The following is a 230686-nucleotide window of genomic DNA, read 5'->3' on the forward strand; positions in this document are numbered from 1 at the left end:
TCATCCACGCCGTCAGCATTCAATCTGAACCAAGATCAAATTCTCAAGTAAAAAAACTTTGAAAATTTGAGTATTTGTTATATTCTAAATATGTGGGTCGTTAGCTTTCGCTAACTTTCCTCACACAAGCTCTATAATTTATCTTGCTTGCACATTGTCTTTTCTTCACTGTCAAAAAACTTTGCATCGCTCTTTGGCTTTGCTTTTCGTCTCGCTTATTTGCGAAAGAAACTAAAAACATACCACATGGCCCATTATTTCTGCAACCCCCTTTCTTTTTTCCTGGTTTTTTTTGAGAAGCCTAACCATTGAGTTCAAAAATAAACTTACCCCGCAAGCATGACAAAAAGTTCCTCTTATTTATCTCAAAAGGGGTCTATCGCCTCTTTTCTCTCTCTAATGTTTTTTTTATTTATTTATGATATTTTTTCTGGTAGAGCTAAAAAAACACCTTTCAGATCATCTTGTTTGGCGCCTTGCCGATCAATTTGGAATCTGAATGCTCATCGATTGAAATCATTTGATAAAATGGCTTCCATTTTGTGAAGTATTTGATTAGATTGAAGGGCATTAGCTAGTGTCGTAACCATTTTTATTCGTTTTCAAGCATGATCTTTACAAAAATATATCGCTCTTCACTTTTAGCCCTCTTATGGGCTTTTACTCTTTCGTCTTGCACCTCCCATTATTATACCGAGCCAGGAAGCCCGCATCCGCCCTGCATTATCTACTTACCTGAAAAAATTCGAGTCGCACTTGTTTTAGGAAGTGGAGGCATCAGAGGTATTGCACACGTGGGGGTTATTGAGGAATTAAAAGCTGCAGGTATCCCTATTGACTTAATTGTCGGATGTAGTGCTGGAAGTATGGTAGGGGCGCTTTATGCCGACAATCTTGACATTGAAAAAGTAAAAGATATTATTTGGAACGTAAAGACAGACTCTTTATTAGACTTCGATTTTTGGAATTGTCGATATGGATTATCGCAGGGGCGATCGATGAAAAGCGCCCTCTCTAAACATTTATCTGCCAAAACTTTTGACGATTTAAAAATCCCACTAGTCATCGTTGCTTGCGACCTTTATTCGGGGGAGTTAGTTCCTATCGGCTCTGGCGATTTAGCTAGAGCCGTGCAAGCCTCTTGTTCGATTCCCCTTATGTTTGCTCCTTGCCAACATAAAGGGCGCATTTTGATTGATGGAGGAGTCGTCAACCCCGTTCCCGCTAAGGTGGCGAGAGACTTAGGAGCAGATATAGTGATTGCGGTGGACCTTTGCGAACTTCTACCCAAAACGTTCCCCTCTAATTTGTTTCAAATTGCGACTCGCAGCGCAGAAATTGCCTTTATTTGGCAAAATGAAATTTGCACTCATCACGGCGATATTATTATTCGACCTAAAACTGTAGGGATGGGGACATTCAATGACAAAAGAAAATGGCAAATTTATGAAGCCGGCCGGCGGGCAACAAGGGAACAGATCCCTGTGATAAAAGACCTTTTAGCCGGGATAAATCTGTCTAACCATGGGGATAGAAAAAGAGCCGTTACATTACATTGCTATTCCCCTCAAATTTGCTCCGAATATTAAATAAAAAAAGAAATCCTCTTTTATTCCTCCCTTCCTAAATGCTCGAGAGCTTCCTGGAGCAGTTCCTCGAATAGCAATCCTCCCTTATTCACAAGAACCCCTTAAAACTCAGCAAGAAATTTCTTGCTTAATCTTTTCATATCTTTTTATATAAAAAGCAAATAATTGTAAGGCTTTGTATGTTTTATCCGGAATCTTACACAATTGCTTGCCAACTTTTTTATCGGCTTTTGGGATTCATTTATTTTTTTGCTTTCGGCGCTTTTCTTTTCCAAATTCGAGGGCTCATTGGGATTCGGGGAATCTTACCCTTAAAAGAACATTTAAATTCTCTAAAAAACTATCCCCTTCGCAAACGTCTTCATTATGCCCCTACCCTTTTTTGGATTAATTCTAGCAATACTGCCTTGATGGGGCTGACAAGTTTGGGCGTTATTTCTTCGATTTTTTTAATGTTAGGGTGGCATCCTGCTGTACAATTATTCCTTCTTTATTTTTTATATCTTTCGATTGTTGGAGGAGGGCAAGACTTTCTTGCATTTGGTTGGGAAGGTTTTTTATTAGAAATGACTGTACATGCTTTTTTCATGAGCTTAACCCCTGTGCCCTGCCATTTAATTTGGGCAAGCGCTAACCTCCTTCTATTTCGCTTCCATTTTCAAGCTGGAGCGGTCAAATTACTAAGCAATGACCCCTCGTGGAGAAATTTAACCGCTATTGCTTATCACTATCAAACCCAGCCTCTTCCAAATACAATTGCCTGGTACGCGCATAAATTACCGCTGTGGTTTCACAAAACTTCTGTCTTATTCATGTTTTTTGCCGAATTGATTGCTCCTTTTGGAGCTTTTCTTGGGGAAAAGACCCGCCTGATCACTTTTATTGTGCTTGTCTTTTTGCAATATGGAATTTGGTTAACTGGAAATTTTTCCTTTCTTAACCATTTAACTGCCATATTTTGTATGATTCTTCTCAATAACAGGATTTTATCACCTATTTTGACAACCCCTATAGAAGGGGTTGAGCCATCCTTATACTTGGTAAGCTTCATTAATGGGGTTGGTGGCATTTTGCTTTTATTGCAATGCTTGCGACTATGGAATGTATTTTTCCCCCACCCTTTTGCGGAAAAATTTTTCCGCTATATAGCTCCTTTCCATTTGGTCAATCGATATGGAATTTTTGCTGTCATGACAACTAAGCGTTTTGAAATTGTCATTGAAGGTAGCCAAGATGGGTTTCATTGGGAAGAATACCTTTTTCGATACAAGCCCTCTGAAGTTACTCGCCGCCCACGCCGTATTTCTCCCTATCAGCCTAGGCTTGATTGGCAGGCTTGGTTTTTGCCTTTTACCCAATACGGAGCTGAACCTTGGTTCAAAAACTTTCTAGTGCACTTGTTAAAAGGAACGCCGGACGTTACAGCCTTATTGCGCAAAAACCCCTTTCCCTCCGCCCCTCCCCGCTATATTCGCTCTGTCATTTATAATTACACCTTTACGAGTTATGAAGAACGGCAAAAAAATGGATGCTGGTGGAATCGAACGTTTATTGCCGAATACGGCCCTGTGATGCATTTGAAAGATAAATAGTTCTAGCGGTCTAGCAAAAGGCCTCAAGTGCAAAATAACTTTCTTTCAGCGCCCTTTGTTTATTCTCACTACTTGCCTCCTTTAATGAAGGCATACTCGATTCAGTTTCAAGAAGCATTTCCCCCTTCTAAACCTGAGTAGCTCCTCAAGAGGAGGAGCTTTCTTTAATAGCGGTAGCTTTTAAATCCCCATTATTTACAACTGAAGATCAAAAAGCACACCTGCACTTAGCTTGTGTAGGGGGCGGATGTTGATGAATATCCATAGGGCCATTTCCAATCCCTAATTTCGGGCATGTCGTCTCCAACCCGGCGAATATAATGGGCGTGATCGATTAATTTGCCTTCAACAAATTCTCGGATATAGGCTCGCATTTTGCTAAATCGGGGAATTCGCTCTACTACATCTAGCATGAGGTGAAAGCGATCGAGATCATTTAATACCACCATGTCAAAAGGAGTGGTTGTCGTCCCTTCTTCTTTATAACCGCGCACATGCAGATTTTCATGATTGGCGCGTCGATAAGTTAAACGATGAATCAGCCACGGATAGCCATGGAAAGCAAATACGATCGGCTTATCTCTAGTAAACAAGTCATCATATTCCAGATCAGTCAATCCATGTGGATGCTCTGTATGAGGCTGCAATACCATCAAATCCACCACATTGATCATTCTGATTTTAATATCTGGAATATGCTTGCGAAGTAAATCGATAGCAGCCAAAGTCTCAAGCGTTGGGATATCCCCACAAGAGACCATAATCACATCGGGTTCTTCACCGTAATCGTTACTTGCCCACTTCCAAATTCCAATCCCTTTTGTGCAGTGCTTAATGGCTTCATCCATGGTTAAATAGTGTAAAGCGGGCTGTTTTCCCGCAATAATCACGTTGACGTAATTGCGACTTTGCAAACAATGGTTCGTGACGGATAAAAGGGTATTAGCGTCAGGGGGTAAATAAATGCGAATCACTTCAGCTTTTTTATTCATCACGTGATCAATAAAGCCGGGATCTTGGTGAGAAAATCCGTTATGGTCTTGCCTCCATACATGGGAAGTTAAAAAATAATTTAGGGAGGCAATTGGGCGTCTCCAAGAAATATGGCGCGTGGTTTTTAGCCATTTCGCATGCTGATTGAACATAGAATCTACAATATGAATAAAAGCCTCGTAACAGGAGAAAAATCCGTGCCGCCCCGTTAATAGGTAACCTTCTAGCCACCCCTGGCAAAGGTGTTCACTTAAAACTTCCATGACGCGGCCATCTGGGGAAAGATGATCGTCATCTGACACGATTTCGCCGGCAAACATCCGATTGGTCACCTCAAATAATGCATTCCACCGGTTTGAAGCTGTTTCATCCGGCCCCATTATGCGAAAGTTTTTTTGATCTAAGTTAGCCTTCATCACATCGCGCAGAAAAGTCCCCATGACCCTAGCCGATTCAGCCACTACAACGCCTGGAGCAGGGATATCAATGGCGTAATCGCTAAAATCTGGGATCCGCAAATCCCTTAACAATTCTCCCCCGTTGGCGTGGGGATTTGCTCCCATGCGCCGCTTTCCTTTGGGAGCAAGCTCTACATATTCTTCGAGAAGACAGCCGTTTTCATCAAAAAGCTCTTCCGGCTTATAGCTTCTCAACCATTCTTCTAGCCGCAATAAATGCTCAGGTTTTTCGGCTATTTCTGCAAAGGGAACCTGGTGGGAGCGCCAATAACCTTCCACTTTTTTCCCATCAATCTCTTTAGGGCCTGTCCATCCCTTTGGAGTGGCTAAGACAATCATAGGCCATAAAGGACGCTCTTTAAATCCATCTTTGCGAGCATGGTGTTGAATCTCTTTAATTTCTTTAATCACTTGATCCAAGGTTGCTGCCATGAGCTGGTGCATGTGCTCCGGTTCAGCCCCCTCTACGAAATAAGGCTTATAGCCATACCCAATTAAGAGACTTTGTAATTCTTCCCGGCTAATCCGGTTTAAGAGAGTGGGGTTTGCGATTTTATATCCATTTAAGTGTAGAATAGGCAAAACAGCGCCATCATACACGGGATTCAGAAACTTATTAGAATGCCAACTTGCAGCTAAGGGACCGGTCTCAGCTTCTCCATCTCCAATCACGCAGCATGCAATCAAGTCAGGGTTATCAAATACAGCCCCAAAAGCATGTGTCAGTACATAGCCGAGCTCTCCCCCTTCATGGATTGATCCGGGCGTTTCAGGCGCCACATGGCTAGGAATTCCTCCCGGGAAAGAAAATTGTTTGAACAGTTTTTTTAAGCCCGCTTCATCTTGGGTGATATTAGGATAGACTTCGCTATAGGTTCCTTCTAGATATACATTCGCAACTAACCCCGGCCCGCCATGTCCTGGGCCTGCCAAATAAATCATATCTAAGTCGTACTTTTTAATCGCTCGATTCATGTGAGCATAAATGAAATTTAGGCCCGGCGTAGTCCCCCAATGTCCCAACAATCTGGGCTTAACATCTTCAGCTTTTAATGGTCGACGCAGGAGCGGATTATCAAGCAGGTAAATCTGTCCTACTGATAGATAATTGGCGGCACTCCAATAAGCATGAATTTTTCTAACTTCTTCAGGGGTTAAACAATTTAGAGGGTGCCCATTTTTAAGGCTCTCTCTTGATGATTCAGACGATTGGTTTGTCATACTTATTTCTCGCCATTAAGTTTTTGTCTCTATCTTAGGCTTAAACGAAATTAAACTTTGCTGTCAAATTTTTCCAACGCCGGCAGAAAAATTTTAAATATCCTTCTCTTTTCTCTTTTAGTTTGGAAAAAATAGGTCAAATATGGGAGGGTATTTTGTGATCCTGCATAGAGGAGACAGAAAATGCACCCCCCGTTTTTATCATCTAGTTATCACTACTCTATTTCCCATAAAGGGGAAAACATCCTGACAATTAGGAGGACTAAAATTTCTTCACTCCCCTTGCCGCCAGGTTGTGCCCGATGCTTGGCATTATCCCAAGTTCAAGACTTGAAAAGACACTCAAATTCAAAAAACCCCTTAAAAAGTTTGACAGGATAAAAAGATAGTTTTTTAGTAAAAGAATCACATTTTTCACAGGAGTCATCTTATGGCTGAGCCGCTTTTATCCAAAGGTAAAGCTGATGCAATCGCAAATGGCGTCTTTTTAATTTGCTTAGGGATTTTACTGTATTCATCGGAAAGGTGGTGGCCAGGTATCCTTTTAGCGATATGGGGTTCTTTAGCTGTCAGGCAATATCTAACAGGGCGCATTTTTGATTTTGCTATTTCGTCATTTATCCTTTTAGGATTATTTTTGGCAACCATATTTCAAATAAGCTGGTCTACATTAATGCCCCTTTTATTTGTAATCGGCGGTGTCTATTTAGTCGTACGGGAATATTGGTTTACTGAATCTATTGAACAAGAAGGCTCCCGTGCGTTAAAAAAAGAAATAAAAGAAGAGATTAAAACAGAAATCGAAAAAGAAAAAATGGATGACAAATAACTCCTCCTTAATCCATGTTGGTGTTGTAAAAAAGTCAGCCTCTGCTTCCTATTTTTTTTTTAGGCAAAGTCGAAGAATACCGGTACGTTGGGCTTGAAGAACGAGCTAAAGGTAAAAAAATAGCCATCTTTGGGAAAGCCCAAAATATCCTCCGAGCTTTTCGCTTAGCAAAAGCTGGCAAAAAGATGAAGAGTTTGAATTTTTATCCTGTAAATTTCGGGATAGGTTGCCTGAAAGAGAGAAGGAAGTTTAACTGCATGATTCAGCCAGATAGGTGCCTCAGCCACCATCAACAACGATGTATATTTTGAGCAAGAATTAAGGCATCCGGGTATTAAAAAAATGCTTCCATCCAAACCCGGTGTTACGGAAAAATTAAAACAGGCAAATAGACTTTAACCCCCTCTTATCTGATGCATTGTCCAAGCTGCCATTCTCGATTTTTTTTATATCGTTCCGAAAAAGACCGCCAAGCTAGTTTTTGCCCTTTTTGTGGACACCCCCTGCAAGGAGAAGTTCTCCCTAAAGAAGAGGAAGAATGGATTCCTCTCATTTCTGAAGATATCCCATCTGAAGAATCTATAAAATATTCAATCGGTCCCTACCAAATTTTAGATCCCATTGGAAAAGGGGGAATGGGGGAAGTTCTACTTGCTTATGACCCCTCATGTGGAAGGAAAATCGCCTTAAAAAAAATTCGAGAAGACTTAGTGGAGTGCTCACCCATTACGCGGAGGTTTTTAAAAGAAGCCAGGATCACCAGCCAACTTACCCATCCTGCCATCATTCCCATTTATACTATTCAAGCAAAAGAGACTCCAACTTATTACACAATGCCTTTTGTAGAGGGTAATACGCTTAAACAAATTTTAAGAACAGCTCGCGAACAAGAAAAACGGGGTGAAAAAGCAGAGCAAGGAAGCATCTCTTCTTTAATTCGGATCTTTCTCAGTGTGTGCCAAGCGGTAGCTTATGCCCACGCTAAAGGAGTTTTGCATCGAGACCTCAAACCAGAAAACATTATCGTAGGACAATATGGCCAAGTGGTCATTTTGGACTGGGGTCTTGCAAAAATTATCCGCCACCCAGAGGAAGAGGAAGGTGAAAATGAAAAAACACCCATTTCCCCTACGCTAACTAAAGTGGGAAAAGTTGTAGGCACAGTTTCTTATATGGCTCCAGAAAGAGCTAAAGGGGGAGAAGCAACTGTCCAAACAGATATCTATTCCCTAGGAGTCATTCTTTATCAACTTTTGACCTTATATCCTCCATTTAGACGCACGACACTCAAAGAGTATCGAAAAAAAATGGATGAGGAAGTGCTTATCGATCCTATGGAAATGGCACCTTATCGAGATGTCCCCTTAATTCTTTCCAAAATTGTTACCAAATGCCTAGAAATCCAAGTTGATCAACGCTATCAAACTGTTGACGAACTTATTCGAGATTTGGAAAACTACATTGAAGGGCGCTCAGAATGGTTTCTTATTGCTGAATTAGATGTTGCCTGTAAAGAAGACTGGGAATTTCAAGAAAATGTTCTGATTGCAGAACATATGGCTATTACCCGAACAACCGAAGTTTCAGATTGGGTCAGCTTGATGATTTCCCGATCTTCTTTTACAGGGAACATCAAACTCGAAGCAGACGTCCGAATTGGTGAGCAAGGGCACGGCTTAGGATTTCTTTTAAGCATTCCTGAGGCAGCTGAAAGGCAAAACTTAAATGATGGGTACTGCCTATGGATAGGAACAGCTACAAATAAATCCACCAAGCTTTTGCGCTCCACCGTTGAAGTTGTAAGTTCACCCAGTACTTTTCTCCATCAAAATACCTGGTATCATATTTGTATCGAAAAAATTGATAACAACATCTACTTCTACATCAATGATGTTTTACAATTTTCTTATATCGGCCACCTTCCTCTTACAGGGACCCACATCGGCCTGCTTGCGCGCGATGCCGATTTTGAAATCAAAAATTTTTATGTGCATGTGGGGAACCAAAATATTATGGTCAACTGCCTTGTTGTTCCAGATGCCTTCTTAGCCCATAAGAACTATGCAGCGGCCTTAACCGAATATCGACGTATTGGTTATTCTTTTCCTGGTAGGGCTGAGGGACGGGAAGCCATGTTTCGAGCCGGCATTACTTTATTGGAACAAGCCAATTCTTTAATAGATCCAGCTGAAAAAAGCCAAACTTACGACGCGGCGTTAGATGAATTTCAAAAATTGCGCGGCACGCCTGGAGCTCCTTTAGAATATTTGGGAAAAGCGTTGGTTTATCAAGCCCTACATGAGTATGACGAGGAAGTCAAGTGCCACGAACTTGCAATTAGACGATACCCCCATCACCCTCTGCTTCCCCTTTTGCAAGAGCATATTGTGTTTCGCATGCACGAATGTTCCAGATACAACCGCAAAGCCACTTATCAATTTATTTTATTAGTAACCACTCACTTACCCAAAGTAGTTGAAAATCGCAACACCAAAAAACTTTTTCAAAGCTTGCAGAAACACTGGGAGCCTTTGCTATTTATGCTTCCAGAAAAACACTTCGAAACGATTCCTCAAATTTCCCTCCATTTTTTTTCTATGCAAATCGCTTTTTGGCTGGCAAAGCCCTATGTTCTTCTTGAAATTATTGACGATCTTCTAGTTTTTCGTCCCTTTGCCGTAGAAACAATCGGAAATGCCTTATATTCTCTTTTAGAGCTTGGGGCCTGGGAACTTGCCGCTAAAAAAATAACGCAAATCGAGAATAAAGACCTTTTGGAGTATACCTCTTTAGATTTTCAGGCCACACTGCGGGTATTGAAATTTGGCATCATGCTAAAGAAAGAAGGCTTGAGAAAAACAGCAGCCGACTTTGTGGATTCCTTAAAAAGCTCCCATATGTCTCCTGATGAAGAGCGGATGCTTTGCTATTTGACAATTAGCGCAAATGACGAGGACCAACGCGATCTCATTCCGTTTTTCCAAGAAAAAGCGCGCCAGTACCCCCTTTCAGAAGTTGCAAATTTTCGCTTTAAATGCCTGGAAATTTCCTACTATTTGTACACTAATGATTGGAAAAAAGCGGGAGAACTTTTGCATAGCTTCCCCATGGATATGTTAACTCAAGATAAAAACCTCCTTCATTTTTTATACGGTTGCTGGTTATATGCGACTGAAGGAAAGGAAATTGCTTTTGCCCATTTCTCGGTTAATTTAGAAGTCCCCTACCCACGCACATGGTCGCTATTTATGCATTATCTGCGCGGAAAAGCAGGCGAAAAACAACCCTGGTTTCAACGGGCCTTTTTGTGGGAAAAAAGAATGCTTTATCGTCAGCTTGCTTTATTTTATCATTGCGCCGGAGATCAAGCTAAATCGCATCATTATCAAAATTTAAAAAATTTAGAATACTTAGCGCCTGATGGATCAGTTAAAATCCCCTAACTTTACCAAAATCCTCTTCTGTGCTACTCTATTTCCGAAGTAATCCCGTAGGCCTTCTATGTTAGATCAATCCCCTTTAGGAAAGCAAACAAAGTATGTAACGTTATATTCTCCAGGGTTGTTATTTGCAATTCCTCGCACACTGGCCCGCAGTAAAATTGGTCTCTCTACCCTCCCGTTTACTGGAATGGATATTTGGAATTCCTATGAAGTTTCATGGCTAGATGAAAAAGGAAAACCCCAGATTGCGTTCGGGGAGTTCCATTTTCCCTATGATACGCCAAATATTATTGAATCTAAGTCGTTTAAATTATATTTAAATTCTTTCAATCAAACTAAAGTCCGTTCATTAGAAAAACTTCAAGAGATTTTAGAGCAAGACCTTTCCAACGTTTCTCTCGGCTCAGTTAAAGTAAAACTATATTCTCCCTCAGATTTTAAAAAGCAATCGCTGCACGAGTTTTCGGGGACTTGTCTCGATGGGTTAGAGATCGAAACAGATACTTACTCTGTATTCCCTGAATTTTTATCGACCGCACCTCAAGAAGAGGTAGAAGAAGCCGTCTATAGCGAACTCCTTAAATCTAATTGCTTAGCGACTGGACAACCTGATTGGGGAACAGTGTTAATTCGGTATGTGGGTAAGAAAATCGAACACGCAGGCCTTTTAAAATATATTATCTCTTATCGCAATCATTCAGGTTTTCATGAAGATTGTGTGGAAAAAATATTTCACGACATCTCTACCCATTGCAAACCTGAAAAACTCACCGTTTACGCCCGTTATGTGCGGCGTGGAGGGTTGGATATTAACCCTTTTCGCTCGAATTTCGAAGTCGCCCCTCCTAATCTTCGACTAAATCGGCAGTAATTCTTTCGGCTTGTTACTTGAACCTTCAAGCAACAAGGCATTCTATTTTGATTTTCCAACTAATTTTATAGCTTTAAAATCCGCTTCTAAAGCAAGCAGAAGTGAAGGGCCCCCTATTTTCCTAATTCCTTCGCTTATCTAAGCGGTTTTTTAACGATTTTAGCAATCTGATTTCTCCTAATAGCAAGCCACGTTTCGAGCCTTCGGCTTTCAAACTGCATAATTGCTTACCTCTGTCGACATTAAGCTTACTAGGCTTACGCTAAATTCATAAACTTTTGCTCGTTTCAAAAAATAAAAGGTTCCATCTGTTTTGTATAAAACCGACACTTTATGAAGTCGCTTCTTCTCAATAAAGCTTTATTCGCTTATAATGATCTCTCAAGGACAACTTCTTAAACTTTATGATTTAAAATGATGATTTCAAAAAAAACTCTCCCTTTCCTTGTGGCCTTTGCTGCTTTTTTCTCTACATTTCCCCTAGCAGCAGAGCCCTCCCTTTTCAGGAGCCAGCCTGAAAAAATCCATGTCAATAACCGTGTACTTGCCACCATAAACGGGAAAGTCATCACTGTAATGGATGTGATGAAAAAACTGGATTTAGTGTTTTATCGCAACTTTCCCGAATATGCCTCTTCCGCAGCAGCACGCTACCAATTTTACCAAGCACACTGGGGAGAAGTCTTACAAGATTTGATTGATAAAGAGCTTGTTCTCGCTGATGCTGAAGAAATGAACCTTCCTTTAACAAATGGGGATATCCGGCAAGAAATGGAAGAAACGTTTGGCCCCGATATCATTCACAATTTAGATAAAGCTGGGCTGACTTATGATGAAGCGTGGGACTCAATCAAAGGAGATATCATTATCCGTCGGATGCTTTACTACCGGGTGAATACTAAAGCCCAAACTCAAGTCACTCCTCAAGCCATTCAAGCGGCTTATGAACAATATGCTCAAAAAAACGTGAGGCCTAAAGAATGGAGCTACTACATGATTTCCGTTCGAGATGAGCAAGATGACAAGGGGGCCGAAATTGCCAACCAGATTTATCAACATCTGCAAGCTTCCTCTGTTAAAACTGAAGCTTTGCAGGAAAGCCTCAAAATATGGTTAGGAAAGGATGCGGCGCAAGTAAGTGTCTCTACTAAACTTTCCCATTTGGAAAACGAAGTAACCGAGGAAAATAAACAGATCCTTTCCTCTTTATCTCCTGGAAATTACAGTAAACCCATTGCTCAAAAAAGTCGCGCAACTAAATCCACTGTATACCGCTTATTTTATTTAGACAGCTTCAAACCAGGCGGAGCCCCTTCTTATGATGAGATGAAAGAGAGAATTAAAAATAATTTAATAGAAGAAGCGATTAACAAAGAAACCCATTTATACCTAGAAAAACTGAGAGCCCGCTTCGGCGTCAACAAGATTAATGCACGAGAAACGCTTCCGAAAGACTTTGAACCTTTTTCGTTAAATTAATTACTGCTTCCTATGCCTCTCTATAAACCAAATGAATTATTCGCTTTTTTGAATTCTTTGGGAATCCGTCCTAAGAAAGGCTTGTCACAGAATTTTTTAATTGACGGGAATATTTTGCGAAAGATTTTAGCAGCTGCCGCTGTTAATTCAGACGATGTGATCCTTGAAATAGGCCCGGGCCCAGGTTCTCTTACAGAATGCTTACTTGCAGCAGGAACAAAAGTCATTGCGGTCGAAAAAGACATTCAGTTGGCGGAGGCTCTTATTCGATTGCAAACTCCTCTGCCATCTTTGCAAGTTTATTGCGAGGATATTTTAGACTTTCCCATTGAAAACACGTTACAGCCTGCATTAAAAGAAGGCAAAAAAGCTAAAGTCATTGCAAACCTTCCCTATCATTTAACCTCTTCCATTTTAAGTGAACTTGTTCCTCTACATAACCTCTTTTCAACTATCACTGTCATGGTTCAAGAAGAGGTCGCTCGGCGCTTTACAGCTTCTCCAGGCTCTCGAGAGTATAGCGCATTTACGGTCTTCCTTAATTTCTTCTCCCATCCTACCTATAATTTTAAAGTGGGAAAACAGTGCTTTTACCCGGCTCCAAAAGTCGATTCCGCCGTGATAACACTCCAGTTGAAATCGCCTCCCAAAGTCGATCAGCAGGATTTTTTTGCTCTTACCAGAAAGGCATTTGAACAGCGAAGAAAAATGTTAAAAAGTGCTCTAAAACCTATTTACAAGCCTAGTTTGGTGGCAGAAGCTTTAATGGGAATCAGCTTAAATCCTATGGCAAGAGCGGAAGATTTAAGCTTGGAGGATTATTTGAAGTTATTTGCTTTTTTAGAGAAAATGGCCATCTAAGCAGCTGCGAGAGCTTGTTTCTTTTTAAAAACGCGCATTAAACAAATATTCGCCTTCCTTTTTATCCAAATAAATCGCCTTTGTACAAAATTTAGGGCAGACTTTGTTCACTGAATCTCCAGGTTTTTTCTGAAGCGAAAGTTGCTATAGGCTCCAACCGCTACACTGGTTAAAGATAAAGCCATTCCACTAGCCATTAATCCATAAGCGACAGGAGCAGCTGGAGTGAAAAGGAACAAAAATCCACTTACTACCCCAAACAGGCAAGAACTAATCATTAAAGACTGAATTGCAACCCGTGCTATAGTTTGCTGCTTTATCGATTTGACTATTTTTGACAATTTTAGTAGGGCGAGCTCTTTTTCAAGCTTAGTAGCTTCAGCTACCTGAAACACTTGTTGAGCGTTTTCCCAGGCTGTATGCAATTTACCTCTTAGATGAATAGGATCCAGGCGAAATTGCTTTTTTAAAAAGCGGTTATTTTTTTTCTGTAAGTACTCAAATAGAGGGCGAAAGTCTTCGATTGTTTTTTCCTCTGCCCCCTGCACTTTTTTTGAAAGCTGGCGGAGCATCCAAATGCTTTCTCCCCAACCTTTCATATAGGAAATAAGGGTGGCAACTGAAAAGACCAAACTGACTGCAAATATAGGAGTCGTCCAGCTGATTGCATGCTTTGTGATAGCTCCCACTCTTTGTAAGCCATGTGCAAATGTGGCCGTACACTCTCCAATAATGCCAAAATCTGCCGCCATCAGAAGGAAAGCTTCAATCTTTTCATCCATTGTCCCTTTTATACATTTAATCAAGTGTAAAGCAATATCATAAATGGCTAAAGGTATCCCCATAATAGGAAGCAATTTAAGCACACTCAGCGTGTGATAAACGAACTTAGATTCTAAAATAAAGTGCGATATCGCTTGGCTTACATTTTTTATGATATTTCCTAATGCACTGGTTACACCGTCTAGTTTAGCCACAGCTGAAAAAATAACCCTTGCCGCTTCCACCCCAAGCTCTAACGATTGAAGTTTGCGGGGAATTTGGGAATCATGCGCTCGCTGAAAAAAACCCCCTATTTTTATAAAAGAAAGTTTCGAAAAAGCAAGAATCTTGTGTTTTAAATCTATACGAGCATTTTGGGAGTTCTTCGATTCCTCCCTCGCCGAATAAAAAGAACCTCTGTCATAAGCTCGGTTATAACCGTTATGAGTTTCAAAAAAGAGAGCAGAAGAAATGGAGCTGGATTTAATACACATAGTTAAAATAAAACAAATTAACCAACTATTCTATTTTAACTATGTTTTTCAGTCAATAAATCTAAATTTAGTGATTTAAACTATTTTAATAGGAGAAGGGTTTCTTTCCTCGAAACCTTTTTGATGCCAATAAGGATAAATAGGCGTTCGCTCGCTCGCCAGATCTAGTTTTTTAACTTGCTCTGGAGTTAAATTCCAACCTACGGCCCCTAAATTATCTTTTAGCTGCTGCTCATCGCGAGCTCCCACAATAATGCTAGCTACGGTAGGACGCTGTAACAGCCAATTTAATGCGACTTGAGGGATTGATTTACCTGTTTCTTTAGCTATTTCCTCGAGGGCATCCACCACTTTATATAAGAATTCCTCTTCCACCGGCGGACCTAGATCACTCGTAGCAGACAAACGACTTATCCCTGGCAATGGCTGACCGCGACGAATTTTTCCCGTCAATCGTCCCCAACCTAAGGGGCTCCAAACAGTTAAACCTACTTTTTGATCCAAATTTAAAGGCATGAGTTCCCATTCATAGTCACGTCCAATGAGGGAATAATACCCTTGATAGGCCACATAGCGCGCCCAGCCATATTTTTCTGAGGTAGCTAAAGATTTCATGAGATGCCACCCAGAGAAATTGGAACAGCCTATATAGCGAATTTTTCCACTTTTAATGAGGGTGTCTAAAGCGCTCAACGTTTCTTCAACAGGAGTCATGGCATCAAAACCATGCATTTGATAAAGATCAATATAATCCGTGCCGAGACGTTTGAGGCTTCCTTCACACGCCTTGATTAAATGATAGCGAGAAGAACCTACATCGTTAGGATCTGAGCCAAATCGGAATGTCGCTTTAGTAGAAATCAAAACCTTTTCTCGCCGCCCTTTAATTGCTTGCCCCAAAACTTCTTCTGCTAATCCATTCGAATAGATATCTGCGCTATCAAACATGTTTAATCCACTTTCTAAGCAAATATCTATCAGGCGAGAAGCTTCTTTAGCATCTGTGTTTCCCCATGCTTTAAAAAATGCGTTTCCCCCTCCAAAAGTAGCGGTCCCAAAACTTAAGACAGGCACTTTAAAACCAGAGTATCCTAACTGCCTATATTCCATGTGAGATTCTCCTAACGTCTTCTAAGTTGAAATCCTAGTCCCCCCAAAAAAATCAAAATACAAATTATCCCAAAAACTTTCATCCCTTTTATTAAAAATGAAGACTTCTCAAAATATTGCTTCATCCAGAAAGCCCAGCTTATGGAGAGATCCTCCCCTGCTTTTAGAGAAACATACTTTTTTAAGCTCCCTTCTTTATCTGTCAAATACACTTGCCCGATCACTTGCCCTTTTTGAATGGGAGGCGGCAAATTTAACCATTCAAGCGAGCATTGTAATTCCGGCTCTTCTGCAGCGTAATACGTTATTTTGACATCTTCCTCTAAATAAGCTTTTAGCGGTTTGGAAGCCCAGGGTAGGTTTTGAGAAAATTTTTGAACTCCTTGTTTTAAAAGCAGACGTTCTACTTTTGGCTGCTGAAAGGCTGTTTCAAATAATTTAATCGCATCCTTGAAAAGTTGATCCCTTTCTTTGGTTTTTAATAGAACAGCAATTAAAGTACGCTCTTTATCTTTAGCTACCGCGACTAAGTTATGGCCTGCTAAAGTGGTATAGCCTGTTTTTGCCCCAAGTGTTTTGGCATAGTAAAATTTCCCCTGCTTTAAAAGAGGATGATTTTGAACTAAAACGGAGGGCTCCTGCTTATTTGTTTGAGATCTTGTATGTTTAACTGTCCCAAACATTTTGCAAAATGCAGGAATACCAAGCGCTTCTTTTGCTATAAGAGCCATATCATATGCCGTGGTTTTATGCTCGGGGTGATGCAAACCATGGGGGTTTTGAAAAGTTGTGTGTTTACATCCAATTTGTTTGGTATACGCATTGAGATGAGACACAAAAGCTGGAACTGTTCCTCCTATATATTGCGCGATCACATTAGCAGAATCGTTGGCAGAAACCAGGATGAGGCCATACAGCAAATCTTCTAAGGAGAGTTGCTCGTCTTTTATAATACCCATGTGAGTTCCACCAGGTACGAGCCAATAAGCCGGGAGTGTATAGTTGGATTTTCTTTTGGCTTCTTCCGTGACCCACCCTATGGAATCTTGGTCGGCTGAAATTAAGACGTCTAGCTTATCTGAGAAAAACTTAAGAACATAGGCGGCTGTTGCTATCTTAGTAATACTTGCCGGGAAGTAAGAAGCATAGATATTCTTCTCGTAAAGGATTTTTCCTGACTCGGCATTCATTAAAATGGCGGCTTCTGCTTCTACTGCTACATCCAAAGTTTCTGAAAAAAGGTTAAGGGGGGAAAACAATACAAATAGAAGGGAAATAAAAAAATAAATTTGTGTAAACATCCTTTAAAAGCATTTTGGGTTCTTCTTTTCTCCTAATTTACTTGAAAAGCAAAAAGAATTCCAATTCAAAATGATCTCCTTTCTTTTACAAGTTTCCTAAAAATGCTTTAAGGCCATGATTGGCATTTAAGTTGCTTTTATCTTGGATATCTGCAAAAGCGGAGATAAAAGCATGAAGCAACTAGCCCAATTAGATGAATATTTTAAAAAATACGCCGAAAATCTTCCTTATTGGCTACCGGATGGAATAATCCCCGTGGATCTCTTTTTACTCGCTAAATTTGATCTTTTAGATTCTTTTTTCGAATACAGAAATCCTACAGCTTTAACCCTTTACTTCCACGTAGCGGAATTTCAAGAAAAAATCACCCTTGTTAATGATCATTTTGTGGTTTGGGTTATCCCCCAGAAAGCGGAAAATACCCCGGCGACGACTTTGACCCTGATTGCCCTTAATTACCCGGAATTTATTCAGCTAGAATTGGGATTTCTTTCATCTGGTGTTTATAACACCTCACGACTTGTGTTTAGGCTCCTAGAAAAATTTTTACATGAAATTCAAGAAAACGAAGGATTTTTAAACCGTTTAAAAAAACAAAAAAGCTGACTCCTATTTTTTACTCCTTAATTGAGGTTAAGCAATTAATCGCTTTCTCTATGGTCATCCACTTCCTCCCTAATTTTTAAAATAAATCCCATCCTTCCAAGAATTTGCCCCCTTGGAGGCTGGCAGGCCTCTTTATGGGCCTTTGTTAAAAGGTTATAAGGGCTTCCAAGATCTTTAATAACAACTTGCGTATCTGCTTTTTTTGCGGGCGAGCAAGAAGCGGATGATATTGACTAGAGCCTCTTTGGTAGCTAATCCTACTTGGAGGGCGCCATTAGAATTTACCTCACGTAGCAAGCATTTTCTTTTGTAAGGCGTGGCGTGTTGTAAAATAGGCTTAAGTTAGGGAAAAATTTTTAGCCCTATAATAATCTCTGCTACCAACTATTGCCAATATAGTCTACAACCTTTTGGCTAATAGCTTTGTTTAAAGGTTCCCATGCAGCATCTCGGGCTGAATCCACATCACTCAGCTGGCCGAGGGAAAAAACATTAATGCCTTGAAGATTTAAGTAGTAGTCATGATCAAAGTCCACATTCGTTTCAATGAGAGCCGGGCCTAAAACATACTCCCCTGAACGATTGTCAATTAAAGCAATCTCCACTTTTGCCCATACGCGGGTTTCTGTGGGAATGACGGAGTTCGTCAATTTACCCCGTTTTTTGCGATAGTAGCGAAATCCAATATTTTCATCATGCACCTCGACAATTTTAACGAGAAGGGATAACTCTCCTTGATCTGTCGCATATTGATAACAGCCACTGTTGCATAACTCCCGTACAATAGCCGATGTTAAAGATCCATCCCTATCCCCTTGAACATAAGGGACTGAAATCGTTTTTCCGGAACTGCCCGGTCCTGCAGCTAGACGATAACCGCATCCGGCTAGAAAAAGGAGCAATAAAATCCAGCCTCCTATAAGGCGTCGCAATTTAAAATTCCGCCGTTCCATTTAGCTTCCCTGTAGCTAATTTTACATCCGAGCAAGCCCCTAAAGCAAAAAGCCTTTTGCGGCACCGTTCGGCAATTTGAGTGCCTGGGAACTTAGCAATCGTATTTTGGTAGTAAATAGCGGCAGCTTTCGGATATCCTTTTCTTTCATAGAAAGAGCCTGTTTCAAATAATCCACGTGCATAGATCTCTTTAATTTTTACCACATTTGCTTCTACTTCAAGCAAACGCTCTTCTCCCGGAAAATCTTTTTCAAATTTGCGCTTATTGACTTCCGCAAAAGCCAAAATGTCAGGATTTTGAAGTTCTGCAGAACTTTGGTCCAAATAGACTTGTGAAATCGCCACGTAACTTTCAGGAACAAGCTCGTGCTTGGGAAAACGGCGAATCAACAGTTGAAAGCTCTCTACACTTTCGCGAAATTCTTTAAGCTCCCAAAGATATAGCCCTTTGGAATAAAGGGCTTGGGCCGCAATATCTAGAGAGGGCACAGCGACGATAATTTCATCGTAAATTTGTAAAGCAAGCGACTCACCTGATGCCCATTTTGGGAGTTGTTTAGTACCCAAAAGGTGTCTTCGCGCCCCTTCTCGGAATTTTTCAGCGATTGCGAATTTGTACTCGATTGCTGTTTCAAAATGTTCAGGGCATCCGTGGGCGGATAAATATTCTGTAAAGGCTCGATTAGCAAGCTCAAATTCTTCAAGCTGGAAATTAGCCACTCCCAAAAAGAAGAGAGCTTCTTGAGCCCACGAAGAGGAAGAAAAATTTGATGTGACAATATGAAATTGTTTTGCAGCTTCGTGCCAATTTTCTTGATTATAGGCTTGAACCCCTAAATTGTAATGCACGTGCATAGGCTGCGTAGCGATCTCTTGGGTATGGATAAAACGTCCATTTTTAAAGACATACCCTGCTTCTAAATTAGCAATCCCACCTAGTGTAAGAAAAGCACTCAATAAACATTTAAATATTTTCATCTCAATGACTTCCCTATTAAATAAAACCTAAAGTTTACAGGAGCCAAAGCTTCCTGTCAATCTCCTTGCACATCTTTAATCGCTTCCACCCCTTTAAGCTCTTCCTTTAATTGAGGAGTGAGCGAAATTCCCGAAGATAAATCGAGATACAAAGAGGCAAATCCGCGCGTCCCTATCACGAAATGGAGTTCTACCGGAACATTTCCCGGATGCTCGGAAAATATTTTTTTAATTTTTAAAATTTGACTATGCCTAACTTTCTCCATTTCGAGAGTAATCACACAAGTGCGTTCTTTAGGAGATTTCACAGAGTCGGACGGCTTAAGTGGAGCGACATTTTTTGACATGCTGCCTCCTTTATCTTGGCCAGCAGATGGTGTACTTTTTTGAGGAAACGCTCTCGCTGCCTGAAATTTTGCCCGATCGTAGGCTTTATCGCAAGCTTCTATCATCGCCTCATCAACTTTAGTGAGATCATCTAGCCAACGGCAGGATAGCCGAACAGCTTCTTCTTTTTTTTCAACTTGTAAAACCACATATAAAGGTTGGTTTTCTTTAAGAAGTTCCCCTTTCTGTTCATATAAATCGGGCCAAATGGGCAATTCATAGCTTTCAATCCCATCGCTAATCCGAAGAATGGCAAATTTTTTCTGCGTCTTAGCTGACAAGCGCAATTGCACAGATTCAATGATAACTGCTGATCTAAAAACGGCATCGTGATTTAAGCTATCTATCGCGGCAAAATTGACGCATGATAGGCGTTGCATATACTCTTGATAGCTATCTAAAGGATGCCCAGTCAGAAAAAACCCTAATAATTCTTTCTCTTTTAATAAGATATTTTGCTTTGTAGTGGGATTTTTAACAGGGGGAGCAAAGCTAAATTTTGCTTCTGAAGTCGCTCCCATACGGTCGAAAAATGTCAAAACGCCAGACTGTTCTTCTTTTTTTTCTTTAAGGGCGGTTTCGTACATCGGATCGATACTTAGACGCAAGGCATCCCGAGACCATCCTGTAAAATCAAAACTTCCGGCATCCACCAGGTTTTCGATACTTTTTTTCCCCACTTTTTTCAAATCAATCCGTTTAAAAAATTGGTAAAAATGGGTAAAAGGGCCGCGTCGATTCCGCTCTTGGACAATCGCTTCTACCACGCCCTCTCCCACCCCCTTAATCCCTTTCATGGCAAATCGGATCCCTTGAGGGGTCGCAATAAAAGTGGATTCCGCTTCATTAACATCGGGAGGGAGAATGGCAATCCCCATGGTTTGGGCTTCTCGAATAAACTTGGCAACTTTACTTAAATCATCGCTATCACATGTCATCAAAGAAGCCATCCACTCTCTTGGATGATTGGCTTTCAGATAAGCTGTCACATAGGAAAGATAGCCATACGCCGCCGCATGCGATTTATTAAATCCATAGGCAGCAAACTTTTCCATTTTATCAAAGACTAACATAGAGGTTTCTTCATCGATCTCATTTTCAAGTGCCCCTAATCGAAACTTTTCTCTTTGTTGGGCCATTTGCGCCATGTCCTTTTTTCCCATGGCGCGTCGCAAGACATCCCCTTCTCCCAAAGAGTAGCGGGCCAGTTTACTCGCAATTTGCATCACCTGTTCTTGATAAACCATAATTCCATAGGTTTCAGCCAAAATGTCTTTCATCCATGGGTGGTCATTTTCAATGGCTTCCCGCCCATGCTTGCGGTTAATAAAGGAAGGGATCATATCCATAGGCCCTGGGCGATAAAGGGCACCCACCGCGATGATCTCTTCAAATTTATCTAAATGCAGCTGTCGAGCTAAGTCTTGCATACCGGCAGATTCAAGCTGAAATACGCCTAAAGTTTTACCCTGGTTAAGCAAGTCAAAAGTGCGCGCATCGTCCAACGGCAAATTGACCCAATCAATCCTCTTTCCTGTACTCGCTTGTACTGAAGCTACACACTGTTGAATAGCAGTCAAGGTTTTGAGTCCCAAGAAGTCCACTTTTAGCATCCCCACCATTTCGACAGGTTTCATCGAATATTGGGTTGCCGGCATGTCGGAGTCTTTCGCGTTACAAATAGGAATAATTGAGGAAAGGGGCTCTCCGCTAATGATAATGCCTGCGGCATGGATTCCCGTGCTACGAATAGAGCCCTCCAATTTTTTCCCGATATCAATAATCCGCTTGGCATCTTCATCTGTTTCATACATCGCGCGAAGATCGGGATCTTTCTCTAAGGCTTTTTCGAGAGTGATATTTAAGTCTTCCGGGACAAGTTTGGCAATTTCATTGACTCTTGATAAAGGAATACTTAGCACACGACCCACATCTTTAATCGCCATGCGCGCTTTCATTGTGCCGAAGGTAATAATTTGGGCCACATTGTCCTTGCCATACTTTTCCAAGGTGTATTGAATCACCTCGCCTCTCCTATCCATACAAATGTCTACGTCTATATCAGGATAAGAAAGACGTTCAGGATTAATAAAGCGTTCAAAGAAAAGGTGAAAACGCAAGGGTTCGATATCAGTCACCCCGATCAGGTATAAAACAATCGAGCCTGCTCCAGAACCACGTCCAGGGCCTACAGGGATCTCATTCTTCTTAGCCCAATTAATGAAATCCCAGACAATGAGCAAATAATCGCTCATTTCTTTGGGAACAATAATGCCCATCTCATATTCTAGCCGCTCCCGCACAACTTGCATGGGATCTTTATCGGGAAAAATCTCTTGAATCTTCGCGAGTTTTTCAGCATCGTAACGTTTTTTAATGCCTTCCTCGCAAAGTTCCCATAGGTATTTTTCAACAGCTTGAGCACGCTCTTCTTTGGTGTAAGTTTGCCCTTCTAAAAAAGGGGGCACATACACGGGATAATGTTTCGTTTTGAAGTCGAGTTGAACATCACATTTGTCTGCAATTTCTAGAGTAGAAGCAAGAGCTTGCGGCAGATCTTTAAAAACTTCTTGCATTTGCGTCGGCGATTTAAAATAGCATTCATGCGAAGAATAAACCCTCCGCTTGGGGTTAAGCTGCCGAAATTTAGGATTTCCCATCGCATCTTTTTCTAAGATTTCACATGGTTCTCCCGATTGAACATTTAATAAGATTTCGTGCTCTCGCCAATCTTCCCGATCAATATAGTGGCTATCGTTTGTAGCCACTAATGAAATCTTGAATTCTTGGGAAAGCTCGACTAGAGCTTGAGTCACTTTGGCTTGCTTTTCTATATATTCCTGATAATTCTGCAGCAGCCACGTCTCTTGGTAAAGCCCATCTTTATGGAGATTTTCTTCCGACATCGTGTGCCTTTGAATCTCCAAGTAGTAGTCCTCTCCAAACAAATTCTTATACCATGCCAAGTGTTTTCGAATACTCTCTGGGTTCCCTTGCAAAATTTCATTAGACAAGCGGCTGCTTAAACATCCCGAAAGGCAGATGAGCCCCTCTTTATATTGCTCTAATACTGCGTGATCAATGCGCGGATGGTAATAAAAACCTTCTAAAAAGCCGATAGAAGCAAGCTTACAAAGGTTTTTGTAACCCTGCATATTTTTAGCAAGAAGGGTCAAATGAAAGTCAGAACGGTTTCCGATTTTTTTTCGATCATGGCGAGATTCGGGAGCCACATAGACTTCACATCCAAGAATGGGTTTAACCTGGGCTTCCCGGCATGCTTTATAAAATTCTACAGCTCCGTACATATTTCCATGATCGGTTAAAGCAACCGCGGGCATTTTAAATTGCGCGGCTCTTTCGGCAATCAGATTAATGGAAGCCGATGCATCTAAAATGGAATATTGGGAATGAACATGTAATGCGACCCACATAAGAACCCTTTAAAATTCGATTAATGTCGATAAAAAGAATACCAAACAACCTATTTTGAATGTTAGGATTTATCTCTTCAAATACGTGAACAATTATTTTTAAAAGAAGCCTTCCTTCCTTTATAGTAGACCTAATTGCACGTAACTTAGGTAAGGATAGGAGTACAGATTAAGAAACGTATAGGAAAATCCGATTGCCTATCGCTTAAAGTTGATATTGCTAAAAAACATATAAATTATTTAAAATTAGGCACCTTGAGGCCCCTTTGTTAAGGAAAAAGAAAGCGGGACCGTTAATAAAAAAAATTAACTAACAAAACGACTGCTCTGAATAAAAATGCAGGTGTCTTAATTTTAAAAATAAGGAAGAGAACAATGCAACCTTCTAATTTAGAAAGAATTTCAACTCCACCTTCTTTAAGTCCTGAAAGCAACGCTTCTTCCAACCAAAAAGTTGTGAAGGAAGGTAAGCAATATTCTACCCAACCCCCAACAGTTTTTACAAAAACAAGTAAGGCTTTTAAATCCGTTATAACCGATAAGCAAGAAGCAAAAAATTCAAGTAATAAAGCTCAAAACCTCTCTCGGCCAAGCTTTAAGTTTTCAATGGCTCTAAAACAAAAACTGAAAAGTATAAAAGATAAAATATTTCAATTCTTAAGAAAAATAAATATTTTTAAGTTGTTCAAACGAAAGCGAGCCTTCCTACCAAAACAGGAAAAAGTAAGAGAAACAAACATTTCCACCTCAGGAAAAATAGCCGATCTTCAATTAAGAAAGCTCGTCAGAGTAGAAGTTAAAGCATTTCTAAAGCCGTACCTTATGGAAAAAATTACCGCGGAGACAGAGGACAAAAGGCGTGGCCCACTTGTTCATTCAATCCTTGAAAAAATAAAAGAAAAGCATGGCATCCATCTGGAAAATGAGAGCTCACTGGTTCAAAAATATGCTATCGAGGGGTATTTTGATAGCTGTGCCTCAGACCTTTGCCTAAAATACGCACGTGAGTTTCGCACAGACGTGGCTCAAGCTAGGCAGAATGCGACAGAAGTTTTAATTCAGGCTTTATCCACTGCTCTTAAAATTGATTTCCCTGGATTGCATATTGAAGATAAAGAGATGAGGGAAAAAGCTACCACGGCTATCACTCAAGCCTGGAATAAGCAGGCCGGTGCATCCGTTTCTTTTACCAAAAAGGTAAGCGTTGAATAGAGCTTAAACCGCCCTTTTCAAACCAACTTTGCTTTTACCTTCATCAACCGGGGGTTTTTGGTGGCATTCCAGAGTGGGAGTAAGGCCACCATTGAAATCCCCCCACAGACAATCATCGAGATGAAATAGCCTTCCCACCCGGTGTAATCGGTTATTTTTCCCAAAGGAGCCCCTGCGCATGCCGCCCCCATATAGGCGCAAAACCCTACGAATCCAGTGGACGTAGCGGCTGCTTGTTTATGGGAAAGCTCTGCTGCGGCTACCCCTATCAACATTTGCGGTCCAAAAATTGTAAATCCTAGCATAAAGATAGAAATAGCATCTAAAACCACGTAATCTTCCGGTACGAGCCAAAAAATCAACACAGACAACATCATCCCTGCAGCAAACAGAACATTTACAGGTCCTCGCCTAGCTCCAAACAAACGATCAGAACTCCAGCCTGCACATAAGCTTCCCACAAACCCGCCCACCTCAAACAAGGAGATACAGGCATTTGCTCCCATACGGCTATAACCTTTTTCATCTAAAAGATATAAAACAGTCCAATCATTTACCCCGGTGCGAACTATATAAACAAAGAAATAGGCTAGACCAAGCATCCACATATATCCATTTTTTAAAACGTGCTCGACTAATATTTCTTTCGTGGAAAGCTTTTGCAGGCCTTCATTAGCCCCAAAACCTGAATAATCTTTCCGAAAATCTTCAATCGAAGGAAGGCCTAAAGATTGCGGCGTATCACGCAAGCGGTTAATTAAGAAGAGCCCCCCCAAAATGCAGAGAAAGCCGGGAATATACATTGCATATCTCCAGCCTAAGAAATACAAACAAGCTCCCACAATCCAGGGAATCAAAAGCGTTCCTACATTATGGGAAACACTACAAGTAGACCACCAAGCCCCTCTCTCAGAGTGAGAATACCAATGTGTTAAAAATCGCGCACAAGGAGGCCATCCAAATCCTTGAAACCACCCATTTAATCCCCAGAAAACGCAGAAAAGAAAAATAGAAGATGAAAGTCCAAATAAAATATTCGCCACTCCCGTCATCATCAGACCAATGGCCATAAAATACCTGGGATTCGAGCGATCGGATAGTATTCCACTTGCAAATTTGCTTAGGCCGTACGTGATAGAAAAAATACTGCCCAATATCCCTAATTGGGTTTTATCGTAATGTAACTCTTGAGCCAAATCGGGCATGGCGAACGTAAAACTTTTTCTTGTAAAATAATAGAAGGCGTACCCTACAAACATCGAATACAAAATCCTGATTCTCCAATAATTGTATGTGCACTCAATTTCTTGAGAATCCTGAATAGGCTTGATATAAGGCGCTGGTTTTAGCAAATTAAAAATAGAGGCCACGCGCATCTCCTTTTCTACTCCTTGATCGATGAGCTTTTACCCACCTTTTCCTATTTTTTATCGCTTAAAGCGAGAAGAAAAAACATAACATACTAATTTAAATTTTTTGAAGTTTGAAATTCCTCTGCAAGGGAGGTTTCAAAAATAAACCTATTGCTTAAACCAACCGACTAAGCGTCACGTTTTTAAACCGCTTGTTCATTTTTATTCAAGGCTTTCTCACATTTTTTGCCCGAATTCTCCTCAAACAGCTACTCTTCTCTTGACGGTTGCAAGTAGATATGCTAGAAAGTCAGCGATGGAAAAAAGACGGAATAAAAATGTCTGACTGTTATGGCAAACCAAAACTCTAGATGATTAAGCTCACCGTACAGCGTAAAAACAACCAAATTGAGGAATTTGTTTTTGAGAAATCCTCTATTAAAATAGGAGAGGGGGGAGAAGAAATCGATCTTTCTCTCTCTGAAGAATCCCTACACCCCTGCCATGTGGAAATTTACGAACATGACGGCTTCTTTTATATCTTTAACCGTGCAAATGACCCTTTTGTAGCTTTAAACGAGCTGCCCTTCAGAAAAAAAAGCCTTTGCGGAAAGGATGTACTAATGGTAGGAAAAACACGCATAGAAATTGAAGCGCACCCTGCAAAGAAAAATGAAGAAGTTTTGTCGCCAACAGGTCCTTTAATCTCTCAGTCAGAGTCAAAGCACGCACATAGCGAGGGCCACGGGACAGCCAACTTACAAAAATCTGAAATTCTCCCCCCACCTCCCACACTGGAGGAGGCAAACCAACAGGAGTTTTCTCTATACGCCCCTCAGAACCCTTCAAAAAGGGTAAACGAAGATCCTTCTCTAGAAATTGTTCCCCCCCAGCACGTACCAGAAGGCAGTCTCAGTCTTTCCTCTTTGGCACCCAAACCCTGCCTTGCAAAAAACGAAGAACTAAAAGCTCCCCTAAGCATGGCCCAAAAAAGTTGGAGATTTACACTTAGCTTAGGGGCAATGATTTTAGCTTTTATCACTCTTTTGTCAGGCATTGCTTATTTAAAATTTAACAATGAAAGCGATCGGGATGAGATTAAAGCTGCACAAGCGGTTGCAGATGCTGCAATGGCTCTCAGTTACGCTCAAATGGCTCGCTTAAAACCTCATAAGAGTAATTGGTCTCAGCCAGAATTTTTAAAAACAAGTTTAGCCCCTATCCTTCCGCTAGATACCAAGCCTTTAATTGACGTAGACGCCCAAGGGAAGTTTAAAAATTGCCCTTATTTGCTTCGCATCTATACCAGTGGGGATTTAAGCCATTTTTTAGTGATTGCTCAACCTGCTCCAAGCACTTTGCAATGGTTGCTTCCTCGCAGTGCAATCGTTTTAGATTCAGCTTCTATGGAAATGAGAAAAACAGCAGATTTGAAAAATTTAAATCGACTATTGGTGAATATCAATTCTTTAGATGAACTAAACTCTAATGAAATTTTTAATATTGCCAAAGAAGGCAAACTCATCCGTTTATCGTCACTGAAACTGAGCAAAAGAGTTCGAGAATTCACTCCTCCAAAAGCCCTTTCTCTCTTACGGCCAGGCGCTGAAAACTATATTTATAATGCGCCTCGCTATCACCGGTTTGGCGAAAACATTCTTAATAAAGCGATCGCTTTACTTGAAGGTCCAGTAAATGATCAACAAGTCAGTGCGTTGAAACAAGATATCGAGGCGCTTAAAAAACTCCCTAACCTGGTGCTTTATACTACCAAGGGAATCGAGGGGGCTTTACAAGCCGAAAAAGCTTTATCCATTTTTGTGCCTAACACCCCTTTTCTAATTGGCTATTTAAAGCTTAGCTCGCAAGGTAATATTATCCAGAACTCAATGCTAATGAATGAAGAGATCGGCCCTGCCTCTGGGGAAGCCGCCACAGACAAGCCGGTGAACAAGGATATAAAAGTGCAAGGCCCCTTATCCATAGCCGCTGAAAACACCCAAGCTCCCCCCTCTCATTTACATTCAAACCCTGTCTATTTGCAATTAGATAAGCTGTTTAACAATAGGAAAAATGCCCTTCATCCTATCCATACCAAAATGGAGGAGCTCATTTCCAAAGAACGCATAGGGACTACGTCCGATTTTCATCCGCAATTTCAAGAGCTCCTCAAAGAACATGAAAAAATAGCGCTCGAACAAAGGGAAATTTTTAAAGAAGCCTTTTTTAAGCTACAGGAAGAATACTGGATGATTCCTTTAAAAGAGTGGATGGAGTATATCCAGGCAACAGGACTAACTCCTTTAGTAGAAGATATTCTAGTAGACCTTCCAAAAGAAAATTTTTTATCCCCTGGAGCCTTTGAGAATGCTCTGCGAAAAATTCGGGACAGCCACAATTTTGACGAACTCTACTCGCAAGTCAAAGAAATTACGGCTCACTTATCTTTAAATTTTTTCCCCTCGATTCAGCGTCTTATTGAGTACCAAAATACTTACAAAAATGAAGTCATAATCATGATCGATAAATTTTTGCTCTCCTCGGGGGAAAAACTGACTGTGCTATCCTCTTCGACGCAGGAGATCTTAGACGATATTTTTAAACTGATCTGGGTAAATTCTCCCACCGAGCGGGAATTCTATTTGCATGAATTAAACCTTTTAATCCAAGAAACCGAAAGTAAAAAAAATTTAAGCGAACCAGCTTCTTTGCAACAGATCCTAAACTAAAAACCCCATAAAATATCGTCTAGGCAGAGTATTCACCTTTTTTAAGTTTATCTTCTTATCCCTCTATTTAAGACTAGAGGGAAATTAAACCTCCCTCTTGCAGGCTTGCAACTTCGGGCATCCTCACAGGAATTTCGGCCTTAGCAGCTGGGATTTTTATTCGGATGGACAGCTAGCCATTTCTAGCTCTTCTGGCTCAACCCACCGACCATGTTGTTTTATCAAAGCCACGAGCCGATCTACAGCTTCTGAGAAAGGGATATCTTTTTCGACACATTGCTTCCCTAAGTAAAGGTCGATCATCCCTGGCTTGGATCCCACATACCCAAAATCGGCATCGGCCATTTCTCCGGGACCATTGACAATGCACCCCATGATCGCAATTTTCACTCCCGGTAAATGCGCCGTACGATTTCGAATACTTCTTGAGACCTCCTGCAGATCAAATAACGTGCGACCACAGCTTGGACAAGAAATAAAATCGGTCTTTGAACTCCGCATACGCGCTGCCTGCAAAATATTAAAGCTGAGTTGACGCATAAAATCTGGCTCATGGGGAGCTTCTATCCAAATCCCTTCCCCATAGCCGTCGCATAATAAGGCTCCATATTCAGCCGCAGCCTGAATGATTAAATCTTCTTTGTCTAACAAATAGGTGAAATGAAGAATGACAGGAGAAGAAATCTTGGCATTTTGCAGCCATTCGAAAAAATGTCGAGCGGCATGCAGCTTATGGTTTTTAGGAGAAAAAATAAGTATTTCGGGTTTTAGCTCGTGAATCCAATTCCATTCTTCCTCCGACTCTTTTTCTACTAAGATAGCCAGAGGTTGTGGACGAGTAGTCCTGCTAAGGGCAAATCGAGCCGTTTGTTGCTGTTTTTGGAAGGATTCAATAGCGGCTTGTAAAGGCTGGATGTAAAGAGCATCTGTTAAAGGGTGAAACGAAGCAACTCCGACCCCCTTTTTTAAAAGGGTGCTTAAAATCTGCAGTTTTCTTTCCTCTCGCTCAGCATGCTTCAACACAATCATATCGGCGGTGGTTGATTTTAATTTAATCGTGCCGAGCTGCTTTTCGCAGCCGATTAACTGATAAAAATCAGGTTGTTGAAGGAGCTCTGCATCCACGTTGACCATCACCGTCCCATTTCGATGCATGGGCACACTTTTTGGGAAAGAAACCGCTCTTTTTTTGACTTCTTGGATGTTGCGATGAGTTTCTTCAAATGGAGATACCCCCTGCCCTTGAGCCTCTTCAGCTAAACGCACCAATCTCCTGCACGGATCTATTTCATTCCATGGATCTTCTGTTAAGGAAACCCGAATAGTATCCCCAATCCCATCCAACAGGAGGGCTCCCATTCCCATAGCGGACTTGATTCGCCCATCTTCCCCTTCTCCCGCCTCCGTAACCCCCAAATGTAAAGGATAGTTCCAGTTTAATTTTTCCATTTCAGCAACAAGCAATCGATAGGCCTGGATCATCACTAGCGGATTGGATGCTTTCATAGAAAAGATGAGGTCATGAAAGTCATTTTTACGGCAGATACGGGTAAATTCTAAGGCAGATTCCACCATTCCAAAGGGAGTGTCCCCATATCGATTCATAATGCGATCAGAGAGCGAGCCGTGATTAGTTCCAATGCGGATAGCTTTTTTAAGGCGCTTGCATTTTTCAACTAAAGGGGTAAATTTTTCCTCTATTTTTTCTATTTCGGCGGCGTAAGTGGCGTCGTCATATTCAATAATTTTAAAGCTTGCCCTTTTATCTACGTAATTGCCAGGATTAATCCGAATCTTATCTACAAAGTCTGCCACTTTCATCGCCGCTGGGGGAAAAAAATGAATATCCGCAACTAAAGGAATTAAATAGCCCCGCCTCACTAACTCGTTTTTGATCTGTTCGCATGCTTCAGCTTCTTTCATTCCCTGCACCGTCACCCTCGCAATCTCGCAACCAGCATCTGCTAGCCGCATAATTTGATCCACAGTTGCCTCTACATTTCGCGTGCTTGAGGTAGTCATGGATTGAATCCGAATGGGATGATCTCCTCCTACTCCCACCTTGCCAACCATCACTTCCCGGGTCTTGCGGCGAATAGTTTGATAAGAGGATACACAGTACTTCATTTTATTTCCTTTTAAGCCATGTTGTTTTAGGGAAGAGTATATTTTTAATCTCCATCTCCTGCAATCAAAATTTTCAAAAGGGTTAGTAAATGAGGAATTTATTTCCTAATGAAAATTAAATTAGTTTGTAGTATATTTAAAAGAAAGGAAGGTATTCGCACTTTAAAATGACTCGATTTTAATTAACTTCCTTAAAATGAGTCTTTTATCAATTTAATGAAAGGGATGGATATGCCGAACGTGAATGTAAATGATCAAGATCCAAACCAAGTGTATCAAGGCTTAGCCACTAATCCAGTAACGACGACCCAAGTTGGCCAAATCACCTCAAACTCCTCTTTACCCGCTATCGAGCCCAAAGATACCATAGCGCCAAGCGAAGCTGCAAAAGAACAAATCCTATTTGATTCTGCCAATCCTGTATTAGCTCCTCCTTTGGTCAATTTAAATAATTTCGCCGAATTTTATAGCTCCAACAGTGCTTTAAGTTCCTCCCAACAAGGGGATAATTTAGGTATTCAGGTAGCCATGCAAATAGAGCAAAAAAACCATGAGATTATTTCTAATATGCTTGATGGATGGATTGAAAATCTAAGAAAAATCGAAAAAGAATACAACGATAAAATTAATTCTCCCGCTTATCAAAATTGGATCAAAACACAATCTGCCGATTATCGGGCTGTTATTCAGCGCGAGACAGACGAAGCAACTAAGCTGGCTATCATGGCTACACCCGAATATCAAACCTGGGTATTAAGCCAGCTTTCGTCCACACAAATTCAAATCTCTCAAGCCGCATTTGACCGTGACCAATCACTCAAAGTTGGCATAATCAATGGATTAAATAATTATGTCGATAATCCTACTGCTGTTGACCCAGAACAAGCCCTTTCAGCTGCCTTTGTAGCGTCTACTGCCGTCTTGGGGGCAAGCTTGATTGCCTCCCCTGTCACAGAAATGACTACCGATCCGGTTTCTTATAATCCAATTCAAGAGCAATGGAAATTTATTTCCCCTCTTGTTCCCTCTAATATGGCTGCTGAATTAGGGTTAATTGGCGGGTTATTTGCAGGGGGAGTCATGTATCGAGCAGCTCTCACTACCATTTCTGAGCATGCGGGCGGCGGCAATGGTAAACCTCTAAAATTAGATTTTGCCCAAAAATACGCTGAACAAATGTTGACCTTAGCCGCCAGCCCAAGTTTTAACCAATTTATTCATGCTTCACTCATTAACAAGGTCGAGGGAGCTGATCTCCTTACAGACGCCCGCAAAGATGAGCTTTCGAGTATTGTAAAAACCGTATTGCTTAGTTCAGCTTTAGCCACCTATTACAAAATTGAAACAGGCAAAAATTCTTCCCAAGAGTTTTTATCGATGATTAGAGGCAATTCGAATGCGGGCGATATTGTATTTCCTGAAACAGACATCCGTTCTAAACTGATTGCAGCTATTCGAACCCAGCTCGACAGCTTAGGCGATCCTACTGAAAAAAGTCGGGTGTTAGAAGCAATTGGAGAATATATGGATACAGATCCTAGCACCGATAAGCTGTTAGAGCCTCAATCTGTGTTTGAAGATCTTCTAACTACTACTCCCTACGCAGACCGTTTAAGTAAAACACATGTTTAAATGTTAGGCTCTTTTTAGACACTAGGCCAAGTGTAAGCAAAGCGTTGTTTGTGATATTAATGCCATAGAAAAACTCGTAGAGAGGACTAAAAAACAAACACAGGAATTACTCCCGGCAAAAGAAAAACAAGAAAGGACGTCCAAATAAAGAAGAGAAGAAAAAATAACAGCTAGCTATCCTGCGAGCGAGTAATCTGCAAACAAGAAGGCTTAATGAATTTTTACCATTTTTAAGTTAAAACTTAAAAAATGCTTCAAGCAAGCGGCGCATATGAAGGTAGTCGATATTAGCCATTAATTCTCTTGCTGCATGCATGGACAGTTGTGGGCATCCAATATCCACAGTAGGCATTCCCGTAGAGGTTGCATGAAGGGGCCCAATCGTTGATCCACAAGGCATGTCTCCTCGGGAAACAAAGTGTTGAAGAGGGATTTTTTCTTTTTGGCATAAATGGGTGATTAATGCGCTTGTCCACGCTTCAGAAGCATACCGTTGCTTCGCATTCGATTTTAAAACAATCCCTTCACCCAGAACAGGCTGATGCAAAGGATCATGCTTTTCTAAGTAATTGGGATGGACTGCGTGCGCCAGGTCGACTGAAATACACATAGAATTATTTAACAGACGCAAATAGTCCTCTCTTGTTTGATTATATCCTATCATAATTCTTTCTAAGGTATGCGCTAAAAAGGGAGATTCAGCCCCTTGTGCCGTGGCAGAGCCAATTTCTTCATTGTCCCAAACAACCATCATTTTAAGATTTTCATTTTCAGGCTCGAGAGTTTGCTCTAAAGCCCCCCAAATAGCATGCACACTCGCTAAACTATCAATGCGATAAGCGGCAAGCATCTCTTTCGCATATCCGATAAAAGAGGGTCCTTCTAGGGGGAAAAGAAATAAATCGGCACCTAAAACTAGATGTTCACCTATTGCATGCTTTAAAAGCCAATCCAAATATCCTTTTGCGCCTAATGGCAATTCGAGAGCCGCTAGGGCAGATAGATGATTTTGTTTATTCAAAACCAGCCCATTTTCATTGACCTGGGGGTCTAGATGGATAGCCAATTGGGGGATCACCACCGGATAATCCTCCAGGCGTACAAGCTTTTCAACAATTGAGCCATCTGCATCCTTGACAATCACTCGCCCTGCAATTCCCAAATCCCGATTAAGCCATGAAGACAATAAGGGTCCCCCATAAACTTCTACTCCAAACAACACCATTGAATTGCGGTAAAATTCTGAATGAGGCTTAAGTTTTAAAGAGGGGCTATCCGTATGCGAAGCTGCCAGGCGCACAAGCGTTGGAGGGTTCAAAGGAGCCACAAATGCACATAAAGAAGAGCCATTTTTAATGGTAAAGTACCGCTTTCCTGGTTGAATATCCCAGCGCTCAGATTGCGACAAGCAAATAAAATCGGCCTTCAGCAACCTTTCTTGTAATTCCCTCACAGCATGCCAAGCCGTAGGCGATTCCTTTAAAAATACCATGAATTCTTGAATTTCTTCAGGGACCATCTTTTATCCTTGGGTTGGGATCCTGTCGCAGAAGTTTGCCTTAGACCGTGGGCATGAGCCGGCTTACGCCTCCCAAATATTTTTGAAGCACGGAAGGAATCAAAACGGATCCATCTGCTTGTTGGTTGTTTTCTAACAAAGCCACCATTAAACGAGACGTTGCAAGCCCTGACCCATTCAGTGTATGGACAAACTCGGGCTTTTCCCCTTTTTTTCGATAGCGAATTTGAGAACGCCTGGATTGGTAATCTGTACAATTAGAAACAGAGGAGACTTCGTAATAACGATCCTGACCCGGCAGCCACACTTCAATATCCACTGTTCGAGCGGAAGCAAAAGACATATCTCCCGTAACCAAAAGCATGTTTCGATAATGCAGCTCCAGCCCTTGTAAAATCTCTTCTGCGCTTGCCATCATTTGATCAAAAAGCTGCATGCTTTCTTCAGGCTTACTAAAGCAGAACATCTCTACTTTATTAAATTGATGCATGCGAATAAGACCCCTTTCTTGAGAACCAGCAGCTCCCGCTTCTCTTCTGAAACAAGGAGTATAAGCAATATATTTTAAAGGAAGCTGATCGATATCCAAAATTTCATCGTAGTGCAGCCCATTTAAGGGGACTTCAGCTGTGGGAATTAAATAAAGATGATAATCAGGATCCTTAATTTTAAATTGTTGGTTTTCAAATTTAGGAAGTTGACCGGAGCCAAATAAAATATCTTTTCTAACCAAAATAGGGGGAATCCATTGCTCAAAGCCATTCTTAATGTGAATGTCTATCATGTAATTCAATAAGGCCCATTCCAAGCGAGCACCCAAGCCTTTGTAAACAGGCCAACCCGTGCCAGAAATCTTAGCCCCTCGCTTAAAGTCAAATAAGTTTAGCCGCTCATTTAGCTCTACATGATTCTTAAAAGGAAAATCAAAGATAGGTTTTTGCTTAAATTCCTTAATCATGACATTATCTTTGGGGGTATCTGAAATCGGGATGTCATCCATCGGAAGGTTGGGAACTGTAGAAAGCAATTGAAGTAATTCTTGTTCCAAAGGAGCCAAAGCATGGTCTAAGTCGTGAATTTGATTGCCAAAGTGAGAAACTTTTTCTAAAAGAGCGCTCGCGTCTTCTCCTCGCCTTTTTAATATCCCAATTTGATCGGAAAGCTCGTTTCTAGCAGACTTGAGTTGCTCAACTTGTGTTTTGATTTCACGCGCTTGACGATCTAAAGCTAAAATGGCATCGATGACACTTTCAGAAGAGGGCTCTTTAGTTTTAATTTTAGCTTTTATGGCTTCTGGATGTTGGCGAACGAGCTTGATATCGAGCATAGAAATATCCTTTTTGAAACATTGAAGTTCGATTATAAAGGGAAAAAAGGTTAAAAAGCAAACTCCCTCAGGGATTTTACTGCAATTCAATTGAATGAAAAAAGGGATTTTTACTAAATTAGCAAGCAAGTAGTCAGTTTTAAATTCAGCGCACAAAAGAGGACGAGGTGAAAAAAGTTTCTTTACTTTTTATTTTGGCTAGCTTGATGTCACATTTACTGTTTGCCGAAAATAAAATCTATGTGGCCCCTGAACAACTTATTTTTGAGAAAAATGGCTTATTTGTTTCTACAGATGATTCAATTTTACCTCTTAGCCAGCTTAGCCATGACAAGCAAGGGTTTTACTTCTATCCGGAAGACATCTGCTTAATTCCTGGGCCTAACGCATGGGTATGTTTGATGTGTGGACATGATAATTGGTCTTGGCAAGGAAGGTGCACCCAATGTAACCATCGTCCTCAATAGATATGAAAATCGCATTTATCACAATCAGTAGCTTGTACCTCATGTGTGCATTTTGTAAAACAGAATGCACTTCCTCCATTCTAAACCAAATTTCTCAAAGTGAAAAAGAGCAGCTGGAAGCTTTTTTTGCCGAATTAGTGGTAGACGCGCATTTTGGCTATTCGCTATTTGGCGATAAACCCGTATCTTTAACGGGCCATTTCTTGCTAACCCCCTGGAACAACGTGCTCGAACTTCATAAGATAGATGGTGATTTCTGGCAAAAATGGAAAATTTGGGAAAAGTATCAAAAACAGCTGGAAATTACTCACTATCTCCTAGTCAAAGAGCCGGCTTCGTTTAAAAATAGCCAATTCATTATTTTAATAAATAAAAAAGCTTTCATCCATGCCTTCACCAAACACGCTGCACTTTTCCACGCCATTTTAGGAGCAGGCCTTAAGCCAGAAAAAATTTTACAAGAAATTGCAGAGGGCAAAAAAACGTTTTTTGAAAGCATCCGTCATAATCCTACTCTTTTAGGCCTTTTGTTAGGATATGGAGAACATAATGCCATTTGTTTTTCGCAAAAAGGAAAAATTTTAAAAATGTCCTGCTTAAGAAGCTTTGGTGACGATTCTCGCTTTTCCTTATTGAGAGTAGGCTCTCTTTATTTTTTGGCAGACTTCAAGCATCCTGAAACTCAAGCCCTCTATCAGAAATACGAAAAGCTTAGAGGAAGGCTTTCAACAATTTATGCGCATGGAAATTTTCTTCCCATCACCTTGTCAAAATTGACTGAATGAGAGGATTGAGCCTTTCATATGGCTAAGACTTGCTTTTCTTTTTCAAAATACTTCATTTTTTCTTTTTTATCTTAAGTCGCAACAGCAACCGCACACCAGTTTTTTTCTAATCCTAAGGGTTCTGGAAATTCTATGGGCTTTTCCAAAAGTGATCCATAAAGTACATTTTTTAGATATCAGAGCCGATGCCAAAGGCCTTTTCTCCTGCTCCTAGCAAATCAGTGCCGGCATGTTTTCTTGGAGGCTTCCTCAGATAAAACATGCAGAATGGCATACAGGGGGCCTTATTTCATCCTAGAATATAATAATGGACCGCCCTGGAATGAAATAGGGATAAAGAAAGGCCGAATGAATGCCCTCGAATCCCACAAGTAAACTTGAAAGGTGGAAATAAGGAATCTATGAGCAAAGCCTAGCTTCGCAAGGTTTCAAGGGTCCATTCTATGCCGGGAAAATTTAATTATAAAGACATCTTTATATACCGAATCCAGCTTAAGAGATTGTTACCAATATGCATGCTAGTGGGCATATATACTTCTCCTGTGAACTCTTTGGCAAGGCCCAATATAATCCCCATGAGGATGGCAGCCACCACTTGCGGCAGAAAAACAACTGGATTGCATACAAAAATAGCTGCATTAGAAAAATGCATTAAGCCAAAAATAACCGAGGTAAAAAATATCGATGTCACGCGAGCGGCACTATTTGCTGCAGGCTTTGGAAGCCCTAACGCCACGTAAAGAGACTCGAGTTTATTTTTAAGCTCTCCTTGAAGGCCTTCTCTAAAGGTTACTTCTTCCCCAATGGGAATTAGAATGCACACAAAAGGTGTTAGAAAGATTTTATCGATAAGGCCTAATTCGCTGAAAGGATCTGTAAGAGTTGTCGACACTCCCAAGCCTTTTACTATTTTTCCTGTCAAAGGGGCGTAGATTATAGGCATACACATGCCCAACCCCAAACCAATGGCGAGTTGGCCAAAAGGAGATGTGACAATTTTTTTAATTTTTTGAATAGTCGCATGGAAGCAATCTTTGGCCGCAACACCGCAAGAATACAATCCAGTTACAAACGGGTGAGTGGTGCAAGATGGACTAGGAATGGCAAAAAACATAGCCTAAATTCTCCTAACAATAAAAAATAACTAACTCTCAAAAAGTTTTACAACAACTTATCATTCAAGCATACAAAAAACCCATAGAACTTTTTCAAAATTAATTTTTTAACATACTCGCCTTAATTTAAGGTAAGCAAAATACAAAAAAACTCCCCCTAGTAAAGGACTTAACTGACGAAAAATTTCGCTATCTAATTAATATTAAGCGATCTACATCCAATAGGGGGCAAACATTTGAGACCCACCTATAAAAAGCAAAAATTTAAATAACGCACAGAAAAAATTTAAAAATATTCTGGTTGAAAAGTTTTGGGAGGATGATTCCCTTTTTCCCTACTGAGAGGAGGCTCGCTTTATTTTTTGGCAGGCTCCAAGCATGCTAAAACTAGGGATCCCTCCCCACCACTATGAACGGATCAAAGGAAGACTTCCAACAATTTATGCGCATAGAAATTTTCTTTCCGTCCCCTTGTCAAAATGGATTGGATTCGAACGGATGGATGATTGAGTCTCCTCACGCTATTAAGTTCTTGAGCCTAAAAAATATAGTCTGCTTCACGCATTCTCATCGACAAAAGAAAAGCAATTAACCTCCTTAAAAAAAATTGCCCGGTTTTTACTCTATTATTCTTTATCTTTTGAGAAAGAGCTAAATGCTAAATAACAAATAAAAAGTTAAACAAGACAGCTCCTCTTTTTCAATTAAGCTTCTTCAACAAGCACTTCAAATCAATAATATAATTGAAAATTTTATTTTCCAATAACTTCATCCAAACTATTTTTTTAAAAAAAACCTATTGTTTTTTTACCGAATTTAAACTAAAATATTAACCTTTATTTTCTAATAATTAATTAAGGTAATTCTTTATGCCATTTTCCAAAATTATTAATACTCGATCAGTCTTAATTTCTTCAGAAGGAGGCTCTGGCCATAAAATTGCTGCCCTCGCAGTCAAGTCCCGTTATCAAGGATCTTATTACGAACTGGATACCTTTGCTACCTTAGGAAAAATCGGAAAAGCTTGCACGGAGAGATGGAACCAAGCGCAAAAGCGGGGTGACATCAAAACCCAAATTAAGCTAGCCAACTATCAAGGATTGGCAGAAGCTCTTTTCAGCATTCCCATTTATTTTCGGGTTTGCTATGTATTATTGCGGCATAATATCGATCAAATCATTGATACGCAGGCCATTGGCACCCGTTCTATCATTAGAGCAGCTCGCACAGTTAATTTCATTTATAAACTTTTGCGCAAAAAAGAAAGGGTGATAAACGTTTGGAAAATTTTTATCGAACTCCCCACTTCCAAGTCTTTGTACTATCACCGATATATTAAAAAACTGAGCAAAAAAGACAAAAAAATTTTTAAGCTTGTCTCTATTAAACCTCCTTTTAAGACTATCCAAGAAGAAGAAGATTTTTGGCAAAAATACTGCAACCTGTCGGTTCTTACTAAAGAAGTGGTTTATGCCGATCCTCCTATTCGAAAGGAATTTTTAACTTATAAAAATTTACCTTCAAAGCCTCAAAAGCTAGCGTTTGCTGTGAATACGGAGGAAGAACTCCACCTTTTGCAATCTATACACAACGACTTAGAGCCTGACCCAAGTGAAGCCAAAAATTTATGGAATATTTCAATCAAAAATGATGATATCGTCATGACATTAATGCTGGGTAGCCAGGTAGCTGAAAAGGCTACCCTTAATTATGTCTCTCGCCTTTTCCAAGCAGGAGAAACGATCATTTCTCAGGATAAGAAAATTTACTTTTTTGTTTACTGCAACAAGCACATTCCCCAACAAGAGACGTTATTTAAGAAAGTGGTAGACCTTGTTAAAACCTACCAGAAAACAAATCCAAATATTAAGGTTGTTCCTTTAACCTTTCAAAATGCTTCAGAAATTGCCCCTATGATGTATCGAAGCGATTTTGCAATCATTAGAACTGGCGCTCAGGCCTCTCAAGAGGCAAAAAGTAGTGTGCAGGGGCAAATTTTGATCCACTCTGAAAATACAGATGAAAATATTTCTTTAGAAGACCAATCTGAATTACTAAAAGGCATTCCTTTATGGGAAGGAGGAAATGCAGAGTTTTTGATTAATACTTGTCAGGCAAAAATAGTGAATCCCTCGTTATTCAAAGAATATTTAACCTCTCGTTTAACGACTCATTCCTGCATTTGTCAATAGACAATAGAACGCTAGCAAAACTTTTTCCTTTGGAGGGAAAGTTGGGCACAAAATTTTATAACTTTGCTTTTGGCATACTTAAAGGAGTAGATACAAACAGCAAGGCAAAAAAGGTAAACAAGAGAAAAACCAAAAGCTTTGGGAAGAGATCTAATAAGTAGTATGGCAAAGTGTAAGGCCATAAATATGCGCTGGGCACCCTTCTAATAAGGTTTCAGCACATCGATTTAACGTCTCGCCTGTAGCGCGCGCATCATCTACAATTAAAACAGTCTGGTCGCAGATGTTGGCATTCTCTTGCAGCAAAAAATTTTCGCGATCTAAAAGCATCCGTTGTTTTCGCTCTAAGGCAGCTTGGCTATAATCGCCGCTCTTTCTTTTTAATACTTGCTTAACAGGACAGTTAAGAATTTTTCCTAAAGCATTCGCTAATAGAAGCGCTTGATTATACCCTCTAGACAGATGCCGCATAAATGATAAAGGGACAGGCACGATCAAATCAGGTATGGGCCATTGTAGCTGAAAAAACTGGTAGGCAAGAAAAGCTCCTGCGCCTTCTGCTAAATAAGGTTTATTGAAATCCTTTAGATGGGTAACAAGGGTAGCCGCTGGTCCAAAGTAGTCGAAAGCAGCCCCCATCCCTCGAAATAAAGGGGCCCGTAAAGCACAACGTTTACAAAGCTGAACATCTTCCCGAAAAACATGCTTAGGCTCAAAACAATAACAACAACGCTCTCTAGGATTGATCAGGGAAAGCTGCTCACTACAAAAATAACAAAACACACTTTCTGGATTCTGAAGCGAGCCCTGGCATTCTAAACAAATAGGTGGATAGATTAAATGTAAACCACTTTCCACCCATTTTTTGAACTTTTTCAAGAATGAAGCGCCAGCTGTTCGCCAAAAATAGTGGAAAGCCGATTTTCCATAGCTTTCATAAGTTCTGGGTAATATTGAGGGTAGTTTTTTTTGAACCATACATCAAACTTGTCCACAATTTTTAAAAGGTCACTGCGGTAAACTTCTGGATTTTTTATTTTTTCCTCAGAAGATAATTTTCCAATATCCAGGTGAATAGGATAAACAGTTTCTCCATAAACAAAGCCTGTGTTATGCATGACTCCATGGTCTCGATCATAAATCCCTTTTGCATATTCCTGTAAATAGAGGTCAAAAATTTGGTTAACCCGATCAATGGCAGTTAACACAGATCCTTTGGAAAGCAAAGCAATCATTTCCTGACGCGTGGTCACAGCTTTTTCTTGCACCACATACAAAATTTCATTCAGGTTTAAGAAATGAGATAGGCCCAGTTTATCCCTCACTTGCACGATTTTTCCTGGATCAAGCTCTCGATTCAAATGCACATAAAGCAAACCGCTTTCTTTTTTATGTCGTTTATAGGCCAAATGGTAGCCGCTAAATACACTTTCAAGCTTTTCTAGTTTTTTCACGCGCTCGTTCTCTCGAATGTCACTTAAAATTCCGATAGGAGGAAGCCACTCAACCAACCAAGAAGGCTTAAGGTGTTTAAATTTGAAAAGCTTCAAAATATACCTACCGTCTTCGCTCATAAAAGCAAAAGACTGAGCCCCTTTTCCCAGGTAGGCAAATTTCTGGTCTAAAATCTTGTCTAACTTGGTTTGCTCTGCAGTAGATAAAGAAGCATGCTCCCATTCAGAATGATAAGGAACCTCATGCATGTAATTGCCTTTTCGAAAATCATCTGTTAAATTGTAATAGGCTCTTGCAACTCCAAAACAGAAAACTCCTAAAATTGCGATGTAGCCTAGACGCGAAATTTTTCTCATCAAATTCAATACCTTTTTGAAAACGAATGTACCTATTTTTAATTTGTATGTTTTGAGCTAACATACTGAAAATAAAAAAATTAAGAGATGCCTCTTAAGGCTAAATTCCAAACCTCTCCTTGTAAGCAGTTCACTATACTTTATCTCTTAAAACAACACAAGATCTCCTCTGTTTAAAGGATTTGGAGTTCAGAAAAACAGAAAACTTTTATATTGTTTTCTGGGAGACGATCGTTCATATGATTTGTTTAATCTTAATGAAACCTTAATAAAAAGACTGTAACCTATTCGGCTTAATTAACATTAGTAATTTCATTGAAGTCTTAGTATGCAATTAAGTTTCACACAAATTCATGAAGCAGTAGGGGGCTGTAAAAATTCTACTGCAATCAGGATCAAGACCAAGCCGTTGGATTCTGGTCATCCTGTCACTCACTGTCACTATGTGGCCACCGCTTCTCCTACCTCTTTTTGGCCATTTGGTAGCCAGCGAACAAAAATTCGCAAGCAAGATGAAAAAACAATGGAGCGTTTTACTAAGCTAATTGGAGAAACGGCACCTCCTGCCATTAAAACTCAATTAATCCATGAACTTGAAAGTCAGAAAAAAGGAACCAAACTTACTGCAAGTAAAATTCGGGAGATTTACAGCGCATGTCTGGCCTCACATTTAAACGGGCCGAGAATAGCTGCCTGTTTAGCTCGCGCAGAATTCGCACGCGTGATCTTTGATGAGAAATCGCAAACCTATAGAACGCAAAAAGCTTACTTTGGGGCTTTTAGAAAAAAAATTAGAATGGAAAATCAAAATGCCCTTCGAAAGTGTTATGAAACGTTTGTAGAAGAATGGGGAAAAGAACGGGTAGATCGCGCTTTAGCAAAATATAGCCTTAATTGGGAAACTCTTTGTTTAGAAGGAAAGCCCTTAACCGTCGGGCTTATTAATAAAATGACAGGAGCGATTGCCGAACTTCAAAGCGAGGATCTTCCTATCACGTGGAATAAAGTCAGAGAAATTTGCTTGGATAAAGCGCCGGTCGATCTCCTCCCTTCCCATCACAGGAAAAAATTAGCCGAAATTCTCAATACCCATTCGGATGAAGAGTTAAAAATTGAATTAACAACTAAATATCTCCCTTATCTTTCAAGCTCCTATGATCAATTACCTCAAGAAGTGCAGGAACTATTCTCAAAAGTGACCCTGCTCGATGAGAATGAAGGAAAAAGGGCGTTTCAAGAAATCGGGCAAATTGTTAAAGATATAGGAAGCTGTAAAAATTCTGCACCCGTTCAGATCAAGCTTATGCCAACCTATGCTGCTAATCATGCACGCTATTATACTGTGGCAGCTTCTGCTAGTTCTTTTTGGTCATTTGGCAGCCAACGAACAAAAATTCGGGAACAAAATCGAGAAACAATCGGACATTTTATTCAGCTAGTTCAAGAAACGGCCCACCCCGATATTGCTCCCCAGTTAATCCGTAAGCTAGAAAGCCAGAAAAAAAAGGGGGCGCAACTTACTGTAGGAAAAATTCGCAAAATTTACAGCCAATGTATAGCCTCTCATTTAAGCGGTCTGAGAAAAATCGCCTGTTTAGCTCAAAAAGAGTCCGCTCGCGTGATCTTTGATGAGAAATCGCAAACTTATAGAACGCAAAAAGCTTATTTTGGCTCTTTTAGAAAAAAAACTAGAAGGGAAAACCAAACTGCCCTTCGAAAATGTTACGAAGCGTTTGTAAAAGAATGGGGAAAAGAACGGGTAGACCGCGCTTTAGCAAGATATGAGATTAATTTAAACCGCCTTCATGTAGAAGGAAAACCTTTAACAGCTAGTATAATCAATAAAATGACCTTGGGGGTGGCGGACTTTTATGTGGAAGATCTACATGCGACTTGGGATAAAGTCCAAAAAGTTTGCCTGGATGAAACGACGGTCGATACTTTGCCTTCTCATCACAGAAAAAAATTAGCCAAAATTCTCAACACCAATTCTGAGGAAGAGCTAAAAACCCAATTAACGGCTAAATGTCTCCCTTATCTTTCAAAGCCATACGATCAATTACCTCATGCTCTACATCATCTATTGTCAAACGCGACTTTGCTCGATGCCGATGAGTTAGAACTCATGTTCCAAGGAAAAAGAATGGAAGGGATCATTACCGGCTATCCTCCTCTCTCCATGTTGTATTTCTATTATCCCTTACATGTGGAAGATAAAAGCCGTTTACAGTTGTATCACACCATTCTGACACTTTCTAAGCGTGTATTTGCTAAACCTGATATCTTAACCAAAGCCACTTGGGAAATCTTTGCCAAAGCCTTTATTAAATTTCGCGTAGCTAAAGACATGCTGGTCCCCTTTCCGCCTGAAACTACCGATAACAATAGCTTTAACTGGTATAGAATTATGAAAAAAATTGAGCCGGGAGGTTCCAAGCTGGCTTTTCATTTATCTCAATTGCATCAAGGCGGCCCAGAACTTCCTGATATTCTGTGCTATCGGAGCACAACTTCAGTGCCTACCCAGCAAAAATGCCTTGAGACTCTCATTGAAGATTCTTGGTTGCTAGGCCCAGGCTATTTTCCTTTTTACAGATGGAAAGGAATGAAGGAAGAAGATCAGGTTTTATTCAGCAATACACACAAACCTTTAGTCGTATTAGGCCATAGTCTTGGCGGCAGCCATTCACAGCTTTTCTTGATCAATCGCCTTCAAAAAGACGGGCCTAAGTTGCCTGACCGAGACATCCATATCGTTACGTTTGATTCCCCTGCTCCTAGAACAAAAGATGCGATCAAGGTTAGCAAATTTTTGCATGAGAATCATCGCGTTAAAATCAAATTTTACTTTAGCTTACAAGATTCCATTCCAGGAGCCGGTGGGGCATTTCCCGGATTCGATATGGCAGCCGAGGCTATCAATAAGGTAGAATGTATTGTGGCAGATGCTCTGAAGTTAAAGCATCCCGCTCTTAACCTACATCCACATGGCCGTTTCTATTACTTATCGCCAGACCTCCATTATGAAGAGCGAGCCACCGAAGTTGAAAAGTTCAGCAGTGAAGCTTGGAGAGCAAAAACGGAACTGATTAGGAAAGTCGTAAGCCTCTTTTTATTTCCTCCTATCCTTATTCTAGGATATACTAAAAGACTCCTTATGGGTAGAACGGGACGCTCAGGTAGTTTAAGAGTGATTTTTAATAAAATTTTTAGAATTTCACCTAAGCCTAAAACTAAAATCAAAAATTACGGAATTGAGCTGGTATAAATTAAAGAATCTATTTTTAAGAAAAAAGCCTTGGAATCGTATGGAAAAAACCTTTGCCTCTCTAATTTCCCTGTCAATACCTTCGGGATAGGAACCAGAGTAAAGGCCTCAATCCTAAGCAACGAATTTTTCTGGCTGGAATAGCTCCATGATCTCCCCATTTTTCGGCGATTGCTTGAGAAAAGACGCAAGATTAATCAGCTTGTCATGGCCTTGCAGAAATAAAAAGCTGTTCTTGGCCGGCTCTTTAGGACATTTGAAATTTAAGCAGTGAAAGAGCAAGAATCACTCGCTTTGCTATTGAACAGCAAAAAAGGGATTTATCCCCTAAAAAGCCCGAAACAAAACACACTGCCTGGGAGAGTAAAGGCTTGGTTTTAATCGATTTGCTCTCCCTCCTCTTTTTGTGAGGCTGCAGGCGAAATTTCCACATCCTAAAAAACAAAATACCCCTTGTCAAATTTCGGATTTTGAAAAAATTGGAAAGGGAATAGACAAGCTTCAAAAAGAATACCCCTGCAGGCTTTCTTGTCCTGGTTATCCTTTCGTTTTCTTCCCTGTATGAAAGTTTATCGCCTTTTATGAATTGGTTCCCAAAAACCCATTGAAATATCCGACAGATCTAAAATATTTTAAGGCGTTTTTTTTAATTTGACTTTTGGAAAAAATTCAGTACCCTTGCAGATAAAGCTGAACTTGCATCCTTAGCTTGCCACTCCTTATGTCTGGGCTAAATCATGCAGCCGGTAAAAAATGACTCAAGTCGGAAACCATACTTATGCTACGGAAGTTTTTAGATTACCAACTTTCCCTTACTGAAAAGGGGAAACCTTTACATTTCATGCGTCCTCTTATCACGGCGGGCGACACATTTTTATATGAAGCGCCTTGCAATACAAACGTAGGCCCTCACATTCGGGATGCCATCGATGTCAAAAGATGGATGTTAATCGTTGTGTTTGCTTTAATTCCTTGCACTCTAATGGCACTATGGAATACTGGCCTCCAATCATTTGTTTATTCGAGTGGCCATTACCCTTTGATGAATGAATTTCTTTCCAGTAGTACCTCCCTTCAAGGATATTGGGGTTTTGCTCTTAAAGACCATCGTTATCTGTCAATTCTGAAAGAAGGGCTGTATGCCTTGCTTCCACAACTCCTCATTGCCTATGCCGTGGGAGGGTTTTGGGAAGCGCTTTTTGCTTGCGTTCGTCAACATGAAATTTCAGAAGGCTTTTTAGTCACAGGCATTTTATATGCTTTGATTTTACCTCCGACGCTCCCCTATTGGATGACTGCGGTGGGGGTATCCGTGGGCATTGTTTTTGCCAAAGAGGTCTTTGGCGGTTCTGGCATGAATATCGTCAACCCTGCTCTCGCCTGCCGGGCATTCCTTTTCTTCGCTTATCCAGGTAAAATGTCCGGTAACGTGTGGGTCGGTACAGACGCCACAAAAGTTCGAGAAAGCTTAATTGCAATGAATCACGATTCTAAAGCAAGTCTATTGGATGGCTACACTCAGGCCACCCCGCTTGCTAAATTTAATGTTACCCCCGAAATCAAACGTATTCATGTAGATGCGATTGCAACCAATCATCTGGGACAGGATGTTAAAACTTACTCGACTATCCAGGAGAAATTTGCGGCATGGAATGCGCACGGCTCTCATCAAGCCTCCTTAGGGGAACTCACTCAAGACCAAATGAAAAGTTTTGTCACTTCTCCTCTAGCTGAGGGGGGCTTAGGATTATCCCCCGGCTATTATGAAGATGCTTACCAATTCTCAGCACTTGATCATGGGATTGGTTCAACCAACAGTGATTGGGGCTTTTTCTTTGGAAATAAATTAGGCTGCATGGGGGAAACCTCTACCCTTGCTTGCATTTTAGGAGCTATTTTATTGGTTTATACTGGGGTAGGAGCCTGGCGTACAATGGTCGCTATGGCATTGGGGATGTACTTGACAGCCTTATTTTTTGAATTTGGCTCTGCATTTTTTGGAGCGGCTAATGGAGCGTGGGCACCTGCCACCGTGGGATTTCCCGCCTATAAACATCTCCTATTGGGCGGGGCTGCATTTGGGATTGTATTCATGGCAACCGATCCAGTGTCTTCTCCGAGCTTAGATTCGGCAAAATGGGTTTATGGGCTTTTCTGCGGGATTGTTACCATATTAATCCGGGTGGTTAACCCCGCTTACCCCGAAGGGGTAATGCTTGCCATATTAATGGGAAATGTTTTTGCTCCGTTATTTGATTACTACGCGGCCAGATTTTATAGAAAAAGGAGGATGCGCCATGTCTCATCCCGCATCTAGAGGCCCTAGCAATGCTCAAGTTATTACGTTTATGGTGACCTTAAGTTTCATTTGTGCCCTTATCCTTTCTGTGCTAGCTAGTGCTCTAGCTAAGCCTAAAGAAATCGCGCAGGAACTCGATCGAAGTAAACAAATGATGATTGCAGCTAAAATTTTGAGCCATGAAGGCTATTTTTTAATGCAAGATAAAGAAGGCAAGCATATTCCGGCTAAATTCGAAAAAGGAGCCCTTTTGGTTCCGGGAACTCCCCAAGATATTCCCTCAAGCGCAGAATTGAGGGAAATTTACCAAAAAAGATTTATCCCCTTTTTGGTCGATGACAAAGGCAGCCGTTTTACCTTTCAAGAGGCTAGTCTCAATGAAGAACAGTACCTTGCAGATTACAAAAAGAGTGGCTACTATAAGCAGCCTTATCGATTACTTTACGAAATTCTGCCCAATGGCTCCCAACAAAAAGATAGCCAACCAGTTGGCTATGTTATCCCCGTGAATGGGTATGGGCTTTGGGACGCGATTTATGGCTACATTGCTTTAAAGCCAGATGGCAATACGGTGATTGGGATCTCATGGTATGATCAAAAAGAAACTCCTGGGCTTGGCGCAAACATCGCCGAAGCCCCTTGGCAAGATCTTTTTCCGGGAAAGTTCATCTTTCAAGAAAGCGCGGATGGAAAAACCCACTTTAAAAGCGCCCCCATTGGAATTCTGGTGGTTAAAGGGAAGGTTTCCGAAGTATTAGGCGATTCTCCTAAATCCAAAAGCGCTGTGGACGGTATGGCGGGGGCTACGCTGACCGGCAATGGGGTTACCGATGCTTACCGAGAAGTTTTAAATGCCTATCGCCCCTTTTTACTGACTCTTCATGAAAACAAAAATGAAGAAAAGCCTAACCTTTATACAAAAGAGAACAGGATATGACCCAGCAAAACCCACCAGCTATGTCTTATTTGACAAGCCAATTATGGAGCAGTAACCAAATTCTCGTGGCTGTCTTAGGGATTTGTTCTGCTCTAGGAGTCACAAACCGATTATCTGTGGCCCTCACCATGGGATTATCTGTTTCCTTTGTGACAGCCTTTTCTTCCTTAATCGTCTCGGCTTTGCGAAAAATTACTCCCGATAGCGTCAGAATGATTACGCAACTTGCAATCATTTCGGTATTTGTGACAATTATCGACCAATTTCTTAGAGCCTATCTTTTTAGCGTATCCAAAGTCTTAAGCGTTTTTGTTGGCTTAATTATCACCAATTGTATCGTGATGGGGCGCACAGAAGGGATGGCAAAGAATGTCACTCCTCTCCCCGCTTTCATGGATGGGCTTGGAGCCGGACTTGGTTACATGTGCGTGATTTGCATGGTGGGAGCCATTCGAGAACTTTTAGGTTTTGGCCAACTTCTTAACCAGCAAATCATCCCCTTGAGCTGGTATGCATCGCTCGAAAATCCTAATGGTTATGAAAACTTCGCCTTGATGGTAAGTCCCCCTGCGGCTTTCTTTATCCTTGGCTGTTTGATTTGGTTATTTAATCTCTATAATGAAAAATAACGAGGTTTATGAATGGGTGAATACACTTTACTCAATCTTTTGGGACTCTTTATCCAAGCTGTATTTATTGAGAACTTCCTGCTAGCGAACTTCTTGGGGATGTGTACCTATTTAGCGTGCTCAACAAAACTTAAAACAGCAAATGGGCTAGGCGTGGCAGTCGTTTTAGTGCTCACCGTTGCGGGAGCTTTAAATTGGTGTGTGCACCAATTTGTAACAGGCCCGGGAGCCTTATCATGGCTGAGTTATTTTGGAATCGAGGCCTCTAAAGTCGATTTAAATTTTCTCGAATTTTTACTCTTCATTTCAGTCATAGCGGGATTTACGCAAATGCTTGAGATCATTATTGAACGGGTTTCTCCTGCCCTATATAGCTCTCTTGGACTTTATCTCCCTCTGATTGCGGTAAACTGTGCCATTTTAGGAGCCTGTTTGTTTGCTGTTACGCGCAATTATCCTTTCATTCCCAACTTAATGTATGTCTTTGCGTCAGGGCTAGGATGGTGGCTAGCGATAGCGCTCGTCGCAGCCATTCGTGAAAAATTGGCCGTTTCAAACGTGGTGCCAGGCTTGCGAGGGATGGGAATTACCTTCATCGTTTCGGGGTTAATGGCCATGGCTTTTCAAGGCTTTACAGGGATTAAACTTGCAACTCCCTCTGGCAGTTCTACCTTAGCAAAAAATAGCTCTGTGTTAGAATTGCAAACAAATCCAGAGCCTGCTCAAGAAAATTTCAAGGAAATTTAAGCTCTATTTCAAAAAACCGAACGGCCGCGCTGCCGTTCGGTTTTTTACCTACTCCAAACTTCTAAAATACGCGGCACTGATCTTGTTGCGTAAACTCATCTCTCACGTGGTCTAAAATTTCAGGATCTAAAAGACAAGGAGATAATCCCCAAATTTTTTCGCTGTAATTTTTAATCGAATAATCCACGGAAAATTTGCCCATTCCCGCAATATTGTGTAGCGCATATTCAGCCCAGCGGAGAGGCTCTAGGAAGAGGGATTCGGCTTTCTTTTGAACCAAATAAAAACTCTCCAGATCTTTGAGAATAAAATAGCGATCTGGGGCTCCCCCATAATGCATTTCCATAAGCTTACGGTATAAATCGGTAAAAGCCTGATGCTCACTATCGTTCTGAGCAAATGAACGATCCCGCAAAGCATCTACAGCTCGCCGAATTTGCGGATTGCTTGCATAAATATCCGCAGAGCGATAAGAGTTCTCTTGCCTCATCTTTTGTATTTCTTCTGCTGAACATCCAAATGAAAAGGGCCACCATTGATCCCCAATTTCTTGGCGCATCTCGATATTGGCCCCATCCTCTGTCCCCACAGTCAAAGCTCCATTCATGGCAAGCTTCATATTGCCGGTCCCTGAAGCTTCTGTTCCCGCTGTCGAAATTTGTTCTGAAATATCGGCGGCCGGAATTAAAAATTCCGCCTTGGAAACATTATAGTTTTCCACATAAATAACTTTTAGCAAGTTATGGATGGCAGGGTCTTTATTGACACGGCGCGCAATACAGAAAATCAAACGGATAATATCTTTAGCAGCCTCATACCCAGCAGCTGCCTTTCCGGCAAATATCACCGTGCGCGGGACACGGTTATGCTGAGGATTTTCCAAAATTTCATGGTAAAGCATAATTAGATGCAAAGCATTCATCAATTGCCGTTTGTATTCATGGATACGCTTAATCTGGATATCGAAAAGGGAATAGGGGTCGATCACAGGTGACATTAAAATGGCTTCCCCGTCTGCCGTATGAAGCGGATTTTCTTGTTTAATGTAATCGATCAATTTTTGTTTATTTTTTGTTTTAATCGCTAAGAACTCTTCTTGAGAGTCCACTTCTGAAGCGAATTGGGCAAGTTTGCTAATTTGCGTAAAGTCTGTAATCCACCCATCCCCTATCCGTTTGGTAATAAAGTGGGCAAGTTCAGGGTTACATTCTAGCAACCATCTCCGCTGCGTGACTCCATTTGTGACATTCACAAATTTTTCTGGGAAAAAATCATAAAAATCTTTAAATACAGACTTTTTTAAGATTTCTGTGTGAAGAGCCGCTACCCCATTGACAGAATGTGAGCCCATAATTGCCAGGTTTGCCATACGCACTTTCCCATTTTCTAAGATGGAGACCCGCTGTACCTTAGGTTCATCATTGGGAAACTTAGCGCGCAAAGCATTGCAAAAATCGTAGTTAAGCCGCTCCACTATTTTATATTGCCTAGGAAGCAAATACTGAAACAAGCTCTGGTCCCATTCTTCTAAAGCTTCGCTTAGAATCGTATGGTTGGTATAACCCGTACAAGCCTGCGTCATTTCAACAGCCAACTTCCAAGGAATATCATGCTTGAATGTTAGGAGGCGAACCAGCTCTGCGATAACTAGAGAAGGATGGGTATCATTGATTTGAATGCGCACCTTGTCGGGAAAGGAGCGGAAGCTGTCATGGCTACTCAAATAATGGCGGATAATATCCTGAAGAGAGGCGGAAACAAGCAAAAACTCTTGCTTGAGCCGAATCCTTTTTCCCGTTTCATGGTTATCATTAGGATAGAGCACATCTGTCAAAGTGGTATTTTCGGCAGCTTGCCCTAAGCTGCCTGCATTGTAGCGTTGCAATTGGAAATTACGGGGAGATTCTTTCGTACTCCATAAACGCAAGGTGACCACAGAAAAATCGGGTGTTTTACTATAACCTATAATAGGGACGTCATAAGGGAGGGCAAACACTTCCTCGTAATTGGCTAAATTTTGAACTTCGTCTCCATGAATATTCTTTGTCGAGGTAGCGTCTCCACAATATTTTACCACCACTCTGCGTAAATCCCTTCTGAATTCCCAAGGATTTTCATTTAAAAGCCAGCAGTCTGGGACTTCAACTTGCACGCCATCCCATAATTGCTGTTCGAAAATTCCATATTGGTACCGCAAACCATACGCTTGAGCGGGCAAATGTTGCGTCGCCAAAGAATCCAAAAAGCAAGAAGCTAGCCTTCCCAACCCCCCGTTCCCTAAAGCGGGGTCCGATTCTCGCCCGATGATATCCTTGTAGCTGCGATTCATTTTCCGCAAAACGCGCTCGACAATCGATTGGGCAGAAAGATTGCAAATCCCATTTGATAAAATTCTGCCTGGCAAATATTCGAGCGACAAATAATAAAGCTTTCGCACGTCGCGCTGATCTTGGGTTTTTGCCGTAGCCAACCAATTAATCATAATTTCTTCGCGCAAGGCGTACGAAAAAGCTCGGTAGAATTCATCATGATTTGCTTCTGTGGAGGTACGCCCCATTGTGGTAATCAGATAATGTTTGGTTTTAGCGGCTAACATTTCTGCTTGATAATCAAGATCCGGTGCGGGCTGGGTCATTCAAAATCCTTTTGGCTCTGTTTGTCAAAATTTATCTATAGCAAATTACTTTTTTTTATAACAGACCAGAATTTTTAAAAAAATGGCTTATTTCCTACGCCCCCTCGAGAGTTTTGGTGTAAGTTTAAACAAGTTGTATAAATGCGTTCTAATTGCTCAACGTTGATATTATGGGCCCTCCCTGTTTTACTACACTTTGTTTCAAAAACACATACTTTTGCTTTAATTTCATCCAGTAAAGAATTTGCCAACCCAAACTCACTCAACTTGCACGCCTCCATAAACTTTTGTCTCTGCATTTCAAGCTTATCCGCAGCACGAATAGCATCTAAATCTAAGCGACGGAATTCAGTTACTAACTCAGTATAAGAACTCTCTAATTTTTGGAGGTCAATATAAGGGGCTTTCCTATAGATAGTTTTAAAATAATCCGTTTTTTTTAAAATTTTATTTATGTCAGACCTTGCCTTTTTTAAATCCCACCGATTGCACGCATTCCAAAAATCTATTTCTAAATTCCTAAGTTCTCGATTGAGGGCTCTCCGCTGAGCTTTATAGGATTCTTTGATGCTAGTATAAGAGCTTTCTAATTTCGCGACGTCAATAGTAGTAGTAGAGGCTACCCGTTTTTCAAGACGGCCAGGCTCAACAGTTTTAAAATCGCGCATTTTTTCTTTAATTTCAATTAGCAAAGACTTTGCCAATCCTAAATTCCTTTGAGTGCACGCATCCTCAAACTGTTTTTTTATTTTCTTAAGATCCTTGCTTAAGTTCACATCTTTGATTTTATTCTTATACAAACTTATCAATTGCTTGACATCAAGATTATAGGTTATCCCTGTTTCACGATAGACAGTTTCAAAACAGCGCGCTTTTTCTTGAATTTCAATTAGCAAAAACTTTACCTCTTCTAAATAATTTTGATCCCAAGCATATTTAAACTTCTCTTCCAAAAGCTCCAGCTCTTTAGCAGTTTTTTTAGCTAACTCCACGAGTTCACTTTTCTCTGTATAAAGGTTTTCTAATTCCTTGAGGTTAACATTATGGACTAACCCTATTTCACGATAGTCAGTTTCAAAACGTTGCGTTTTTTCTTTAATTTCATCTAACATAAGCTTTGCCAATCCTAACTCATTCTGAACGTACGCTTCTCGAAGCTGTGCTTCCAAAACCTTAAGCTGCCTAAGGTCTTGCTGAGTTAAGGTTTGAGTATAAAAACTTTCTAATTTCTCAAAGTTAATGTTAGGGGATATACCCGTTTCTCGATATTCTTCTTCAAAAATGCCCAATTTTTGTTTGATTTTATCTAAGAAATAATTAGCGGGCACAAAATTATTAATGTTGATCGCTTCTCTCATCGCTTCGTAAAAGTTTTTTTGCAAATCAGCGAGCTCAAAAACAGCCTGTTTAGCCGCCTTCTTTTTTATAAAAAGAGCATACTGCTCTTCCAAGCCTTTGATTCCCACTTGAGATTGAATTTGTTCATCAAACTTTTGGACACCTTGTTTTAAGGCAGTAAGGATAGCTTGCGACTCATCGGCAAGGCGATAGGTTTCATCTGCGCAGCAATGGTCAAAGCGATGGATCATTTCGTGAAAGTGACGCGTGATTACCTCTTTGGCCTTGGCAACAAGCTCGAAAACATCCTGATGTTCAATAATCTCTAATTTTCGAAGGCTCTCTAAGTGCTCGGCAGCTTTTTTAAAGTCATTTTCCGATAGGCTTTTTTGACGCAAAATAGCTTGAATATTCGCTTGGATTTGATCGCAGATCTTAATTAACTCTCTAATGTCTGAATCATTTAAAACTGTTTTAAAGATTGTCCCAGGTTTTCGGATGCATTCAAGCTCAGCTATTTTGCCTACTACCTGCTCTTTAGTTAAGGCCCCTGCATATTTCAAATTAGGGGCATCTAAGGGATCATAAATGAACAGCCGTTCACTTAACTCGCGCAGAGTCGCGACTTCAAATTCATCTTTTAATTTTGTGTCTTTAATAACCTCTTTTAAATCATCAAGTAACTCTTGTTCCTCATCGGGTTGTGCAAAAGTCACTTGCGTAATTCCCAACAAAATAGAATTTTTATATCTGACGAGGTTTTCCTTCGATCCAAATAAGTCGCAACAAAGCTTAATCATATCCCTAAGCCCACGCGACCTATCTGCCTCTAAGGCATGAAAATTAATGAGAATGACCACTTTCACACTTTTAGCTTGAATAAACGCCTTTCTAATATTGACAGCATTCGCGATATTGATTTCATGCCCTCGGTTATCTAAAAAGCCAGGACAATCGCAGAGGCTCATCCCATTTTCCATCTCGACTAATTGTGGCATAAAAGTTTTTGACTGTGTAGTATGGCCAATCGGCATAATTTCATCGCGGGCCCTCCCTTGATCGAGCCGCTTACCAGCTACCACCTCCTTTACCCCAGTCAATCCAAGGCTTTTAGGTTTCACTCGTTCCAACTTGCAGCCACAAATCGCATTGCCAAAGGTACTTTTCCCGGAACCCGTATTGCCAATGATGACTACTAAATTTCGATTTTCGGCTTTCGCAGCTTCTATTTCCCCTCGCCTGATACACTCCATTAAGACAGCAATACTCTCTTCTGGCTCCAAGTGGCTAGAGGGATTAGCGAGCTTGCGATCTAATAGGTCATTAACATTAAAATTAGGGGTAGAGGCGTTTGCTGGAGTATGCTCAACATGCACAGAAGAAGCCACCTGGATTGGAACGGGTGTGCCTGCTGAAAAACCCAGACTTTCATTGCTTTGAATAGGGGGTATCATGATTTCCTCCTTTGTTTAGCTGAAAGATTAAAAGTTCTGCTATTGGAAAGCTTTTCTGAAGAACCGCTATTCTGAGGTTTTAACTTTTTAGAAATTTTGTATTCTTCAATATGGTTCCAGACGGCTTCATCGGAGAGCAATAAAGCTTCAGCGATCTGTGGGAAAGACCACCCCTTATCGTGAAGCAGCACGGCTTTGATTCTATCGCAAACGCGTTTATCACGTTCTTTTTTATGCTGAGCACGTAGCCGCGGTCTCTCTTCATCTATTAAAAATTTCATGTGCCTAATTTTGAACGCAACGAGTTTTTTTGAAAGAAAAATTTTCTTTGCGAATGGTATATATCCGATCACATGTATTAATATAAAGGTTATCTAATTCCCGGAGTTTAATACTAAAGCTTTTCCTATGATAGATATTTTCATAACAATGCACTTCTAACTTAATTTGATCTAGCATAGTCTTTGCCAATTCTAAATTAGGATCATCCTGAGCGCACGCATCCAGAAAATTATTTTTCTCAATTTGAAGCCTATCGGCAGCTCCTGAAGCTCCTAAAGCTCCGATAGCTTCTAAAGCTAAGTCCTTTTTAAGTTTTCGATGATTATAAAAGCGTTCTAAGTCCCTGATGTCAATAGGATAAGTTATCCCAAAAGGGGTAGGCACTTTTGCTTTAAGTTGATCTAACGTAGACTTAGCTAATTCTAGCTCATACCGCTCGTATGCACCCCAAAAACGTATTTTTAAATCGCTAAGCTCAATGTGAGCTTTCCTTCGGCCTTCAGAGAAGAATTTGATTCTAATATAAAGGCTCTCTAAGCAGAGGATGTTAACATTATGGACTATTCCTGTTTCACGATAGTCAGTTTCAAAAACACGCTCTTTTTTTCTAATTTTATCCAACAAAGACTTCGCCTTTTTAAACTCCTTCTGGGCACACGCCTCCCGAAAATGCTCTTGCAAAGAGATAAGCTGCATGGAAGCTCGTTGAGCCTCGCCATACTTTGCTTTGGTTTGAGTATAAAGGCTTTCTAATTGAGCGATGTTAATATTATGGTCTATCCCTATTTCACCATAGGCGGTTTCAAAACAGCACCCTTTTTTTCTAATTTCATCCAGCAAAGAATTTGCCTCTTTTAGCTTATTCTGAGCACACGCCTCCCGGAACTGCTCTTGCAAAGAGATAAGCTGCAGGAGATCGTACTGAGCTAAATCCTTCAATCGAACCTCATCATACTTTGCTTTGGTTTGAGTATAAAAGCTTTCTAATTGCTTGAAGTCAATCTCAGAAGATATACCTGTTTTACTATATTCAGTCACAAAGGAATCCAATTTGGATTGTATTGTATCTAACGAATGCTTAGCTGAGACAAAATTATAAAGAGCGAACGCTTCGTAAAATTTTTTTTGCAAATCTGCGAGCTCAAAAACAACCTGTTTAGCCGCCTTCTTTTTTATAAAAAGAGCATACTGCTCTTCCAAGCCTTTGACTCCCACTTGAGATTGAATTTGTTCATCAAACTTTTGGACACCTTGTTTTAAGGCAGTAAAGATGGCTTGCGACTCATCGGCAAGGCGATAGGTTTCATCTGCGCAGCAATGGTCAAAGCGATGGATCATTTCGTGAAAGTGGCGCGTGATTACTTCTTTGGCGTTGGCCACAAGCTCGAAAACATACCGATGTTCAATAATCTCTAGCTTTCGCAGGCTCTCTAAGTGCTCGGCAGCTTTTTTAAAATCATTTTCCGATAGGCTTGTTTGATGCAAAATAGCTTGAATATTCTCTTGGATTTGATCGCAGATCTTAATTAACCCTACAATGTCTGAATCATTTAAAACTGTTTTAAAGATTTCCTGGGGTTCTTGGATGCATTCAAGCTCAGCTATTTTGCCTACTACCTGCTCTTTAGTTAAGGCCCCTGCATATTTCAAATTAGGGGCATCTAAGGGATCATAAATGAACAGCCGTTCACTTAACTCGCGCAGAGTCGCAACTTCAAATTCATCTTTTAATTTTGTGTCTCTAATAAAATCTTTTAAATCATTAAGCAACTCTTGCTCCTCATCTAGTTGTACAAAAGGAACTTGCGTAATCCCCAAAAGGATAGAATCTTTATATTTGACAAGGTTTTCCTTCGATCCAAATAAGTCGCAACAAAGCTTAATCATATCCCTAAGCCCGCGCGACCTATCTGCCTCTAAGGCATGAAAATTAATGAGAATGACCACTTTCACACTTTGAGCTTGAATAAACGCCTTTCTAATATTGACAGCATTCGCGATATTGATCTCATGGCCTCGGTTATCTAGAAAACCTGGGCAATCGCAGAGGCTCATCCCATTTTCCGTCTCAGCTAGTTGAGGCATAAAAGTTTTTGACTCTTTAGTATGTCCAATCGGCATAATTTCATCGCAGCCCCCCCCTTCGGCGAATGGCTTAACAACTACCATCTTCTTTACTCCAGTCAATCCAAGGCTTTTAGGGCTCACTCGTTCCATCGTGCAGCCACAAATCGCATTGCCAAAGGTACTTTTCCCGGAACCCGTATTGCCAATGATGACTACTAAATTTCGATTTTCGGCTTTCGCAGCTTCTATTTCCCCTCGCCTGATACACTCCATTAAGACAGCAATGCTCTCTTCTGGCTGCAAGGGTCTAGAGGGATTAGCGAGCTTGCGATCTAATAGGTCATTAACATTAAAATTAGGGGTAGAGGCGTTTGCTGGAGTATGCTCAACATCAGCAGGGAGATCAATCGAGGTTGTAGCTGGGGTGGTTGTTTGAAAGCCGCAGGTTCCATTGTTTTCTGCGATTATTGTAAAGATTCGAACTTCATCATTTTGTATAGGTATCATGATTTCCTCCTTTGTTTAGCTGAAATGTTAAAAGTTCTGCTAATTGGCACCTCGCTTGGACATCAAATCGAATCCTTTGGTCCGGTTGGCCAAGCTCTAAGCAATGTATCTTTTGCTGATGCTTATAGTAAATTTCTTGCTCTTCTCGCGAGAGTTCTTGCATGGCTTGAATTTCTATGTTGCGCTGTTGCAAAGCCGCAATCTCTCGGCTCATGGCTGCTATATTGGTTTGCCGCTTCAATTCTTCTACTTGTAAAAGTTGATTGTAGAGTTGAGTCTCTTGCCTTAATTTGCCAGCATGGACCTTCATCAAAATCGCCCAATCGTGGTCGTCTTGCTTTGCTATTAGCTCCCACTGTTGAGCCAACTGGTCAATTTCTTGCCTTCTCGCATAAAGGGCTAATTCCAATGCCCCTTTAAACTCTGACCATATGGCCATCGCCCCCTTTTTTTCCAAACTCAGACATTGCCAAGAAGTATCTTGAATGATTTGACGGCTAAATTGAGCGAAGTGAATTAAACAATGCACTTGCGCAATACGGGCTGCTGATAATCCTACCTCTTTAAGCTCTTGCTCTACTTTATGCACAAGAGAATGTAAGGATTGGCTCAATTGATAGGTTTGGGTTGCAAATTGTTGAACATTAGTAAAGAGAATGCCTCCTAATCTTTCAATCTCTGTATTAGCTGCTAAAACCATATCCATTAAACGCTGTGTTCGTTTCACGTATTCTAAAGAAGCGGTCCGGAGCGGCTGAGATGGCTGGCCACCTTTGGACGAAGAATGAAGCTCTTCGTCAATTAGTTGGAGTAGGCGTTCTTTTGTAGCGGAATCAAAATGGCACAATCCTGCATTAATAGTTTTAAGGATCTGAAAGCTTCTCACCTCTCCCGCTTCATATAAGCGACTGTACTCCCAAAGTAAATGCCGAAATTTTGTTAACAAGCTCTCTTGTAAGTTCTCCAGCTGCATTGAAACATGCCGATTTTCTAAGAAGCAGAGCGGCCTAAGGCTTGCATGATAAACAGCCAGCTGCTTAAAGTCTTGGTCTAGTAGTTCTGGTTGTGCTATTATTTCGTCGACCTTTTTCTTAAAGAAGCCTAAAAGCTCGTCTAATCCAAGCAAATCAGAAGGTGATAATGCCGCTTTGAATTCTGAAGAATGCTCGATCGATGGTAAACGATCGATTTGCCTTTTAATTTCTTCCCCGGGGCCTGCCCCTGCATCTTTCAAATGAGAATTATTTAGAGGGTCGTAGATAAAAAGTCTTTGGGCTAATTGAGAACAAATTTTTCGCTCGATAGGGTCAGGCATCTTAGAGATATAGGCTTTTAGGTCTTCTAATGACTCTATTTCTCCAGAGGGAACTTGGGTTACACCGACAAGAATAGAAGAGGCATTTTTCAGAAGTTTTTCTTTTGAGCCAAAGAGGTCAATACAGATTTCCAATAGCTCAGTAAATTTTCTAGCTCTATCCGCGACTAAACTAGAATAACTAGTCAAGATGATGACTTTTAATGATTTAGCTGCATTAAGAATAGTTTGAAGAGTGACAGATTTCGCAGTCCCAATTTCATAACTGTCGCAATCTAAAAAGCCCGGAAAATCGCAATAAAAATGTCCTTCATTTGTTGCAAATTGGGGCAGAAAGTTTACCTGTGGGGAGCTGCGATGCCTGATGGGGACTACTTCATCTCGTTTACCTCCTTGGTACTGAGGCTTGACTTCCACAACATTACTTAGGGCGGAAAAACCTAATTCACGCGGTCGCTTGGATAGTAGATCGCATCCGCACAAATCATTGACCAAAGTACTTTTACCCGCCCCTGCTAATCCTATAATAGCTACAATATCTTTATTTACTGCTTGGCTAGCTACGTTTTGACCGCAGCGAATTCCTTCCATCAGAACAGCTAGACTCTCTTGCTCGTTTAAAGCAAAATGAGGATTTTCAAGCTTATTTTTAAGAAGGCTTGTTACATCCCGTTGAATGGTAGAAGGCGACAGCGCCCTGCTTTGCCTCTGAGTTGGAGAGAGAGACGGGTTATTTGGAAGGGCCTCCTTTGCAAGCTTAACCGCAGTAGCTGTTTGACGAGCTTCTGCCTTTTTCAATGAAAAAGGGGGAGTTGAAGAATGGCTTGAGGGTATGATAGGATTCATAGTTTTTCCTATTGCATTGAAGGGAGCGGCGGAAGCGCCCAATTGTTTAAAGATTCTGGCGAACGGAACTGGCTAGGCTGGGCAGTTTGAGGCTGGCCAAGAGGAGGCAGAGAGGGAAGAGGAGGAAATCCCCAAGTCCCTTGAGAAGTAGCGGGATAGGCCTGGCCCTGTTGTAGAGACTGAGAATGCCTAATAGAAGGAATGGTAGGATTTGAAGGAAGAGTTGATGTTGTGCTAGTTGTTGGCCTCATAAATGAATAAGAAAGGTTTTGGGACACAGAGGAGATGAAGATAGCCGGTCCTGATGATGGATTAGTTGCTACGGTCTCTTGGGTATGCTCCGGGGCCTCTCGCTTTCTTTCAAGCTCTTCCTGCCTGCCTCTGAGTTGTTCTTCAAATTCTGCTTTCCTCTCAGCTAACCGCCTGGTATGGTCGGCATTTCTTTGCTGCTCTTGGCGCCTCCTCTCCTCCATTTGTGTTTGAAAGCGTTGTTGCTGATTTTGTAAAGCCAAATCATGTTGCACTTTCAACCTAGCAAATGTTTCTCTCTCTTGTTCTTGGCGTTGTTGTCGTAGGGCAACATCCGCTTCGATTTGATGCTTCTGTTGCTGAAAAAGCTGGTCGATTTTATGATTAGTTGCCTCAATCGCCTGATTGCCTGCATCTTGGCATTGATTTAGCGTTGCTTCTGCTGATTGGTAAGCCGCATGGATATTTACAGAAGGGTAAGCCATAATTCCCCTTTAGTTGAATTTCATGATAAATCCACCCCGCACTCCCCATAATTTATGAGAGAGCATGGGGAGAAGTAGGAATAGAGACTCACGCTCTATTATTGGAGAACACAAGGAGGCCGTATAATGGAAGCCGTTGTTCTATACTTTTCTATACGTTCCGTAGAAGCAATTTGCTTTTTTTGTATAGAAGCTTTTAGTTGATTTTCTTCCGATGTAATCCTAGTCTCCGCCTCGATCCGTTGCCGCTCAGCTTTAGCTTTTTCGCGTATTTCCAATTCTTGGTTCGCTGCTATTGCTTTTTGTTCCTCTGCTTTTATAGCTTGCACTGTTCCTTCAATCTCTTTAGCATTCTGAAGAGCTACTAGTTTTTGATGACTATCTGCTTCTAAAGCAGCTGTTTCAAGTTGATGCTTATTATGAGCTTCTTCTTCTTTTAGCCATTGCCCACGAAGTTGTATTTCTTCCTCTAGTTTAGCTTTTCTTTCCTCCATCTCACGGCGAGCATTTCCTTCTTTTTCTTGCTCCAAAAGATGAATGATCTCTTTTAGTTGCTGGAAGAGCTGTGCTTGCTCTTTCAGCTTAGCATTCTGAACCTGTAGTATAAGTTCAAGATCGTGTTGTTCTTGTTTTTGGAAGACTTCGAGGTTTTGTGCAAATAAGGCCACTTGTTTAGTACGAGCTTGAAAGGTAGCATCTATAGTTCCAAGAATTTGTTGATGAACTATACCACCTCCTTGGCTGGCTAGATCTATAGCCGATTCACTAGTGCTTTTCATGGCTCCTAAAGCGGTGGCGTAAAATTCAACCATTAATCGAGCTTTTACCATATCATCAGGAGTAAAGTTAGGGTCATTGCTTATTCCACGCTCGATAACAGCCCTGCAGTAGCTGCTAATTTGATGGTTAGTCTCCCTAACCTCGGTAGCAAAATCTCTAATGGCAGCAATGATAATGCTCGTATTATTGCTAACACTTGACTCTAAGCCATTTAGCGCTGCCTCAATTACTTGCATTTGTTGCATATGAGTTTTGATTGTCAATGCTCCATCTCCCTCTGCTGCCGCTGAAAGAGTACTGCGGCTGAGCTGTCCAAAGTGAGCTGTTTGAATCCCGCCTTTAAAAGTTCTATCACCCGCCAAAGCCCCCCAAACAGATAAGGCAGTAGGTGCGTTCTGAGAGGTATTACTAGGAATGATCGGGCCACTCACATCCGCAGTTCGAGAAGCCACTGAGCCCCAAGAACTTGAAGATGACCTCCCTGCTTGGTAGTTACACCACTTAGTGCTTGGAGAAGTAGAAGTTTGTTGAGTGGAGGCGACCGCTGATGCGGGTTGAGCAGCTAAAGTACTCCAGCGAGAAGAGAGTGGATTGCTCCAATTATTGTTAAGATTATTGGTAGGATCCATAATAAATCTCCTTGGTTAAGGTTATTTAATTTTTCTCCTTTAGATTTAGAAAAATAAGCTCCTATTTTTAAAAACCTTTATCTCTTACAAACACTCTCAAACAATATAAATTGCAAACAATTAAGATAGGTTAAGTTTGTATCTTAAATATTTTTTTATTTCTTTAATTTTAATTTAATTAATAACTCCATGTTTTTAAAACACTTATTTTTCGTCAATATAATTAATTATTGCAAACTGTAAATAACTAACTTAAAGTAAACTTATGCATGGAAAAAATTTTGGTCCTTTAATTTTACTTTTCCGCAAAAAAAAAGAGAGCCAAGCCAGGGAAATGCAAATGATCGCAATTTATTGCGTTTGAACGACTGCATTCAATCGATCAGACATAAAGATTGGCCAAATACAAAGCTGTCTACTGCCAAAGCGATGTTGAGCGCTGCCACGGGAATGGTTTTTTACAGCAAAATAAGGAGTACAAGAGAGCTTCTCGCTGAGCATAGGTTCTATTTGCAACCATCTGAATAAAAGTGCTTTAAAGAGAAGAGGGCATCGAATTTTTAGAGGGTGAGGAAAAGGAAGTCTGGGGTTTGCTCACACGCAAAAAATAAGGGCATTTTTGCTTTAAGATATATTGGAGATACTTTGCCTACACCTGTTTGCAGGCATATAAGAATTCCAACTTGCAAGATTGATCAAGGCCGCCAGTTTCAAAGATACAATGTCAGTGAGCGAGAACGTTTTTACGGATTAAAAGTAACAGTTATGGCTTCGCGAGCTAGATGTCCTCTTAGAATAGCGCTTTATCTAAGTAGAAAGCATGGCGGTGTTCCCTTTTTTACTAGCCAATTCATTCTGAAGTATGGCTGCGGCCACAACTTCCCTATCCTTTCTAAGTTTTTGGCTAGCATGCTGAAGCACTAATCCCTCTTGCTTAACCGCCATAAGGACAATCTTTTTTATCATCTTGAAGGCGCTTACTAGCATACTTAAGCGCCCAGACATTTTGCTGGACAGCCTTTAGTACAATTTCTTCAACGTTTTAAGTTCTTCACTAGCATCCTTAAGCATTCGTCCATTTTAAAAGTAATACCCTCGGCTTGCTCGGCCTGCTTAAGAAGATCATCGGCATTTCGCAACGGCCTGCGCATGTTTAGAAAACATATCCTTAGTTACTTATCCAAAGTTACTTATCCAAGCCAGCGGCTTGCCAAGTCTTTTTAGTTGGGTCCGCTGCAAGCAAAGCATGGACAATTTTAGCATGCTTTTTATCGTGCGCAATTTTTAAAGCATTCTGTCCTTCGTCATTTGTCAAACTCAGCTCTGGATTTTTTGAAAGCAGCCACACTACCATTTTATAATTATTTGCATAAGCTGCAGTGTGCAAGGGAGACTGCTGCCTAAAACCCTCAATGAAATTTAATAACTCAGGTTTTTGTTGAAGGAATTTCTCGCCTAATTTTTGAGCAAATTTTGAAAAGCCTTCTTGCCTAGCAAACACATGAAATACTGATTGAGGCAGTCGCGTGAGAGAGCGATTTGTAGCTTCAGAGCATATTGCACTCTTCCACACAATCCTATTTTCTTCTACCTCTAGATCTTCAAATTCATGGGGATACTTTAGAATGAGTTGCCAAAATTTCTCAATTTCTTCCTTTTCAATTTCCTTTTTAAAAATAAAATCGAAGAAAGGCCTATTTTTTAACCTAATAGCTGTCTCTGCAACCTTATAAAGGATCTTTTGAACATCGTGCTTGCGAACAGCATCCACGGGATAAGTGGCGACCTGGCCAATTAAGGCTTCAATTTTTTCATTAAAAGGCAAAGCTACAGCAATGGTCAGAATATGCCTTAAGCGAGAGGCATGGCTATTTTCAATACGTTGCGCCGTGGGGTAACGCGCATTCTTCGTAGTATTTTCTGATAAATTTTTAACAGTTTTTCTCAACTGTTCTACTAAATCTGGGACCTCGCGAAACTTTACAGCCCATTCGGCAAGGGATTCTTTCCCTGGATAAACTACCTTTAAGAATTCTTTAACGTGTTCAGAAGCATATCCTTTTTCTGCCAGGACGTCCAAGGCTTCTACATACCTTTCTGAATAGGATTTCTCTTTTTCTGCCTGCTTGTTATCTCCCAAGCTGTGAAGAGAATACTCTTCTCTCGTCTTCTCGGAAATTGTGGGGGTAGAATCACCCTCTGCAGGTTTATCTTCTTTAGGAGGATCCTTTGGTAGAAATTCTTTAACATTTTTAGAAGCATCCCCTTTTACTTCCAGGCTATTCGTGGCCTCTTCATGCCTTTCTAAAAAGGGTTTCTCGTTTTCTGCCTGCTTGCTATCTCCCAAGCTGTGGGGAGAATACTCTTCCCTCTTTTTCTCAGAGATTGTGGAGGTAGAATGGCTTTCTTCGGGTTTGCCTGCTTCAGAATGTTCCTTCGTTTGGATGAATTTTAGGTATTCTTCATATAAAGCCGTATAGCTCTTACTTCGCGTACTTTTGTTTGAGCTCCGGTCAATCCACAACACCCTCTTGAAAAGAGTTTTCAAATTTTCCAAGTTATCAGCTTTGTAAGCTTTATCAAAAAGAGCCTCATTCTTTTCTACAAACCTTTTTAATTTTTTAGCGACATGGATAGAGTGGGTTCTTTCGAACTTAATTCCGATGATTGCTAAAAGGTTTGTAATCCAGCGCCAAACTCTTCCATCCCACTTTCTTGCTCGTAAGTTTGTGGAAATAGTCTTATTGGTTTGAACTTCTTTTGCCAGAGCTGCTAGTTGCGCATGCAATTCTAGAGCAGAACTTCCGCTGGCTAGGCGATCCGTATTAGGCATAATATCTCCTCAAAAAAATAAATTATCAAAAAAAACTATAAAGCAAATCACACTTTTTGTTAAGAACAAACTAATTTAAACTAATGAACGGCTATCCTTAATAAAATTCTATTGCCCAATAATAAATTAAAGTTTTAAAAAGTTGCCATTATCAGCAGGCTGCATGAAAGCCTCCTCCTCTAAGGTCGAGGTAAAAGACAGCACTCATTCTCTTAAATTTTTTTTTAAATTTTTGGAAATAGCGGCTGTGCAATCGATTATCTAACACCACAAGGGGTTCCTCGAAGCATTAGGAGGTCAAAGATGACTATCTCTATTGCTTGTCTTGAGCGCTTGAGGAATTTTTTGAATTTTCCTGGAATAGGAGCCTTTCAAGCAAGGCCTTCATTAAAACAGAAGGTTTGAGTGAATAGCTGGCAAGAAGGTGAATACGATAGCCTTCTCTATCGCATTCTATGGATTTGAAGTTGGAGAATCCTGACGGAGATTTTGCCTATTAGAAGAATTACAGGTACGCTTTTTGCTCTGACTTATCTTAAGTGCAAAACAGGCAGCCTTAGATTAGGAGAAAAAGGATCCTGCTTTTAGGGTGAAAGGATAAGGGGCGTGCAGCTTTCCTATAGGAAAGCTATTTATTATACCCCATGGTTTTGCGGATGACAGCTGCCTTAGCGAGCGATGCCCTCTCGGTGCTCTGGTTCCACAAACGTTGCGTTAGGCAGCAATATTGCGTTCAACCATCCCAATTTGTCTTCTGAGAATTTCATTAGTGGCCACTTTCTTTTCAATCGTTTTGCATGCATGCAAAATCGTAGAATGGGTTTTTCCAAAAGAAGCCCCTAACATCTGGAGAGATTCATTAATCATCTTATAAGCTAGATACATCGCGACTTGGCGAGGAAGAGCGATATCTTTTGTCCGGGTAGATCCTCTCAGGTCATTGACGCGCACCTGAAAAACGGTCGCCACACTCTTAAGAATTTGCTCGACGGATATTTTTTTGTTGGGCGCTTGCTGCATCATTTCACGTAAAGTTTTCTCTACGAGTTCTTCCGTGATATTTAGATCTAATAACTTGCAGTGCGCACAAAGACGGTTAACGGCGCCTTCTAGTTGACGCACATTATTATAGATATGTTCAGCGATGAAAAAAGCCACATTATTCGGAATTTCAAGCCCTTTTTGTTGAGCTTTATGTTGCAAAATGGCCACGCGCGTTTCAAGGTCTGGCATACCGACATGGGCTACCAGCCCCCATTCCATTCGAGCAATCAAACGTTCTGAAAGCTTAAGCTGCGACGGAGGTTTATCACTAGTGATCACAATTTGTTTTTTCTGATTAATCAGCGTCTCAAATGTATGGCAAAATTCTTCTTCGAAGTTGAGCCGATTTTGCAAGAATTGGATATCGTCCACTAGCAAAACATCCACATCTGAGCGATAAAAACGTTTCATTTTATCCACAGATTTATTGCGCAAGCTATCCACTAAATCATTGATAAAAGCTTCGGTGGTAATGCATTGCACGCGCAACTTTTTATGGTGATCTTTGACATAGTGACCAATGCTATGTAAAATGTGAGTTTTTCCTAAACCCACGCCTCCGTGAATAAATAGCAAATTATAAGATTGTCCGGGGCGAGTGGCCACCCCAATCGCCGCTGACTTGACAAACATATTGGTCGGCCCTTCGATGAAGGTCTCAAAACGGTAATTTTCGTTGAGCTTGACCTCATGCGAGGAGTGGGTATTTTGCTGAACAGGTTGAGGAGTCGCATTTAAAGGCGGAATAACCGTGGTCTTTTTCTCCGGTGCGCTAATCACAAATTCGATTTGCGGTTCTCCAGTAGCCGTGACTGGAAAGAAAAGCTTTAATTCTTTCTTATAATTTGAAAGAAGGTACTCTTTAACAAAAACATTCGGGACCTCAAGAGAAATCTCTTCGCCTATCGATTCTAGAACTTTAATAGGAGCTAACCAATTTCCAAAAGCAGCAGCTGAGCAATGCCCTTTTACGTATTTTAAAAATTGGTCCCATCCGTTCTGGGTATCGTTTGCTGACATAGTTATTTAGTCCTTCTTTGAGTTATGAACAACGTTTCCACATCATTGCCAGGGCTTGTTACGTGAGGGAATCTACCATGAGAGCTCTTAGCCTGCAAGCAAATTATCATTCAATACCCTTTGAATTTTAGTAACTCATTGATTATCAAACTGCGGAATTTTTTAAAAAGGAACTTATATGGCTGGCCTTTTTGGAACTCTTTAATTTTCAAAAACTTATTAAAATAAGCTTGTTTTAAATAGATGGGCTTGAAACCTTTGCATCTTCCTTATTTCTTGCGAACTAACATCTGGTTTAAACAGTAATCGCTTCTTTCAAAAAGCTCCATAATGGCCTGAATCCAAAGGGGATTAAGAGTTAAACACGGCACTCGGTAAGCATACAAACCAGCAGCGCGGATTTTCGTCATATATTCGTTCTCAATTTCAACCAACGTTTCAATGTGGTCCGAAGTGAAGCTAATGGGAATAAAAACCACATGGCTTCTTCCTTTGCACCACTTTTGAATCCCCTCACATACATCAACGGTATAAGGCTTTAGCCACTCCCCCCGTCCAAATTTTGATTGATAAGCTAAACGGCCGATTGCATGAGGAAAAGCTTGCATCACAGCGCTAACAGAAGCTGCGCATTCATCGGGATATAAATCGCCTGTTTCTACAAATTGCAGCGGAATGCCGTGGGCCGAAAAAAGCAAAATGACCTCTTGTTCGGGTAGCTGATTTTTTGCCAGAAAATCTTGGATATGCTGTTGGTGCGCTTGAATAAAGGTCGGATAAGCGGCATAGGATTTAATCCACCGCATTTTCAGCGTGATCCTAGAGGGAAGAAAACGCTCAAACCAGCAGGCCACGCTCCCCGTAGTAGCATAAGTAAATTGCGGAAATAGAGGGAATACTCGAATTTCATCACATTCCATTTCTTCTATGCTCTTTAAAAATCCCGCATGGGTGGCCGGCAAATAACGGTGAAAGGTTAAGAGAGGAGCCTGTAGTTTTTCCCTTAAACATTCTGCTAAAAGTTCTGTATCTTCGTAAATAGGAGATTTCCCTCCCATCAGCGCATATTCTTTCGAAATTTTGGCAGCCCGCTTTTTTGCCACTCTTTTAAAGATGAAGCGGTGCAAAAATTCTGGCAAGCCTGTACGAATCACCTCTTGATCGGTGAGCAAACTTTCCAAAAAAGGTCGAATTTCCTCTTCCGATCGTGGGCCTCCAAAATTAACAAGAAGATATCCTTTTTTCTTATGATCCATAATCACCCCCTATGATACCGGTCATATTCCCCTTTGATTACTTGAACTTTAAGTTTTCTTTTTGAATGTAAATCCCTTTTAACATAACGCACAGGTTATTTTTTGTGGCACGCGGGAGCTTTTATTTTCAAAAACCCTTCCTTTGCCAAAATCGCTCTTGCCTTCCCTAGGCATAAAAATTTAAAATCCAATTTCTTGCAAGGATTCCTCTTTAATTTTAAGCCGAATTCAGCAAAATAAGGCCTGCTTTATTTTTTGAGAGGTAAACAGGCAGAAACATTGTTTTAAATCAGACAAGAATCGTTTTAAAGGGGATTTTTCTTTGTTTTTTATTTGAAAAATTTTATATTAGCACTCTCCACGAACCACTAAAAATTTTTAAACGATGAAACGATTCAAACTTTTTAATTCCCCTCTCCCTGAAATTAAGCCTACCGGGAGGAAATTTTTAGTATTTATCGCGGTGTTAATCGGATTGGCTTATTTCTTTTTCAGCGGAAATCAAAGCCATCGTTCACTTGAATACAAAGTTTTTCGAATTGGAAGAGACCCCACCTGGTACCCTTTACAGCTACAAGGCAATGAAAAAAAAATGGTCGCTTTTACTAATGAGCTATTGCTTGCTGTAGCAAAGGAAAGCGGGTTCCATTTTGAAATTTCGGATGTGCATTCGCATACCTTATTTGAAAATTTGGAAAAAGGAGATTACGACGCCGTTTTATCTCCTTTAATGCCTAATCAATTTAATCGGCAAAAATATGAATTTTCCGCTCTATTTTTTTCAGTGGGACCTGTACTGGTGGTGGCCCAAGATTCCTCCGCAAAGTCTTTGGCCGATATGGAAGGCAAAATTGTAGGAGTTCAAAGAGGAACCTCACTCGTTTCTAATATGGCTCAATATCCTTCCATGATTGCTCCTTATGATCAAATTACCTTCGCCTTTGATCAGCTTTTGCAAGATAAAATTGATGGAGTTGTCACAGATTTATTTACTGCGCATACTTATGCTCAAGGCTATTACGCTAAGCAGCTAAAACTCATTCCCCCTCCTTTAACAAATGAAGGGCTTAGACTTGTCGCAAAGCAGGGAATTGCTCAGTCTTATCTACTTACCCGCTTCAATGAAGGGCTTAAAAAGGTCAAAGAAAAAGGAGACTATCAAAAGCTCCTTACCAAATGGGGCCTTGCCCAAATTTAAACAATCGATCTCTTTCCTCCCCCGTTTAATTTCAAAACTTTTCAATAAAGGCGAGGCGGAGGATTGCAGAACGCTTCCTTTTCCTCCAGTATAGGTTTTAATTTCGAAATGCCGTGTGAGTGGCAGGCTCAGCCTGGCAAAAGCTTTTTCAGAATTTCCTTTTAAAGGGATAAAAGGAAAAAAAGCTTAAAAGAGAGGGAGCCATCTACAACGCGATCCTCAGAATGAAGGCGCATGCTAAATAACGCCCCTTCTTCCCAAGGAAGGATGAAAAGAAGGAATCCCTATTGCCCGGCGTCAGCAGGAATATGAGTGCGCAAGGAATCCTTATATTCTAATATTTTAAGCACCACCTCGTCGATGGTTAGAGTAGAGGTGTCGATCACACAGGCCCCTTCAGGCTGCCTTAAAGGAGAAATGGCGCGAGTTGAGTCTTGTCGATCTCGTTCGTTAATATCTTCTAATACTTTTTGGAGAGTTAATCCTTCCGAGTCTTTCGGGTATTTTTTGCGCAGCTCTTCATAACGGCGCCGCGCTCTGGTTTCTGGATCGCCCACAAGATAAACCTTAATACGAGCCTCAGGAAAAACGACAGTGCCCATATCGCGCCCTTCAAAAACAGCATTTACTCCCACAGCCAACGTTCGCTGAATATTCACAAGCTTTTCACGCACCTCAGGGTTAGCTGAAACTTTCGATACAGCCTCCGTAACTTCTGCTCCTCGAATTTTATCTGTCACATCTTCATCGCCTACGTAATAGAAACGTTCCCGATGCCGAATTTTCATATCAAATTGAAAGCGATCCAAAAATGCCATCAGCTCTTCCCGCTGATCTAAATTCACCTTTTCTTTTAAGTACGCATACGTCAAACAGCGATACATAGCACCTGTATCAAAGTAGATATACCCAATTTCTTCTGCTAGGGTTTTTGCAATCGTACTTTTGCCTGTGGCGATGGGGCCATCAATTGTAATGATCATACTGAACTCTCAATGAATTTTAAGAAAAATATACAAAAGAGGAAGCGTGAATATAAGGGAATCGACCATATCAAGCATTCCCCCAAGCCCTGGGAGCTGATTGCTATCTTTAATCCCCGTGTCTCTTTTCAACAAAGATTCTGCTAAGTCTCCAATTTGAGCTAGAGTTGAGATCAAACAAGCTAACCAAATGCTTTCCCAACCCGATAAAGTGATCGGGGATTTAGGGAATAGAAGGTGCAGGCACAAGTAAAAAATGATGCTAATTGCAACGGAGGTAAAAAGACCTCCCCACGCCCCTTCCCAAGTTTTTTTTGGGCTAATATAAGGGACCATACGGTACTTCCCAAATAACTTTCCAATAAAAAATGCGCCGGTATCGGTCGATTTTGTGACCAGCAACAAATAAAATAACCACCAACGCCCATCTTCTGCCCCATTAAAGGGGAAATAATTGATCGATAATGTATAGCTGAGAGGAATAGCCAAATAAGCCATTCCAAAAAGCGTGATAGCCAGATTAATAAAAGGAAAGGCCCCCCCATAAAGACTATAAATAAAAAGAGTCAACAAGGTGATCCACAAAGTCAGCTCGGGAAGTATTTGGGCATCTTGCAATTGAGTACTCAAAAAAACAGAGTAAACATACAAGACGGAAAAAACAATCCCTACGGTCGCCAAGGGTTGAAAGCCTTTGGCTTTGCCCATTTGGTAATACTCCCAAACCGATATTCCCACAGTAGCCGAGATAGCCAACGAAAAAAGGGGACGAAAGAATGAATAATGGGAAAAAGAGATTAGAAAAATAAGGAGGGGAATACCCAATGAGCTATAGTAGAGTCTTTGCTTTAAATTTTGCGACATTATCCCCCTAGCCTCCGTTTCCTTTTTTGGAAATCATACAAAGCCTCTAACAAATGAAAAGGAGTAAAGTCAGGCCATAACACATCGGTGATATAAACCTCTGTATAAGAAATCTGCCACAACAAAAAATTACTAATTCTCCATTCACCACTTGTGCGAATAAGCAAATCTGGATCTTCCATATTAGCTGTGTCTAAATATCTCGCGATCACTTCTTCCGTGATCTTTTCTGCCACACCTTCTTGCTTTTGATAATCCTTGACAAGCCTATTGACAGCGCGGCAAATATCATCTCTTCCTCCGTAATTTACGGCAAGGATCATCCGAACTTGATCGCATTGTTTGGTGAATTGCTTGGTTTTCGTAATCGTCTCGACCACATTTTCAGGAATTTTTGACAAATCTCCTATGGTATCAAAGCGGATCCCTTCTTTTAGCATAGTTCCCCGCTGTTCGGTGAGGTACACATCTAATAACCACATTAAGGCTTGCACCTCTTCTTGAGGCCGCGCCCAGTTTTCTGTGGAAAAGGCATAAAATGTTACCGCCTGTATTCCCAATTCCTTGCAGGCTTTGACTATTTCAATCAAGTTATCCGCGCCTTCTCTGTGCCCCACTTTTGCCGAAGCTTGTTGCTTTTTGGCCCAACGTCGATTTCCATCAGGAATAATCGCTACATGTCTCGGAGCAATGGAACGATCATATCCTATTAAATCCTTAGCTTGATAAATAGACTCAGTCGGTGGAGAGCAGATGGTGGTTGAACTTAACATACATTCACTAAGCGTAGGGTTTTATCATTTCAGCACACTAATTATGCAAACATACCTAAAAAGCAAATTTGCGGCATAGATTTTATCCATTTAGATTAAAAAATAGCTAAATCTCTTAGACCTTTTCTTGATAGGATGGAAAATGCCGCCTCAATCCGCTTACCTCTTTTTTTTATCATCCGGCTTTTAAAACTTCCATGAAAGCACTTTGCGGAATATTCACTTTTCCGATCTCTTTCATCCGTTTTTTTCCTTTCTTTTGTTTTTCCCAAAGTTTTCTTTTGCGAGAAATATCTCCCCCGTAACATTTTGCTGTCACATTTTTAGACAAGGCTTTGATGGTCTCTCGTGCCACAACTTTCCCTCCAATAGCAGCTTGAATGGGGACTTTAAACAGCTGCTGAGGGATCACTTCTACGAGTTTTTCACAGATTGCTCGCCCTTTACTTTCAGCTTTAGTACGGTGCACTAAACAAGAGAAGGCATCAACCGGTTCTTCATTCACACGAATTTCCAGTTTAATGATATCGCTCGGTTCATAGCAGTCAAATTCATAATCAAAGGATCCATAACCCCGCGTAATCGATTTAAGCTTATCGTTAAAGTCGGTAATGATCTCATTTAAGGGGAAACGATAGGTCAAAAGTAAACGCTTAGAATCTAATGTTTCCGTTTTAATACAATTTCCCCGCTTTTCCATCCCGAGGCTCATGATCGCGCCTAAATATTCCGCTGGGATGATAATATGACATTTCACCCAAGGCTCTTCAACTGTCTCGATAAAAGTGGGATCGGGATAATGAGCCGGATTATCAATTTCTAAAATTTGTCCATCAGAAAGCAAAAAGCGATAGATCACACTGGGCGCGGTGGAAATCACGTCGAGGTCAAACTCTCGCTGAATCCTTTCAAAAATAATCTCCAAATGCAAAAGCCCCAAAAATCCGCAGCGAAATCCAAAACCTAAAGCCAAGCTGCTTTCTTGCTCAATATGCAAAGCCGTATCATTGAGTTGCAACTTAGTCAAAGCATCTCTTAAAGCTTCAAAATCTGTAGAGTCAATAGGATAAATCCCTGCAAATACCACGGGAGAAATATGCCTAAAGCCTGGGAGCGGTTCTGCTGCGGGATATTTTTGAAGGGTGATGGTATCGCCCACCTTCACATCCGATGTTTTTTTGATGTTGGCAATGATATACCCCACTTCGCCTGAGCGCAGTTCAGGAACAGGCCGCTCGTTTGGAGCAAACACCCCAACTTCTAAAACTTCAAATGCCCGATCATTCGTCATCATTTTAATGAGAGACCCTTTTTTGATCTCCCCGCTCATAATCCGTACATAAACCATAACTCCCCGATAGGTATCGTAGTGAGAGTCAAATACCAATGCTCGCAATAAACCATCCTTAGGCTCTTGAGGAGGCGGAATTTTTTTTAAAATATCCTCTAGAATTCCCTCGATTCCTATTCCGGATTTTGCTGAACAGCAAATCGCCTCAGAGGCATCAATGCCAATTACCTCTTCAATTTGCTTTTTAACTTCTTCCACATTGGCTGTAGGAAGGTCAATTTTATTGATGACAGGCATAATTTCTAAATCTCTTTCGATAGCTAAATGCACATTTGCTAATGTTTGCGCTTGCACGCCTTGCCCCGCATCCACTACCAAAAGAGCCCCTTCACAAGCTGCTAGAGAACGGGAAACTTCATAGGAAAAATCGACGTGTCCGGGAGTATCGATTAAATTAATTTGATAGGTTTCGCCATCTTTAGCTTGGTAATACATCGTCACCGGATGGGCCTTGATGGTAATCCCTCGTTCTCGCTCTAAGTCCATGTCATCGAGCAATTGTTCTTGCATATTCCTTGCTTCTACCGTATGGGTTAACTCTAGGAGCCGATCAGCCAGAGTGGACTTCCCATGGTCAATATGGGCAATAATAGAAAAGTTTCGTATCTTCTGGCGGTCATAGGTATACATGCAAAAATCTACTTTATTCTGAAAAAGGTTAGGTATGAGAGTTAATTGCCTCCCTTTAGTAGGCTTCAATTAACTCGAAAAAAATTGCTTCAAATAGACAAAATTAAAGCATTTTAGATAAGAATTCAAGAGATAAATAAAAAAGAAATTCCTATTGGATTGAGGGAGTTAACTTCTTGCAGGCTGTTTTCCCCTCATGCATCAAAACGAGGGGACAAGCCTAATTTTGATTTTGCAAGCAGCAGAGCAAGCTTCCTTGCTCAAAGGTGAGTTCCACTTTCTCTCCCAGGCAACAATTGGATTGGCTTAAAAAAGAGGAATCTAATGTTTGCCGAGTGAGCTCCCACTTTAACCCTTTAGAGGAAACCTCTAAAACGGGACCATTAAAGGGAATAAGGGAAATTCTTTGCCCAGGAAATGTGTGCAAAGTTTCTCTTTTTTTTAAAAAAAACGACGTTTCGAATTCCGATACCATTTTAACCTGGGAGGAATAGCGGTGCATTAAATGGATATTGCTTAAAGTATGGTCCATCCGATTTCCTCCAGCTCCAAATATAAAAATAGAATTAAATCCTTTTTTTAAAAGAATTTGAACAGCGAGAGCGAGATCGGTCTCATCTTTAAGAGAAGGAAATTTTACACAGGGTACGGAAGAATAAAATTCAAGCACGTGGGGCAAAACAGAATCCAAATCTCCAATAAGAAGATCGGGTTTAATTTGCATGCTAAAGCAATGATTTAATCCCCCATCCACAGCGGCCAAGAATGGAAAACGTCGGATCTGTAAGGAGCTCCATTTTAGATCCCAAATTTCCCCATTTGTAATAAGAGCAGCTTGATTGTGCATTTGACATCGTTTTAAACTGACTTATAAAGATGCGGCCAAGATGACTCGAACATCCACCGAGTTACCCCGACTAGAACCTGAATCTAGCGCGTCTACCAATTCCGCCATGGCCGCAAGTAATAAGTAAGCCTTTATAGAGGATCGGATATTTTTTGTAAAATAAAATAGTTGGTTTCTAAACATTTCCAACAGGCGTATTGCCCTCTAAACAAACTTCTTAACCAGCCAAAAGGGGGATTTTTCCCACTCGTTTTTTTAAAAGGTACCGTCCATCTGTTATTCGCTCTCCTTTTTCCCTTACAAAAATTGTCAGCTCTCAACTAAATAAACATTTACACGAATTTATCAAAAATTTTAGGCTGGGATTAATCAGGTTTTCCCGCAAAAGTTGGCTCCCAAATGTCGGCAGGCAGTAGGGAAATTTATAAAGGGAGTAACCCCCAGCTTTCAAAACTTTTAGATTTTTACCTTTAAAGTTAAAAGAGAGAGTGTTTAATGAAAACATCCGATTTAAAGTCAGAACCTATTTGCAAGAGTTTAGCGCAAGTATTGGCCGATACTTACATCCTCTATGTTAAAACGCAAAATTTTCATTGGAATGTGGTAGACCCGCGCTTTTATTCCTTACATAAAATGTTAGAAGACCAGTATGCAGAACTCGCAGAAGCCCTGGATGAAATTGCAGAAAGGATGCGGATGCTAAATGGCAAGTCTCCAGCAACCATGAAAAAATTCCTTGAATTGGGCTCTTTATCCGAGGCAGAAGGAGGGTTATCTGGAGATGAAATGCTGCAGATACTCATCAACGACCATGCCGCGCTCATCAAAACCGTGCGCAAGAAAATCGAAGAAGCCCAAACCCTTCAAGACGAAGGAACGGCAGATATGCTTATCCAACGGTTACGCGCCCATGAAAAAAACCATTGGATGCTGCAAAGCCATTTTAAAGAAAAGTAAAGTTTTACTAACATCCTTTTTAAGTTAAAAAGCTTAATCGATCGCCCGTTAGCTCTATTGTCAAGATATTCAGCCTGCATCTGGTTATATCTCAAGCCCCCCGTTGGGTGAGCTCGGTAAGCTCCATACTTAAAAAGGATTCTCCCATAACAGCATATAGTTTTTGCTCTAAATAACTCCCAAGTTCTGGATGCTGTTTTTGGAGCCAGAGGCGAAATTTAAAGGTTTTCTTAAAAAGCTCTTCATGCGAAACATCTTTATTTTTAACCTCCTCTCGCTGTGAAAATAGGCCCACATCCACATGAATAGGCTTTCCCTCTAATACGGCAGTATTTTGCATCAAAGCATGATCTTCATCCACAAAGCCTCGCTCGTGTTCAGATAAAATCATTTCAGTCAAATCCCCTAAAAGTTGTTTACATTCTCTAACTTTTCCTTGAGCCATCCACGTATCAAGCGTGGGGCAAATCATTGAGGCTTTTTTTTGAATGAGAAACTGCATAGAGTCTAGATCTACAGAATGCTTATACCCCATTTTGTCATACAACGTTAGGCGTTTTTTTAAATCGCGATGATCATTTAGATGCGCATAGATGAGCCCCCCTTCGTTTTGCAAATGATCAAAACTTAATTTCCAACTAGAGTAAACTCTTTCCAGCTTTTGTTGCTTTTTTTTCATTTTTTGCTGACGCATCTCCTCGACAAAAGGGATAAAAGAAAACCACTCTAGCCAAGGTTTCGGCCTATACCTTTGGTATTTGAAAAACTTTATAACAAATTGCTTATCTTGGCTTTCAAATACGTACGATTGGCAACCTTTTCCTAAATAATAAAAAGGTTGTTTTAAAATTTGATCTAAATTTTCTTGCTCCTGTTTTTGCAAGGGGCGCATATTCCAACGAGGGTCATAAGCAAAGGAGGTGACAATATTGTCTGGAGAAAAACCATCCGTAAGATAATAGTAAAGTCTTCCCCCGCCATAAACACAGCAAACAAACAGGAGTAAGCATAAAATTTTTGTCAGATATTTTTGCCGCATGCCAGCCCTCAATCCAATCCGCACACTTTTTTTAATAAAATGTAAGGGCATCCTAGCAGTTGAGTGATGATTTTGTCAATTTTTAGCTAAAATGTTTATCATAAAAAATTCCTAAGAAATTCAGGGAAATAGGGAAAGAATTTTTAATGACTTCTTTTTTCACCTATTTCGGAAAGCAAATTTAAAACGCTGTATTTTTAGGTCTTGTGGCGTAAATGGGGAAATGGGAGAAAGCGCCTGCGGTAAACTTACCCTTTGACATTTAAAAGCTATAAATTTAGTCCGCTACAAAAAAAATTTAGGCAGGCTATGGAAAAAAGCTCACTTACCGCATACGCAATGGGTCCCAGCATAACAAAGCTTTAGTTCAAAGGGGAAGTATAACTTTAGGGTTTTCCACCGAAGCAATGGATGGATGGCAGGAAACTAACTAAACGAGGAAGAAAGAACGCCCCAAGGTTTATTCCAATGGTGCGATGCTTTGTGCGCTCACAATTCGCGCTGTCTATCACTTGCCTCTTAGGGCTCTGCGAGGATTTCTCTTATCACTTACGGCTTTGATAGCCTTAAAGTTGTCTATTCCTTGTTGTATACCTATCTGTCGGCGTGCTAAAGAGCTGGGCAGGCCCTTAAGAAATTAAATTATAAGCGTCCGACAGAGATTGTTTTTGACTCTTCGAGAGTGAAGGTTTATGAGAAGTGAGCGGAAAGCGCGCCAACATGGCAAGAGTAAACGCAGATGTTGGCGGAAAATTCATTTGGCAATCTGTTCAAACTCGCATGAGATCATTTTAAGTGAATTGACTAAAAGCAGCCAAGCAGGTGGCGCCCAACCTGCCAAAAAGCGTGAGAAATATTTATGGGGTTGGCGCGTATGACAGGCAAGCTTTTTATCGATTATGCCATGCTAAAGACCTCATTCCTTTAGTGCCTCCAAGAAAAGAAGGTAGGTTGGGCAATCAGGCTAGTAAGCCGTGGATGAAACAAAGAAAGGATGCCTTAAGGAGCATTCAAGGTTGCGGAGAAGATGGCGCAGCAAGGTCTCTTTGAAAGAAGCTTTTCGGCTATCATAAATGCTCACTTGCAGAAACTGCCATGTACCGCTTTAAGCAAGCCTTTGGAGGGAACTTCCGATCAAGGAAATTAGCCTACCAACGTGCTGAGTTATATGTTAAATATGCGGTAATGAATAGGGTGACAAAGCTTGGAAAGCCTATTGGATCGCGACTGGAAAAAATAGGCAATAATCCGGCTTGCCTTAAAAAGCTGGCATTCAATGAATTTACGCAACAAGCCTCTTAAGAAATAAAAAAACCTCACAAGAAGCTTGTGAGGTTCAAACTAAAAAGCGAGCAAGAGAATATTAGTTAGCTAGATATTCAATTACACAAGTTTGTGCATTATCGCCCACGCGTCTTTTGCTTTTAATAATACGTGTATAACCGCCTTGACGTTCTGTGAAACGAGGGCCTAATTCGCCAAATAATTTCTTAATTACTCTACGGTCTGTATTATAAGCACTTGTATCGCCGTTGCGAGCAGCTCTTTCTTCTTTGTCTGTCAAAGGATTAAAGCAAATCATCAAATCTGCAATTGCTTGTCGGCGAGTGGCAAGGGTATCTTTTTTAGCAAGCGTGATCATTTGATCTGCCAAACTGCGCAAAGCTTTTGCTTTGGCAACAGTCGTGACAATGCGCTCCTCATCAATCAAAGATTTCAACATATTGGCAAACATAGCTCTGCGATGAGAGGATGTTCGGCCAAGTTTACACGTATTTTTCTTATGTCTCATAATAATATACCTAACTATTCTTCACTTTTTAATACATCTGATTTGTCTTTAGCTTCTCTATGGTACTGGGCTATTTTTTCTTTAACGTTATCCGCAGTTATCCCATATTTAGATAAATCCATTCCGAGGTGAAGTCCCATTTCAGTTAATTTGGCTTTGATTTCATTCAAAGATTTTTTCCCAAAGTTACGGAACTCAAGCATACGACGCTCAGGTATAGAAACAAGCTCAGCAATCGTATCGATATTAGCTCCACTTAAGCAATTGGTAGAACGAACTGATAACTCAATTTCATCGATCCGCAATGCAAGCTTAGACATAATCGCATCTTGATCTGCATCATCGCGTGATTGTCCTTCATCAAATAGCAACATGTGCGGATTGATGTGGGTAAACACCGACATGTGTTTAACGCCAATTTGGGCAGCAAAGGCAAGGGCCTCAGCTGGTGTGATGCGGCCATCGGTTGTGATTTCTAGAAGTAATCGATCAAAATCCGTGTCTTGTCCCACCCGTGTATTTTCTACTGCATAGTTAACCAATCGGACTGGAGAAAAAGCTGCATCAATTAAAATCTCATCTGAAGTTTTCCCATGAACGTCCAAGCGATCTGAAGGAACGTATCCACGTCCGATGACAACGCGCAAGTCCATTTGTCTTTTCATCGGCTGCGTTACAGTGAATAAGTGAAGCTGAGGATTCACAACTTCATAATTTCCCTCTGTAAAAACGTCGCCTAATGTAACGGGATATTTTCCCTGATTTTTATCGAGATCGTCCTGTGTAATTTCTAAAATAGAGGTCACAATCCGATCATCCCGCGAGTTGGGTGTCTCATCTAGGGGAAGCTTGCGTATTAACGCCCCTTTCAAGTTAAGGATAATATTTGTCATATCCTCAACAATTCCCTCTATCGCCATGTATTCATGAGAAATTCCTTCAATTCGTACAGAAACAATAGCAGGCGCTTCAAGTGAAGAAAGCATCATGCGGCGGAGAGAATTTCCCACAGTGTGGCCGAACCCTTTTTCAAAAGGTTCTGCAATAAAACGACCAAACGTCTGGCTTAGCGTTTCCTCATCCACAGAAATTTGCTGAGGGATTTCAAACTTACCATACTTGACTGCCATGAAGTCACTCCTCATAAAAAATAAAATAAACTGTTTTCGCTCTTCGAGAGTTGATTCGCAAAGACTCGAAAGATTCTAGCGTTAATTCTGCCTTAAATCATGGATGATTCACATTGCAGATAAAAATAGTTATACTCGACGTCTTTTAGGTGGCCTGCAACCATTATGGGGACAAGGAGTCACGTCACGGATTGAAGTAATTAACAATCCAGCCCCTTGCAAACCTCTTACAGCCGACTCACGTCCTGCACCTGGCCCTTTAAGCTTGACTTCCACTTCACGCATTCCGGCAGCCATTGCAAGTTTTGCTGCGTCTTGAGCGGCAACAGTTGCTGCAAATGCTGAAGATTTACGCGAACCGGAGAAGTTAACTTTTCCTGCACTGGCCCAAGAGACCACGTTCCCATTAGGATCGGTGATAGATACAATCGTATTGTTAAAAGTTGCTTTCACATGTACAACTCCGGATGGAACATGTGCATGTAACTTCTTTTTAGGCTTTACAGCTGCTTTTTTATTTACGACCTGCTTAGACAAAGTGATTCACTCCTCTCTTATTTTTTCTTATTAGCAACTGTTTTACGACGGCCTTTTCTCGTTCTAGCATTAGTACGAGTGCGTTGTCCACGAACTGGAAGTCCAACGCGATGTCTTTGCCCACGATAGGAATGGATGCTAATTAATCGTTTGATATTATTTTGAACTTGACGTTTGAGATCCCCTTCAACCACATACTGAGACTGGAGCAAGGCGTTAATACTTGCAATCTCATCTTCTGTCAATTTGTGGGCACGCATATTAGGGTCTAGACCCAGCTTTGCAATAATTTCATTAGCTAGACGACGACCTAATCCATAGATATATGTCAAACTAATTTCTAATCTTTTATTATCCGGTATGTCGATACCGATAATTCTAGGCATTCAAATCTCCTACTAATTACATGAAATTGAACTTGATAATTTACCACACGTGCTCTTTTTCTTCAAAAGAAAACACTCTTATCTTCCTCTAACCCGTCCACGCTTCATAAAACCGTCATAGCGCTTCATCAGAAGGTGAGACTCAATTTGCTTCATTGTATCTAAAACAACCCCCACGAGGATTAACAACGCAGTTCCTCCAAAGAAGTAACTAATTGTTTGTGGAATCGCTAAAAAACGCCCCACTAATGTGGGAAGAATGGCAATTCCAGCCAAAAAGATTGCTCCGAGCAACGTAATTTTATTCATCGTGCTTTCCAAATAGTCTTGCGTTGGCTTCCCTTGTCGAACACCTGGAATAAAAGCTCCATTTTTCTTCATATCAGAGGCTATTTGATCAGGTCTAAACTGAGTGGCTGTCCAAAAATAGGTAAAGAAGACGATGAGCAGCACAAACAACGCCATATACACACTACTGCCAGGGGAAATCCAGCTCGCAACCTCTCCCAACCAATTTCCATGACCTAAAAAAGTTCCAAGAGTAGCCGGGAATAATAGCAAAGAAGAAGCGAAAATAACAGGGATAACGCCCGCATAATTCACTTTAAGTGGAATATAGGAAGAGCCCCCTTGCACTTCTTTTCTCCCCACCACACGTCTTGCATACTGCAAGGGGATTCGCCTGTGCCCTTGAATGATCAGAATGGTAGCGATCGTAACCAGCACAAATACCGCAACTAGAACAAGGACACTTGCTAAATTCATCTGCCCAGGTTCTTGGGAATTCAAGTTTAATTGCTGAAGAATCAGCCCCAAAGCCGTAGGGATTTGAGAGAGGATTCCCAGAGTAATAATCAAACTCATTCCATTTCCAATTCCCCGTTCTGTAATTTGCTCGCCAACCCACATTAAAAAGACCGTACCTGTCGTCATCGTGGCAATCGCAATCAGATAAAAAAGCCATGGAAATCCAAAAGCTTGCACATCTAAAAGCTCACCAGCTACAATCCCTGGCTTTGACATATTGATTTGGAGAGCATATCTTGCAAACAATCCCGATTGCAAAATAGACAGCAAAACTGTCAACATACGAGTCATCTTATTGATTTTTCGCTTTGCCACTTCCCCATTTTCACGCAATTCGCGCTGTAGAGAGGGCCAAAGAGCAACGAGCAGCTGCAAAATAATAGAAGCAGAAATATAGGGAACGACTCCCAAGGCAATGACCGTCATATGGGAAAAGGCTCCCCCTGAAAATATATCTACCATTTGGAAGAGATTTTGGCCTCCTCCTGTCGCATGCCTAAAAAAACTGACTGCTATTTCACCGTTAATTCCTGGAATAGGAATAAATCCTCCTATCCGGCATACAAACAGCATGAGAAAGGTAAATAGAATTTTATTTCTCAAGTCAGGAATTTGAAAGACTCGTTGCACTTCACTAAACATCGCATTTAATCCTTAGCTTTAACTTTCCGTTGGATCTATTGTAAACTGCTTGAAATCGCACAACCAAGCATAAAATTAAGTGATGTTTTCAATCGAAGCTTTGCATGAATACAAAAAAGTGCACAGCAAATTAGGACTTCGAAAGTTGAAACTTAATTTTCGCTTTTTGGAGTTTATCGCGTGCAGTTGCTGACAAGCTGTGCACTTCAAAGGATACTTTCTTTGTTAATTCGCCATCACCGAGAATTTTTATCCCATAAGTACGGCCGCTTAAAAGACCCTTACTTGCCAATGTTTCAGCATTTACAACCTCGCCATCTTGATAGGCTTGCTCGATTTGGCTTAAATTGACAACGTCTAACTCTTTTCTAAAGCGCGCATTGGAAAACCCACGAATCGGAAGTTTTGCAAAGAGGCGAAACTGACCACCTTCATAACCTAAGCGACGCTTATAGCCGGAACGCGCTCCCGCTCCTTTTTGACCACGGCCACAAGTTTTACCAACACCAGAACCGATTCCACGCCCTACGCGTCGAACTTGTTTTCGTCCACGCAAATCATTTTTTAATGTTCCAAGTGTAATCATGCTAAACCTCTAATTTGTTTCATCTTTTGACGACTGCGCAATAAAGATAAACCTTTGAAAGTTGCTTTTACAATGTTAAGTGGATTACTTGAACGCAAATTTTTAGCCATTACATCTGTATAACCAGCCATTTCCAATACAGCACGTACTTTAGAGCCTGCAATCACTCCAGAACCTTCCGGAGCAGGCTTTAGCATCACTGTAGCTCCATCCCAAGTAACTGTGACTTCGTGAGGAATGGTTGTCCCTTCCATTTCGTAGGAAGCAAGGTTCTTTCTTGCAGCTTCCCCACCTTTACGGATTGCATCGGTCAATTCGTTCGCTTTAGCAAAGCCATAACCGATCTTTCCTTTCCCATCTGCAACCAGAATAAGAGCGGAAAAACTAAATTTACGCCCACCCTTAACAACTTTTGAACAGCGATTAATATAGAGCACTTTCTCAGTCAGCTCGCTGCCCTTTTTTTCTTTTTTTTGGCCTTCTGCTTGTTTTATCATTTAAACATCCTAAAATTAATTGAAAATGATGCCAGCGCTATTAGCACTTCAATCCAGCAGCAACTGCTGCATCTTTAAGTTCTGCTAAAACCCCGTGGAATTTAGCTGGACCACGATCAAACTTAGCTGCTTTAATGTTCTGCTCAGATGCAATCTTTGCAATATGCTCCCCTAATTTGCGGGCAGCCTGCTTGCTTTTTTTGCCAAACTCGCTTTCGCGATATTCTTTGGAGAACGTTGCAATTGAGCCAAGAGTTACTCCAGCATCATCATCAATCAACTGTACTTGTAAATGCTTGTTGCTCTTAACAACACACAGACGTGGTTCCACACTGGTCCCATGAATTTTTTTACGAATTCGCATTGTTCGTTTTTTGCGAATCGCCTGAATCCTAATAAGTTCTGATCTCATAACAACCTTATTAAACAATTTGTACTTTATTGCTTAAACAATCCCATACGCAATAAATGAGCATTATTTTTTGGAAGCTGATTTTCCGTCTTTTCTGCGAACATACTCTCCTGAATAGCGAATACCTTTTCCTTGGTAGGGCTCAGGAGGTCTCATAGCGCGGATTGTTGCGGCAAACTGTCCAACTTTTTGTTTATCTACACCAGAAACAATAATCACAGTATTTTTTTCCGCTACTTCAACTTGAATGCCCTGAGGGATAGGCAATTTAGTTGGATGCGAAAAACCAAGCTGTAGGTCCAAAAGCTGTCCTTGCACGGATGCACGATATCCGACCCCAATCATTTCTAAGCGAGTTTGAAAACCTTTATGTGCTCCTGTCACCATGTTTTGAACAAGAGAGCGATAAAGGCCGTGCAAATTTCCTGCATCTTTTGCTTCTTCTGTCAATTGCACATGAACTTCATCCCCTTCAATGCTTATTGCAATTTCAGGAAAGATTTTCCCATGCAAAGAACCTTTAGGCCCTTTTACAGAAATTTCCCCATTATTGACTTTAACTTCAACACCGCTTGGGATTGAGATGGGAAGTTTTCCTTTACGCGACATTTCCTTTACTCCTTATAAAGCTGCTTGCTTACACGCGACAGGCAGCTGTTCACATCGATTGAAGTTACCAAACTCGACACAAAAGTTCGCCACCAATTTTTCTTTTTTTAGCCTCGCCTCCAGGAAGTAATCCTTGCGAAGTGGACAAAATGGACAAGCCTAAGCCGCCATAGAAAAACGGAATATCATCATGTCTTACATATCGACGTAGGCCTGGCTTAGAAACTCTTTCTAGACCTTTAATGACAGACTCACGTCTTTCTGTATACTTCAAATAAACTCTCATGATCCCACGGTGATTCTCATCTTTCTCAATCAGATAACTTTCGATAAACCCTTGGGTTTTAAGGATTTCCGCAATACCTTCTTTGAGTTTGCTCCAGCCAATCACAACATAACGGCGTTGTGCCTTACTCGCATTGCGAATCCTTGTGAGGAAATCGGCTACTGGGTCGCTAACTGCCATAATTCCTTCTCCTATTCTTAAGCTGCTACCGATACAGGTAAATTTTTAAACGGAAGTCCAAGTAAACGAAGCAATTCCACACACTCTTCATCCTTGGATGTACTTGTCACGAAGGTTATATGCATCCCTTGTGTCTTTTTTACATCATCGAGATTCAATTCCGGAAACACTTGTTGGTCATCCAATCCGAGCGTATAGTTTCCGAGGCCATCACACTTTGAAGGAAAACCACGGAAGTCTCGTATGCGAGGACATACAATATTACAGAAACGATCAAGAAAGTCAAACATTCGCTGTCCACGAAGGGTAACTTTAACTCCAATTGGCTGCTTTTCGCGCAACTTAAAGTTTGAGATCGCCTTTCTAGCTTTCGTGATAATTGGCTTTTGTCCTGAGATAAGTGTTAACTCGTTAACACAATCTTGAATCGCATTTTTATCCTTACTTGCTTCTGCAATTCCCATGTTGATCACAATTTTCTTCAAAACGGGGATCAGACATGGATTTGTATACCCAAATTTTTTTTGCAGCTCGGGCTTGACTGTTTCCAGATACCGCTTTTTTAACCTAGACATTTTTTAACTCTTCTTGCTGTTTGAATTTTTAAGTGAACGATAAGTGACATCTTGACCATCGAGCTTATAGTATAATTCTCGGTTTCCATTTTGGTCAACTCGAGTACGCAACTTCACCCCTTTATCTTCAGCAACACACAATTTCAAATTGGAAACATGGATGGATTGCTCAAACGGCAAGATTCCCCCCGCTGGATTTTGCTCAGATTTTTTTACATGCTTTTTGCGCACGTTGAGCCCCTGCACAACCACTCTGTCGCCACTGCATCTGAGGATTGTGCCAACTTTTCCACGATCGTTTCCTGCAATTGCCACAACACGATCACCTTTTTTGAACTTTTTACATACAGAAGTTTTATTCATAGTTTTTTCTCTCATTTCTAAATCACCTCAGGTGCCAGAGATACGATTTTCAAAAATTCTGCACGCAGCTCGCGAGCAACTGGTCCAAAAATGCGCGTCCCGATCGGGTTCTTCTTCTCGTCAATTAGAACGCAGCTATTTGTATCAAAACGTAAAACTGTTCCATCTTCACGTGTGATATCTGCAGTTGTTCTAACGATGACTGCTTTCACTACATCGCCTTTTTTTACGCTTGCACCTGGTTCCACTTCTTGAACTGAACAAACAATAATGTCACCAACACTTGCATAACGTCTTTTAGATCCACCGAGAACTTTAAAGCATTTTACACGCTTAGCTCCTGAGTTGTCAGCTACTTTAAGTTTGGTTTCTTGTTGAATCATAATTAAATTAACTCCGAACTTTACCGTATTTGCTACACTTTAAGCAGCACTATAATTTTAATGACGTTCAGGCTTTATTAGGTAATCCGCTTAAAGCCAGTGGATACGAACGATTAGGCAACCACTCTCCATCTTTTTAACTTTGAGAGGGGCCGTGTTTCTTCAATTGTTACTTGTTCACCCACTTGTAATGGTCTTAATTCATTGTGTGCATAGTATTTTTTGTTGCGCGTCACCACTTTCCCATAACGAGGATGTGGATAGGTACGGCTAACTTGCACTACAACGGTTTTTTCCATCTTATTAGATAGAACTGTCCCTTTTTTAACTTTTCGCTTTGATTGATTTTCTTGCATTACGTCCTCACACAGCATGCGACTGTTCTTGCAATGTTTTAGCATGAATCACAGTATGAAGCCGTGCGATATCCTTTTTAAGAGAAGGAATACGATGAGGCTTCTCAAGTTTTTTTGTATTTTTTTTTGCAACTACTAGAGCATACAGTTCTTTTTGTTTGTCACTTAAAGAAGCTTGAAGTTCATCTAGCGATTGATTAATTAGTTCACGAGCTTTAGACATTTTACTAACCTCACACTTGTTCTACACGCTCGACGAATCGAGTTTTAATTCCAAGCTTAGCCGCTGCGCGTCTAAGAGCGTTTTGCGCTAAAACTTTTGGTACGTTGCCCACTTCGAATAAAATACGCCCCGGTTTAACAACTGCTACCCAATGGTCTACAGCGCCTTTTCCTTTACCCATACGCACTTCGGCTGGTTTTTTTGTTACGGGTTTGTCTGGGAAAATACGTATCCACACTTTTCCACGTCGCTGAAAGTAGCGATTAATGGCTACACGGCAGGCTTCAATCTGTTGAGCGGTTACCCAGGCTCTTTCTAAAACTTGAATGCCGAATTCACCAAAGTGAACAAAGCATCCGCCTTTGCTGATTCCAGAAAAATGCCCTTTTTGAAGCTTTCGAAATTTTGTTCGTTTAGGCATCAATGCCATGACCCTAATCCTCCTTACTCAGTTGGCTGTCTAGTTGGTTGTGTGTCTTCGCCTCGGTAGATCCAAACCTTGACGCCAATGCTTCCATAGGTTGTCTCAGCACGGCCGTAAGCAAAATCAATATCTGCTCTTAAGGTATGGAGCGGAGTGCTGCCCTCTTTGTACCATTCAGTTCGTGCGATTTCAGCTCCACCCAAGCGACCAGAAACTTGCACTTTAATTCCGAGAGCGCCTGCATCGATAGCAGATTGCATGGCTTTTTTCATAGCGCGTCTGAATGCAATTCGTCGCTCAAGCTGTTTTGCAATTCCATCAGCTACAATTTTGGCATCTAAATCAGGGCGTTTGATCTCTTCTACTTCAATCCAAACTTCTTTTCCGGTAAGCTTAAATAATTCGGTTTTAAGAGTGTCAATTTCTGCCCCTTTTTTCCCGATTACAAGGCCTGGGCGTGCGGTGCAAATGGTGATTTCGATTTTATCACTCATGCGGCAAATGCGGATCTGAGAGGTTCCTACACAAGCCGGCTTTTTCATCAAATATTCGCGAATCCGATGATCCTCGATCACATGGCTACCAAATTCAAGCTTGTTTGCAAACCACTTCGAACGCCATTTACGATTGCGTATTAAGCGAAGTCCAATTGGATTGGCTTTTTGTCCCATAAGAATACTCCTTATTCTGCGCTAACAACAACGGTGAAATGGCTAGTTCGCTTCATGATTGGATGACGGCCACCACGGTTCTTAGGTTTCGCACGTTTAATTATTGGCCCTGCGTCGATTCGCACTTCTGCAACTTTCAGTTGTTCCCGTCGAAGATCATGTTGCGATTCTGCGTTCGCCACAGCACTATCGAGCGTTTTTTTCAAGAGCCTACCTGCCCTCAATCCACTGAATTGGAGTTGAACTAACGCATCAGGTACAGATTTTCCGCGGATAAGCCCTGCAGCAAGACGAGCTTTGCGTGGACTTATTCGAATATATTTACTTAGCGCTTTTGCATAATTCATTGAAACAACCCTTATTTCTTAATTGGATGCCCCTTAAATAGGCGTGTTGGTGAAAACTCTCCTAAGCGGTGTCCTACCATATTTTCAGATACAAACACTGAAATGAATTTACGCCCATTGTGAACTTCAAATGTATGTCCAATCATTTCTGGAACGATCATTGAGCTTCTTGACCAAGTTTTAATGGACTTCTTAGTTCCAGCTTTATTTTGATCATCGACTTTCTTCTTTAAATGGTGAGCCACAAAGGGGCCCTTTTTTAAGGATCTAGCCATATTTACTTTTTCCTTCGATCTTTAACAATGAACTTATTCGATTTTTTCAAGGATCGTGTTCGGAGCCCACGTGTGCATTGCGCCCAAGGAGTTTGAGGAATATTTCCTTTGTGCTTTCCTTCACCGCCACCGTGAGGGTGATCGACTGGGTTCATTGCGGTACCGCGAACTGTTGGTCGGATTCCCTGCCAACGTTTACGACCAGCTTTTCCCTCTACGCGAAGATTGTGCTCAGAATTGGAAACCGCTCCAAAAGTTGCTCGGCATTTTTCATTAAACATACGCACTTCACCAGAAGGCATTCTAACAGTTACATAGCCACCGCTACGCGCCATTAACTGTGCAGACAGTCCAGCTGACCGAACAAGTTTTCCACCTTTTCCCGGAATCATTTCAATATTATGAATAATGGAGCCCAGAGGCATAGCCATCATTCGCATGCAGTTTCCTGTGCGGAAAGGTGCTTGGTCACTTGTTTGAACCTTATCCCCTTTCTTCAATCCTTCGGGAGCAATCACGTAGCGTTTTTCCCCATCTGCATAATGCAAGAGCGCAATGTATGCGGAACGGTTTGGATCGTATTCAACTGAATTGACAACAGCTGGAATATTTTCTTTATCTCGCTTGAAATCAACTAAACGATATTGACGCTTGTGTCCTCCACCTTTATGACGGCAAGTGATATGGCCATTATTGTTTCTTCCATTTGTCCGTTTTTTTGGGGACAATAATGATTTCTCAGGCTTTACCGTTGCTTTTGAGTAATCGTTTGCACGTGTAAGCTTTTCATTTAATGGCAACACAAGCTGCCGTGTGCCTGGAGTGATTGGTCGATATTTTTTTAACATCTGCTCATGAATCCTTTTTTGTGAAGCTCTTCAGCTGGCTTCCGTCACGTCCCATGGAATTATACGTTATCTAAATTGTCGCCAGCTTCAAGCGTAACCACCGCTTTTTTAAAGCCTGGTTTATTTCCCATACGACCACGCACACGTCTTGCCTTTGGCTTAACATTAATCGTGTTCACTGCGACAACTTTGATATTTTTTTCGCTATAAATCTCTTCAACCGCTCGAGCGATTTCTTGCTTATTCGCCTTTCGATCTACAATGAATACATATTTAGGCGATTCACATGCCGCTAGCGAGCGGTTACTTGTAGCGTTTTTTAACCCTTGAAGCATGACTGACTTTTCTGTTACATGCGGACCTTTTACCACATGATAGGGATTTTTATTCGCCATGATTTTTTTTCCTTCATCCTGGTAGTTTCTTAAGTTAGCAAAGCCATTCTTTCAACTGTTCGAGCGCAGACGCCCCCACAATCATGTTTTTTGCTACAATTACATCATATCCACTAACATGAGACGTTAAAGCAAACTCAACCTTTTGCAGATTGCGAATGCTTTTAATAAAGTTGTCATGTTGTTCGCAACGCACACTAACTTTTTTGCTGTCATTCTCATCGCCAACTTGAACGAAGTTTCCTTCCCCGATAAACAATGTTCTTCCGTTAATTCCCTGTTTTTCAAGAAACTGAGCGACATGTTTTGTTTGGGGTTCTTCCATGTGGAAATCTTGCACAATGGTTAAGGCGTTATTGCGAATTTTCTCGCCGATCAAGAAACGAATAACCGCTTTTCGTTCTTTTTTGTTAATGCGTACATGCTGATCAAATTTTGGTTTTGGACCAAACACTCGACCACCACCCCGATATTGAGGAGCTACGAGCGAGCCTTGGCGAGCCCGTCCTCCACCCTTCTGTGGATGAGGTTTTTTTGTCGAATGCTTAACTTCTGAACGCCCTTTTGTATTAGCGGACCATTGCCTTGCATTTGCTCTAAGAGCAGTAATATAATCTTTTACGACTTGAGAATTAATTTGGGCTTCAGCAAAAGCGCTATCAACCTCTAATTCCCCAACTTCATTGCCTTTAATATCAAAAACTTTTAATAAAGCCACGATCTAATTCTCCAAGCTAATTATTTCGCACTGCGCTTTTTTCTTGCTTTTCTTAGAAAAAGCAAGCTGTCATAAGCCCCGGGAACTTGCCCTTGAACCAAGATCAGATTATTTTCTTCGTCGACTAGCACAATTTTTAAATTTTCAACAGTAACTCGGTCGACACCCATATGACTTGCTCTTTTACCACCGGGCAAACAACGACCTGGGGTAGAACGCATTCCGGTCGATCCAGCATGTCGATGAAATCCTGAACCGTGAGCAGCAGGGCCACCGCCAAAGTTATGCAGCTTCATCACCCCTTGGTAACCCTTACCTTTGCTAACTCCCGTCACATCGAGATATCCAGCCTCTTTGAAAAGGTCTACTTTGAGTTCTTGCCCAAGAGAAAATTCGGCAGAATCTTCCACCCGAAACTCTCCAGAAAATCTGCGGGGCTCAACACCTGCTTTCGCATAGTGTCCTTGCAAGGGCTTTGACGTACGTCTTTTTACCGTGCGCGGATCATTTGCTTCAATTTTTTCAAACCCCAACTGAACAGCATTATAACCGTCTTTTGCTTTCGTTTTAAGCTGTGTCACCACATTGGGTTCGACTTCAATGACTGTGCAAACGATGAGGTTACCAGCTTCATCAAAACGCTGTGTCATCCCCCGTTTTTTACCCATTAATTTTATCGCCATGTGCGAATTCCTTTCATCAAAATTGAAACCATTAAACTAAAATACTATCAATTGAACGTATTCAAGAGTTATTCTCCCTGTTCTAGTGAAAAGGTGCACACGCGATGTGTTCTTTTCAGAGTGGAAGAGAGGAATTTTGGCTTTTAACCAACCTTTTTAGTCGCTTAAAAAGAGTAGACTATCAAAGTTTAGGATTTATCACAATGAGTTTTTCTCTCTGAAAGGGAAAAAATTAATTCTTTTATACTTTCGCCCTCTTTTTTCTTTCTAGAAAAGGCTTTTTACGTCAACTTGAACACCTAATTTATTCCAGCATTAACCTAGGCTTTTCCAGTATGCTTCCTGCAAGGCACCCCTTTTTAAACCCTATTTTTAAGCTGAACTAGGGACTTTACAAGTGAAGCTGCAAACTGTTTGGGACGGCATCCCTAACAGGCTTTTTTTCGCGGAAAAAAGTTACCTTTCGGCTAAGTTAAAAAGCTGAAGAATGGGAGAAAAATTTAAAATTCAGACGGGCAAAGAGCTAAGTTTTACCAAGCTTTCTAAACCCCACCGGGAGTTTTCGATTTTTTCTTTGCGGAACGAGCTGATTTAGGAGACGCTCGGTTCAACTTGGAAACTTGAATTTTCTTTGCTAAAATGCGCTGCTCTTTTAACGAGGGAGGGATAATTTCCTCTGTTCGTGACGCGAGTGTGACACAAACCAAAACCGTCATCCAACCTATAAAAATAAACACCGAAAACCACTCGTGGATAAGAAATTTTGCAGAAATTGAGGAGGATTTTTTCGAAGAAGGAGATGAAATAGAAATCATAACAATCACTCATAGACCGGCGAGAATTTCCCGCCGGTTATACAAGCAAGAGATTGCTTAAGCCGCAGCCGCAGCGTGTGACATTTTCTTTTCAGGAATGAACTGCTCCCAAACAGAGTAGTTAACTAATCCCCCCACATTGATCGCGAAGCTAGCACCTAGTAAGATGAGTGTGAAAGGCAGACCCACCCAACCAGCAAACAAGAAGACGCTACTCATTACAATAAGTCCTATCTTCGCAACATTTAAAGCAAGAGCTACACCTGCTTTTATTGCAAACCTGTTGTAGTTATAGGCCTTTACTTTTGTTTTTTCTTTCTTTATTTTCACTAGATTTTCAAAAAGTTCTTTAGTCGTCTCTGCTGCTTTTATCGCCTCTTCACTAGCTGGTTCCTGCTCGCCTTCTCGAGTTACAGCAAATTCAGCTTGGGCCAATTTAAGCAAGTCGACACGCGCCTTCCAAATCTCGGATTTTTTCTTGCCTACAGCTAACAACCGATGCTCCTCTGCGCTTAGTTTAGGCTTTTTACCAAATGTCGTATCTGTCTCTTCTGCAGGTGCTTCTGCAGCCTCATCAGCAGCTTCTCTAGCCTCTTCTTTGCTCACTGCTAAATTTTTGTATTTTGTTATTTTCTTTTCATAATCATCCTGAAGGTCTTTGAGCGCCGTCTTCTTTGCGGAATCTGCTTCTTTTAACCAAGCTTTAACATCTTTCCACTTTTCCAATTTACTTTCATTTTTTTGACGTTTTGTAACTCCTGAATATACCTCATATCCTTTAACACCCGCAGAAAACGCAATCCCAGCAACGGCCATCGCATCTTTAACAAGGCCAAAAACGGGAACTGCATTCAGTCCTTTACATGTAAAATTGAGGACCTTAAGGCCTTTTCCTGAGATTCTAGCCACAAACTCAAAAACTTCCATACCGCTGGCTACAGTGAAAAGCGCACTGGAAGCGACTTTAGCAGCTGTCACCCAAGCGGCATCTTCGCCATAAGGCTTAGTTGCTTTTTGCGCCAATCGGGCTAATTCTCCACTGTTATCCAAAACTTCGGTTAAGTTTAAAAATTTCTTAACACTTTTGACTAAGGTAGCAACCTCAGTTAGCCTATTAAACTGTGCTTTTGCCAAAGTAGCAATCACTAACACTGTAAACTCTAATCCGGAGGCTGCCGTGCTTACAGCACTGCTCAAGCCCTGCTTTTGCTTGATAAGCTCGCTTGGAAACTTCACAACAAATGCAGTTCCTTTAAGTAACTTTAGCAAACCCTCTTTCACATTCAAGTGTTTTTTTGAATCATCGCTACCACTTGTGGGAAATTGAGTATGAGTTCTAGTAGAGGAAGACAAATATACATTAGACATATTTACACCTTATTTTTGATGTTTAAAACTTAAATTCCAGAAGCAGAATTTTCATCCAATTCAAATTGAGCAGCATCCTTAAAAAGCCCTATTTCGACTCGGTTTTAGGTTCTCAACCCGATCAATAAGCACGATTGATTTTGCTATACCTCTCACCGACTATCCTAGCTAAACACGCCAACGGTGTTTGCATTTCTAGCATCGTCCACATAAATGGTGATGTTTAACATGTTTACATATACGATGAGCTTTTTATCGTAAAGAAAAAAAGCTTATCTGTAAACAAATAAAACAATTTTTCAGCAGCCATTCATGGCTGAATGATATAAGTAAGTTTGATCGTTTCTATAAAAAAAATCAAATAGTCCTTTTAAGCAGCTTGTCATGCTTGCTACACAACCAATTGCGAAAGCCATTCCAGCAGACCCTCCTAGCAAGACCAAAGCCCCTGCAAAAAGATAAGAGAAGCAAATAAAAATTCCCATACCTGCTGAAACCCTCATTCTGAATGCAACCTGGCGTGCATCCCCCCTGCTTGATTTAGCAAGCTCGGAGGCCTCAAAAAAAAGGTCTACGTAATATTGAAGGGAGAGAAGATCTCCAAACATGAAAAATCCTCGCCCTGCAGCCGTGAGCAAAGTAACTGCGCCAGAAAGGCCTTGATAGCTAAGTCTACATATTCCACTTGCAATTCCGCACCCTCCAGCCCCTACAGCTGAAAGTCCACCTAAAAATGAAAAACACGTGGTTTGATGCTGAATAAATTTAAGGCGGGCATAAAACCTCTGTAAAGGTTGGGGAATGGAGCCCATCGTTTCTCTTTTTTTTTCCCTATATAATTTAATCCGTCCCCTTAATCCATCCCACAGGAATAATTTTGATCCATACCCCACGTACCAGCATCCTTGAAGAGTGGAAAAAAAGCGCCCTCCTAATTTAACAATTTTTTGGATTAGAATAACGGCTTCTTTAACGGCAGGTTCATGGGGTGCACAAAGGCAAGGAAAAGTCTTAAAAAGGAGTGCTGGGATAGACATTGAGGTCATAGCATACCTACTTTACTAAAGAAAACATTTGCCTTGGAATTCCTCTTATCAGCTCTTCAGCCTTCATCACATTTTTCCCCTCAAGTTGAAGAGTGACAATTTGAAGCGCCCCTTCACCACACCCTACAATCAATCCCTCTTTTCCATAACGGAGAATTTCGCCTGGCTGATACTCACTTGAAGAGACTACTTGACTTTTTAAAACTTTTAACCGTTTTTTTTGTTGTTTCACTTCGACATAACACCAAGCCCCTGGATCTGGCGTAACAGCACGCACAAGGTGATGAACATGTAAAGCGGGGCGGTTCCAATCGATATAACAATCTTCAAGCTCTATCTTAGGGGCAAAGGTAGCTTCTGCATGATTTTGAGGATGGCGCTGACTTGTCCCCTCCTCAATCTCGTGGATCACTTCAAGCAGAATATGGGAGCCGATTTGACATAACCTTTGTTCGACCTCGGGAAAAGATTGATTTTCATCGATTAGAATAGAGGCCTTTTTAATCACGTCGCCAGCGTCCATTTTTTTAACCATATGCATAATAGTCACGCCAATTTCCATTTCCCCATTCATAATCGCGCGTTGAATAGGCGCGGCTCCGCGGTATTTTGGAAGTAGGCTGGCATGCAAATTGATACACCCCATTCTGGGCATGTCTAAAAGGTGCTGTTTGATAATTTCCCCATAAGCGACCACTACAAACAAGCCAGCTTCAAAGGCCGCTAGGGTAGCTGCAAATTCGGGAGCAGAAACTAATTCTGGCTGGAAGCAAGGAAGAGGAGGCTCTTGCATTAAAGCCACTTGCTTCACCGGGGTTGGCACTAATTGCTTAGACCTGCCCTGGGCGCGATCTGGCTTAGTAATAACAGCCAGAACTTGGATATTGTGTTTTAAAAGATCGCTTAGAACGTCTGCAGCAAATTGCGGCGTTCCAAAGAAAACAACTTTCATAGCGGGCACCTTTACTGGGTAAAACTAGAGAATGGGCTAGAAAAGCGACAAATCAATGCAAATTTTGCGCTTGTGTCAATCGTATTTCGATAAACATCCAGCTTTACGGAGAGACGAGCTCAGACACTTGCTCTTCTTCTTCCAATTCATCCGAATTAGATATTCCTTGCAGGCCCATTAAACCTCTTTTGGAACAGCGGCAAAAGTCTATCCAGTGGCGAACTTCGGGCAAAGGCTCTAATTCTCGCTCCATGATCTCTAAGGCCTCATCCAACCGTAATTTGGAGCGGTACATTAATTTGAAAGCTTTACTTAACTCGCGACGCGTATTTAATGGAAATCCATGCCTTTTAAGCCCAACTAGGTTCAAACCCCCAAATTTAAAGGGAATGCCCGCCCCAATTGTGTAAGGAGGGATGTCGTGCGTGACGCGACTCATTCCACCTACCATGGCATAAGCTCCAATTCTTACAAATTGATGGATCGGGGTAAATCCTGCAATAATGGCATAATCCTCTAGAATAACATGCCCTGCTAACGTAGCATTATTACTCATAATCACTTTTTTACCTAAAACACAATTGTGGGCGATATGACAATAGGCCATAATCAAACATTCATCTCCCACTTCTACCGCCGAATTTTCTTGGCAAGACGAATTGATCGTCACAAACTCACGAATCTCGCAGTTTTTTCCAATCTTAACGAAAGTTTTTTCCCCCCGAAACTTAAGATCTTGGGTCTTCGTCCCGATGCTTGCATAGGGGTAAATTTTAGTTCCAGCGCCAATGGTGGTGTTCCCTTCTATATAGGCACCCGACATAATCACCACATCATCTTCTAGGGTGACCGTGCTTTTTATAACGGCAAACGGCTCTATTGTGACGTTTTTGCCAATAGTTGCCCCTGGCTCTATAATGGCTGCTGGGTGAATTTTAGATTGACTCATGCTTAATGGAATCTCAGTCTTTAGTTTTAGTGACGTTACTTTTATAATTTTTAAATTTGGCTTTTAGGAACTAAAGCAAAACCAATTTCAGCTTCGACGGCAACCTTATGGTTGACAAAGGCTGTTGCTTTAATTTTCCCTCCCTTTTTACTAAACAGTTGTCCTTCTCCTTTTAAGATAAGAACGTCTCCGGGACGCACAGGATGACGAAATTTAGCTTGGTTGACATTCATGAGAACAGCGATTTTTTCTATTTCACTTTCCCCTTTTAAATAAACTAAAATCCCCCCCGCTTGTGCAAGAGCTTCAAGGATTAACACTCCAGGCATGATCGGCGCTCCAGGAAAATGACCTTGAAAAAATGATTCGTTAAAGGTAATGTTTTTTTGGCCTAAAATATACCCCTTTTCTAAATCCATCTCAATAATTCTGTCAACCAACAAAAAAGGATAACGATGAGGTAAAATTTTAAGGATATTTTTAATATCAAAGATTACAGGCATCTCGCTAGAGTCAGGAGTCATGAGGGTTTCTCCGTTGTAATAGAGTGTAAGAGTTTTTTCGCGAAGGCAAAATTGGAGGCATGTCCCGAGCGGATAGCAATAACATGCGCCAAAAAATCGAAGCCGACAAGAGAAAAATCCCCAATCATATCTAATATCTTATGTCGAACCATTTCGTTGGGGAAGAATAAGCCACCTTTGCTTAAAACTGCACCATCTTTGATAGTGACCCCATTGTTTAAACTTGCTCCTTGAATTAACCCTTTGTCCATGAGCATCGCAACCTCTTGGTAAAGAGAAAATGTACGACAAGGGGCAATTTCATTTTTAAAGCTTTCTGACGTGACTCTCAACGAGTGAAATTGAGCTTGTAAAACAGTGGAAGTCGGATAACTTAAGGTATAGCTGATGCGGTATTCATCTGCAGGAAGAGCCACTAAATGGATTTCTCCTTCAGACCAATAAACGGGTTCTTTTATTTTAATCACGGGAACAATCCCTTCCTGCTCTTCAATCCCCGCTTCTTCAATCATTTCTACAAATACGTCTGAACTTCCATTTCCTACGGGAGGTTCAATACTCGTGATTTCGATGCATAAGTTAGAAATTTCATAAGCGCGAATTGCTGCTAAAACATGCTCCACCGTATGAATACGCACTGGACCGATCCCTAAAGTGGTACTTCGATTCGTATCACATACATATTCGACAGTGGCAGGGATAAGAGGCTGGCTTGGAAGATCCACTCGTTTAAAAACAATGCCAGTTCCTTCTTTAGCAGGACAAAATTGAAGCGAAACTTCTTTTCCTGTATGAATGCCGATCCCTGAAAAAGAGACGCTTTTTTTAAGAGTGCGCTGCTGTCGACATATTTTTTCTAGATCCGCATTAAAAGCATTCACACGAATCGAACCTGTTCCTTCATATTAACCTATTTCATAATGGAGGTTAGGATAATTAAATGCTTTTGTTTTAATCAAGAGAAAACCGTAAAGATTGCCGTTTAGCAACATAACAAATTATCGCAGACTTTCAAGAAAGATGGCGATGTTTATATTCATAAATACCTAAACATAATAAAACGAAAAAACAAAAGCCAATAATGAGTTTGTCTCCCAACAAGGTATATAAGGTGCGATAGTGATAAGTGGGAACGTGCACAAGAATTGAATCAGAAAATTCTTCTATTTCTGCTAAGGTATTCCCCAATTTGCCCGTTAGCCGACCTAAGCTATCAAGCGACCCGGTGACGCCCGTATTGCACGCTCTGATTAAAGGAACCCCATTCTCGACGGTTCTTAACCGAGCATGATCGAAATGTTGTTGAGGTAAGCGAGAAGAGGGGAACCAAGCATCGCTTGTTAAATTGACTAAAAGGTTTGCCCCAAGTTGCCTATTTTCGCGTGTGAGATACCCAAACGTCTCTTCATAGCATATACAAACCCCAAAAGAAAGTTTATTCGCTGTTAAAATTTTGGCTTCTAGCCCTTCTTTGAAAGAGCCATTCACTCCATACCGAGCGGCCAACTCCCTGCAAAAAGCGAAAGGAATGTATTCTCCCATAGGAACTAGAATGCGCTTTGCATACCGCTCAGCCCGCCGAGGTTTTTCACTTGAAAGAAGCTGGCGCATCGGTTGAAAAAAAAGAGCTGCGCTATAATATTCTCTTCCATTTTGCGTCTCTTCTACGTCTTCTAAGCCAACGACCATATTGCTATTAAAATAATTGCTTAATGCTTGCGTCCAAAATGCATTATTTACAAACCATTTTGGGCCTTGATCGGTCAATAATTGAGTCGCAAAAGGTAATCCTAAAGGAGGAAGAAACCTTATACTCTCTTTTCCTAGAATTTCTTCAAACGATTTTGCCACTTTTTCATAGGGATAAACAAAGCTATAGGTGCCAAAGGGGACCAGAAATTCAGGTAAGGCAATTAAATCGACAGAATTTCCTGAATGTTTCTTGGTAATTTTTAGAATGTGCGTCCATTTTTGCATCACACAAGCGACAAAATCATCTGGATTTTTCCAATCGAAAGTCAACTCAACAGGGAAAGCAGGCTGAACTAAAATAGCAGAAAAATAAGGGCTTTTATTCTCCCTTAGGGCAAGCCGGTGCTCTTCTTCCATCCAATATTCATGCAAAAGAATGTGTGCATACCCATAAGCATAGGGAAGTAAAGCTGCTACCATCCAAAGGGCATAAGAAAGGGGAGCTTTGAGCAGCCAAGCCCTAAGACCGAGCAAATTTACAAGCAAAACCCAAAAAGAAAGCCCAAAAACGCCCCAAAGAGAGGCCAGCTGAAGAGAAAAGATGTTTCCAGTTAAGATAAGCCCGGAGGGATTCCAGGAAAAACCCGATAAAATAAATAACCTAGACCACTCTAAAACAACCCAAGCAGAAGGAATGGCAATAATCCCAATAAGAGAGCGCAAACGACAGGGAGTCATTAGGATCCCCACCCACCCAAATTGCACGCCTAATATCAAAGACATGCCCACATAAACAATATAAATATAGGCATAGGGATGGGAAATAAACCAAGAAAGCTGTACAAGTTGCACCGCAAAATACCAGGCGCCCGCCACTAAAAAACGGGATAAAGGGCGAGAATAGGAAATCACCACCCGCCCTATCAAGGCGTATCCCATCAAAGCTGCCAAGGCTCCAAGAGACGAGCTCCATGCAGGCTGCCCAAAAGCCACAATAAAAAAAGCTACAACAGCTAAAACAAATCGGTACCCATTATTTAAGTCTGTCAACATTCAGTTGTTCCATGCTATTTTTTTAAGCGTCCAGCTTGAAAGCAGAAATGGATGCACGGCATCCCCTAATACCCCTATCTTCCTAAGCCACAAGAGAAAACATACCATATGTTTTCAAATATCCCAAGATTTTTCAAAAGCTTTTCCCTTTGTAAGGGATAAGGTATTAGGCTTGCCATAACTCTCCTCTGGGGAAAATAAGGCCTCCCTCACAAAACTGCGAGGCCCGGGTTCTCTATCCAATCTCTATCCAATCTCTATCCAATCGCTAAACAAATTCCTGCTAACACTTCTAAAAGTTCTACCAGGTGGGGGAACCGCGGACCCAAATTTACCGAACCTCAAAATACTTTAAATGGCAGCTAAATAGGCCTTACCCTTTTTTAGATGTATGCTCCTTCAGCTTTTTTTTCCTATCTTTTTAATTCAGCTCCCTATTTTGGTCCTTGGATGAGCGAATGATTGCAATTGATTGGAAAATGGAGTATAATTTTTACTTTTTAAATCTCAACTTTTTAAATTATGTCCCCTACAAATTTTTTCCGTCTAAGACACTTATTTGCTCTGCTAGATTTTTATAGCGAACAAACACTCCCTTTAGATCTAGCCATCAGCCATTATTTTAAACTTCACAAAAGCCTGGGATCAAAAGACCGCGCTTTTATCGCAGAATCTATTTACGGGATGATCCGGTGGAAATCTTTAATTGATTTTTTTGAAGGAGAAAACTCCTCTTGGGAAAAGAGATGGAAAACTTACCAAACTCTTCATATTCCCGAGTTGATTAATAAAGATTTTATCCCAGAACATATCCGGTTTGGTTTCCCTCTGCCCCTCTATAATCGGATTTTAAAAAGCCACGGCTTGGAAAAAGGAAAAGAAATTTGCTTAGCCAGCAATGCGCCTGCCCCTACAACTGTGCGGGTGAACCTCCTAAAAACAGATCGAGAGGCCCTTCTCAAAAAGTGGGAGGAAAATTATCAAGTCTCCACTTGTTCCCATTCTCCAGCGGGCATTATTTTTCATAAAAAGATTAATTTTTTTGACCTCCCCGAATTCAAGCAAGGGTTATTTGAAGTGCAAGATGAGGGCAGCCAATTAATTGCCGCCCTGGTGCAAGTCGAACCGGGCCAACAAGTTTTGGATTATTGCTCAGGTTCTGGAGGAAAGACGCTTGCATTTGCTCCTAAAATGCAAAAAACAGGACAAATATTTTTGCATGACATTCGCAAGAAAATTTTGGTAGAGGCCAAAAAGAGGTTGCGCCGGGCTGGAGTCCAAAATGCCCAAATTGTCAATCCGGATGATGAGCAAAAACTCAAAAAGCTTAAAAAGCAAATGGATTGGGTCTTAGCTGATGTGCCCTGCAGCGGCGTAGGAACATTGCGACGAAACCCTGATATGAAATGGAAGTTTTCAGAAGAGATGTTAGATCGCCTTGTAGGCCAACAACGCATAATTTTTGAAAAAGCCTTAAGTTTTGTCAAGCCTGACGGGCATATTGTGTATGCTACTTGCAGCTTATTAAATGAAGAAAACCAAGAGCAGATCGACCACTTTATAAAAACTTATGATTTGGAGATTGTGGGGAACATTTTCCAATCGGTTCCCCAACAGGGAGAAATGGATGGTTTCTTTGCTGCCGTGCTACGCAAAAAGCAAAAATAGCAGGATAGCTCTCGCTTTTTGCTGCATTCAGACTGGCGTGACCACAATGTTTCACTGGTCACGCTGAGATATTTTATTGGCGTTGCAGCTGGATTTTTATCTGTCCATCAACCTTGCATGTTAAGAGAATCGAATCGCCCTCCTTTATCATGCCGTTGTTTTCTGCGACAATGCGTGCCAATTTTAGCTCACTTTCTAAAGCATTCAAAGCAGCTCTAACTTCCGTTTTTGGGTTAAATTTTTCTAATACAGGAGTCCATACAGAAAACCCTATTTTAAGGTTGATAGGATGCAGGCCGCTCTTTGACCTCATCCATTATTTGGTTCCTGTGTGCTTATAAACGGATATTTTAGGATATGGCATGCCATATTCGGATTCTCACGTTATTAAAAAAAAACAAGTAGAAATAAATTAAAAACCTTTTGCCAGACTTTAAATTTGAGATTATTTTAATAAATAAAAAACATTTAACTTCAATTTTAATAAACATCTTCTCTTAAACAAGAGAAAAGCTTAGATAATGATAAACATACTGTAACTCCACCCATTTTTTTACTTTATACCTTCCTGCTTAACCTCTCCCCAAAAGGATCTTTGCATTTTGACGTAAGGAAGAAATCAATTAAAATATATGACTCCCCCTTCTCTCCTCCGGTAGTCACTCTTTCTCCTGGAACTTAAATCAGGAAAGATCCTTGAGAGATAGGCCTGTATCTGTTATTCTCTATCGCATGATGATCTTAAAGGAATTTACCCATGCCAACTCTAACAGCAGATAAAAATCAGCCTGAACTCTCCAAAGCTTATGATGCCAAGCTCGTCGAATCGAAATGGACAACATTTTGGGAAACACACCATTTCTTTAAAGCTAATCCGCTTTCTCCAAAGCCTGGTTATTGTATTGTCATTCCCCCTCCCAACGTGACAGGTGTGCTGCATATGGGGCATGCTTTGGTAAACACGCTGCAAGATATTTTGATTCGCTGGAAACGGATGCAAGGCTTTGAAGTTTTATGGGTACCCGGCACAGATCACGCAGGAATTGCCACTCAAACAGTTGTAGAACGCCATCTCATGAAAACGGAAGGTAAAAGACGGATCGATTACCCTCGGGAAGAATTTTTAAAAAGAGTTCAAAAATGGAAAGATGACAGCGAAAAAGTCATTCTGCGCCAATTGAAATCTTTAGGCTGCTCTTGTGATTGGTCCCGTTTAAGGTTTACCATGGACGCAGGCAATAATGCGGCCGTTAGAAAGATGTTCAAAAAACTCTACGATGCCAACCTGATTTATCAAGGAGACTATCTAGTCAACTGGGATCCTGTTACTCAAACCGCTTTAGCTGATGACGAAGTGGAATATGAAGAGAAACATTCATTTTTATGGCACTTCAAATACCCCTTAAAAGATCAGCCTGGCCACGTTCATATTGCCACAACCCGTCCTGAAACAATGCTTGGCGATACAGCTGTAGCTGTTTCTCCCAAAGATTTGCGCTATCAACATTTGATCGGGCAAAAAGTGATCCTCCCTTTAATGAATCGGGAAATTCCCATTATTGCCGATCATCATGTCGATCCTGCGTTTGGAACAGGCATGGTTAAAATTACGCCTGCTCATGATCCGAATGACTATCAGATGGGAATCACTCACCATCTCCCTTTTATCAACATTATGACACCTGATGGAAAAATCAATGAAAACGGGGGAAAATTTGCAGGCTTAAGCATGGCAGAGGCGCGCGAGGCAGTCGTGCAAGAACTGAAAGCGCTGGGACTAGTAGAAAAAATTGAACCGCACGTCAACCGCGTAGGCGTTTCTTACCGCTCAAAGGCTGTGATCGAACCCTATATTTCCAAACAATGGTTTGTAAGGATGGGGGAGTTTGGAAAAAAATTGCGCCATATTATTGAAAATAAACAAGTAAGCTTAACTCCAAAAAATTGGGAAAATACTTATTTTCATTGGATCGATCATTTGCGCGATTGGTGCATTAGCCGCCAACTTTGGTGGGGGCATCGTATTCCCATTTGGTATAATAAAAATAACCCTGAGCAAAGAATTTGCTACGATGGGGAAGGGCTTCCTCCTGAAGTTGAAGCGCATCCTGACGATTGGTATCAAGATGAAGATGTTTTAGACACCTGGTTTTCTTCATCTTTATGGCCTTTTGCCACGTTAGGTTGGCCTGAAGATAAGCCTGAACTAAAAAAGTTCTATCCTAATTCGGTCTTGATCACTGGGCATGATATCCTCTTTTTCTGGGTAGCTCGGATGATTTTCATGGGGGATTACGCTATGGAGCGCCCTCCTTTCCCTGAAACATTCCTACATGGCTTAATTTACGGCAAATCCTACTGGAAAGATGCTCCAGGAGGGGGAATTGCTTATTTAAGTGAAAAAGAACGGATCGAATACGATCTTGGCAAACCCCTTCCGGCTGATGTCCATTTTAAATGGGAAAAAATGTCTAAATCTAAAGGAAACATCATCGATCCCTTAGAAATCATTGAGCAATACGGAACAGATGCTATGCGCATGGCTCTTTGCATGAGTGCTACCCAAGCGCGAGAAATCGATCTAGATCGGCGCCGTTTTGAAGATTTAAAGAATTTTGCAAACAAAATCTGGAATGGAGCGCGCTTTGTGTTGATGCATTTAAAAGGCAATGAAAACAATCCGGCCCTTACAGCTCAGGAATTTAGCCAAGGAATCGAGGCTACCTTGCTGGCCCTTGAAGATCGCTGGATCCTCTCTCTTTTGAACCGAACGATCAAAAGCGTAGAGCAGGGATTAACGGCCTATCAATTTGATCAAGCAGCTCAAGAAGCTTACGATTTCTTTTGGAGAGATTTTTGCTCCTACTACTTAGAGATTGCCAAACCTGTGCTGATGGGTAAAACAGGCGCACCTAAAGAGCGTTCTAACAAGCAAAAATTATTAGCCATTATCTTATGTCAAGCAATCCGCCTTATGCACCCCATGGCCCCCTTTATTACCGAAGAGCTTTTCCATGCCCTTAAAGATCAATTAAAGGGAATTCAAGAAATCCCCCAAGCAGATCCTGATACCCGGGATACAGCCAAAGCCCTGCTATGTATGGCTTGTACAGTGGCACCTTACCCTGTTCCACGTGAAAATCACATCGATGCGGAGATTGAAAAAGCGTTTGGATTTGTGGAAAAAGTGATCTATACTATTCGAAATATCCGGGGTGAAATGAAGCTTCCTCCCGGGGCAGCGACAGATGTGCACATTATTGGCGCGGCCCATCAAGAAGCGATTCAAATTATTAAGCACAATCTCAAAATGATCTCTTCTTTAGTGAAGACTAAGAGCATCCAATTGCATGAGAGCGATCCTTCCTTAGGGTTTGCCTCATTTGGAATTATGGAATCGATCAAAATTGCGATCCCTCTACCTGCAGATTTGTTAAAGAATGAGAAAGAACGTCTATTGAAAGAACAAGAAAAATTAATTTCCTCCCTGGAGAAATTACGAGCGGTTTTAGCTAATCCTGAATTCATTAGCAAGGCTCCCTCTCAATTAATCGAAAAGCAAAAACAGGCTTTTTCCCAAAATGAAAAAGAGCTAGAAGAGATTAAACTAAAATTAAAAAGTTTAAGTTAAAGTATGAAGCCTGTAAAGAATGGAAAACGTCTGCGGGCTTTAGAAAGATCTTTTAAGCTTTTGAAGGGGCCAGCTTTTGAGCTCTCTCTGCCTCAAGCTCTTTTAGAAATTCCCTTGTTTCTGCAATCACCGCCCCAGAGAGCCCACACAAACCAACCAAGTTAGGGAATGCCATCAACCCATTAAAAATATCGGAGATGAGCCACACAGTTTCCAGTTCCAAAATTGCCCCTGGAATGATCATCAGACTGAAAATCACCCGATAAAGAGGTACAATTTTACGTCCCCACATATATTCTACACATTTTTCACCATAATAAGCCCATCCAAGCAGCGTCGTAAAGGCAAAAAGAACTAACCCAAGAGAGACTACATATCCTCCCCAATCAAATACAGATTGGAAAGCGGTCAACGTCATTGTCGCTCCCGTTAACATTTTACCATCTGGACCCACTTCGCCTAAAAGGTTTGTGACGCTCAGAATTAATCCTGTGATGGTGCACATGACAACTGTTGCTAAAAAACTCCCTGTCATGGAAACCATCGCCTGCCTTCCTGGAACATCACTTTTTGCGGCAGCAGCAGCGATCGAGGCGGTTCCCAAACCAGCTTCACTTGTCATTAGACCTCTACTAATGCCAACCTGCATTGAAAGCAGCAAGGTAGAACCTGCAAATCCCCCCACGGCAGCTTGCCCTGTAAAAGCATGGGAAAAAATTCCCCAGGCCGCAGTAGGAATCTGTTTATAACACTTTAATAAAACAAGCAGCCCTCCCCCGATATAAATGATTCCCATAAAAGGCACGAGTATAGAAGCCGCTTTGCCAATGCTTTTAATTCCTCCTAACAAAGTCAATCCCATGAGAATGGCCATGGCACTACCTGTCCAAAGGGGGTCTAGCTGAAAAAAGCTAAACATCACATCAGCCACAGAGTTTGCTTGAAGCATATTTCCTCCACCAAAAGCGGCAATGGCCCCGCTAGCAGCAAAAATAAGAGAGAGCCATTTCCAACCAAGCCCTTTCTCGATAAAATACATGGGCCCCCCACACATCTCCCCTTTTGCATCGATTGTGCGATATTTCAAGGCGAGCAAGGCTTCGGCAAATTTGGTAATCATTCCTATCAGAGCGGTGACCCACATCCAAAATAAGGCCCCTAAACCTCCAATAGTAATAGCCGCGGCAACACCTGCAATATTTCCAATCCCCACCGTAGCAGCTAAAGCAGTCATAAGAGACTGAAAATGGCTGATATCTCCTTTTCCTTCTTTAGCTTTATCGAGGCCTAGGCCAAGCCTAAGTGCATATCCCAAATAGCTAAACTGTAATCCCTTTAAAACGATCGTTAAATACACTCCTATTCCCATTAACAAAATGAGGAGCGGAAATCCCCATACAATTCCGTAAACGGCATGTAAAAACTTTAAAAAATCCATATTCAGCCCTATTAGTCAATCATGTGGTTGTTTCTGTGGAAAGTTTACATTCATTTGCGATCTCTTTAAGGAAAGAACGAGTCTCACCAGAAACCACCCCTGAAAGGGCAATAAGAGCAATCAAATTGGGAAAGGCCATCAGGGCATTGGCGATATCCGCCAAATTCCAAGCCACACTCATTTTCAGAGCAGCTCCAGGAATGATGACAATAATATACAGCAATCGATAGAGGGGGATCAGCTGTTCCCCAAAAATATATTCAAAACATTTTTCTCCATAGTAAGCCCAAGCTAAAAGAGTTGTAAAAGCAAACAAAACCAAACCCGCAGTAACAAGATACCCGCCACCCGGCAAAGAAGTATTGAAAGCCGCAATGGCCATTGAAGCGCCACTGATTAATTGCCCCTCCGCGGTTGTTTGGCCTAATACCCCTGTAATCGCCAAGACTAAGCCTGTCATTGTGCACACAAGGATGGTAGAGAAAAAGGTGCCTGTCATATTAATCATAGCTTGTCTTCCCGGTTGATCTGTTTGGGCTGCTGCTGCTGCAATAGAAGAAATCCCAAGACCTGCTTCATTAGTAAAAACACTGCGCGCAGCGCCTGTCTGTACAGCCATCATGAGAGAAGAACCAGCAAAACCGCCAAGTGCGGCCTGCCCATCAAAAGCGCTTTGCAAAATCAAGTAGAGTGCGTCAGGAATTGCAGGGGCATTGACAGCTAAAACCATCACACCCGCTCCCAAATAAAGAATGGCCATAAAAGGAACTAAAATCCCTGCCACTTTTCCTATCGCTTTAACTCCTCCTACTAATACTAACCCTGCAACCACAGCTAGCCCAATTCCTGTGCTCCACGGATTAAAGTGCAAAGTATTCTGTAGGGCATCCGCAATAGAATTCACTTGCACAAGATTGCCTGTCCCAATAGCTGCAATTACCCCAAAAATAGAGAAAAGAATCGCCATCCATTTCCACCCTAAGCCTCTCTCAATGTATTCCATCGGACCGCCTACCATTTCTCCCCGCTTATCGTGCACACGATATTTGACCGCCAAAAAAGATTCGGCATATTTGGTTGCCATGCCGAAAATAGCAGCTATACACATCCAAAATAAAGAGCCTAAGCCTCCCACAGAAATCCCTGTGGCCACGCCCGCTATCGTTCCCGTTCCAATTGCCCCTGCCAAGGTTGTCATTAAAGCTTCGAAATGGCTAATGTCCCCTCTAGAATTTTGCTTTTGCTCTGCAAAAACCGCTTTTAAAGCAAAACGAAAATAGCGAAATTGAACGCCACGTAAAAGAATAGTCAGGTAAATCCCTGTGCCGAATAGAAGTAGCAGAAGAGGAGGACCCCAAAGCATGTGTTTAATCTCTGTTAACAAACCCTCAATGTATTCCATGATTTCCTTAATTTTCAGTGTTGATGGCTTTTAAGCCCTACCTTCCTATGACATGTGGATAGGCAAAATTGCAAAGTATATAAAAAAAGCCTATTTAAAAAGCTGTTTTGGAAAAAGAATCTAAAGGGAAAAATTATATCACATGTAGAGAGAAAGTTTCATTAAAAATACACGCTTTTTTTAACTTCTAACTCATAGGGAATAAACCCTCGATTATTGAAAACTATTTCAGAAATAACTGGGGAAAGAATCGTAAAAAAATGGAGCAAAGGGGAGAAAAAAGAGATGCCCCTTCCTTTTGGCAAATTGAACAAAACGTACTTTTCTATCTTTTTAGAAAAAGCCCTCTTATTCAACAAGAGATTAAAGTCAGGGCATCCCATAAACGTCTTAATTATATGTTAAAGCAGTACTCATTTCCTTTCTCATATAAATAAGCCGGAGTTTTTGTCCTATAACAGGAATCAAAATACTCCCTTTCCTTCTCCCCCCATTCGGAACCTAAAATGAGCTCTATTTTCAGGTGCATTCTATTGGGTTGTTTTTTAGATTTAAGCTGTACTTCAGGCTGTACTTCAAATTCATGCGCAAGTCTTGCATATTTTTCCGCTAAAGAACTAATAGACTCTTCCTTAGCCAATCTATTTTCATTGAGTGCTTTCATCCATCCTTCTAAACAAGTTTCAACTTCTAACTCTAAATCTTTTATCTTTGCAAACAGCGCTTCTCTGAAAAATCGATGTTCCTTCGTTGAAACTTCTAATTTTTCTCGAACCACTATTGCTAAATCTTTTTTCATGTCTATCGCGGTGCGGTAATCAAAAACCAAATCTTCTTTTCCAAAATCCATTTCCCCATAAGCGGATGCGACTCCCTTGCCGTCTTTAGCTATCTTATCAATCCACGCTTCAATGCAGACTCTCTCATAAACCACATTATCGGGTCCTCTTACAGGATAATCAATAATTTTCAATCCGTACGGACATTCATACTTTCCATTAAAGTCTACACTTTTTAAAAATTTATTAAACCGGTCGGCTGCATCTTTTCCTGTTTTTTCTTCCTCTTCAATTCGCTTCTGCAAAGCACTCGCGTTGACTTGAATTGTCTTCATCGTCTCCATTGCTAACTTCGCACCAGAAAGTAATCCTACGAGACCACCTGCAACAGCTCCCATACCTCCTACTGCAGCCGCTCCGATGGGCCCCGCTGGTAATCCCACTGCTGCTCCAATGCCTGCTCCTGTTCCCGCTCCCACAGCAATTCCCCCGCCGATACAAGCAAGAGCGGCCTTTTTACATCTCCGTTCTACATCTTTTTTGTAATCTTTTTCTACATACACGTAGTTATATTTTACCGCCCACTCACAATACTTTCTGGCAATCTCCACTTGGCTGTCGACCCAAATAGCTTCATGCTGAGGGCTATCGGCTGCTTGCATTAAGAAAGACATTCCCATAAAAATTTCCTTGTTTAAAAGTTAAAGCAATCTAAATCATTTCTAAACAAACCAAAAACATGTTTTTCGAAAAACCTTTGAAAAAAACTTTTTATTCTCTAAAAGACGCCGAAGGCATTTATTTAATAGAGATAAACTGACTTTCTTATTTCAAATGTTTTCTACAAATGCTTCTCAAATCAAGCGTATAAGATAAAACCGAAATTAAAATCCATAAAAATTTAACTCTTTCGCTTAAACAATTAATAATGAGCAGATAAAAATAAAATTCACAGATAAATAATTACAGAAATAGGCACCCAATTTCAGCCATCATTTCCCCGGGTTATAAATATTCGACGAAAAAACAAACTATTTTATTTTTACTTTAATCGCTGCTGCACTTGTTAAACTTATAAATGCACTGAAGGTACACGGATAAATAAATGGAGGTTCAAACAGAAAAATCAACTCGACTTTCAATGAAAAATACCCACTCAATCTTCAATAGTCCTCCTCAAAATAGTCGTAAGTTTTCCTTTTAAAGTTGTATAAGGGATTTGTTTCTCCTGCTTTTCACCTAATACAAAAACTATAAACAAAGAAAATGTTAAATAAGACTACACTCCCATAACCCCCATAAGCACGGCGCAAAGAATTTGAGCAACCTTACGTGTTGAGCTTTGCTTGTTTTCTCTATCTTTTAGAAGCATAATAGGGCTTCCTAAAGCACTTCAGAGTGATTTTTTAAGCATTCCCTTTTTGCTTTTCACGCAATCTAACAAAATTTCTCTGCGCTTAAAGCTTGGCATTTGCTAGCTCAGAAAAATTTTTCTTTAAACAATTAGGACTACTTTGAGCTGTTTTCGAGTTGAAAACTTTTTAAGAACCATTTCCAGGAAATTTAAAGCAATTTCTCCCTGCCATCCGGCTCAGATAAATCGCCCTTGTTTTGGCACCTATCCTATCTAAATGCCTAGATTTCGGCTCATCATGCTAACGTTATTTTTATGTCTCCTTAAGTAAAATTTTCGGCACTAAGCATAAACAAACTCAAAACATACCTACAAAATCATTCTTATCCTTTGCTTAAACTTCTATTCTTAATTCTACAAATCTAGAGGTGGCCATAACTCAGTAGCTCATGAGGTGAATTTTGGGTTGGTGTGTGAAAAGCTTCAAAAAAACGTTAGCGCTACTCCAGGCATTTTTCATAAAAATAGCAAATCGCTATCTTGAGAAAAACAGCTTGGCAATGAAGTTAAAGACAACCAAAGAAAAAAAACCTAAAGTTCCCGTCAATCCTCCATCAATCCTGCTGGCTAGTGTTAAAATACTTAATAAAGGTTAATTATTTTGGGGAGCGGTTATAAAAAGACTTCCTTAAGCTAATCCAGATTTTTAATTTTTATTTCTGAAAAAACTTGCAATGCTTTAAAGTTTTATTTAGCGGCAAAGATTAAGCAAAAGGGGTGAATAAAAAGGTTTTTTTATACCTTTCAGGAGGGGCTAAAGTAGGTATAATGCAATATGCTAAATAGTTATAAAATTAAAAAAGTCTCAGGATTTTAAGCCTTTGTCTCCTAGGTCAAATGAGAATTTTTAAAATTTAAACAATTATTAAAAATTGAAACGTGCAGAATTTACGCTTATTCGTTTGTTTTGTTAGTTTAACACTTAAAACATTTCATGAGGGCAAATTATGTCATTTAAAATTGGACAACATGCAACCGCAAATGAATGGATAGAAAGGCAGCGAGATTCCTTTGACATTTCTCAATATAGGGCCTCTGAGAGCAAAAGAGAAGAGCTTGTTTCTCCCGAAAATCTGGCTTCAAAAAATATCCGCACCGTCTCCTCCTTTTCCTCATCGCTGGTCAGACGTGCTGAGACAATTTTTGAAAAAACGCGGCAATTTTTTGAGCGAATTATCTTTCTTTTAAAGAAACTTTGGCCTTCACGTCCTTTTAAAGTGGACCAACAACTTATGGCTAGCCTGCATGGCAGGCAAATCAGTTCTTTATGTACGGGACTGAAACAGGCCCCCACAAGCCTTATTTTGAAATATACTCTTCAATTTTTGAAAAGGCATAGTACGGAATATCCTTGCCCTCCCCATTTAATGCCTCTGTTAAAACAATGCGCAACATGGGCCGAACAGTTGGAAAAAATTGCCACATTTTCTAGCCACCTTAAACGCGCCAAGCATTTAGAAGCTCTTAGCAAACATGTAAGCAAAACGATAGCTAAGCTTCCTGCTGGCAAAGTTTGCCTTATTCCTGGGGGATGGCGCCAAGGAGATCAAATCCATTCCGCCTTTTACGAGATAACCAAAGAAGCTTCAGGGCACTACCGCTTGAGGATTTTATCTACTGATACAGCTTTACATTTCCAAACCCAAGTGCATCAAGCAGGAAAAACAAAAACTCTTCCAGAAACCTCTTTTCATGCGCTTAAACAGGAGGAAGTGGCCAATCCTAAATGGTGGCATGCGCTTCTTCGACTGCAAATGCCCGCTGGTGAAAGCACCAAAACAAACATTTTAGGTTCTTTAACTGAAAGATTCCATACAGTATTTGCTATTCCTTCAAATGAAGAGAGAATTCCCGATTTTACCTCATTAAATGGCCTCTTTGTAGGTTTTGCTGATCGTCTAGATCCCTCCCCAAAACCTCTAAGCAGATATCGCACAGGAATTCAAGAAAATGCGGTGCAAAAAAACGTCTGGCTGATCGTCGATTTAGCCACAAAACAATTAAAAATAGATACAAAAAAAAGAAAGTTAAAATTCCAGCTAGAAGCCTTAGATGAATTCTTTCTACTTACGCAAAAGAATTTGGCCAATAACCAAACGAACCAAATTCTTTTAAAAGAAGGGGTCCAAAACGTCAGTAAATTGGCAAGTTTGCTACATGCCTCTCAAAAAATCACCGAGGAAGAAATTGGCTATATTAACAAAAAATGTGAAATTATTTTGCGAGAAATTGAAAAGGCCCGCCACCTTCAACACTCCCCTTCTCAAAAGAATCCTTTTATTTTCAAACAGAAACTTCCTTCCTATCAATTTGGCCCCACACCTTTCTCTCCCACTCCTTTTGACCCAAAACACGCTTCTGTGGCAAATGTCAACGGAAGTCCAACCAGAGAAATGACCTCTTTGTCAACGGAGGATCTAAAGGCCACGATTGAAGCGACTCCCGTCCCTAAACTTTCTCCTTTAACCAAGGAGTCTATTTCCCAAACCTTAATCGAGATTCGGCAAGAGTGTGAAAAGTTCATGCAGCAAGAAGAAGATTACGCTTTGCAAACACTCATCCTTCATCTTTTCCGCTCGCTGAAAGTGGATAAGGTGGAGCAGGCCGCCCCCCCCATTCCGACCCGTTTCGCCTTCAATGATCAACATTTTTGGAATTCTCTATCCACTCCTATGCGCACTACCTGTGCAATTGAATTGAACAAACTTTCCTATCTTCTAGTGAGATCTCTTTTGAAAACGCAATCCGCCACACCCGAGCACATGTTACTCATCATCAAAGTAGGGATCATCCTAGAACATATGGCTCGCCTCGATTTTTCACATACAAAACTTGAAGGGCATATTTATTTATCCTTTTGGAACGAGGCTTTAGATCAGTTTCTCAGGTTTAAGACCACTTTTAATGCAAGTGACCATCTGACAGCATTTTCTCTCCCAGAAGAACGAGTCTTCGAAGAATTAAAAACCTATTACTCTAGCCACTATTTTTTTGCAAGAAAGAAAGATAGCCATTCTCGCACGACTTTGCTATCAGGAAAAAGAAAGATCAGGGAAGAAGGCTATGCTTGGGTGGAAACATATTTTCAACGCCCCTCTCTTTTGATTTCGCCTCAAAAACTTTCTCCTCAATTGGCCGCCTTAGACAGCCAAATGCAGCTCTTTCAAAAGCTATTCCCAATCCCTCTCTTAGACGCCAAAACGGTGCCCCTAGATGCAGGAGAGGCTTTTCAAGTGAGCTGGAAAAAACGTTATCAATATGCCTGTATGCACGCTGCAGCTCTTTGGGGAAAATTAGGAAGAAAAACAAGTATCGAGAAGATTAAGAAGCGTTATGCTTTCAGTGAAGAAGCTGCTAGGGCTAATCCCAAAGCAGTCTTTAAAGCTCTCCTTGAACAACTAAGATACCGCCTGCCAGAGGAAAGGAGCGGGCTGCCCAACCTTTCAAAGCAAGACTTAGGGGATTTGTTAATGCTTTTAGGTGATAACTGCGTATTAGAAACCCTGGCTTTAATTAAAAAAAAACCCTATCTTCTGGATTTTTGCGATGTTAGAAATCTTTTAGAAAACCTCCCATTTAATAATCGCAAACATATCCAGCAGCAATTTCAATCTTTGCCAGTCTTAACCCACCTCTATTTAAATTTGCTGACCAAATATATCGAGCTCTTCCGGGAACAAGGAAAAGTCCATCCAACCCTTTTTATCTTGCGCTTAATGCAAGGGTTTAAAGACTTCGTGCCCCAACTTGACATTTCCCCTTATGGTCCTTTTTTAAGGGAATGGGCCTTTCAAGCGCTTGATCCTAAAGCCCCCCTCTTTCTTCACCGATACACAATTTGGGCGCATTTTTTGCTCCTCCATAAAGAAAAGGATCGATTATCGGCTCAAGAAATTCGGGAACTTTTAATAGGAATAGCAGTTTTAAAGAATTGCGCGGCCGAGACATACGAATACGATCCTATACAGCAAGCGCAACTTTATACATTAAGGGAAAAATGGAAAAACCAGTTAAAGCATTTTTTTAAAAACCCTAAAACAAGCAACTTTCTACAACATATTTTAGATCAAGTTTGCTCTATCACTCAACTGCCTCTTCCAACTGAAAAATGGGAGGGAACTTTTCCTTTATACAATGCAGGATCTTACGAGATCAATTTGTTAACTGGAAGCTTAACAAACAAAAAAGAGAAGTGGTCCATAGCTGCTTTGCCTGTAGAGGTTTACTCGCATATTCAAGTAAAGAGTGCCTTAGCAAAAGAAAAGCTAGAGTGTGTTTCCGCCAAAATGGTTAGGGAAAACACCACTAATTTTTACCTGTTTGAGGGCATGCATGGTCATTCCCTAGCTATTGTCTCCGACGAGAAAAAAGACCCCAAGGTTTACAAGCAAATCGAGATCTTAAGAGAAGGGAAGAAAGAAAAAATTTGGCTGCAATACGTCTTAAAAGAAACCCTTTTCCCTTCTTTAAACTTTAAAGGTTTAAATTTCGGCCCTCCTAATTTTAAGAGAATTTTAGGCAGTATCTTAAAATTTAGTCGGCAAGAGGGAAAAAATAAAAAAATTCCCCAGCTACCGGGTTTTTTAGGCTTTTCTCACTACCGATTTTGGGTAGATTTCAAAAACTCTTCCCGCGTCTTTGTTTTGGATGACAGGGGGATCCCCCTCTTTGAACTCTTATTTAAAATGCGCCCTCATCAGAGAACGATTGAGGCCATTATCGATTTAAGAGAAAAGGCCACTACAGTTAAAAAATCGATTGGAGGGCTAACTGAAAGTATGGATCCAGTTTGGCAACAACTCAAACAGCTAGACACTGCGGATCACATCATGGTATGGAAAAGAGGGCAGCACATTAAAAAAGTTGAGTTACCTCGCTATAACCTTTGTTTTATAGAAAAAGAGGGCAAAGCCGTTTGCACGCATCCTCACTTAAGCGGATGGATGCTAGATTCAGAAGCTCCTTTTAAATTAGTGCAAAAAGGACTTAACTCCGCTCTAGCATTAAGGCACCCTACCATTTCTTCTCAATGGCGCTTGATTGTCCCCCGCATAAAAATTGCCGCCCAAGAGAACCAGCTTGAGCCTTCTTTCAGAATGATATACCGCTACCTCATGAGCATAGCAAGAGGACGCCTTTTTGCTTGGGATGAGGGAGATCCCATAAAGTCGGAGTGGAAATTGCTCCCCTTAGCTAGCAAGCAAGATTTTTGGGTTTTTGACATAAATCCAGTATCCCTAGAGCTTAAAGAAATCACAGGCTTATCAATCGCTCCGTACCTTTACCTAGCAAAATTAAGCCTTATTTATCTTCAACCTGAACGCTGTTTGGAATATCTCGAGAGCCTTAAAAGGCATTTTAGAAAGTTTGAATATGCCGATATGCAATTTGTATATTCTTTTGTAAAAAAGCCCTTTAAAACGCCCGATGAGGTTGCCCTCCAACTTCATGTGGCCTTACTTGGCAAAAAAAAGACGCCTAATAAAGAAGAAACGGGATTGGACTTAACGATTGCTTCTTTGTACAAAAATTATCTTCAATTCAAAGGGAAAATATCAGGAATTTTGCGGCTCGAAGACAGAGATGAAGCGATCTGCCTAGAAGAACTTGAAATAGCCGAACCAGCATTTTATCAAGCTAACATTCCTCTTCTAGCCAGTCAAAACCAAGCCCAGAAAAGGAGTTTCCACCAAGTTCGAACTTCCTTTTTTAGCCCTGAAAACCCTATAGAAAAAAGGATCACAGAATTCGCCGATCCTTTCCTAAAAATGCTACAAAAACATTCGGCTAAGAGCTCCTTTGAATTCGCTTCGAAGAATTTGTGGCAATTACACGACCATTTTCCCAAAATCTATAAAATTGCAACTTCTGCCCCTATCACTTGCGAAGCATTCAAAAATCTCGAATATACCCTCCGCTCTCTCCCCCGGGAAAACTCGCAAAAAAAAGAGGGCCGTGCGTTAAGTGGCAAGGAGCTGGAGGATCGGAATTTTCTAGAGACTTTACGAAATTATCTCATTCGAATTTTAGATATCCGGCATTCTCAACCACAGGTTTCTTTTCCCAAAATTTTAGAGTTAGCTCAAACCCAAAAAAGCACCAGTCAGTTTGCTCTAAAAGCATTTTTGGCAGAATTAGAAAAGATCATACTACTGAGGCACCAAAGCCCCCTTTCAGTCAACTCCATTGATCCGCCTGCTTCTGCCGGAACAGAGGAAGAAATGCTAGAGAATGAGCTAAAAAGTTTCGAAAAAAAATGCTTAGATCTCCCACGAGAACCTCTCAAAGAATTTTCTGTGGAAGAGTTAGAGAAAACGTTAGAAGAAAAAGTTCCTGAGAAAAGTTACATCGACTTAAGCTCTAATAAGAGCCAATCCCTCTATACCCAAGAAACTCTCACCCAATTTTTTGTTTTAAAACAAACAGACATCCGTTTGCCAAATCTAGATTTATCTGATTTGCATTCCACCGATTTTCCTGGCATAAAAGCTGCTGTAAATGCACTTGAATTAGAGTTTTTAGAAGCAAAAAAACAATTTGCCCTTAAAAAAACTGTTTGTTTTGCAGAAGGAGAAAAATCACGTAAAGCCCTTGAAAGTAGCCTTCAAGCCAAAAAACGAGAGTTCACTTTGCACTGCGCGCAAACACGCAGCATTATAGAGCAGTTAATTTATGAGAGAAGTTCCACTGCTCATCTCTTACACCAAAAAGCCCGTTTAAAGCGCTGCGTAGATGTAGAACTTTTACTCAAACACTTTTTACAAGAAGACCTAGAAAATTTAGCTTCAGCCTTACCAACGCCTATTTCTTTTGATCAATTAAAGAGCGCCTTAGTGAATTATTTATTGGCAAAAACAAACCTTCAAAGAGTGGATTTAGCGCTTAAAGAGATGGAAGCTTTAAAAGAAGAAAATAATCACCCAACCGCCATTGCAAGCCTTTATGAATTACTGACAGCAGAACGCCAATACGATCCCCTCCAATTTCCTCAGTTTTTAATATTTGAATACATGACAAACTTGTTACTGAGAAAAAGCCAGCTTAAAATGGTTCAAGACTTTTTAGAACATCCCGATTGTGTCAGGCAAGCCATCACAGGAGCTGGAAAAACGACCGTTATTTTGGTGTTGACAGCCTTGATGCGTGCAAATGGCACAAACCTTGTGACAGTTTGTTTCCCAAAACATATTTTTGAAAATAACCTTAAGGATCTCCAGAACAAGCTAGGCAAAATTTGCCAGAGACACGTTTATCCCCTTAGATTTACTGCAGCAATGCCCACACTCATTGTTGAAAAGGAGGTAGAGATGTCTCTCTTCAAACGTATGTATCATGATCTGCTACGCTTTATTTTAGAAAAAGGCGTTGTAGTCACTACTATTGAAGCTCAGCAAGCGCTAGAGCAAAAATGGATTCGTCTGCTAGATCAGCAAGCTGCCCCCTCTCTAAACAGCATAACTCCCCTAGAAGAAGAACATTTAAAGTATTTGACCCGCATAATCGGCTTGATGCGAAAACACCAATTCACGATGTTGGATGAATTTGACAAATTACTTAATCCAAGGGAGGAAAGGCATTTAAAAATAGGTGCTGGTATACCTATTCCGGAATTTATGTGGAAAACTTCTTTAGAAATTTTTGAAGTTCTTTTAAAAAAGGACCGGTTAGGCTTGAAAAATAATACTCAAGGAAAATTACTCTCAGATGCAGAAAGAGCCGATATTTTAAAGGAAGCAGCCGAAGAATTGAGTGCGAAGTTTCAGGAGCTTTTATCAGAAGAAGAAGAAAAGTGCTTTGAAGTGGGTCCCTTCATTGCTTATGTAGTGGGTGAGAATGAACATTTTCTTGCACAAATACAAGGCTGGTCCCCCAAAGCAAAAGACCGCCTGGCATTAATCAAAGAGCAATTTTGCACTTTTCTCCCCTTAACGTTGTCTAAAACATGCCAAGTAAAATACATGCGTTCAAAAGATGGAGAAAGAACTGTCCCCTGCTTTGCAAGTGATATTCCTAAAGAACATTCTGAATTTGAGCAAATCTTAGAACAAATTAATTATACTATCCAAGATTATTACCAGACAGGCGTTCGCAAAGAAATGCTTCAACGTTGGATTCATGAAAAGAAAAAAAAGGCTGAAGCAGCTGTTTTAAATAGAGACTACCTATCCGTGGAGGAAACCCCGGAAGCTAAAGTTTTTAAAGGTCATTTCTCCGACTATAGCCTCAGTCAAATTAACGACGAGCAGCTCCCCCAACTCCTGGAAAAAGCAAATCAAAGCTCTTCCTTTATGTATAGCCTTCTAGAAATGGTCTTGCAACAAATGACGATCTCGCCTGCCAGGATCAGCTGTGATGAGCATAATCTCCTCTCCATGTCTAGACACAATTCAGGAGCTTCTGCGACATTAGGGTGCTTGCATATGTTGCCAGAAGCTATGCAAACAAAAGAAGCGGTAGATTTCGGTGCTACAGGGAAAATGGTTCTATCTTTATTATTGAAAAACCAAGCTCCTAATGGAAAACCCCTGCCTGTTATGCGTTACGCTGCCGAATCCCCCCCTAAAATTGTGGGAACAGCTTTGGGCCAGAATCCCCACTTTCAAATTGTGGTGGACGGAGCAGGTGTGGCGGCCTTACATGGGGTCCCCTTTGGTCTTCCTTCTCAGCAACTTTTAGAAAAACAACTTCCCACCATTCAAGGAATTATCATTGGAAATGTAAAAGGGGGCCAAAAAGTTCATACAAAAAGAGGAATTGTTTTACTGGAAGAATCGGGCTTAAAATCCTCCGAATTAGGAGGCTTTATCTCTGAAAGCCAAGCGCGAGGATCCGATTTTCAGATGGCTCCTAACACACATGCTCTACTTACAGCTAGCGCGGCACAAACTTTTGAAGATGTTTTGCAAACTGCGGGGCGTTTAAGAAGGGACGATCAAAAGGTATGTTACATCGTTTCCCAAAAAGACCCCATAAAAAATGTGGAAGATTTGATTAAAATGTCTATAAAAAACACTGCAGCATTAGAAAGCGAGAATCTTTTTCGATCAAAAAAGCATGCATGTCGAGATATCCTGCGAAGTGAAATGATCAATGACCTGCTGGATAAGGCCCAACAGGGAGGCATACCTGCTATGTTATCCCGTTATTCCACTTTTGCTAAACAAGGCATTTTAATTAATTATAAGAAAGACAGTTATGGCAGTCCCGGCTCCTATTTTGCAGAGTACTCTCAGATCAATAGAAGGGACCAGAATACCGCGGAGCAACTTGAGAATTTACGCATCTATTACTGTAATATTGCTATAAAAACAGGACTTGGCAAGGCCATAAAGCGCCTTTCCGAACTAGCCTACTCATCTGAAATACTCGCTCTTTTACCTAAACATGTCTACAACACTACCACTGAACTTTCAGATCAAGAAATAGAAGTCGAAAGGGAGACAGAAGTCGAAAGGGAGACAGAAGTCGAAAGGGAGACAGAAGTCGAAAAGGAGACAGAAGTCGAAAAGGAGACAGAAGTCGAAATAGAAAAGGAAACAGATGAAAAACAAGATATACCCTATCATTTAGGATGGCACCCTGTTTCCAAATATAGGCTGTATGGATTAGCCTCTCTTATACACCCTGCGTATGATAAAGAGCTAATGTGTTCAGAAAATTTCTTGCCCTTATCAAGAGCAGAGAGAGATATCGGGAAAAAGTGGGTTAGAAAGCCGCATGACCAGGCTCAAAAACCTGCCCATTATCTCAAAATCGACTGCGTTGATACCCAGATCCGCCGCCTTGTTTTGATCGATACGCTTGATTTTATTTGTGAAGATACGGATGGGGGTAAGTCCGCCCCTACTCATCACTTAAAATTATCCCCCTTCTGCGTGGAAAATATTTATGATTTACGCCTGAGTTGTTTTATTAAGGGCCCACTTGCTTTGCCCGACGCGCAAGTTCCAGTAGAGATGGAGCCTAAACTGTTTCGTTTACTTGCTCAAGTGAAATTTTTTAATGGAGAACATAGCTGCTATTCTCCCAAAGAATTTGAAGCCCTAGAGAGATGGTTATCAGAGCATGATTCAAATCAAATGAAAGCTTACTTTACCCAGCAAATTTTAAAATACCACCATGTAGCTCGGGAAATTTATTCTTTTAGCCCCTTAAAAAAATTTTTTACCAAACAAAAAAAACAAAACTTGAATAAAAAAATTGATGGGAATGGGAGCCATCAAAGTGGTAAGTAAATTTTTAATGGCAGGTGACCTTTGATAGCTTAAAACATTTGCTTGCAAAAGAATGCTTAACATGAGAGGTCAAAAATGGATCTAGCTGCGCTGTATTGTGATATAGACGATTTTTAGAAAACCTTTAAACAAGAAGGGGACAAGCATCTTATTCATTCAGCAAAACCTAAGAAAGGACCCCAGCCAGAATTAACGCTGCCAGAAAGGATGATCGTCATCATTTCCTTTCATCGATCGCCCTAATTTTTTGCTAATTGCCTCTTAAAAACCCAAAACTCAGGTTATTATTTTCATGAAAGGAAAAATACACCCAAGGGAAGCCCAAATGAAAATTGCTGGAATATATGAGAAAATAAAAATTATTATATTTTTTTTAGCTAAATAATCGGCTTTCTTTGTAAATGGCATTCATAGGACTATCTGGCGCTCCAGCATTGGGTTTATCTAAAATTAGAATTTGGGTTGCGCCTCTAAGGCCTTGCTCCTTTCCCTCTTGAATAGATGTCCAAAAGGAAGGTTCAAAATCCTCTCCTTTGAGAATAGCTCCTATAGAAACATTAAAACATTGTAAAAAATGGTGGACCATTCGCTTAGCATCTCGAATAAAATATTGGCAATAATTAGCAAAGTGAGGATTTTTGCTAGCTGAATTTCGCAAAATTTCTTGCAAATAATGAAGGCGGGATAAAAGGCTTTCTGAAAGAGCTTTGCAACCTTCTGCAGAAATTTTATCCCGTTTTTTTTCCCGGATTAACGAACGGATTAAGCTCAGCTCGGTTGCTATTTCCTGATTTTTTTTCCATACTTCAGCCATTTTAAGATACTCCATTTCAGGGCGATAGGCTGAAAACCAAGTTTCTACCAGAAGAGCTGTAGACAAATTACTCCAAGCCGGTTGTGAAGCAGCCCACAGCGAGCAGTCAAGAATAGCCCCAGGCTGGGGCAGCTGATTGACAAGATGGACCATTCCGGCAAAGGGATGACGATGGCAATGGTTATAATAATAGTCGATATCCGCCAAAGTTAAAATAGGCCAGAGCCCTTCTCCTTGGTGAACATTTCCCACATTTATAATCGGAATCAAAGGAGTCGCCGAGACATAGGGAATTTTCCGCAAAATATTCCACATAGGATGAGGATGGGCATGATCACTCGTAGGGTCTCCTGAAACGGCGGAAAAGGCAATCATAGTATGAGCTCCCACCTCGTCACAAAAACTCGGCAACCACTCAGCCTGAGCTTTGCTAACTTCTCCATTGGGCGAGGGTACATAATAAATTAAGCCCTGCTGATTTCCTAAAAGCTTTTCAAGAAATTTAACCTCATATAAAGCCAGGTCTGCAGAAGTGAGCTCTCGTTCATTCTCGCCAGTAGAAAGACAGGGAAAAACACTCCCGTTTTCTATAAACAGGTAATCAAAGCAAGATTTTTTTTGGATTACTTCTAGAAATATTTTTTTGTCTAAATGCTTTTCACGTTTTGAGAAGGTAGGTTTTAAAATGATTTTAATCCCCAAGCTTCGCAAGGTAAGGCAAACCTTCTCTAAAGAAAATTCTTGCGCATGTTTGGGCAAGGATTGATCCCTTGCCCCCAAAACAATGGCATTATAACCCAATGAAATCAGGCGTTTGGCAAAAGTGGTCACTTGGGAGTCATTTTCCCTCAAATAGTGAGGGATCACCCATGCGATACCTTGCTCGGTTTCGGTTAGAAGATCACATTCTATCCACAAGGGGCGCAAATGAAACTTTGGTTTTTTTTCCCCTAAAAAATCGGCATAATGGCCGCTCATCGCACCTATTTTCAACGTGTGGATTGCAAAAGCTAAAGTGCGCCAATCTGATGCTTGTATATGAAAAGTTCCTGCATAGTAATGCGCTTCGTAAAACTCCTCTCTCCCTTGTTTTATTTCTACATGCAATAAGGGAAGCTTTTTTTGATTAGAAATTTTTTTGTAATTTTGAATAAAATCTTCCACCATTTCCTGCGCATTTTCCACAACATCCCTCTAGGTTTCGATGCTTAAAATCTTCAAGTTTGCTAGAATAGCAGATATATTAGCAACCCCAACAATTTAAAGGATTTTATTTGCATGCTGCTGGAAGCCTCCCTCCAAAAAAACCTTGGCTCTCTACCTACCCCTCAAGAACTTATCTGCAAAATTCCTCTTTCGCCCCTAAACGCTTCCTTTATTGCTCATAGCCGCCAACAAGTCAAAAATATCTTGGATAGCCATGACTCTAGGCTTCTATTAATTGTTGGCCCTTGCTCTATTCACGATATCACAGCCACAAAAGAGTATGCCAACAAATTGCGACACCTCTCGGCTGCCTTATCCGACACCTTTCTCGTGCTTATGCGCGTACACTTTGAAAAACCTCGTACGACGCATGGCTGGAAAGGATTTCTTTATGACCCTTGGTTAGATGGTTCTGACGATATTCAAAATGGATTCACTCTGACTCGCCGGCTATTATTAGACTTAACTGAACTAAAAATTCCGCTCGCCACAGAGTTTTTAAATCCAGCCTGTGCTCCTTATTTTAGCGATTTAATCTCCTGGGGTTGCATTGGTGCCCGAACTTCTGCCTCCTCCATCCATCGTCAAATGGCTTCAAGCCTTCCCATGCCTATTGCCTTCAAAAATAGCATAGATGGCAATATAGAAATTGCCGCTTCCGGAGCTTGTGTAGCTTCTATTGCCCATCAATGGATTGGCATAAACAATCAGGGACAAAACTCCATATTAAATTCTTCCGGCAATTCACACGCCCATATTGTTTTAAGAGGGGGAGATACCCATACAAATTATGATCCAGAATCCATCCATTCTGCCTTAAAGATTTTAGAAAAAATGGATCTTACTCCTCGCCTAATCATTGACTGCGCGCATGGAAATGCTTCTCGCCAGCATCTAAAGCAAATAGATGTCTTTCAATCTGTGATTCAACAAATCGCTCAAGGAAACTGCCACATCCGCGGTTTCATTTTAGAAAGCCATTTATGCGAAGGCAACCAATCTATTGAAAGCAAGCCTCTTCAACATGGCTTATCGATTACCGATCCGTGTTTAGGTTGGGCCTCTACCGAACACCTAGCCAAGTGGGGGCGAGATCAATTGCGTTCAGCATGGAATGCAAACATATGCATGGAAGAGCATTTATCTTTTCAAACAATTTAGCGGTTACCCATGTTAAAAAAAATCGTTCCTCTTTTGTTATTGTGGATAGGCTGTTTTCTTCCTAGCTGTAGCCGACAAATTTTAACGGTCCAGACAGAATATTTATGCCATGAAAACCTAGCTAGCTACCACGTCAGAACCCCTGATCCACTTTTAGAAAATCCCCCTATCGGCCAACGATTGCTGATTAGTTGGCAATTACCTCCCTCTATAAGGGACACACAGGATTTAACTTTACATATTGAGCTGCTTTTCCGCGATCATACAAAAGAAACCAAAGTTGTCCCCATTCAACAAAAGACAGGAACATATGCCTATGCATTGCTAAATGCCGATTATTCAAACAAGAAAGGGATTTTGACTTATAAAGTTCAATTGGCTCTGAATAACCAAATACTTGAAGAATGGAGGCATCAGCTATGGGTAGAATTAATTACGCTTGATGAAGATAAAGAAAATAAAAAGAGTGTGAGGGACTTCTCATTTTAAGAAAAAAAGCACACAGAGCAGATAGCCTGTGTGCTTTATCTTTACAGAAGTAATAACGAGAATACAAACGTAAATAGCGCAAATGATTCGATAATTCCCAGCGCAGCAAAGCATTTTCCAAAAATAGCAGGCTGCTTTGCAGAAGCTTGGATCCCTGTTGCAGCAGCCATCCCTTGATAAATAGCAGAAATCATAATGGCTGCTCCCGCAACTGCCCCAATTCCAATTCCGGATAGAGGAGCTAAAGAGCCCGCTTGAATTGCTCTACTCATCAAAAGCATCAAGATAAAACCATAAATAGACTGGGAAGAAGGAGCGGCAGCCATTCCAATAAATTTTCCGTGCCCCTCCTCTACCCTACTCATCACAGCATGTGAAGCCATCCCTGCGATACCGCACCCAATACTGCTACCAATACTACTTAGACCCAGCACTAGAACGGGTCCTATCATGTCGAAATTGAAATCCATTGTGATTTCTCCTAGAGTTAGTCAAGTGAAATTTTTCGAAGAGGATTAAACATTTTTCCCCCTCCTTCAAAGCTATAGTGATACCATTCCAAAAAGTTAAGACGAAGCCCATGAATAACGCCACTCATAATGGCTAAAACAAAATTGACAGTATGGCCCAAAATCGTCACAAACAAAGCGAGGATAAAAGTCATGGATTCACTCATCTCATTAATCACGCTTGCCATAATAGCTCCCGCTATTCCTAAAGCATATAAACGCAAATAAGAAAGCACATCAGAAAAAACCTGAATGGCTGTCATCGCTTCAAAAATGCCTAAAAACTTTTGCTTGAAAATAGCGATGGCAATCGCCATTCCCGTTCCTATCGACAAAAGATAAAGCCCCTGGATTCCCGCTTGTTCTTTATCCAAATAAAACAGGTAGTGGACCATAGAGGTGGCATCTAAGTAGTAAGGAAAATATAAATACCCTCCTATTAAAGCTATTAACCAACCTATGGCTGTCCAGTTCCGATTGGCATAGCGAATAAGCGAAATGGCGAGGTGAATAACGCCAATAAAGAGGGCAAATTCCAACAGAATGTTGTCGGAAAATTTGCTAATGATGTCATAACTTTTCTTACCTTTATGCTCGCTATATCCTTTCTCTAAAAATTCTTTGGAATCTGTGACACCTTTCAGGTGGGGAAATTTATCGACCCACTCTCGGTACACCTCGTCCTGCTGTTGAATATGATAAGCCGCCTTCTTTTCTGTCAGCCATGTGAGGGGGGCCATTTTATGCAAGGGATTTTGGGGACTTAAGTTTATTCCAAAAAAAGAGTGGGTGGCAAATCCCCATCCAATACAAAACACGGCAAGCAGAGTCGTCAGGTTGGCCACTCTTTTCCCTAAGTGTTTTAAATTTGGATATTTATATCGGACAAAAAGGGCAATTCCTAGGAGAATTAGCCCATATCCTCCGTCCCCCATAATCATGGCAAAGAAGAGCAAAAAGAAAAACAGCACCCATGAAGAAGGGTCTTTGTCAGTCATGGAAGGAGTATCATAAATATGGACCAGATCTTCTCCTATTCGAGCGAAATCCTTGTTTTCTAAGTAAGTAGGAACACTATCCGTAGGTTCAATTTCCACTTCTTCCGCATGCACTTTAAACTTGCCAAGAAGCTTTTGAAGAGCCTTTTTTTTATTGGAGGGCACCCACCCTTGTACCGTAAAAAGGTTTCCTTCCAACATATCTTCAGCATAACCTTTTGCATGAACCAAATGATACTTATTGAGTTTGTCAACCAACCCTCGATGTAAAAAATGGTTGTATTTCTCATAACTTTTTAAAAGATGGTCAATTTCAAGCCATTCTCGCTGGGCTTCTTGGTTTCTCTGTTTTAACTGTCCCAGAGAAGACTCAATCTTCATCTCAACCATTTTCTCATACTGTTTCGGCTCTTTATTGATCGCCATAAAGTAATCGAGCCCATCATCTGAGCCGATTTGGATTAATTCATCGGGAATGGCTTGATGATCCGCATAACCTTTTTTAGCAAAGAAAAACTGAATCTTGCGGTGCCCTTGCTTTTCGATAGCTAAAATATCGTCCAATGAGAAATCGCCAAAAATTTCAATGCGCCTAATTTCTAAAGCCGTCATCCGTCTTTCTTCTTCCAATTGATCAAGTTTTTGCTTAAGCTGTAAAATTTCGCGGGTTAAATCCTCAGCTAAAGCAATATTACTTTGATCTTCTTGTGGCAAAGAGGGGAAGCTGCGCAAGATTTTAATGGCCGAGACTAAATTTTGAACATCTTGGGGAATTTCTTTATCCTTGACTCCTGAAGGAGGGATAAATTGAACTTGCCCTATTTCTTGAGCTTTTTTAAAAAAGGCTTCTCTCTCTTCTTCCACCCCTACAAATAGAACTTTTTTCACATCATAGCGCATCGCCGGCCTCCCGAAGTGCTTTATGTTCTAAGGCAACCGCTTTTTGGGCTTCTACTTTTTCTTTAGCGACCTTTGCTCGCGCCACAGCAGCTAGCTCTTGATCCCCCAAGAAAACTTTAATTTTCTTGATATTAGCGAGAGCTCGCGGAATCAGAATTTTTTCAAAAAGGTTAACCCGAATCGAAACTTCTCGAAACTCTTTTTCTAAAGCGCTCTTTTTTTGGTGCACAATTTTTATTTTCTCTGTCACTTCCATCAAAGAACGCACCCCTAACACAAGAGAATCCACCCAAGGGGGCGTTTCAAATAAGTCATAAGTCAAATCTGCAAATTTGATAGATTCAAAGTAAGGCACCTCAACGCCAGCAATATTCTCAAAATGTTTATCAACAGAAACAATGCGGATAACTTCTTTAAAGTCGATAGAAATCTTTTCCGAGAAAAGGCTGCTATAAGCTTCTACTTGATCGTGCTTTTGCTTATATAATCGCTCAAGCTGGGCGATCTCATGGCGGGCTTCATTGACCTCGCTTTGCAGCATCGCTTTTTTCAATTGCAAAGTCGGTAAGTATTTTTGCAACTGTCCTAAACGGCCTTGCTGAGAACGTAATTCATTCTTGGTTAACTTGATTTCTGCCATACGTCCCTACTAAGCATTCACAAGCGCATGTTTGGGCCAATATTTGTCTATCAATAATTTCTTAATTCCAACCTCTTCTGATTGGAAACATTCTGCCAATGTTTGCCATCCTAAGTCTAAAGCTTCCTCAAGCGCATAGTTGACTTCCAAGTTCATCATCCGCTCTTCAAACAGTTTGGAATAGGCCAGCAATTGCTCATCCCAGCGCGAAAGCTTAAAACCCATCCCTTGTCTTTCACGGGCTTTTTTAGAACTCGCATAAAGGCGAATCATTGCGTTAGCTAAGTCTCCATGGTCTTCTCGCGTTTCCTTACCAATCACCAATTGCTTTAAACGGGATAAAGATCCAAAAGGATCGATTTGCTTATTATGGAGGTAAAACTGCCCTTCTGTAATATAACCCGTATTATCGGGAACCGGATGGGTCACATCCCCCCCAGGCATAGTGGTGACGGCTATAATGGTGATAGAACCGCTCCCTTCAATTAATACTGCTTTTTCATAGCGAGAAGCTAAGTCAGAATAGAGAGAACCCGGGTAGCCGCGGTTGGAAGGCACTTGGTCCATAGTGATAGCAATCTCTTTAATGCTATCTGCAAAAGCTGTCATATCTGTCATTAATACGAGAACATTTTTCCCCGTTACCGCAAACTTTTCCGCGCAAGCTAAAGCCATATCAGGCACTAAAAGACATTCTACAGCTGGGTCGGTCGCGCGATGCACAAACATCACAGTTTTATTCAGAGATCCCGACTCTTCGGCATTATCGATAAAGGCCTGATAGTCAGCAAAAGTTAATCCCATCCCTGCTAAGATCACTACATCCGCATCTGTCTGATTGGCAATGCGCATTAAAAGTTGGTTATAGGGCTCCCCAGGAACCGAAAAAATAGGGATTTTTTGGGATTTCACAAGGGTATTAAAAATATCAATCATGGGAATGTTAGTCCTTACCATTTCCCGTGGAACCACTCGACACACAGGATTAAAAGAAGAAGCTCCAATCTCGATGGAATCTCCCACAATGTTAGGCCCTCCATCAATGGGTTCTCCCGAGCCATTTAAACGTCTTCCTAATAGCGCCTCTCCATAAGAAGCTTGCATTTGTCTGCCCAAAAACGTCAAACGGTCTCCTGTGGAAATGCCACGCGTATTTTGGAAAACCTGTAAGGTTACAGTTTCCCCCTCAATGCGTAAAACAGAAGCATAAATATGGCGGCCATCTCTTAAATCAATCCGTGCTAATTCTCCTAAACTAACACCCTGAGCTGTGACTGTAATCAGGTTTCCACGCATGTCATTAATACGATCATATACTTTTTTCATGGGTATCCTCAGAGGTTAATCAGCTTGTACACTTTCTATTATTTCTTCGATGAGGTGGTAAGCAGTGCGATATTTATCTGAATCAAAGGGAAGCGAGTTCGTATCTTTGATCTGGTTTTGCAAACGCAAGAAGTATTGCCTAGCCTCATCATGGGTCGCAAATGTAAAATGCTTATCAAAAATTTTACGGATGATGGCTAAAAGCTGCACTTGGCGATGAAGAGGACAATAAGTATCTTCTTTATCAAACGCATTTTGTTGCAAATAGCAAAAATCGTAGAGCTCTGCTTTTAAATATACAATTAAATCCTCTAAAGCTGTACCTTCCTCCCCCACAACTTCCATCCGCTTTCCAATTTCATCTCCACTGCGAAGAATGCGGGCCGCTTTTTTCACAATATGCCCCCATCCTTCTAGCTGAGAATCCATTTCTTGATCGACCTGGTCCACATATTTTGACCAAGAAATCAAAGGATCGATAGCTGGATAGCGCCTTGAATCTGAACGCTCTCTGGATAACCCTAAGAAAGCTCCGACAACAGCCAAGGTTGCTTGAGTAACAGGCTCTTCAAAGTTGCCCCCCGCCGGCGAAACAGCCCCTCCCACTGTGATAGAGCCCTGCTCCTCATTGTGCAGGGACACAACGCCTGAACGCTCATAAAATGCAGCAATTCTCGAAGCCAGATAAGCAGGGAAGGCTTCCTCACCGGGAATTTCTTCCAGCCTTCCCGACATTTCGCGAAGCGCCTGTGCCCATCTTGAAGTGGAGTCCGCTAAAAGCAACACATCGAGTCCCATTTGTCGATAGTATTCAGCAATCGTCATTCCTAAGTAAATGGAAGATTCTCGCGCAGCCACCGGCATTGAAGAGGTATTGCAAATAATCACTGTTCTTTCCATAAGGGTGTTTCCTGTATGGGGATCTGTCAAATGGGGAAACTCTCTTAAGATCTCGACTACTTCACCCGCCCGTTCTCCACAGGCTGCTACTACCACAATATCTACGGACGAGTATTTGGATAAATGGTGCTGGATAACCGTTTTGCCTGCTCCGAAGGGACCCGGAGTACAAAATGTACCACCTTTCATGACAGGGAATTGCGTATCAATAATACGTAAACCCGTATCCATCATTTTAGTCGGCTTGATTTTTTCTCCTTCAAATAAAGCATTTTTAATCGGCCATTTTTGCACCATTGTAAAAGCGTGTTCCTGCCCTTTTTCATCTTCTACGCGAGCTACAACCGTATCCACATGATAAGCACCAGGGGAGATAACCCATTTTATTTTGTAGGTTCCATAGAGGGCAAAAGGAACCATAATATGATGATGAAAGCGTCCTTCCAACGTGGTTCCTAAAGTGTCTCCTCGTCGAACAATGTCTCCCACTTTTACCTTCGGCTCATAATTCCAGCTCTTATTCCGTTCTAATGGCGCAAGATAAACTCCACGAGGGAGAAAGTACCCAGCATGTTCGGCAACTTCTTCTAAGGGGTTTTGTAATCCATCCACGATAGAAGAAAGTAAGCCAGGACCTAATTCAGCCTCAAGCAGGTCTCCGACAAAGTCAACCTGACTTCCATATTTAACCCCTTTTGTATCCTCAAAAACCTGGATTTTGGCTTCCTTATGGTTAATTTCAATCACTTCGGCTTTGAGGCGAGCCTCGTCCACATGAACCATCGCTACTTCCCCTTGCCGAATATTGCCTTCAAATTCCACTTGAAGCAAATTTCCAAAGGCTTTGACAACTTTCCCTGCAGCTTTTTTATTTTCTTGAATCGTGGTTTGGCTTTCAATCATGATGCATCCTTCACTAGGGTATCCACAGTTTGTATTCCTTTTTGCCTATCCAAGGCCTGCCATTTTTCTACGAGGACAAGCTGAACAAAATAGGCGTATATCCGATCGATTGAAAAAACATCGGTGCCCCAAAAGCTTTCTATTTTTTGAAAACGATACTCCGCTAATGCTTGGTAGAGAGCTAGAGGGCTATCATAATGCTCTTCAAATAGTTGCTTAAGCTCTTCATAACCTTCTGGAGTTTCAAAAGCGCTTGAATCTTTTTGAGCTAAAAATTGCGCTACGAGGTTATCTGAGGGGTCTTCATATTGAAAAACCTGGATTAAATCCTGCCCCCTTTTTTTGGCGCGAAAGGCAGCCAAAACCAGCCTCCATTCTCTTTCAAAACACAAAAATTTTTGGATAAAGCCCTTTGAATGCCTCTCCTCTTCACGAAAAAAAGCAGACACCAGCTTTGGAAAATGGGCCAAGCGATCTTCTATTTTTTCATGCACCCTTAAAAAATCTAAAACATAATCGGGGAATCCTTCTCCCACCACTAAAGCCTCTTCGAGCTCATTTTCATTATAAGTACCCAAGTGATCAAAAGGCTCTTTTTTCCAAAAGGCACGGATATTCTGAATATCATAATAAAGTCGAAGCAGCTTAAAATCGGCTAAGTCACTCGGTTTTAAATTTTCATACAACAACGTTTCAAACTCCTGAAAACCCATTTCAGGAGGGGCGTCGATGCGAAGTTCCGGAAGAGCGGAGCCAACAAAATAATAATGGGCCATCAATTACCCACCTTTAATTCCAAAAATAAGCTGACGGAAATCTTTGCGAGCATGTCTAGCTAAAAGCTCTTTTAAGGTTTGGTCTGTCATATCAATCGTGAATCGCTTACCATGCAATTTGATCTCTGCCCCCCCAGCAAAATCTCCCACAACCACTCCTTTTTCATTCAGTTTGTTTTTCACATTTTCCAAAAGCAAAGCATTAACCTGCTCAGGAGAAACTTGTTTGGAGATAGCCACACTCAGATTAGAAGAAATTCCTTCTTTTTGGACGGCTTCAACTACTGCATTCACCACTTTAACAACTAGTTGGGGATCAGCTGTTTGTTTTTCTAAGACTCTTTCTAACTCTTCATTAAATAGCTTATGTTCAATAGATTGACGTAGAGATTCTAAACCTTGCCTTGCAGCTTGCTCTAATGATGACTGGAAAATATGCCTTTCTTGCTCTATTGATTTACGAGCTTGTTCATGCAAAGCGACTGCTTGCTGCTCAGCTTCTTTGATGATTTTAGCAGCCTTAGCATGCGCTTCAGTAATAATCTTTTGGGCTTCCTGCCTCGCTGGCTCGAGAGTCTCCCTGCGAAGGGTATCGCAAATTTTCTGAATTTTATCTTGACCTTTTTCAAGTTTTTCCATGATCACCACTGAATCTAAAAGGTTTAAGTCGTTCCTTTGAAAAGGAGTTTATTTAAACAAATAAAATAGCTCTCAACAGCCCTATATTTTGCCATATACAAGGTTATTAAATGAGTCGTTTCGAGTAAAGATAAAAAACATGGTTGGCTTAAAGCCAAATCTTTATAAAATTGATTGTATTATTTCCTACCAACTATTAAAAAATAATTTAGGCAAAAAAGTAGGAGAAAAGAGGTGAGTGAAGAAGGGTTTATTCTCATCACGGGAAGTAGCGGAAGAGTTGGTCGCAGCGTCATTCAACGCCTGGGAGGAAAATACCCGCTAGTAGGTTTTGATAAAGTTTCTCCTAAATATAAAAACGACAACTTAGAATTCGTTCAGGTTGACATTACTTCGGATGAAAGCGTTAAAAATGGGCTGCATATTGCCCGGACAAAATATGGCTCTAGAATTATTTCCGTGATTCATCTCGCAGATTATTATTGTTTTGGAGAGGGAGCCCCTTCTCTTTATCAAAAAATTTCAGTCGAAGGGACTGAACGGGTGTTGCAAGAAGTGCAAAAATTTGACACAGAGCAGTTCTTATTTTCTAGCACGCAATTAATTTATGCTCCCTGCCCTGTTGGAAAAAGGATTAACGAAAATTCTCCTATCGATCCCAAGTGGGGCTATCCCAAATCCAAAGCTAAAGCAGAATCCCTTATTGAGCAAAATAGAGGGAATATTCCTACAGTCATTTTGCAAATGGCGGCCTGCTATGACGACCAATGCCATTCCATCCCGATTGCCAGCCAAATCCAACGCATTTATGAAAAACGCCTCCTCAGTCATCTTTTCCCAGGAAATCTCAAGCATGGCTCTCCTTATTTGCATTTAGAAGACTTAAGCGAGGCCATCTGGCTAGCAGTTGAAAAACGGCATACACTCCCCGCCGAGTTGAAATTACTCATCGGTGAAGATGTCACCTTAAGCTACGATCAAATGCAAAAGCTTATCGCCGCGCACCTCTTTGGCAAGGCGTTCAAAACTTTCCCTATTCCTAAATGGGTTGCCAAAAGGGGGGCGTGGTTTTTAGGCCATTCTCTTTTTGAGAAAAATTTTTTCATTAAACCGGGGATGATTGACATTGCAGACGATCATTACACTTTAGATATCACACGTGCGAAAGAAATTTTAGGGTGGGCCCCCAGAAATTTTGTGGGGCACTCTCTTCCCAAAATGATTAAAGCTCTCAAAGCTAATCTCAAAGGATGGTACAAAGCCCATAACTTAACACTTCCACATTCCCTACATGATAAAGGCCAAAAATAGATCAAAAAGATAATGGAATCTCATATATGACAGCCATGCTAGGCTGTTGGTTAATTTTCACCCCCTTGAGAGGCATCCTTGTCCCCTGGATGTGCGCGTCGAGGGGCATCTGGCTTCAGCTCGCCCCTCCTTATTTGGTTCCTAGAGACTATCACTTCCTTGAACGAAACACGCCTAGGAATATGGGTCACCACCTTTTCCATTTTAATTGCTGACATTTACCCCAAAAAAGGTTTTCGGCAACCCGATTCTAGAAGGCGGCCTCATATCCCTTTTACATAGACCCAAGGAACGCCTATTATTGCTTTCAAATTAATTTGCCGGTTTTCTCCTCTGTATATGGCTTCTTATCAATTAGGTTATCTCGACAAAATTTGGGATCCTATTTTGGATGATGGCACGCTTAAAGGGATGACTTCCTTTAGGCTAAAAACATTTCCCTTTTCAGATGCTGGCTTAGGCACATTTGCCTACACGCTGGAAATTTTAATGGGTTTCAAAGGGGATATAACACGTTAGGATACGATGTTATGGGCTGTCATTTTTTTTGAAATTTTAGTTATCCCTGTGGGCTTAACTAGCATCATCCTAATTATGCTATAGGCCATTTTGGTAGGCTATAGGTACTTCAGGTGCCTTTTAACAGCTTTTTGTGTGCTTGCTATGATTGCTTGAACTATCGATGAAGTTGCAACGGCCTGACAATTTTTATGGCAATCGAGGGAAAAGAAAAAGCCCTTCTGTACCATCTTTTGGAGAGGTGAAAGACTTTGCTAAATGAGCACCATGTCACGCTACCTCTTGATAACAGCCTATTTAAAGGCATCAACCTTCCTTGGAACCTCGCCTTAAGAGCTCTTATTAGCATCAAGCTGCTATTTTCAAAATACTTAGGGAATATGGGAAGCTTGAAGTCCCCTCCATCCTAGGGACTTTTATAGCAGCAACTTCTCTTATATCTACAGCAGAAATTGCCCGATCACTTCTTTTTCTGGATGCCGGGTTTGGTACATGCTTACTGATAAAACTGTAGTTTTTAAATGGGTAGGCCACACCCTCCTTATTACTTACTTGTAGGAGAAGAATCGCTTTAATTCTGCTAAGCCTTCCTCAAGGTAAAATCCACGAAACCTATGGGCCCCTCAATCGTTAGATTGTATGAGGGGTTAGCTCAAGTTTATCATGTCGGCTACAACCTTAGCTGCCGCATTCACGATGCTAATATGCCCATGCCCTTTTATAATGGCGTAGCGCGCTTGGTAGTGGGGAATTTTCATTAAAGTGGAACAATAATTAGGCACTTGCCAGTCATGGGGCGAAGCAATAAAAATATAATCCCGCGTAAGCTCAGAGGAATTCTTTAATCCCTCTTCCCATTCTTTATCTAATCTTGCATTACGCCTTGAATTTATAGGCATTTCTTCCGAGATATTTTTTGACATCATCCAAGACAATCTGAAGCGATGAGCCAGCCTGGCCAATGAAGATCCTTTACAAGCGCCCACAATAGATACAAATCGGATCTTTCTAAGATTTTCCCTATTTCCTGGCTTAGTGAGCTCTGCTTCAATCGCTCTGGCAATTCTGGCTCCATTGGAAATCCCCACTAAAATAAGCTCCTTCTCTCCATTTGCTTTCGCCCATTTTTTAATGTTCTCAAAGATGGGCTGTACCATTTCATCCAATTTTCCGTTTCCTTTTTGGAGAATACGAGGAATATAAACGTCTGTTTCGGCAAGTGAGCGCTTCTCCAGTTCGTCTATTATCTTTTTAAATTGTGCCGGATTTTCATTTAGGCCATGTAAGCAAACTACGAGTTTCTTTTTAGACAAGTTAGCAGAAGTTGTATAAGGAGCCATTTGGATTTCTACTCGGCGCAACCGACGCGAAATTTTATTTAATCCATAGGCAAAAAGTGTTCCAAAACTTTGAATAAAGCTAATTGCTCTCTGCGTCCAATGAAGCTTTTCGAATTGAGAAATGCAAGAGGAAGCATTATCAAAAAATTTAACACCATGAATGATTAGGGGATTTATCATCTTTCAAGCTTACCTTTTTCATTATAAAATCGCAGTTTAATCCAAGAGTATTAAAAAAATCTCTCCTTTTAATCAAACCGAAAAAAGAATAATAGGCAAGCCCATCGGTTCCCACAGGGCCCACCTCTACTTATCAATTCCCTGAAAGTATACCAAATGACTTCTTCCGCTAAAAAGAGTGAGAGCCATGCGCTTCACAGACCCAAGCACAGAAAGGGCAAACGGGAAAAGAAAGAAGAAGCTATAAAGAAAGATGAGTAACAAATTAAAAAACAAAAAATTGCCGAGTGGGCTTATTCCTCAATAGCGTCTGCCAGTACGGAGACTTTAGTGGGGGAAACTTCTAAGAAGCCTCCCACCACTTTAAGAGTGATTTTTTGGTGAGTTTGATCTTCAATCACAAGCTCTCCTTTGCATAGAGAAGCAATCAGAGGAGCGTGGTGAGATAAAATTTGGAAAGCCCCCTCTTCTCCGGGGGCTTTTAGGGAATGCACCAGGCCTTCGTAAACTTTTTTTTCGGGAGTGACAATCGTTAATTCAAACATTTGATTTCTTTAGCTTCTCTGCATTTTCAAAAACTTCCTCGATAGCTCCTACCATATAAAAAGCTTGTTCCGGGATTTCGTCCACTTCTCCCTCTACAATCATTTTAAAGCCTTTGATAGTATCGGCAAGTTTGACAAATCTTCCTGGCTTGCCTGTAAAGGTTTCGGCCACGAAAAAAGGTTGGGAGAGAAACTTTTGAATTTTTCGCGCTCTTCTAACCGTCAGCTTATCTTCTTCTGCGAGCTCATCCATCCCCAGGATGGCAATAATATTTTGTAAATCTTTGTAGCGTTGTAAAATGCGTTGCACTTGCCTTGCCACTCGATAATGCTCTTCTCCAATAAAGTTGGGATCGAGAATGCGAGAGGTTGAATTTAACGGATCAACCGCAGGATAAATCCCAAGTTCTGCAATTTGCCTTGAAAGCACTGTGGCAGCATCTAAGTGAGAAAAAATGCTGGCAGGAGCGGGATCGGTATAGTCATCTGCTGGAACATAAATTGCTTGAACGGATGTAATAGAGCCAAATTTTGTGGAAGTAATTCTTTCTTGCAGAGCTCCAATTTCGGTTTGCAATGTCGGTTGATAACCGACTGCAGAAGGCATCCTACCTAAAAGAGCAGACACTTCTGAGCCAGCCTGAATAAACCTGAAAATGTTATCAATAAACAACAACACATTTTGATGCTCTGTATCTCTGAAATGTTCAGCCATTGAAAGGGCAGTCAAGGCTACCCGCAGGCGTGCACCAGGGGGTTCATTCATTTGCCCAAATACTAAAGAGGTGCGAGAAAGAACACCTGATTCTTTCATTTCTAGCCATAACTCGTTGCCCTCACGCGTGCGCTCCCCGACTCCGCAAAAAACAGAATACCCCCCGTGTTGGGCGGCGATATTGCGAATCAACTCCATGACAATCACAGATTTACCTACTCCAGCCCCTCCGAATAAACCCACTTTGCCACCTTGCGGGTAGGGTTCAAGTAAGTCGATCACCTTAATGCCTGTTTCAAACAAGGTAATCTGAGTCTCTTGGTCTTCAAAACCTGGCGGGGCTTTATGAATAGAGGCTCTGGGAACGTCCTGTTCTAAGGAACCGAGATGGTCGAGAGGTTCTCCGAGCAGATTGAAAATTCGGCCCAACGTCTTAGGCCCTACGGGAACTTGCACCGAGGCACCTGTATCAACAGCCTGCATCCCCCTAGTCAATCCTTCAGTGGAAGAAAGAGCAATGCATCGGACCATTCCATCACCTAATTGCATGGCAACCTCTGCCACTAATTTGATTCCTCGCTCTTCATCTTTAATTTCGATAGCATTTAAAATGTTCGGAATTTGATCCTCAGGAAATTCGATATCAAGAGTAGGGCCGATCACTTGCCTGATGATACCTTTAGTCATATATTCTCCTTTCTCTTGCTATGGGGAACGCAAACTTTCTGTCCCGGAAGTAATCTCTAACATTTCCGTTGTGATCCCCATTTGTCTGACTTTATTTCGCTCTAATGTTAATTTTTCAATCAACTCTTCCGCATTTTTTACAGCTGTACGCATTGAAAAAATACGGGCAGATAACTCAGCTGCATAAGCTTCATTGAGTGCTGCAGAAAGGATAGTGAAGCAGTACCTGGGGATAATTTCTGCAAGCAAGACGTCTGCGCTTGGTTCGAAGAGATAATTTAAGGGATGCAAGTCTTTAGGAGAGGGTGGAGGATGGATATTTAAAAACTTTTCCACCTTAATTTCTCTTAAAGCCAAATGCACATAATGGGTATAAACCAACCAAACTTCATCAAAAACTTTGGCCTCAAACCCATGAACAAGCTCATTCGAAAGGGTTTTGACTTCATCGGAGGCTAGCTTTCCTCCCCAATCTACGATCTCTTTTCGAATGCTCCATGCTTTACGCTTAAAGTATTCAACTGTCTTAGAGCCGATTAAAATTAATTCGAGATGCTCGGGTTGATACTGGGATAAAAAACGCTCTGCGGTCGCAAATAGGCTAGTGTTATAAGAACCGCATAATCCTCTATCTCCTGCAATAATGACTACGGCGGTTTTCTTAACTTCTCTTCGCATAAAAAAGGGATTAAGTTCATGAACAGAGGAGCTTAAATTCCCCACAAGGTGTTTGATGGTGAGTGCATAAGGGCGTGCTTGCTCTGCCTTTGCTTTTGCACGGCGGAGCTGAGAAGCAGCAACCATTTCCATCGCTTCAGTCATCTGTCGAATATTTTCGACTGAATGCAACCGTTTCCGAATATCACGTAGGGAACTCATATTTCTTCTTAAAATTTATTATAGCTTCGTCAATTTCTTTCATTACTTCAGGCACTAAATCTAAAGTGGTGGCAATAGAGCTGAGTACATGGGGATATTCTTTTTCGACAAAATGATAAAATTCTTCCTCGAATTTTCGAACAAATTTGACCGGAATGTCATCTAAATATCCTTTAGAACCTACATAAATTGTGACTACCTGCTTTTCTAAGGAGTAAGGACAGAATTTATCTTGTTTCAAAATTTCAACCATTCGCTCTCCCCTTTTTAGCAGAGCAAGAGTGGACTCTTCCACCTCTGCTCCAAATTGAGCAAAAGCAGCCATCTCTCGATATTGCGCGAGATCTAAGCGTAAACTTCCTGCTACTTTCTTCATGGCCTTAGTTTGAGCTTTACTCCCAACTCGAGAGGCCGAAATCCCTACATTAATGGCTGGTTTAATGCCCGCGTGAAAGAGGTCGGACTCCAAGTAAATTTGCCCATCTGTAATCGAGATTACATTGGTCGGAATATAAGTCGCCACGTCATTAGCCTGAGTTTCCACTACAGGAATGCCGGTTAACGACCCCCCTCCTAATTCCTCATTCAATTTAGCCGAGCGTTCTAAAAGCCTCGAATGGAGATAGAAAACATCGCCCGGATAGGCTTCTCGGCCAGGGGGCCGTTTTAAGAGCAAGGCCATTTGACGGTAAGCTTGAGCATGCTTTGTCAAATCGTCATAAAAGCAGATGGCATGCTTCCCTTTATACATGAAATATTCCCCCATGTTTACACCTGCATAGGGGGCCAAGTATTGCAATGCAGCTGGATCTGAAGCAGGAGCTGCAATAATGGTGGTGTATTTCATGGCATCATGCTTTTCTAAAATGGCTACCATTTTGGCTATAGTGGAATTTTTTTGCCCTATCGCTACATAAATACAAACTACATCTTTATCTTTTTGGTTTAGGATAGTATCCAAAATTAAAGTCGTTTTGCCTGTTTGTCGATCCCCGATAATAAGCTCTCGCTGCCCTTTTCCAATAGGAATCATAGCATCTATTGCTTTTACTCCTGTTTGTATAGGCTCATTGACTGGTTGCCGCTCTACCACGTTGGGAGCTTGCGCTTCTATCGGACGAAAATGGGGGGTGTCAATCCTCCCCTTTCCATCGAGAGGTTCACCTAACGCGTTTACCACACGCCCTAATAAAGCCTCGCCGACTGGCACACGGGCGATTTTATTTGTCTTTTTAACCACATCATGCTCTCTAATCCCTTGTTCAGTTCCCAAAATGACCGCCCCTACATGATCAACTGCTAAGTTCAAAACCATGCCCAAGGTCCCATTTGGAAATTCCAACAGTTCGGACATCATGACATCCTCTAGTCCCCAAATCCTGGCAATCCCATCTCCTACTTGAATCACCCTTCCCATAGATTCGAACTGGTTTCTTTCTGCATATTTTTCTATTTCGTTCCCGATGACCCAGGATACTTCTTCTGGTTTTAAGGTCATGATTCCTGCCTAATCTCTGCCAAAAGGGTTTGTTTCATTTGTTTAAGCCGGTTTTTAATACTAAAATCCCACCTCCGATTTTCAATCATTAAGATCCCACCCCCTATAAGAGAAGACTGAATACGGGCCTCTATGATGATCTCTTTGCCGTAGGTTTCTTTTAATTTTCCTTTTAATGTGTATAAAATCTTGGAATCAACCGGACGCGCCGTAATCAAGATAACTTGCAAAATACCTGCTTTCTCATTAAGCATCCGAGAAAATTCTTCCAGGATAGATTTGAGATAAGGCAGCTTTTGTTGCTTTACGACATATTTAATAAAATTTAACAATTTAGGCTCACAGGGGCCTTTATAACACTTTTGAACTAACCAATCCTTTTCCTCATCTCTAAATTGAGGAGAAGTAAGCAAAGCTTGAAAATGGGAATGCTTCTCTAACGCCTCTAGGAAAGCTTCTAAGGAAATTTTCCATAGCTTCAATTGGGGTAAAGAAGATGTAGAGCAAAACAAAGCTTTTGCAAATTGCAAAGAAAGAGCTCGCTTCATCTAACATCCAGCTTTTGTATAAATGATTCGATCATTTGTTTGTCTTTTTGAGAATCTAACTTTTCTTGAATCACTTTTTGGGCCACCTTAACCACCAAATCTACAAGCTGCTGTTTTAATTGAAGTTTTACTTTTTCAGCCTGTTTGTAGGCATCTTCATGCGCTTTATGCAAAATATAATTTGCCTGCCGGTAAGCATCTTCCCGAATTTGTTGGGCTATTTTAAATCCCCTTTCCGCTGTAGCTTCTAAGCGTTGCTTAGCTTCGTGATCAATTTCTTTAAGCTTTCCCTGGTAATCTTCCAGTAAACGGGAAACTTCTTTTTTTTGTTCTTCGATTTTATAGAATTCGTTTTGTATTTTTAGTCTCCTCTCCTCAATCATTTCGAGAAGAGGCAGCCAAGCATAACGCTTTAAAATCCCAACCATGATTAAAAAAGCCACAATTTGGGAGAGAATTTGTTCGAATTCTAAATTCATACGACTATCTTATTCTTTCAAGAACGATAAAGAACACAATTAAAGCATAGATCGTTAAGGCTTCGATTAACGCCGCCCCAATAATCATGTTGGTTAGGATTTTTCCTGAAGCTTCAGGTTGTCGGCCAATAGCTTCCATAGCGCCTCCCACAGCTTTACCCAGACCTAAGCCTGACCCTAAGGCGGCTAAGCCCACAGCTAAGGGTGCAGATAAGGCAAGTGCGACTCCAATTTCCATGTGTATATCCTTTGTTAGTGTTTGTTATCAGGCAGGGACAACAAAATATAAATCGTGCTTAATAACGAAAAAACAAGAGCTTGCATTAAACTAGTTAGTATTCCCAAAAACATAAAGGGAAGTTGCAAAGGCAGTATCAGGGGGGCGAACAAAGTCACTCCCATAATCACAAATTGAGTGACTAAGATATGTTCTCCAAAAACGTTTCCGAATAAACGGAGAGAGAGAGTCACAGGTCTCGCTAGTTGGGTAATCATTTCTAGCAAAAACATTAAAGGTGCCAAGGACCACCCAATCACCCCCTTAGGAGATCCTGCCATATGATAAATAAACCCTTTAACTCCCCTATGCTTAATGTTCAAAAATTGTACCAAACAAAACACACAAATGGCTAAGGCAGCTGTGATGTTCAAGTTAGAAGAGGGCGATTTCATCAAGGGAACTAACCCCATTAAATTCATACTTAAAATGTAAATAAACAAAGTCCCTATAAAAGGGACAAATTTAGCCCCTTCAGAGCCTAAAACCTCTGTAACTAACTTGTGAATAGTTTCTACGATCCATTCCAACGTGTTTTGAAATTTTTCGGGAATCCATTCTCTCTTGCGAGACCCCAAATAAAAAATCAAGGCAATCGTGGACGCCACGCAAATGGAGAATAGAATATTTTCCCAACTATGTAGAAAAGCTGCCCAAGCTGTATTTTGAAAGGTTTGATACAAGAGAGAGAAAACATTGGGTATTTCTGCTATTTCCAAGGATTTAGGTTCCATAATGTTTATACTGCCCCTTTTGGAAATAAAAGCGTTCCCAAACCAAGAAGAAAAATCCCTAAAAAACTCAGTGAAAATCCAAGGACTAAATAAAAGCTAACCAAATAAGAGCTTGTTAATAAAAAGTACCCTAGAAGATAAAATAAGGGAACTTTCAAACCTAATAAAAAGCCTATTTTCAAAAATTCCTTGTTCGTTGTTCGCAAAACATGTTTGAATAAAAGTTTTAATAGAAATAAGTTCAAACACCCCCATCCTATTCCTAGATAAAGCGAGGCAAAATCTTTATAAGCAAGCTTTGGCAATAGAATAAAGGAAATTAAAAAGGCTAAGCTGGCAGTTATTTTGATGGTGTTATTTATAAAATCAAATGCCATTCCCATACCTTTTCACAATCCTATAAAACTCCCGCCCTCCGGCAAATAATCCTAGCCCTATGCAAGTGTACATCAAATGAGGAGATGTTCCAAAAAATCGATCCAACCAGTGTCCAATTAGCCAGCTAATCACCAAAGGAACAACCAAAACAAAGGGGGTTGTGGCAAAAGCTCCTAGTTGTTGGACTTTTTTTTCTTTATCATCTTTTGCCAACCTTCTTCTCCACCTAGGCTTTTCAAATGGGTGTTATTAAAAAATCTATTTTGCACGTTCCCTTAATATCATCAAGAGAAACATATGGCTTAACAAAAGAAAAATTGATAATATGGGGAGGAAGCCAAGGAAAAGCCAAACTTATCATAGAGAGAAGTAAGGAGCGTAAACTTAATAACTTACAAGATTTCTTCGAAAAAACCGCCGCTCCTGTTAATATCTCGAGAATAGATTTATTCCTCGGCTAGAAGAAACTCTCTAAAAACTCCGAGGCCTATGAAATTAAATCCCTTTACATTTAGGATATTTCCTCATGAATTTCTTACTTAAACTTCAGATTGGCTTGCTTGGTCTCTCTCTTAGCCTTTTGTGTGTTTGCGCGCATGCAGAAATAGCCCCGGCTTCTTCAGAAAAGATATCAGAAGTAGAACTGGTCACCTTCACTCCCCCTTCAGGCTGGAGAGTCGCTGACAGCAAAGAGTTGCCCAAGCATGTGAATGTCATGGTGGTGGGTAAAGGAGAACGGGAATTTCCCCCCTCCATTAATCTTGCCACAGAACACTATACAAAAAGCTTAAATGATTATCTTAAAAGGATAAAAGAGATCAACCAATCCTTGGGTATCGAGTGGAAAAATTTAGGTCCTATTCAGACCGAAGCAGGAGAAGCAAATCTTTCTCAAATTGAGGAGAAATCGCAATGGGGGGATTTACGCATGATGCATGTCGTTTTAATTAAAGACAATACGGCTTACATTCTAACGGCAGCCTCGCTAAAAGAAGAGTTTCCCAAATTTTATAAAGATTTTTTTGCCTCACTTAAATCCTTACGATTTATCAAAGGGCAGCGGAATACGATGGAGAACAAAATTTAGCTAGTTATAAGGAGAAAAGCAAGTGTATTTCCTTATCTAATTGATAAGCAACATCCAACGCATTTGCTCAAGCATTCGTCAAGATATTATTGAGAAAAGCAATTGCACAAAAATATAAAAATATGCCATATATCAAGTCTTGACAAGGATATAAGGCAATTTAATGAAACGAAAATTACGTACCAAAGGAGTACACCCATGAAAAGATTTAAAAAATTTGTTGCTGTTGCAACTTTATTTGCAATGTTTGCTTCATCCGCAAGCAGCGCGATTGCACAAGAATATGTGGTAAATGGAACGGACAATGGCGGATACGGATATGAAGAGTGCCGTAGAGCCCCACAAATCGGCCCCGCAATTGCTTTAGGCGCAATGGCATTAGCAGCAATTATTGCCGTAGCGATCCAAAACTCCACGCACTCACATGGACATGGGCATAGCCACAGCCACTAAAATGTCGCGCCAGCTGATTTATGGAAAAGGGGTGCTATTGTCCCTTTTCCTTTTGCTTTTTTCCTGCTCTCCAAAATGCCCAGAATGGCAATATCAAGAAACAATCACTTCTACGCCTTGTTTCAACTCTGGACGAATTTTTCTTTCCCCCTCTAATCCTTTTCGCCAATTAGAAATCGAAATCGACCGGAACAGGCATGGGTCGGAGATGTATTTAAATGTGCTCACTTTTAACTTTCCCCATGACTCGGCTGCCCCTGTTCACTCTTCTGTAGAGGTGCAAATTGATAAAGAGTATTTTGAATGTCAAACCGATTTGCTATTAGGAGCTCAACGGATGAAACTCCCTAAAAGCTTGTCTGAAAAAATTACGACCGCCCTTTTAAATAAGCAAACAGTCATCATTCGATCGGGTCGATTTGAATCGGTTATTTTAGAGACGGGTTTTAGCAAGGCATTCCAAAAGCTTCATAAGATTCCTATCGCTTCCTCAAGAATTTAATTTAATCCTATTTTTAGATCTTGCAGACGATTTTCAATAGATTCGAAATATTGATCCACAAACAAAAAAGCATTTCTTAAGAGCTTTCCTTGGGATTCACTATGGGGAATTTGATTAAAAAAGTTGCCAAATAGATGCCGATATTCTAAAAGTTGTAATTCCCTTTCTTGAATAGCTGCTGATAAGCTGTCATGATCCATAGGTTCTTTTTCTAATCGTTGGATAGAGGCATAAAAATCTTGCAGATACCCTTTCATATCATTTATATCGAGATCAATTTTCATGGAATGCTTTTGGGTCTCTCGGTTTTTGATATGCTGTTCTAACTGCTCAATAATTTTCTTGAATCCCCCTAAACGCTGACGATGCGCCAAATCTACAGAACGATCGATTATCCCGTGGTGAATGGCATATAGGCTGTGATATAAGGGAAAATCATGCAGAACGTGGTATTGCCAGTCAGCCCTTAGTGCTTGAGAAAGGTAAACCCCGACACGATCTACAATCTGAGGATTAAAAGAGCCTAGCTCATTTAATTCTTCTAGCCGCTTTAAAAATTCTTCTGCATGCAAGCGCATGACCTGTCGAGAATTTAAGGGTTGCCCCATTTCATGGATAGCCTTGTCAATTTCGCGAGAGATTTTGGCGATATTGAACTCCCCTCGATGCAAAGGACCTTGCTGAATAGACTGGCTAAGCTTTTCCAACAATTGGTCTAAACTTTCAATTTCGTAACCTAGCGCTAAGAGTTTTTTTGCATTTAATGGTTCTTGTCCCACAATCCATTCTGCAAACCCCCAGCGCGATCGCACATAAGGGTCAGGGTCTGTCCTCAGCAAGAACTCCCGGTATTTAGAAACGATCGCCCCTAAAGTATGGGTTTCTGCGCGATATCCATTCAGGACTTCTTGCATAAGACCTCTGCCAATCACATCCTTGGCTTGTAAATAATTGCTATCTTTTATAAGTCGGCTCCGTTCGTAGAGGGAAGAGAGAAGCTCCTCATAGTATTCTTTGAAAAGTTCAATAGCTTTTTCAGGGTGAATGACATTTTTTAATGCTTGAACAAGCTCGAATTCAGGCAAAGATTTTGTACGTTGATTTTTTTCCCATAGTTTGATCAATCGGTAGATCGTTTTAAAAGTGTCACGGCCATGCATTTCCAGGCGAGATAATGCCTGGTAGCCTTTAAATTTGCGCAAAGCCTCCTCAATTTTGATATTTAACTTGAGGTATTCCCTATGCTTCAAAGTAAATTTTTGGGATTGCACGTTTAGGAATTTTTCACTTCTGCCCAAACTCCTCTTAAGGCTTGGATCAATCACAGACTTCCAATCCATAAAAATTTTGATTTTAAGCCAAATGGAAGGAGAATGCTTGGCTAGCTTTTTTCGAAATTCTTTTAAAAACTCTTCCAACTGTTGGATACACCTTGCAGCAATTCGTATCTTAGCTAATAAAAGCTCTTTAAGGGAGGACAAAACTTGAGATAGCTCTTTATTCCACCTTTCAAAGCCAATTTGATTTAGCTGATGGAAAAGCTCAGTTGTGCATCCTTGGATGGTTCCTACATATTCCCATAAAGCTTCTTCCCATTGCTCGCTTAATCTTTGCCACTCTTGAGTAGGTACATTTTCCCATGCATGAGAAGGCGTTTCTTGAATTTTTTTGCCAACAATATCGACCCCCTCCGAAAGTTTTAATTCTACACGAGGAGGGGCAAGCACAAGAGGTTCATGTGCGGCGACGTTGCTAAAACAAAGGATAAGCTTATTCGCAAGAAAAGTTTCTTTCTCGTCCAGATAATGCCCTAGCTGCTCAACCAAGGCATTCTCAAATATAAATCGTCCTTGAAAGTCAATAGGCTCCAAAGTCATATCACGATGCACTCTTTCCATTTGATAGTGGTTGTTTGATGAAATGGATCATAAGGGTTTTAAGCAACATAGTCAAACAAAGCCACTGCTTTTTTGCCTCATTAACCTTCTCCCCCTCTTAAACGTCCCAAGTTGCGATTAAAAAGCGTGAGAGGCCCCAAAATTCCATTCCTTTTATGGTAGCAATGCAGCTTGAAATGAACAAGTTGAATCTCATAGGGGCTAAGCCTGAGATTCTACTCCTAGCGTCTCTTGCCCGCAGGAGTAGGAAAGCCATAAAGTCAATTAGCTTACTCCCTTTACTGCGTTGGTTTACGGTTGCCTGTTTGCCTCAAGCCTGTTATACTTAGTTTATTATAAATAAAAGTTTAACCCATCCTGCGTACTTTTAGGAATTAAGATGCAAAAAGGTAATCTATTACAATTTAACTGCAAAGAGTGCGGGCAATCGATCGCTTTTTCGGTTTTTGAACTTGAAAAAAGAGAAGCCCCTCTTTCTTGCCCAAAATGCAATCACAAGTACGCCCTGCAAGATGCCGTGTTAAAAAGACAGCTCAAACTTTTCGCAGATCTTTGTCAACAACTGCTTACTTCTGAAGAGATTCTAGGCCATACAGCCATTGGGATCGACATTGGAGAACACCATGTCAAAATCCCTTATAAACTTTTGTTAACACGGCTAAACTCCACTTTAGATTTACTTATTGATGGAGAACCTTTATCTATTAAATTCTTAATCGAACCGCTTAAAGAAGGCCCCTCTTGTGGCGTTTAAATCAAAGGATAGCTTTATGGGAAATACAATTTTAGACCAGTTAAAAAAACTTACCACCATTGTCTGCGATACAGGGGATATCGACGCCATTAAAGCCTACGCTCCAACTGATGCGACTACTAATCCCTCATTAATTCTTAAGGCCACGGCAAAGCCTCAATATCAACCTCTTATTGAAGATGCAATCAAATATAGCCATTCTAAGGGGAGCTCACTAGAGGAAAAAAAATGCCATTTAATGGACAAGCTTTTCGTAAATTTTGGGATTGAAATTTTAAAAATTATTCCCGGCCGAGTGTCAACAGAAGTAGATGCACGCCTGTCGTTTGATGTGGAAGGCAGCATCGAAAAAGCCAAAACCCTGATTGATTTATATGAAGCGGCAGGGATTGATAGAAAACGTGTCTTGATTAAACTTGCTTCCACTTGGGAAGGAGCGCAGGCTGCATGTCAGTTGGAAAAAGAAGGAATCCATTGCAATATGACGCTTCTCTTTAGTTTAGCGCAAGCCATCATTTGCGCTGAAGCAAAAGCCACCTTGATCTCTCCTTTTGTGGGACGCATTTTAGATTGGTACAAAAAAAGCCAAGGAATTTCCGAAATTGCTCCCGAAAAAGATCCAGGCGTTCAGTCGGTAACCGAAATTTACCATTATTTTAAAAAATTTGGCTACCAAACTCAAGTGATGGGAGCAAGCTTTAGAAATACTGGAGAAATCATCGAATTAGCTGGATGCGATCTTTTAACCATCTCCCCCGACCTACTTGCTCAGCTAGAACAAATGGAAGGAAAGCTAACCCCAAAACTCTCTGCTGAATCCTCAAAAGATCTAAATATCAAAAAGCTTTCTTTAGATGAAAAGACATTCCGCTGGATGCTCAATGAGAACCCTATGGCTACAGAAAAATTGGCTGAAGGGATTCGCCTGTTTGCAGCTGATGCCATGAAGTTAGAAAATCAACTCATCAAATAAAAAAGCAGAGAAGAAATTCTCTGCTTTTTTCTTATGCTTTAAAGAGTAGATTCCTTAAAAATCCCTCTTTCTTTAAGCCGGAGACATGGTAGATGAAACCGGTTGCATGGGAGAAGAGGGGTCATCGGAAGGCACAGGAGGAGGCACTGAAGTCGCCTTTTTATGCAATTCATCCGCGCGCTTCAATCGCTCTTTTTTCTCCTCAATACTCCACTCATTGTTCAGAATCTTGCGCACATCTTCGCTATCTAAAGTTTCAAATTCCATCAGCATTTGCGACATTAGCTCAATTTCCTCTTTATGTTGCAAAATGATAGTTTTAGCGCGCTCATTGGCTTCATCCAAAATACGCTTGACTTCTGCATCAATCAGGCGAGCTGTTTCTTCTGAATATTTTTTCTCGTAATGGCCTCCTCCAAAGTAAGCATTTCCATCCCCTTTGTCTTCATAGGCCACAGAGCCTAACTTTTCACTCATGCCAAATTCACACACCATACTGCGAGCAAGTTGCGTGGCGCGTTCAATGTCTTGGCGAGCGCCGCTTGACAAATCTTCTAAGAAGATCTCTTCCGCACACCGCCCCCCCATGAGAACAGCAAGTTGATCAACAAGCTCTTTTTTCCAGTAACTTGTTCGATTTTTTTTAGGAAGAAACATGGTCGCTCCCAAAGAGTATCCTCTAGGTATAATCGTGACTTTGTCCACTGGATCGGCATGCTCAACCGTCACCCCAACAACTGCATGCCCAGATTCATGATAGGCGGTTGATTTGCGTTCATTTTCGTCTAATTCAAGATTGCGTCTTTCTTTGCCGTACAGGACCTTATCGCGTGCCTCGACAGTTTCTTGAGCGGTCACAGCCGTTCTTCCGCGGCGAGCAGCTAGCAAAGCGGCTTCGTTTAACAAGTTTGCCAAATCAGCGCCCGAAGCGCCTGGGGTACTTCTTGCAATCATCATGAGATCGACTGAGGTATCCATTTTGATTTTTTTGGCATGCACTTTTAAGATATCATAACGCCCCTTAATATCGGGCAGATTGATGACTACACGTCGATCAAAACGACCCGGTCGCAGCAAGGCTTTGTCGAGCACATCTGGACGGTTAGTTGCGGCCATCAAAATCACGCCGTCGTTTGTGTCAAAGCCATCCATTTCCACTAAAAGCTGATTAAGAGTTTGCTCTCTTTCATCATGTCCTCCGCCAATGCCTGCCCCTCTGTGCCGGCCGACCGCATCGATCTCATCAATAAAGATAATGCAGGGTGAGTTTTTCTTAGCTTGGTCAAACATGTCTCGAATACGGCTAGCCCCTACTCCCACAAACATCTCTACAAAATCTGAACCAGAAATTGAGAAGAAGGGTCGATCTGCTTCACCGGCTACAGCTTTTGCGATGAGTGTCTTACCCGTTCCGGGTGGCCCGATACAAAGCACCCCCTTAGGAATATGCCCTCCTAGCGCCGTAAATTTTTGAGGACTGCGCAGGAACTCTACAATTTCTTGCAGCTCTTCTAGGGCTTCATCAATCCCTGCCACATCTTTGAAGGTGACTTTATGTGATCCTTTTGCCATCAGTTTGGCGGGAGATTTACCAAAATTCATCGCATTTGTCCCCATCCCTTTCATTTGGCGCGAGAAGACAAAATAAAGGAGAAATACCACCAACAATACTGGTAAGAGTGTAAATAAGTAGCTTAAATAATTGGGTGTGGGCTCTTCACTTCGGAAAGTTTTTTCCAAAACTGTATTCAACGGCTGATCAGGAGCTTTAAAAATTGCCCCTCGATTGTGAGAAAAATTATTCCACTCCTCTTTTGCATTCATAAACCATTGGTGAAAGAGTTCAGGATCTTGTTTTTCTAATGATCTAGTTGAAAGCTCTTTATTGTTGAAAAACCAGATCACATGAGAAACAGCCTGGCGAGCCTTGCCTAATTGGGCTTGATTTTCATCTAACTTTTTAATGAGGGCGTTATATTCCCCCAAGGCTATGTTATAATTTCGAATAGCTCGCAAATCAGACAAACGTGAATTGTCTTGGACCACATTCAGCTCCGCTACCATTCCTTGCAATCGGCTTAAGATATTTTGATAGAGCGTAAGCGCAGAAGTGGAGTCCTCTTTTGATTGATTGAGTTTAGTCAACTCAACATCAATCTGACGAAGAGTTTGCTTTAAAGGCTCATTTCCTATCCCTAAAGTAGGGGACCTAAAGCTTCGCACCAAGTCTGCCAAACTTTGACCAAACTGCTTAACTGCAACCTCACTTGGAGTGTCTTTCAAATTCGCAAGCTCTGCTTCTAATTTAGGTAGATTGTGACTATCCTTAGGCGTAAAAGCTCGAATGATAATGCTGTTATCTTTATCCTGCGTATGATAGTTATCGTCAACGACTAGATATCCATCCTTAGGAAGTGACACCCCACTTAATGCCAAAAATAGCTCAGAAGCATCGACAACCTTGTCAGCAAGAGTCACCAATTCCTCATCTAAACGCTCTTTTTCCGCCTCTAATTCGTGGTGCGTGTTGAGAAGTTCAAGGAATTTATAACGTTTCTTACCCTCTTCTGTCAGCCGATCGCGAAACTTGCCGCTAAAAGTGACCAAATTATCGACAGCCGTCTTGCGGTTGTCCTCGGGTTGAATAAGATCTAGATTAGCAAGATGCTCGAGCTGATAATTAAACGAAACTTTTGCAAATCTCGTGTCAATTAAATTTTGGACCATCAAGGCTAGCAAAAATGCAGCCATCAGAAACCAAATAAACCCGTTTGGAAAATTTTTCTTAAAGTCTTGTTTATTGTCGTCGCTCATATTCACCTTAGATAAATGGAAAATTGTAAACGATACTTTTCAAGCGGTACCAGAGCTCAGATGATGCACCCTCAGACACCCTAAGAACCTGAAGTTCATTAAAAAGACATCTTAAGTTTGAGATTTATGCCTTTCCTTCTGATTTGCACCCCATAGGTGTTCATGTTTAAGAAAAGCCTATCTAAACTTTCAATTACTCTATTCCAGCTTTCTTGAAAAGCATTCCGCAAAAAATAATGTTAAAGTTTTATAAGTGGCACCTTAACTTTCAACCTTAACAGAATGCCTCTCAGATATTTATATACCATGAATTTCTTTCGTCTTCGTTTTTACTGAACGGGGTCGATGATTTTATCGAAGACATTATGGATATAGTAACCCTTTTTTACTCACTTAGATTATCACATAACTCATTCGGCTTCAATAGCCAATCGCATGTAACCCTTGTAAAGGAAAAAACGGAACTGAAAAGGCTTTTACACTCGTTCTAGAGATTTAAGCAAATAGTGAACTGCCTACATTGAATACTCTAGCGTCACTTTTGCCCATTTTTTTATTTTATCACGTTTCAACTTCATTTTTCCAGAAAGAAACTCATGGACAATCCGATTGTTTTGCCAAACAACGGGAAACTTCCAGCGAAAAAAAGCTGGAACTTTATGGGCTGTCCACCATTTATTCAACCAGCCTCCCTGGGCCGATAGGGGCAAATCGAGCCGATAATCCTCTTCCCAAGGCACAATAGCTGAAAACTTTCCTTGCCAGACATCGCGCCAATTCGGCCCCTTTATGTCTTCTAAAGGAAGTCGAATCAACTCCCATGCCGCTTTCCAACTGCCACCGTTTTTTTTTTCTACAAAAATAGACCCTCGATCAAACTGAACTTGGCAATGTCCTACTTCCAGGCAACAATTCGCCCGTTTTTCTTTGATCAAATTTTCTGCTAGTTTTATTTGTGCTCTAGAGAAACCTATTCCCTCTCCTTTTAATATATAGCGCAAAAGCTGTTTTAGCTCAAAAGAAGTCGGCGGGAAATCCTTCGATAGATCTATCCATACCCCTAAAGGGGTGCGCCTGATTTTTTCTAAATAAGGTCGTAGATGCCCCTCAAGAAAAGACTGTAATTCTTCCGATTCTTGGCCTAAATGAAGCAGGGCCGACTTAATTTCTTTCCCGAATTCTTTAGATAAATAAGGAAGAATGCTGGAGCGCATCTTCCCTCGTAAAAAGGTAGGATCAAGGTTTGTGCGATCGACAAAGAAGGGGATATCTCGCTTAGAAAGCCAACCCAAAATCTTCGTTTTATCTATGCCGAGGAGAGGGCGCCAAACCACTAGATCCCCATGCACCTTTTCTTTTTGCATTCCTCCTAACTTCACTAAAGAGGCACCCTCTAAAATTCTTTTTAAAAGTGTCTCAGCCTGATCATCCTGGTGATGTCCTAAAACCACGGCCTGATATCCATAGACTTTCGCTAGCTCAGTAAAAAACTGATAACGCCAATGCCGACACAGCTCTTCCCAATTCCCCCGCATAGGCATAGGATCTAAAACCTTCAGGTGAAAAGGAAGATGAAAGGATTCAGCCAAATTCTTTAATAGACATGCCTCTTCTTCACTCTCTGGCCGCCAGCGATGATCAATATGGGCAATACCCAACTTAAGAGGCAAAGACTGCGCACACCGCAATAAGAGATGCAAAAGAGCGATCGAATCTGGCCCTCCTGATAAACCAATTAAAACTGGCCGAGACCAGTCGCAATGCGTTTTAAGGAAATGGAGAATAACTTCTTCCATTAAGGTTCACCCATCCAATACAATTGATATAAAACATACCCCACTACGCTTGCCGCAAGAAACAACCAGTAAAAAAAATCAAACGGATCTTTTTGGGTATCTAGAACCAGCTCAAGATTTCCGAAAGGCGGTAAATTTTGCTTAGGGTTTAAGGGAAGATCTTGCTCTTTAGAATCCGCAAACAAATCCTTTAATTCTTTGACCGCGCGAATAGGAATCCACTTTTCAAAACCTTTTTTCCAAACCAAGGTATTGGGCGTTATCCGCGGATCGCCTCTCAGCTGAGCAATCGAAAAGGGCCCTTCGGATACTTCATTTACTTTAATCCACCATTCTTGGCGCGTTTGATTATTTTTACTACTCACAAGCCCCTCTTGGAACAAACTGCTTTTTTTTTCAATGTGCCTTAAATTAGCCTATAGATTTTACCATCCAAGAAATCAAACAGAACGTAAACACATTGTAGCAAATTACTTGATTATTGTATCTTAAAACACTAAAAACGAGTCATTCACTTCTATTTTCAATTGATTGTCTTTAAAGGAGAATTTTTAAGGCAATGCTTCTAATTTGGCGCTATTTACTTTCGCAATATTTTCAGATTTTGTCTCTAAGTACGGTTGCATTTGTCGCCATTTTACTAACCACTCGTTTTGATGAAATCGCCCATTTTGCAGCTTTAGGAGCGGCAAGTTCTCCTATCATTTGGTTTGTGATTTCGCAAATTCCTTATATTTTACCCATCGTAATTCCCATATCTAGCCTGATTGCTGCATTGCTTTTGATTCAACGGTTATCCCAAACTCACGAATTAACCGCTTTGCGCGCTTCTGGCTGGGCCATTCGAGATATTTTCTATCCCCTCCTTATGGCAGCGGCCTTTCTTACTCTTTTAAATTTTTATATCGTATCCGAACTAGCCACAAATTCCCACTTGCAAGCAAACCTTTTAAAAAAAGAGCTGCGGTCTATTAACCCCTTACTCCTCCTAAATAATAAACACCTAATGCGAGTCAAAGGAGCCTATTTTCACGCCCTGGGAGATTCTCGAGTGGGAGAGTTTGCTAAAAATGCCCTCTTTGCCGTGCCAAGCAAACAAAGCAACCGTATACGGTTAATGATTGCGAAATCTTTGCATGCAGATTCTGCCTTTTTCATAGGAAACCATGTCACAAATATAGCTACTTTACCGGTTGAAAATGGAGAAAGTTTCGATCATTTTATGGTAGAAAATATCGAAAAAACGACCACTCCGGTCCAAGATTTTTCTCTTATTTTTCAACGGAACGTTTTTTCTTTAAGCAACGACCATCTTAAACTGGCGCTATTAATTTATCGAATGAAAGAGCAGTCTGAGCTCTTAAAACAGCCAAACCTTTTAGAGGATGAAATTAAGCAAATAAAGAAACTGCAGAATCGTTCCTATGCGGAGATCATCCGCCGCTTTTCTGTGGCTACAGCCGTTTTTACCTTTACATTGATGGGGTGTGCGTTTGGTATGAACATTAGCCGCCATCACTCTAATAAAGGGGTGGTTTTCGTGATTGCTTTAGCCGCTTTTTATTTGATTTCCTATTTTACCGCAAAAGGACTCGAGCATCATTTATTTTCAGCCACCTTGCTTTACTTACTCCCTCATAGCCTGATTGTGACTATTTCGGGATTTATACTTTACCGAGCTTCAAGAGGGATTGAATAATGTACATGAAATCTAAGCTTCCTTTTCAATCTATTTGGGAACGTTACTTTTTTAAAGAAGTCGTCAAACTGTTTTTTCTTTTTATCGGCAGTTTTTATGGGTTATATGTCCTCATAGACTTTTCAAGCCATACTTCCCAATTTAGCACCCACTTTCAATGGAAAGAGATCTTTTACTATTATTTTTATGAATGGATTCACAGATTAGATGTGATTCTTCCTTTTGCTTTGATGCTGGCAACTATCAAAACGCTTTGTTCGCTGGCGATTCACAATGAACTGGTGGCCTTAATGGCCAGTGGAATGAGCCTAAAAACTTTATTGCGTCCTTTTATTTTGATTGGCTTTTTTTTCACCTTCCTTATGTATGGCAACACTGAATTTTTACTTCCTAAAGCCCAAAAAGGACTTAAGCAAATTCACGATCGCCACACTTCTTTAAGAAATAAACTAGATAACCGAGGGTTTGTCCAGCACATTACTTTGGATGATCAAACCCACCTCCTTTTTCAATATTACGACGAAGCACGGCAATTCTTCTTCGATACTTATTGGATTAAATCGGTAGATGAGATTTATCGGATCAAATACCTTTTTCCCTATCTAGAGGTTCCCTTAGGGCGGTATGTTCACTACTTGACACGCAATCAAAACGACGAACTTGTGGAAACGGACTCGTTTGTTGAGAAAGAATTCCCTCAAATTTACTTTAACAAAAAAAAATTACAAGAAACTCTTTCGCTGCCTGAAGAACAATCCTTAACCAGCTTAATCCAGCAACTTCCCGATTATCACCAAATTAGCCATGAAAAAGAGGCGCAAGTTGTCTCTCATTTTTACCATAAAATGGCCCTCCCCTGGCTATGTTTATTTGCAGTGATTGCTCCTGCTCCCTTTTGCGTCAAATTTACCCGCCGCTTGCCTATTTTTATGATTTATGCCTGCAGCATTTTTGGATTTATTACCTTTTATCTAACTCTAGACGCGGCTCTCGTTTTGGCAAAACGGCAGGTTTTAGGGCCTGTGTGGGCAATTTGGTTGCCTTTTTCCCTTTTTTTCACCTTTTTTTCCTATCGGTTTGTTAAACTCTAATTAGGCTGCTTTAATCCACTCGAGAGAAACAAATGGAAAGTTTTGATTTACGCTCTTGCCCTTTTTTTCAACAAGCTGGCGGAGACCTTTCTTCCCCTGCAATCATTGAACATGTCTCGATTGATTCCCGCCGAGTATTTTCTCCCCACACTCTCTTTGTAGCCTTAAAAGGGCAAACACATGATGGACATGCCTTCATTGCTGAGGCAGCTAAAGCTGGTGCAAGATACGCGTTAGTTCGCCAAGGTTGGCGCTCTTCCGATCCGATCCCCAATATGACTTTACTGCGCGTAGACAACCCCTTAAAAGCTTTTCAATCCATTGCGAAAGCTTATCGGCAGCAAAGAAAACATTGTAAAGTTGTGGCAATTGGAGGATCGCATGGAAAAACGATGCTGAAAGATCTCTTAGAAACTATGCTTGCCAAGCAGTATCGCGTGGTGGCTTCTCCAGAAAGCTTTAATAGTCAGATCGGCGTTCCATTAAGTCTCTTTAAAATTAAAGATACGCATGAGATTGCGCTAATAGAAGCCGCGTTTTCGCAGCCAGGAGAAATGGAAATTCTTTCGAATATAATTAATCCCGAGCATGTTATTTTGACTGCGATTGGAGCTAAACATCTGCATACCTTAGGCAGTTTAGAATTGACAGCCCAGGAAACGATGAAGCTTTTAAGTTCTTTAAAAGAAAGCAGCTGGGCATTGATCCCTTCAACTCCACTTCTTAAACCCTATCTAACTGATTATAAAGCTCAATTTCTGTATTGGTCTCAGGCCGATTCTACCCTCCCTTATGCGGCTCCTTGCGCCGATCTGTCCCAAATGGCTGTTCCTTATGCAGTGCATTTTCCCGATCAACACCTCTTTAAAGGAGAAATGACGAAAGGATTTTCTTATTTTCTCGATTTAATCAATATAGCCTGTAAATCGGCTTGGTTATTTCAAGTGTCCTCCCAAGCAATCAGCGAAGCTTTGCACAGTCATCAATTAGAGCCCATGCGTACAGAGATTTGGAAATCGCCCACGGGAACCGTCTTTATCAACGAGCCTTATAGCTCTGATCCTCAATCTATCGATCAAGCCTTAGCACGCCTCCATTATTTAGCCTCTAATGAAAAAAAGACCCTGATTTTTGGAGGGCTTAAAGGAATTAGCGAGCAGCGCGAGCATGAATATCGGAGGATTGGCCTAGCCATCACGCATCACCTCATTCACCACCTTATCCTGATCGGCTCTTCTCTAGAGTTTCAACCTTTAGTCCAAAAACTTAACCCTTCTACCACACTTTCTTTCTATCCAACCATCACCCAAGCTCTCCACCATTTGCGAAAGGCAGAAGAGCCTAATCAAGTGGTGCTAATAAAGGGGTCCCAAAAAATTTCCCTAGATTTTCTCACAGAAACCTATCATGACAGCATTTGTACTAATCAAAGCGTGATTAACCTCGCGACCATTGAATTCAACCTAAAACTAATCCAACAAAGATTGCCTCCTCATACGCGCTTGATGGTAATGGTAAAAGCACTTGCCTACGGGACAGAAGACATTCAAATCGCAAAGTTTTTAAAAGCGTGCCAGATTGATATTCTGGGCGTTTCTTATGTTGATGAGGGAATTGCCTTAAAAAGAGCTGGGGTCAAACAAGCTATATTCGCCCTTTCCGCCACTCCTTATGAAATCACCAAAATTCTCAAGTGGGGGATTGAAATTGGAGCTAGTGACCAAACTTTTATTCAAGCTTTAGCTAAGGAGGCCTCTGCCCAAAAAAAAGAAATTAAAGTCCATTTACACATTGATACAGGGATGGGTCGTTTTGGCTGCCGGCCTGAAAAAGCCTTGATTCTAGCCCAAATGATCCACGCCTCTCCCTTTCTTAAGTTGGAAGGAGCCATGACCCATTTTGCCTGCGCAGAAGACCCCAAGCAGGATGCCTTCACCTGTCAGCAAATTAAAAGATTTGACGAGACTTTAGCGGATATAGAAGCACATGGCATACCTATTCCTTGGAAGCATGCTGCAAATTCAAGCGCTGCGCTCCGTTTCAATTTGCCTCAATATAACATGGTGCGGATCGGATTAGCCACCTATGGGCTTTTTCCTTCGGCCGCAGTACACGACTCGCTCAATCTTAAATTAGCCCTCTCCCTCCTTTCTCGCATTGTAGGAATTAATCTATGCAAACAAGGCGAGACAATTAGCTATGGACGCAACTACACAGTGGAAAAACCGCTTCAAAGAATTGGAGTTCTTCCGATCGGATATTTTGATGGGTTACATCGCCATTACAGCGGAAAAGGATGGGTGCTCGTGCACGGACAAAAAGCGCCGATGGTCGGCAATATTTGCATGGACTTCATGATGATTGACATTACAGATATTCCAACCGCTCAAGTGGGAGATACCGTTTTGATATTTGGAGAGGATGAACACGGACATTATCTTTCCCCTGAGGAATTTGCCAATCAAGGAAATTCGATCGTGCACGAATTAGTGACCTGCATTGGGCCTCGCATCCCCCGCATTTTCATTTATGAAGAGTCTTAAAAACTCCTAAAGCTAATAAGAACCCCTTGCCTATCTCTCTCTAAATGTTATCATTTTTCTCTTGCTTCTTTTTAAAGAGAACCGATAGAATGTGTCATTCTATCAGCCGGTGTGGCGAAATGGTAGACGCGGTAGACTCAAAATCTACTCTTGGCAACAAGGTGCTGGTTCGAGTCCGGCCATCGGCATATCTCAGGACACTTTCCCGCAAGGAAAGTGTCCTTTATCATTTTAAAGAGCTCACGTAGCGTTATGGAGAGCTTTTTATCTTTGAATTCGAAGTTCTGAAATACAAAATTTAGAAGCTGTCGCTTTTCCTCTATTTCAGAACTCTCAAAAGTTTCCCTCGAACGACGAGCTAAGCTTAAGACCATACTCGCTGTGACATGGAAACTTTCATCAGCTTTGGCATGGCTACCCCTCTCTTGGATAATAGCAAACTCCCAATCCAATGAATACCAATCAATCCAATAGGATCATGAAAAAATGATAGTTATTTTCCCATATCTTTTTCTACTTTGTAAATCATCTAGAGAGATGTTCAATGAATTGTAGAGAGCAAGACCGCATTTCTTTCGTCGATTTTATAAAGATCGGACTACTCTTTGGACAATAGATATAGTCAGAATTTGGAGAAATATCAGCAGAATGGTTTTTAGCTAAAAATTTTTGCCAATTTATTTTTTATTTCTTTTCGAAACATAGCAACTTGCATAGGTTGATAATTAAAGCCTGAAGATATCCTCCTCGCAGCTTCCAATATTTACTTAATGTTTTTGTAAGGAGTTATCTTAAAAAATGACTATTTGAGAGAAGAATATAGTTTATTATAAAAAATGTAAGTTATTACAAAGAAAGTTGCAAATAAAGCCCCAAAAGCAAGGGGGGATGAACATATTCTCTTTAAACCTAAATAAGGTGTGTTTTGATTAAGATTAGGCTCAAGATTTGTAAAATGAAGGGGAAGATCAGTATGATATTGGTTAATGCCAACTACAGAGTAAGAATTTTTATGAATAAAAGTGTAAGAATTTTTAGGAATAACGGTTTCGTAAATTTCTTGGGTACATTTCATTAAATCAGAATTAAATTCAGATTGTGTTTCCTCTCTTAATTTTTCTACTTTTTTAACAGCTTCTAGGATAGGAAAATTCTTTCTAAAAGGTGTGTTTTGATTAAGATTAGATCCAAGCATTAAGCGATCTTCTTTCAAAAAAGAGATATGTCTTTGCTTAATTTGCTCTTTTTCAATCGTCATTGAAGTGACCAACTCACCATTTGTAAAATAAATGGGAAGATCGGTATGATATTGGATAATGTCAACTAAAGTGTAAGAATTTTTATGAATAACGGTTTTGTAAACTTCTTGGATACTTTTCATTAAAACAGAATTAAATTCAGATTGTGTTTCCTTTCTTAATTTTTCTTCTTTTTTAATAGCTTTTAGAAAAGGAAAATTCTTTATAATTTGATTTTTCTTGTCCTTAAACTCAAGAGCATTTGTATATGCTAATTTTAATTGTTCATTAGCAAACAATGAGACATTTAAAGTTTTTAAATAAAACTCTTCTAGTAAAGCCATCCCCTTTTTTAGTTCTTCAGTATTTGTTATCCTGAATAATTGTGAGTCAGTAAAATTTTCCTTAACATACTGAGTAGGAATAGTTATTCCTAAAATGTGCTTTTTGGGCACTTTATCTCTTACTTGTATTTCAAAAGGAATATGGCCAGGACCAAACTGCTTAAAAAAATCAAGCCCAATGGGATTAATAATAACGCCGAGATGTGTTCCTGAATAAGAGAAAGCATTTAATCGATTCGAAGCGCTCACATATTTTGTTCCATTTAATCCTAATCCATTAGACTGAATAGAAATACCCTTCGCTTCTCCTTTTTCCTTAGAAAGAATACCAAAAGCCAAAATCGATGTTAACTGATATAAATTAAAACCTTTTACAGAATGATAATAATATTTTTCTTGTTCTAAGTTTAATCCTAGATTGATATTAGCACTGTTTGTAGTTAAATTATTCATAATAAATTTTGTTAAATTTAAAACAATTAATATAAAATTAAAATCATAACTTTTTGTATAAATAAAGCGCAATATAAAAAATAGGGTTTTTGAACCTAAACCATTGATGTTCAAATTAAATATCGCCTATCCTCAGTAAGGTACATCATTTTCTAATACAATCCGAAAAGCCGAAAAGCTCTCTGTTACTTTTAATTTGTAGAATACATATTAGAAGCTATTTTCTTATCTATAGAAGATAAATACGGTTGAATAGGATCCCAATCGAACTCTTTAAAAGTTCTAAAGCTGTCCTGAGATCGGCATATCTCCGGAAGCATTTTCAGAAATGAAAGCGTTTCCTGTTTTTTCATTTTGTAAGTCATGGTTTTTCTGAAGGATAAACAACAGGTTGTGATTCATCCCTTCGGTTCGATATTTTTTCCATCTTGAAAAACGCGTTTTTCAGGAAATATTGAACCAAGCATTTTACTTTTCCCCTTTAAAGGTACCATTTGGAAGTACATGCTCCTAGGATCCAAAAAACCCATGCCACAGCGGTTGTACTTTTTGAAAGCAGTATCGCTAAGCTTTAAATCTTCCATTCGAGCTTCAGCTTCGCAATTTAATCTGGTTGTTGATGCTTAAAACAAACCTAAGAGCCAGCTTCTAGCTCGCCTGTGACAGCCCCTGCTGATCGAACTTGAGTAGGCTAGCTTCATGGCTCGCTAGCTAGCTTTTAGCTTGCCAAGTTGTTGTTCTCTATCACCTTCTTTCGCCTTGAAGGTGGCTTCCCTCATGGCTAAATACAACTCTGTCACTTCTGGTTTTGGACGAAGGCTTTTTAAATAATCATCGAATTTCTCATTTACTTCTAGGGCGCCTAGTCGCATTTTACATCCATGCTGACAATGGTAATAGGCATATTTACCACCATTTCCAGAAGACAAACTTCCTGTTAAGTTTCGTCCACAATCAGGGTACTTTAGATGACCTCTTAAGGGTAACTCTTCACTATATTTCTCTTTAGCAACTAAATGAGCATTGTCATTTTCTCTTTGAAGCAAAATGCGTTGTACATTTGAAAAAGTTTTTTCTGGAACACTCCCTTGGTGAATGCCATTTACTAAACAGGCTGGTTCCTGATCTAATTTTGGAACATAAATTTTACCAATATAAACAGAATTTCGAAGAAGTAGTCCAAATTGAGTTTTTCCAATTTTGAGACCTTTCTTTACACAGGTTTTTCGCACTTGTTCTGCGGTATATAATCCTGTAGAAAACATTTCAAAAGCTTCTCCACTCAAAGGAGCTTCCTCGTTAGGAACTAAAAGAGAAGTTTTTGCAGCACTATTGTCCTTTGAATAGCCTTTTGGTGGTGTCCCATAAGGATAGTGGCCTTCTTTTAAAGCACGTCTAATCCCGCCTTTGGTATTGCGTGATCGTATTACTTTAGCTCATGAAGCATTAAAAATGTACTTTGAGCATTTCTCGAAAATCGACACCATTTTGTGACTAGAATAAGCTCTACCTGTTTTCTATTACGTGTTTCTTTGACAATCACTCGTAGGCGAGCTTTAAGAGATTTTTCTAGATCAGCAGTCATACGGTGTAGGATAAAATATAAGGGTTGATATTAACGTGCAAAATGTTGGCGTATTCAATTAATTTCTTTTGATTAGGCTTTTTGTCAGTTAATGTAAAATATTGTCTTAATGCCTTAAGAGCAATTTCCTTACTTAAGTAACGAAAAGCATCTACAATTGTTCTCTCTCTATCAAAGATATGAACCCTGTATTCCCCCATGGTGATTGTTTCTTTTCCAAGATCAGTATTACGCATACTTTGATCTGTTAGGCCATAGTAACAAAGAGCAGAAATGAGACAAATTACTCCTTCAGGAATACTAGCTGCTGTAAACGCTAGGTTTTCCCACTCAAAATCTACTTTTGGTTCATAGGTAGAGGATCGATAAATTCCAGGACAAAGTTTTTCCAGGATACCTTTTTTAGCAAGATAGATAATAGCCCATCTCAGAACACCTCTACCCTCAGCCTCGTTAAGAGTAAAAAAGGGCTGTCCTAGCAGCTTTTCTAATTTATTTTCATACTTCTTCGTACTTATGATTCTACAAAATGCAATCAATCGTGCCAACTGAGTACATTTTGTGGAACATAAATTAACCAAGAAAACAACCTAGAAAAACCACAAAGGAAAGATTTTCTGGGTTATTTTCTTGGTTAATCGAATGAACATAGGAATTGACATAGAAACAGATAGAAGCCGAGTTTTTCTATTTTAGAGAGGTAAGGATAAAAACTATTAAATGGCTAATAAAAGCCCAAATCTGAGAATTGGGCTTTTGTTCAAAGAATTAAGAGCGTTGATTTGCTTCTGCGCCCACTACAATTGATGGTTGGCCATCTTGAATGCTTAAAGCAGCAGATGCTGTACCAGTTATAAATTCTAGGAAAGGCTTCCAATCAGCTAAATTTAAGCTGAGAATCAGCTCTTGTCCTATGGATCTAGCATAAAAAGTTTGTTTGATTTCTATCGTTCCAAATTTTTCTTCACTTGCCTGTAAGTTGAGAAGATCTCCTTTTAAGAAGAAATTGATAGGCAACTTAGTTTGAGCTGTAAACTCAACAGCTATTTCAGGACGATGCCCTTGCATGATTTCATTCAATTCACAATCTTTTAAATTGTAAATGTTAACAACACGCAAATCTTGGTTAAAATTTTCCCATGGTTTTGAGCCAATAGGAAAATCTGCGGAAGCGGCAAAAGCATGCGCGCAAACAGTTAACAAGCTAAGTGACAAGACGGCCAATTTTTTCATATAGTCTCCTTTTACTACAATTGTAGTATTTAAAGTTAAAAAAATACGCTAATTTGTTTAGAAAATCCAAAACCTCCCTACAAGAATCACTAAGAAAGCTATTCCGGTTGCAAAAACCGAACAAATATAGCTTACTCTTCTAAAGCGTATAGATTTCGGCTTTAGAAGAATATCGACACGCTTATAAACGGTATTTTTAGTAAGATGATGAGCAAAGATATGAGTTGGAGCATTTATGGAGTGACGAACAGATTTACAAATAGCAGAAGCTAGGTCATTAGGATGTATTCTGTATTTTTCACATTTGAGATCGCATCCAACTTCTTGACCTTCTTCAATACGTTTATGTAGCCATTTGGTAGGCACCCACCAAAAAATTGATTCTATAAAATCTAAAATTAGGCGCACTAAGCTGTCTTTATGTCGAATATGTTCTATTTCGTGCGCTAAAACCGCTTCATATTCTCTTCGAGAAAGAGCCTTCGATAGCTGTTCTGGAACATAAACATTGTAAGAAGTTAGTCCTGCAACAAATGGAGATCCTCTAAGGCTAGATGAGGTCAAAATCTGTAATTGATAATTTTTCAGATAGGAAGTTATGGTAAAATTTCTGGTTTTTCTATTGTTAAGTCTGGCAGTTTTTTCCAACGAGTTTAAAGATTTTATAGACTGATAGCACTTAAGACATTTTGTAAACAGCAAAGTCACTGTAATCAGGGTGAAAAGTAGAGTAAAAATGCCTAAAAGTTTTGATCCCATGGAGTAACCAAGAATATCTGCGACTGTAAAAGTCATATTCCCCAGCACAGTAAATTGGATACTTGAGCTTACGGGTAAAAGGAGCCATTCGGTAAAGTCGCTTATGCCTCCAAAAACTATCGAAAGCATTCGAGTTCCCTCTTGGCAATTCAGAGGATTAATTCCATGTGAATAAGACCATCTTGAGAAATCGTATAAGCATAGATCTAAAGGAAGTTTAACAATCGGAATCATTCGTAGGATTGCAGCAATCCTTCCCTGTGGTATTCGCAGCAGAAAAATTATCCCTTCGATCAAGAGGACAACAGTAACAAAAGAAAGTAGGCTATTAAGAAAAATATTGAGAATGAAAAACGAAATCTTATCCATGCTTTTTCTCGGTTCTTCTTTTTTGAATAAGATTTTCAATTTCTTTTAGATCTTCATCGGTGATTTCCTCATCTGCTAGCAGATAACTAACCAATGCCGTAGGCTTTCCTCCAAAGATTTTATCTTGGATGCGCTTTAAAATACTCTTTGAAGAAGATTCATTTTGAGAACTTACCCAATAAAGATACTGCTTTCCTTCCTTTTCTCTTGTCAGCTCGCCTTTATCAGATAGCCGACTCATCACTGTCATAATTGTTGTATAACTGCCTTCGCTCCCAAGCCTTTCATAGACTTCACGAACCGTTACTCGACCTAATTCTCGAACGATCTTAAGGATTGATAATTCAAGCTCTCCAAAACCCAGCCTTTCCATGGGATTCACCTTGTTTTGTTACTTTGCTTCATTAATGTACTACAAGAGTAGTATTTTGTCAAAACCTAAAATTTCTCAAAAAAGAAATGAGAAGATGTGCCGACGCTAGCTAGTGATTTAATTAGTTCTATTTCATATTAGGGAGTTAAATCTAACTTAAGTTCCTGTCAGAACCAATAGCTCCTCTCTTACTCTAGTTGAATCTTCTACAAGCCGAAGAAGCCGAACATCTAGGAAAGAATGAATCTCATAGAGTTTCTTCATTCCCTCGGGAAATTGGTTCGAGAACGCTCCGGTGCTGGGCATATCTCAGGACACTTTCTCGCAAGAAAAGTGTCCTTTATCATTTTAAAGGGCTCACGTAGCGTTATGGAGAGCCATAATAGCTATACTTTTCAAAAGCGGTATCGCTGAGCTTTAGGTCTTCTGTGTCCGGGCTTCAGCTTCGCAATTTGGTCCTGCGTGTGATGCTTATTTTGAAAATTTCTTTTCAAAAGTGAGCCCTTGATGGATTCCATCTGCTAGATAGCCTGGTTCATGATCTAATTTCAGGATATAGTTTTTACCTATGTAAACCGGATTTCGAAGAGGTGATCCAGATTGAGTTTTTCCGACTTTGAGGCCTTTCTTTGCACAGATTTTTCGCGCATGTGAATGCGGCACTTGTGTATTCGCCATAAGTGAGTGTAGAGGCTAGCCAATTTGTTTTTTGCTGGCATAATATTGATAGATGCTGGCATGTATCCTTCATCTTTCTGAAGAATCGTGAATTCAACCTGAGGGAAGCCCTAATGTCAATTAGCCCAATAGTCAGGCAAAACAGGCATTAGCCAAATTGCAAATCACAAAACCATTCTTTTGTCTGGTTATGTTGGAAAATATGCATGATTCCATCCCTCCCAAGGTTGAGCTTAGTGAAATCCCTGCCATCTATTTGCATAACAAAACTCCAGTCTTTGGAACTCTCCCTTAGGCCTTGCCAAGGTGCGGGTTCGTGTTGTAAGCAATAGGGATAGCCTCCAACCTTCGTGCCTTCAGCGGTAGAAAAAGCTCCCTCATAGTAGTCATCGCCATATTCTTCGCTTAGCTCATAGCGAATAGCTTCTGCTAAATCTTCTGGAAAAAAAAATTCAAATAAATCATTTGGAGGATAATCCATCACTTTCTCCCACACAATTAAAGTTATTTGCTCCTCTTGCGGAATATTTTTGGGAATAGAGGCCCCCAGTAATAGAGTAGGATCGGGATATTCTCTAATTTCTGCTATCCATCTACCCTCCTTTTCCAAATAAATAGGATTTTCAGGGCAATATAGGCTTATCACTTTATTCTCTGAGCCAAAAAGAGCTGAAAAGATAGGTAAATTATGAGAAGTAATTTGTACAAGTGGGATCAAGTATTGTGTTTCAGTAGACGGCCATTTTTCCTCTTTTAAACGATGAGAAATTCCTCCAATCAGGGAAAGAGGCTCATCAAATAGAAACTTATCTCCTTGGCCAGGAACCAAATAGCTTAATTCTTTTTTAACAGGATCCCATTTTTTTGTAACAGAAAGCCCTTTTTTAGCTATATAGGCAGGTTTGCCAAATTTTCTTATTGAGGCTATCATTTCTCGTTTTTCCATATAGTTCCTTCGTTAACTGACCGAGACAGATAATAGTATAAATTAAGTCTTGCTAAGTAACATTCTTTGAAAGTGATCCTCAATTTTAAAGCCAAAGTAGCAGGCTGAGAATAGCTTCAGAAAAAACTGGCAAAATGACAAAAGCCATTCCCTAAACCTGGATTCTCTTTCGGCCACCTTCTAAGCGCTTCTGGATCGTTTCGTTTACAGGCCTACCTTTTCTGTGACTGATGTCTCTCTTGCCAGTTAATTTTAATTGCACCCTTCAGAGCTATTTGTGGCTGAAAGATCCACTCCCTTTAGAGGAGCTAATAGAAGATCCAAAGTTTTAGGGTTTTTATCATAAGGCGCCCTATACTTTAGCCTTTTGTCAATTAAAAGCTTTTTCTTTTCCCTAGCTTAGCTTTCAAGCTAAAGGCCTCTTATCCATTCCCTCAATTTATTGTAAATTAAAGATTTAAAACAAGTTTAAAATTGTAAAACAATTAATTGAAAAAATATTTAATTTCACTTAAACACCAACTTAAGAAGACATATAAAATTTTTGACTTATTTTAATGCGGTTGCCTGAAATTAAACTTAACCCACTGTAGTTACCATGGACATACATGAAGTAAATGAAAAAGAAAAAAAGTTATTTATCCGCTATGGCTCTGCTGCCTCCGAAGCGATGTTTGATTTCCCTTGCCATTTCTTTCGCATTCCTAGCTGCCAAGGAGTGATTGCTTATCGGATCGAATATGGGTGCGCAATCGTTTTCGGAGAACCTATATGCCCACCTCGCGAGACATCCATGCTGGTAGAAGCCTTTCACTATCATTGTCAAGAAGAAAACTTAAATATTATTTATATTATCGTTTCCGAAAAATTTGCCAAATGGGCCAAAAGCTCTTATTGCAATATCCTAATTGAAGCGTGTTCTGAACTCATTTTTGATCCTGAAATTGACCCATGCCTGGCTAGCAATAGATTGCGCCACAGAGTAGAAAAAGCCTCTAAGCGTGGATTAACCGTGCATGAATACATCCCGTTTGATGCTGAAATTGAAGACACTCTTAAACACATCGGCGTTAAATGGCATAAAGCAATAAAAGGCCCTCATATTTATCTAGGGCATCTCAACTTTTTTGAAAGTTATATGGGGAAGCGATGGTTTTATGCCAAGGAGGGTGAAAAGATAACAGGGATGATTATGTTAAGTCGAGTAGAAGCTAGCCATGGATGGCTGCTAAAATTTTTAACCACTTCCCCCGATGCTTCTCCTGCTACTTCAGAATTTTTAATGACCTCCGTATTGGAGATACTAAGGAAAGAAAACTGCCGCTTTCTCTCAAAAGGAACAGCTCCCGCAAATTTTTTAGGAGAAGTGAGCGGTCTAGGATATATTTCTATGCACATTTTGAGCACGCTTTATAAAGTGATAAGCAAGATCTTCAAATTTGAAAAACGGAAAGAATACTGGCTTAGATATGGTCCAAAAGTTGTTCCTTCTTACCTTCTCTTTCATCGTCCTCATATTGGCCTGAATGAAATTAGGGCTCTTATGAAAGTTTTTAAAACGATGATTTAATCATCCCTACAAGCTTAAATAAGCGCCTGCTTGATTTTAAAAGGGATTAGAAAAAGGGACTAATTGAGGAGGAGGATTCTGAAAAGAAGGGCACAAGACTGATTATTTCTGCTAAACTGACAGATATTCAGCTGCATGTTATACTCTTTGAGAAAAGGGGCAGAAGGGATTTCAAAAACTCCTCTTCAGAAAATCCTCTTAAATGATAAATTTACTTCCATGAAGTTCAAACACTCACAACTTCCCATCGAAAACTGGACAAGACGAGCAAAGCAACATGCCGAATTAGTGTCTCCCTTCACCGACGCTTTTTTAAAAAGAAGGTCGCGGGGGCTTAAACACGCCGTGCATGATTTTTTGTTCACTTATTACACCTTTTCTCCCCTAAAGCTGAAACAGTGGGTTCCTTCATTTGAAGAATCTATTCTTATTTCCAACGACAGGCGTGCAGAATACCCTTGGCTGAATGGCTATTGGTTTCAATTCAAAGAAAACATGTTATATGTGAACAGGGAGCGTTTTCAAGAAAATACCAGGGGGCTGGCTCAATTTGTCTTAAAATTGTGCCAAAATATTTTGCATCGGCCTCCCCGATTTGGGTGCTTTGGCTTACATGAATGGGCGATGGTTTATAAATTATCGCCAGAAGCAATTAGGCATAACACCTATCGGCTTAGGCTATCTCCCGAAAAACTAGCCACATTTGTGGAAAGCCAAATAATTTGTTGTTCCCATTATGATGCTTATCGCTTTTTCACAAAAGAGGCCCGCCCTCTTAATATCTATCATCCCACTCTGCAAGGAAGGGTACAAATGGAGCAGGGAGGTTGCTTACATGCCAACATGGACTTATATAAATGGTCAACGAAGCTGTGGCCCTGGATCGGATCCGATTTTATTGCAAAAGCTTTCTTGCTTGCACTAGAAGGAAGAGAATTAGACATGCGGGCAAGCCCCTACGATTTGCAAGAAGAAGGCTATACTCCTATCTATATTGAAACAGAAGAGGGTCGCAAACAATACCAAAAAGAGCAACATTCCTTAGCTGAACGTGCGACAGTTTTGCGCAGGGAGCTCCTTTCGTTTTGTGAAAGGCTCTTGCTGATCAAACCCAGCCGAGAATCGTTAGAACAAGGGCCGACTCCTGAATCTAAGCTCTATTTATGAGCTTCTCCTAAATGGCGCTAAGAGCCTAACGGCTAAAACATTTGGATGCTACGCTTTTAGAAGCTGGATAAGCACGTCTCTACTTGCCAATTTTAGAATTCCTTCTTATCAGCTAATTTTTGCGTTTATAAACAAAGCCTCCTTTTAAAACTTTCAACTTGTTATCCTCTCTCTAACAATAAGGTAGCTAGAAGACTCCTGACTTATCGCTTTGCCAACCTGTAACACTTTTATCAATTAAAGGGTTTGGAATCTCGTGAAATTGGATTTCAACTGCAGAGATGCTATTGCAAATAAGAATGAGTGTTCCTCTCCTTCAAAATATTTTGTCAGGCAGTATAAAATTAATTTTGCCTGGTCATTATATTAGAGCTTTTTCACCTCTCTTCTTTCTTCTTTTTCAATTTGTGAGAAAAGAGCTTCTTTTTCAGAAGCTCTCTATATTTTAGCGTCTTTTCTGTGGTTGGGAAGCTGCTTCTTCACTTACAGCCTCTTTGTTTACCCCGCTTGAAAAGAAGGTGCCATCGGCAATCTTGGTGAGTTTTTTATCAGCGCTGCCCTCTTCATCTAACGTTTCTTGTAGCAGCTTGATTATTTCTTTGTCATAGCCTAAATGATTGGCAAAGCTTCGCAAGGTTCCGTAGGAAGCCATTTCATAGTGTTCCACTTTTTGAGTGGCACTGATAATAGCAGCATCTAAGGTAAAGGATTTCGAGATTTTTTTTGTACGCTCTTCGGCAGCTTGTAAAAGGCTTTTCATTGCTATACAATTTTTTCCTAGGATCTCTAAATCTAAAAGCGAAAATACTTTTTTAAGTCGTTTAACTTGATTTTTGGTTTCATTTAAATGGTTCGTTAAGGCTTCTTTTAAGTCTTGATAAGAGGCTAGTTCAATCAAATGGGGAAGAAATTCAATGATCTGATTTTCTGAATCATACATTTCTGCAAGTTCAGTGATAAATAATTGAGTTAAAGCTTGGCCTTTCATAACTTCCTCCTTTTTTAATTTTCAAATTAATTTAAGCATAAAGAAAAGTTTAGGATTTCTTTATTTAGCTTTATTTGCTTACGAGGATGTTAGAAATAGATGACTGCGTCTTAGTTAGATGCTATATGCTTACCTGGACAAGATCATTCCAGGCAAAGTAGGATTACTTTACATCCTCTTATATCACTATCATTCATTTTTAAATTTAATTGTCAAATTGGCTTTATTAAAAAAATAAGCTTTGAATAATAACAGCTTAAAATATGGGTTTATTTTTTAAATGGCCTATAGCGAGTTTCATGTTGTGATCTCGGTTTTTAGGTTAAAAGCCCTGCTAGAAATGAAAAAGCGGCCGAGCTTTAAGCATTTGAGAAAACGCCTTCCACGATTCTTTTAAAAATAATTCGACCTTTTTTTATAGAAAGAAAAACAACTCTCTCTAGAGAAGGATCGCATGACTAAAAAGTTTGAAGGAAAAATAGCCATCATTACCGGTGGAAATAGTGGACTTGGTTTAGCTATAGCTCAATTGTTTGTCGCCGAAAGCGCCTTTATGTCTATCACGGGACGTAGGCAAAAAGAGCTGGACAGGCTGTTAAGCTCGTTGGCTCTAACGTCAAGGGGATTCGAGAAGACGTATTCAAACTAGACGGCCTCGAGCGATTATATGATACAATGTAAGAAGAAAGTGGGCACATTGATATTTTATTTGTCAATGCGTGGAAAGGAGAGTTTGCTTCCTTAGAAGCCATTACCGAAGAACATTACAATAAAACTTTTAACACAAATGTAAAAGGGATCCTTTTTAGCGTGCAAAAAGCACTTCCTCTCATACGTGAAGGAAGTCCTATTATTTTAAATGCTTCGATGGCTGGTTCAAAAGGAATTGAAGCTTTTTGCGTTTACTCTGCCAGTAAACTAGATACTCGATTTAAAGAAACGAAAAAATCCGGGTGAACGCCGTAAGTCCAGGCACAATTCCTACAGCTTAACCAATATGAAATGCACACGTCGATTATAACGCCGCTAGGACGGGAGGAAAGACCCGAAGAAATTGCAAAGCCGGGGTTATTTCTCGCCACCGAAGATAGTAGCTACATTACAGGGATTGAGTTGTTTGTAGATGGAGGCTTTACGCAAATTTAAAAGAAAGGTGCTTACATGGCAAAAAACTTAAATCTTGCACGCTTGGAACCACCCCTCTCTCACACCTTGTAGATGGGATTCAGGAAGCGTCCAAAATTATTATATTTGAAAGCAATCAGAATCGGTTAGAGCTTGCCTATAAATCATAGAGGATAAAGCAAGCTTTTTTTCTCTCCGCTAATCTGAAAGAGATTCAATAAGCTAATGGATGCCCCTCTACCGTTCCTAGGTTGGCGATAAAAATTATGCTCTAAACGTGGCGTTACAAGGCTTTTTTAAATTTTGCAAGTTTGCTTCGCTGCGCCCTATAAGTACAAAAAGGCAATCTCTTGATTTGCTAAAAAACAAAGGGCTTTCCAAATGCTAGAAGAAACACCTGTAATTAAGGCATCTGAAAAAATTCATGTTGCATGCCCTCAGCAAAGAACTTCCTCTTGAGAAGTTTCTTTTTTAGGATATTTAATCCGGGAATGGCTGTAAGCAACCAAGGTATGCACTAAAGTTTCTTTAACTTTTGCCAATTCTTCAAAAGTTAATAGACATTCATCAAATTGGCCATCATCTGCTTTTTCTCGAATTAATCGAGTCGCAAGCTCCATTAAAGAATCTTCATTGATTTGGTCTAAAGAACGGGAAGCAGCTTCAACTGTATCCGCGATCATAATAATGGCAGATTCTTTACTGCGCGGTTTTGGACCTGCATAGCGAAATTCTTTTTCATTCACTAAGGTTTTATCCCCTCCCATCTTCTCCAGTTGCTTCCTATAAAAGTAGTAAACCAAAGTCGTGCCATGGTGTTCTTTAATAACTTCAATAAATTGCTCAGGAAGCCCCGCTTTACGGGCAATAGCCACCCCTTCAGCGACATGCGCCATAATCACCTGCGCCGATTCTTGGGGGGTGAGGAGTTGGTGAATATTCATACCTCCTTGCTGATTTTCAGTAAAATATTGGGGCGTGGCCATTTTGCCAATATCGTGATAAAGAGTGCTCACGCGACAAAATAAACCGTTTGCTCCAATGGCTAAGGCGGCTGCTTCAGCTAAGTTGCCAACCACAATAGAATGCTGGTAAGTACCAGGGGCTTCTATTGTCAACCGTCGCAAAAGGTCATTATTAGGATCCATATATTCCATCAAAGAGACATCCGTCATAATGCGGAAAGCAGACTCAAGCAACGGCAGCAAGCCAACAACCGATATGGCGGTTAATAGCATAAAAATAGCCGTACTCATTAAATCAGCTAAAAGCCCTGAACTCCATTGAGTACTTTTATAAAGGTGCATAGCTAAAACCGTCAGCGCACACCCCAACCATGCCTTAGCACATACCACCAAAATTTCTTTTCTACGTCGAAGAGAATGGGTACTCAGTATAGCGATAATAGCCGCGATCAAGTTGAGCAGCAAAAACCCTTGACGATCAAATGCCAAAGTCTTTCCTAGAACAACAGCTAAAAATCCACTTGTAAATGTCGCTACAGCAGGATTCATTAAACTACATAACAAAATGGCAGCAAAAGGTACAAGCAAAGGATAGCGAACAGCTTCCATAAGATGTGTCTTTGTGTTGAGTAAGAAAAATTCAGCTAACTTTGCAAAACCAAACGTGAGGATAGTAACAGTGACAAGCAAGAAAAGCTTCCGATTAGAGGAGAGGATATTTGGATGATTAGAGCGAAAATATAAAATCGAGATTCCCGTTAACACAAGGGTCAGTAAAAAGCTTCCCAATAAAGTGAGAGGGCTACTTAGATTGCGTTTTTCTCTCAAAGCTTCTTTCATAGCTTGAAGGACCGCAATATGCCGCGCATTGACTTTTTCCCCTTGATCAATGATGCGGCTGCCTGCGCTGATGTGAGTATATTTATCGGGCACTTTTGCTTGGATACGTTTTCGCAATTCCCGTTCTGCCGATGCATCCTCTTCTAAATTCCAAAACTTTTCTTGAAAATATTCGCTAACAAATTGAATAGTACCGTCGTGAAACTCACTTCTCGGCAATGCGATTGTTTGCAGTTTTTTCCAAATTTGAGAAGGAAGGCTAACAGGTTCTGAAAGCTCCGCTGGCGTATAGATTTGATAATTTTCTATTGCTATCTCGTTTTCTCTCGCTTTTTGAAGGGTTCTAGGATCTGTCAATCGAAGCTTTAGCAAAGCTTCGACGAAATTATCCCCCCCTTTATATACATCTTCAAAAGAGCTTTCAGGAGCAGATTTCCGCCAATCTTGATTAAAGATGAGAAAGTTTTCAAATTCTAAGCGTCTTTGATTGATTTCTTTTTCTGAAATGCGATAAATTTTTCCTAAATCTTTAACCATTTCTTGCTTGAGAAGAATGGTTGCTTCTTCGTTGTAAAAGTTGGTATCGACTTGAGCCACAATATAGCTGGGCGCATAATGGTTAAGCTCCAATGTTTTGATCCTGACTTCTCGAAAGTGAAGAACCATAAACAAGGGGATCATAAACACTAAGCCGATCAAGAATCTTATTCCAAGGTTTTTATCAAAAAAGCCCTGCTCGCGAGAAAATTTGAGCTCGTTATAATTCTCAAGCTCACTAGATCGATCGTTCATTGAAATGTATTGTCCTTAGCCGATGGATTTCGGCTTTATTTCTATTAAACAACATTATTGAAAATAGTTAAAGATTTTTCCAAGTAAAATTAGTTCTGCGTTTATATATTAAGCTTCGCCAACATAATTGCTCAAGTTAAGAGTTGAGTGTAAACTAAATAACCAAAAATAAAAACGATCTCACATCAAAAAGGCTTAACATGCGATCAAAAACAGTTTTAGTTGTCGGAGGTGCTGGATTTATAGGCTCTCACGTCAATAAAATGCTGCACCAAGCAGGCTATCAAACAGTCGTATTAGACAATATGAACACTGGCACACAAGCTGCTGTGACAAGAGGAAGTTTCATCAAAGGGGATTTGGCCGATTCTGCATGCCTAGACTTTATCTTTTCCAGCTATATTATCGACGCTGTCATGCATTTTGCAGCCTTGATTGACGTTGGCGAATCGGTACGAGAACCTGCTCTATACTATCGCAATAATGTCGCCAATACCTTGAATTTATTGGAAGCCATGCATCGCCATCATATTCCTATTTTTATTTTTTCTTCTTCTGCTGCTATCTTTGGAACCCCTCAAGCTCCTATTATAACAGAAGAGCATCCCTGCCATCCTATCAATCCTTATGGAGAAACAAAATGGGTGGTTGAAAAAATGCTGCGAGATTTTGAATTAGCTTATGGGCTTAAATCCACTTGTCTGCGCTACTTTAACGCTGCAGGAGGCGATCCCGAGGGAGAGATTAAAAATTTTAAGAAAAAGGAAACTAATCTAATTCCTCTTGTGCTTCGTAGCCTTATAACTCCTCAAGGATGCGTTTCCATTTATGGGACCGATTATCCTACTCCCGATGGGACTTGCATTCGAGACTATATTCATGTGTGTGACCTGGGGGAGGCCCACATTTTAGCTATGCAACAATTATTTGAAGGGGCCCCGTCGGATTTTTACAATCTTGGCAATGGGCAGGGCTTTTCGGTCAGACAAGTCATCCAAAAAGCCGAGCAAGTCACAGGGTTAAAAGTCCAAGTGATCGAAGCAGATCGCAGGCCTGGAGATCCTCCTATACTGGTGGCAGATGCCCAGAAAGCAGCGCACCAATTGGGATGGAGACCCCATTACCCTGAGCTTGAAACCATGATTAAGCATGCCTGGCAAGCACTGAATTAGTTCATGCACATGCTTGCTCTATCTTTTTCTCAACTTCTTTGGAGGAATCGGTCAAGCATAAATGGGGAATTAACTCCTGAGCTCTTTCCCAAAGGACTTTTTCAGTATCATTGATGAGAAGCGCGTAGGCCATATCTACACTTCGCTTTTCTTGAATAGCGATCTGTAATGCCCTGTACCCTTGATCGTGAGTCAATAAGTTCATTCCTTCATATTCTAGAAAATGAGCAAATAGATGATAATTGTGCTTTTCTACCGCATAGGTTAAAGCTGTATGCTCTGCTTCAATCTCTCTGCTTATATCCTCCTCGAGTATACTTTCTATTTTTCTCACCTTAAAAGGTTCATTGATCAATTCAGCCGCAGAACTTTTTAGCTTCTCAGCAATTTGAATTTCCTCAGGCGACCTAAGATCCCAAACAGTTTCCGTATAAAGTTCTAATACGTGACCAGACTTATCCTCATTTTCATAGCGCAATTGTTTTGTTTCTAGCAGATAATCTATACACTGGATGCTGCTTGAATCAAATGCAGCTTCCCAGACTTGGGAAAGATTTTTCGATAAAAAATCGCGCCCTCCCTTCTCATCCACTTTTTTTAGCAGAAACACTTGATCTCGCTTGGTCGCCTCAATCAGAGCGTGTTTGAAAACCAAACGTCGCGTTTTTTCTGGAAGGGAACAAGCTTTGTTAATAATTGCGGCGATTAACTCGGGAGAATTGAAAATAATAGCGAGATGGATAAAGTTTTTTAAGGAGATGGCCGATTCCTGTCCCTGATCAAAGGAAACTGTAGCCAGATAACGGGCAATGAGAGGTTCAATGCGATCAATCGTTCGGATCATAACATCAGAATCAGACAAGTTAATTAACCTTTCCCATTTCACCGCTTGATTATAGGCGTCTTCTAAGGAATAATTTTTGGCTTCGATTTCTTTAGCAAATTCTTTTTGCGCTTGTTGACGCCTCTCTGCTGCATGCATGGCAGCCATTTGTTGGTCGGCTTCTTTTTGTTTTTCATCGATAAACGTATCGATCATTCCTAAGGCGCTTTCCATTTTGGCTTGGTTAAAACACCCCCCAAAATAGCCTTTAATCGAACCGATAAAATGGCGGAGGGTCGGCACAAAATTTGGATCTTCTAACACTTGCACAATACCTTTTTCGCCTACTTTTAAAAGGGTTCCCCATTGCTTTCGTTTATCCCGAATTTCAGTTCCATTAAAAACATACGGATTTCCCTCTGCTTGGATTTTTTCATCCCTATTTAAGGCAGCGGCTATGGCTGCTTCTTTCCGCTCTTGTAAATCGCGAGATTTAAGAGCAGGGGGAGTTTTGGGAAGCAATTCTAAGCACTCGTTTAACAATTTTTGATTGCTCTGAGCTTTCTTTGGGGTTACCCCGTTTGTTTTAAAAGTTTGCTGAAAGATGATGGTAAGATTGGCGATATTTTGTTGGCACCTTTCTTTTTCAAATAATTCTACCTTTTTCTTATTTACAAAAGCTTTAAGCTTGGCTGCTACATGGGGTGTATAGGTTCTTTCAAACTGAATCCCTATACCTGCTAAAATTCGCTTAATAACTTCGAGAAAAAAGTTATCTTTTTTCTTTAATCGCAATTTAGTGGTCAGGACGCAGCTCTTGTTTTGCACTCCTTGAGCTACCTGTTCGACATTCTCCCATAGGGTTTGGTCAAGGCGCATTAAGCTTATTTGGCTCATTATTTGTAATCTCCCTTATTTACACTATCTATTTGCCCAGCAATTTTAACATATTTTTTTAAAATAAAGCAATTCGCAATTAAACTAAGTGTACGACCAAATCTTCCTGAAAAATTTTGCATAAATTATCCCACATTCGATACACTTACTCTTTAAATTCATATTTGTTTGGTTTGCCATGTCCCATTATCAAGTTTCGGCAAGAAGGTATCGCCCTCAAAGATTCCAGGAAGTTCTTGGGCAAGATCCCATTATTACTACTTTAAAAAATGCCATTCAGATGGGCCGTCTTGCAAATGCTTATTTATTCTGTGGATCGAGAGGAACAGGCAAAACAACTTTAGCCCGTTTATTTGCAAAAGCCCTAAACTGCTTGGCCCCGGCCACTGACCATGAGCCGTGCAATCAATGTATTTCGTGCCGGGAAATTGCAGCAGGACACTCTTTAGATGTTTTAGAAATAGACGGAGCTTCCCACCGAGGAATCGACGATATTCGTCAAATTAACGAAACAGTGGGATATGCAGCGGCGTCAGGGAAATATAAAATCTATATTATCGACGAAGTGCATATGCTGACCAAAGAAGCTTTTAATGCATTGCTCAAAACGCTCGAAGAACCTCCCTTAAATGCTAAATTTTTCTTTGCTACTACAGAGCCCCATAAAGTGCTCCCCACTATTTTAAGCCGGTGCCAACGCTTCAATCTCAACCGCATTCCTCTTGAAAAAATTGTAGAAAAGCTTCGCCATATCACTCAGGACATGGGGGTCGAAGCCCAAGAAGAAGCCCTTCATATAATTGCTAAAAGAGCGGAAGGAGGCCTGCGGGACGCAGAATCTCTCTTAGACCAAGTTGTAGTCTTTCATGAGGGTAGCATGACAGTACAATCGGTGTCTGCCGTGCTAGGCATTATGCCAAAAGAAGTCCTTTTTGACTTTGATAAAGCGGGCAAAGAGGGACGCCTGGCAGCTGCATTTGAAATTGCCCATCATATTTTTACGGAAGGCAAAGATTGGCAACAATTTTGTGAAACCCTTGTGGAACATTTTCGAAACTTATTGCTAATCAAGCTCTCTGGAAAACAGGCTCCATTTTTAGCCCTTTCCGACCATGAAAGGGACCGCTATGAACTTTCCGCGCAGCTTTATTCAAAAGAACAGTGTTTAAATTTATTAGATTATTTTGTCGAATTGCAAAGCCAAATCCGGTTTGCGCCTTCTCCTCGCATTGCTCTTGAAGCAGGCCTTTTACACGCCATGCGCAGCCATCAGAGACTTCCAATCGAAGTATTAGTTCATCGTCTAGGAGAACTTGAGCAAGCTATTGCGAAAACCTCCCCAGGCTCTGAACCTTCTATCCAGCCATCTGCAATTGCGCAGCCGGCTACCACCCCCTTTGTGGCATCACCCTCCCAAAAACCCATCCAAGCCGTACAAAAACCAAACCCTGTTGTCTCAATCAGCGAAGATCCCTCCCCTTCCCTACAAGATTTAGATTTAGGGATTAAAACTGCTTCAGTTGCTCAAAAATCTGAGGATTTCACTCCAAAGACAGAACACATTCATGAAAAGCTGCCAGCTTCAATTGAATTGGGTTCTCGCCCTACGCCCGAAGCGCAACTCATTTCTAAACAACAGCAGAGTGCCTACGATACCCGTTTACAATTTGCCGCTGTAGAGCTAGGAGGAAACCTCCGAAAAAAACCTTTTAATAAATTCTAAACTGAGGAGAAAAACATGGGAACAGGCTTTTCGAAAAGAAAGAAACAGGCGAAATTACTTCAGCAACAACTTTCTCAAATGCAAAACCAGATGAAAGAAACGGAAGTAACAGGAACTGCGGGAAATGGTCTCGTTTCAGTTACATTAAGGGGGGATAACTCCATGAAAGACATTAAAATTAAACCAGAATGCGTAGATCCAGAGGACGTGGAAGGTCTCCAAGACCTTATTAAAGCAGCTTATGAAGATGCTTTAAGTAAAATGCAGCAAGGTGCACCTTCCTTGCCTCCATCTTTTCCCGACCTAAAAAATTTGGGATTGAATTTTTAATCAAGGCCTCCTTGAGAACTTTTTTTCTTTAATTTTTATAGGACTTACAGATAGATAGGCCTGCCATTCATTTTGAAAATAGCTTACCCCTATTTTCAAAATGAAACTTAAATAATTTTCTTAGCCCACATATGGAAAACATGCCAATGCTTCCTCCCCCTGTGGTGCAAGGAAGAAGTCCTTCTTCCACTTGTAGATATTCAATCACAAAATTAGGTAAACCCTGCGGATTGGCATGCTGTAAAATAAGATCGCCTGAAAGTTGCTCAACCTCTAAAGCCAATACTTGCCATCTTTTTTTAAGCAAAAAAAAGATCTCTTCCAGGGCTTGCCCCGAACTGCTGCTCTACCGCTTGTTTCCTTCTCTAGCAAAAAATAGGAGTAAGCCAAAGACCACCCTTTAGGGGGACTGGTCAGGGTTGCCGTATTTTCATAATAACCTTGCCTCTCAATAGGGACAGTTTGTGGGTTAAAAGCAGGCACAGGTATAGAAAGACCCATTGGAAGATTAGGCTTATAATCCTCACCATGATTTTTTAAAGAAAAAATAAAAAAGAGGGAAAACTTTCAAATATTTAGCTTTTTTTAAACTATCTTTATCCTAAAATACTTTTTAATTTTTTAGGCCTTTTAATGGTTATAAAAACAATCTTCAGGAACATTTTTTTGGTACTCGTTCACTAATAATTCCATGATCTCTTGGGCCGTTGAAAGGGAAAGCACCGTATCTGCAAGTAAGCTCGCAGATACTATACTTGTATTGCGAATCGCGTGTTTAATCACCGGAATGTGGCGTGGTGAAACAGACAATTCTTGGATCCCCAACCCTAACAACAGGGGAGTAAAGCGTGGATCTGCGGCCATTTCTCCGCATACCGTTACAGGAACACCATAATGATTAGCCTCTGTAGCTATCAGTTTAATCAAGCGGATAACACTCGGGTCGGTTTGAGCGTAGATATTATTAACGTGTTGATTTCCCCGATCTACTGCCATAGCATATTGAACAAGATCATTCGTCCCGATGGATAAAAAGTCACATTGCTGTGCAAGCAAATCTGCAATAATGGCTGCTGAAGGGACCTCGATCATACAACCAAGCGGGACTGAAGGGGGGACATATTGTCCTTCTCGATGTAACTCTTCCATGACTTCTCTTAAAATCTGCTTTGCCTCTTCTAGTTCTGCGAGAGCAGAAATCATGGGAAGCAAGATTTTAACCCGACCATAAGCACTTGTACGTAAAATAGCTTTTAGCTGGGTTTTAAAAATGTCTCTCTCTTTTAAGAGGAAACGTATCGCCCGACATCCAAGAAATGTCTGAGTCTCATTTTCTTGCGAGAAATTAATAAGCATTTTGTCGCCACCCACATCAAATGTCCGAATGACCACAGTTTTATTAGGCATGTTATCAACTACTTGGCGGTATAGAGCGAACTGAGCATCCTCATCTGGCAACCCTTCGTGAGCCAAAAGGGCATATTCTGTGCGCAAAAGTCCTACCCCGCTGGCACCATATTTTTTCGCGATGGAAATATCCTCCGGATGATCGATATTCGCGGATAACATCACCTGATAGCCATCTATTGTCTCTGGAGCAAAGTTTGCCACTTTTTGAAGCCCTTTCAAATGAGTCGAAAGCTGTGTTGATAAATTGTAGTAGTATTCTTGAGATTGAGGGCTTGGATTTAAAATAATTTGACCTGTTCGGCCATCGACAATGACCCTTTCAATCATTTGAGGATCTAAGGAATCAATTTTGATATTTGAAACAAAAGGAATTCCTTTCGCTTTTGCCACGATAGCTGCATGAGAAGTTTCCCCTCCGGTTTCAGTAATAAAAGCCGCAATAGTTTCAGGCTTTGCTTCTGCCACATCTGAAGTGGTCAATTCATGAGCAAAGACTATAGAGCCAGGGGGGACTTCTGTTAAAATAATCCGCACCGAATTGCGCAAATATCCTAAAATTCGCCTAGATAGGTCTTGGATATCTTTGAATCTTTCCCGAAAAATGGGATCAGCGAAAGTGTTAAACTTTTGCTCATATTTTTTAATAGCCGTTTGAAAGACATGCTCAGAATTTTTTCGCGTTTTTCTAATTTCTTCTTCAATTTCTGTAGTTATTAAGGGATCTTGGATAATCTGTAGATGAGCTTCCAGAATGGACGCCCCTTCTACAATTCCTTCTTTTTCTAGTTTGGCTTGCAAATTCTCAATGTCTTTTCTGCACAGATTAACTGCACAGCTATAACGGAGGACTTCTTGTTCAATTTCATGTTTAGAAAGCGTAAATTCCGGAAGAATGTCTTCTATTAGTTTAAAAAAGAAAGGCTTTCCGATGGCGATTCCTCGACATAAAGCTGACCCTTTTAAATGGACTTCTTTTTCATTTAGCTTCATTCACCGTCTTCCCAAAATTTGTTTTCAAATGCTTCAATTAATTTCAATTTCGTTTGTTCTGCATCCCGCCCCTCTATCGTTACAATAATTTTGGAGTTTTTGGGCGCGGCTAACATTAAAATCCCCAGTACACTTTTTGCATTCACAGTCTCTTTTTTACAGGTAAATTGCACATTGCTATCACAGTCTTGTAACAATCTCGCGATAACCGTGGCAGGGCGTGTATGTAAACCCATCGAGTTTTTTACGTGAACTTGAAAGACTTCTTTCACTCGTCTCTACTCCTTTTTCCTGATTTTTCAGAAATCACATCATATAATTTTGTACTAAACTCCTGAGCCGAATTATACCCCATCCGTTTTAATCTGTGATTGAGCGCTATGGTCTCCAACAGCAAAACCACATCTCGACCAGGTTTAACAGGAAGAATATGAAAAGGAAGTTTCACATCTAGGATGTCGCAATATTTTTCATCGAGTCCTACTCGATCGTAAAAATTTTGTTCGTCCCAAGCTTCTAATTTTACCACAATGTCGATACTTTTTTGATACCTGACGCAAACAGCTCCATATAACTTAGCAACATTGATAATTCCGATTCCTCGGATTTCCATATGGTGTCGAGTCAATTCGGCACCGGAGCCTTCCAAATAACTTCCTTCTCGTTTTTTTACTTTAACAATATCATCCGAAATTAAACGATGCCCTCTCTCAATTAAACCTAAAGCAGCTTCGCTTTTACCAACCGAGGAATCTCCTTGGATAAGAACTCCCACGCCAAAAACCTCCACTAAAGTCCCATGACAACTCATACTAGAGGCGAATTCTTCCATCAAGAGAAGGGTTAACTTACTCAACAGGTTCATGGTTGTCATATTGGCGCGAAACAGAGGGACTTGATACTTTTCACATACCACCGACAATTCCTTGGGTGGACGGTACCGCCTTGCGACAATAACGGCAGGAGTGGATTTTGTCAAAATAGATTCGAGACGAGCAATTCTTAAGTCGGAATCGAGATCGAGTATATACTCAATTTCCACTTTTCCAAAAATTAAAATGCGTTTATGAGCATGGCTTTTAAGATACCCCGAAAGGGCTAGGCCTGGCCGATGAGCTTCTGGCACTCTTATGCATCTTTTCATTCCAGTTTTTCCAGCAATTAGCTCCAAGCCAAGCTTATCGGCATGCCGTTTATAAAGATCTTCAACTAAATACATAAAACTGAAAAGTTATGTTCCTAGACAGAGGAGGTTTAAATAGAATTTTCCACATTTAGAAAGACCGACTTATTTTGCCAGTAGAATTTCTTAACAACTAAGATTCGCAACAATTTACCCGCCATTATACCAGCTGGATTAGATTATAAAATAGAAAATTATACACACCCGAAAGAGAAATCCCTAAAAACAGAGGTTTGAAGCGAAAAAAGATAGGGCTTTTTAAGAGAAGAAGAGCAAAAGGAGCTTTTTCTTAGTCTTCTTGCGAAATTTCTCTTTCCGCAAATTTTTTAAGATTTGCTCTAAAGCTCCTCGCCTTACTTTTTGTTTGTTTGGCAAGAAATTAAGCTAGAACAAAAAATAAACCGAAGCTCATGCGGAAGAAGTCTCCCGAATAGCTCTAAACTAGATTGGTTCTTCTACTTGTTCCAAGTAAAACATAAGCCAATCTAAAAAAGTGGGGAAAGCCATACTTTCTAAACTCGAGACTGAGCTTTGCGTATTCGAAATAGAATGGGTAAGCCCTGAATAATAGACATTCCCCATTTCATTTTCGGGATACCATTCCGCCCAAAAACATTGGTAAAAAGGCATACCAAAAGATTCATAAAAGGGAATTAAGGTTTTTGGATCTACGGTTCTCCCATTTCCTGTTATGCCGATCTCTTCATATTGAGACAGCATAAGTTGAAAATTGTTATACAAACTTTCTAAATTTTGGGAAGGTGCAATCCCTGTACAATCGCTTGATTTACTAAAACCGTCATGAATGTGCAAAAAAGCCAGGTAATCGGGAGGAAATATATAATTTGGAAAAGCTCTTTGAAGCTCGGCGAGATTGCCCTCCGAAATTCCGGTTCGGCCTCGATAAAATCCGCTATTTCCTCGTAAACTATAGACTAGATGAGCTTCAAAAGGGTCGTCATACTTTTTTTGCACAATAAAAACCCCTATATCATCTAAGAGACCAAAAAAGTTTATCAGGAATTGACTGAGGTTAGGATGATAAGGAAGCTTTGATAACCAATACTCTCGAATAAACTCTACTCTATCAGCAGCTCCTAACCGAGAAAGTTCAAACCACCCTCTGCATAGCCCAGGGCATTGTTCAGAAATGAATTCCCACTCTATATCCGGGTTATCATGCAGTGCAATGACAGAGTGAAAACACCCTTTTGGAGAGTCGTCGTCTGATATCGTTGAATAAAATTCTCCAATGTGACGATCCATACTTTATTCCTATCCACATAACATAGCGCTGGCGGTATTTACTTAAAAATATCCTATAGCAAATTATTGGATTTTTCCTAAAAACAAAAAGAATATTTCAAAATCAAGGATAGAAAACAGCGATTACGTGATTACAAAAAATTCCTCTAGGAATTAAGCCTAAATGGCAATTTAACAAAAGGTTTTCACCAAATTTGGTTTTCATAATCAACCGAATTTTAGCTTCGTTTGAAGTAGACAAGGAGTGAATTTGTCTTTGCCATTCTATCCATCCGTCTTGAACAATTTCAGGGAAATCTTGAAGAAATTTCTCGGAGCTCCACCCTAAAAGATGGCGTATTTGATGATTTGCATAAAGGAGTTTATTTTCTTTTTTCGAATAAACGGCCACAGCTGCCATATTTTCGCCTCCTAAGCTATCGCCCAGTCGGCGTAAATCTAAAGCGTTGCTGTTAACGGGAAGATCTCGGAATACAGAGGAATGAGGGGAAAAATGGTTAACGCCGGTGATGTTTTGGGCGATTTCAATGCACTGTTTTAAATGGTGCGAGGCCCCTTCTGCATGCCTCACTTTTTTATCAGCTTGAAATGCAAAGCCCTTATTTTTGATTTCTTCCTGCCTTGAAGCAGTAGGCTGAGAATTTTTTACTGGAAGGTCAGGCACCTTAAATAGCTCGCTTTTGAATTGAGGATTTTCCGAAATTTTTAAAAGGGTTTGCATTTCATAATTGCGGTCCCGAATTTGACCTTCTAAATCTTTAATCAAGATGTCTTTAGTTTGAAGAATGGCTTTTTGCTCCTCCGTTTCTTGACGTAAGGCGCGAATAAGCTGTTCTCGTTCTTCAATTTGCTGTTCCGTTTCTAAACGGTACCCAGCAAAATTTTCTGACATCTGGGAAAGCTTTTCAATCTCTTCCTCCAACTTTTTTTGATGAGCAAGCTCCTCGTTTTTTTGCACCAGTTCATTTTCGAATAAATCACGTTGAGCCGTTAATTCACCGATTGTTTGCTCTAATGTGTTCCTATCGGAACTTATTTGAGAGGAATCTACTGGCTGAATTTCAACATAGGCGTTTTTAAAGTGCTGTTTTAATGCCTCTTCCCACCCTTGCAAGACAAAATAAAGCAATAAAGCCCCCCCAAGACTTAAAAACAGACCGGTAGATAAAAAATTCCAGCTTTGGGACAGAGAGACGTGTTGCAAATTAATAAAGGTTAAAGTAAATAGAGGAGCCAAGTATAGCGCTATCGCAAAGCAGAGAAGTTGGTGCCGATTTTTGAATAAGTTTTGCATAGGTTTACATTTTTTTTTATTGATCAGTCTACCATATTGGTTAATTTGTAGAAAAAAGCCAATAAAAGAAAAGGCTTTTTATCTTTTTTTACCCAACCCCTTCTATTTAAACGAACTGATCGCCTCTTCTTTCTGTTTAAAAATCTCAAATATCTTATGCAAAGAAACAACTTCTAGAGTAGCTCTGGTTGAGCGATTTAAACAAGAAAGCTTAAGATTTCCTCCCTGTTTATTTAAAGCTTTTAGAATAGAAAGAAAACTCCCCAGTCCTGAGCTATCTACAAATTGTAAGCGATGCAAATCAAAAACCACTTTGGGATTTTCATAGTTAGAAATCAACTCTATCACTTGTTGCTTAAAATCGGTGGCATTTTTGGTATCTAAATTTTCAATTTCAGGAGTGATAATTAAGACATCATCTTGAAAAGTATGTGAAAAGTTCATTTGCCCTCTTTGGTTAAATAGCGGGTATGACGCTCTGAAAGGTTGTTATAAAAATTTTCAAAGTAAACTTTTCTTTTACAAAATTCAATTGCAAGCTGATAAAAAAACGGAAAATTTTTTAATATTTACTCCGCTTGTTTCATCAGCCAGCACCGATATCCCCCTGTAACCACCTAACGATAGAATGCCGGTATAAAACGATACAGCCTCAGGACCGTTTTTGCCGTAAACCCAAAATATCCGGGCTTTATTCCAAGCTTGATTAAGCCTTTAAACATTCAAGGATTTTAAGCAATTAAAAGGGCCTTTTTTTTTGTAGGAAGTTTGAGCCCCTCTAAGCCCAGCTTAAGTTTCCCTCTATCTTCTCTTTCGTTAAATTTTTTCCTTGTCATTACTGGGGAGATGTGAAATAGAAATAATTAACCATTTATTTTTTTAAAGGAGCCTTTTTCCAATGGTTTATCCTCTTTCGCTCCAACAACAAGCGAAAATTCAACAGTCTCTTAAGCAAACCCAGCGAATGATCATGTCGCCCCAAATGCAACAAGCAATTCATCTGCTGCAAATGCCTGTGATGGAATTGGCCGAACGTATTGAGACAGAGCTTGCTCAAAACCCTATTTTAGAATCCCTTCAAGATTGCCCCGAAGAAGACTATGATTTGTCACGTCTAGAAGAAGAGAATACGGAAGTCAATTTAGATGAAGAGCACCCCCTTGAAAAAGAGTTGCACTTTGATGACAAGAATTTTGAAATCCTTAAACAAATTGATGAAGAATTTCGAGATTATTTTTCCGAAAGTGGAAATTACTACATAAAACGGACTGAGGAAGAAGAAAAGCAAAAAAATTTTCAACTGAATTTGATTAAAGCACATGTTTCCTTATTTGAACACCTCATGAGACTCGCACAAGAAACCTTTCTTAAGGCTGAAGAGATACAAATGACCGAAGCTATTATTGGAAATTTCGATGAGCGGGGATTTCTTCAGACCTCTTTAAAGGAAATTGCGGCGCTAAATAATTTTCAGGAGGAAGACCTTCAGCGACTTTTAAAAATTATTCAAACTTTTGAGCCATTTGGAATAGGGGCTCGGAATTTACAAGAATCCTTTTTAATCCAGCTTCGTTGTCAAAAAAAAGAAAAAAGTCTGGCCTATAAGATTATTGAATCTTGCTATGAAGATTTATTACACAACCGGTTACCTCAGATAAAGAGATGTTTAAATTGTTCCCTTGAAGAGATCCAAACAGTGATAGACAAGGACATTTCCAAATTAGATTTACATCCAGGAGCTTCTTTTTCCTGTGAGGTGGCTCAAACTATTGTGCCTGATGCGATGATTAAAGAGGAAAATGGAAAGCTTGACATTGTCGTCACTTCAGACTTTCTTCCCCCTATTAGATTTAATAAACGTTATATGAATATGTTAAATGATGAAAGCTTGTGTGAAAATACCAAGGATTTTATCCGCCAGCGAGTCATTTCTGCTAAATGGCTTTTGAGAAACATCCATCACCGAAACACAACTCTTGATCGCATTGCCCAATTTTTGGCTCAGCAGCAACGTTCTTTTTTTCAAAATCCAGACGGAAAATTAGTGCCCTTAACCATGAAAATGGTGGCAGATAACTTAGGTTTGCATGAATCGACAGTGGCCCGCGCTGTAGCAGGAAAATATGTGGAAACCCCTCGCGGGCTGCTTCCCTTTCGCTTCTTTTTTACCAATGCTTATCTCACCGATGAAGGGTCTGATATCTCAGCAAAGACGGTGAAAGAGTCGATTAAGGAGATGATCGATAAAGAAGACAAGGCAAAGCCTTTGTCAGATCATAAGATTTCACAGCTCTTAGAAAGCAAGGGTATCCATTGTGCCCGCCGGACAGTATCGAAATATCGGGTCGAGCTTAATTTAGGAAATACTCAACAGCGACGCTTATTCAGAAAATAAAGTTACCCAAAGCGTTTTTAACCGAAATGAGTCCTCTTGATGCTCTTCAAAGTGGCTTAAGATTTTCTCTACGGATAAGCTAGCTAACATTTTGATTTCTCGATCTGTCAATCGATAAAGGACTGCCGCCGCTTTGTCAGTGTTAGATAAAATTTGGAAAAGTTTTTGACTTGCTTGATTAAATTGGTACCATCTCACTCCTAACCTGGTTAATGCATAACATCCCAGCAATAAAGGCAAAAAAAGGGCAATTTGTGCTAAAGGTTCAGTTGGAATCCAAAGTTGAAGGATAAGCATCAGAAGTAACGAAAAGACAAAAATTAAGCTTTCACAAGAGGATTGGATCAGAGGTCCGAATAAACGCCGAAACCACGAATCAGACGTTTGATAAGCAAAAAATTCTTCAAATTTTGGTTCCTGATAAGCCATTCTTCCCACATGCGCCAGTTCATGCGCTAATAATTCATTGCGATCATACAAACCTAAATATTTAGTTTGGGAAGCAAAATTTTTACGCAATTGAAGAAGAGCAGATAAAGGATCTGTTTCCCTCAATTGAAAAATCCAGGCGCACCCTCCATGCCAGGGAGCTAACTTAGCATTACTAAAAAAAAGGGGAACCCAGCTAGGTTTTATGCCATACAAGGTCTGTGTTTTCTTCCAAACAGCATAAAAAAATGAAGGATTTGCAAGCTCCTCTGCCTGAAAGGGAAGTGCGCCTCCTAAAACTTGTGAAAGTCGTCGTTTTAAGCTTAAGCAATAATGCACGCGTTGTAAAAAAAATTCCTCTGTTTCCTCAGGGCCAGGAAGCAAACCCTCTTCGCTCCACTGGATCCATTCTTCTTTTGTGCTCAACATCTGTTTCCTTTTTAGCTCCCTTTTTTTACTCCCTTTTCTCAATAAACAAAAGGAAAAAGCCGAGATAGATAAAGCCAGTCACCATTGACTTTCCTCCTATTGGTTTAAATAAGAAAGGAGCCTTTATACTCCCTCGCATAAAAGAACACAGCAGTTGAGTCAAAAACCCCGCCTGTTTTTTTAAATGTTTAATCCTATAAAGGGAACGTTTTTTCATTAGCGAATTTCTCTATCTTCACTTTTTAAACCTCTAGCTTAAAAAAACTTTAAAAAAGGCTCCTTCAAGCAGCTTATTAATTTTAAATCCCTTTAATTTCCTCAGAAATTCCCTTCGTTTTTCTCTGCATTCCATAGGTTAAAAAACCTTTTGACTACAGCAAGCATTCCAGAAAAAATAGGCCTTTACTTTTTATTAAGGTTTGAAATACTATACGTGGGGTGAATTCAACACAAATGCTTTACTTTGCTCCATTTGCGCAAGCATCGCATTTCCGTGATTTTATTTTAATCGAGATCTAACTGGAGACAAGAATGTCGTCTGTAAAAAAGAAAAGAAAGGCGAAAATATCCAAGCACAAGCGTAAAAAACGCAGCCGCCGCGATCGTCATAAAACCAAATAAGGAGTCTTTCCTTCCCGCAAACCACTTGAATGCTGCGCGGGAAGGAAAAACCTCCTTTTGCATCTGGTAATTCAAATGTGGAAATTTCCAAAAAAATACGATGTCATAGTCATGGGTGGTGGCCATGCAGGTTGCGAAGCCGCTTTTGCTGCCTCTGGTATGGGCGCGCAAACCTTATTGCTCACCATGAACTTAGACACAATCGGGAAAATGAGCTGCAACCCTGCCATTGGAGGCATTGCGAAGGGACACATCGTCCGCGAAATCGATGCTTTGGGCGGCATTATGGGAAAAGTGATAGATGTCACCGGCATTCAATACCGCATGCTCAACTCAACCCGAGGGCCTTCTGTATGGGCGCCACGCGCGCAAGCAGACAAAAATGCCTATCAAATGGAAGTGAAACACCGCCTAGAGCAGCAACCCCGCCTAGAAATCAAACAAGGGACCATTGAAGATCTGATCGTTGAAAATGATCGGATTCAAGGCGTTGTGACTAAAGAAGGCATTATTTATTATACTTCTACTCTCATCATTTCTTCCGGGACTTTTTTGCGCGGGCTTCTCCACATTGGCGAAACCCATTATTCGGGAGGACGGGCCGGAGATCAACCCTCCGTAGGGCTTTCTGCTAGTCTCGAAAAATTTGGATTTAAACTTGGCCGTTTAAAAACAGGCACACCGCCTCGAGTCAACAGACGCTCAATCGATTTTAGCTTAACTGAAGAGCAACCCGGTGACCCGAACGTTAAATTTTCGTTTGATGATGAGGGCCGCTCACGCCTTCCGCAAGTTTCTTGCCATATCACTTATACCACAGAAGAGACTAAACAAATTATCCTCTCCAATCTTCATCGCTCCCCGATGTATTCAGGGCAAATTAAAGGTATTGGCACACGCTATTGCCCTTCTATTGAAGATAAAGTAGTCCGTTTTGCTGATAAAGAGAGGCATCAAATTTTTTTAGAGCCAGAAGGATTACAAACCGAAGAAATCTATGTCAATGGGGTTTCCTCCTCCCTCCCTTTTGATGTGCAACTCGCTTTCATTCAAAGTATTCCAGCCTTGAGAAACGCGGAGATCATGCGCCCTGCCTATGCGATTGAATACGATTATGTCACTAGTGGGCAAATGACAGCTTCTCTTGAAACAATCCACCTTGAAGGTTTATTTCTAGCTGGGCAAATCAATGGAACTTCAGGTTATGAAGAAGCTGCAGGGCAAGGCTTAATCGCTGGAATTAATGCGGCGAGTAAAGTTTTAAATCAGCCTCCTTTAATCCTCAATAGAAGTGAAGCCTACATTGGCGTCATGATCGATGATTTAATCACTAAAGGATTAGACGAACCTTATCGGATGTTTACAAGTCGAGCCGAGCACCGCCTTTTGCTCCGCCAGGATAATGCAGATCTCCGCCTTCGCCATTATGGATATGAAAAAGGGCTCATCACTGTAGAGCAACATGCTCGTCTGCAACATAAAAAGCAAACCATACAGGAAGAAACGGCACGCCTTGGAAAAGTGTTTAAGCAGCTAAATGGCAAAGGGTATTCCTTAGCGCAACTTCTTTGTAGGCCTGAGATCACTTACCAAACCTTATTGAAGGATTATCCCGCAGATGTGTTTGACTATGGGGAAGATATCAATATGCAGATCCAGCTCGATCTGTCTTATGCTGGCTACATTGAAAGACAAAAAGGGGAAGTGGCAAAGTTTGAGCATATTGAGAATATCCGCATTCCGGAAAAGTTCGAATTTTCTTCAGTTCCTGGCTTACGCAACGAAGCAAAAGAAAAATTAAAAAAACACTCCCCTTTCACTCTCGGGCAAGCTTCGCGGATTTCAGGGGTTTCCCCTGCTGATATTTCGATCTTGATGATTGCTCTCGCCAAACCTCGCGTCATTGCACCTTAGGAATTTCATGCCCGATGTGAGTCACTCGCAAAAACCTCTTATGCACCTCGCTTTTTTAGAAGGCTGCTCAATTTTTCGGCAATTACAACTTGAGGAGGCTTTGCTAAGGACCGATTCACGCAATTGGTGCTTGCTCAACACTTCTGTTGAGCCTGCTATAGTGATGGGGATTTCAGGACAGGTCGAATCTCTTCTAAATCTAGGCAAGCTTGAAAAAGCTCCCGTTCCTGTGATTCGCCGTTATAGTGGAGGAGGCACGGTTTATGTAGACGCCAACACCTATTTTGTCTCTTTTATCATCCAAAAAAGCTGCTTGCAAGCACCGGCATACCCTGAATTTATCCATCAGTGGGCCAAACAGTTTTATATCCGAGTTTTTTATGACTCTGCCTTTCAGCTATTAGAAAATGATTACGTATTTGGCATGCGGAAATTTGGAGGAAATGCCCAATACATTAGGCGAGACCGCATTGCCCATCATACCTCTTTCTTATGGGACTTCGATCCCATAGCCATGGAATATCTCCTTCTTCCTCAGAAGACCCCTCGCTACCGAAATTCCCGTTCACACAGCGATTTTCTCTGCTCCTTGCGAGATCGCTTTTCAACCAAAAAAAAGCTGGAAGAGGAATTGATCAAAGCCTTGTATCAGGCATATCAAGTTGTCCCAATGCCCCTAGAACACCTCTTAGAAATGGAAAAAGCACCTCATCGACAAGCAACAAGCTATGTCAATTTGCCTTCTTTTATCCAACCCGCAGCTAATCTTTCTTCTTGCGCCCAACTCGTAATTAATTGATTAGCTTTTTCTAAATCACCTGGAAAATCCACCTCCACACACTCATCGGCAGCAATTTTAACGGGGGCGACCTGCATTCCCGCATCAATGCACCATTGAATGGCTTTTTCAAAGTATTCTTTATCAGGACAGCGGGCGAGATTTTCCCGAAACAGCGGCAGGTCTTTTTTAGTCATAAAATTAATGCCAACTGCTTCTCCTTCCGGGTCTTCTACCTCTTTTGAAACCTGGGTAATGAACTTTCCTGCATGTGTGCGATATTTGACCTCTTCTCCCCCCACGGTTGCGATATTTACTGCCATGCAGGTCGCTTGGCAAGCTAAAACTTTTTGTAATACCGAAGGGCGAAACACCACATCCCCATTCATCCAAAGCACATCTTCCTCAATTTTTCGGAATGCTCGCCACAGGCTTTTGGCCGTGTTTTCTTCAGCAAAGCGGGAGTTATATACAAATAAAGCCTCGGGGAAGGCTTCTAAGACTTTTTCTTTCTGATACCCTACTACAATTAACGTATCGTGCACAGAAAAATAGGGCGCTAAACGCTCCAATTGAAGCTCAAGGATGGTTTTTCCATTTAACAACTTAGTCAAAGGCTTAGGACCCTGTTCGTTCCCAAGCCTTTTCCCTGCTCCAGCAGCCAAAATAACCGCTTTCATTCATTCGCCTTTGGTTTATTTCTCCACAATTGGCAAAATAATGCATGAAGGGCATCCACTGCCCATGTAGATCGTATTGCACGCGACTGTAGAGTTTCCTGAATATTCTCCTAATAACCCAATATTAGGATTTTTTTCAAAGCGAGGATAATTAGAGCTTGTAATAACCACTCGTATAGAGTGTCCTTTAGCGAAAACTTGGCTCGTAGACCAAAGATCTACCTCTATCTTTAAAGGTTTGGTTGGATCCAAGGCTTCATCTTTTGACTTAATTCCTGTACGGTAATGTCCATCCACAATTAGAATACTTTTCCCATCCGGGTAAACATCGCTTAACCTGACAGACACATCTGTATTAGGCGCGGAAGAAGTTAAAAAGATATGCGCTTTTAAACGCCCTGTCACTTCTACATCCTTTTCCAACGGAGCAGATGTAAAGACCAAGACGTCCTCTCTTTTTTCAATTTCCCGTTGATCTTTAGGACCTGACTCTAGAAAAAGGTTTCTTCCACCGATGGTGGGAACTGGGTTATTTGGATCATAACAATAGTTCATTGCTCCTAGGTTAACAGGCTCAGCCTTTTCTAATTTTTTAGCCTGCGTGAAATAAAAAGGAGTTTCTTTGGCTGCAGGAGGCCAGGAGTCTGCAGATTTCCATCTATTTCCACTAGAAGCGGTTCCATCGAACGGCCCCATCACATAATAAAGCACTGTAGGCCAATCTTTTGTGTTATTTATATCCTTTAAGTGAAAATCGAACCAACGCTCAGGAGAAATGTCAATAGGAGGCGCTATGCCTTCAGGGGGAACTTGAAAATCTCCCAAATCCAGGGTGAGGGGCCAATAGTGATGCCAGGGTCCAATGATTAATTTTTGCTTTCCTTTAGCTCCTACATTTCCCCTTTCTTGTCTGGAAACAAAAGCATCAATGGTTCCTTGAATGAAAGTATCAAACCAACCTCCATATAAAACGCCGGGAACATTAACTTGATGCGCGACTTCCATTGTATTAAGTTGTTTCCAAAACCCGTCATAATAAGGATGTGTGCAGACATAACTGTGTACTCCCGGATCGCGGGCACAGTATCCTAGCCAACGCTCTGCTTGATTTTTCAGTAACTGCCCATCAGGATAAGTGGCATGATGATACATACTTGCCAGCCCGAAACGCACATATTGACATCTGAGCGAAGGGGGTGCGGAGGGAGCCATTAACAATTGGGTAATTCCCATGGCTGACGTGCCAATTGTCCCAACCTTTCCATTAGACCAATCACACTTTGCTAAACATTCCACCGTATCATAGCCATCTTGCAAATCACCCCATCCATCGCTAAGAAAAGGAAACGTTTTACCTTCAGGGTCTAGCCCGCTACGTGTGGTTTGAATCGCCACCACATAGCCACGCTCCTTTAAAGGGACATAGGCCAGGGCAAAAGGAGTGGAGGGGCCCGAAGGATTGCGAAGAAGAATGCATGGAAGTTTTTCCCCAGAAACCGTAGATGGGAAGTAAAGGGCTGTGGGAAGCTTTTTTCCGTCCCGCATCGGAAGCATGACTACTCGATCGGGTTTCGGAAAATTAACATCTTGTCCTAATAGGAAAGACTTAGTTAAATAAAATAGTAAAATAAAACAAACATAAATGAGACGTTTTTTATTCACAATAACCTCAAAATGCTAAAAGAAAACAATTTCTTATACCATATTTGAGGCTAAAGTGCAAAGTTATTTTCCTTCTCTTCCGATTCCTTTAGGCAGTCTTCGCAATCGACTCCTCATTCACCACGGTTTTACTCCGCTTAGTAATGGACCAAGAAGGTAAAAGCAAGGCGATCGAAAAAATCCCGCAGACCACTAAAGCAATAAAAAATCCGGCCCATCCAATCTCTTGAGAAATTTTCCCTAAAGGATAGCCAGAAGCTGCAGCACCCATATAGGCAAACCATCCAGCAAAACCCGTCGCCGTAGCAGCCGCTTTTTTATGAGACAATTCGACGCACGCCACTCCAATAAGCAGCTGTGGGCCAAATATCGCAAACCCAAGAGCTAGCATGGAAATCGAATCTAACCATGGATATCCTCCAGGAACCAACCAAAAGGCTAGGATAGATAGAAGCATTAAGACAGAAAATAAAACATTTACAGGCCCTCTTCTAGCAGAAAAGAAATAATCAGAAGCCCAGCCTGCTACTAAATTTCCAAAAAAGCCTCCTACCTCAAATAATGACACGCAGCCATTCGCCTTTAATTGGGTATAGCCTTTCACTTCAATTAAATACAGAGCAGTCCAATCATTGACCCCCGTTCTGATAAAATACACAAAAAAATAGGCAAAAGATAAAAGCCAAATCATGGGGTTTTTTAGGATGTATTCCATCAGAATTTCCTTGGTAGAGATTTTAGTCTCCCCATTTTCATCCTCACTTCTTTCCATTTCATTATGAAATTTTTCTATGGAAGGTAATCCGATTGATTGAGGCGTATCCCTAAGTCGATTAATGAGATAAAAACTGGACAAGATACAAACCATACCCGGCACGTACATTCCCGCGCGCCAATCATCAAAATAATAGATACAAAATCCTACCACCCAAGGGATCAAAAAAGCACCCACATTATGAGAAACATTCCAGGTTGACCACCAAGATCCTCTTTCAGAATGGGAATACCAATGTGTTAAGAGTCGTGCACAAGGAGGCCATCCCCATCCTTGAAACCATCCATTTAAACCCCAAAATAAGATAAAAAAGAAAAGGGTTGAAGACATCCCGAATAAGATATTGATGACACCCGTGATCATTAGCCCTATCGCCATAAAATAGCGCGCATTCGATTGATCGGAAACAATTCCACTAGCAAATTTACTTGTTCCGTAAGCAATGGAAAAAACGCTTGCTAAAATTCCCAGTTGGCTCTTGTCATAGCCGAGTTCTGCGACCATACTTGGCATCGCAAAGGTATAACTTTTCCGAGTAAAGTAAAACAAAGCGTATCCAATAAACATCGAATACAAAATGCGAATACGCCAATATTTATACTGCTTGCTAATTTCTTCTTGATCTTGAATTTCTGGAAGGTTCGGGGCGGGTTCCAAAAATTTGGGCAGAAACCTCATGCACAACTCCAAAAAGTTAAGGGTGAATCATTGTCCTCTTTTTAGCCCTACAGTCAATAATGTTCAAGCACTAATCCAATAAGCAAAGAGAGTAAACGTCAAAGAATAAGGAGGTTAAGGAAAGGAAAAACATTCTAAAAAAAATAAAGCCTACAGCTAAGAGCATGTAGGCTTAAAGAAATATGACTAGGCAGGGATAACTGCACGAGCTGCCAAACGAGATTTAGTACGGCTAGCTTTATTGAGCTTGTATACCCCCTTTTTTACACCTTTATCCATTAGGCTGTAAACTTCGTTCAAACGCTCTTTGATTAAAGCAGGGTCTTTTTTTGCCACCGTTTCTTCGAAGTGACGGATAGCTGTACGGACGCTCGATTTAAACGCTTTGTTTCTTAAGCGTCTTTTTTCATTCTGTAAATCGCGCTTTAAAGGGGTGGGGACTTTTTCTTTTTTTTTGACAGGAGCTTCTTTAGCCATTTTTCCTCTAAATTTTAGTTTAAATCATGAAACTTTTAAGATTTAAAGAATTTCAGTATACCTACATTCGCAAAATTCGTCAAAGTGTAAATTCCTCGCCCCCTTTAATTAAAAAAACCCATAAAAAGTTCATTACATTTTGTAAAATATATTTTTGACAAGCAACAACAAAGTGAGGTATAATTCTAATAAATAATTTAATAACTAAGGAGCGGTATGAATATACAACCCACTATAAATGCTATCCACACTTATACCAATAATTCTAAGCATGCAGTATTACGCCTCACAAAAGATGCAGAGGGAAAAGAACAGCTCAAGGCAGAGAAAAAAAATTTTCTAACTCGCATCAAAATGTTTTTAAGATTTAAAAGTTATAAATTCCAAAACATTCTCAGCTTTATCGACAACCATAAAGAATTACTCGCGCAAGCTAAAACTTCCGCCCAACTTTCAGATTTGGATCTTTTTTACGACCAACTCGGTTATAAAATAAGTCATCACAATGGAAAACATCCAAATCATAAGCTAAAAATAAGCTCTGCTTTTAAGAATACCTTATTTGGAAGAGACCCAAAAGACAGGGAAGAAAAAGTGCTTTGACTCATTGAGGAGAAAATGGGGGCAAAAGTCCGTCCCGAGGTTTTCAAGGTTATCAAAGAACTTGCCCAACAAGCCCTTAAAAGCCCAAATCCGCGCCAAGAAATGAGGAATGGCCTCAAAGCTTTGCAAGCTTCCCTTTCCTCTAACCCTCTTCCCGATTCTATTAAAGGGGCAAGTTTAACTCTGGAAGAATTTCATTTTATCGTGGAGGAGAACCACATCCTCGAACTCTTGGATTCTGCCTCCCAAATATAGATATAGGTCTTCTAAGAGCTCCAATATCGGGGGTGAAAATCCCCCCTCCCGCCCCGGAGGATATGGCGGCACAAGAATCAGACAAAAGACATTCAGTAAATATTTAATTTTAATAAACAATTTAATCGCAAAGGCCATTATGAGTATACGGCCAACTAAACAGGCCAACTTACCCTACATGACTGACAAGCAAGACAGATAAGTCTTGCGCTCCGCAAAAGATAAAGAGGAAAATGAACACCTAAAGGCAGAGAAAAAATTTTCTGGGCCGCCTCAAACTATGGTTAGGTTTTAAAAGTTATAAATTGCAAAACATTATTAATTTTATCGATAAAAATCACCTATTATTTGAGCAAGATAAGGCTGTGAAACAAGCTCTTAAATGGGAGGAGTTTTATGAAAAAATGGGACAGAAAATCATGCGTCACAATCAAAGACATCCCAAGCAAGCTATAGAAATCCCTTCTTCCTTTGAAAAAATCTTAGGAAAGGGGGAAGACAGAATCCATAAGACCATTCATGAGAGAATGGGTACTGAAATCCGGCTTGAAGCCTTAAACGCATTAGTTAAGCTAGCCAACCAAGCCTTTAACAGTCAAAACCCACGCCAAACCATGGCGGATGGCCTTGACGCTTTGCGAGCTTCTTCTCCATCTCAAGCCATTCTCCCCACTTCAATTAAAGGAACCAGACTAACCGAAAAAAATATAAACTCCTAGTGAGAAAACCCAAGCTTATCGACCTTTTTTAACTCAGTGTCCCCAAGAATAACTTCTCAAACATAGAGACATAGCAAAACCTTTAATTCTCAACAACTCGGCACTTCCCGCCACTTCTCTCTTGTTTTTTATATCTCCTAAGCGTCGGCTAATTTGAGTATTTTTCTAAAAACAGCTGAAAAACTAACCGATAAGGGCGCGCCACCCATTGAGCGAATGCATATTTGAATAATTGGCTCCATGTCAGACGCTTCCCTTCCTTTGCTTCCTCAATTTGAACTATTTCGCGAAAATAGAGGGGGGCAAAAGGAGCTGCATCTTGGTTAAAAAAGCGGTCTATCAAATCTCCTTGAAAGTGCAATTTCCAAGTAGCTAGCCGTCTCTTAAGAAATTGCGGGAGCTTTTTTTCTATTGGAGGACAAATCGTGGGAAAATTAAGTTTTACCTCCACGGGGCTCATTTTTTGTTGCCTTATGCCCCCCTCAATCCACGCAAAACAATCATAAATGATCCCTTTCCCCTCTTTGTCTATATTGGTAAAATAATGGGTATGAGCTTGCAAAAAAACTTCTGCCCCACAAAGCCTCCAACGATTAAAAGTGCGGTCGTGCAAAATCCAAACAATTTCATAACCACATTTTCTATAATCTTGAGAGCGTTTTTGGACTTCTTCTTGTGTGATAGGAGAGCATTGCACCTCGAAAATCAATTTTTGGGACAACCAAACAACATCTGCAATACGGGAAACTTCCGGGAAGGGGCGCTCAAGAATGCAATCTGCAGGTGAAAGTAAAGAGTAAAGATAAGTTTGGATTTGGAGGTGTTCCATACTTTTGTGGTGAAGCGAGCAAGCATGGTTTGCCTGGACATGATAGAAATGCTTTTGACGATGGTGTCCTCCTCTTAACCGGACCATTTTTCCACATTCTAAACACCTATAATCGCACTGTTTTTTAGCATGAATTGCCGGTATGAGTTGTTGGCGATGATTAAAAGCAAAAAGTTGCATGACACCCCCTCTGGCTGCTTCATATATCCATGAATTTGCTAAAACTTTTACAGCCATGCTTAAAATAAACTTGAGATTAATCTTTTACTTCCTATAATGCAATCAGCTCAGCCTTGACAAAAACTATCCACTCGTCACAAAATTATCCTACTGATTTTTCGAGTGAATGTACAAACACGCGTGCATATTGATGGGAAAATTTCCCCATTTTGTCAAGTTGAATATTCAAAGTTTTTTCGAATAATGGTAACTTATAGTGATATTGTGCCTCTGAGGATCTTAAGGATAATAAAATTGAATAATACCCCTGCGATTGACTTTAAGCTCACCTCTTGCGGTTTTTTCTTACGCAGATACACTCTGATTTCTTATTTTCGCACTTTTCGCCCCTTTTTTGAATTTATTGTTCGCATTCCTAAATAGGAATTGCGCCTGGAAATAGAAACTTTTAGGAAAACATGAGCAAAACAAATTTTTCACAAACATTCTCCCCGCATCACCAACAAAAAGTTGATGAACTTGTCTCGCTTGCAAAAGAACAGGGATATATCACCTATGAGGAGATTAATGAAATCCTCCCCATGACTTTTGACAATGCAGATCAAATTGACCAAGTCCTCATTTTTTTAAGTGGGATGGATGTTCAAGTATTGAATCAAGCGGAAGTCGAAAGGCAAAAGGAGAAAAGAAAAGAAGCCAAAGAATTGGAAGGGCTTCCCAAAAGGTCTGAAGGCTCGCCGGATGATCCAGTTAGAATGTATTTAAAAGAGATGGGATCTGTTCCCCTTCTTAGCAGAGAAGAAGAGGTAGAGATTTCTAAGCGAATTGAAAAAGCACAGATCCAAATTGAGCGGATTATCATGCGTTTCCGCTATTCTACGGCAGAAGCTATTTCAATTGCCTCCTTTCTTATCCAAGGAAAAGAACGGTTTGATAAATGCATTACGGAAAAAGAAGTTGTCAACAAACAAGAATTTTTGCAGCTTCTCCCTAAACTTTGCGACCTTTTAAAAGAAGAAGATGCCATTTTGGAAAAGCTTTTGCTTCAGCCGCACACAGAAGCTTTGGAAGAAAGCATTGAAAAATGCCGCATTCGCACGCAAGCCTATTTGCGTAGGATGCACTGCCGACACAATGTAATTGAAGATTTTGGAGAAGTTATTCTACGCGCTTATGACCGCTTCTTAGCCCTCGAAAAAGAGATTAACGAGTTAAAACCTAGAGCAGAGCGGAATAAATACGCGGCTGCAAAATTGCATGCAGCCAAGCGCAAATTAAGAAAGCGGGAATTAGCAGCCGGACGCTCTTTAGACGACTTTAAGAAAGACGTGCGCATGCTGCAACGTTGGATGGATAAAAGCCAAGAAGCTAAACGGGAAATGGTGGAATCTAACCTTCGGTTGGTCATTTCAATTGCCAAAAAATACACAAACAGAGGTTTGTCTTTCTTAGATTTGATACAAGAAGGAAATATGGGCTTGATGAAAGCGGTGGAAAAATTTGAATACCGCCGAGGTTACAAATTTTCTACTTATGCGACTTGGTGGATTCGCCAAGCAGTCACACGTGCAATTGCAGACCAAGCGAGAACCATCCGAATTCCCGTTCACATGATTGAAACTATTAATAAAGTTTTGCGCGGTGCAAAAAAATTGATGATGGAAACGGGGCGCGAGCCAAGCCCAGAAGAGCTCGCTAACGAACTTGGCATTACGGCTGAGAGGGTCCGCGAAATCTATAAAATTGCCCAACATCCTATCTCTTTACAAGCAGAAGTAGGGGATGGAGGTGAAAGCCAATTTGGAGATTTCTTAGAAGATACAGGTGCGGATTCTCCCGCTGAAGCGACTGGATATTCGATTTTAAAAGATAAAATGAATGAAGTGCTCGCTACGCTGACTGATCGGGAACGCAAAGTGTTGATTCAACGTTTTGGCCTCTTAGATGGTAAACCCAAAACCCTTGAAGAAGTAGGAGTTGAGTTTAACGTAACACGAGAACGTATCCGTCAAATTGAAGCCAAAGCCTTGCGAAAAATGCGCCATCCAACGCGTTCAAAACAATTAAAAGCATTTCTCGATTTATTAGATGTAGAATAACAATGAAATTCCCCGCTAAGCCAGTTTTTTCTGGCTTAGTTTCATCTCCTCCAAGCAGGTTTCTATGTCTTCCCGCAGACTTGATATCGAACAAGCTCTTTCTCTTTTTAAAAATGAAGGTTTATTGGCCCGCTCCGTTAAAGGATTCGAAGTGCGAGAACCTCAAATTAAAATGATGGAAAAGATCCTCCATGCTTATAATCACGGAGAAATCACTTTGATTGAAGCAGGGACAGGCACGGGAAAAAGCATGGCCTATCTCATTCCTGCCATTTTGTGGTCTCTTCAAAATAAAGAACGCACCTTAATCTCGACTCATACCATCACTCTGCAAGAACAGTTGCTTTTGAAAGATATCCCCGCGCTTGCCAAAGCTTTAGGGGTTGAGATTCATGCCGTTTTGGTTAAAGGCATGAGTAACTATTTGTGTTTAAGAAAGCTAGAGGAAGCTTGCCAAGAATTTCGCCTACTTCCCGATCAGGAAAGCCAGGAGCTTGCACAAATAGAAGCTTGGGCCGAACAAACAACCGATGGGTCTCGCTCAAGCCTACACTTTGTTCCTTCTGCTACTACTTGGGAAAAAGTGTGTGCAGAAAGCGATACCTGTAACCACATGGCGTGTCCTCACTATAAAAATTGCCATTTTATTAAAGCACGCCGAGAGGCAAATGAAGCCCAGTTACTAATTGCAAATCACAATATGCTGTTTGCAGATCTTCTTTTCAGAAGTGAAAATGAACATTTTGAGGATCCTGCACTGCTGCCCCCTTATCATCGGATCATCATCGATGAAGCCCATCATATAGAGGATATTGCCACAGACTTTTTTGCTACGCGCATTTCTCAAATCGGCATCATGCGTGTCTTAGCTCGATTAACTGCAGAGAAGCAGGGTAAAGTCCATGGCAAGCTCCCCCTTTTGAAAGAAAAGATCCAAGAATGTTGCAAAAAAAATGCCACACATGAGGTCAATTCCCTTTTAAATCGGCTGCAAATTGATTTGCCCGCCCTGCGCAAAGATTTACTCAAGTATATCGTGGATGCCTTTCATATTTTTGGCTCGTTTGTGCAAATCCTTCAATCCTCTCCTCCTTCTGCAGACGAGGAATGGAAAGAAAATAAGCTTCGCCTTCTCCCTTTCCATCTCACCCATCCTGATTGGCATCAAAAAATTTTGCCCCATGTCAAGCTAACTTTGGAAGAAGCTCAACGCTACATAACTGCACTCTCTAGTCTCGAAATGGATTTAAAAGCTCTTGATAACGACCAGCTAAATGAACAAACAAAAGGGATACGATTTGACATTGCCGCTTTGTCTCAACGCCTGTCCTTGTTTGCTAAAGCACTAGAAACTTTCATTTCTGCCGAGTTTTCTCCTTCCAAAGTTCGCTGGATTGAAATTCAAGCTACAAAAGCTGTTCCCTCCATCCAACTGGTACATGCCGATTTAGATATCTCCCAAGCATTGGTGGATTTTTTATTTACCCCTTTTTCAACTATTGTTTTATGCAGCGCAACCTTGACTACAAATAATCGGTTCGATTTTATTCGCAAACGGCTGGGGCTAACCGCAGAAACTCTTTCAAGTCGAGCAATTAAAGAAGAAATTTACGACTCTCCTTTTAATTACAGAGAGCAAGCGATGCTCCTAGTCCCTAGAGATCTACCCGAGCCTTCTCATCCCAAGTACCAGGAGCAAGCTTGTGAGAAAATTTGGCAAGCTCTACAATCAAGCCGAGGCAATGCATTTGTGTTATTTACCTCCTATACCCATTTGAAAGCATGCTTTCATTCTCTCCAAAAAAGGTTAGAGAACAGTCGTTTTCATTTATTTAAGCAGGGCGATGACAATCGCCAATCTTTACTGCAAAAATTTAAAGCTGCCGATAGAGCCGTTTTATTTGGAACAGACTCCTTCTGGGAAGGTGTGGATGTGATGGGAGAAGATTTACGCTGCGTTATTATTGTAAAGTTGCCGTTTAGAGTGCCGAATGAGCCTTTGATTCAGGCCCGTGCAGAAGCTATTACTGCCCGTGGAGGAGATCCCTTCGGCGAGTATGCCCTTCCACAGGCTATCATGAAATTCAAGCAAGGTTTTGGCAGGCTTATACGGGATAAAAATGATCGGGGATGCGTGGTGTGCCTAGATTCCCGTCTTGTCTCAAAATCTTACGGTTCCTCTTTCTTAAATAGCCTTCCCCCTTGTCAAGTTTTACTGCCACCTAGTGAACATGTGCAAGCAAAGCTAGACGAATTTTATAAAAAAACTTATCACTTCGTAAAAAATAAAACCCCTCAAGTTGTGTAAAGAAGGTAGAAAACACCACAAGAATTTTTGCAGTATACTCTGGGAAACAAAGGATTGCCAAAAATAGCAAAGAGCTATTTCTCACACTCCCTGTTTCCTTCTTTCTTCAAATATATTGGATCGGCTGAGAATTCGTCGAACAAGATGAGTTTGAACCTCAATAAGCTTTAAATCTACCTTTCCTATCCTTTGTTTGAACTCCGCTAAACGAGCTTGAAACTCAAAGATCTCTTGATCTGTGAGAAGAAAGGAAGGATTTTGTACAATGTTTAGCAATTCCTCAATTTCTCGTTCTTTAAAGCAATCTTTAGGCAAAGCCTGCTAGATAGAGATGGAGAGACTTCTATTATTAAGCATCTGGTAGTATAACTTCTGAACATAAGTGGAAATAGCTAACTTCACTTTATAGGCCTGTTCATTGCTTAAATGCCAAAACTCGCCATTGTCTTTACACTGGTTGATCACAAAACAGGTAACGTCCGCTATAAGGCCATTATCAACCTGTTGCAATTTTCCCCTGACGAAATGCTCAAGCAAAGGACGCGCCATCCGGTGCACTTTCCCAGGCACATCCAAACTCACGATTTTTTGAAGCACCATCAGGCGCACTTCTTGTTTGATTTTCTGAATGGCGCCTTCTCTTGTTTGCATGCCCTCTAGGTTGGCGAGGCATAAAGAAAAACCCGCAAGATCCCCCTGATTTTCAATTCGAACAAAGCCGTTAAATATCCCTCGCTCGGTAACAACTGTAAGAACCTCTTTTTGCATCGCTTGAATGTCGGCCTCAAATTTCCCCTCTTCATAAAAGTCAATCAGAGGTCCTTTCCTATTCAAAAAATTGAAAGTGGCAATTTTAAGTTTAGCTACAGATTTTACTAAATTTATATCGATGGGAGGTCCCACATATCCCGAGTAAAAGGTATCCATCTCAGCCACCATTGGATGCTGAACCTCGCACATGGCTACACCATAATCTGGTAGAAGCCTCTTATCCTCCACCATTTCCCTATACACCGAACTTTTGTGAAGGCCATAAAAAGAGAGAACTTTTAAAAGTACTTCCCGCAATTCGCCCACATGCTCATCTGTATAAGTTTTAAAAACTTTATAAAGAATCTCTAAATATTTAATGCGCTCTTTACGGGATAAGCTTTCATATTCGATAAAAGTTTTTCCAGTAGAATTCAACACCAATATCTTCTCTTTTCCCCCATTGAGGAAGGAGTTGGCATATTGGGTTAGAAGACCGCTGATTCGATTATTTTCTGCCGAATTTCTGGCAAGGTAGTGAAGTTCTGTTTCCCCAGGTAAGGATGCCTCGCTAAAAGAAAGATAAGCTAAAGAAAAAGGCTGGCTAGGCCCATTATAAATAGGAAACATCATTTCCCTAAGTTGCGTTCAACCAGTTAAAACGCAAATTTATTAGTTAACAAAATAGGTCAATCTAGCATAAATTAAAATTGTTTTAAACATCAAAACTAGCAAGGGCTATGGATAAAATTGCATTAGGAGTGCCTAGGAGGCCTTCAAAAAGCCTCGCTTGATCTCATTTCGAAAGGAGTCGCCACTATCTCCTCTTTAGAAAAGCTCTTCTTCATTTATTTTTTTTCAAATTTTGATAAACTCCCCTTTTACCACATAAACAGGAGGACCCTATGAAATTGAACATCCTAGCTGCCATTTTTCTATTAGGATTTGCTTTGCCTTCTCTCCAATCTACCGAAGTATTAATTATAGGAGGGGGCCCTGCCGGGCTTGCTACAGCGCTAGAAGCCTATCAGCAAGGAATGACAGTAAAATTGGTCGAAAAAGAAAAAGATTGCCTTCACCCCTATTGGGTTTTCTTGACACAAGCCTCGCTCTCTTTATTGGATAAATGGGAAGTTACGATTCCCCAAATGACAACTGTACAACTGGCAGGCCAAACAGTCGGAGCAGTTCAAATAAAATATCTAAATAATGCGCTCAAAAGTAGGGTTAAAGCTCTGGGAATTGAAAGAACGGTAGGAAAATTCATGACCCTTGATGAAAGCAATTTTCGTGCGGAGATTTCGACATTAAATGGCACAGTAGAGATCCCCTATGATTTTATTGTGGCAGCTGATGGGGCCCAAAGCCGTGTGAGAAAGCAATTGGGAATTGAGTGTGATCCCTCTTATCAAACAATCGGCGCTTGGGCATTTTTTCCCTTTGATAATTCCGCAGGAACAGTTTCTTCTGAAATTATTGATCAAAAATCTTACTTTATTCGCCGCATTACCTTGCCTGTAGGAAGCGTGGTTAGTTTACAAGGCGTTTGCTATGACCCTAAGTTTTTTTACAACTACACCATCGGACAATTTCGGGAAAAATTATTGGTGCAGGGGTGGAAGCTGGAGGCCGAACAAATTAGGAGCAGAGATCGCAATATGCTTTTCCAAAATAACCTGTACGCCTTTTTGCAAAAAGCTCAAGCCTTCTCAAAAGAAGCAAGCTGTGCAATCCTAGTTGGAGAGGCCGCCACAAGTGGCAGTTTTTTTGACTGCATCGGATTAAATATAGCTTTGCAAACTGCCGTCTATGCAGGCGAGTTTTTTAGCGAACTTGAGAAAGACAATGCCTATGAAAATTTTAGTCGAAAGATGGAAAACGCGTCAAAAAAATTGCTAAAACACAGCGCTTATTTGTTCTCCCAATGTTCCTCTTAAAACGGAAAAATTTTTCTAAAAGAGAAGGCTTAGCCGTAGCGTAACACAACCCTTTCCAAAATAGTTGAACAGCTTACTTGTTTGGGAAAGTTTGACGTACACTATGAGGGTTAACTAAAAAGGGTGAAAGATTTTAAAAGCTCTAACACCCTATTTCAAGGCACAGTTCGAGGTCTTGTTCATGAGGAGAATAGACCTTAAAAAGAGAGGTTTTACGGTTTAAAGGCCAATCAAGCCCAAGGGTTTAACTCTTTCATTTCCCCTCTAAGCCTTCGATCCTGATTTTCATAAATTTTTAATTTGATTATCGTCTTTATTCCCTTTTTCGTTGTCATGCAAAAAACTTAAGAAATTTCACTACCAATTACTGGCGCAAAAATTGGCAAGATTAAAGCATTCCTTTGATCTTGCTTTTGCCCCCGCCCTATTTCCTAGCAAGATTGTATGGTCCCTGCCTATCCCTCTCTGCAGGCTTAACCTATCCTCTATGTCTTCTTAGATAGGTAAGTTTGGCCTTACCATATAGAGGGAAGAGCCTTATCTAAGCCTTCTCTCTCAATAAATTATTTGTTTTTAATGACCGGACTTTCATTTCTTTTCATAGTTAAAGGTTTAGTTAATTTTGTTAAATTAAAATTTAAAATTGTTTCCCCTAAAATTATTTTTAGTTAAAATAAAAATATAAAGGTTTACGACAAATTAACACGATAAAAAAGCAACAAAGCCCAATTCCCTTAAAAATAAACCGATTTAAGAGAGACTATTTAAATTTAACACTTAATCACTAGTAATACTTTTTAAGCGACCCAAAATAAAATTGTTTTTAAATAGAAAGGGATTATTATGCAAGCTGATAAAGATTCCTCATCCCACTGGAACATAGCTTCTTTGGCTCCCCCTAATTCTCAGCATTCTGAATCACTGCCTTCTGCAACGAGTACCGATTCTCCAGTCCAAAAAAAGGAGGCAAAAAAATCAACCTCTGTAAAGTATTCTGCAGAAGTTAGAATATTTAAGACTGCAGCTGAAAGGGAAATCAATGCCTGCCATAGGCTATTTAAAAGTACCCTAGAAGGAACAAAAACTGCTGAAAACCCTCTTATCAAGCTTGAAAATTCTCAAGTAAAAGTAAGCAAGCTAGGCCCCGAATTTATCCAATCCCAAGGCAAGCAAGCACCCGACAAAGCAATAGAATTTTGCAACTCGTTATTTAAGGTTATACAAGCAGCTGTAAAGGCGGGGATTGCCAATCCTAAGGAAATTGAAAACATGCGAGAGTTTATAGCCGACGCTTTAAAGGAGCTGCCTGCCGATAAATTAAACGAATTGTCCGATCCTGTTATCTATTTTAAAATCATGCAAGCAAACAAAGAGGTAGGAGAATTAGTCCTTACAAATCCTTCCGCAGTATCCGCTTTTGCAACCTTACTCTCAAAAGAAACAGAGATTGAAGAGGAGCTGATAAAAACTTTAGATCACCTTCCTAATGAGGTATTTATTAAAGTGGCTGAAAAAATGAGCCCGCAATTATTAGAGGCATGCCTAAAATACAAGATGGAAAATCCTACTTCTTCCTTAGAGGATAAACTGAGATTGCTACAGGGTATGCAAACTCTCTTAAAGACGGACACGGAAAAATTTCTTATTCAAGTTATGCACGCAGCTTGCAAAATTGCAAAACCTGCTGAATGGGAAAATATTGTTAAAGACAGCTTAACAAGCCCCGAATTAAAAAACGAGGCTTTAATATGCTTAGCTATTAAAGACTTTTCTATTTTAGAAACAATCTTGGAAGACATAGATGAAAGTGACGTGGCAACACGCCTCTTGGTGCTAAGCAAATTTTTTGCCCAATCTGACAATCTTGAAGCCTTGGAAGAGAATGATCAGCTACTCGAAATAATCGCTTCTAACTTAGAAATGGGGGTCACTAGCGACAACCTAGAGCTGCAACAAGAAGCCTTAAATATTCTTTCCACGATGGGCTCCCGCGCACCGACCTTCACGACAGCCTTCACTATGACAATATTTGAGCCACAGTTAATGAAATTCCTGAGTAGCCCAAAAGGAATGGCTGCCCAAAAAAACGCCGGGTATGGAGGCTCTTTTGCAAGTGAGGTTGGAAAATGGAGTAATGAGCAAAAAAAAGAATTTTTCGCAGAACTATTTAAAGATCCTTCTAACTATCAATTAGCCTTAGAACGTTTGAATGAACTTCCAAGCGGAGATGCAGCTTTAAAAGTGGAGATCATTCAAGCCAACCTAGGAAAAATTACCCTAGATCAAGCTCTTCAAGTATTGGGGGGAGATCCAGGAGTTTTAGAGTATTTGAAATCAGACAAGCACGACTCGCTCCTCTTAAAAACACTCAGCCAATTTAATCTCAACGATATAAAAAAAGCGGATGAGCACATGCAAAAACAGGCTATAAGTCTCATCATCGGCTCGATTAAAGAGGAGGCTTTGCGCAAGTGGGCGGAAGAGATGCTGGAGAAAGCAAAAGGGAGCTATGAAACCACCAAAGAAATTTTGGCCTTTGCCTATTTTCTTGACCACTCCAGAAAGTTCGAAGGAGATCTTGACAAGTGGGTCAGCGAGAATAAGAAGATATTGCCTAATCTTCTAAATATTGGCAAGCCTAGCCAAGCCCGTTTCTTTCTGATTGAGCAGATGTTTGAAGATAAAGATATACACTCCTTGTTTACCCCCTATCTCGACAAAAAGAGCGATAACCTGTCTATATTAGCGCTCAAAATGCAACTATTTTCTTATGAAGTGGGAATTGAGGAAACATTTGGCGAAGAGAACGCAATAAGGAAAACCCAGAATTATGCTCCTATTATCCTTGAAGCCCTAAGCCTTATCCGAAACAACTCTTTTTTAACCGATGAAGATAAAAAGTTTTTGATACGGTTTGCTACCGATATACCCTCTTCAAAAAATACTAAGGCAGAGGCAGCAAAATATATTAAGCAAAATTTAACCTTAATTATCTCTATCCTCAAATCTCCCCACTCAGCTTGTCTCCAGAAAGAATCTCTTTTGTCAGGCGATGACCCTCAAGTCGTTTTAAGAAAATTAGCCGGGCAGATTTTTATAAAGACAATCAGTGGAACAAATAGTGGGTTACGCGCAGAGGATGCGGCTATTCTTATTGAGAAATTAAATGAATCGCGTGATCCTGACATGATTATTAATCTGGTTGCCAAGCTTAATCAATTGCCAAATAAAGAGGTATACTTAAATAAACTCACGGAATTTCTGAATGAATTCGTAAAGGGCGATTTCCCCAGTACGCGCTATTTAAAAAGCCCTCACCTGCAAGCTTTATTTCAAAAGAAGACTACAGATACCCTAAATTTAGTGGGGTGGTCTTCCAAGGTAGTCGAAAAGCAAACATTAAAAGATGTGCTCAAGGGACAAGAAGGAAAATATAAAGACTTTGAAATCTTCGAAACGGACGATTTAACAGATTTGCTAAACATGGGGACAGAGGTGCAGGGAAGCTGTCTTTCTCTGCTAAAAGGGGGAGCCCAAGATGTTAAAGATTTATTAGGAAATGTTTTTGATGGAAAAACCAAAATGCTATGTATTAAAAAGTCGGAAAACCCCAGCGAACCTTTGTTAGGCCGCGTTTGTCTCAAATTACTATGGGATGATACACAGCAAACTCCTGTACTTTTGCAAGAAGGAATCCATTTAAATACCCCTAACCAAGAGGACCAACTCGTATTGGAGAAAGCTTTATGCCAAGCTTCTATTCAAATGGCCACAGCGCTAAACATTCCTCTTGTGTGTGGACGCACTGCCGAGCTTCCGCTTGAAAACCCTACAGAAGATTATCCTAATCCGGTTGAATCCTTAGATGCTAATCGCGCTCCTTCAGAAAAATGCGACCCCCTCGATCAACAATTAAAATCAGAGGAGGATGATAAAAAGGTGGACATCAGGTATGAACGACGAAACCAAGAGCAAACAGCAGCAGGAAATTACGCCCTCATGCGAACAAAATTAATATGGCCTCCTAGCAAATAATCTGAGCTTGAGGAATGCTGAAAAAGCTGTTTGGACACTGCTCATCGTTTCCTATCGAGCCGATTGCATCGCAGCATTCGTAAGGGGCTCTTCCACCCAAGGAAACAATTGCATGATCATAAAGCAAATGCTTTTGGTCATGGGAAGAATAAGCTTTTAAAAGTGGTAAACCAAGCAAAGAAGCTTTAGCCTTTGCCGCCTTAATAACCGCTTTCTCCAGCTGCTCATAAGGAGAAGAAGCCCCTGCTTTTCCTTCCGTATAGGGTAAAGAACTGTAAAACGTCTCTAAAAAAAGGACAGGTGCTTGATTATCATTATCCCAAAGCAGGCGTAAAATCGCCCTTCCAATCATTTTATCCCGGCTTTTCACGCAAATTAGCTTATTTTTTCCATCCAAAAGATAGGCTAATAAAGCTTTATTATCTTCGCAATTTCCATATATCGAAAGGCAGCTGCCAGAGACTTCTGTGGTACATAAAAGTAAATCTTCCATAGCATCCGTTTCTTCTACCCAGCAACCTGCTACAGTATCGGTTAAAGATTTTTCTAAGAAGCTATCGCTGAGAGGGAATTGAACAGAATTTTCTTTCCAACTCTCCTTTAAAGCAGGGAAAGAATAAAAAATTTTCCTTAAGTGAGGACTTAAAGTTGTATCATAACGCTTTGTATGAAAGCGCCCTCTCAGGGTATCTTTGAAAAACTCTTTCAATAATCTTAATACCTGCACTCTGTCTTCTTTTTTGCTTAAGTTATTGAGCTCTATCGCATAATGAATTAAAGCCTGCGGGTTGCGCCAAGAACTGAATATTTCATAATAATAAAGAAAGTCGAATGATAATTGAGCAGGGGCAAGCAAAGATACATGCTGCAAAGCTTTTAAAAATTGAGCCTGTAGCTGACCTGCCGGCAAATGGGTAGTCAACCCATCAAATGCGCGAGAATCTCGAAAAGCTAGCAACCCTTTTAAGGCCGCCGCCTGAGCTAAAATTTCTTGCTCGCTGCTTGAAAGGAATAAAAGACGAAATGCAGCTCTTTTTTGTTCCCCATTTAAAAGCATCGAGAGGCCGAGCTGTAGAAGAGCGGAAAGAATAAAATTCCTCTTCTTAGGCTGCAATTTATCAACCCACTCCTCCTTTTCTTTTCCTAGATTAAAGAGAGTAAAGATAAGCACAGGCAAAGACCCCACGTCGATTTTAAGACTAACTCCTTGCCATAAAGGAAAATAATAAGAATCGAATAGCAAAGCCGCTATCGGATATTTAAGAGTATCGTCTAGCTTGCTTAAGCACTCTATAAGCTGCAGGCTTCTAGAGGACTCTTCCGAACAAGAAAATTCAAGCTGCGATAAGCGATCAAAAGCAAAGGCAAGCCAAATAATTCCCTCTTTTTTTTGCAAAAAATTCTCAAATGGATCAAGCATTTTACCTAAGAATGACTTGACTGGGATGAGAAACAGCTGCTCGCCTTTCCTATTGAGAGGATGAAGGATCTCCTGTAACGTTGACCCTTCTTCTCGCATCTCTGTAAATTTTTCAAGCACTGTAGCTAAAGTGCTTATCTGGCTAAAAATTTGCCGGTTTGATTTCGAAAAAGCCGCGCGCCACTCACTAACTAAAGAAGAATCATGCACAAGCGCTATCTCAAAAAGTTCAATTTTTTGTTCCTTCGAAAGCAAAGCAAAGCTTTCTAGCTTGAGAAGCATGGCTACTGGAAATTTTTCCAGATAATAGCGAATCACTTCAAATTGACTATCCGCATCTTTTAAACCCCTCTTTACCATCCTTTCTTGGAGGTTTTCAGGGCCAATCGTAGGATCTTCCTTTAGCTCTTGAAGGACTTCTTTCTGGGGAGATAGGGCTGCTATAGCGCTTGCATCCTCTCGACAAGAGATCTCTTTTTCGCTAAAAGTTTTAACTAATCGATTGCTGCCAAGCGAGGGAATGTTTGGGGGGAAAATGTGAAAGGAAATCACAGTGCGGATTTTACGATCTGTGTTCTCTTGTGAAGAGTTTCTCTCTGTTTGAATTTCTCTAACACTCTTGAATCCTTGAGAAGAAGTGGTAGAATTGGAAAAAGCAATAGGAGAAAATGCCATAACATTACCTTATATTTTAGTCACAAAAAATTTAATAGCTTATTTATTAAAAATCAAATTAAATAAATGGGTTAAAAGAATAAAACAAAAAAAACATTTGGCCTACTAGGCGGTGGGCTTTGCCGCCGTGTAAAGGCGTCCATCTGTTGATAAAGCGAGCACTTAAGGCTTAAGCAATAAATTCTGAATGTGGGTCTAACCAGAAAAAGTAAAACATATTTTGCAAACATTCGACTTTTCTTTTGATAGAATTAATCATTAAAAAGCAAGTATTTAATAACTGGCCCACAATAAAATTTTAACTTAATTTAAAACTGAACATTTTACATTTATTTTAATGCGGAAAAATTCAAACATCCAATAAAATGAAGATAGGCTGCTGATCGGGATAACTAGAAGCTATTAAGCTTATCAACTATATTTTTTTGTTAAGGGATCACAACGCTAAAGGAATAGCTACACAAGTTGTGTTTTTATCTTGAACTTTAGGGAGTGAACCCACTTTTACAAGCCGTGTTGATCACGCTAGTTTCTTAGCCCCTTTCAGCAGCTCTTTTTTTTTGTACAAAAAATAGGAAAATGTATTGACGAAAATCATCTTTTAAGCCAATCTTTTCATTTTCATGGCGATCGTAGCTCAGTTGGTTAGAGCGTTGGATTGTGGTTCCAAATGTCGCGGGTTCGAATCCCGTCGTTCGCCCTCTTTTTTTTCCCATAAATTATCCTTGTTGAAAAATCTCTTTCATGGCACTCTGAAGGCCTGCTTATGCCTTCCTCCTTCGGTCAGGAAAGCATTGCAATTTTCCGACTCTGGCATTAGGGAATGAATCGATGTCTATACTTGAAGCGATTTTTCTTGGGATCATCCAAGGATTAACTGAATTTTTGCCCGTCAGTTCTTCCGGGCATTTAAAACTCATGCAATCTTTAATAGGCTTTCAAAATTTGGACCAATACATCTTATTTGACTTGATTTGTCATTTAGGCACCTTGGGCGCTATTTTTATTTTTTTCGCGAAAGAAATCAAAGAAACCTTGACATCGAACCGCTTACGCTTACTCCAAATTGCCCTCGCTACGCTTCCCTTGTTCCCCCTTGCGATCTTTCTTAAACCCATTGAATCGATTTATCAAAAACCCCATCTACTTGGCTTCTTTTTTTTAATCACCTCTTTTCTCTTATTTTTAGGGGTATATTGCCAAAAAGAAGGCCCCTCTCCGCCTCGTTGGAGAACCCCCTTTTTAATTGGTTGTTTTCAAGCGCTCGCCATTTTTCCAGGGATCTCCCGCAGTGGAGCGACTATTTCAGGGGCTAAATTGCTAGGATGGAGGATGCACGAGGCGCTGACATTCTCCTTTTTAATCGCTATTCCAGCTATAGTGGGGGGAATTGTTCTCGAAACGCTTAAATTTATAACCACGAATTCAGTCGCTCCCCCTGTTCCTATTCCTGCTTATTGCGCAGGCCTTCTCGCTTCTTTATGCGTGGGCTATGCCTCTTTATTTTTTTTGCAAAAAATGGCCCTTCCCCATCGTTTTTTATGGTTTGCGTGGTATTGTTTGGCATTAGGAGTATTTGCAATTATTTATTACAACTTTTAATTTATAATTAACATAAGATCGGCTGTCTTTGTAAAAAATCATTAAGGGAAAAAATGGCTAAAAAAAAACAAATTAAAATGACATCCCCCCCGCCTGTTAAAGATGTCACTCCCTATAATACCGAAATGCGAGGCATCTTCTTTTTCATTGCCTCTTTTATTTTAACTTTAAGCCTTTTAAGTTTCGCTTACGGCCAGGCATCTAAAAATTGGCTAGGCCTTATTGGACATACGATCGGGTGGATCTTTCACGCCTTATTTGGATTAAGCAGCTACTTAATTGTGATTTTCCTTGGGTGGATTAGCTGGCGCCTTCTCTTTAACCAGCCGATTAATCGCCTAGGAAAAAAAACGCTTGCTGTGGCCATTCTAGTTTGCTCAACATCCATTTTACTTTCCCTGATCGAAGAACAATTTCCCACCATTCGCACGTTTTTAGGACATTCTTTTTACACTTATTCGTGGTACAAAAAGCAAAGGTATCATTTGGGAGGAGCTCTTTTTTATTACCTCTACCGCGATATGCCCACTTATAATCTCGTGCGTATGCTCAATACAACCGGAGTTGGCTTAGTTTTTTTTAGCACTCTTGTTGCCTCTTTGCTTTCTTTAGCAAAAATTACCCCAGAACAAATCTTACAAGCTTTGACAAACTTTTTTACTCTTTTAAAAGAAACCACCAAAGAAAAATGGGAGGCTTTATTTGCTCCCCGTGAGCCAGAAGAAGAGCCGTTTTCTAACTCTGATAAAATGCTCACTCCTTTTCAGGCTGAAACAGATGAGACGGAGCATTTTCAGGAAAGGGGACTAAAAAATCGTCCGAGTTTTACCCGTAGATATACCTTAGATCCAATTTTGAAAAGCCCTTTTGATGAGATGTCTCGCCCTGTGTTCTCTAACCAAGACTCCCACACAGAACCAGAAGAAGAGATCCTGGCTTTACCTCAGCCTACTGAAAGTCCTGATTCGGAAGCTGTCCTCCTCAACAAAAAAGAAGCTGCTATTAACGCCCAAAAAATTTATAACGGAGATTTTACCCATTACGAGGTCCCTGAAGATAACCTTTTAACCAATCCAAAAAGTATTGATCATACCCTTGTAAAGAAAGATTTAGAGAGGCAGGCAGAGATTCTCGAAGAAACCCTCCTGAGCTTTGGGATCGAGGCAAAAGTGGGGCAGATTCATTGCGGTCCAACCATTACTTTGTTTGAAGTGCACCCTGCCATTGGAGTTAAGGTGCAGAAAATTCGCACTCTGGAAAATGATATTGCCTTAAACATGCAAGCAAGGTCGATTCGAATTATCGCCCCCATTCCAGGCAAAGCAGCGGTAGGAATCGAAGTTCCTAGCCCTCACCCACAAGAGGTGGCATTTAAAGATATTTTACACGCCTATCAACAAGGGGGAAAGAAATTTCATATTCCCGTTCTGCTAGGTAAGACAGTCCTCGGAGAATATGTCATGAGCGACTTAGCTAAAATGCCTCATTGTATTATCGCAGGAGCGACCGGATCGGGAAAGTCCGTTTGTATCAATACCATTGTAATGTCGATTTTACTAAATGCTAAGCCAGACGAAATTAAATTACTGATGATTGATCCCAAAAAGGTAGAATTAACCCCTTATACGCGTCTCCCCCACATGTTAGCACCGGTCATTACCGAGCCGCATGGAGCATGTGCGGCCTTAAATTGGCTGGTAAAAGAGATGGAAAATCGCTATGAACTGCTTAAAATTTTATCCGTTCGCAACATCGAATCCTTTAATCAACGGAAACGGGATATAGAGCTAGAGGAAAGTTTTGATAGAGAAATTCCTGAAAAACTCCCTTATATCGTAGGAATTATTGATGAGCTCGCAGATCTCATGATGGTATCCAGCAGCGATATCGAAACTCCTATTGCCAGAATTGCCCAAATGGCCCGAGCGGTGGGGATCCATTTAATTCTCGCCACGCAACGCCCTTCCCGTGAAGTGATTACCGGGATTATTAAAGCAAATTTTCCTACCCGCATTTCATTTAAAGTTGCTAGCCGAGTGAATAGCCAGATTGTATTAGATGAAACAGGGGCGGAATCTTTGCTTGGGAATGGGGATATGCTCTTTCTTCCACCGGGAAGCTCCCACCTTATTCGGGCACAGGGAGCCTATATTCGCGATGAGGATATTACCGGGGTAGTCAAGAAAATTTGCGATCAAGCTCCCCCTAATTATGTGATTGACTCTTTTGACCAAGGCTCATTTGAAGATTTCCAGTCCTCCAATCAAGCAGAATCCCCTGCTGACCAACTTTACGATAGCGCTCTTGATATTGTATTAAGTACAGGAAATGCCTCTACAACTTTCTTACAGCGCAAACTTAAAATTGGATATGCGCGAGCTGCCAGTTTAATTGATCTTTTAGAAAATCAAGGAGTTATTGGCCCGAGTGAAGGGAGTAAGCCCAGAAAAATTCTGCTTTCTCGAAAAAACGGAGGAGAAGAAACTTCTCCAAAAAATGCATTTGCTCTAGAGGATGAATAAAGGATCGTGGAGGGAGAATTTTCTGAGGGAAGCTCAGCCCTCTGCCAGAGAAGCTTCACGAATTAATAAAATGTAGGCTTAGTTTTTTTCATATCCCCGTATTCTTTTGATAAGCACTTGTCCATCTTTTTATGGATTGTGCGGTGCGAAATCCTTAATGGCTTTATCAGTTTTTACTAAACTGCCTAAATGCTATTTCTCTACGTCTGCGGCAGAAGGTTCCTTAAGACCTTGTAAAAGAGATAAAAGTTGCTCAGCCATCTGGTAAGCCGCTGCCGTTCCATCGTCTAATTGTTGACATTGATCAGCCATTTCTTCAATCAAACCTTGATCGTCCTTGCCTGTTTCGGTCTTCCCCAAATCGCTAGGAGGCGTTTCCTCTACTTTTTTTAATTCTCTATCCTTTCTCTCTAGAGGCAACAATTGTTCAAATTTATCGACCAAAGCTACCAGAATATTTTGCTCTTCTTGCTGCGCTGCTTGTAATTGCCCCCCTTCCTCGAGGATTTCTTGAACGATCTTTTGAAGATCTTTTACATTTTCCCCATGTTTAGGAATTTCAAAAAGCTGAGGCTCTAGCAACACTTTTTTAGCGCCTTGCGCTTTCTCTTCTTCTCCTTTAGCCTCAAACGCTGGATGAGTAGGCCCTTCTAAGCGGAATTTTTTTTTTCTGTCTTTTCTAAAGTGGCCTGCCCTTTTTTTCTAAGTCGCTTCTTTTGACTTTTGCTCATCTCACTAGATAGAGATTCAGCTTTGGGTTTTTCACCCTCTTTATTTTTTTGAGTTCCGGACGCCATTACTCCGGCTGGTTGCTGAGCATGTGGCTCAGTTTCTTTCTGTCCCCTTTTTGCCTCTTCCGCAGCTTTGCGTTGTATTTCTAAGAGTTGTGCCTTCAAAGCTGTCCGCTCTTCTTCTACGGCTTTGTATCTGGCTTCTAAAACCAAATATTTCTCTATCATAGCTTTAACGTTAGCTTTTAAAGCTGTACACTCTTCTACTAACACGTTGTATTCAGTTTGTAAAATTACGGCTGCTTCTGTCATAGCTAGGGGTCCTGTTTCTAAAGCTTCCCGTTTCTTTTCTTCCTCAGCTATACGTTGGGCTTCTAAAGCTACCCGATTTTCTTCCATAGCTTTGCGTTGTCTCTCTAAAGCTACGCGCTCTTCTTCCAAAGTTTTACGCTGCACTTCTAAGGCTAAACGCTCTTCTTCCACCGCTCTGCGTTGTGTTTCTAGAGACACACGAGCTTTTACTACCGCTTTTTGCTCAGCTAGCCCTTCTGGCTCTTTTCGAGTTTGTTCCTCTCCCTCTCTTTTTTTTGCGGTGTGCCTGAATGCTTCTAATTTTTGCGCATTCAATTTTGCAGAAGCTTCTTTTTGCTTGGCTACTTCGGCCGGGTCGAGTAAGGCCATGCAGCGCTTAAAAATATTTCGATAGCATTGGCCGATTGGATCGTTTTGATTCCTAACTTTCAAGGGAAGAATTCTATTTAAAATAATTTCGAAGTTTTTCCTGTTATTGTTAATAGTTTTTGGATCTAACAATTTATCTCTATTTTGCTCCATATAAAGGCACAATTTTTCAGCAACATGTAAGGAGTCTCTACGATCGACTTTAAAACCCAGCAATTTTAAAAAAGCCCTTATTATTCTCCAACAACGCCCATGATAAACCACTTGTAACTCTGAAGAAAGCCATTTGCCTTGCTGCATTTCTTTTGCTACAGCTTCTAAACGATTACTAATTGGCTCTTGATTATTTTTTAAGCTTATTTTTTCCATTACTGGCTCCTAGAGTAATATTAACCTACTCATTTTTACGTTTATTGCAGGATACGTTTAGAGATTAAATTAAGTCAATACGAGGGATAAAAACAACATTTTTTTAAAAAGCCCTTTTTATCCTTCCATTCATTTTGCAGGTATGCTAAAAGTGCTGTTTTAATCTCTCAAATGAATGGTTTTAAATGGAAGGTTTTTTTCCTTTAGCTTCGGGATCCAAAGGCAATTGTGTATATGTGGGAACGCAAAATACAAAAATCTTGATCGATGCAGGGATTAGCGGAAGAAGAATTAAAGAAGAGCTCGCTCGATTGAATGTCAAATTGACGGATATTGATGCCATTTTTGTCACCCATGAACATGCAGATCATATTGCCGGTCTTAAAGTTTTAGCTTACAGACTGGGAATTCCCATTTTTGCAAACCATGAAACCGCAAAAGGCATTGTAGAATATTTCCACGACTGCCCTAAATTTAAAATCTTCACGACCGGGGAGCCCTTTCTTTTGGGAGATCTGGAAGTGCATCCCTTTAGCATTCAGCATGATACAATAGACCCAGTGGGCTTCACAATTAAAACGGATCAGCTAAAATTAGGTTTTTGCACCGATTTGGGCTTTGTCACCTCTCTTGTGCGGCATCAATTGCAAAATTGTGATTATTTGTATGTCGAAGCCAATCATCAACCTTCGATGGTCTATGCCTCTTCGAGGCCCATGATTTATAAACAACGTGTGTTAAGTCGCAGTGGCCATCTTTCAAATGAAGCTTGTGCTGAGCTATTAAGTGATATTGCACACGAAAGGCTCAAACATGTGCACTTAGCTCACCTTTCAAGCGAATGCAATACTCCCGAAACTGCCCTTCAAGTTATTAAAGGGTTTCTCCAAAACCAAGGAATCAAGCTTGAGATTAGTATTGCTCCTCAGCACACAATTGGCAAGCCTATTTACTTTAGTGAGAGTGCTGAGTTGGCCTTGAATGGTCTCCATGAGTCCTTGCTCGTTTGATTGCAAAAAAGGGAAAAATTCTAGGCATGTCCCCTTAGTTGTATGGGCAAGGCATCACCCTTATTTTCCTTTAATGGTTTTTATCTCATAAAAAAACCCTCAAGCAATCCCATAAAGTTGCTGAGGGTTTAAAAAACATCTGAGTTGTAAAAGACGCTTCTCAATGAAAAAAGGCTTTAATTTTATCGAGAAAGCTTTTTCGAGTTGGCAAATTAACGGCCCCCTCTAGCTTAGAAAACTCCTCAAGCAGTTCTTTCATCCGCTTACTAAGTTTAGTGGGCGTTTCAACAAAAATTTTAACTAGAAGATCTCCTTTACCTTGCCCATGCACATTGGGGAAGCCTTCTCCTTTTATTCGGAAAACTTTCCCATTTTGAGTCCCTTCAGGTATCGCAATACGGCAGGTATGTGCAAAAAGAGAGGGGACCTCTTTTTTGCATCCGAGCGCAGCTTCTGTAAAACTAATAGGCAAATCGAGCAAAAGGTCATTGCCATCCCTTTCAAAAATCTCATGCGGTTCGACCTGAATAAAAACATACAGATCTCCTGGAGGCCCCCCGCCTTGTCCGGCATCTCCATATCCACTCATGCGCAGACGCATTCCTGAATCTACACCTGCTGGAATATGAACTTTGACATGCTGCTTTTCTTTGACAAGGCCACTTCCTCGACAAACGGAGCACGGATCAACAATCATGCGCCCTTCACCGTGACACTGCGAACACGTCATCGACATGCTAAAAAAGCCACGCTGCTCGAAAACTTGTCCGGAGCCACCACATCGATTGCATTTTTTTATGCCCGCGGCAGACCTTGCCCCTTTTCCTCCGCACTCTCGGCAAGTAACATAATTTGTTACCACAAGCTCCTTGTCAACTCCTCGCGCGGCTTCTTCAAAAGAAAGAGTAATAGTGACCCGTTTGCTTGCTCCTTGCCTAGCTCCTTGGCCTCCAGCATGCCCTCCGCCAAAATCTCCGCCACCGAAAACACTGTCAAAAATGGAATCAGAACCCATTCCACCAAACGCGCCCATAAAAGTGCGCAAAGCTTCTTCCATAGAAGAATACCCCCCGCCTCCCGCTGCAGCAGCGCCTTGCACGCCTTCTTTGCCGTACCGATCGTATAATTGCCGTTTATTGGTGTCGCTTAAAACTTCATAAGCTTCGGAGATCTCTTTAAATTTTTTTTCCGATTCCGAGTCGCCAGGATTTTTATCTGGATGATATTTCAGGGCCATCTTTCGATAAGCCTTTTTAATTTCATCCTGAGTAGCATTGCGTTGTATTTCTAGAGTGTTGTAATAATCTGACATATGCGATTCCCAAATGGGTTAACACTTATGAGCGGTGCAGTACACAGGTACCCATGTCACGCTATAACTGGATTTATTGGAAACTTGGTCTTTATAGATAACTGAATGACATCCCAACTTATCCCCTTGCTCAAAGGAAACAAATTTAAGGAAAGGCCGCATAAACCGACATGAGCGCTCTCTGACAGCCTTATTTATTTTTTAACGCTGCTTTTTATATTTTAAGGCAGCCTTAGATTTTGCTCGCTTTTTTACCGATGGTTTAGAGTAAAAGCGATGGGCTTTAACAGACTTCATGACGCCTTCTTTATCGAGTCTTTTTTTAAGAGCTCTAAGAGCTTTATCAAGGGGTTCTCCCACCCGCACTTTAACAACTGTCATTTAACCTTAACCTTACTTTTTGAATTTATTCTGCATCAATGCTTATTTCAGTTAGAGAGTGGTTCAGTGTAAAATTACTTAAAATCCCTCTAAACTCTCATAGATAGCATTATCATACGAGAGTCGCAACATATAAATCAACCTAGAAATGCAGGCCTCTAGATAAAAGAGTTCCGTCAACTAGCAGAATAGAATTCGTAGGTTTGAACCCGATTTAACCACCCCTGTAACCAACGTTTTTCATTCCTTTGAGGAGGTGAATTCTGCACCCGATTTTCAAGCACACTCCTCGCACTCCGAGCAAATTCTTTAACAGGTTCATCCGATAGGTTCATCCCCAGCAGGACTTGCCGCAACCCCCATCCGCCCCCTTGGTATCTTTCTTGCGGAGAAACTCCCTCTCCTTTGAAGTTGACATAATCCAATAAAGCATAAGTGCCCGCCAAAGATTGGCTCAATTGGCAGAATTGCCTTTGAATTTTTTCTTGCTCTTCTGCACTTAAATTTTCCATCAGGATGGGCAACGACCTTTCTAACCGTTCGAACATGAAATAAATTTGCAGGTCAACATTTTCGGCTAAAAGTTGGCGCAATTCCCTTAGCTCTTCTTTATCTTGAGCAGCCATAAATTCCTCTCGCGTTTTCCATGGGCAACCATCAGCTTGGATTAACCATTGGGGAATGGCCACTTGATGCTTACCTAGAAATTTTATCAAATTAGGAAAGGACTCTTTAAAGGGAGAATTTGAATTTTTAGGATGCCAAATAAAATGCCCAATTCCTAGGGAGGCAAATTCTTCTCCCGCATTCCAAGAAGTTAAACCGGCAACAGATTTTTTACATTCGTTTTTCCAAATTTGCTCCCCCATTTGGCGGGCTTGCTCAGTTGAAATCTGAAAAGCTCGGCAAGGAGGGGGCAATAAAAAGAGACATCCGACTATGACAAACATAAGAAATGGGTAATCGCGCATTGACCCTCCTGGGAAATTAACGTATGGCAAAATTGAAAGAACAGCAGCAAAAGCTACGGTCATCCTAACTACAGGACTTAGAGAGAAACAGGAATACCTGGTTCTAAAGGAGACAACCAAATTTTTTCCCAAGCATTGCATGAGGGGAACCCGCCTAAGTCAACTTGGAATGCTATCACTCTTCCAAAAAGGCACTAAGTTTATAACAATCCGCTAACCCTAACTGGGGATAGATCGATTTCTTATCTGACCTAATGTCTCCTTGTTAGGAAAATGGGCTGTTAAAAGCTACCCTATCCCCTCTCCAGGGAGTTTTTCTAAACTCAAGAGATTGTTTTGACAATGAACTAGTTGCCAGCTAAATAATAAAAACATCTAAAGAATATGTCTTTCTCGGGCACTTCCTGTGAAAGCATATAAGTAAGGATATCAAATCTCTCGATTTTTTCAACTTAAAGGAAACTTTCATGCAATTTACCCATTATTTGCACTATATCCGCCATCTCCATGCTTTTCAAGCGACGCTCCCTAGAGGCCAGAATGACCCGCCCCCTTTTACTGAAAAAATTCCCAAAGAAAGAGACCTGACTTGCAAAGCCTTAAAAAAGTTTAAGTTATCAGGAGATTCCCAAACCCAGTCCCTTTTTCTTACCAGCTTGCCCCTCTCGATTCAAGCTTACATTTTTACTTTTTTAAAGCAGGATTTACATCCCTGCGCAACGGTTTGTCATCGCTTTCGTTTTCTGGCAATTAACCAGCTATTAAACAAATATTTCGGATACACTTCTGAAAATAAAGAACGCATGATTCTGCAAGCGTTTATTTATCTGGAAAATCAAATGAACAAAGAATTGAGCTCTATGCAATTTCTAGAAGACTTAAGCGAAACGAAAAGCAATCTGATAGAGGCCAAAGGTAAGCTTGAAAAAATTTTGCATTTTTTCTCTCTATTCAAGATTCATTTTCATTTTATGCTGATTTTAGAAGAAAACGACCATAATAAAATTCTTATTAAAGGCAATTTGACCGAACTTTACCATTTCCAAAAAGCCTGTGAAGCCTATTTAAACGAATGCTCAAAACATTTAAAGAGAGGGCAATCTCACTGAACCTAAAAGCCTAGAGTCTGCCAAAACAAACTCTAGGCATTCTTTTTTATCTAATTTCTCCTCCCGCTTTTTTATTCCTCTTGATCTCGACCTATTTTTTTGTTTAAGATAAAAACTTATTCAACCTTTTTATTCAGTCACTTATGGATTCAAAAAAAAAACGGCCGAAAAAATGGGTCGCATGCCCTATCGAAGAGGAGTATTTTGGGGATGACCGCAAGGCATACCGCCAGGAAAGAAAACTTGCTTCCTTAAGAGATCGTTCTAAATATAAAAAAACCGATCGAGAAAAACATGAAAAACACCTAACCGAACAGCGCAGCGCCAAACTATCCAAAAATGAATGGGAAAAAGGGCGCGTGATCTCCATCGTTCCCCAGGGAATTCTTGTCTCTTCCAATGGCCAAGAATTTCTTTGTACCTTGCGCGGAGTTTTAAAAAAAGAGCGGGGATTAGCAAAAAATTTAGTCGCGGTTGGCGATTTTGTCCTTTTTGAGAAAAGCGCGCCTGAAGAAGGTTTGATTGCTCATGTGGAGCCTCGCAAAACAGTGCTTTCACGAGCAGATAATCTTTCTAGGCGTAAAGAACAGCTTATCGCCGCTAATATTGACCAGGTTTTGATTACAACTTCGGTTCTAAGTCCGCCTTTAAAGCCTTCATTAATTGATCGTTATATTATTGCCACGCAAAAAGGAGGAATGACTCCTCTTATTGTAGTCAATAAAATTGACCTATTGTTTACCCCCTTAGCTGCAGACAATCCTCTCCTTGAGCAAGAAAAAGCTCTGTTTGAGGAGTTTATCAAGGGATACCGGCAAGCAGGCTTACAAGTTATCCCTGTAAGCACTATCACAGGCGAAGGGATCGCTCTTCTTAAAGAACAAATGCGCGATAAATCTTCGGTTTTTTCTGGCCAATCGGGCGTGGGAAAATCTTCTTTAATTAATGCCCTAATTGGCACAGATTTACGCACAGGAAAAATTGTGCAGCGCACAAAAAAAGGAACCCATACCACGACAACCACGCAACTTATCCCTTTAGATTTTGGGGGATGGTGCATCGATACACCGGGAATAAAAAGTTTTGGAATTTGGGATGTGAATCGAGAGGAAGTGGAGAGCTATTTTTCAGAAATTCACCTTATTGGCCGCATGTGCAAATTTCCGGATTGTTCCCATTTGCATGAAGAGGACTGTGCCGTTATTCAAGCTGTTGAAGAAGGCAGAATTTCCCCCCTTCGCTTTGAATCTTATCACGATCTCCTACACAGCATTACACAAAAACATCTACGCCGCTGAAATTTTAACCAACAAATGAGGTGAATATGGCTTATATCCGATCCGTAAAAGCGATTGAAATTCTAGATTCTCGTGGAAACCCTACTCTTGAAGTCGCCTTAAAGACCGATCGAGATGTGGTCGTAAAAGCCTCAGTCCCTTCTGGGGCTTCTACAGGCGAGCATGAAGCAGTTGAATTGCGAGACGGCGATCCAGCCCGTTACCATGGGAAAGGAGTCCAACAAGCCATCGCGCATGTGAATGGCCCGCTTGCTCAAATTTTGGTGGGGCGACATGTTTTCGATCAACCAGAGTTAGATTTGTTGATGATTTCTTCCGATGGAACGGAAAATAAAGGGCGTTTTGGAGCAAATGCAATCTTAGGCGCTTCTTTAGCCCTTGCGCGTGCGGGAGCTGCTACTGCCCATTTGCCTCTTTATCGCTATATCGGTGGTTGCCATCCTTACATTCTCCCCTGCCCTATGATGAATATCATGAACGGTGGAGCTCATGCCGACAACTCTTTGGAATTTCAAGAATTTATGATTCGCCCAATTGGAGCCCCTACTTTTCGGGAAGCCATCCGTTGGGGAGCAGAAATTTTCCACACCTTGAAAAAAATTTTAAAAGAGGAGGGACATGCGACGTCGGTTGGAGATGAAGGAGGTTTTGCTCCTAATTTACCCTCAAACGAAGCTGCTATTGAGTACATCTTAACGGCTATTGAAAAAGCTGGCTACCACCCAGGCTCTCAGGTTACTCTTGCTTTAGATTGCGCAGCGTCTGAGTTTTACGATAAAGCTACTAAGACCTATGTGGAAAAGAAAAGAAAACGGCAAAAACAATCGTTTGCCCAACGCTCAGCAGAAGAGCAGGTCACTTATCTCGAATCCCTCTGCAATCGATACCCGATCGATTCTATTGAAGATGGCCTAGATGAAAACGATTGGAGCGGCTGGAAATATTTAACCGAAAGGCTTGGTAAAAAAATCCAAGTGGTGGGCGATGATATTTTTGTCACCAACCCCAAATTCTTACAAAAAGGTTTTGAGCAAAAGATCGGCAATTCAATTTTAGTGAAGGTCAACCAAATTGGGACTTTAACAGAAACCTTAGAAACAATTCGACAAGCTCACACACATGCTTATTCAGCCATTATTTCTCATCGATCCGGGGAAACAGAGGATAGCATCATCGCAGACATTTGCGTGGCAACCAACTCTGGCCAAATTAAAACAGGATCCTTATGCCGAACAGATCGCGTAGCAAAATATAACCGTCTACTAAGCATCGAGGCAGAGCTTGGCTCAATCGCACGATATGCGGATAGCAATTCAGCTAAAAAACTATCTTAAGGCAAAAACTTGTTTAAGCTCGCGCGGACAATTAGAAATAATCCCATCCACGCGAGCTTGAATAAGATAATGCATCCTTCCGGGCTCATCGACCGTCCAGACCCAAACCTTTTTCCTCATCTGCTTTAATTCGCTTAGTCTTCTTTGGGTAAGCATACTATAGTGCATCGCGACGATATCAGGCTCATAGGGCGCATGCCGATGCCATTCTTTTTCTTCGTCAATGATTGAAACTAAGGGAAAGGGGAGTTGCATTTCTCGTAAGGCTTTTAAAATATCGGCAGAGAGAGATCCCACCACCACCTCGGCAGCCCGATTCGTCTCTGCCAAGACCACTTTAAGGACAGCCTGCGCTAATTCTTTAGGAGGGGCTGATCCCTCCTTAATCTCTACCATCACGCCACATTTCCCTTTGCATAAGACAAGCACCTCAGCCAAAGAAGGAATTTTTTGACCTGCAAAAGCTGAATCAAACCATTCCCCTGCATCCCAATTTTGAAGCGCAGAAAAATCACAATCCATAACTGCCACACCGTTTGCATGGGGAATCGTTCGGGAAAGATAAAGGTCATGAATGACCACTGGAATGCCATCCTTAGATAAATGTACGTCCACTTCAATATAATCTACCCCAATCTCTAAAGCTTGTTGAAAGGCAAATAAGGTGTTTTCAGGCGCATCCGAAGAATTACCTCGATGGGCAATACTTGCTACAGGAGGAGAGAGAGGAAGATGGGGGTGCAGAGAGGTTTGAAAAAAGATATCCATCGAAAAACTTGCCCGTTATTTAAGCTCTACACGGCGACTTTAAGATTTTTTTTCACAAGCTGACAATGTCGATTGATCCAGGAAAAACACTCTTTCCCAATTCTCACCGGCACGTTGATTTTTTTTCCATCTACCAAAAAGGTTGTGGGAATTGTGTTCAAACGAATCCATGTTTGTAGACGACGAAATAACTCTGTATTGGGATCTGAGCGGCGGAGAGTTTGCACAACTTCTTTACCATCTTGGTGAATTTGGGGATAAGAAAATTGAAGGCCCCATGCAATAGAATCTTGCCCAAAAACCATTGAGCGGAATTTACCATCACGCGGAGAATAGTCCAAGGTATGGGCTTGCAGCTGGATCACCGGCTTGCCAATACGCACTAACTGTTGCTTCTCTCCTACCGCTATACAGTAAAGAGCTTCTAAATCCGCGGTAAATACCACAGAAAAAGAGGAGGCTGTGGCCTGGTAATCAGGAATTTTTCCATTCATAAGGGTTTGAAGGTAATTTTGGTAACTTTGTAAGAAATCGACCTGTGAAATTTCGCCGGATCCCCCCTCTACCACTCTTCCCATAGAATAAATATGAAAGGCCCCCAAATTCTCAAGTAAAGACTGCATCGGTTCACACCCAACAAGCATGGATAAATTTAACCATTTAGAAGCTTGTAAGGGGACGGCTTCCTCAACTTTTACCAAGCGTAGTGCGTGAGTCATCGTACATTCGACTTTGAAGAAAACTTTAAAGAGCCTGAGATAAAGGAATGGATGAAAATCCACCCAATCCCTATACAGATGGCAGAATCTGCCAAATTGAAAACTGGATAATCGTATCCCCATAGGACAAAGTGGAACATATCGACCACATGACCATATAAGAAGTAATCCACAATATTTCCTATGGCTCCCCCTATAATGAGGGCGAAAGGAAGTTCTAATTTTTTCTCGTAGCGATAAAAAAGTAAATAGCAGAACAAGAAAATAATTAAAAGGATGCGAAAAATTAGCAGGTATTCTTGAAAGTCGGCAAAGATGCCTCCGATAGCCCCTCTATTTTCCACGTAGTTAAGTGAAAACTGGATTCCAAAAAAGTTTTGGAAAACTGGTACCCCTCCATAGGGATACCTGTAAGTGTCAAACCTTGGTTTAGGCAAATAGTGAAAAGCACAATATTTAGATGTCATATCAGATATAAGGACTAAGATACTAATCCACAGTGCTTTAAACTTTAGCATGCTTAAATGAGACCTTTTTCCAACTTTTCTTGAGCTTTCACTGTCATGGAAGCATAAGGAACCGCTTCTAAACGTGCAAGAGGGATTTCTTCCCCTGTTACATCACAAATTCCATACGTATTATCGTGAATTTTCTCTAAAGCCCGATCAATTTGTCTCAAAATTGCGTACTCTCGTGTGGTCACTTCCAAATTGATTGTTCTATCAAAGTCATCTGTCCCTTGATCAGCTTGATGTTGAGAGTAACCAGTTGCTTCATCAGGTTTTTTGACTTCTTCTGTCGATCCTTTCAACAGCCGTGTCAACTGGTCACGCATTTCTTCTAGTCTTTTTTTAAATTTTGCCACTTCAATTTTTTTCAACGCCATTCGTTTCTCCTTATAGACCCATCTGTTCGATTTTATTCACAATCTACCCTACCTATGGGAATGCTCTCCATACCCTTTCGCCGCCTCTGAATTTTACCCGAGAATTTTGGAATAGGTTTCGGATGCCACGATCAAGACCCATGCATGAGTGAAGATCTAAGCATTTCGAAATCTAGCCAGAAGAGATCGAAGAAAACTCAAAAAGCAAAGCCGAGCGCGGTAATGGTCGGCAAGTAATTTTATGAATAAGAATTCGCTATATTTTATTGGGCCTCTCTTTGTCAAGTATAACTTATTTACCAAAAATTTTCATGCAAATTCACTCGTAAGGATTCTAGTTTAGCGAGCAGGGATACGCCTTTAGAGCCGAAGAAAGACAATCTTTATCTCCCCTAGGCTTTATTTCATATTTTTTTATTTACCCTGAATAAACTGCAAGCATTCTATTTATTTCAACAAAAAAAGAAAAGGGCTAATTAAACAAATTAAAAATTAATTATGGTAGATCCCCTCTCAAGTGACTAAGGAGATAAACGTCGAATTTCCCATTCATTCTGCAGATAAGCTCTATATTCGAAGCGATCATGAAGCCGATTAGCTCTTCCTTGCCAAAATTCAAAGCGTGTAGGAATTAAGCGAAAACCGCCCCAAAAAGGAGGTAAGGGGATAGGCTGCCCAGCATACTGTTTTACTAGCTGTTTGTATGTATCTTCCAATTCATCCCGCGAATTAAGCTCAGCATCTTGTTTAGAAGCCCACGCGCCAATTTGGCTCCCTCTAGGTCGTTTAGAAAAATAGGAAAAGGACTCTGCAGAAGACACTAAAACAACCGACCCTTCAATGTTGACTTGCCTTTCGAGAGATCGCCAAAAAAAATTAATAGCAGCAAAAGGATTATCCCTTAATTCGCGCGATTTGCGGCTTTCTAGATTGGTAAAAAAAACAAAACCTCGATGATCGAAATATTTTAGCAGGACAATTCTTGAAGAGGGCTTTCTAGCCAAGCTGGTAGTTGACAAAGTCATGGCGTTTGGTTCAACAGCTTCTTCATTTATAGCCTCTCTAAACCATATTTGAAACTGATTGAAGGGATCGGGGCTTAGACCTTCTCGCCTTAATTCGGATTTAGAATATTCTTTACGCAGTGTTTTTTTTTCACCCATTTAAAGATTCCTTTACAAGGATTTGCCTAAGACGTTAAAAGTAATAGCAGAATATTCATTTTGCTCAAAGCCTGAGGAGCCTCCTATGTCTAGTAAACTCTCTTTATCACAGCTTCCCCTTAACGGTAAAAAAGTGCTTGTTAGGGTGGATTTTAATGTTCCTCTCGATAAAGAGCAAAAAATTACGGATGATACGAGAATTCGGGCCTCCTTGCCTACCATTCGCTACATTCTTGAAAAAGGGGGAGCTGTCATTTTGATGAGCCATTTAGGGAGGCCTAAAGGCAAGCCTTCATCTGAATATTCTTTGAAGCCGTGCGCAAAACGCCTTTCAGAACTCCTTAACTATCCGGTGCTCATGGCTCCCGATTCTGTAGGAGAAGAAACGCGACAGCTAGCGAGCTCTCTAAAACCAACTCAAGTGCTTTTACTTGAAAACCTCAGGTTTCGGGAAGGAGAAGAGTATCCTGAAAAAGATCCCACCTTTGCAAAAGAACTGGCCTCTTTGGGCGATCTGTATGTTAATGATGCTTTTGGAACAGCTCATCGCGCTCACGCCTCAACAGCACAGATCACGCGCTACTTCCCCGGTAAATCTGCGGCAGGCTTTCTCCTCGAGAAAGAAATAAAATATTTAAATAGTTCACTCATTCACCCCTCTCGCCCTTTTTGCGCCATTATCGGAGGATCAAAAATCTCCACTAAGATCGGGGTGATACAAAGTTTACTGCAAAAGGCCGATGCAATCCTTATTGGTGGGGGAATGGCTTACACTTTCTTGAAAGCTCAAGGAATCCCGATTGGCAACTCAATTCATGAAGAAGAATTTTTAGATAAAGCCAAAAGCATTCTTCATTTGTCCTCCTCCCGCCATGCAAAAATTATTTTGCCGGATGATCTTATGATCGCCGATTCTCTTTCTAAAGAGGCTACCGTTCAAACCATCGCTGCCCAAACAGGGATTCCCTCTCCCTTTCAAGGAGTAGATATTGGACCTCAAACGATCCAGAAGTTTGCTAAAATTTTGCAGAGCGCGACAACTATTTTTTGGAATGGACCGTTGGGCGTTTTTGAAATTGAGCCTTTCGCAAAAGGCACTTATGCAATCGCACGCATCGTGGCAGAATCTTCCGCAACCACAATCGTAGGCGGAGGTGACTCGATTGCGGCTTTGCAAGCTTCCGGCCTCTCCGAGAAAATCACCCATCTTTCTACAGGAGGAGGAGCTTCTTTAGAATACATTGAGCAGGGAACTTTGCCAGGCATTGAAGCTTTGAGCGATACAGCTTTATAGCAACCACCCTTGAAATAGTCATTGCAAAAAATGTGTTTGTCATGTAAAAATTATGACCGTAAGTATTGTACTTATGGAAGTTATGCAAACTATGTGCTCTCTATATCAACAGTCACATCACTCTTACCCCCCAGTCTCTTCACTTAAATTTTCCTTTTTTTCTTTACAGGCCCTGGCCTGTAAATGGCTAGCATGCATCCATTTTTGTATGCCGTGTTTTTCTAAAAAATTTCCAATTTTTAACCGAAGGGTCATTTGTGGAAAATTCCGCTTACGGAAATCCTATATTTAGTAAATGGCGGGCATTGCTTTGGCCCGTTCACCGCGATGAGTTACGTAAACTCATTCCTCTGTTAGTTATTTTCTTTTTTATTTCCTTCGATTACAATGTCCTTAGGACGATGAAAGATACCTTAGTTGTAACGGCTAAGGCCTCAGGTGCTGAAGTTATCCCTTTTATTAAAGTATGGATTCTTCTGCCTGGCGCTCTGCTTATGACTTTTTTATTTACTCGCCTATCTAATCGTTGGTCTCAAGAAAAAGTTTTCTATGTCATGGTTTCCACCTTTTTGGTTTTCTTTTTCTTGTTTGCTTTCTTCCTCTACCCCAACCGGGAACTTTTACATCCTCACCAAACGGCCGACGCGTTAGAAAAAATTTTACCCCCAGGATTAAAAGGGCTAATTGCCATGTTCCGCAATTGGACATTAACCATGTTTTACGTCATGTCCGAACTGTGGAGTAATATCATTTTATCCATGTTATTTTGGGGGTTTGCGAACCAAGTCACTCGCCTCAATGAAGCTAAACGTTTTTATGGGATTTTTGGCATAGGAGCTAACTTATCAGGGATTTTTGCAGGACAGGTTTCTGTCTTTCTTTGCCAAACGGTGTATAACCCCTCTTTACCCTTTGGAGAAGATGCTTGGGAACAAACCTTGATTTTGCTTGTCTCCCTAGTCCTGTGTGTGGGAATTGCCGCTATGGTTTTATTTCGTTGGTTTCATAAAAAGGTTTTATCTCTTCCTCGCTATTATGATAAGGAGACAGTTGAACAAGAAAAAGAGGCAAAGGGGAAGCTTTCTATCCGAGAAACTTTTGGATACCTTTTACGTTCACGCTATATGTTATGCATTGCCCTCATCACAATCGCTTATAATCTTGTGATCAATCTAGTTGAGGTTATTTGGAAGCACCAATTGCGAGAGCTTTATCCTGACCCCATTCAATTTAATCTTTACATGAATCAGGTTTCTACAATTATTGGAATTGTAGCCACCACAACGGCGATTTTTATCTCTGGGAATATGATCCGAAAATTTGGCTGGACCTTTACAGCCCTTATAACCCCCATTATTCTCCTCCTCACTAGCATTGGTTTCTTCTCCTTCTTTTTCTTCCGAGATTCTTTATCGCACATCGTCAATGCCGCATTAGGCACTACCCCGTTGGCCGTAGTCGTGTTCTTTGGCTCTGTCCAAAATATTCTTTGTCGCGGTGCTAAATACACGGTCTTCGATGCGACTAAGGAGATGGCATTTGTTCCATTAGATGTGAAAAGTAAACTGAAAGGCAAGGCTGCCATTGACGGAGTTTGCTCCCGCCTGGGAAAATCTGGCGGTTCTTTGATCCATCAAAGCTTATTAGTCACTTTTTCAACAATTATGGCGAGTGCCTCATATGTTGCTGGATTTTTATTAGTGATTATTGCAATCTGGATGTACGCTACACGGTATTTAGGAGGGCAGTTCAATGAATTAACTTCGGGAGGCTCAAAGTCAACTTCAACCGATTTGAAGCCCATTAAACCTCGGTTAATTAACGAAGCTCTTTAAAACTTAAGGCGGAATAAATAATAAAAACGACTTTTTTGTAATTTATCTGAAAAGTCGTTTTTATTATTTAGTAAGGTTTATTTACAAAATAATTTAAACTTTTAATTGCATTTTAACATTTTTTTTAGTAAAATGAGTGGTAAAAAAGGAGTTTTATGACTCAGCCTTTACTTTCGGAATTTGGTCCTCTCCGTTCAATCATTTGGCCAATTCATGCCCATGAATTAAAAAGAATCGTCCCCCTTTTATTGATGCTGTTTCTGATTTGCTTCAATTATACGGTTCTTCGAAATATGAAAGATGCGGTCGTTATCACAGCATCCGGTGCTGAAGTGATTCCATTCATTAAAGTCTGGGTCATGCTTCCCATGGCCGTTCTCACGACCTACTTATTTACTAAGCTCGCTAATCGGTATAGCCAAGAACAAGTTTTTTATATCGTCATGGCGACCTTTCTTCTTTTTTATGCCCTCTTTGCCTTTATCATCTACCCTCAACGGGAAGCTTTGCACTTTCACCAAGCGGCTGATTTTATTGAACAATATCTCCCGACAGGATTCCGCGGCCTTATCTCAATGTTCCGCTACTGGTCGTT

190 protein-coding genes, 3 tRNA genes and 2 pseudogenes (1 of these 195 cut by a window edge) are annotated in these 230686 nt (G+C 40.6%); 69 read left to right on the top strand and 126 right to left on the bottom strand.

The features are described from left to right. The first annotated feature begins 608 nt into the window (after window positions 1-608). Together PARA125_RS00005 and PARA125_RS00010 are read left to right on the top strand one after the other, a co-directional pair. Window positions 609-1589 (top strand): patatin-like phospholipase family protein, encoded by a 981-nt coding sequence (locus tag PARA125_RS00005; RefSeq protein WP_249274085.1) that lies wholly within the window; start codon window positions 609-611, stop codon window positions 1587-1589. A gap of 179 nt (window positions 1590-1768) precedes the next feature. Then, window positions 1769-3181 carry a lipase maturation factor family protein gene (locus tag PARA125_RS00010; protein WP_213156692.1) on the top strand — a complete coding sequence of 471 codons (1413 nt, stop codon included), beginning with the start codon at window positions 1769-1771 and terminating at the stop codon, window positions 3179-3181. Between the two features lie 227 nt (window positions 3182-3408). Here the strand turns inward: PARA125_RS00010 and PARA125_RS00015 are convergent, their stop codons facing one another. Next, window positions 3409-5853, bottom strand: a complete 2445-nt coding sequence (locus tag PARA125_RS00015) for a phosphoketolase family protein (RefSeq protein ID WP_213156693.1) — start codon at window positions 5851-5853, stop codon at window positions 3409-3411. A 430-nt stretch (window positions 5854-6283) separates the two neighbouring features. Here PARA125_RS00015 and PARA125_RS00020 point away from each other — a divergent pair, with 430 nt between their 5' ends. The 5 genes from PARA125_RS00020 (at window position 6284) to rsmA (ending at window position 13336) form a co-directional block, all read left to right on the top strand. Further along, window positions 6284-6682: a hypothetical protein gene (locus tag PARA125_RS00020; RefSeq protein WP_213156694.1), complete on the top strand. Its 399-nt coding sequence runs from the start codon at window positions 6284-6286 to the stop codon at window positions 6680-6682. Window positions 6683-7095: 413 nt separating this feature from the next. Continuing rightward, window positions 7096-10125 (top strand): serine/threonine-protein kinase PknD, encoded by a 3030-nt coding sequence (gene pknD / locus PARA125_RS00025; RefSeq protein WP_213156695.1) that lies wholly within the window; start codon window positions 7096-7098, stop codon window positions 10123-10125. Window positions 10126-10183: 58 nt separating this feature from the next. Beyond that, complete coding sequence (gene queF / locus PARA125_RS00030) at window positions 10184-10996, top strand: NADPH-dependent 7-cyano-7-deazaguanine reductase QueF (RefSeq protein ID WP_213156696.1); 813 nt, start codon at window positions 10184-10186, stop codon at window positions 10994-10996. A gap of 414 nt (window positions 10997-11410) precedes the next feature. Beyond that, on the top strand, window positions 11411-12475 hold the full coding sequence (locus PARA125_RS00035; protein WP_213156697.1) for a peptidylprolyl isomerase: 1065 nt from the start codon (window positions 11411-11413) through the stop codon (window positions 12473-12475). Window positions 12476-12487: 12 nt separating this feature from the next. Next, window positions 12488-13336: a 16S rRNA (adenine(1518)-N(6)/adenine(1519)-N(6))-dimethyltransferase RsmA gene (rsmA, locus tag PARA125_RS00040; protein ID WP_213156698.1), complete on the top strand. Its 849-nt coding sequence runs from the start codon at window positions 12488-12490 to the stop codon at window positions 13334-13336. A 107-nt stretch (window positions 13337-13443) separates the two neighbouring features. On the opposite strand, the gene PARA125_RS00045 is transcribed toward rsmA, so the two are convergent. From PARA125_RS00045 to PARA125_RS00055, 3 genes are all read right to left on the bottom strand, one after another. Continuing rightward, window positions 13444-14343: a hypothetical protein gene (locus tag PARA125_RS00045; protein ID WP_213156699.1), complete on the bottom strand. Its 900-nt coding sequence runs from the start codon at window positions 14341-14343 to the stop codon at window positions 13444-13446. Between the two features lie 324 nt (window positions 14344-14667). Beyond that, complete coding sequence (locus PARA125_RS00050) at window positions 14668-15702, bottom strand: aldo/keto reductase (RefSeq protein ID WP_213156700.1); 1035 nt, start codon at window positions 15700-15702, stop codon at window positions 14668-14670. 11 nt (window positions 15703-15713) lie between these two features. Beyond that, window positions 15714-17003: a D-alanyl-D-alanine carboxypeptidase family protein gene (locus PARA125_RS00055; RefSeq protein ID WP_213156701.1), complete on the bottom strand. Its 1290-nt coding sequence runs from the start codon at window positions 17001-17003 to the stop codon at window positions 15714-15716. 172 nt (window positions 17004-17175) lie between these two features. Between PARA125_RS00055 and PARA125_RS00060 the strand changes: the two genes are divergently transcribed. Further along, window positions 17176-17610, top strand: coding sequence for a hypothetical protein (locus PARA125_RS00060; RefSeq protein ID WP_213156702.1), 435 nt, complete (start codon window positions 17176-17178; stop codon window positions 17608-17610). 377 nt (window positions 17611-17987) lie between these two features. On the opposite strand, the gene PARA125_RS00065 is transcribed toward PARA125_RS00060, so the two are convergent. Genes PARA125_RS00065 through dnaE form a run of 3 tightly spaced genes read right to left on the bottom strand, consistent with a single transcriptional unit; the run spans window position 17988 to window position 23363 of the window. Continuing rightward, window positions 17988-18563 (bottom strand): hypothetical protein, encoded by a 576-nt coding sequence (locus tag PARA125_RS00065; protein ID WP_213156703.1) that lies wholly within the window; start codon window positions 18561-18563, stop codon window positions 17988-17990. After that, window positions 18544-19542: a tetratricopeptide repeat protein gene (locus tag PARA125_RS00070; protein ID WP_213156704.1), complete on the bottom strand. Its 999-nt coding sequence runs from the start codon at window positions 19540-19542 to the stop codon at window positions 18544-18546. Before PARA125_RS00070 ends, PARA125_RS00065 begins: the two co-directional genes overlap by 20 nt. A 56-nt stretch (window positions 19543-19598) precedes the next feature. Continuing rightward, the gene (dnaE, locus tag PARA125_RS00075) at window positions 19599-23363 is read right to left on the bottom strand and encodes a DNA polymerase III subunit alpha (protein WP_213156705.1); all 3765 of its coding nucleotides are present in this window, start codon (window positions 23361-23363) and stop codon (window positions 19599-19601) included. A gap of 375 nt (window positions 23364-23738) precedes the next feature. Here dnaE and PARA125_RS00080 point away from each other — a divergent pair, with 375 nt between their 5' ends. After that, on the top strand, window positions 23739-24575 hold the full coding sequence (locus PARA125_RS00080; RefSeq protein WP_213156706.1) for a hypothetical protein: 837 nt from the start codon (window positions 23739-23741) through the stop codon (window positions 24573-24575). Window positions 24576-24592: 17 nt separating this feature from the next. Here PARA125_RS00080 and pgtP (PARA125_RS00085) read toward each other — a convergent pair whose 3' ends face one another. Further along, a complete protein-coding gene (pgtP, locus tag PARA125_RS00085) occupies window positions 24593-25945 on the bottom strand; it encodes a phosphoglycerate transporter protein PgtP (protein ID WP_213156707.1) in 1353 nt (450 codons plus the stop codon). Window positions 25946-26298: 353 nt separating this feature from the next. Here pgtP (PARA125_RS00085) and PARA125_RS00090 point away from each other — a divergent pair, with 353 nt between their 5' ends. Further along, window positions 26299-28656 (top strand): FHA domain-containing protein, encoded by a 2358-nt coding sequence (locus tag PARA125_RS00090; RefSeq protein ID WP_213156708.1) that lies wholly within the window; start codon window positions 26299-26301, stop codon window positions 28654-28656. 156 nt (window positions 28657-28812) lie between these two features. Here the strand turns inward: PARA125_RS00090 and ispG are convergent, their stop codons facing one another. After that, complete coding sequence (ispG, locus tag PARA125_RS00095) at window positions 28813-30783, bottom strand: (E)-4-hydroxy-3-methylbut-2-enyl-diphosphate synthase (RefSeq protein WP_213156709.1); 1971 nt, start codon at window positions 30781-30783, stop codon at window positions 28813-28815. Between the two features lie 231 nt (window positions 30784-31014). Here ispG and PARA125_RS00100 point away from each other — a divergent pair, with 231 nt between their 5' ends. Continuing rightward, complete coding sequence (locus PARA125_RS00100) at window positions 31015-32415, top strand: hypothetical protein (protein WP_213156710.1); 1401 nt, start codon at window positions 31015-31017, stop codon at window positions 32413-32415. Window positions 32416-32650: 235 nt separating this feature from the next. On the opposite strand, the gene PARA125_RS00105 is transcribed toward PARA125_RS00100, so the two are convergent. Further along, window positions 32651-33934, bottom strand: coding sequence for a M18 family aminopeptidase (locus tag PARA125_RS00105; protein WP_213156711.1), 1284 nt, complete (start codon window positions 33932-33934; stop codon window positions 32651-32653). 40 nt (window positions 33935-33974) lie between these two features. After that, window positions 33975-35261 (bottom strand): serine--tRNA ligase, encoded by a 1287-nt coding sequence (gene serS / locus PARA125_RS00110; RefSeq protein WP_213156712.1) that lies wholly within the window; start codon window positions 35259-35261, stop codon window positions 33975-33977. Between the two features lie 167 nt (window positions 35262-35428). Between serS and PARA125_RS00115 the strand changes: the two genes are divergently transcribed. Both PARA125_RS00115 and PARA125_RS00120 read left to right on the top strand, forming a co-directional pair. After that, complete coding sequence (locus PARA125_RS00115) at window positions 35429-35728, top strand: hypothetical protein (RefSeq protein WP_213156713.1); 300 nt, start codon at window positions 35429-35431, stop codon at window positions 35726-35728. Between the two features lie 41 nt (window positions 35729-35769). Further along, a complete protein-coding gene (locus tag PARA125_RS00120) occupies window positions 35770-36513 on the top strand; it encodes a hypothetical protein (protein WP_213156714.1) in 744 nt (247 codons plus the stop codon). Between the two features lie 460 nt (window positions 36514-36973). On the opposite strand, the gene PARA125_RS00125 is transcribed toward PARA125_RS00120, so the two are convergent. Further along, window positions 36974-37627, bottom strand: a complete 654-nt coding sequence (locus PARA125_RS00125; protein WP_213156715.1) for a CPBP family intramembrane glutamic endopeptidase — start codon at window positions 37625-37627, stop codon at window positions 36974-36976. 379 nt (window positions 37628-38006) lie between these two features. Between PARA125_RS00125 and PARA125_RS09895 the strand changes: the two genes are divergently transcribed. Then, complete coding sequence (locus tag PARA125_RS09895; protein ID WP_283248312.1) at window positions 38007-38138, top strand: hypothetical protein; 132 nt, start codon at window positions 38007-38009, stop codon at window positions 38136-38138. Between the two features lie 359 nt (window positions 38139-38497). Continuing rightward, window positions 38498-39820 carry a hypothetical protein gene (locus PARA125_RS00130; RefSeq protein WP_213156716.1) on the top strand — a complete coding sequence of 441 codons (1323 nt, stop codon included), beginning with the start codon at window positions 38498-38500 and terminating at the stop codon, window positions 39818-39820. Window positions 39821-39970: 150 nt separating this feature from the next. Here the strand turns inward: PARA125_RS00130 and PARA125_RS00135 are convergent, their stop codons facing one another. Then, on the bottom strand, window positions 39971-40699 hold the full coding sequence (locus tag PARA125_RS00135; RefSeq protein ID WP_249274087.1) for a ComF family protein: 729 nt from the start codon (window positions 40697-40699) through the stop codon (window positions 39971-39973). Beyond that, the gene (locus PARA125_RS00140) at window positions 40696-41631 is read right to left on the bottom strand and encodes a hypothetical protein (RefSeq protein ID WP_213157482.1); all 936 of its coding nucleotides are present in this window, start codon (window positions 41629-41631) and stop codon (window positions 40696-40698) included. Before PARA125_RS00140 ends, PARA125_RS00135 begins: the two co-directional genes overlap by 4 nt. Window positions 41632-41959: 328 nt before the next feature. On the opposite strand from PARA125_RS00140, the gene PARA125_RS00145 reads away from it, so the two are divergent. The 5 genes from PARA125_RS00145 to nqrE all read left to right on the top strand — a co-directional run bounded on the left by PARA125_RS00145 (window position 41960) and on the right by nqrE (window position 49511). Beyond that, window positions 41960-44899 carry an alpha/beta hydrolase family protein gene (locus PARA125_RS00145; protein ID WP_213156718.1) on the top strand — a complete coding sequence of 980 codons (2940 nt, stop codon included), beginning with the start codon at window positions 41960-41962 and terminating at the stop codon, window positions 44897-44899. A 778-nt stretch (window positions 44900-45677) separates the two neighbouring features. Continuing rightward, on the top strand, window positions 45678-47216 hold the full coding sequence (gene nqrB / locus PARA125_RS00150) for an NADH:ubiquinone reductase (Na(+)-transporting) subunit B (protein WP_213156719.1): 1539 nt from the start codon (window positions 45678-45680) through the stop codon (window positions 47214-47216). Then, on the top strand, window positions 47197-48135 hold the full coding sequence (nqrC, locus tag PARA125_RS00155; protein WP_213156720.1) for an NADH:ubiquinone reductase (Na(+)-transporting) subunit C: 939 nt from the start codon (window positions 47197-47199) through the stop codon (window positions 48133-48135). The genes nqrB and nqrC overlap by 20 nt, the downstream gene beginning before the upstream one ends. After that, window positions 48132-48764, top strand: a complete 633-nt coding sequence (gene nqrD / locus PARA125_RS00160) for an NADH:ubiquinone reductase (Na(+)-transporting) subunit D (RefSeq protein ID WP_213156721.1) — start codon at window positions 48132-48134, stop codon at window positions 48762-48764. The genes nqrC and nqrD overlap by 4 nt, the downstream gene beginning before the upstream one ends. Before the next feature lie 12 nt (window positions 48765-48776). Beyond that, the gene (gene nqrE, locus PARA125_RS00165; RefSeq protein WP_213156722.1) at window positions 48777-49511 is read left to right on the top strand and encodes an NADH:ubiquinone reductase (Na(+)-transporting) subunit E; all 735 of its coding nucleotides are present in this window, start codon (window positions 48777-48779) and stop codon (window positions 49509-49511) included. A 61-nt stretch (window positions 49512-49572) separates the two neighbouring features. On the opposite strand, the gene PARA125_RS00170 is transcribed toward nqrE, so the two are convergent. The 12 genes from PARA125_RS00170 to hemH all read right to left on the bottom strand — a co-directional run bounded on the left by PARA125_RS00170 (window position 49573) and on the right by hemH (window position 68251). Continuing rightward, window positions 49573-52146: a glycogen/starch/alpha-glucan phosphorylase gene (locus PARA125_RS00170; RefSeq protein WP_213156723.1), complete on the bottom strand. Its 2574-nt coding sequence runs from the start codon at window positions 52144-52146 to the stop codon at window positions 49573-49575. Between the two features lie 74 nt (window positions 52147-52220). Further along, window positions 52221-54938, bottom strand: a complete 2718-nt coding sequence (locus PARA125_RS00175; RefSeq protein WP_213156724.1) for a GTPase — start codon at window positions 54936-54938, stop codon at window positions 52221-52223. Next, window positions 54935-55219, bottom strand: coding sequence for a helix-turn-helix domain-containing protein (locus PARA125_RS00180; RefSeq protein ID WP_213156725.1), 285 nt, complete (start codon window positions 55217-55219; stop codon window positions 54935-54937). Before PARA125_RS00180 ends, PARA125_RS00175 begins: the two co-directional genes overlap by 4 nt. 4 nt (window positions 55220-55223) lie before the next feature. Beyond that, on the bottom strand, window positions 55224-57794 hold the full coding sequence (locus tag PARA125_RS00185) for a GTPase (RefSeq protein WP_213156726.1): 2571 nt from the start codon (window positions 57792-57794) through the stop codon (window positions 55224-55226). Continuing rightward, window positions 57775-59955: a hypothetical protein gene (locus PARA125_RS00190; RefSeq protein ID WP_213156727.1), complete on the bottom strand. Its 2181-nt coding sequence runs from the start codon at window positions 59953-59955 to the stop codon at window positions 57775-57777. Before PARA125_RS00190 ends, PARA125_RS00185 begins: the two co-directional genes overlap by 20 nt. 8 nt (window positions 59956-59963) lie before the next feature. Next, window positions 59964-60689, bottom strand: coding sequence for a hypothetical protein (locus tag PARA125_RS00195; protein WP_213156728.1), 726 nt, complete (start codon window positions 60687-60689; stop codon window positions 59964-59966). 98 nt (window positions 60690-60787) lie between these two features. After that, entirely contained in the window at window positions 60788-62098 is a 1311-nt protein-coding gene (locus PARA125_RS00200; RefSeq protein ID WP_213156729.1) for a hypothetical protein, read from the bottom strand. Between the two features lie 807 nt (window positions 62099-62905). Next, a complete protein-coding gene (locus PARA125_RS00205) occupies window positions 62906-63064 on the bottom strand; it encodes a DUF4116 domain-containing protein (protein WP_213156730.1) in 159 nt (52 codons plus the stop codon). Next, on the bottom strand, window positions 63033-63128 hold the full coding sequence (locus PARA125_RS10100; RefSeq protein ID WP_213157483.1) for a DUF4116 domain-containing protein: 96 nt from the start codon (window positions 63126-63128) through the stop codon (window positions 63033-63035). Before PARA125_RS10100 ends, PARA125_RS00205 begins: the two co-directional genes overlap by 32 nt. Window positions 63129-63284: 156 nt before the next feature. Further along, the gene (locus PARA125_RS00215) at window positions 63285-64931 is read right to left on the bottom strand and encodes an ankyrin repeat domain-containing protein (RefSeq protein WP_213156731.1); all 1647 of its coding nucleotides are present in this window, start codon (window positions 64929-64931) and stop codon (window positions 63285-63287) included. A 714-nt stretch (window positions 64932-65645) separates the two neighbouring features. After that, on the bottom strand, window positions 65646-66995 hold the full coding sequence (dnaA, locus tag PARA125_RS00220) for a chromosomal replication initiator protein DnaA (RefSeq protein WP_213156732.1): 1350 nt from the start codon (window positions 66993-66995) through the stop codon (window positions 65646-65648). A gap of 269 nt (window positions 66996-67264) precedes the next feature. Continuing rightward, window positions 67265-68251 carry a ferrochelatase gene (hemH, locus tag PARA125_RS00225; RefSeq protein ID WP_213156733.1) on the bottom strand — a complete coding sequence of 329 codons (987 nt, stop codon included), beginning with the start codon at window positions 68249-68251 and terminating at the stop codon, window positions 67265-67267. A gap of 385 nt (window positions 68252-68636) precedes the next feature. Between hemH and PARA125_RS00230 the strand changes: the two genes are divergently transcribed. Then, window positions 68637-69449 (top strand): substrate-binding periplasmic protein, encoded by an 813-nt coding sequence (locus PARA125_RS00230; protein WP_213156734.1) that lies wholly within the window; start codon window positions 68637-68639, stop codon window positions 69447-69449. Window positions 69450-69733: 284 nt separating this feature from the next. Here the strand turns inward: PARA125_RS00230 and cmk are convergent, their stop codons facing one another. The 6 genes from cmk to PARA125_RS00260 form a co-directional block, all read right to left on the bottom strand. Next, window positions 69734-70432, bottom strand: a complete 699-nt coding sequence (gene cmk / locus PARA125_RS00235; RefSeq protein WP_213156735.1) for a (d)CMP kinase — start codon at window positions 70430-70432, stop codon at window positions 69734-69736. Between the two features lie 9 nt (window positions 70433-70441). Next, window positions 70442-71296 (bottom strand): phosphatidate cytidylyltransferase, encoded by an 855-nt coding sequence (locus PARA125_RS00240; RefSeq protein ID WP_213156736.1) that lies wholly within the window; start codon window positions 71294-71296, stop codon window positions 70442-70444. Continuing rightward, window positions 71296-72069: a polyprenyl diphosphate synthase gene (gene uppS / locus PARA125_RS00245; protein WP_213156737.1), complete on the bottom strand. Its 774-nt coding sequence runs from the start codon at window positions 72067-72069 to the stop codon at window positions 71296-71298. Before uppS ends, PARA125_RS00240 begins: the two co-directional genes overlap by 1 nt. A gap of 175 nt (window positions 72070-72244) precedes the next feature. Continuing rightward, on the bottom strand, window positions 72245-74050 hold the full coding sequence (gene lepA / locus PARA125_RS00250; RefSeq protein ID WP_213156738.1) for a translation elongation factor 4: 1806 nt from the start codon (window positions 74048-74050) through the stop codon (window positions 72245-72247). Window positions 74051-74270: 220 nt separating this feature from the next. After that, window positions 74271-74897, bottom strand: coding sequence for a thiamine diphosphokinase (locus tag PARA125_RS00255; RefSeq protein ID WP_213156739.1), 627 nt, complete (start codon window positions 74895-74897; stop codon window positions 74271-74273). A 30-nt stretch (window positions 74898-74927) separates the two neighbouring features. After that, a tRNA-Leu gene (locus PARA125_RS00260) sits at window positions 74928-75011 on the bottom strand. 381 nt (window positions 75012-75392) lie between these two features. Here PARA125_RS00260 and PARA125_RS00265 point away from each other — a divergent pair. After that, window positions 75393-75854, top strand: coding sequence for a Dps family protein (locus tag PARA125_RS00265; protein ID WP_213156740.1), 462 nt, complete (start codon window positions 75393-75395; stop codon window positions 75852-75854). Window positions 75855-75945: 91 nt separating this feature from the next. Here the strand turns inward: PARA125_RS00265 and PARA125_RS00270 are convergent, their stop codons facing one another. Beyond that, window positions 75946-76893 (bottom strand): hypothetical protein, encoded by a 948-nt coding sequence (locus PARA125_RS00270; RefSeq protein ID WP_213156741.1) that lies wholly within the window; start codon window positions 76891-76893, stop codon window positions 75946-75948. Between the two features lie 449 nt (window positions 76894-77342). Here PARA125_RS00270 and PARA125_RS10105 point away from each other — a divergent pair. Together PARA125_RS10105 and PARA125_RS00280 are read left to right on the top strand one after the other, a co-directional pair. Continuing rightward, window positions 77343-77534, top strand: a pseudogene (locus PARA125_RS10105) (transposase); the annotation flags it as partial. A 181-nt stretch (window positions 77535-77715) separates the two neighbouring features. Beyond that, a complete protein-coding gene (locus PARA125_RS00280; RefSeq protein WP_213156743.1) occupies window positions 77716-77943 on the top strand; it encodes a hypothetical protein in 228 nt (75 codons plus the stop codon). Between the two features lie 313 nt (window positions 77944-78256). Here PARA125_RS00280 and rplQ read toward each other — a convergent pair whose 3' ends face one another. The 23 genes from rplQ to rplC form a co-directional block, all read right to left on the bottom strand. Then, window positions 78257-78685 carry a 50S ribosomal protein L17 gene (rplQ, locus tag PARA125_RS00285; RefSeq protein WP_213156744.1) on the bottom strand — a complete coding sequence of 143 codons (429 nt, stop codon included), beginning with the start codon at window positions 78683-78685 and terminating at the stop codon, window positions 78257-78259. Window positions 78686-78699: 14 nt separating this feature from the next. Continuing rightward, entirely contained in the window at window positions 78700-79815 is a 1116-nt protein-coding gene (locus PARA125_RS00290) for a DNA-directed RNA polymerase subunit alpha (protein ID WP_213156745.1), read from the bottom strand. Between the two features lie 129 nt (window positions 79816-79944). Beyond that, window positions 79945-80268, bottom strand: coding sequence for a 30S ribosomal protein S11 (gene rpsK, locus PARA125_RS00295; protein ID WP_502920481.1), 324 nt, complete (start codon window positions 80266-80268; stop codon window positions 79945-79947). A 101-nt stretch (window positions 80269-80369) separates the two neighbouring features. Then, window positions 80370-80738: a 30S ribosomal protein S13 gene (rpsM, locus tag PARA125_RS00300; protein ID WP_013925471.1), complete on the bottom strand. Its 369-nt coding sequence runs from the start codon at window positions 80736-80738 to the stop codon at window positions 80370-80372. A gap of 78 nt (window positions 80739-80816) precedes the next feature. Beyond that, complete coding sequence (gene secY / locus PARA125_RS00305) at window positions 80817-82187, bottom strand: preprotein translocase subunit SecY (protein WP_213156747.1); 1371 nt, start codon at window positions 82185-82187, stop codon at window positions 80817-80819. 130 nt (window positions 82188-82317) lie between these two features. Continuing rightward, on the bottom strand, window positions 82318-82773 hold the full coding sequence (gene rplO, locus PARA125_RS00310; protein WP_213156748.1) for a 50S ribosomal protein L15: 456 nt from the start codon (window positions 82771-82773) through the stop codon (window positions 82318-82320). Next, window positions 82770-83270, bottom strand: coding sequence for a 30S ribosomal protein S5 (rpsE, locus tag PARA125_RS00315; protein ID WP_213156749.1), 501 nt, complete (start codon window positions 83268-83270; stop codon window positions 82770-82772). Before rpsE ends, rplO begins: the two co-directional genes overlap by 4 nt. A 40-nt stretch (window positions 83271-83310) precedes the next feature. Continuing rightward, window positions 83311-83682: a 50S ribosomal protein L18 gene (gene rplR / locus PARA125_RS00320; RefSeq protein ID WP_213156750.1), complete on the bottom strand. Its 372-nt coding sequence runs from the start codon at window positions 83680-83682 to the stop codon at window positions 83311-83313. A gap of 63 nt (window positions 83683-83745) precedes the next feature. Further along, window positions 83746-84291 carry a 50S ribosomal protein L6 gene (gene rplF / locus PARA125_RS00325; protein ID WP_213156751.1) on the bottom strand — a complete coding sequence of 182 codons (546 nt, stop codon included), beginning with the start codon at window positions 84289-84291 and terminating at the stop codon, window positions 83746-83748. Window positions 84292-84355: 64 nt separating this feature from the next. Continuing rightward, window positions 84356-84757 carry a 30S ribosomal protein S8 gene (rpsH, locus tag PARA125_RS00330; RefSeq protein ID WP_213156752.1) on the bottom strand — a complete coding sequence of 134 codons (402 nt, stop codon included), beginning with the start codon at window positions 84755-84757 and terminating at the stop codon, window positions 84356-84358. A gap of 17 nt (window positions 84758-84774) precedes the next feature. Then, a complete protein-coding gene (gene rplE, locus PARA125_RS00335) occupies window positions 84775-85332 on the bottom strand; it encodes a 50S ribosomal protein L5 (protein WP_213156753.1) in 558 nt (185 codons plus the stop codon). Window positions 85333-85335: 3 nt separating this feature from the next. Beyond that, window positions 85336-85710 (bottom strand): 50S ribosomal protein L24, encoded by a 375-nt coding sequence (rplX, locus tag PARA125_RS00340; RefSeq protein WP_213156754.1) that lies wholly within the window; start codon window positions 85708-85710, stop codon window positions 85336-85338. Window positions 85711-85712: 2 nt separating this feature from the next. Beyond that, entirely contained in the window at window positions 85713-86078 is a 366-nt protein-coding gene (rplN, locus tag PARA125_RS00345) for a 50S ribosomal protein L14 (RefSeq protein ID WP_213156755.1), read from the bottom strand. Between the two features lie 113 nt (window positions 86079-86191). Next, window positions 86192-86434 (bottom strand): 30S ribosomal protein S17, encoded by a 243-nt coding sequence (gene rpsQ, locus PARA125_RS00350; protein ID WP_213157484.1) that lies wholly within the window; start codon window positions 86432-86434, stop codon window positions 86192-86194. Between the two features lie 7 nt (window positions 86435-86441). Next, a complete protein-coding gene (gene rpmC / locus PARA125_RS00355; RefSeq protein ID WP_213156756.1) occupies window positions 86442-86657 on the bottom strand; it encodes a 50S ribosomal protein L29 in 216 nt (71 codons plus the stop codon). Between the two features lie 10 nt (window positions 86658-86667). Further along, window positions 86668-87087 carry a 50S ribosomal protein L16 gene (rplP, locus tag PARA125_RS00360; protein ID WP_006342216.1) on the bottom strand — a complete coding sequence of 140 codons (420 nt, stop codon included), beginning with the start codon at window positions 87085-87087 and terminating at the stop codon, window positions 86668-86670. Between the two features lie 14 nt (window positions 87088-87101). After that, window positions 87102-87752 (bottom strand): 30S ribosomal protein S3, encoded by a 651-nt coding sequence (gene rpsC / locus PARA125_RS00365; RefSeq protein WP_213156757.1) that lies wholly within the window; start codon window positions 87750-87752, stop codon window positions 87102-87104. A gap of 11 nt (window positions 87753-87763) precedes the next feature. Continuing rightward, window positions 87764-88099 carry a 50S ribosomal protein L22 gene (gene rplV, locus PARA125_RS00370; protein WP_213156758.1) on the bottom strand — a complete coding sequence of 112 codons (336 nt, stop codon included), beginning with the start codon at window positions 88097-88099 and terminating at the stop codon, window positions 87764-87766. 11 nt (window positions 88100-88110) lie between these two features. Further along, window positions 88111-88374, bottom strand: a complete 264-nt coding sequence (gene rpsS, locus PARA125_RS00375) for a 30S ribosomal protein S19 (RefSeq protein WP_213156759.1) — start codon at window positions 88372-88374, stop codon at window positions 88111-88113. Window positions 88375-88376: 2 nt separating this feature from the next. Beyond that, window positions 88377-89222 carry a 50S ribosomal protein L2 gene (rplB, locus tag PARA125_RS00380; protein WP_213156760.1) on the bottom strand — a complete coding sequence of 282 codons (846 nt, stop codon included), beginning with the start codon at window positions 89220-89222 and terminating at the stop codon, window positions 88377-88379. 59 nt (window positions 89223-89281) lie between these two features. After that, a complete protein-coding gene (gene rplW, locus PARA125_RS00385; RefSeq protein WP_213156761.1) occupies window positions 89282-89617 on the bottom strand; it encodes a 50S ribosomal protein L23 in 336 nt (111 codons plus the stop codon). A 34-nt stretch (window positions 89618-89651) separates the two neighbouring features. Continuing rightward, the gene (rplD, locus tag PARA125_RS00390) at window positions 89652-90335 is read right to left on the bottom strand and encodes a 50S ribosomal protein L4 (RefSeq protein ID WP_213156762.1); all 684 of its coding nucleotides are present in this window, start codon (window positions 90333-90335) and stop codon (window positions 89652-89654) included. A gap of 20 nt (window positions 90336-90355) precedes the next feature. Continuing rightward, window positions 90356-91018 carry a 50S ribosomal protein L3 gene (rplC, locus tag PARA125_RS00395; protein WP_213156763.1) on the bottom strand — a complete coding sequence of 221 codons (663 nt, stop codon included), beginning with the start codon at window positions 91016-91018 and terminating at the stop codon, window positions 90356-90358. Between the two features lie 693 nt (window positions 91019-91711). On the opposite strand from rplC, the gene PARA125_RS00400 reads away from it, so the two are divergent. Next, window positions 91712-91894: a hypothetical protein gene (locus PARA125_RS00400; protein WP_213156764.1), complete on the top strand. Its 183-nt coding sequence runs from the start codon at window positions 91712-91714 to the stop codon at window positions 91892-91894. Here the strand turns inward: PARA125_RS00400 and PARA125_RS00405 are convergent. The 7 genes from PARA125_RS00405 to lnt form a co-directional block, all read right to left on the bottom strand. Beyond that, a complete protein-coding gene (locus PARA125_RS00405) occupies window positions 91891-93102 on the bottom strand; it encodes a hypothetical protein (protein WP_213156765.1) in 1212 nt (403 codons plus the stop codon). The genes PARA125_RS00400 and PARA125_RS00405 overlap by 4 nt on opposite strands. A 398-nt stretch (window positions 93103-93500) precedes the next feature. Further along, window positions 93501-94247: a type III secretionT3S chaperone gene (locus tag PARA125_RS00410; protein ID WP_213156766.1), complete on the bottom strand. Its 747-nt coding sequence runs from the start codon at window positions 94245-94247 to the stop codon at window positions 93501-93503. Between the two features lie 7 nt (window positions 94248-94254). Further along, window positions 94255-95199 (bottom strand): methionyl-tRNA formyltransferase, encoded by a 945-nt coding sequence (gene fmt, locus PARA125_RS00415; RefSeq protein WP_213156767.1) that lies wholly within the window; start codon window positions 95197-95199, stop codon window positions 94255-94257. A 103-nt stretch (window positions 95200-95302) separates the two neighbouring features. Beyond that, window positions 95303-96148, bottom strand: coding sequence for an acyl-ACP--UDP-N-acetylglucosamine O-acyltransferase (gene lpxA / locus PARA125_RS00420; protein ID WP_213156768.1), 846 nt, complete (start codon window positions 96146-96148; stop codon window positions 95303-95305). Between the two features lie 50 nt (window positions 96149-96198). Then, entirely contained in the window at window positions 96199-96672 is a 474-nt protein-coding gene (gene fabZ / locus PARA125_RS00425; protein ID WP_213156769.1) for a 3-hydroxyacyl-ACP dehydratase FabZ, read from the bottom strand. After that, a complete protein-coding gene (gene lpxC / locus PARA125_RS00430; RefSeq protein WP_213156770.1) occupies window positions 96669-97553 on the bottom strand; it encodes a UDP-3-O-acyl-N-acetylglucosamine deacetylase in 885 nt (294 codons plus the stop codon). The genes fabZ and lpxC overlap by 4 nt, the downstream gene beginning before the upstream one ends. Before the next feature lie 130 nt (window positions 97554-97683). Continuing rightward, a complete protein-coding gene (gene lnt / locus PARA125_RS00435) occupies window positions 97684-99417 on the bottom strand; it encodes an apolipoprotein N-acyltransferase (RefSeq protein ID WP_213156771.1) in 1734 nt (577 codons plus the stop codon). Between the two features lie 522 nt (window positions 99418-99939). Between lnt and PARA125_RS00440 the strand changes: the two genes are divergently transcribed. Continuing rightward, window positions 99940-101085: an RsmB/NOP family class I SAM-dependent RNA methyltransferase gene (locus tag PARA125_RS00440; protein ID WP_213156772.1), complete on the top strand. Its 1146-nt coding sequence runs from the start codon at window positions 99940-99942 to the stop codon at window positions 101083-101085. A 73-nt stretch (window positions 101086-101158) separates the two neighbouring features. On the opposite strand, the gene PARA125_RS00445 is transcribed toward PARA125_RS00440, so the two are convergent. Beyond that, window positions 101159-101398 carry an immunoglobulin domain-containing protein gene (locus tag PARA125_RS00445; RefSeq protein ID WP_213156773.1) on the bottom strand — a complete coding sequence of 80 codons (240 nt, stop codon included), beginning with the start codon at window positions 101396-101398 and terminating at the stop codon, window positions 101159-101161. A 444-nt stretch (window positions 101399-101842) separates the two neighbouring features. Here PARA125_RS00445 and PARA125_RS00450 point away from each other — a divergent pair, with 444 nt between their 5' ends. Beyond that, window positions 101843-104716 (top strand): valine--tRNA ligase, encoded by a 2874-nt coding sequence (locus PARA125_RS00450; RefSeq protein ID WP_213156774.1) that lies wholly within the window; start codon window positions 101843-101845, stop codon window positions 104714-104716. Window positions 104717-104768: 52 nt separating this feature from the next. On the opposite strand, the gene PARA125_RS00455 is transcribed toward PARA125_RS00450, so the two are convergent. The 3 genes from PARA125_RS00455 to PARA125_RS00465 form a co-directional block, all read right to left on the bottom strand. Further along, window positions 104769-106154 carry an alanine/glycine:cation symporter family protein gene (locus tag PARA125_RS00455; protein WP_213156775.1) on the bottom strand — a complete coding sequence of 462 codons (1386 nt, stop codon included), beginning with the start codon at window positions 106152-106154 and terminating at the stop codon, window positions 104769-104771. A gap of 19 nt (window positions 106155-106173) precedes the next feature. Beyond that, window positions 106174-107556, bottom strand: coding sequence for an alanine/glycine:cation symporter family protein (locus tag PARA125_RS00460; protein WP_213156776.1), 1383 nt, complete (start codon window positions 107554-107556; stop codon window positions 106174-106176). 394 nt (window positions 107557-107950) lie between these two features. After that, window positions 107951-109015 (bottom strand): RING finger protein, encoded by a 1065-nt coding sequence (locus PARA125_RS00465; protein ID WP_213156777.1) that lies wholly within the window; start codon window positions 109013-109015, stop codon window positions 107951-107953. Between the two features lie 1681 nt (window positions 109016-110696). Between PARA125_RS00465 and PARA125_RS00470 the strand changes: the two genes are divergently transcribed. Next, window positions 110697-119984 carry a DUF3638 domain-containing protein gene (locus tag PARA125_RS00470; RefSeq protein WP_213156778.1) on the top strand — a complete coding sequence of 3096 codons (9288 nt, stop codon included), beginning with the start codon at window positions 110697-110699 and terminating at the stop codon, window positions 119982-119984. A gap of 373 nt (window positions 119985-120357) precedes the next feature. Here PARA125_RS00470 and PARA125_RS00475 read toward each other — a convergent pair whose 3' ends face one another. After that, the gene (locus PARA125_RS00475) at window positions 120358-121983 is read right to left on the bottom strand and encodes a hypothetical protein (protein ID WP_213156779.1); all 1626 of its coding nucleotides are present in this window, start codon (window positions 121981-121983) and stop codon (window positions 120358-120360) included. Between the two features lie 93 nt (window positions 121984-122076). On the opposite strand from PARA125_RS00475, the gene PARA125_RS00480 reads away from it, so the two are divergent. Together PARA125_RS00480 and PARA125_RS00485 are read left to right on the top strand one after the other, a co-directional pair. Then, window positions 122077-123165 carry a 3-deoxy-7-phosphoheptulonate synthase gene (locus tag PARA125_RS00480; protein ID WP_213156780.1) on the top strand — a complete coding sequence of 363 codons (1089 nt, stop codon included), beginning with the start codon at window positions 122077-122079 and terminating at the stop codon, window positions 123163-123165. Window positions 123166-123174: 9 nt separating this feature from the next. Then, window positions 123175-123654, top strand: coding sequence for an SRPBCC family protein (locus PARA125_RS00485; RefSeq protein WP_249274089.1), 480 nt, complete (start codon window positions 123175-123177; stop codon window positions 123652-123654). 41 nt (window positions 123655-123695) lie between these two features. Here the strand turns inward: PARA125_RS00485 and PARA125_RS00490 are convergent, their stop codons facing one another. From PARA125_RS00490 to PARA125_RS00520, 7 genes are read right to left on the bottom strand one after another with little or no spacing between them, the layout of a single operon-like run. Beyond that, a complete protein-coding gene (locus tag PARA125_RS00490) occupies window positions 123696-124124 on the bottom strand; it encodes an ATP synthase subunit C (RefSeq protein ID WP_213156781.1) in 429 nt (142 codons plus the stop codon). Window positions 124125-124141: 17 nt separating this feature from the next. Beyond that, window positions 124142-126061 (bottom strand): V-type ATPase 116kDa subunit family protein, encoded by a 1920-nt coding sequence (locus PARA125_RS00495; protein ID WP_213156782.1) that lies wholly within the window; start codon window positions 126059-126061, stop codon window positions 124142-124144. After that, window positions 126051-126701 (bottom strand): V-type ATP synthase subunit D, encoded by a 651-nt coding sequence (locus PARA125_RS00500; RefSeq protein ID WP_213156783.1) that lies wholly within the window; start codon window positions 126699-126701, stop codon window positions 126051-126053. The genes PARA125_RS00495 and PARA125_RS00500 overlap by 11 nt, the downstream gene beginning before the upstream one ends. A 9-nt stretch (window positions 126702-126710) precedes the next feature. Then, a complete protein-coding gene (locus PARA125_RS00505) occupies window positions 126711-128027 on the bottom strand; it encodes a V-type ATP synthase subunit B (protein WP_213156784.1) in 1317 nt (438 codons plus the stop codon). A gap of 15 nt (window positions 128028-128042) precedes the next feature. Continuing rightward, window positions 128043-129830, bottom strand: coding sequence for a V-type ATP synthase subunit A (locus PARA125_RS00510; RefSeq protein ID WP_213156785.1), 1788 nt, complete (start codon window positions 129828-129830; stop codon window positions 128043-128045). Further along, a complete protein-coding gene (locus tag PARA125_RS00515; protein ID WP_213156786.1) occupies window positions 129827-130606 on the bottom strand; it encodes a DUF2764 family protein in 780 nt (259 codons plus the stop codon). Before PARA125_RS00515 ends, PARA125_RS00510 begins: the two co-directional genes overlap by 4 nt. 3 nt (window positions 130607-130609) lie before the next feature. Further along, complete coding sequence (locus PARA125_RS00520; RefSeq protein ID WP_213156787.1) at window positions 130610-131245, bottom strand: V-type ATP synthase subunit E; 636 nt, start codon at window positions 131243-131245, stop codon at window positions 130610-130612. A 234-nt stretch (window positions 131246-131479) separates the two neighbouring features. On the opposite strand from PARA125_RS00520, the gene PARA125_RS00525 reads away from it, so the two are divergent. Further along, entirely contained in the window at window positions 131480-132556 is a 1077-nt protein-coding gene (locus tag PARA125_RS00525) for an NAD-dependent epimerase/dehydratase family protein (protein ID WP_213156788.1), read from the top strand. 50 nt (window positions 132557-132606) lie between these two features. On the opposite strand, the gene PARA125_RS09670 is transcribed toward PARA125_RS00525, so the two are convergent. Continuing rightward, complete coding sequence (locus PARA125_RS09670) at window positions 132607-132774, bottom strand: hypothetical protein (RefSeq protein WP_249274090.1); 168 nt, start codon at window positions 132772-132774, stop codon at window positions 132607-132609. A 121-nt stretch (window positions 132775-132895) separates the two neighbouring features. On the opposite strand from PARA125_RS09670, the gene PARA125_RS09675 reads away from it, so the two are divergent. Then, window positions 132896-133075, top strand: coding sequence for a hypothetical protein (locus PARA125_RS09675; RefSeq protein WP_249274091.1), 180 nt, complete (start codon window positions 132896-132898; stop codon window positions 133073-133075). Between the two features lie 647 nt (window positions 133076-133722). Here PARA125_RS09675 and PARA125_RS00535 read toward each other — a convergent pair. The 10 genes from PARA125_RS00535 to PARA125_RS00580 form a co-directional block, all read right to left on the bottom strand. Beyond that, on the bottom strand, window positions 133723-134595 hold the full coding sequence (locus PARA125_RS00535) for a hypothetical protein (RefSeq protein WP_213156789.1): 873 nt from the start codon (window positions 134593-134595) through the stop codon (window positions 133723-133725). A 293-nt stretch (window positions 134596-134888) separates the two neighbouring features. Continuing rightward, the gene (gene atpC, locus PARA125_RS00540; RefSeq protein ID WP_213156790.1) at window positions 134889-135140 is read right to left on the bottom strand and encodes an ATP synthase F1 subunit epsilon; all 252 of its coding nucleotides are present in this window, start codon (window positions 135138-135140) and stop codon (window positions 134889-134891) included. Further along, window positions 135133-136542, bottom strand: a complete 1410-nt coding sequence (gene atpD, locus PARA125_RS00545; protein ID WP_213156791.1) for a F0F1 ATP synthase subunit beta — start codon at window positions 136540-136542, stop codon at window positions 135133-135135. The genes atpC and atpD overlap by 8 nt, the downstream gene beginning before the upstream one ends. An 18-nt stretch (window positions 136543-136560) precedes the next feature. Beyond that, window positions 136561-137421, bottom strand: coding sequence for an ATP synthase F1 subunit gamma (atpG, locus tag PARA125_RS00550; protein WP_213156792.1), 861 nt, complete (start codon window positions 137419-137421; stop codon window positions 136561-136563). Further along, complete coding sequence (atpA, locus tag PARA125_RS00555; RefSeq protein ID WP_213156793.1) at window positions 137405-138919, bottom strand: F0F1 ATP synthase subunit alpha; 1515 nt, start codon at window positions 138917-138919, stop codon at window positions 137405-137407. Before atpA ends, atpG begins: the two co-directional genes overlap by 17 nt. Beyond that, window positions 138916-139467 carry an ATP synthase F1 subunit delta gene (gene atpH / locus PARA125_RS00560; RefSeq protein ID WP_213156794.1) on the bottom strand — a complete coding sequence of 184 codons (552 nt, stop codon included), beginning with the start codon at window positions 139465-139467 and terminating at the stop codon, window positions 138916-138918. Before atpH ends, atpA begins: the two co-directional genes overlap by 4 nt. Then, window positions 139464-139946 carry a F0F1 ATP synthase subunit B gene (atpF, locus tag PARA125_RS00565; RefSeq protein ID WP_213156795.1) on the bottom strand — a complete coding sequence of 161 codons (483 nt, stop codon included), beginning with the start codon at window positions 139944-139946 and terminating at the stop codon, window positions 139464-139466. Before atpF ends, atpH begins: the two co-directional genes overlap by 4 nt. A gap of 4 nt (window positions 139947-139950) precedes the next feature. Further along, window positions 139951-140184: an ATP synthase F0 subunit C gene (gene atpE, locus PARA125_RS00570; protein ID WP_213156796.1), complete on the bottom strand. Its 234-nt coding sequence runs from the start codon at window positions 140182-140184 to the stop codon at window positions 139951-139953. A 14-nt stretch (window positions 140185-140198) separates the two neighbouring features. Further along, a complete protein-coding gene (gene atpB / locus PARA125_RS00575) occupies window positions 140199-140957 on the bottom strand; it encodes a F0F1 ATP synthase subunit A (RefSeq protein ID WP_213156797.1) in 759 nt (252 codons plus the stop codon). Between the two features lie 366 nt (window positions 140958-141323). Further along, window positions 141324-141548, bottom strand: coding sequence for an AtpZ/AtpI family protein (locus tag PARA125_RS00580; RefSeq protein ID WP_213156798.1), 225 nt, complete (start codon window positions 141546-141548; stop codon window positions 141324-141326). Between the two features lie 313 nt (window positions 141549-141861). Between PARA125_RS00580 and PARA125_RS00585 the strand changes: the two genes are divergently transcribed. From PARA125_RS00585 to PARA125_RS00595, 3 genes are all read left to right on the top strand, one after another. Next, window positions 141862-142422 (top strand): hypothetical protein, encoded by a 561-nt coding sequence (locus tag PARA125_RS00585; RefSeq protein ID WP_213156799.1) that lies wholly within the window; start codon window positions 141862-141864, stop codon window positions 142420-142422. 198 nt (window positions 142423-142620) lie between these two features. Continuing rightward, entirely contained in the window at window positions 142621-142875 is a 255-nt protein-coding gene (locus PARA125_RS00590) for a hypothetical protein (protein WP_213156800.1), read from the top strand. Further along, entirely contained in the window at window positions 142847-143377 is a 531-nt protein-coding gene (locus tag PARA125_RS00595) for a hypothetical protein (RefSeq protein WP_249274092.1), read from the top strand. The genes PARA125_RS00590 and PARA125_RS00595 overlap by 29 nt, the downstream gene beginning before the upstream one ends. Here the strand turns inward: PARA125_RS00595 and PARA125_RS00600 are convergent. Further along, entirely contained in the window at window positions 143374-145254 is a 1881-nt protein-coding gene (locus PARA125_RS00600) for a hypothetical protein (RefSeq protein WP_249274093.1), read from the bottom strand. The genes PARA125_RS00595 and PARA125_RS00600 overlap by 4 nt on opposite strands. Before the next feature lie 400 nt (window positions 145255-145654). Here PARA125_RS00600 and PARA125_RS00605 point away from each other — a divergent pair, with 400 nt between their 5' ends. Together PARA125_RS00605 and tal are read left to right on the top strand one after the other, a co-directional pair. Further along, window positions 145655-146029 carry a hypothetical protein gene (locus PARA125_RS00605; RefSeq protein ID WP_213156801.1) on the top strand — a complete coding sequence of 125 codons (375 nt, stop codon included), beginning with the start codon at window positions 145655-145657 and terminating at the stop codon, window positions 146027-146029. A 16-nt stretch (window positions 146030-146045) separates the two neighbouring features. After that, window positions 146046-147002, top strand: coding sequence for a transaldolase (gene tal, locus PARA125_RS00610; RefSeq protein WP_213156802.1), 957 nt, complete (start codon window positions 146046-146048; stop codon window positions 147000-147002). A 72-nt stretch (window positions 147003-147074) separates the two neighbouring features. On the opposite strand, the gene ftsH is transcribed toward tal, so the two are convergent. From ftsH to PARA125_RS00625, 3 genes are all read right to left on the bottom strand, one after another. Beyond that, window positions 147075-149816, bottom strand: coding sequence for an ATP-dependent zinc metalloprotease FtsH (gene ftsH / locus PARA125_RS00615; RefSeq protein ID WP_213156803.1), 2742 nt, complete (start codon window positions 149814-149816; stop codon window positions 147075-147077). A 515-nt stretch (window positions 149817-150331) separates the two neighbouring features. Next, window positions 150332-151612, bottom strand: coding sequence for a tRNA lysidine(34) synthetase TilS (tilS, locus tag PARA125_RS00620; protein ID WP_213156804.1), 1281 nt, complete (start codon window positions 151610-151612; stop codon window positions 150332-150334). Beyond that, window positions 151612-151977 (bottom strand): DUF4339 domain-containing protein, encoded by a 366-nt coding sequence (locus PARA125_RS00625; protein ID WP_349305634.1) that lies wholly within the window; start codon window positions 151975-151977, stop codon window positions 151612-151614. Before PARA125_RS00625 ends, tilS begins: the two co-directional genes overlap by 1 nt. A gap of 194 nt (window positions 151978-152171) precedes the next feature. Between PARA125_RS00625 and PARA125_RS00630 the strand changes: the two genes are divergently transcribed. The 4 genes from PARA125_RS00630 to PARA125_RS00645 all read left to right on the top strand — a co-directional run bounded on the left by PARA125_RS00630 (window position 152172) and on the right by PARA125_RS00645 (window position 157133). Further along, window positions 152172-153311: an LptF/LptG family permease gene (locus tag PARA125_RS00630; protein WP_213156805.1), complete on the top strand. Its 1140-nt coding sequence runs from the start codon at window positions 152172-152174 to the stop codon at window positions 153309-153311. After that, window positions 153311-154402 carry an LptF/LptG family permease gene (locus tag PARA125_RS00635; protein WP_213156806.1) on the top strand — a complete coding sequence of 364 codons (1092 nt, stop codon included), beginning with the start codon at window positions 153311-153313 and terminating at the stop codon, window positions 154400-154402. The genes PARA125_RS00630 and PARA125_RS00635 overlap by 1 nt, the downstream gene beginning before the upstream one ends. 32 nt (window positions 154403-154434) lie before the next feature. Then, window positions 154435-156945, top strand: a complete 2511-nt coding sequence (locus tag PARA125_RS00640; RefSeq protein ID WP_213156807.1) for a bifunctional UDP-N-acetylmuramoyl-tripeptide:D-alanyl-D-alanine ligase/alanine racemase — start codon at window positions 154435-154437, stop codon at window positions 156943-156945. A gap of 105 nt (window positions 156946-157050) precedes the next feature. Then, a tRNA-Leu gene (locus tag PARA125_RS00645) sits at window positions 157051-157133 on the top strand. Between the two features lie 614 nt (window positions 157134-157747). On the opposite strand, the gene PARA125_RS00650 is transcribed toward PARA125_RS00645, so the two are convergent. From PARA125_RS00650 to PARA125_RS00685, 8 genes are all read right to left on the bottom strand, one after another. Continuing rightward, window positions 157748-159094 (bottom strand): hypothetical protein, encoded by a 1347-nt coding sequence (locus tag PARA125_RS00650; protein WP_213156808.1) that lies wholly within the window; start codon window positions 159092-159094, stop codon window positions 157748-157750. A gap of 284 nt (window positions 159095-159378) precedes the next feature. Then, complete coding sequence (locus tag PARA125_RS00655; RefSeq protein WP_213156809.1) at window positions 159379-159564, bottom strand: hypothetical protein; 186 nt, start codon at window positions 159562-159564, stop codon at window positions 159379-159381. A 123-nt stretch (window positions 159565-159687) separates the two neighbouring features. Continuing rightward, a complete protein-coding gene (locus PARA125_RS00660) occupies window positions 159688-160407 on the bottom strand; it encodes a recombinase family protein (protein WP_349305659.1) in 720 nt (239 codons plus the stop codon). A 154-nt stretch (window positions 160408-160561) separates the two neighbouring features. Next, window positions 160562-161146, bottom strand: coding sequence for a type IV toxin-antitoxin system AbiEi family antitoxin domain-containing protein (locus PARA125_RS00665; protein WP_213156811.1), 585 nt, complete (start codon window positions 161144-161146; stop codon window positions 160562-160564). A 187-nt stretch (window positions 161147-161333) separates the two neighbouring features. Then, window positions 161334-161798, bottom strand: coding sequence for a hypothetical protein (locus PARA125_RS00670; RefSeq protein ID WP_213156812.1), 465 nt, complete (start codon window positions 161796-161798; stop codon window positions 161334-161336). Between the two features lie 57 nt (window positions 161799-161855). Beyond that, the gene (locus PARA125_RS00675) at window positions 161856-162926 is read right to left on the bottom strand and encodes a M56 family metallopeptidase (RefSeq protein WP_213156813.1); all 1071 of its coding nucleotides are present in this window, start codon (window positions 162924-162926) and stop codon (window positions 161856-161858) included. After that, the gene (locus tag PARA125_RS00680) at window positions 162919-163299 is read right to left on the bottom strand and encodes a BlaI/MecI/CopY family transcriptional regulator (protein ID WP_213156814.1); all 381 of its coding nucleotides are present in this window, start codon (window positions 163297-163299) and stop codon (window positions 162919-162921) included. The genes PARA125_RS00675 and PARA125_RS00680 overlap by 8 nt, the downstream gene beginning before the upstream one ends. An 826-nt stretch (window positions 163300-164125) precedes the next feature. Continuing rightward, complete coding sequence (locus PARA125_RS00685) at window positions 164126-164923, bottom strand: DUF1963 domain-containing protein (RefSeq protein ID WP_213156815.1); 798 nt, start codon at window positions 164921-164923, stop codon at window positions 164126-164128. Between the two features lie 598 nt (window positions 164924-165521). Between PARA125_RS00685 and PARA125_RS00690 the strand changes: the two genes are divergently transcribed. Together PARA125_RS00690 and PARA125_RS00695 are read left to right on the top strand one after the other, a co-directional pair. After that, window positions 165522-166493: a phosphatidylglycerol lysyltransferase domain-containing protein gene (locus PARA125_RS00690; protein ID WP_249274095.1), complete on the top strand. Its 972-nt coding sequence runs from the start codon at window positions 165522-165524 to the stop codon at window positions 166491-166493. A 135-nt stretch (window positions 166494-166628) separates the two neighbouring features. After that, complete coding sequence (locus PARA125_RS00695; RefSeq protein WP_249274096.1) at window positions 166629-167660, top strand: hypothetical protein; 1032 nt, start codon at window positions 166629-166631, stop codon at window positions 167658-167660. A 445-nt stretch (window positions 167661-168105) separates the two neighbouring features. Here the strand turns inward: PARA125_RS00695 and PARA125_RS00700 are convergent, their stop codons facing one another. Beyond that, window positions 168106-168648 (bottom strand): YciE/YciF ferroxidase family protein, encoded by a 543-nt coding sequence (locus PARA125_RS00700; RefSeq protein WP_213156816.1) that lies wholly within the window; start codon window positions 168646-168648, stop codon window positions 168106-168108. 454 nt (window positions 168649-169102) lie between these two features. Between PARA125_RS00700 and PARA125_RS10110 the strand changes: the two genes are divergently transcribed. Both PARA125_RS10110 and PARA125_RS10115 read left to right on the top strand, forming a co-directional pair. Then, a complete protein-coding gene (locus tag PARA125_RS10110; protein WP_283248313.1) occupies window positions 169103-169297 on the top strand; it encodes an SDR family NAD(P)-dependent oxidoreductase in 195 nt (64 codons plus the stop codon). A gap of 53 nt (window positions 169298-169350) precedes the next feature. Next, window positions 169351-169794, top strand: a pseudogene (locus PARA125_RS10115) (SDR family NAD(P)-dependent oxidoreductase). 416 nt (window positions 169795-170210) lie between these two features. On the opposite strand, the gene PARA125_RS00710 reads toward PARA125_RS10115, so the two are convergent. Then, window positions 170211-172370 carry an HD family phosphohydrolase gene (locus PARA125_RS00710; protein WP_213156817.1) on the bottom strand — a complete coding sequence of 720 codons (2160 nt, stop codon included), beginning with the start codon at window positions 172368-172370 and terminating at the stop codon, window positions 170211-170213. 200 nt (window positions 172371-172570) lie between these two features. Here PARA125_RS00710 and galE point away from each other — a divergent pair, with 200 nt between their 5' ends. Then, entirely contained in the window at window positions 172571-173542 is a 972-nt protein-coding gene (gene galE / locus PARA125_RS00715) for a UDP-glucose 4-epimerase GalE (RefSeq protein ID WP_213156818.1), read from the top strand. A gap of 1 nt (window position 173543) precedes the next feature. On the opposite strand, the gene PARA125_RS00720 is transcribed toward galE, so the two are convergent. Then, window positions 173544-175262, bottom strand: coding sequence for a beta-1,6-N-acetylglucosaminyltransferase (locus tag PARA125_RS00720; RefSeq protein ID WP_213156819.1), 1719 nt, complete (start codon window positions 175260-175262; stop codon window positions 173544-173546). Between the two features lie 178 nt (window positions 175263-175440). Between PARA125_RS00720 and dnaX the strand changes: the two genes are divergently transcribed. Next, on the top strand, window positions 175441-176985 hold the full coding sequence (gene dnaX, locus PARA125_RS00725; protein WP_213156820.1) for a DNA polymerase III subunit gamma/tau: 1545 nt from the start codon (window positions 175441-175443) through the stop codon (window positions 176983-176985). 15 nt (window positions 176986-177000) lie between these two features. Further along, on the top strand, window positions 177001-177315 hold the full coding sequence (locus tag PARA125_RS00730; protein ID WP_213156821.1) for a YbaB/EbfC family nucleoid-associated protein: 315 nt from the start codon (window positions 177001-177003) through the stop codon (window positions 177313-177315). 67 nt (window positions 177316-177382) lie between these two features. On the opposite strand, the gene PARA125_RS00735 is transcribed toward PARA125_RS00730, so the two are convergent. The 7 genes from PARA125_RS00735 to PARA125_RS00765 form a co-directional block, all read right to left on the bottom strand. Then, window positions 177383-177622: a hypothetical protein gene (locus PARA125_RS00735; protein ID WP_213156822.1), complete on the bottom strand. Its 240-nt coding sequence runs from the start codon at window positions 177620-177622 to the stop codon at window positions 177383-177385. A 323-nt stretch (window positions 177623-177945) separates the two neighbouring features. Further along, window positions 177946-179715, bottom strand: a complete 1770-nt coding sequence (ptsP, locus tag PARA125_RS00740) for a phosphoenolpyruvate--protein phosphotransferase (protein ID WP_213156823.1) — start codon at window positions 179713-179715, stop codon at window positions 177946-177948. Beyond that, complete coding sequence (locus PARA125_RS00745) at window positions 179712-179987, bottom strand: HPr family phosphocarrier protein (protein WP_213156824.1); 276 nt, start codon at window positions 179985-179987, stop codon at window positions 179712-179714. The genes ptsP and PARA125_RS00745 overlap by 4 nt, the downstream gene beginning before the upstream one ends. Continuing rightward, on the bottom strand, window positions 179984-180934 hold the full coding sequence (gene hprK, locus PARA125_RS00750) for an HPr(Ser) kinase/phosphatase (RefSeq protein WP_213156825.1): 951 nt from the start codon (window positions 180932-180934) through the stop codon (window positions 179984-179986). The genes PARA125_RS00745 and hprK overlap by 4 nt, the downstream gene beginning before the upstream one ends. Window positions 180935-181339: 405 nt before the next feature. Continuing rightward, window positions 181340-182164: an SMI1/KNR4 family protein gene (locus PARA125_RS00755; RefSeq protein ID WP_213156826.1), complete on the bottom strand. Its 825-nt coding sequence runs from the start codon at window positions 182162-182164 to the stop codon at window positions 181340-181342. Window positions 182165-182267: 103 nt separating this feature from the next. Then, window positions 182268-183458 (bottom strand): hypothetical protein, encoded by a 1191-nt coding sequence (locus PARA125_RS00760; RefSeq protein WP_213156827.1) that lies wholly within the window; start codon window positions 183456-183458, stop codon window positions 182268-182270. A gap of 102 nt (window positions 183459-183560) precedes the next feature. Further along, window positions 183561-183902: an STAS domain-containing protein gene (locus tag PARA125_RS00765; protein ID WP_249274097.1), complete on the bottom strand. Its 342-nt coding sequence runs from the start codon at window positions 183900-183902 to the stop codon at window positions 183561-183563. Between the two features lie 454 nt (window positions 183903-184356). Between PARA125_RS00765 and rpoN the strand changes: the two genes are divergently transcribed. Further along, window positions 184357-185853, top strand: a complete 1497-nt coding sequence (gene rpoN, locus PARA125_RS00770) for an RNA polymerase factor sigma-54 (protein ID WP_213156828.1) — start codon at window positions 184357-184359, stop codon at window positions 185851-185853. Here the strand turns inward: rpoN and PARA125_RS00775 are convergent. Continuing rightward, window positions 185839-186711: a hypothetical protein gene (locus PARA125_RS00775; protein ID WP_213156829.1), complete on the bottom strand. Its 873-nt coding sequence runs from the start codon at window positions 186709-186711 to the stop codon at window positions 185839-185841. The genes rpoN and PARA125_RS00775 overlap by 15 nt on opposite strands. 531 nt (window positions 186712-187242) lie before the next feature. Between PARA125_RS00775 and PARA125_RS10035 the strand changes: the two genes are divergently transcribed. From PARA125_RS10035 to PARA125_RS00790, 3 genes are all read left to right on the top strand, one after another. Continuing rightward, window positions 187243-187332: an AURKAIP1/COX24 domain-containing protein gene (locus PARA125_RS10035; protein WP_144016282.1), complete on the top strand. Its 90-nt coding sequence runs from the start codon at window positions 187243-187245 to the stop codon at window positions 187330-187332. Between the two features lie 75 nt (window positions 187333-187407). Beyond that, entirely contained in the window at window positions 187408-189246 is a 1839-nt protein-coding gene (mnmG, locus tag PARA125_RS00785; protein WP_213156830.1) for a tRNA uridine-5-carboxymethylaminomethyl(34) synthesis enzyme MnmG, read from the top strand. 7 nt (window positions 189247-189253) lie between these two features. Then, complete coding sequence (locus tag PARA125_RS00790) at window positions 189254-190045, top strand: lipoate--protein ligase family protein (protein WP_213156831.1); 792 nt, start codon at window positions 189254-189256, stop codon at window positions 190043-190045. Here the strand turns inward: PARA125_RS00790 and PARA125_RS00795 are convergent. From PARA125_RS00795 to rpsT, 4 genes are all read right to left on the bottom strand, one after another. Beyond that, window positions 189973-190704 carry a phosphocholine cytidylyltransferase family protein gene (locus tag PARA125_RS00795; protein ID WP_213156832.1) on the bottom strand — a complete coding sequence of 244 codons (732 nt, stop codon included), beginning with the start codon at window positions 190702-190704 and terminating at the stop codon, window positions 189973-189975. The two genes, PARA125_RS00790 and PARA125_RS00795, sit on opposite strands and share 73 nt — an antisense overlap. A gap of 15 nt (window positions 190705-190719) precedes the next feature. Further along, a complete protein-coding gene (locus PARA125_RS00800) occupies window positions 190720-192366 on the bottom strand; it encodes a CocE/NonD family hydrolase (protein WP_213156833.1) in 1647 nt (548 codons plus the stop codon). A gap of 88 nt (window positions 192367-192454) precedes the next feature. Further along, a complete protein-coding gene (gene pgtP / locus PARA125_RS00805; RefSeq protein WP_213156834.1) occupies window positions 192455-193819 on the bottom strand; it encodes a phosphoglycerate transporter protein PgtP in 1365 nt (454 codons plus the stop codon). Window positions 193820-194005: 186 nt separating this feature from the next. Next, window positions 194006-194296, bottom strand: a complete 291-nt coding sequence (gene rpsT, locus PARA125_RS00810) for a 30S ribosomal protein S20 (protein ID WP_213156835.1) — start codon at window positions 194294-194296, stop codon at window positions 194006-194008. 216 nt (window positions 194297-194512) lie between these two features. On the opposite strand from rpsT, the gene PARA125_RS00815 reads away from it, so the two are divergent. The 3 genes from PARA125_RS00815 to PARA125_RS00825 all read left to right on the top strand — a co-directional run bounded on the left by PARA125_RS00815 (window position 194513) and on the right by PARA125_RS00825 (window position 195873). Then, the gene (locus PARA125_RS00815; protein WP_213156836.1) at window positions 194513-194899 is read left to right on the top strand and encodes a hypothetical protein; all 387 of its coding nucleotides are present in this window, start codon (window positions 194513-194515) and stop codon (window positions 194897-194899) included. A gap of 15 nt (window positions 194900-194914) precedes the next feature. Further along, window positions 194915-195154, top strand: a complete 240-nt coding sequence (locus PARA125_RS00820) for a hypothetical protein (protein WP_213156837.1) — start codon at window positions 194915-194917, stop codon at window positions 195152-195154. 305 nt (window positions 195155-195459) lie between these two features. Beyond that, window positions 195460-195873 (top strand): hypothetical protein, encoded by a 414-nt coding sequence (locus tag PARA125_RS00825; protein ID WP_213156838.1) that lies wholly within the window; start codon window positions 195460-195462, stop codon window positions 195871-195873. A 148-nt stretch (window positions 195874-196021) separates the two neighbouring features. Here PARA125_RS00825 and PARA125_RS00830 read toward each other — a convergent pair whose 3' ends face one another. After that, window positions 196022-196882 (bottom strand): competence protein CoiA, encoded by an 861-nt coding sequence (locus PARA125_RS00830; RefSeq protein ID WP_213156839.1) that lies wholly within the window; start codon window positions 196880-196882, stop codon window positions 196022-196024. A 458-nt stretch (window positions 196883-197340) separates the two neighbouring features. Here PARA125_RS00830 and PARA125_RS00835 point away from each other — a divergent pair, with 458 nt between their 5' ends. Together PARA125_RS00835 and PARA125_RS00840 are read left to right on the top strand one after the other, a co-directional pair. Beyond that, window positions 197341-198981, top strand: coding sequence for an RNA polymerase sigma factor (locus tag PARA125_RS00835; RefSeq protein WP_213156840.1), 1641 nt, complete (start codon window positions 197341-197343; stop codon window positions 198979-198981). 64 nt (window positions 198982-199045) lie between these two features. Then, a complete protein-coding gene (locus tag PARA125_RS00840; RefSeq protein ID WP_213156841.1) occupies window positions 199046-201289 on the top strand; it encodes an ATP-dependent DNA helicase in 2244 nt (747 codons plus the stop codon). Window positions 201290-201610: 321 nt separating this feature from the next. Here the strand turns inward: PARA125_RS00840 and PARA125_RS00845 are convergent, their stop codons facing one another. Then, window positions 201611-202672 (bottom strand): hypothetical protein, encoded by a 1062-nt coding sequence (locus tag PARA125_RS00845; RefSeq protein ID WP_213156842.1) that lies wholly within the window; start codon window positions 202670-202672, stop codon window positions 201611-201613. A 272-nt stretch (window positions 202673-202944) separates the two neighbouring features. Here PARA125_RS00845 and PARA125_RS00850 point away from each other — a divergent pair, with 272 nt between their 5' ends. Further along, the gene (locus tag PARA125_RS00850; protein ID WP_249274098.1) at window positions 202945-203976 is read left to right on the top strand and encodes an FAD-dependent oxidoreductase; all 1032 of its coding nucleotides are present in this window, start codon (window positions 202945-202947) and stop codon (window positions 203974-203976) included. Window positions 203977-204819: 843 nt separating this feature from the next. Beyond that, window positions 204820-208011, top strand: a complete 3192-nt coding sequence (locus tag PARA125_RS00855) for a hypothetical protein (protein ID WP_213156843.1) — start codon at window positions 204820-204822, stop codon at window positions 208009-208011. Here the strand turns inward: PARA125_RS00855 and PARA125_RS00860 are convergent. Next, window positions 208001-210106, bottom strand: coding sequence for a hypothetical protein (locus tag PARA125_RS00860; RefSeq protein WP_213156844.1), 2106 nt, complete (start codon window positions 210104-210106; stop codon window positions 208001-208003). The two genes, PARA125_RS00855 and PARA125_RS00860, sit on opposite strands and share 11 nt — an antisense overlap. A 626-nt stretch (window positions 210107-210732) precedes the next feature. On the opposite strand from PARA125_RS00860, the gene PARA125_RS00865 reads away from it, so the two are divergent. From PARA125_RS00865 to PARA125_RS00875, 3 genes are all read left to right on the top strand, one after another. After that, window positions 210733-210806 (top strand) — tRNA-His (locus tag PARA125_RS00865). Between the two features lie 131 nt (window positions 210807-210937). Further along, window positions 210938-211708: an undecaprenyl-diphosphate phosphatase gene (locus PARA125_RS00870; RefSeq protein ID WP_213156845.1), complete on the top strand. Its 771-nt coding sequence runs from the start codon at window positions 210938-210940 to the stop codon at window positions 211706-211708. 53 nt (window positions 211709-211761) lie between these two features. Beyond that, window positions 211762-214230 carry an FtsK/SpoIIIE family DNA translocase gene (locus PARA125_RS00875; protein WP_213156846.1) on the top strand — a complete coding sequence of 823 codons (2469 nt, stop codon included), beginning with the start codon at window positions 211762-211764 and terminating at the stop codon, window positions 214228-214230. 192 nt (window positions 214231-214422) lie between these two features. Here the strand turns inward: PARA125_RS00875 and PARA125_RS00880 are convergent, their stop codons facing one another. After that, window positions 214423-214815: a hypothetical protein gene (locus tag PARA125_RS00880; protein WP_213156847.1), complete on the bottom strand. Its 393-nt coding sequence runs from the start codon at window positions 214813-214815 to the stop codon at window positions 214423-214425. Between the two features lie 65 nt (window positions 214816-214880). Then, complete coding sequence (locus tag PARA125_RS00885; protein ID WP_213156848.1) at window positions 214881-216011, bottom strand: hypothetical protein; 1131 nt, start codon at window positions 216009-216011, stop codon at window positions 214881-214883. Between the two features lie 185 nt (window positions 216012-216196). Between PARA125_RS00885 and PARA125_RS00890 the strand changes: the two genes are divergently transcribed. Next, the gene (locus PARA125_RS00890; RefSeq protein ID WP_213156849.1) at window positions 216197-217021 is read left to right on the top strand and encodes an MBL fold metallo-hydrolase; all 825 of its coding nucleotides are present in this window, start codon (window positions 216197-216199) and stop codon (window positions 217019-217021) included. Between the two features lie 160 nt (window positions 217022-217181). Here PARA125_RS00890 and dnaJ read toward each other — a convergent pair whose 3' ends face one another. From dnaJ to PARA125_RS00905, 3 genes are all read right to left on the bottom strand, one after another. Further along, window positions 217182-218333, bottom strand: a complete 1152-nt coding sequence (dnaJ, locus tag PARA125_RS00895; protein WP_213156850.1) for a molecular chaperone DnaJ — start codon at window positions 218331-218333, stop codon at window positions 217182-217184. A gap of 201 nt (window positions 218334-218534) precedes the next feature. Continuing rightward, window positions 218535-218714 (bottom strand): 30S ribosomal protein S21, encoded by a 180-nt coding sequence (gene rpsU, locus PARA125_RS00900; protein ID WP_006341691.1) that lies wholly within the window; start codon window positions 218712-218714, stop codon window positions 218535-218537. A 176-nt stretch (window positions 218715-218890) separates the two neighbouring features. Further along, a complete protein-coding gene (locus PARA125_RS00905; RefSeq protein WP_213156851.1) occupies window positions 218891-219685 on the bottom strand; it encodes a hypothetical protein in 795 nt (264 codons plus the stop codon). A gap of 467 nt (window positions 219686-220152) precedes the next feature. Between PARA125_RS00905 and PARA125_RS00910 the strand changes: the two genes are divergently transcribed. The 3 genes from PARA125_RS00910 (at window position 220153) to eno (ending at window position 223426) form a co-directional block, all read left to right on the top strand. After that, complete coding sequence (locus tag PARA125_RS00910; protein WP_213156852.1) at window positions 220153-220794, top strand: F-box protein; 642 nt, start codon at window positions 220153-220155, stop codon at window positions 220792-220794. A 143-nt stretch (window positions 220795-220937) separates the two neighbouring features. Then, entirely contained in the window at window positions 220938-222092 is a 1155-nt protein-coding gene (gene rsgA, locus PARA125_RS00915) for a ribosome small subunit-dependent GTPase A (RefSeq protein ID WP_213156853.1), read from the top strand. Window positions 222093-222118: 26 nt separating this feature from the next. Next, window positions 222119-223426, top strand: a complete 1308-nt coding sequence (gene eno, locus PARA125_RS00920) for a phosphopyruvate hydratase (protein ID WP_213156854.1) — start codon at window positions 222119-222121, stop codon at window positions 223424-223426. Here eno and PARA125_RS00925 read toward each other — a convergent pair. The 5 genes from PARA125_RS00925 to pdxH form a co-directional block, all read right to left on the bottom strand. Beyond that, window positions 223418-224194 carry a glycerophosphodiester phosphodiesterase gene (locus tag PARA125_RS00925; RefSeq protein WP_213156855.1) on the bottom strand — a complete coding sequence of 259 codons (777 nt, stop codon included), beginning with the start codon at window positions 224192-224194 and terminating at the stop codon, window positions 223418-223420. The two genes, eno and PARA125_RS00925, sit on opposite strands and share 9 nt — an antisense overlap. Window positions 224195-224220: 26 nt before the next feature. Continuing rightward, a complete protein-coding gene (locus PARA125_RS00930) occupies window positions 224221-224913 on the bottom strand; it encodes a hypothetical protein (RefSeq protein WP_213156856.1) in 693 nt (230 codons plus the stop codon). Then, a complete protein-coding gene (gene lspA / locus PARA125_RS00935; protein WP_213156857.1) occupies window positions 224910-225431 on the bottom strand; it encodes a signal peptidase II in 522 nt (173 codons plus the stop codon). Before lspA ends, PARA125_RS00930 begins: the two co-directional genes overlap by 4 nt. A gap of 2 nt (window positions 225432-225433) precedes the next feature. After that, window positions 225434-225799, bottom strand: a complete 366-nt coding sequence (locus tag PARA125_RS00940; protein ID WP_213156858.1) for a TraR/DksA family transcriptional regulator — start codon at window positions 225797-225799, stop codon at window positions 225434-225436. A gap of 521 nt (window positions 225800-226320) precedes the next feature. Then, window positions 226321-226962, bottom strand: a complete 642-nt coding sequence (pdxH, locus tag PARA125_RS00945) for a pyridoxamine 5'-phosphate oxidase (RefSeq protein WP_213156859.1) — start codon at window positions 226960-226962, stop codon at window positions 226321-226323. 85 nt (window positions 226963-227047) lie between these two features. Here pdxH and PARA125_RS00950 point away from each other — a divergent pair, with 85 nt between their 5' ends. The 3 genes from PARA125_RS00950 to PARA125_RS00960 form a co-directional block, all read left to right on the top strand. Then, window positions 227048-228256, top strand: coding sequence for a phosphoglycerate kinase (locus tag PARA125_RS00950; protein WP_213156860.1), 1209 nt, complete (start codon window positions 227048-227050; stop codon window positions 228254-228256). Between the two features lie 257 nt (window positions 228257-228513). Next, window positions 228514-230091: an Npt1/Npt2 family nucleotide transporter gene (locus PARA125_RS00955; protein ID WP_213156861.1), complete on the top strand. Its 1578-nt coding sequence runs from the start codon at window positions 228514-228516 to the stop codon at window positions 230089-230091. Window positions 230092-230246: 155 nt separating this feature from the next. Next, a protein-coding gene (locus PARA125_RS00960; protein ID WP_213156862.1) for an Npt1/Npt2 family nucleotide transporter crosses the window boundary here: on the top strand, window positions 230247-230686 show its beginning. Its footprint extends 1114 nt past the window's final position; the window shows 440 of its 1554 coding nt (coding positions 1-440); it begins with the start codon at window positions 230247-230249; its stop codon lies off the right edge, out of view.

The organism is Parachlamydia sp. AcF125, from assembly GCF_018342475.1.
GTDB lineage: Bacteria > Chlamydiota > Chlamydiia > Chlamydiales > Parachlamydiaceae > Parachlamydia.

Excerpts from the sequence above, each read along its gene's own strand:
- PARA125_RS00775 (WP_213156829.1), bottom strand. The coding sequence starts at position 186,711 with ATGTTGAGCACAAAAGAAGAATGGATCCAGTGGAGCGAAGAGGGTTTG.
- rpsQ (WP_213157484.1), bottom strand. The coding sequence starts at position 86,434 with ATGCAAGAAAATCAATCAAAGCGAAAAGTTAAAAAAGGGACAGTTCTA.
- PARA125_RS00485 (WP_249274089.1), top strand. The coding sequence starts at position 123,175 with ATGTTAAAAAAAATCGTTCCTCTTTTGTTATTGTGGATAGGCTGTTTT.
- PARA125_RS00730 (WP_213156821.1), top strand. The coding sequence starts at position 177,001 with ATGGGAACAGGCTTTTCGAAAAGAAAGAAACAGGCGAAATTACTTCAG.
- PARA125_RS00860 (WP_213156844.1), bottom strand. The coding sequence starts at position 210,106 with ATGGCATTTTCTCCTATTGCTTTTTCCAATTCTACCACTTCTTCTCAA.
- rpoN (WP_213156828.1), top strand. The coding sequence starts at position 184,357 with ATGGTTTATCCTCTTTCGCTCCAACAACAAGCGAAAATTCAACAGTCT.
- atpG (WP_213156792.1), bottom strand. The coding sequence starts at position 137,421 with ATGAGTTCCCTACGTGATATTCGGAAACGGTTGCATTCAGTCGAAAAT.
- rplO (WP_213156748.1), bottom strand. The coding sequence starts at position 82,773 with ATGATTACACTTGGAACATTAAAAAATGATTTGCGTGGACGAAAACAA.
- rplP (WP_006342216.1), bottom strand. The coding sequence starts at position 87,087 with ATGGCATTGATGCCTAAACGAACAAAATTTCGAAAGCTTCAAAAAGGG.
- PARA125_RS00015 (WP_213156693.1), bottom strand. The coding sequence starts at position 5,853 with ATGACAAACCAATCGTCTGAATCATCAAGAGAGAGCCTTAAAAATGGG.
- PARA125_RS00585 (WP_213156799.1), top strand. The coding sequence starts at position 141,862 with ATGAATTTCTTACTTAAACTTCAGATTGGCTTGCTTGGTCTCTCTCTT.
- rpsU (WP_006341691.1), bottom strand. The coding sequence starts at position 218,714 with ATGACAGTTGTTAAAGTGCGGGTGGGAGAACCCCTTGATAAAGCTCTT.
- PARA125_RS00020 (WP_213156694.1), top strand. The coding sequence starts at position 6,284 with ATGGCTGAGCCGCTTTTATCCAAAGGTAAAGCTGATGCAATCGCAAAT.
- nqrD (WP_213156721.1), top strand. The coding sequence starts at position 48,132 with ATGACCCAGCAAAACCCACCAGCTATGTCTTATTTGACAAGCCAATTA.
- PARA125_RS00140 (WP_213157482.1), bottom strand. The coding sequence starts at position 41,631 with ATGAGAAAAATTTCGCGTCTAGGCTACATCGCAATTTTAGGAGTTTTC.
- PARA125_RS00035 (WP_213156697.1), top strand. The coding sequence starts at position 11,411 with ATGATGATTTCAAAAAAAACTCTCCCTTTCCTTGTGGCCTTTGCTGCT.
- PARA125_RS00815 (WP_213156836.1), top strand. The coding sequence starts at position 194,513 with ATGAATATACAACCCACTATAAATGCTATCCACACTTATACCAATAAT.
- PARA125_RS00830 (WP_213156839.1), bottom strand. The coding sequence starts at position 196,882 with ATGCAACTTTTTGCTTTTAATCATCGCCAACAACTCATACCGGCAATT.
- PARA125_RS00215 (WP_213156731.1), bottom strand. The coding sequence starts at position 64,931 with ATGCCTAATACGGATCGCCTAGCCAGCGGAAGTTCTGCTCTAGAATTG.
- uppS (WP_213156737.1), bottom strand. The coding sequence starts at position 72,069 with ATGTTAAGTTCAACCACCATCTGCTCTCCACCGACTGAGTCTATTTAT.
- dnaX (WP_213156820.1), top strand. The coding sequence starts at position 175,441 with ATGTCCCATTATCAAGTTTCGGCAAGAAGGTATCGCCCTCAAAGATTC.
- PARA125_RS00520 (WP_213156787.1), bottom strand. The coding sequence starts at position 131,245 with ATGGAAAAACTTGAAAAAGGTCAAGATAAAATTCAGAAAATTTGCGAT.
- PARA125_RS00460 (WP_213156776.1), bottom strand. The coding sequence starts at position 107,556 with ATGGAATACATTGAGGGTTTGTTAACAGAGATTAAACACATGCTTTGG.
- cmk (WP_213156735.1), bottom strand. The coding sequence starts at position 70,432 with ATGATCATTACAATTGATGGCCCCATCGCCACAGGCAAAAGTACGATT.
- fabZ (WP_213156769.1), bottom strand. The coding sequence starts at position 96,672 with ATGACTCCTGACTCTAGCGAGATGCCTGTAATCTTTGATATTAAAAAT.
- PARA125_RS00450 (WP_213156774.1), top strand. The coding sequence starts at position 101,843 with ATGCCAACTCTAACAGCAGATAAAAATCAGCCTGAACTCTCCAAAGCT.
- PARA125_RS00255 (WP_213156739.1), bottom strand. The coding sequence starts at position 74,897 with ATGCACAATCAAGCTGCTCTTATTACAAATGGGGAAATTTGGGATCTA.
- PARA125_RS00845 (WP_213156842.1), bottom strand. The coding sequence starts at position 202,672 with ATGATGTTTCCTATTTATAATGGGCCTAGCCAGCCTTTTTCTTTAGCT.
- fmt (WP_213156767.1), bottom strand. The coding sequence starts at position 95,199 with ATGAAAGTTGTTTTCTTTGGAACGCCGCAATTTGCTGCAGACGTTCTA.
- PARA125_RS00490 (WP_213156781.1), bottom strand. The coding sequence starts at position 124,124 with ATGGATTTCAATTTCGACATGATAGGACCCGTTCTAGTGCTGGGTCTA.
- PARA125_RS00205 (WP_213156730.1), bottom strand. The coding sequence starts at position 63,064 with ATGATAAAAAAGATTGTCCTTATGGCGGTTAAGCAAGAGGGATTAGTG.
- PARA125_RS00765 (WP_249274097.1), bottom strand. The coding sequence starts at position 183,902 with ATGAACTTTTCACATACTTTTCAAGATGATGTCTTAATTATCACTCCT.
- PARA125_RS00145 (WP_213156718.1), top strand. The coding sequence starts at position 41,960 with ATGCAATTAAGTTTCACACAAATTCATGAAGCAGTAGGGGGCTGTAAA.
- lepA (WP_213156738.1), bottom strand. The coding sequence starts at position 74,050 with ATGTATACCTATGACCGCCAGAAGATACGAAACTTTTCTATTATTGCC.
- PARA125_RS00440 (WP_213156772.1), top strand. The coding sequence starts at position 99,940 with ATGTCCCCTACAAATTTTTTCCGTCTAAGACACTTATTTGCTCTGCTA.
- rpsS (WP_213156759.1), bottom strand. The coding sequence starts at position 88,374 with ATGGCTAGATCCTTAAAAAAGGGCCCCTTTGTGGCTCACCATTTAAAG.
- PARA125_RS00190 (WP_213156727.1), bottom strand. The coding sequence starts at position 59,955 with ATGAATCCTATCATACCCTCAAGCCATTCTTCAACTCCCCCTTTTTCA.
- PARA125_RS00240 (WP_213156736.1), bottom strand. The coding sequence starts at position 71,296 with ATGTCGCAAAATTTAAAGCAAAGACTCTACTATAGCTCATTGGGTATT.
- tilS (WP_213156804.1), bottom strand. The coding sequence starts at position 151,612 with ATGGAAGAAGTTATTCTCCATTTCCTTAAAACGCATTGCGACTGGTCT.
- PARA125_RS00630 (WP_213156805.1), top strand. The coding sequence starts at position 152,172 with ATGCTTCTAATTTGGCGCTATTTACTTTCGCAATATTTTCAGATTTTG.
- PARA125_RS00595 (WP_249274092.1), top strand. The coding sequence starts at position 142,847 with ATGGACATGGGCATAGCCACAGCCACTAAAATGTCGCGCCAGCTGATT.
- PARA125_RS00200 (WP_213156729.1), bottom strand. The coding sequence starts at position 62,098 with ATGGATCCTACCAATAATCTTAACAATAATTGGAGCAATCCACTCTCT.
- PARA125_RS00605 (WP_213156801.1), top strand. The coding sequence starts at position 145,655 with ATGCAAAAAGGTAATCTATTACAATTTAACTGCAAAGAGTGCGGGCAA.
- ispG (WP_213156709.1), bottom strand. The coding sequence starts at position 30,783 with ATGAAGTACTGTGTATCCTCTTATCAAACTATTCGCCGCAAGACCCGG.
- PARA125_RS00870 (WP_213156845.1), top strand. The coding sequence starts at position 210,938 with ATGTCTATACTTGAAGCGATTTTTCTTGGGATCATCCAAGGATTAACT.
- dnaE (WP_213156705.1), bottom strand. The coding sequence starts at position 23,363 with ATGTGGGTCGCATTACATGTTCATTCCCAATATTCCATTTTAGATGCA.
- PARA125_RS00510 (WP_213156785.1), bottom strand. The coding sequence starts at position 129,830 with ATGATTGAAAGCCAAACCACGATTCAAGAAAATAAAAAAGCTGCAGGG.
- PARA125_RS00070 (WP_213156704.1), bottom strand. The coding sequence starts at position 19,542 with ATGAAAATATTTAAATGTTTATTGAGTGCTTTTCTTACACTAGGTGGG.
- PARA125_RS00130 (WP_213156716.1), top strand. The coding sequence starts at position 38,498 with ATGCCATTTTCCAAAATTATTAATACTCGATCAGTCTTAATTTCTTCA.
- rpmC (WP_213156756.1), bottom strand. The coding sequence starts at position 86,657 with ATGTCTAAAGCTCGTGAACTAATTAATCAATCGCTAGATGAACTTCAA.
- PARA125_RS00495 (WP_213156782.1), bottom strand. The coding sequence starts at position 126,061 with ATGCGCTATGATGTGAAAAAAGTTCTATTTGTAGGGGTGGAAGAAGAG.
- PARA125_RS10035 (WP_144016282.1), top strand. The coding sequence starts at position 187,243 with ATGTCGTCTGTAAAAAAGAAAAGAAAGGCGAAAATATCCAAGCACAAG.
- PARA125_RS00690 (WP_249274095.1), top strand. The coding sequence starts at position 165,522 with ATGGACATACATGAAGTAAATGAAAAAGAAAAAAAGTTATTTATCCGC.
- PARA125_RS09675 (WP_249274091.1), top strand. The coding sequence starts at position 132,896 with ATGGCTTCTTATCAATTAGGTTATCTCGACAAAATTTGGGATCCTATT.
- PARA125_RS00290 (WP_213156745.1), bottom strand. The coding sequence starts at position 79,815 with ATGGCAGTCAAGTATGGTAAGTTTGAAATCCCTCAGCAAATTTCTGTG.
- PARA125_RS00910 (WP_213156852.1), top strand. The coding sequence starts at position 220,153 with ATGCAATTTACCCATTATTTGCACTATATCCGCCATCTCCATGCTTTT.
- PARA125_RS00790 (WP_213156831.1), top strand. The coding sequence starts at position 189,254 with ATGCCCGATGTGAGTCACTCGCAAAAACCTCTTATGCACCTCGCTTTT.
- rpsH (WP_213156752.1), bottom strand. The coding sequence starts at position 84,757 with ATGGCAGTTAGCGACCCAGTAGCCGATTTCCTCACAAGGATTCGCAAT.
- PARA125_RS00080 (WP_213156706.1), top strand. The coding sequence starts at position 23,739 with ATGCAACCTTCTAATTTAGAAAGAATTTCAACTCCACCTTCTTTAAGT.
- PARA125_RS09670 (WP_249274090.1), bottom strand. The coding sequence starts at position 132,774 with ATGTCAGCAATTAAAATGGAAAAGGTGGTGACCCATATTCCTAGGCGT.
- hprK (WP_213156825.1), bottom strand. The coding sequence starts at position 180,934 with ATGTATTTAGTTGAAGATCTTTATAAACGGCATGCCGATAAGCTTGGC.
- PARA125_RS00600 (WP_249274093.1), bottom strand. The coding sequence starts at position 145,254 with ATGACTTTGGAGCCTATTGACTTTCAAGGACGATTTATATTTGAGAAT.
- rplE (WP_213156753.1), bottom strand. The coding sequence starts at position 85,332 with ATGTCTAGGTTAAAAAAGCGGTATCTGGAAACAGTCAAGCCCGAGCTG.
- PARA125_RS00265 (WP_213156740.1), top strand. The coding sequence starts at position 75,393 with ATGAAAACATCCGATTTAAAGTCAGAACCTATTTGCAAGAGTTTAGCG.
- atpA (WP_213156793.1), bottom strand. The coding sequence starts at position 138,919 with ATGACCTTAAAACCAGAAGAAGTATCCTGGGTCATCGGGAACGAAATA.
- PARA125_RS00185 (WP_213156726.1), bottom strand. The coding sequence starts at position 57,794 with ATGATACCTATACAAAATGATGAAGTTCGAATCTTTACAATAATCGCA.
- rpsC (WP_213156757.1), bottom strand. The coding sequence starts at position 87,752 with ATGGGACAAAAAGCCAATCCAATTGGACTTCGCTTAATACGCAATCGT.
- PARA125_RS00500 (WP_213156783.1), bottom strand. The coding sequence starts at position 126,701 with ATGGCAGAAATCAAGTTAACCAAGAATGAATTACGTTCTCAGCAAGGC.
- rplC (WP_213156763.1), bottom strand. The coding sequence starts at position 91,018 with ATGGCGATAAAATTAATGGGTAAAAAACGGGGGATGACACAGCGTTTT.
- PARA125_RS00470 (WP_213156778.1), top strand. The coding sequence starts at position 110,697 with ATGTCATTTAAAATTGGACAACATGCAACCGCAAATGAATGGATAGAA.
- PARA125_RS00590 (WP_213156800.1), top strand. The coding sequence starts at position 142,621 with ATGAAAAGATTTAAAAAATTTGTTGCTGTTGCAACTTTATTTGCAATG.
- PARA125_RS00835 (WP_213156840.1), top strand. The coding sequence starts at position 197,341 with ATGAGCAAAACAAATTTTTCACAAACATTCTCCCCGCATCACCAACAA.
- PARA125_RS00755 (WP_213156826.1), bottom strand. The coding sequence starts at position 182,164 with ATGGATCGTCACATTGGAGAATTTTATTCAACGATATCAGACGACGAC.
- PARA125_RS00170 (WP_213156723.1), bottom strand. The coding sequence starts at position 52,146 with ATGACCCAGCCCGCACCGGATCTTGATTATCAAGCAGAAATGTTAGCC.
- PARA125_RS00230 (WP_213156734.1), top strand. The coding sequence starts at position 68,637 with ATGAAACGATTCAAACTTTTTAATTCCCCTCTCCCTGAAATTAAGCCT.
- rplR (WP_213156750.1), bottom strand. The coding sequence starts at position 83,682 with ATGAGATCAGAACTTATTAGGATTCAGGCGATTCGCAAAAAACGAACA.
- PARA125_RS00090 (WP_213156708.1), top strand. The coding sequence starts at position 26,299 with ATGATTAAGCTCACCGTACAGCGTAAAAACAACCAAATTGAGGAATTT.
- PARA125_RS00850 (WP_249274098.1), top strand. The coding sequence starts at position 202,945 with ATGAAATTGAACATCCTAGCTGCCATTTTTCTATTAGGATTTGCTTTG.
- PARA125_RS00855 (WP_213156843.1), top strand. The coding sequence starts at position 204,820 with ATGCAAGCTGATAAAGATTCCTCATCCCACTGGAACATAGCTTCTTTG.
- PARA125_RS00890 (WP_213156849.1), top strand. The coding sequence starts at position 216,197 with ATGGAAGGTTTTTTTCCTTTAGCTTCGGGATCCAAAGGCAATTGTGTA.
- tal (WP_213156802.1), top strand. The coding sequence starts at position 146,046 with ATGGGAAATACAATTTTAGACCAGTTAAAAAAACTTACCACCATTGTC.
- PARA125_RS00120 (WP_213156714.1), top strand. The coding sequence starts at position 35,770 with ATGTGTGCATTTTGTAAAACAGAATGCACTTCCTCCATTCTAAACCAA.
- rpsM (WP_013925471.1), bottom strand. The coding sequence starts at position 80,738 with ATGCCTAGAATTATCGGTATCGACATACCGGATAATAAAAGATTAGAA.
- PARA125_RS00720 (WP_213156819.1), bottom strand. The coding sequence starts at position 175,262 with ATGAGCCAAATAAGCTTAATGCGCCTTGACCAAACCCTATGGGAGAAT.
- rplX (WP_213156754.1), bottom strand. The coding sequence starts at position 85,710 with ATGAGAGAAAAAACTATGAATAAAACTTCTGTATGTAAAAAGTTCAAA.
- PARA125_RS00905 (WP_213156851.1), bottom strand. The coding sequence starts at position 219,685 with ATGCGCGATTACCCATTTCTTATGTTTGTCATAGTCGGATGTCTCTTT.
- rplV (WP_213156758.1), bottom strand. The coding sequence starts at position 88,099 with ATGAATTATGCAAAAGCGCTAAGTAAATATATTCGAATAAGTCCACGC.
- ptsP (WP_213156823.1), bottom strand. The coding sequence starts at position 179,715 with ATGAAGCTAAATGAAAAAGAAGTCCATTTAAAAGGGTCAGCTTTATGT.
- PARA125_RS00685 (WP_213156815.1), bottom strand. The coding sequence starts at position 164,923 with ATGGAAAAACGAGAAATGATAGCCTCAATAAGAAAATTTGGCAAACCT.
- PARA125_RS00410 (WP_213156766.1), bottom strand. The coding sequence starts at position 94,247 with ATGACCTCAATGTCTATCCCAGCACTCCTTTTTAAGACTTTTCCTTGC.
- rplW (WP_213156761.1), bottom strand. The coding sequence starts at position 89,617 with ATGGCGAATAAAAATCCCTATCATGTGGTAAAAGGTCCGCATGTAACA.
- PARA125_RS00010 (WP_213156692.1), top strand. The coding sequence starts at position 1,769 with ATGTTTTATCCGGAATCTTACACAATTGCTTGCCAACTTTTTTATCGG.
- PARA125_RS00480 (WP_213156780.1), top strand. The coding sequence starts at position 122,077 with ATGCTGCTGGAAGCCTCCCTCCAAAAAAACCTTGGCTCTCTACCTACC.
- PARA125_RS00680 (WP_213156814.1), bottom strand. The coding sequence starts at position 163,299 with ATGGAAAGGCTGGGTTTTGGAGAGCTTGAATTATCAATCCTTAAGATC.
- queF (WP_213156696.1), top strand. The coding sequence starts at position 10,184 with ATGTTAGATCAATCCCCTTTAGGAAAGCAAACAAAGTATGTAACGTTA.
- PARA125_RS00270 (WP_213156741.1), bottom strand. The coding sequence starts at position 76,893 with ATGCGGCAAAAATATCTGACAAAAATTTTATGCTTACTCCTGTTTGTT.
- galE (WP_213156818.1), top strand. The coding sequence starts at position 172,571 with ATGCGATCAAAAACAGTTTTAGTTGTCGGAGGTGCTGGATTTATAGGC.
- PARA125_RS00505 (WP_213156784.1), bottom strand. The coding sequence starts at position 128,027 with ATGAAAAAAGTATATGATCGTATTAATGACATGCGTGGAAACCTGATT.
- PARA125_RS00655 (WP_213156809.1), bottom strand. The coding sequence starts at position 159,564 with ATGGAAGATTTAAAGCTTAGCGATACTGCTTTCAAAAAGTACAACCGC.
- PARA125_RS00050 (WP_213156700.1), bottom strand. The coding sequence starts at position 15,702 with ATGGAATATAGGCAGTTAGGATACTCTGGTTTTAAAGTGCCTGTCTTA.
- hemH (WP_213156733.1), bottom strand. The coding sequence starts at position 68,251 with ATGGATCATAAGAAAAAAGGATATCTTCTTGTTAATTTTGGAGGCCCA.
- atpF (WP_213156795.1), bottom strand. The coding sequence starts at position 139,946 with ATGAATTTAGAATTCGAACAAATTCTCTCCCAAATTGTGGCTTTTTTA.
- lnt (WP_213156771.1), bottom strand. The coding sequence starts at position 99,417 with ATGTTGACAGACTTAAATAATGGGTACCGATTTGTTTTAGCTGTTGTA.
- PARA125_RS00940 (WP_213156858.1), bottom strand. The coding sequence starts at position 225,799 with ATGGCGTTGAAAAAAATTGAAGTGGCAAAATTTAAAAAAAGACTAGAA.
- rpsE (WP_213156749.1), bottom strand. The coding sequence starts at position 83,270 with ATGATAAAACAAGCAGAAGGCCAAAAAAAAGAAAAAAAGGGCAGCGAG.
- PARA125_RS00950 (WP_213156860.1), top strand. The coding sequence starts at position 227,048 with ATGTCTAGTAAACTCTCTTTATCACAGCTTCCCCTTAACGGTAAAAAA.
- PARA125_RS00925 (WP_213156855.1), bottom strand. The coding sequence starts at position 224,194 with ATGGATATCTTTTTTCAAACCTCTCTGCACCCCCATCTTCCTCTCTCT.
- mnmG (WP_213156830.1), top strand. The coding sequence starts at position 187,408 with ATGTGGAAATTTCCAAAAAAATACGATGTCATAGTCATGGGTGGTGGC.
- serS (WP_213156712.1), bottom strand. The coding sequence starts at position 35,261 with ATGCTCGATATCAAGCTCGTTCGCCAACATCCAGAAGCCATAAAAGCT.
- PARA125_RS00195 (WP_213156728.1), bottom strand. The coding sequence starts at position 60,689 with ATGGCTTACCCTTCTGTAAATATCCATGCGGCTTACCAATCAGCAGAA.
- PARA125_RS00670 (WP_213156812.1), bottom strand. The coding sequence starts at position 161,798 with ATGAAAAAATTGGCCGTCTTGTCACTTAGCTTGTTAACTGTTTGCGCG.
- rsmA (WP_213156698.1), top strand. The coding sequence starts at position 12,488 with ATGCCTCTCTATAAACCAAATGAATTATTCGCTTTTTTGAATTCTTTG.
- nqrE (WP_213156722.1), top strand. The coding sequence starts at position 48,777 with ATGGGTGAATACACTTTACTCAATCTTTTGGGACTCTTTATCCAAGCT.
- nqrB (WP_213156719.1), top strand. The coding sequence starts at position 45,678 with ATGCTACGGAAGTTTTTAGATTACCAACTTTCCCTTACTGAAAAGGGG.
- PARA125_RS10110 (WP_283248313.1), top strand. The coding sequence starts at position 169,103 with ATGACTAAAAAGTTTGAAGGAAAAATAGCCATCATTACCGGTGGAAAT.
- PARA125_RS00515 (WP_213156786.1), bottom strand. The coding sequence starts at position 130,606 with ATGGCCCATTATTATTTTGTTGGCTCCGCTCTTCCGGAACTTCGCATC.
- lpxA (WP_213156768.1), bottom strand. The coding sequence starts at position 96,148 with ATGAGTCAATCTAAAATTCACCCAGCAGCCATTATAGAGCCAGGGGCA.
- PARA125_RS00060 (WP_213156702.1), top strand. The coding sequence starts at position 17,176 with ATGAAGCAACTAGCCCAATTAGATGAATATTTTAAAAAATACGCCGAA.
- PARA125_RS00820 (WP_213156837.1), top strand. The coding sequence starts at position 194,915 with ATGGGGGCAAAAGTCCGTCCCGAGGTTTTCAAGGTTATCAAAGAACTT.
- rpsT (WP_213156835.1), bottom strand. The coding sequence starts at position 194,296 with ATGGCTAAAGAAGCTCCTGTCAAAAAAAAAGAAAAAGTCCCCACCCCT.
- PARA125_RS00700 (WP_213156816.1), bottom strand. The coding sequence starts at position 168,648 with ATGAAAGGCCAAGCTTTAACTCAATTATTTATCACTGAACTTGCAGAA.
- rsgA (WP_213156853.1), top strand. The coding sequence starts at position 220,938 with ATGGATTCAAAAAAAAAACGGCCGAAAAAATGGGTCGCATGCCCTATC.
- PARA125_RS00445 (WP_213156773.1), bottom strand. The coding sequence starts at position 101,398 with ATGAGGTCAAAGAGCGGCCTGCATCCTATCAACCTTAAAATAGGGTTT.
- pdxH (WP_213156859.1), bottom strand. The coding sequence starts at position 226,962 with ATGGGTGAAAAAAAAACACTGCGTAAAGAATATTCTAAATCCGAATTA.
- PARA125_RS00875 (WP_213156846.1), top strand. The coding sequence starts at position 211,762 with ATGGCTAAAAAAAAACAAATTAAAATGACATCCCCCCCGCCTGTTAAA.
- PARA125_RS00005 (WP_249274085.1), top strand. The coding sequence starts at position 609 with ATGATCTTTACAAAAATATATCGCTCTTCACTTTTAGCCCTCTTATGG.
- PARA125_RS00695 (WP_249274096.1), top strand. The coding sequence starts at position 166,629 with ATGTTATACTCTTTGAGAAAAGGGGCAGAAGGGATTTCAAAAACTCCT.
- PARA125_RS00175 (WP_213156724.1), bottom strand. The coding sequence starts at position 54,938 with ATGATACCCCCTATTCAAAGCAATGAAAGTCTGGGTTTTTCAGCAGGC.
- atpE (WP_213156796.1), bottom strand. The coding sequence starts at position 140,184 with ATGGAAATTGGAGTCGCACTTGCCTTATCTGCACCCTTAGCTGTGGGC.
- pgtP (WP_213156834.1), bottom strand. The coding sequence starts at position 193,819 with ATGAGGTTTCTGCCCAAATTTTTGGAACCCGCCCCGAACCTTCCAGAA.
- ftsH (WP_213156803.1), bottom strand. The coding sequence starts at position 149,816 with ATGAGCGACGACAATAAACAAGACTTTAAGAAAAATTTTCCAAACGGG.
- nqrC (WP_213156720.1), top strand. The coding sequence starts at position 47,197 with ATGTCTCATCCCGCATCTAGAGGCCCTAGCAATGCTCAAGTTATTACG.
- atpH (WP_213156794.1), bottom strand. The coding sequence starts at position 139,467 with ATGAAGCGAGCTCTTTCTTTGCAATTTGCAAAAGCTTTGTTTTGCTCT.
- PARA125_RS00640 (WP_213156807.1), top strand. The coding sequence starts at position 154,435 with ATGGAAAGTTTTGATTTACGCTCTTGCCCTTTTTTTCAACAAGCTGGC.
- atpC (WP_213156790.1), bottom strand. The coding sequence starts at position 135,140 with ATGTTTGAATTAACGATTGTCACTCCCGAAAAAAAAGTTTACGAAGGC.
- PARA125_RS00455 (WP_213156775.1), bottom strand. The coding sequence starts at position 106,154 with ATGGATTTTTTAAAGTTTTTACATGCCGTTTACGGAATTGTATGGGGA.
- PARA125_RS00125 (WP_213156715.1), bottom strand. The coding sequence starts at position 37,627 with ATGTTTTTTGCCATTCCTAGTCCATCTTGCACCACTCACCCGTTTGTA.
- PARA125_RS00065 (WP_213156703.1), bottom strand. The coding sequence starts at position 18,563 with ATGGAACGGCGGAATTTTAAATTGCGACGCCTTATAGGAGGCTGGATT.
- dnaA (WP_213156732.1), bottom strand. The coding sequence starts at position 66,995 with ATGTCAGCAAACGATACCCAGAACGGATGGGACCAATTTTTAAAATAC.
- PARA125_RS00675 (WP_213156813.1), bottom strand. The coding sequence starts at position 162,926 with ATGGATAAGATTTCGTTTTTCATTCTCAATATTTTTCTTAATAGCCTA.
- PARA125_RS00100 (WP_213156710.1), top strand. The coding sequence starts at position 31,015 with ATGCCGAACGTGAATGTAAATGATCAAGATCCAAACCAAGTGTATCAA.
- lspA (WP_213156857.1), bottom strand. The coding sequence starts at position 225,431 with ATGCTAAAGTTTAAAGCACTGTGGATTAGTATCTTAGTCCTTATATCT.
- atpB (WP_213156797.1), bottom strand. The coding sequence starts at position 140,957 with ATGGAACCTAAATCCTTGGAAATAGCAGAAATACCCAATGTTTTCTCT.
- rplN (WP_213156755.1), bottom strand. The coding sequence starts at position 86,078 with ATGATTCAACAAGAAACCAAACTTAAAGTAGCTGACAACTCAGGAGCT.
- PARA125_RS00465 (WP_213156777.1), bottom strand. The coding sequence starts at position 109,015 with ATGGGAATGTCTTTCTTAATGCAAGCAGCCGATAGCCCTCAGCATGAA.
- PARA125_RS00840 (WP_213156841.1), top strand. The coding sequence starts at position 199,046 with ATGTCTTCCCGCAGACTTGATATCGAACAAGCTCTTTCTCTTTTTAAA.
- PARA125_RS00760 (WP_213156827.1), bottom strand. The coding sequence starts at position 183,458 with ATGCAAAACTTATTCAAAAATCGGCACCAACTTCTCTGCTTTGCGATA.
- atpD (WP_213156791.1), bottom strand. The coding sequence starts at position 136,542 with ATGACTAAAGGTATCATCAGGCAAGTGATCGGCCCTACTCTTGATATC.
- PARA125_RS09895 (WP_283248312.1), top strand. The coding sequence starts at position 38,007 with ATGCTAAAACTAGGGATCCCTCCCCACCACTATGAACGGATCAAAGGA.
- PARA125_RS00105 (WP_213156711.1), bottom strand. The coding sequence starts at position 33,934 with ATGGTCCCTGAAGAAATTCAAGAATTCATGGTATTTTTAAAGGAATCG.
- rplB (WP_213156760.1), bottom strand. The coding sequence starts at position 89,222 with ATGTTAAAAAAATATCGACCAATCACTCCAGGCACACGGCAGCTTGTG.
- PARA125_RS00180 (WP_213156725.1), bottom strand. The coding sequence starts at position 55,219 with ATGAAATTTTTAATAGATGAAGAGAGACCGCGGCTACGTGCTCAGCAT.
- PARA125_RS00535 (WP_213156789.1), bottom strand. The coding sequence starts at position 134,595 with ATGATAAATCCCCTAATCATTCATGGTGTTAAATTTTTTGATAATGCT.
- PARA125_RS00795 (WP_213156832.1), bottom strand. The coding sequence starts at position 190,704 with ATGAAAGCGGTTATTTTGGCTGCTGGAGCAGGGAAAAGGCTTGGGAAC.
- eno (WP_213156854.1), top strand. The coding sequence starts at position 222,119 with ATGGCTTATATCCGATCCGTAAAAGCGATTGAAATTCTAGATTCTCGT.
- rplF (WP_213156751.1), bottom strand. The coding sequence starts at position 84,291 with ATGTCGCGTAAAGGAAAACTTCCCATCTCAATCCCAAGCGGTGTTGAA.
- PARA125_RS00930 (WP_213156856.1), bottom strand. The coding sequence starts at position 224,913 with ATGACTCACGCACTACGCTTGGTAAAAGTTGAGGAAGCCGTCCCCTTA.
- dnaJ (WP_213156850.1), bottom strand. The coding sequence starts at position 218,333 with ATGTCAGATTATTACAACACTCTAGAAATACAACGCAATGCTACTCAG.
- PARA125_RS00885 (WP_213156848.1), bottom strand. The coding sequence starts at position 216,011 with ATGGAAAAAATAAGCTTAAAAAATAATCAAGAGCCAATTAGTAATCGT.
- PARA125_RS00635 (WP_213156806.1), top strand. The coding sequence starts at position 153,311 with ATGTACATGAAATCTAAGCTTCCTTTTCAATCTATTTGGGAACGTTAC.
- PARA125_RS00710 (WP_213156817.1), bottom strand. The coding sequence starts at position 172,370 with ATGAACGATCGATCTAGTGAGCTTGAGAATTATAACGAGCTCAAATTT.
- pknD (WP_213156695.1), top strand. The coding sequence starts at position 7,096 with ATGCATTGTCCAAGCTGCCATTCTCGATTTTTTTTATATCGTTCCGAA.
- PARA125_RS00055 (WP_213156701.1), bottom strand. The coding sequence starts at position 17,003 with ATGTTTACACAAATTTATTTTTTTATTTCCCTTCTATTTGTATTGTTT.
- rplQ (WP_213156744.1), bottom strand. The coding sequence starts at position 78,685 with ATGAGACATAAGAAAAATACGTGTAAACTTGGCCGAACATCCTCTCAT.
- secY (WP_213156747.1), bottom strand. The coding sequence starts at position 82,187 with ATGTTTAGTGAAGTGCAACGAGTCTTTCAAATTCCTGACTTGAGAAAT.